Origin of the sequence: Rhizobium etli 8C-3, assembly GCF_001908375.1 — a bacterium.
In the GTDB taxonomy this organism is placed as follows: domain Bacteria; phylum Pseudomonadota; class Alphaproteobacteria; order Rhizobiales; family Rhizobiaceae; genus Rhizobium; species Rhizobium etli_B.
Window position 1 is genome coordinate 65,001 of record NZ_CP017241.1, and the last position, 226,771, is coordinate 291,771.

The 226,771-nt window shown below is 59.9% G+C and carries 215 protein-coding genes, 4 tRNA genes, 2 rRNA genes, 1 other RNA gene, 9 pseudogenes and 1 other annotated feature (2 of these 232 only partly in view); of the genes and pseudogenes, 114 read left to right on the top strand and 117 right to left on the bottom strand.

Annotated features, from left to right (window positions below; translation table 11 throughout):
* The 3 genes from AM571_RS00305 to AM571_RS00315 all read left to right on the top strand — a co-directional run.
* Nucleotides 1-1,225 (top strand): 23S ribosomal RNA (locus AM571_RS00305); it begins 1,729 nt to the left of the window's first position.
* 126 nt (nt 1,226-1,351) lie between these two features.
* Nucleotides 1,352-1,466 (top strand): 5S ribosomal RNA (gene rrf / locus AM571_RS00310).
* A gap of 85 nt (nt 1,467-1,551) precedes the next feature.
* A tRNA-Met gene (locus tag AM571_RS00315) sits at nt 1,552-1,628 on the top strand.
* 137 nt (nt 1,629-1,765) lie between these two features.
* Here AM571_RS00315 and AM571_RS00320 read toward each other — a convergent pair.
* Nucleotides 1,766-1,999, bottom strand: a pseudogene (locus AM571_RS00320) (transposase domain-containing protein); the annotation flags it as partial.
* Nucleotides 2,000-2,305: 306 nt separating this feature from the next.
* Between AM571_RS00320 and AM571_RS00325 the strand changes: the two are divergent.
* The gene (locus AM571_RS00325; RefSeq protein ID WP_051679588.1) at nt 2,306-2,485 is read left to right on the top strand and encodes a hypothetical protein; all 180 of its coding nucleotides are present in this window, start codon (nt 2,306-2,308) and stop codon (nt 2,483-2,485) included.
* Nucleotides 2,472-4,538, top strand: coding sequence for a recombinase family protein (locus tag AM571_RS38310; RefSeq protein ID WP_113514720.1), 2,067 nt, complete (start codon nt 2,472-2,474; stop codon nt 4,536-4,538). The genes AM571_RS00325 and AM571_RS38310 overlap by 14 nt, the downstream gene beginning before the upstream one ends.
* 27 nt (nt 4,539-4,565) lie before the next feature.
* Here the strand turns inward: AM571_RS38310 and tnpC (AM571_RS00335) are convergent.
* The 4 genes and pseudogenes from tnpC (AM571_RS00335) to AM571_RS00350 form a co-directional block, all read right to left on the bottom strand.
* Nucleotides 4,566-5,981, bottom strand: a pseudogene (tnpC, locus tag AM571_RS00335) (IS66 family transposase); the annotation flags it as partial.
* 45 nt (nt 5,982-6,026) lie between these two features.
* Complete coding sequence (tnpB, locus tag AM571_RS00340; protein WP_420493360.1) at nt 6,027-6,353, bottom strand: IS66 family insertion sequence element accessory protein TnpB; 327 nt, start codon at nt 6,351-6,353, stop codon at nt 6,027-6,029.
* Between the two features lie 17 nt (nt 6,354-6,370).
* Complete coding sequence (gene tnpA, locus AM571_RS00345) at nt 6,371-6,760, bottom strand: IS66-like element accessory protein TnpA (protein WP_074059688.1); 390 nt, start codon at nt 6,758-6,760, stop codon at nt 6,371-6,373.
* Nucleotides 6,761-6,844: 84 nt separating this feature from the next.
* Nucleotides 6,845-7,226: pseudogene (locus AM571_RS00350) on the bottom strand (IS3 family transposase); the annotation flags it as partial.
* Nucleotides 7,094-7,209, bottom strand: a sequence feature (AL1L pseudoknot). Its footprint overlaps the pseudogene before it by 116 nt.
* A 99-nt stretch (nt 7,227-7,325) precedes the next feature.
* Between AM571_RS00350 and AM571_RS35575 the strand changes: the two are divergent.
* The 3 genes and pseudogenes from AM571_RS35575 to tnpC (AM571_RS00365) all read left to right on the top strand — a co-directional run bounded on the left by AM571_RS35575 (nt 7,326) and on the right by tnpC (AM571_RS00365) (nt 9,724).
* Nucleotides 7,326-7,721, top strand: coding sequence for a transposase (locus AM571_RS35575; RefSeq protein WP_237358497.1), 396 nt, complete (start codon nt 7,326-7,328; stop codon nt 7,719-7,721).
* Nucleotides 7,718-8,071, top strand: a complete 354-nt coding sequence (tnpB, locus tag AM571_RS00360) for an IS66 family insertion sequence element accessory protein TnpB (protein WP_074059689.1) — start codon at nt 7,718-7,720, stop codon at nt 8,069-8,071. The genes AM571_RS35575 and tnpB (AM571_RS00360) overlap by 4 nt, the downstream gene beginning before the upstream one ends.
* Nucleotides 8,072-8,139: 68 nt before the next feature.
* A pseudogene (tnpC, locus tag AM571_RS00365) lies at nt 8,140-9,724 on the top strand (IS66 family transposase).
* A 6-nt stretch (nt 9,725-9,730) separates the two neighbouring features.
* Here the strand turns inward: tnpC (AM571_RS00365) and AM571_RS35580 are convergent.
* Nucleotides 9,731-10,009: pseudogene (locus AM571_RS35580) on the bottom strand (transposase); the annotation flags it as partial.
* A 64-nt stretch (nt 10,010-10,073) separates the two neighbouring features.
* On the opposite strand from AM571_RS35580, the pseudogene AM571_RS37175 reads away from it, so the two are divergent.
* Nucleotides 10,074-10,377: pseudogene (locus AM571_RS37175) on the top strand (DNA-binding response regulator); the annotation flags it as partial.
* A 193-nt stretch (nt 10,378-10,570) separates the two neighbouring features.
* A complete protein-coding gene (locus AM571_RS00375) occupies nt 10,571-10,945 on the top strand; it encodes a cupin domain-containing protein (protein WP_074059690.1) in 375 nt (124 codons plus the stop codon).
* 161 nt (nt 10,946-11,106) lie between these two features.
* Here the strand turns inward: AM571_RS00375 and AM571_RS00380 are convergent, their stop codons facing one another.
* The 6 genes from AM571_RS00380 to AM571_RS00405 all read right to left on the bottom strand — a co-directional run bounded on the left by AM571_RS00380 (nt 11,107) and on the right by AM571_RS00405 (nt 18,339).
* A complete protein-coding gene (locus AM571_RS00380; protein ID WP_074059691.1) occupies nt 11,107-12,099 on the bottom strand; it encodes an ABC transporter ATP-binding protein in 993 nt (330 codons plus the stop codon).
* Between the two features lie 4 nt (nt 12,100-12,103).
* A complete protein-coding gene (locus AM571_RS00385; RefSeq protein ID WP_074059692.1) occupies nt 12,104-13,072 on the bottom strand; it encodes an ABC transporter ATP-binding protein in 969 nt (322 codons plus the stop codon).
* A gap of 11 nt (nt 13,073-13,083) precedes the next feature.
* A complete protein-coding gene (locus AM571_RS00390; protein WP_074059693.1) occupies nt 13,084-14,289 on the bottom strand; it encodes an ABC transporter permease in 1,206 nt (401 codons plus the stop codon).
* Nucleotides 14,286-15,266: an ABC transporter permease gene (locus AM571_RS00395; RefSeq protein WP_074059694.1), complete on the bottom strand. Its 981-nt coding sequence runs from the start codon at nt 15,264-15,266 to the stop codon at nt 14,286-14,288. Before AM571_RS00395 ends, AM571_RS00390 begins: the two co-directional genes overlap by 4 nt.
* Nucleotides 15,266-16,666: a class-II fumarase/aspartase family protein gene (locus AM571_RS00400; RefSeq protein WP_074059695.1), complete on the bottom strand. Its 1,401-nt coding sequence runs from the start codon at nt 16,664-16,666 to the stop codon at nt 15,266-15,268. The genes AM571_RS00395 and AM571_RS00400 overlap by 1 nt, the downstream gene beginning before the upstream one ends.
* 65 nt (nt 16,667-16,731) lie before the next feature.
* Nucleotides 16,732-18,339, bottom strand: coding sequence for an ABC transporter substrate-binding protein (locus tag AM571_RS00405; RefSeq protein WP_074059696.1), 1,608 nt, complete (start codon nt 18,337-18,339; stop codon nt 16,732-16,734).
* Nucleotides 18,340-18,464: 125 nt separating this feature from the next.
* Between AM571_RS00405 and AM571_RS00410 the strand changes: the two genes are divergently transcribed.
* The 3 genes from AM571_RS00410 to tnpB (AM571_RS00420) all read left to right on the top strand — a co-directional run bounded on the left by AM571_RS00410 (nt 18,465) and on the right by tnpB (AM571_RS00420) (nt 20,608).
* Nucleotides 18,465-19,352 (top strand): LysR substrate-binding domain-containing protein, encoded by an 888-nt coding sequence (locus AM571_RS00410; RefSeq protein ID WP_165918522.1) that lies wholly within the window; start codon nt 18,465-18,467, stop codon nt 19,350-19,352.
* Nucleotides 19,353-20,009: 657 nt separating this feature from the next.
* The gene (locus tag AM571_RS38315) at nt 20,010-20,102 is read left to right on the top strand and encodes a transposase (RefSeq protein ID WP_420493375.1); all 93 of its coding nucleotides are present in this window, start codon (nt 20,010-20,012) and stop codon (nt 20,100-20,102) included.
* 161 nt (nt 20,103-20,263) lie between these two features.
* Nucleotides 20,264-20,608 carry an IS66 family insertion sequence element accessory protein TnpB gene (gene tnpB / locus AM571_RS00420; RefSeq protein WP_074059699.1) on the top strand — a complete coding sequence of 115 codons (345 nt, stop codon included), beginning with the start codon at nt 20,264-20,266 and terminating at the stop codon, nt 20,606-20,608.
* 221 nt (nt 20,609-20,829) lie between these two features.
* Here tnpB (AM571_RS00420) and AM571_RS00425 read toward each other — a convergent pair whose 3' ends face one another.
* Nucleotides 20,830-21,717, bottom strand: coding sequence for a LysR family transcriptional regulator (locus AM571_RS00425; protein ID WP_074059700.1), 888 nt, complete (start codon nt 21,715-21,717; stop codon nt 20,830-20,832).
* A 184-nt stretch (nt 21,718-21,901) separates the two neighbouring features.
* Here AM571_RS00425 and AM571_RS00430 point away from each other — a divergent pair, with 184 nt between their 5' ends.
* The 3 genes from AM571_RS00430 (at nt 21,902) to AM571_RS00440 (ending at nt 24,741) form a co-directional block, all read left to right on the top strand.
* Nucleotides 21,902-22,864 carry an MBL fold metallo-hydrolase gene (locus AM571_RS00430; protein WP_074062991.1) on the top strand — a complete coding sequence of 321 codons (963 nt, stop codon included), beginning with the start codon at nt 21,902-21,904 and terminating at the stop codon, nt 22,862-22,864.
* Between the two features lie 25 nt (nt 22,865-22,889).
* Nucleotides 22,890-23,474 carry an intradiol ring-cleavage dioxygenase gene (locus AM571_RS00435; protein WP_074059701.1) on the top strand — a complete coding sequence of 195 codons (585 nt, stop codon included), beginning with the start codon at nt 22,890-22,892 and terminating at the stop codon, nt 23,472-23,474.
* A gap of 166 nt (nt 23,475-23,640) precedes the next feature.
* Nucleotides 23,641-24,741, top strand: a complete 1,101-nt coding sequence (locus AM571_RS00440; protein ID WP_074059702.1) for an aldo/keto reductase — start codon at nt 23,641-23,643, stop codon at nt 24,739-24,741.
* A 96-nt stretch (nt 24,742-24,837) separates the two neighbouring features.
* Here AM571_RS00440 and AM571_RS00445 read toward each other — a convergent pair whose 3' ends face one another.
* Genes AM571_RS00445 through AM571_RS00480 form a run of 8 tightly spaced genes read right to left on the bottom strand, consistent with a single transcriptional unit; the run spans nt 24,838 to nt 32,345 of the window.
* Complete coding sequence (locus tag AM571_RS00445; protein WP_074059703.1) at nt 24,838-25,191, bottom strand: cupin domain-containing protein; 354 nt, start codon at nt 25,189-25,191, stop codon at nt 24,838-24,840.
* Nucleotides 25,184-25,852 (bottom strand): cysteine hydrolase family protein, encoded by a 669-nt coding sequence (locus AM571_RS00450; RefSeq protein ID WP_074059704.1) that lies wholly within the window; start codon nt 25,850-25,852, stop codon nt 25,184-25,186. The genes AM571_RS00445 and AM571_RS00450 overlap by 8 nt, the downstream gene beginning before the upstream one ends.
* Nucleotides 25,852-27,402 carry an ABC transporter ATP-binding protein gene (locus AM571_RS00455; RefSeq protein ID WP_074059705.1) on the bottom strand — a complete coding sequence of 517 codons (1,551 nt, stop codon included), beginning with the start codon at nt 27,400-27,402 and terminating at the stop codon, nt 25,852-25,854. The genes AM571_RS00450 and AM571_RS00455 overlap by 1 nt, the downstream gene beginning before the upstream one ends.
* Nucleotides 27,399-28,100 (bottom strand): cysteine hydrolase family protein, encoded by a 702-nt coding sequence (locus tag AM571_RS00460; RefSeq protein WP_074062992.1) that lies wholly within the window; start codon nt 28,098-28,100, stop codon nt 27,399-27,401. The genes AM571_RS00455 and AM571_RS00460 overlap by 4 nt, the downstream gene beginning before the upstream one ends.
* Nucleotides 28,101-28,111: 11 nt before the next feature.
* On the bottom strand, nt 28,112-29,128 hold the full coding sequence (locus AM571_RS00465; RefSeq protein WP_074059706.1) for a formamidase: 1,017 nt from the start codon (nt 29,126-29,128) through the stop codon (nt 28,112-28,114).
* A gap of 12 nt (nt 29,129-29,140) precedes the next feature.
* Nucleotides 29,141-30,067, bottom strand: coding sequence for an ABC transporter permease (locus AM571_RS00470; protein ID WP_074059707.1), 927 nt, complete (start codon nt 30,065-30,067; stop codon nt 29,141-29,143).
* On the bottom strand, nt 30,067-31,197 hold the full coding sequence (locus AM571_RS00475) for an ABC transporter permease (protein ID WP_074059708.1): 1,131 nt from the start codon (nt 31,195-31,197) through the stop codon (nt 30,067-30,069). The genes AM571_RS00470 and AM571_RS00475 overlap by 1 nt, the downstream gene beginning before the upstream one ends.
* Before the next feature lie 20 nt (nt 31,198-31,217).
* A complete protein-coding gene (locus tag AM571_RS00480; protein ID WP_074062993.1) occupies nt 31,218-32,345 on the bottom strand; it encodes a BMP family ABC transporter substrate-binding protein in 1,128 nt (375 codons plus the stop codon).
* 340 nt (nt 32,346-32,685) lie between these two features.
* Between AM571_RS00480 and AM571_RS00485 the strand changes: the two genes are divergently transcribed.
* Complete coding sequence (locus AM571_RS00485) at nt 32,686-33,378, top strand: GntR family transcriptional regulator (protein WP_074062994.1); 693 nt, start codon at nt 32,686-32,688, stop codon at nt 33,376-33,378.
* Nucleotides 33,379-33,591: 213 nt separating this feature from the next.
* On the opposite strand, the gene AM571_RS00490 is transcribed toward AM571_RS00485, so the two are convergent.
* Nucleotides 33,592-34,209 carry a TetR/AcrR family transcriptional regulator gene (locus AM571_RS00490; protein ID WP_074059709.1) on the bottom strand — a complete coding sequence of 206 codons (618 nt, stop codon included), beginning with the start codon at nt 34,207-34,209 and terminating at the stop codon, nt 33,592-33,594.
* A 129-nt stretch (nt 34,210-34,338) separates the two neighbouring features.
* On the opposite strand from AM571_RS00490, the gene AM571_RS00495 reads away from it, so the two are divergent.
* From AM571_RS00495 to AM571_RS00505, 3 genes are read left to right on the top strand one after another with little or no spacing between them, the layout of a single operon-like run.
* On the top strand, nt 34,339-35,415 hold the full coding sequence (locus AM571_RS00495) for an efflux RND transporter periplasmic adaptor subunit (protein WP_074059710.1): 1,077 nt from the start codon (nt 34,339-34,341) through the stop codon (nt 35,413-35,415).
* The gene (locus tag AM571_RS00500; protein ID WP_074059711.1) at nt 35,412-36,497 is read left to right on the top strand and encodes an efflux RND transporter periplasmic adaptor subunit; all 1,086 of its coding nucleotides are present in this window, start codon (nt 35,412-35,414) and stop codon (nt 36,495-36,497) included. Before AM571_RS00495 ends, AM571_RS00500 begins: the two co-directional genes overlap by 4 nt.
* Nucleotides 36,494-39,562, top strand: a complete 3,069-nt coding sequence (locus AM571_RS00505) for an efflux RND transporter permease subunit (RefSeq protein WP_074059712.1) — start codon at nt 36,494-36,496, stop codon at nt 39,560-39,562. Before AM571_RS00500 ends, AM571_RS00505 begins: the two co-directional genes overlap by 4 nt.
* A gap of 208 nt (nt 39,563-39,770) precedes the next feature.
* Here AM571_RS00505 and AM571_RS00510 read toward each other — a convergent pair whose 3' ends face one another.
* The gene (locus AM571_RS00510; RefSeq protein ID WP_074059713.1) at nt 39,771-41,060 is read right to left on the bottom strand and encodes an ABC transporter substrate-binding protein; all 1,290 of its coding nucleotides are present in this window, start codon (nt 41,058-41,060) and stop codon (nt 39,771-39,773) included.
* A 140-nt stretch (nt 41,061-41,200) separates the two neighbouring features.
* On the opposite strand from AM571_RS00510, the gene AM571_RS00515 reads away from it, so the two are divergent.
* The 3 genes from AM571_RS00515 to AM571_RS00525 are packed head-to-tail and all read left to right on the top strand — an operon-like array spanning nt 41,201 to nt 45,102.
* Nucleotides 41,201-42,229, top strand: coding sequence for a LacI family DNA-binding transcriptional regulator (locus tag AM571_RS00515; RefSeq protein WP_074059714.1), 1,029 nt, complete (start codon nt 41,201-41,203; stop codon nt 42,227-42,229).
* A gap of 12 nt (nt 42,230-42,241) precedes the next feature.
* The gene (locus AM571_RS00520; RefSeq protein ID WP_074062995.1) at nt 42,242-44,095 is read left to right on the top strand and encodes a DUF2264 domain-containing protein; all 1,854 of its coding nucleotides are present in this window, start codon (nt 42,242-42,244) and stop codon (nt 44,093-44,095) included.
* Nucleotides 44,092-45,102, top strand: coding sequence for a hydroxyacid dehydrogenase (locus AM571_RS00525; RefSeq protein ID WP_074059715.1), 1,011 nt, complete (start codon nt 44,092-44,094; stop codon nt 45,100-45,102). Before AM571_RS00520 ends, AM571_RS00525 begins: the two co-directional genes overlap by 4 nt.
* A 2-nt stretch (nt 45,103-45,104) precedes the next feature.
* Here AM571_RS00525 and AM571_RS00530 read toward each other — a convergent pair whose 3' ends face one another.
* The 5 genes from AM571_RS00530 to AM571_RS00550 all read right to left on the bottom strand — a co-directional run bounded on the left by AM571_RS00530 (nt 45,105) and on the right by AM571_RS00550 (nt 50,399).
* Nucleotides 45,105-46,379 (bottom strand): Gfo/Idh/MocA family protein, encoded by a 1,275-nt coding sequence (locus AM571_RS00530; RefSeq protein ID WP_074059716.1) that lies wholly within the window; start codon nt 46,377-46,379, stop codon nt 45,105-45,107.
* A 37-nt stretch (nt 46,380-46,416) separates the two neighbouring features.
* Complete coding sequence (locus AM571_RS00535; protein WP_074059717.1) at nt 46,417-47,247, bottom strand: sugar phosphate isomerase/epimerase family protein; 831 nt, start codon at nt 47,245-47,247, stop codon at nt 46,417-46,419.
* A gap of 27 nt (nt 47,248-47,274) precedes the next feature.
* Nucleotides 47,275-48,438, bottom strand: a complete 1,164-nt coding sequence (locus AM571_RS00540) for a dihydrodipicolinate synthase family protein (protein ID WP_074059718.1) — start codon at nt 48,436-48,438, stop codon at nt 47,275-47,277.
* A 1-nt stretch (nt 48,439) separates the two neighbouring features.
* Entirely contained in the window at nt 48,440-49,588 is a 1,149-nt protein-coding gene (locus tag AM571_RS00545) for a Gfo/Idh/MocA family protein (protein ID WP_074059719.1), read from the bottom strand.
* A gap of 133 nt (nt 49,589-49,721) precedes the next feature.
* Entirely contained in the window at nt 49,722-50,399 is a 678-nt protein-coding gene (locus AM571_RS00550; protein WP_074059720.1) for a TetR/AcrR family transcriptional regulator, read from the bottom strand.
* Between the two features lie 206 nt (nt 50,400-50,605).
* Here AM571_RS00550 and AM571_RS00555 point away from each other — a divergent pair, with 206 nt between their 5' ends.
* The 7 genes from AM571_RS00555 to AM571_RS00585 all read left to right on the top strand — a co-directional run bounded on the left by AM571_RS00555 (nt 50,606) and on the right by AM571_RS00585 (nt 59,327).
* The gene (locus AM571_RS00555; RefSeq protein WP_074059721.1) at nt 50,606-51,892 is read left to right on the top strand and encodes an ABC transporter substrate-binding protein; all 1,287 of its coding nucleotides are present in this window, start codon (nt 50,606-50,608) and stop codon (nt 51,890-51,892) included.
* Nucleotides 51,893-51,897: 5 nt separating this feature from the next.
* On the top strand, nt 51,898-52,860 hold the full coding sequence (locus AM571_RS00560; RefSeq protein ID WP_074059722.1) for a carbohydrate ABC transporter permease: 963 nt from the start codon (nt 51,898-51,900) through the stop codon (nt 52,858-52,860).
* A gap of 1 nt (nt 52,861) precedes the next feature.
* Nucleotides 52,862-53,740, top strand: a complete 879-nt coding sequence (locus AM571_RS00565) for a carbohydrate ABC transporter permease (RefSeq protein ID WP_074059723.1) — start codon at nt 52,862-52,864, stop codon at nt 53,738-53,740.
* A 17-nt stretch (nt 53,741-53,757) separates the two neighbouring features.
* Nucleotides 53,758-54,831 carry a Gfo/Idh/MocA family protein gene (locus AM571_RS00570; protein ID WP_074062996.1) on the top strand — a complete coding sequence of 358 codons (1,074 nt, stop codon included), beginning with the start codon at nt 53,758-53,760 and terminating at the stop codon, nt 54,829-54,831.
* Nucleotides 54,832-54,853: 22 nt separating this feature from the next.
* Nucleotides 54,854-55,930 carry an ABC transporter ATP-binding protein gene (locus tag AM571_RS00575; protein ID WP_074059724.1) on the top strand — a complete coding sequence of 359 codons (1,077 nt, stop codon included), beginning with the start codon at nt 54,854-54,856 and terminating at the stop codon, nt 55,928-55,930.
* A gap of 69 nt (nt 55,931-55,999) precedes the next feature.
* Nucleotides 56,000-56,875 (top strand): phosphotransferase, encoded by an 876-nt coding sequence (locus tag AM571_RS00580; protein WP_074059725.1) that lies wholly within the window; start codon nt 56,000-56,002, stop codon nt 56,873-56,875.
* A gap of 1 nt (nt 56,876) precedes the next feature.
* Entirely contained in the window at nt 56,877-59,327 is a 2,451-nt protein-coding gene (locus AM571_RS00585) for a GcvT family protein (protein WP_074059726.1), read from the top strand.
* Nucleotides 59,328-59,461: 134 nt separating this feature from the next.
* On the opposite strand, the gene AM571_RS00590 is transcribed toward AM571_RS00585, so the two are convergent.
* Entirely contained in the window at nt 59,462-60,916 is a 1,455-nt protein-coding gene (locus AM571_RS00590; protein ID WP_074059727.1) for a mannitol dehydrogenase family protein, read from the bottom strand.
* Nucleotides 60,913-62,328: a glucuronate isomerase gene (uxaC, locus tag AM571_RS00595; protein ID WP_074059728.1), complete on the bottom strand. Its 1,416-nt coding sequence runs from the start codon at nt 62,326-62,328 to the stop codon at nt 60,913-60,915. Before uxaC ends, AM571_RS00590 begins: the two co-directional genes overlap by 4 nt.
* Nucleotides 62,329-62,496: 168 nt before the next feature.
* Between uxaC and AM571_RS00600 the strand changes: the two genes are divergently transcribed.
* Complete coding sequence (locus AM571_RS00600; protein ID WP_074059729.1) at nt 62,497-62,706, top strand: SlyX family protein; 210 nt, start codon at nt 62,497-62,499, stop codon at nt 62,704-62,706.
* A 41-nt stretch (nt 62,707-62,747) separates the two neighbouring features.
* Here the strand turns inward: AM571_RS00600 and AM571_RS00605 are convergent, their stop codons facing one another.
* Entirely contained in the window at nt 62,748-64,229 is a 1,482-nt protein-coding gene (locus tag AM571_RS00605) for an NAD-dependent succinate-semialdehyde dehydrogenase (RefSeq protein WP_074059730.1), read from the bottom strand.
* A 22-nt stretch (nt 64,230-64,251) separates the two neighbouring features.
* On the bottom strand, nt 64,252-65,532 hold the full coding sequence (locus tag AM571_RS00610; RefSeq protein WP_074062997.1) for a 4-aminobutyrate--2-oxoglutarate transaminase: 1,281 nt from the start codon (nt 65,530-65,532) through the stop codon (nt 64,252-64,254).
* A gap of 204 nt (nt 65,533-65,736) precedes the next feature.
* Between AM571_RS00610 and AM571_RS00615 the strand changes: the two genes are divergently transcribed.
* The 3 genes from AM571_RS00615 (at nt 65,737) to AM571_RS00625 (ending at nt 68,980) form a co-directional block, all read left to right on the top strand.
* A complete protein-coding gene (locus AM571_RS00615) occupies nt 65,737-66,546 on the top strand; it encodes a cupin domain-containing protein (RefSeq protein ID WP_074062998.1) in 810 nt (269 codons plus the stop codon).
* A gap of 85 nt (nt 66,547-66,631) precedes the next feature.
* Nucleotides 66,632-67,258, top strand: coding sequence for a ribonuclease D (locus tag AM571_RS00620; RefSeq protein ID WP_074059731.1), 627 nt, complete (start codon nt 66,632-66,634; stop codon nt 67,256-67,258).
* Between the two features lie 222 nt (nt 67,259-67,480).
* Nucleotides 67,481-68,980 (top strand): hypothetical protein, encoded by a 1,500-nt coding sequence (locus AM571_RS00625; RefSeq protein WP_074059732.1) that lies wholly within the window; start codon nt 67,481-67,483, stop codon nt 68,978-68,980.
* A 65-nt stretch (nt 68,981-69,045) separates the two neighbouring features.
* Here the strand turns inward: AM571_RS00625 and rpsA are convergent, their stop codons facing one another.
* The 3 genes from rpsA to AM571_RS00640 form a co-directional block, all read right to left on the bottom strand.
* Complete coding sequence (rpsA, locus tag AM571_RS00630) at nt 69,046-70,746, bottom strand: 30S ribosomal protein S1 (RefSeq protein WP_022713201.1); 1,701 nt, start codon at nt 70,744-70,746, stop codon at nt 69,046-69,048.
* 176 nt (nt 70,747-70,922) lie between these two features.
* Nucleotides 70,923-71,567, bottom strand: coding sequence for a (d)CMP kinase (gene cmk / locus AM571_RS00635; protein ID WP_074059733.1), 645 nt, complete (start codon nt 71,565-71,567; stop codon nt 70,923-70,925).
* A complete protein-coding gene (locus AM571_RS00640) occupies nt 71,564-71,854 on the bottom strand; it encodes a hypothetical protein (protein ID WP_074059734.1) in 291 nt (96 codons plus the stop codon). The genes cmk and AM571_RS00640 overlap by 4 nt, the downstream gene beginning before the upstream one ends.
* Before the next feature lie 216 nt (nt 71,855-72,070).
* On the opposite strand from AM571_RS00640, the gene AM571_RS00645 reads away from it, so the two are divergent.
* The 5 genes from AM571_RS00645 (at nt 72,071) to AM571_RS00665 (ending at nt 75,642) form a co-directional block, all read left to right on the top strand.
* On the top strand, nt 72,071-72,454 hold the full coding sequence (locus tag AM571_RS00645; RefSeq protein WP_074059735.1) for a TIGR02300 family protein: 384 nt from the start codon (nt 72,071-72,073) through the stop codon (nt 72,452-72,454).
* A 148-nt stretch (nt 72,455-72,602) separates the two neighbouring features.
* A tRNA-Ala gene (locus tag AM571_RS00650) sits at nt 72,603-72,678 on the top strand.
* 548 nt (nt 72,679-73,226) lie between these two features.
* A complete protein-coding gene (gene recF / locus AM571_RS00655; protein WP_074059736.1) occupies nt 73,227-74,351 on the top strand; it encodes a DNA replication/repair protein RecF in 1,125 nt (374 codons plus the stop codon).
* Nucleotides 74,348-75,172, top strand: a complete 825-nt coding sequence (locus tag AM571_RS00660) for a molybdopterin-synthase adenylyltransferase MoeB (protein ID WP_074059737.1) — start codon at nt 74,348-74,350, stop codon at nt 75,170-75,172. Before recF ends, AM571_RS00660 begins: the two co-directional genes overlap by 4 nt.
* The gene (locus tag AM571_RS00665; protein WP_074059738.1) at nt 75,169-75,642 is read left to right on the top strand and encodes a GNAT family N-acetyltransferase; all 474 of its coding nucleotides are present in this window, start codon (nt 75,169-75,171) and stop codon (nt 75,640-75,642) included. The genes AM571_RS00660 and AM571_RS00665 overlap by 4 nt, the downstream gene beginning before the upstream one ends.
* On the opposite strand, the gene AM571_RS00670 is transcribed toward AM571_RS00665, so the two are convergent.
* On the bottom strand, nt 75,639-76,640 hold the full coding sequence (locus AM571_RS00670; protein ID WP_074059739.1) for a 2-hydroxyacid dehydrogenase: 1,002 nt from the start codon (nt 76,638-76,640) through the stop codon (nt 75,639-75,641). The two genes, AM571_RS00665 and AM571_RS00670, sit on opposite strands and share 4 nt — an antisense overlap.
* Before the next feature lie 185 nt (nt 76,641-76,825).
* Between AM571_RS00670 and AM571_RS00675 the strand changes: the two genes are divergently transcribed.
* Nucleotides 76,826-77,365, top strand: coding sequence for an SH3 domain-containing protein (locus AM571_RS00675; RefSeq protein WP_074062999.1), 540 nt, complete (start codon nt 76,826-76,828; stop codon nt 77,363-77,365).
* Here the strand turns inward: AM571_RS00675 and AM571_RS00680 are convergent.
* Nucleotides 77,358-78,349 (bottom strand): annotated as a pseudogene (locus AM571_RS00680) (adenosine kinase). The gene AM571_RS00675 and the pseudogene AM571_RS00680 sit on opposite strands and share 8 nt — an antisense overlap.
* Before the next feature lie 410 nt (nt 78,350-78,759).
* Between AM571_RS00680 and AM571_RS00685 the strand changes: the two are divergent.
* Nucleotides 78,760-79,707: an AEC family transporter gene (locus AM571_RS00685; RefSeq protein WP_074059740.1), complete on the top strand. Its 948-nt coding sequence runs from the start codon at nt 78,760-78,762 to the stop codon at nt 79,705-79,707.
* Between the two features lie 60 nt (nt 79,708-79,767).
* Here AM571_RS00685 and AM571_RS00690 read toward each other — a convergent pair whose 3' ends face one another.
* Nucleotides 79,768-80,346 (bottom strand): c-type cytochrome, encoded by a 579-nt coding sequence (locus AM571_RS00690; protein ID WP_074059741.1) that lies wholly within the window; start codon nt 80,344-80,346, stop codon nt 79,768-79,770.
* Nucleotides 80,347-80,501: 155 nt separating this feature from the next.
* Between AM571_RS00690 and AM571_RS00695 the strand changes: the two genes are divergently transcribed.
* Both AM571_RS00695 and AM571_RS00700 read left to right on the top strand, forming a co-directional pair.
* Nucleotides 80,502-81,257 carry a 3-deoxy-manno-octulosonate cytidylyltransferase gene (locus AM571_RS00695; RefSeq protein WP_074059742.1) on the top strand — a complete coding sequence of 252 codons (756 nt, stop codon included), beginning with the start codon at nt 80,502-80,504 and terminating at the stop codon, nt 81,255-81,257.
* Nucleotides 81,258-81,268: 11 nt separating this feature from the next.
* Nucleotides 81,269-82,129, top strand: a complete 861-nt coding sequence (locus tag AM571_RS00700) for a prephenate dehydratase (protein WP_074063000.1) — start codon at nt 81,269-81,271, stop codon at nt 82,127-82,129.
* Between the two features lie 32 nt (nt 82,130-82,161).
* Here AM571_RS00700 and AM571_RS00705 read toward each other — a convergent pair whose 3' ends face one another.
* From AM571_RS00705 to AM571_RS00725, 5 genes are all read right to left on the bottom strand, one after another.
* Nucleotides 82,162-82,530 carry a VOC family protein gene (locus AM571_RS00705; RefSeq protein WP_074059743.1) on the bottom strand — a complete coding sequence of 123 codons (369 nt, stop codon included), beginning with the start codon at nt 82,528-82,530 and terminating at the stop codon, nt 82,162-82,164.
* Nucleotides 82,531-82,652: 122 nt separating this feature from the next.
* Nucleotides 82,653-82,883 carry a hypothetical protein gene (locus AM571_RS00710; RefSeq protein WP_074059744.1) on the bottom strand — a complete coding sequence of 77 codons (231 nt, stop codon included), beginning with the start codon at nt 82,881-82,883 and terminating at the stop codon, nt 82,653-82,655.
* Nucleotides 82,884-82,953: 70 nt separating this feature from the next.
* Nucleotides 82,954-83,637 carry a helix-turn-helix transcriptional regulator gene (locus AM571_RS00715; protein ID WP_074059745.1) on the bottom strand — a complete coding sequence of 228 codons (684 nt, stop codon included), beginning with the start codon at nt 83,635-83,637 and terminating at the stop codon, nt 82,954-82,956.
* 9 nt (nt 83,638-83,646) lie between these two features.
* Nucleotides 83,647-84,609, bottom strand: a complete 963-nt coding sequence (nudC, locus tag AM571_RS00720) for an NAD(+) diphosphatase (RefSeq protein WP_074059746.1) — start codon at nt 84,607-84,609, stop codon at nt 83,647-83,649.
* On the bottom strand, nt 84,606-85,016 hold the full coding sequence (locus AM571_RS00725) for an HIT domain-containing protein (RefSeq protein WP_196776299.1): 411 nt from the start codon (nt 85,014-85,016) through the stop codon (nt 84,606-84,608). Before AM571_RS00725 ends, nudC begins: the two co-directional genes overlap by 4 nt.
* A gap of 89 nt (nt 85,017-85,105) precedes the next feature.
* On the opposite strand from AM571_RS00725, the gene ffs reads away from it, so the two are divergent.
* The 4 genes from ffs to AM571_RS00745 all read left to right on the top strand — a co-directional run bounded on the left by ffs (nt 85,106) and on the right by AM571_RS00745 (nt 88,116).
* An RNA gene (gene ffs / locus AM571_RS00730) (signal recognition particle sRNA small type) lies at nt 85,106-85,202 on the top strand.
* Nucleotides 85,203-85,248: 46 nt separating this feature from the next.
* On the top strand, nt 85,249-87,126 hold the full coding sequence (locus AM571_RS00735) for a DNA polymerase III subunit gamma/tau (protein WP_074059748.1): 1,878 nt from the start codon (nt 85,249-85,251) through the stop codon (nt 87,124-87,126).
* 21 nt (nt 87,127-87,147) lie between these two features.
* Nucleotides 87,148-87,471, top strand: coding sequence for a YbaB/EbfC family nucleoid-associated protein (locus AM571_RS00740; protein WP_022713223.1), 324 nt, complete (start codon nt 87,148-87,150; stop codon nt 87,469-87,471).
* Nucleotides 87,472-87,504: 33 nt separating this feature from the next.
* A complete protein-coding gene (locus tag AM571_RS00745; protein WP_074059749.1) occupies nt 87,505-88,116 on the top strand; it encodes a LysE family translocator in 612 nt (203 codons plus the stop codon).
* 305 nt (nt 88,117-88,421) lie between these two features.
* Here the strand turns inward: AM571_RS00745 and AM571_RS00750 are convergent, their stop codons facing one another.
* A complete protein-coding gene (locus AM571_RS00750; RefSeq protein WP_074063001.1) occupies nt 88,422-89,045 on the bottom strand; it encodes an MOSC domain-containing protein in 624 nt (207 codons plus the stop codon).
* A 58-nt stretch (nt 89,046-89,103) separates the two neighbouring features.
* Between AM571_RS00750 and recR the strand changes: the two genes are divergently transcribed.
* Together recR and AM571_RS00760 are read left to right on the top strand one after the other, a co-directional pair.
* Nucleotides 89,104-89,709 carry a recombination mediator RecR gene (recR, locus tag AM571_RS00755; protein ID WP_074059750.1) on the top strand — a complete coding sequence of 202 codons (606 nt, stop codon included), beginning with the start codon at nt 89,104-89,106 and terminating at the stop codon, nt 89,707-89,709.
* 162 nt (nt 89,710-89,871) lie between these two features.
* Nucleotides 89,872-91,095, top strand: a complete 1,224-nt coding sequence (locus tag AM571_RS00760) for a lytic murein transglycosylase (RefSeq protein WP_074059751.1) — start codon at nt 89,872-89,874, stop codon at nt 91,093-91,095.
* Between the two features lie 6 nt (nt 91,096-91,101).
* Here the strand turns inward: AM571_RS00760 and AM571_RS00765 are convergent, their stop codons facing one another.
* Together AM571_RS00765 and AM571_RS00770 are read right to left on the bottom strand one after the other, a co-directional pair.
* On the bottom strand, nt 91,102-91,560 hold the full coding sequence (locus AM571_RS00765) for a GNAT family N-acetyltransferase (RefSeq protein WP_074059752.1): 459 nt from the start codon (nt 91,558-91,560) through the stop codon (nt 91,102-91,104).
* 8 nt (nt 91,561-91,568) lie between these two features.
* A complete protein-coding gene (locus AM571_RS00770) occupies nt 91,569-93,200 on the bottom strand; it encodes an MFS transporter (RefSeq protein ID WP_074059753.1) in 1,632 nt (543 codons plus the stop codon).
* A gap of 234 nt (nt 93,201-93,434) precedes the next feature.
* Between AM571_RS00770 and rimP the strand changes: the two genes are divergently transcribed.
* The 10 genes from rimP (at nt 93,435) to AM571_RS00820 (ending at nt 105,578) form a co-directional block, all read left to right on the top strand.
* On the top strand, nt 93,435-94,040 hold the full coding sequence (gene rimP / locus AM571_RS00775; RefSeq protein ID WP_074059754.1) for a ribosome maturation factor RimP: 606 nt from the start codon (nt 93,435-93,437) through the stop codon (nt 94,038-94,040).
* A 59-nt stretch (nt 94,041-94,099) separates the two neighbouring features.
* Complete coding sequence (nusA, locus tag AM571_RS00780) at nt 94,100-95,704, top strand: transcription termination factor NusA (protein ID WP_074059755.1); 1,605 nt, start codon at nt 94,100-94,102, stop codon at nt 95,702-95,704.
* Complete coding sequence (locus tag AM571_RS00785) at nt 95,704-96,390, top strand: RNA-binding protein (protein ID WP_074059756.1); 687 nt, start codon at nt 95,704-95,706, stop codon at nt 96,388-96,390. Before nusA ends, AM571_RS00785 begins: the two co-directional genes overlap by 1 nt.
* Before the next feature lie 99 nt (nt 96,391-96,489).
* On the top strand, nt 96,490-99,174 hold the full coding sequence (gene infB, locus AM571_RS00790) for a translation initiation factor IF-2 (protein ID WP_074059757.1): 2,685 nt from the start codon (nt 96,490-96,492) through the stop codon (nt 99,172-99,174).
* A gap of 76 nt (nt 99,175-99,250) precedes the next feature.
* Nucleotides 99,251-99,658: a 30S ribosome-binding factor RbfA gene (gene rbfA, locus AM571_RS00795; protein WP_074059758.1), complete on the top strand. Its 408-nt coding sequence runs from the start codon at nt 99,251-99,253 to the stop codon at nt 99,656-99,658.
* A gap of 12 nt (nt 99,659-99,670) precedes the next feature.
* A complete protein-coding gene (truB, locus tag AM571_RS00800) occupies nt 99,671-100,603 on the top strand; it encodes a tRNA pseudouridine(55) synthase TruB (protein ID WP_074059759.1) in 933 nt (310 codons plus the stop codon).
* A 128-nt stretch (nt 100,604-100,731) separates the two neighbouring features.
* Nucleotides 100,732-101,583 (top strand): alpha/beta fold hydrolase, encoded by an 852-nt coding sequence (locus AM571_RS00805; protein ID WP_074059760.1) that lies wholly within the window; start codon nt 100,732-100,734, stop codon nt 101,581-101,583.
* A gap of 156 nt (nt 101,584-101,739) precedes the next feature.
* Nucleotides 101,740-102,009, top strand: a complete 270-nt coding sequence (gene rpsO, locus AM571_RS00810; protein WP_026283114.1) for a 30S ribosomal protein S15 — start codon at nt 101,740-101,742, stop codon at nt 102,007-102,009.
* 338 nt (nt 102,010-102,347) lie between these two features.
* Nucleotides 102,348-104,489: a polyribonucleotide nucleotidyltransferase gene (pnp, locus tag AM571_RS00815; protein WP_074059761.1), complete on the top strand. Its 2,142-nt coding sequence runs from the start codon at nt 102,348-102,350 to the stop codon at nt 104,487-104,489.
* A gap of 72 nt (nt 104,490-104,561) precedes the next feature.
* A complete protein-coding gene (locus AM571_RS00820) occupies nt 104,562-105,578 on the top strand; it encodes a class I SAM-dependent methyltransferase (protein WP_074059762.1) in 1,017 nt (338 codons plus the stop codon).
* Between the two features lie 334 nt (nt 105,579-105,912).
* On the opposite strand, the gene fabI is transcribed toward AM571_RS00820, so the two are convergent.
* From fabI to fabA, 3 genes are read right to left on the bottom strand one after another with little or no spacing between them, the layout of a single operon-like run.
* Nucleotides 105,913-106,719, bottom strand: coding sequence for an enoyl-ACP reductase FabI (gene fabI / locus AM571_RS00825; RefSeq protein ID WP_074059763.1), 807 nt, complete (start codon nt 106,717-106,719; stop codon nt 105,913-105,915).
* A gap of 4 nt (nt 106,720-106,723) precedes the next feature.
* Complete coding sequence (fabB, locus tag AM571_RS00830) at nt 106,724-107,947, bottom strand: beta-ketoacyl-ACP synthase I (RefSeq protein WP_074059764.1); 1,224 nt, start codon at nt 107,945-107,947, stop codon at nt 106,724-106,726.
* Between the two features lie 58 nt (nt 107,948-108,005).
* Nucleotides 108,006-108,521: a 3-hydroxyacyl-[acyl-carrier-protein] dehydratase FabA gene (gene fabA, locus AM571_RS00835; RefSeq protein ID WP_027510463.1), complete on the bottom strand. Its 516-nt coding sequence runs from the start codon at nt 108,519-108,521 to the stop codon at nt 108,006-108,008.
* Nucleotides 108,522-108,818: 297 nt separating this feature from the next.
* Between fabA and irrA the strand changes: the two genes are divergently transcribed.
* The gene (irrA, locus tag AM571_RS00840; protein ID WP_074059765.1) at nt 108,819-109,235 is read left to right on the top strand and encodes an iron response transcriptional regulator IrrA; all 417 of its coding nucleotides are present in this window, start codon (nt 108,819-108,821) and stop codon (nt 109,233-109,235) included.
* A gap of 4 nt (nt 109,236-109,239) precedes the next feature.
* On the opposite strand, the gene AM571_RS00845 is transcribed toward irrA, so the two are convergent.
* A complete protein-coding gene (locus tag AM571_RS00845) occupies nt 109,240-109,875 on the bottom strand; it encodes a trimeric intracellular cation channel family protein (protein ID WP_074059766.1) in 636 nt (211 codons plus the stop codon).
* A gap of 119 nt (nt 109,876-109,994) precedes the next feature.
* On the opposite strand from AM571_RS00845, the gene AM571_RS00850 reads away from it, so the two are divergent.
* Nucleotides 109,995-110,462, top strand: coding sequence for a hypothetical protein (locus AM571_RS00850; protein ID WP_074059767.1), 468 nt, complete (start codon nt 109,995-109,997; stop codon nt 110,460-110,462).
* A gap of 4 nt (nt 110,463-110,466) precedes the next feature.
* Here AM571_RS00850 and AM571_RS00855 read toward each other — a convergent pair whose 3' ends face one another.
* Nucleotides 110,467-111,255 (bottom strand): YdcF family protein, encoded by a 789-nt coding sequence (locus AM571_RS00855; protein ID WP_074059768.1) that lies wholly within the window; start codon nt 111,253-111,255, stop codon nt 110,467-110,469.
* 342 nt (nt 111,256-111,597) lie between these two features.
* On the opposite strand from AM571_RS00855, the gene AM571_RS00860 reads away from it, so the two are divergent.
* The gene (locus AM571_RS00860) at nt 111,598-112,401 is read left to right on the top strand and encodes a helix-turn-helix domain-containing protein (RefSeq protein ID WP_074059769.1); all 804 of its coding nucleotides are present in this window, start codon (nt 111,598-111,600) and stop codon (nt 112,399-112,401) included.
* Here the strand turns inward: AM571_RS00860 and AM571_RS00865 are convergent.
* Nucleotides 112,398-112,616 (bottom strand): hypothetical protein, encoded by a 219-nt coding sequence (locus tag AM571_RS00865; RefSeq protein ID WP_074059770.1) that lies wholly within the window; start codon nt 112,614-112,616, stop codon nt 112,398-112,400. The two genes, AM571_RS00860 and AM571_RS00865, sit on opposite strands and share 4 nt — an antisense overlap.
* A gap of 402 nt (nt 112,617-113,018) precedes the next feature.
* On the opposite strand from AM571_RS00865, the gene AM571_RS00870 reads away from it, so the two are divergent.
* Nucleotides 113,019-114,062, top strand: a complete 1,044-nt coding sequence (locus AM571_RS00870) for a SagB/ThcOx family dehydrogenase (protein ID WP_074063002.1) — start codon at nt 113,019-113,021, stop codon at nt 114,060-114,062.
* A 103-nt stretch (nt 114,063-114,165) separates the two neighbouring features.
* Entirely contained in the window at nt 114,166-114,522 is a 357-nt protein-coding gene (locus AM571_RS00875; protein ID WP_022713250.1) for a helix-turn-helix domain-containing protein, read from the top strand.
* Between the two features lie 80 nt (nt 114,523-114,602).
* Here the strand turns inward: AM571_RS00875 and AM571_RS00880 are convergent, their stop codons facing one another.
* The 4 genes from AM571_RS00880 to AM571_RS00895 all read right to left on the bottom strand — a co-directional run bounded on the left by AM571_RS00880 (nt 114,603) and on the right by AM571_RS00895 (nt 120,884).
* Complete coding sequence (locus tag AM571_RS00880) at nt 114,603-114,809, bottom strand: hypothetical protein (RefSeq protein WP_074059771.1); 207 nt, start codon at nt 114,807-114,809, stop codon at nt 114,603-114,605.
* A 377-nt stretch (nt 114,810-115,186) separates the two neighbouring features.
* Nucleotides 115,187-116,329 (bottom strand): molecular chaperone DnaJ, encoded by a 1,143-nt coding sequence (gene dnaJ, locus AM571_RS00885; RefSeq protein WP_074059772.1) that lies wholly within the window; start codon nt 116,327-116,329, stop codon nt 115,187-115,189.
* A gap of 78 nt (nt 116,330-116,407) precedes the next feature.
* Entirely contained in the window at nt 116,408-118,318 is a 1,911-nt protein-coding gene (gene dnaK, locus AM571_RS00890) for a molecular chaperone DnaK (protein ID WP_074059773.1), read from the bottom strand.
* 280 nt (nt 118,319-118,598) lie between these two features.
* Complete coding sequence (locus AM571_RS00895; protein WP_074059774.1) at nt 118,599-120,884, bottom strand: transglycosylase domain-containing protein; 2,286 nt, start codon at nt 120,882-120,884, stop codon at nt 118,599-118,601.
* A gap of 233 nt (nt 120,885-121,117) precedes the next feature.
* Here AM571_RS00895 and AM571_RS00900 point away from each other — a divergent pair, with 233 nt between their 5' ends.
* Complete coding sequence (locus AM571_RS00900; RefSeq protein ID WP_074059775.1) at nt 121,118-121,300, top strand: hypothetical protein; 183 nt, start codon at nt 121,118-121,120, stop codon at nt 121,298-121,300.
* 501 nt (nt 121,301-121,801) lie between these two features.
* Here the strand turns inward: AM571_RS00900 and AM571_RS00905 are convergent.
* The 3 genes and pseudogenes from AM571_RS00905 to AM571_RS00915 form a co-directional block, all read right to left on the bottom strand.
* A pseudogene (locus tag AM571_RS00905) lies at nt 121,802-122,554 on the bottom strand (SH3 domain-containing protein); the annotation flags it as partial.
* A gap of 478 nt (nt 122,555-123,032) precedes the next feature.
* Nucleotides 123,033-124,421 carry a M20/M25/M40 family metallo-hydrolase gene (locus AM571_RS00910; protein WP_074059776.1) on the bottom strand — a complete coding sequence of 463 codons (1,389 nt, stop codon included), beginning with the start codon at nt 124,419-124,421 and terminating at the stop codon, nt 123,033-123,035.
* An 89-nt stretch (nt 124,422-124,510) separates the two neighbouring features.
* On the bottom strand, nt 124,511-124,927 hold the full coding sequence (locus tag AM571_RS00915) for a MarR family winged helix-turn-helix transcriptional regulator (protein WP_022713262.1): 417 nt from the start codon (nt 124,925-124,927) through the stop codon (nt 124,511-124,513).
* A 716-nt stretch (nt 124,928-125,643) separates the two neighbouring features.
* Between AM571_RS00915 and polA the strand changes: the two genes are divergently transcribed.
* Together polA and AM571_RS00930 are read left to right on the top strand one after the other, a co-directional pair.
* Nucleotides 125,644-128,634 carry a DNA polymerase I gene (gene polA / locus AM571_RS00925; RefSeq protein WP_074059777.1) on the top strand — a complete coding sequence of 997 codons (2,991 nt, stop codon included), beginning with the start codon at nt 125,644-125,646 and terminating at the stop codon, nt 128,632-128,634.
* A gap of 166 nt (nt 128,635-128,800) precedes the next feature.
* The gene (locus AM571_RS00930) at nt 128,801-131,074 is read left to right on the top strand and encodes a DNA translocase FtsK (protein ID WP_074059778.1); all 2,274 of its coding nucleotides are present in this window, start codon (nt 128,801-128,803) and stop codon (nt 131,072-131,074) included.
* A gap of 6 nt (nt 131,075-131,080) precedes the next feature.
* Here the strand turns inward: AM571_RS00930 and phnN are convergent, their stop codons facing one another.
* The 10 genes from phnN to phnG form a co-directional block, all read right to left on the bottom strand.
* Nucleotides 131,081-131,680, bottom strand: a complete 600-nt coding sequence (gene phnN / locus AM571_RS00935; RefSeq protein ID WP_074059779.1) for a phosphonate metabolism protein/1,5-bisphosphokinase (PRPP-forming) PhnN — start codon at nt 131,678-131,680, stop codon at nt 131,081-131,083.
* The gene (locus AM571_RS00940; RefSeq protein WP_074059780.1) at nt 131,677-132,816 is read right to left on the bottom strand and encodes an alpha-D-ribose 1-methylphosphonate 5-triphosphate diphosphatase; all 1,140 of its coding nucleotides are present in this window, start codon (nt 132,814-132,816) and stop codon (nt 131,677-131,679) included. The genes phnN and AM571_RS00940 overlap by 4 nt, the downstream gene beginning before the upstream one ends.
* A gap of 11 nt (nt 132,817-132,827) precedes the next feature.
* Nucleotides 132,828-133,523 (bottom strand): DUF1045 domain-containing protein, encoded by a 696-nt coding sequence (locus AM571_RS00945; RefSeq protein WP_074063003.1) that lies wholly within the window; start codon nt 133,521-133,523, stop codon nt 132,828-132,830.
* Between the two features lie 144 nt (nt 133,524-133,667).
* Complete coding sequence (locus AM571_RS00950; RefSeq protein ID WP_074059781.1) at nt 133,668-134,285, bottom strand: DapH/DapD/GlmU-related protein; 618 nt, start codon at nt 134,283-134,285, stop codon at nt 133,668-133,670.
* Nucleotides 134,282-134,992, bottom strand: a complete 711-nt coding sequence (phnL, locus tag AM571_RS00955) for a phosphonate C-P lyase system protein PhnL (RefSeq protein ID WP_074059782.1) — start codon at nt 134,990-134,992, stop codon at nt 134,282-134,284. Before phnL ends, AM571_RS00950 begins: the two co-directional genes overlap by 4 nt.
* 12 nt (nt 134,993-135,004) lie before the next feature.
* Nucleotides 135,005-135,781: a phosphonate C-P lyase system protein PhnK gene (gene phnK, locus AM571_RS00960; RefSeq protein WP_074059783.1), complete on the bottom strand. Its 777-nt coding sequence runs from the start codon at nt 135,779-135,781 to the stop codon at nt 135,005-135,007.
* On the bottom strand, nt 135,778-136,656 hold the full coding sequence (locus AM571_RS00965; protein ID WP_074059784.1) for an alpha-D-ribose 1-methylphosphonate 5-phosphate C-P-lyase PhnJ: 879 nt from the start codon (nt 136,654-136,656) through the stop codon (nt 135,778-135,780). The genes phnK and AM571_RS00965 overlap by 4 nt, the downstream gene beginning before the upstream one ends.
* Nucleotides 136,656-137,762 carry a carbon-phosphorus lyase complex subunit PhnI gene (locus tag AM571_RS00970; protein ID WP_074059785.1) on the bottom strand — a complete coding sequence of 369 codons (1,107 nt, stop codon included), beginning with the start codon at nt 137,760-137,762 and terminating at the stop codon, nt 136,656-136,658. The genes AM571_RS00965 and AM571_RS00970 overlap by 1 nt, the downstream gene beginning before the upstream one ends.
* Before the next feature lie 3 nt (nt 137,763-137,765).
* Entirely contained in the window at nt 137,766-138,374 is a 609-nt protein-coding gene (gene phnH, locus AM571_RS00975) for a phosphonate C-P lyase system protein PhnH (RefSeq protein WP_074059786.1), read from the bottom strand.
* Entirely contained in the window at nt 138,374-138,850 is a 477-nt protein-coding gene (phnG, locus tag AM571_RS00980; RefSeq protein WP_074059787.1) for a phosphonate C-P lyase system protein PhnG, read from the bottom strand. The genes phnH and phnG overlap by 1 nt, the downstream gene beginning before the upstream one ends.
* A 115-nt stretch (nt 138,851-138,965) precedes the next feature.
* On the opposite strand from phnG, the gene phnF reads away from it, so the two are divergent.
* Nucleotides 138,966-139,703 (top strand): phosphonate metabolism transcriptional regulator PhnF, encoded by a 738-nt coding sequence (gene phnF, locus AM571_RS00985; RefSeq protein ID WP_074059788.1) that lies wholly within the window; start codon nt 138,966-138,968, stop codon nt 139,701-139,703.
* 50 nt (nt 139,704-139,753) lie between these two features.
* On the opposite strand, the gene AM571_RS00990 is transcribed toward phnF, so the two are convergent.
* From AM571_RS00990 to mepA, 6 genes are all read right to left on the bottom strand, one after another.
* Nucleotides 139,754-140,389 (bottom strand): 2,3-bisphosphoglycerate-dependent phosphoglycerate mutase, encoded by a 636-nt coding sequence (locus AM571_RS00990; protein ID WP_074059789.1) that lies wholly within the window; start codon nt 140,387-140,389, stop codon nt 139,754-139,756.
* Nucleotides 140,390-140,411: 22 nt separating this feature from the next.
* A complete protein-coding gene (gene dapB / locus AM571_RS00995; RefSeq protein ID WP_074059790.1) occupies nt 140,412-141,236 on the bottom strand; it encodes a 4-hydroxy-tetrahydrodipicolinate reductase in 825 nt (274 codons plus the stop codon).
* Nucleotides 141,237-141,254: 18 nt separating this feature from the next.
* Complete coding sequence (locus AM571_RS01000; RefSeq protein WP_420493361.1) at nt 141,255-143,078, bottom strand: ABC transporter ATP-binding protein; 1,824 nt, start codon at nt 143,076-143,078, stop codon at nt 141,255-141,257.
* 58 nt (nt 143,079-143,136) lie between these two features.
* Nucleotides 143,137-144,162 (bottom strand): glucokinase, encoded by a 1,026-nt coding sequence (locus AM571_RS01005; protein WP_074059792.1) that lies wholly within the window; start codon nt 144,160-144,162, stop codon nt 143,137-143,139.
* A 15-nt stretch (nt 144,163-144,177) separates the two neighbouring features.
* Complete coding sequence (locus AM571_RS01010) at nt 144,178-144,558, bottom strand: methylglyoxal synthase (protein ID WP_022713281.1); 381 nt, start codon at nt 144,556-144,558, stop codon at nt 144,178-144,180.
* An 85-nt stretch (nt 144,559-144,643) separates the two neighbouring features.
* Nucleotides 144,644-145,699: a penicillin-insensitive murein endopeptidase gene (gene mepA / locus AM571_RS01015; protein ID WP_074059793.1), complete on the bottom strand. Its 1,056-nt coding sequence runs from the start codon at nt 145,697-145,699 to the stop codon at nt 144,644-144,646.
* A gap of 227 nt (nt 145,700-145,926) precedes the next feature.
* Here mepA and AM571_RS01025 point away from each other — a divergent pair, with 227 nt between their 5' ends.
* The 7 genes from AM571_RS01025 to pncB all read left to right on the top strand — a co-directional run bounded on the left by AM571_RS01025 (nt 145,927) and on the right by pncB (nt 154,695).
* The gene (locus AM571_RS01025) at nt 145,927-147,762 is read left to right on the top strand and encodes an extracellular solute-binding protein (protein WP_074059795.1); all 1,836 of its coding nucleotides are present in this window, start codon (nt 145,927-145,929) and stop codon (nt 147,760-147,762) included.
* A gap of 160 nt (nt 147,763-147,922) precedes the next feature.
* Nucleotides 147,923-149,008: a microcin C ABC transporter permease YejB gene (locus AM571_RS01030; protein ID WP_074059796.1), complete on the top strand. Its 1,086-nt coding sequence runs from the start codon at nt 147,923-147,925 to the stop codon at nt 149,006-149,008.
* Entirely contained in the window at nt 149,008-150,156 is a 1,149-nt protein-coding gene (locus AM571_RS01035) for an ABC transporter permease (protein ID WP_074059797.1), read from the top strand. The genes AM571_RS01030 and AM571_RS01035 overlap by 1 nt, the downstream gene beginning before the upstream one ends.
* Nucleotides 150,153-151,790: an ABC transporter ATP-binding protein gene (locus AM571_RS01040; protein WP_074059798.1), complete on the top strand. Its 1,638-nt coding sequence runs from the start codon at nt 150,153-150,155 to the stop codon at nt 151,788-151,790. The genes AM571_RS01035 and AM571_RS01040 overlap by 4 nt, the downstream gene beginning before the upstream one ends.
* An 8-nt stretch (nt 151,791-151,798) precedes the next feature.
* Complete coding sequence (locus tag AM571_RS01045) at nt 151,799-152,758, top strand: 2-hydroxyacid dehydrogenase (RefSeq protein WP_074059799.1); 960 nt, start codon at nt 151,799-151,801, stop codon at nt 152,756-152,758.
* A 98-nt stretch (nt 152,759-152,856) separates the two neighbouring features.
* Nucleotides 152,857-153,225 carry a hypothetical protein gene (locus AM571_RS01050; protein ID WP_074059800.1) on the top strand — a complete coding sequence of 123 codons (369 nt, stop codon included), beginning with the start codon at nt 152,857-152,859 and terminating at the stop codon, nt 153,223-153,225.
* Between the two features lie 165 nt (nt 153,226-153,390).
* On the top strand, nt 153,391-154,695 hold the full coding sequence (gene pncB, locus AM571_RS01055) for a nicotinate phosphoribosyltransferase (RefSeq protein WP_074059801.1): 1,305 nt from the start codon (nt 153,391-153,393) through the stop codon (nt 154,693-154,695).
* Between the two features lie 6 nt (nt 154,696-154,701).
* On the opposite strand, the gene AM571_RS01060 is transcribed toward pncB, so the two are convergent.
* Both AM571_RS01060 and AM571_RS01065 read right to left on the bottom strand, forming a co-directional pair.
* Nucleotides 154,702-155,673 carry a DUF72 domain-containing protein gene (locus AM571_RS01060; protein WP_074059802.1) on the bottom strand — a complete coding sequence of 324 codons (972 nt, stop codon included), beginning with the start codon at nt 155,671-155,673 and terminating at the stop codon, nt 154,702-154,704.
* 54 nt (nt 155,674-155,727) lie between these two features.
* Nucleotides 155,728-155,919: a DUF2735 domain-containing protein gene (locus AM571_RS01065; RefSeq protein ID WP_074063004.1), complete on the bottom strand. Its 192-nt coding sequence runs from the start codon at nt 155,917-155,919 to the stop codon at nt 155,728-155,730.
* A gap of 407 nt (nt 155,920-156,326) precedes the next feature.
* Here AM571_RS01065 and AM571_RS01070 point away from each other — a divergent pair, with 407 nt between their 5' ends.
* Both AM571_RS01070 and AM571_RS01075 read left to right on the top strand, forming a co-directional pair.
* On the top strand, nt 156,327-157,367 hold the full coding sequence (locus AM571_RS01070) for a glutamine synthetase beta-grasp domain-containing protein (protein ID WP_074059803.1): 1,041 nt from the start codon (nt 156,327-156,329) through the stop codon (nt 157,365-157,367).
* A 114-nt stretch (nt 157,368-157,481) separates the two neighbouring features.
* A complete protein-coding gene (locus AM571_RS01075) occupies nt 157,482-158,726 on the top strand; it encodes a DUF763 domain-containing protein (RefSeq protein ID WP_074059804.1) in 1,245 nt (414 codons plus the stop codon).
* A gap of 202 nt (nt 158,727-158,928) precedes the next feature.
* Here the strand turns inward: AM571_RS01075 and AM571_RS01080 are convergent.
* Nucleotides 158,929-159,018: transfer RNA gene (locus AM571_RS01080), tRNA-Ser, on the bottom strand.
* A gap of 224 nt (nt 159,019-159,242) precedes the next feature.
* Here AM571_RS01080 and AM571_RS01085 point away from each other — a divergent pair.
* The 9 genes from AM571_RS01085 (at nt 159,243) to deoA (ending at nt 167,988) form a co-directional block, all read left to right on the top strand.
* Nucleotides 159,243-159,560 carry a hypothetical protein gene (locus AM571_RS01085; RefSeq protein WP_074059805.1) on the top strand — a complete coding sequence of 106 codons (318 nt, stop codon included), beginning with the start codon at nt 159,243-159,245 and terminating at the stop codon, nt 159,558-159,560.
* A 482-nt stretch (nt 159,561-160,042) separates the two neighbouring features.
* The gene (locus AM571_RS01095) at nt 160,043-161,035 is read left to right on the top strand and encodes a BMP family lipoprotein (RefSeq protein WP_074059807.1); all 993 of its coding nucleotides are present in this window, start codon (nt 160,043-160,045) and stop codon (nt 161,033-161,035) included.
* A gap of 70 nt (nt 161,036-161,105) precedes the next feature.
* Nucleotides 161,106-162,617, top strand: coding sequence for an ABC transporter ATP-binding protein (locus tag AM571_RS01100; RefSeq protein ID WP_074059808.1), 1,512 nt, complete (start codon nt 161,106-161,108; stop codon nt 162,615-162,617).
* A gap of 7 nt (nt 162,618-162,624) precedes the next feature.
* Complete coding sequence (locus AM571_RS01105; protein WP_074059809.1) at nt 162,625-163,728, top strand: ABC transporter permease; 1,104 nt, start codon at nt 162,625-162,627, stop codon at nt 163,726-163,728.
* A gap of 10 nt (nt 163,729-163,738) precedes the next feature.
* Entirely contained in the window at nt 163,739-164,710 is a 972-nt protein-coding gene (locus AM571_RS01110) for an ABC transporter permease (RefSeq protein WP_074059810.1), read from the top strand.
* Between the two features lie 3 nt (nt 164,711-164,713).
* Nucleotides 164,714-165,103 (top strand): cytidine deaminase, encoded by a 390-nt coding sequence (locus AM571_RS01115; RefSeq protein ID WP_074059811.1) that lies wholly within the window; start codon nt 164,714-164,716, stop codon nt 165,101-165,103.
* Nucleotides 165,100-165,909, top strand: a complete 810-nt coding sequence (locus AM571_RS01120; RefSeq protein ID WP_074059812.1) for a purine-nucleoside phosphorylase — start codon at nt 165,100-165,102, stop codon at nt 165,907-165,909. The genes AM571_RS01115 and AM571_RS01120 overlap by 4 nt, the downstream gene beginning before the upstream one ends.
* Nucleotides 165,902-166,678, top strand: coding sequence for a deoxyribose-phosphate aldolase (deoC, locus tag AM571_RS01125; RefSeq protein ID WP_074059813.1), 777 nt, complete (start codon nt 165,902-165,904; stop codon nt 166,676-166,678). Before AM571_RS01120 ends, deoC begins: the two co-directional genes overlap by 8 nt.
* Before the next feature lie 2 nt (nt 166,679-166,680).
* On the top strand, nt 166,681-167,988 hold the full coding sequence (gene deoA, locus AM571_RS01130) for a thymidine phosphorylase (protein ID WP_074059814.1): 1,308 nt from the start codon (nt 166,681-166,683) through the stop codon (nt 167,986-167,988).
* On the opposite strand, the gene AM571_RS01135 is transcribed toward deoA, so the two are convergent.
* The 7 genes from AM571_RS01135 to AM571_RS01165 form a co-directional block, all read right to left on the bottom strand.
* Nucleotides 167,989-168,525 (bottom strand): TIGR02281 family clan AA aspartic protease, encoded by a 537-nt coding sequence (locus AM571_RS01135; RefSeq protein WP_074059815.1) that lies wholly within the window; start codon nt 168,523-168,525, stop codon nt 167,989-167,991.
* Between the two features lie 161 nt (nt 168,526-168,686).
* A complete protein-coding gene (gene upp / locus AM571_RS01140) occupies nt 168,687-169,316 on the bottom strand; it encodes a uracil phosphoribosyltransferase (RefSeq protein WP_074059816.1) in 630 nt (209 codons plus the stop codon).
* A 108-nt stretch (nt 169,317-169,424) separates the two neighbouring features.
* Nucleotides 169,425-170,393 (bottom strand): adenosine deaminase, encoded by a 969-nt coding sequence (locus AM571_RS01145; RefSeq protein WP_074059817.1) that lies wholly within the window; start codon nt 170,391-170,393, stop codon nt 169,425-169,427.
* Nucleotides 170,390-171,610, bottom strand: coding sequence for a phosphopentomutase (locus AM571_RS01150; RefSeq protein WP_074059818.1), 1,221 nt, complete (start codon nt 171,608-171,610; stop codon nt 170,390-170,392). The genes AM571_RS01145 and AM571_RS01150 overlap by 4 nt, the downstream gene beginning before the upstream one ends.
* Before the next feature lie 90 nt (nt 171,611-171,700).
* On the bottom strand, nt 171,701-172,285 hold the full coding sequence (locus AM571_RS01155; protein WP_074059819.1) for a TadE/TadG family type IV pilus assembly protein: 585 nt from the start codon (nt 172,283-172,285) through the stop codon (nt 171,701-171,703).
* Nucleotides 172,285-172,866, bottom strand: a complete 582-nt coding sequence (locus AM571_RS01160) for a TadE/TadG family type IV pilus assembly protein (protein WP_074063005.1) — start codon at nt 172,864-172,866, stop codon at nt 172,285-172,287. Before AM571_RS01160 ends, AM571_RS01155 begins: the two co-directional genes overlap by 1 nt.
* Nucleotides 172,867-172,997: 131 nt before the next feature.
* Entirely contained in the window at nt 172,998-173,411 is a 414-nt protein-coding gene (locus AM571_RS01165; RefSeq protein WP_074059820.1) for a pilus assembly protein N-terminal domain-containing protein, read from the bottom strand.
* 414 nt (nt 173,412-173,825) lie between these two features.
* Between AM571_RS01165 and AM571_RS01170 the strand changes: the two genes are divergently transcribed.
* The 10 genes from AM571_RS01170 (at nt 173,826) to AM571_RS01215 (ending at nt 183,366) form a co-directional block, all read left to right on the top strand.
* A complete protein-coding gene (locus tag AM571_RS01170) occupies nt 173,826-174,017 on the top strand; it encodes a Flp family type IVb pilin (RefSeq protein WP_074059821.1) in 192 nt (63 codons plus the stop codon).
* Between the two features lie 100 nt (nt 174,018-174,117).
* Nucleotides 174,118-174,630 carry an A24 family peptidase gene (locus AM571_RS01175; RefSeq protein WP_074059822.1) on the top strand — a complete coding sequence of 171 codons (513 nt, stop codon included), beginning with the start codon at nt 174,118-174,120 and terminating at the stop codon, nt 174,628-174,630.
* 109 nt (nt 174,631-174,739) lie between these two features.
* A complete protein-coding gene (cpaB, locus tag AM571_RS01180) occupies nt 174,740-175,552 on the top strand; it encodes a Flp pilus assembly protein CpaB (protein WP_074059823.1) in 813 nt (270 codons plus the stop codon).
* A 10-nt stretch (nt 175,553-175,562) separates the two neighbouring features.
* Complete coding sequence (locus AM571_RS01185) at nt 175,563-177,068, top strand: type II and III secretion system protein family protein (protein ID WP_074059824.1); 1,506 nt, start codon at nt 175,563-175,565, stop codon at nt 177,066-177,068.
* A complete protein-coding gene (locus tag AM571_RS01190) occupies nt 177,065-177,799 on the top strand; it encodes a CpaD family pilus assembly protein (RefSeq protein ID WP_074059825.1) in 735 nt (244 codons plus the stop codon). Before AM571_RS01185 ends, AM571_RS01190 begins: the two co-directional genes overlap by 4 nt.
* A 19-nt stretch (nt 177,800-177,818) precedes the next feature.
* On the top strand, nt 177,819-179,099 hold the full coding sequence (locus AM571_RS01195; RefSeq protein ID WP_074059826.1) for an AAA family ATPase: 1,281 nt from the start codon (nt 177,819-177,821) through the stop codon (nt 179,097-179,099).
* A gap of 32 nt (nt 179,100-179,131) precedes the next feature.
* Complete coding sequence (locus AM571_RS01200) at nt 179,132-180,607, top strand: CpaF family protein (RefSeq protein WP_074059827.1); 1,476 nt, start codon at nt 179,132-179,134, stop codon at nt 180,605-180,607.
* A complete protein-coding gene (locus tag AM571_RS01205; RefSeq protein ID WP_074059828.1) occupies nt 180,607-181,614 on the top strand; it encodes a type II secretion system F family protein in 1,008 nt (335 codons plus the stop codon). Before AM571_RS01200 ends, AM571_RS01205 begins: the two co-directional genes overlap by 1 nt.
* A gap of 16 nt (nt 181,615-181,630) precedes the next feature.
* Nucleotides 181,631-182,611 (top strand): type II secretion system F family protein, encoded by a 981-nt coding sequence (locus tag AM571_RS01210; protein WP_074059829.1) that lies wholly within the window; start codon nt 181,631-181,633, stop codon nt 182,609-182,611.
* A 122-nt stretch (nt 182,612-182,733) separates the two neighbouring features.
* Complete coding sequence (locus AM571_RS01215; protein WP_074063006.1) at nt 182,734-183,366, top strand: LysE family translocator; 633 nt, start codon at nt 182,734-182,736, stop codon at nt 183,364-183,366.
* Nucleotides 183,367-183,373: 7 nt separating this feature from the next.
* On the opposite strand, the gene AM571_RS01220 is transcribed toward AM571_RS01215, so the two are convergent.
* Nucleotides 183,374-184,198, bottom strand: a complete 825-nt coding sequence (locus AM571_RS01220) for a tetratricopeptide repeat protein (protein ID WP_074059830.1) — start codon at nt 184,196-184,198, stop codon at nt 183,374-183,376.
* 143 nt (nt 184,199-184,341) lie between these two features.
* Between AM571_RS01220 and AM571_RS01225 the strand changes: the two genes are divergently transcribed.
* From AM571_RS01225 to AM571_RS01235, 3 genes are all read left to right on the top strand, one after another.
* Nucleotides 184,342-185,727 (top strand): leucyl aminopeptidase family protein, encoded by a 1,386-nt coding sequence (locus AM571_RS01225; RefSeq protein ID WP_074059831.1) that lies wholly within the window; start codon nt 184,342-184,344, stop codon nt 185,725-185,727.
* A 116-nt stretch (nt 185,728-185,843) separates the two neighbouring features.
* The gene (locus tag AM571_RS01230; protein ID WP_028739383.1) at nt 185,844-186,194 is read left to right on the top strand and encodes a MarR family winged helix-turn-helix transcriptional regulator; all 351 of its coding nucleotides are present in this window, start codon (nt 185,844-185,846) and stop codon (nt 186,192-186,194) included.
* A gap of 11 nt (nt 186,195-186,205) precedes the next feature.
* The gene (locus tag AM571_RS01235; RefSeq protein ID WP_074059832.1) at nt 186,206-187,060 is read left to right on the top strand and encodes an NlpC/P60 family protein; all 855 of its coding nucleotides are present in this window, start codon (nt 186,206-186,208) and stop codon (nt 187,058-187,060) included.
* Here AM571_RS01235 and AM571_RS01240 read toward each other — a convergent pair whose 3' ends face one another.
* The 10 genes from AM571_RS01240 to AM571_RS01285 form a co-directional block, all read right to left on the bottom strand.
* On the bottom strand, nt 187,061-187,918 hold the full coding sequence (locus AM571_RS01240; RefSeq protein WP_237358519.1) for an ABC transporter permease: 858 nt from the start codon (nt 187,916-187,918) through the stop codon (nt 187,061-187,063).
* The gene (locus tag AM571_RS01245; RefSeq protein WP_074059834.1) at nt 187,915-188,862 is read right to left on the bottom strand and encodes an ABC transporter permease; all 948 of its coding nucleotides are present in this window, start codon (nt 188,860-188,862) and stop codon (nt 187,915-187,917) included. The genes AM571_RS01240 and AM571_RS01245 overlap by 4 nt, the downstream gene beginning before the upstream one ends.
* Before the next feature lie 229 nt (nt 188,863-189,091).
* Nucleotides 189,092-190,624: an ABC transporter substrate-binding protein gene (locus AM571_RS01250; RefSeq protein WP_074063007.1), complete on the bottom strand. Its 1,533-nt coding sequence runs from the start codon at nt 190,622-190,624 to the stop codon at nt 189,092-189,094.
* Between the two features lie 122 nt (nt 190,625-190,746).
* Nucleotides 190,747-191,652 carry a LysR family transcriptional regulator gene (locus tag AM571_RS01255; protein ID WP_074059835.1) on the bottom strand — a complete coding sequence of 302 codons (906 nt, stop codon included), beginning with the start codon at nt 191,650-191,652 and terminating at the stop codon, nt 190,747-190,749.
* A 44-nt stretch (nt 191,653-191,696) separates the two neighbouring features.
* Entirely contained in the window at nt 191,697-192,683 is a 987-nt protein-coding gene (locus tag AM571_RS01260; protein WP_074059836.1) for a P1 family peptidase, read from the bottom strand.
* A 122-nt stretch (nt 192,684-192,805) separates the two neighbouring features.
* A complete protein-coding gene (locus tag AM571_RS01265) occupies nt 192,806-193,000 on the bottom strand; it encodes a hypothetical protein (RefSeq protein ID WP_027510551.1) in 195 nt (64 codons plus the stop codon).
* 516 nt (nt 193,001-193,516) lie between these two features.
* Nucleotides 193,517-196,444 carry an aminotransferase gene (locus AM571_RS01270; RefSeq protein WP_074063008.1) on the bottom strand — a complete coding sequence of 976 codons (2,928 nt, stop codon included), beginning with the start codon at nt 196,442-196,444 and terminating at the stop codon, nt 193,517-193,519.
* Between the two features lie 94 nt (nt 196,445-196,538).
* The gene (gene purU, locus AM571_RS01275; protein WP_074059837.1) at nt 196,539-197,423 is read right to left on the bottom strand and encodes a formyltetrahydrofolate deformylase; all 885 of its coding nucleotides are present in this window, start codon (nt 197,421-197,423) and stop codon (nt 196,539-196,541) included.
* 214 nt (nt 197,424-197,637) lie between these two features.
* On the bottom strand, nt 197,638-198,882 hold the full coding sequence (locus AM571_RS01280) for a hypothetical protein (protein WP_074059838.1): 1,245 nt from the start codon (nt 198,880-198,882) through the stop codon (nt 197,638-197,640).
* A 5-nt stretch (nt 198,883-198,887) separates the two neighbouring features.
* Complete coding sequence (locus AM571_RS01285) at nt 198,888-199,952, bottom strand: glycoside hydrolase family 5 protein (protein WP_074059839.1); 1,065 nt, start codon at nt 199,950-199,952, stop codon at nt 198,888-198,890.
* Nucleotides 199,953-200,085: 133 nt separating this feature from the next.
* Between AM571_RS01285 and AM571_RS01290 the strand changes: the two genes are divergently transcribed.
* Nucleotides 200,086-201,681: a GumC family protein gene (locus AM571_RS01290; RefSeq protein ID WP_074059840.1), complete on the top strand. Its 1,596-nt coding sequence runs from the start codon at nt 200,086-200,088 to the stop codon at nt 201,679-201,681.
* A gap of 114 nt (nt 201,682-201,795) precedes the next feature.
* Complete coding sequence (locus AM571_RS01295; RefSeq protein WP_074059841.1) at nt 201,796-202,128, top strand: hypothetical protein; 333 nt, start codon at nt 201,796-201,798, stop codon at nt 202,126-202,128.
* Between the two features lie 4 nt (nt 202,129-202,132).
* On the opposite strand, the gene AM571_RS01300 is transcribed toward AM571_RS01295, so the two are convergent.
* From AM571_RS01300 to AM571_RS01315, 4 genes are all read right to left on the bottom strand, one after another.
* Nucleotides 202,133-202,597 carry a DoxX family protein gene (locus tag AM571_RS01300; protein WP_237358520.1) on the bottom strand — a complete coding sequence of 155 codons (465 nt, stop codon included), beginning with the start codon at nt 202,595-202,597 and terminating at the stop codon, nt 202,133-202,135.
* 10 nt (nt 202,598-202,607) lie between these two features.
* Nucleotides 202,608-203,390, bottom strand: coding sequence for a DNA-binding domain-containing protein (locus tag AM571_RS01305; RefSeq protein WP_155774399.1), 783 nt, complete (start codon nt 203,388-203,390; stop codon nt 202,608-202,610).
* Nucleotides 203,391-203,398: 8 nt separating this feature from the next.
* The gene (locus tag AM571_RS01310) at nt 203,399-204,250 is read right to left on the bottom strand and encodes a DUF692 domain-containing protein (protein WP_074059844.1); all 852 of its coding nucleotides are present in this window, start codon (nt 204,248-204,250) and stop codon (nt 203,399-203,401) included.
* Between the two features lie 73 nt (nt 204,251-204,323).
* Nucleotides 204,324-204,608 (bottom strand): DUF2282 domain-containing protein, encoded by a 285-nt coding sequence (locus tag AM571_RS01315; RefSeq protein WP_074059845.1) that lies wholly within the window; start codon nt 204,606-204,608, stop codon nt 204,324-204,326.
* A gap of 225 nt (nt 204,609-204,833) precedes the next feature.
* Here AM571_RS01315 and AM571_RS01320 point away from each other — a divergent pair, with 225 nt between their 5' ends.
* Nucleotides 204,834-205,400: a sigma-70 family RNA polymerase sigma factor gene (locus tag AM571_RS01320; protein ID WP_074059846.1), complete on the top strand. Its 567-nt coding sequence runs from the start codon at nt 204,834-204,836 to the stop codon at nt 205,398-205,400.
* On the top strand, nt 205,387-206,022 hold the full coding sequence (locus AM571_RS01325; RefSeq protein WP_074059847.1) for an NrsF family protein: 636 nt from the start codon (nt 205,387-205,389) through the stop codon (nt 206,020-206,022). The genes AM571_RS01320 and AM571_RS01325 overlap by 14 nt, the downstream gene beginning before the upstream one ends.
* 584 nt (nt 206,023-206,606) lie before the next feature.
* Here AM571_RS01325 and AM571_RS01330 read toward each other — a convergent pair.
* The 4 genes from AM571_RS01330 to AM571_RS01345 form a co-directional block, all read right to left on the bottom strand.
* A complete protein-coding gene (locus tag AM571_RS01330; RefSeq protein WP_074059848.1) occupies nt 206,607-206,789 on the bottom strand; it encodes a DUF3606 domain-containing protein in 183 nt (60 codons plus the stop codon).
* 118 nt (nt 206,790-206,907) lie between these two features.
* A complete protein-coding gene (locus AM571_RS01335) occupies nt 206,908-207,351 on the bottom strand; it encodes a hypothetical protein (RefSeq protein WP_074059849.1) in 444 nt (147 codons plus the stop codon).
* A 464-nt stretch (nt 207,352-207,815) separates the two neighbouring features.
* The gene (locus tag AM571_RS01340) at nt 207,816-208,346 is read right to left on the bottom strand and encodes a c-type cytochrome (protein WP_074059850.1); all 531 of its coding nucleotides are present in this window, start codon (nt 208,344-208,346) and stop codon (nt 207,816-207,818) included.
* 639 nt (nt 208,347-208,985) lie between these two features.
* Nucleotides 208,986-209,072 (bottom strand) — tRNA-Leu (locus AM571_RS01345).
* Nucleotides 209,073-209,275: 203 nt separating this feature from the next.
* On the opposite strand from AM571_RS01345, the gene AM571_RS01350 reads away from it, so the two are divergent.
* Nucleotides 209,276-209,695 carry a BA14K family protein gene (locus AM571_RS01350; protein WP_074059851.1) on the top strand — a complete coding sequence of 140 codons (420 nt, stop codon included), beginning with the start codon at nt 209,276-209,278 and terminating at the stop codon, nt 209,693-209,695.
* Between the two features lie 3 nt (nt 209,696-209,698).
* Here AM571_RS01350 and AM571_RS01355 read toward each other — a convergent pair whose 3' ends face one another.
* Complete coding sequence (locus tag AM571_RS01355; RefSeq protein WP_074059852.1) at nt 209,699-209,992, bottom strand: SelT/SelW/SelH family protein; 294 nt, start codon at nt 209,990-209,992, stop codon at nt 209,699-209,701.
* A 157-nt stretch (nt 209,993-210,149) separates the two neighbouring features.
* On the opposite strand from AM571_RS01355, the gene AM571_RS01360 reads away from it, so the two are divergent.
* Together AM571_RS01360 and AM571_RS01365 are read left to right on the top strand one after the other, a co-directional pair.
* A complete protein-coding gene (locus AM571_RS01360) occupies nt 210,150-210,695 on the top strand; it encodes a sugar O-acetyltransferase (RefSeq protein ID WP_074059853.1) in 546 nt (181 codons plus the stop codon).
* 76 nt (nt 210,696-210,771) lie between these two features.
* A complete protein-coding gene (locus AM571_RS01365) occupies nt 210,772-211,230 on the top strand; it encodes a GFA family protein (RefSeq protein WP_074059854.1) in 459 nt (152 codons plus the stop codon).
* Between the two features lie 52 nt (nt 211,231-211,282).
* On the opposite strand, the gene AM571_RS36835 is transcribed toward AM571_RS01365, so the two are convergent.
* Together AM571_RS36835 and lepA are read right to left on the bottom strand one after the other, a co-directional pair.
* Nucleotides 211,283-211,720, bottom strand: coding sequence for a hypothetical protein (locus tag AM571_RS36835; protein ID WP_196776300.1), 438 nt, complete (start codon nt 211,718-211,720; stop codon nt 211,283-211,285).
* 157 nt (nt 211,721-211,877) lie between these two features.
* Nucleotides 211,878-213,710: a translation elongation factor 4 gene (gene lepA, locus AM571_RS01375; protein ID WP_074059856.1), complete on the bottom strand. Its 1,833-nt coding sequence runs from the start codon at nt 213,708-213,710 to the stop codon at nt 211,878-211,880.
* A gap of 142 nt (nt 213,711-213,852) precedes the next feature.
* On the opposite strand from lepA, the gene AM571_RS01380 reads away from it, so the two are divergent.
* The 5 genes from AM571_RS01380 to AM571_RS01400 all read left to right on the top strand — a co-directional run bounded on the left by AM571_RS01380 (nt 213,853) and on the right by AM571_RS01400 (nt 217,622).
* Complete coding sequence (locus AM571_RS01380) at nt 213,853-214,419, top strand: helix-turn-helix domain-containing protein (protein WP_074063009.1); 567 nt, start codon at nt 213,853-213,855, stop codon at nt 214,417-214,419.
* Nucleotides 214,420-214,440: 21 nt separating this feature from the next.
* Nucleotides 214,441-214,962 (top strand): GNAT family N-acetyltransferase, encoded by a 522-nt coding sequence (locus tag AM571_RS01385; RefSeq protein WP_074059857.1) that lies wholly within the window; start codon nt 214,441-214,443, stop codon nt 214,960-214,962.
* Nucleotides 214,963-215,022: 60 nt separating this feature from the next.
* The gene (locus tag AM571_RS01390) at nt 215,023-216,048 is read left to right on the top strand and encodes a histone deacetylase family protein (RefSeq protein ID WP_074059858.1); all 1,026 of its coding nucleotides are present in this window, start codon (nt 215,023-215,025) and stop codon (nt 216,046-216,048) included.
* 9 nt (nt 216,049-216,057) lie between these two features.
* Nucleotides 216,058-216,612, top strand: a complete 555-nt coding sequence (gene recX, locus AM571_RS01395; RefSeq protein WP_074059859.1) for a recombination regulator RecX — start codon at nt 216,058-216,060, stop codon at nt 216,610-216,612.
* 98 nt (nt 216,613-216,710) lie between these two features.
* A complete protein-coding gene (locus AM571_RS01400) occupies nt 216,711-217,622 on the top strand; it encodes an EamA family transporter (RefSeq protein WP_074059860.1) in 912 nt (303 codons plus the stop codon).
* Here the strand turns inward: AM571_RS01400 and AM571_RS01405 are convergent.
* Nucleotides 217,619-218,086 carry a group III truncated hemoglobin gene (locus AM571_RS01405; protein WP_074059861.1) on the bottom strand — a complete coding sequence of 156 codons (468 nt, stop codon included), beginning with the start codon at nt 218,084-218,086 and terminating at the stop codon, nt 217,619-217,621. The genes AM571_RS01400 and AM571_RS01405 overlap by 4 nt on opposite strands.
* A gap of 167 nt (nt 218,087-218,253) precedes the next feature.
* On the opposite strand from AM571_RS01405, the gene mbfA reads away from it, so the two are divergent.
* Complete coding sequence (mbfA, locus tag AM571_RS01410; protein WP_074059862.1) at nt 218,254-219,237, top strand: iron exporter MbfA; 984 nt, start codon at nt 218,254-218,256, stop codon at nt 219,235-219,237.
* Between the two features lie 157 nt (nt 219,238-219,394).
* On the opposite strand, the gene AM571_RS01415 is transcribed toward mbfA, so the two are convergent.
* Nucleotides 219,395-219,994 (bottom strand): transglutaminase-like cysteine peptidase, encoded by a 600-nt coding sequence (locus AM571_RS01415; protein ID WP_074059863.1) that lies wholly within the window; start codon nt 219,992-219,994, stop codon nt 219,395-219,397.
* Between the two features lie 186 nt (nt 219,995-220,180).
* Nucleotides 220,181-220,981 (bottom strand): alpha/beta hydrolase, encoded by an 801-nt coding sequence (locus AM571_RS01420; RefSeq protein ID WP_074059864.1) that lies wholly within the window; start codon nt 220,979-220,981, stop codon nt 220,181-220,183.
* 172 nt (nt 220,982-221,153) lie between these two features.
* Here AM571_RS01420 and infC point away from each other — a divergent pair, with 172 nt between their 5' ends.
* A complete protein-coding gene (gene infC, locus AM571_RS01425; RefSeq protein ID WP_074063010.1) occupies nt 221,154-221,690 on the top strand; it encodes a translation initiation factor IF-3 in 537 nt (178 codons plus the stop codon).
* Between the two features lie 319 nt (nt 221,691-222,009).
* Here infC and AM571_RS01430 read toward each other — a convergent pair whose 3' ends face one another.
* Together AM571_RS01430 and AM571_RS01435 are read right to left on the bottom strand one after the other, a co-directional pair.
* Entirely contained in the window at nt 222,010-222,405 is a 396-nt protein-coding gene (locus AM571_RS01430) for a DUF1236 domain-containing protein (protein WP_074059865.1), read from the bottom strand.
* A gap of 128 nt (nt 222,406-222,533) precedes the next feature.
* Nucleotides 222,534-222,800, bottom strand: coding sequence for a BON domain-containing protein (locus tag AM571_RS01435; RefSeq protein ID WP_074059866.1), 267 nt, complete (start codon nt 222,798-222,800; stop codon nt 222,534-222,536).
* Between the two features lie 285 nt (nt 222,801-223,085).
* Between AM571_RS01435 and AM571_RS01440 the strand changes: the two are divergent.
* Nucleotides 223,086-223,312 (top strand): annotated as a pseudogene (locus tag AM571_RS01440) (DUF982 domain-containing protein).
* Nucleotides 223,313-223,459: 147 nt separating this feature from the next.
* Here the strand turns inward: AM571_RS01440 and AM571_RS01445 are convergent.
* The 5 genes from AM571_RS01445 to AM571_RS01465 form a co-directional block, all read right to left on the bottom strand.
* Nucleotides 223,460-224,437 (bottom strand): alpha/beta fold hydrolase, encoded by a 978-nt coding sequence (locus AM571_RS01445; protein WP_074063011.1) that lies wholly within the window; start codon nt 224,435-224,437, stop codon nt 223,460-223,462.
* A 223-nt stretch (nt 224,438-224,660) separates the two neighbouring features.
* Entirely contained in the window at nt 224,661-225,551 is an 891-nt protein-coding gene (locus tag AM571_RS01450; RefSeq protein ID WP_074059867.1) for a LysR family transcriptional regulator, read from the bottom strand.
* 139 nt (nt 225,552-225,690) lie between these two features.
* A complete protein-coding gene (locus tag AM571_RS01455) occupies nt 225,691-226,008 on the bottom strand; it encodes a hypothetical protein (protein WP_237358521.1) in 318 nt (105 codons plus the stop codon).
* A 30-nt stretch (nt 226,009-226,038) separates the two neighbouring features.
* Nucleotides 226,039-226,503 (bottom strand): DUF1348 family protein, encoded by a 465-nt coding sequence (locus tag AM571_RS01460; RefSeq protein ID WP_074059868.1) that lies wholly within the window; start codon nt 226,501-226,503, stop codon nt 226,039-226,041.
* A gap of 70 nt (nt 226,504-226,573) precedes the next feature.
* On the bottom strand, nt 226,574-226,771 hold the 3' portion of the coding sequence (locus AM571_RS01465; RefSeq protein WP_074059869.1) for a carboxymuconolactone decarboxylase family protein. 351 nt of this gene lie beyond the right edge of the window; only the last 198 of its 549 coding nucleotides appear in the window; the start codon falls outside the window, past its right edge; the stop codon is at nt 226,574-226,576.

Here is a 226,771-nt window from a genome sequence, read left to right on the forward strand (position 1 = left end):
CCAAGGCGCTTGAGAGAACTATGTTGAAGGAACTCGGCAAATTGCACGCGTAACTTCGGAAGAAGCGTGACCCCATTTTGGGCAACCAAGGTGGGGTGGCACAGACCAGGGGGTAGCGACTGTTTATCAAAAACACAGGGCTCTGCGAAGTAGCAATACGACGTATAGGGTCTGACGCCTGCCCGGTGCTGGAAGGTTAAAGGGAGAGGTGCAAGCTTTGAACTGAAGCCCCAGTAAACGGCGGCCGTAACTATAACGGTCCTAAGGTAGCGAAATTCCTTGTCGGGTAAGTTCCGACCTGCACGAATGGCGTAACGACTTCCCCGCTGTCTCCAACATAGACTCAGTGAAATTGAATTCCCCGTGAAGATGCGGGGTTCCTGCGGTCAGACGGAAAGACCCCGTGCACCTTTACTATAGCTTTACACTGGCATTCGTGTCGGCATGTGTAGGATAGGTGGTAGGCTTTGAAGCGGGGACGCCAGTTTCCGTGGAGCCATCCTTGAAATACCACCCTTATCGACATGGATGTCTAACCGCGGTCCGTTATCCGGATCCGGGACAGTGTATGGTGGGTAGTTTGACTGGGGCGGTCGCCTCCGAAAGAGTAACGGAGGCGCGCGATGGTGGGCTCAGACCGGTCGGAAATCGGTCGTCGAGTGCAATGGCATAAGCCCGCCTGACTGCGAGACTGACAAGTCGAGCAGAGACGAAAGTCGGTCATAGTGATCCGGTGGTCCCGCGTGGAAGGGCCATCGCTCAACGGATAAAAGGTACGCCGGGGATAACAGGCTGATGACCCCCAAGAGTCCATATCGACGGGGTTGTTTGGCACCTCGATGTCGGCTCATCGCATCCTGGGGCTGGAGCAGGTCCCAAGGGTTTGGCTGTTCGCCAATTAAAGCGGTACGTGAGCTGGGTTCAGAACGTCGTGAGACAGTTCGGTCCCTATCTGCCGTGGGTGTAGGAATATTGACAGGATCTGTCCCTAGTACGAGAGGACCGGGATGGACATATCTCTGGTGGACCTGTTGTCCTGCCAAGGGCATAGCAGGGTAGCTACATATGGAAGGGATAACCGCTGAAGGCATCTAAGCGGGAAACCCACCTGAAAACGAGTGTTCCCTATCAGAGCCGTGGAAGACGACCACGTTGATAGGCCGGGTGTGGAAGTGCAGCAATGCATGAAGCTTACCGGTACTAATAGCTCGATCGGCTTGATCGTTCTCATTGACAATGCTCATCAATATGAGCCAGGACGTGTTCAAAACCAGCAAACCGGTACCAGAAGCATAAAGCTTCTCTCCAGTTCGCTCCAAATCCAGCTTCTCAATTCGTTGCGCTTCGCTGACCTGGTGGTTATGGCGGGGTGGCTGCACCCGTTCCCTTTCCGAACACGGCCGTGAAACGCCCCAGCGCCCATGGTACTTCGTCTCAAGACGCGGGAGAGTCGGTCGCCGCCAGGTCTGCTAAACGCAACATTCTAAATCTTCTCAACACAATCGGCCAAAACACCGGCCCAATAACGCGGTCCCTTCCGATCAAAAATAACGCGGGGTGGAGCAGCCCGGTAGCTCGTCAGGCTCATAACCTGAAGGCCGCAGGTTCAAATCCTGCCCCCGCAACCAAACTTTCCAGCTACTTAGCTTTGCAAAGGCGTCCTCCGGGACGCTTTTCTGCGTTCTGGGCTACGTTTTGGGCAACGCCCAAGGATTCTCGGAGCCGTCTTGTCGGCGAACGGTAAGCATGCGGTGAAGGCCGCAGATCAGGCAGCTTCGTGGGCTTGTGCGGTGGGCGAGCTCCAATTCCATGGAAGCAATTCTTCAAGCCTCGTGACCGGCATATCCGCAATGTGAGACAAGACATCAGCCAGCCAGGCCTGAGGATCGATGTCGTTGAGCTTTGCCGTCATGATCAGCGTCGCCATGAAGGCAGCACGATCTGCACCGCGATCGGAACCAGCAAAGAGCCACGATTTTCTTCCGAGAGCCATTGCCCGTTCATTCTGCCCATGTCGGTCAGGAATTGGAAGTTTATTATCGTTGGCATCCGTATTTTGGCCGCAAGGTCAACGTCCGGCGGGTAGAGCATCGAGCAACGGGCCAATTTCTCAAGGTGTTAGGTCCGTCAGGTGCCGTCGTTTCGATGGCTGCCTGGATGCTTGATCCGGTCGTTTGCGCCGGCATGACCTCGGGTGCGCCACAGGTCGATCTGCTGGCATTGTCCGAATTGAAGAGGCTGGTCACGGTCGTCGCTGCTCCGCCACACTCCAGACGCGATGATGGATTCGCACGGGAGAAAGTCGATGAAGCAGCACGCCGCGCCCGCGTTGAACTCGGGCAGACAGATGAACCTGATATTCGAACCCAGCCGGATAGACGGGATGAACGAAACGGAACGGATGAAAGTCGTTCTGACGCTTGCCCGGATTCTGATGCAGGCCGCTGGCATCAGCATAGAGGAGCTTGCCGATGACAAGCGCTGATCTCCCGGCGACCGTGCTTCAGCGCAAGGCGGTCGTATATGTACGCCAGTCCTCGCAATCCCAGGTCATGACCAATCTGGAAAGCCAGCGGCGCCAATATGATCTGGTCGACATCGCACGTAGCTACGGCTTTGTCGACATCGAGGTTATCGATGACGATCTCGGGCGATCGGCGAGTGGAACGGTAGCGCGGCCCGGCTTCGACCGTCTGGTCGCCTGGCTCTGCGCTGGCAAGGTCGGGGCTGTCCTGTGCTTCGATGCGTCGCGGCTCGCGCGCAACGGGCGCGACTGGCATCATTTGCTCGAACTGTGCGGACTTGTCGAAGCCCGTGTTATCGATCATGACGGGGTGTACAACGCTTGCCACCCCAACGATCGCCTACTCCTTGGCATGAAAGGCAGTATCAGCGAGTTCGAGTTGGGTGTGCTGCGGGCAAGGATGCTCGATGCCGCAAGGTCGAAGGCGCACCGCGGCGAACTGCGCTTGTCGGTTCCATTCGGCTATGTATGGCATCGCGAGGCAGGCCTGGGGCTTGATCCCGATATTCGTCTGCAAGAAGTGATCCGGCTTATCTACGCCCGCTTTCGCGAGCTCGGCAGCGCCCGTCAGGTGTTGTTGTCGATGCAGGCGGAGCAGATCCACTTCCCGCGGCCTGCCGACGAAGGCCGCATGACGAACTGCATCTGGCAGCCGATCCGCTACCGCAATGTGATCAGCGTTCTCAAAAATCCATTCTATGCAGGCGTTTATGTATATGGCAAAAGTGAGAAGCGCACCTCGATTGTTGAGGGGCGAGCGCGGCGGACCTACGGACATTACAAGCCGGCGGGCACTTGGGAGGTGATGATCAAGGATCATCACGAGGGTTACATCGGCTGGGATGAGTTTGAGCGCAATCAGAAGCAGTTGGCGCTCAACGCCTATGGTCGCCAGGATGGCGCAAAATCAGGCCGCGGGGGCAAGGCGCTCTTATCAAGCCTTCTGACGTGCGCCCGTTGCGGCCAACGTCTCAGTGTTTGCTATAGGGGCGGTCCGATCAGCCAGCCGGTCTACCGCTGTGATAGAGGTAACCTGGCTGGGCAGCCTCGTTGTATGACCTTCGGTGCTCCGAAGATCGACACGGCGGTGGCACGGGAGCTGTTGCGAGCGGTAGAACCCTTGGCGATCGAAGCTGCGATCGAGGCGGAGCGAATGCATCAGGAACGACAGGAAGATCGGCGCCAGATCCTCGACCTGGAACTTCAGCAGGCCCGCTACGAGGCTGGCCTTGCCGAACGGCGCTATGCTGCATGTGATCCCGACAACCGCCTGATTGCCGCTCAGTTGGAGAAGAACTGGGAGGCGGCATTGCGCCGCGTACGCGATCTGGAGATGCGCAAACCCGCGCACGACCCAACGACGATCGTCGTTGATCCCAATGCCTTTTCCAACCTCGCAGAGAACCTGTCGGCAGCCTGGAATGCTCCCGATGTAACCATGCGCGCACGCCAGCAGCTTCTCCGAACGTTGATCGCGGACATTATCGTCGATGTTGACGATGCTGTCCGTGACGTTGTCCTCACCATTCATTGGAAAGGTGGTCAGCATTCGGAGTTGCGTGTTCGTAAGCCACAGTCTGGCGAACACGGCAGCGCGACAGCCGAAGATGCACTGGAAGTCATACGCGGCATGGCTGGCCGCTGGTCAGACGAGCATATCGCCGCCACACTCAACCGAATGGGCTTTCCCACCGGCCAGGGAAAGACATGGACAGCCCATCGGGTCCGTTCTGTTCGTTACGTGCGTGGCATCGATGCCTACCGTTCAGCCGATAAAAATGGCGAATGGCTCACGCAAGCAGAGGTCGCCAAAGCGTTGGGCGTCTCAAGCTATCTGGTACGACGCCTTGTTTCCACAGGCGTTCTTCCTGCGGTCCAGGTTGTTCCGCGAGCGCCCTATCAAATCCGGGCCGCCGATTTGACGTCCGAGCCGGTCAAAGCGGCGATTGCCCGGAAAGGTCGCCCGTTGCGCGATGTGGACGCGGACACGCTTCCAATGTTTACATACACTTAACGAAGGGGTGCATAATGAAACACGTCTCGCGAAGCCGCGCAGGGCTCGTTCAGCCGCATTATTGGTCAGGCAAATCCTGCCGTCGCTGAGGAAGGATGTGAAGCCGTCCCAGCGCTTGAGCATGTAATCGATCGGCTCGGTGACAGGTGAGCTGCGCGATAGTTTTGCCCGCTCGACTCGCAGCCAAGCCTCAAGCTCGTCGATGAGGGGGCGGCTGTCCTTGTGACGTCGCTGCGAGCGTTCGTTGACGGAAAGTCCGTTGATGTCGCGCTCGATATCAAACAGTGCATCGATCCGCCTCACAGCCTCAAGCGCCACTGGCGAGATCGGCGTCGCATTTTTTCCGCGCTTGGCGTTCGTGGCAATGTCAGCCAGCACGAAGAACTTGCGGCGCGAGTGAGCCCAGCAAAGCGCCTGCGTCAATGGACCGGAAGCACGCTCCGACTTGAAGAGCGGGTTGTAGCCGCCATAGGCATCCGCTTGCAGAATGCCGGTGAAGGTCTTGAGATGACGCTCGGGATGTTCCTGCCGGCGATCTCGCGACGCATAGTAGAGGGCGGCCGGCGGCGACGTTCCGCCGAATGGCCGGTCATCTCTGACGTAGGTCCATATGCGTCCGGTATCAGTCTTGCCTTTTGCCAGGATCGGCACCGTGGTGTCGTCACCATGCAGCCGCTCGGCGGAAAGTACGTGCGCTTCGATCAATCGGTGCAAGGGCTTCAAGATCGCGGCGCAGGCACCGACCTGGTCGGCGAGTGTCGAAAGGCTGAGGTCGATGCCTTCTCGGGCATAACGTTCGCTCTGCCGGTTTAGCGGCTGATGCTGTCCGAACTTCTCAAACAGTATCATCGCCAAGAGGTTTGGTCCGGCAAAGCCGCGCGGCGTCACGTGGAAAGGAGCCGGCGGCTGGGCAATCTTCTCGCATTCGCGGCAAGAGAATTTCTCCCGCACGGTTTGGATGACCTTCCACTGGCGTGGGATCACTTCCAGTGTCTCGGTGATGTCCTCACCCAGGTTTGACAATTTGGCCGAGCCGCAGCAGGGGCAGCTTTGAGGAGCGGCAATCACAACGCGCTCGCGCGGCAGATGCTCAGGAAACGGTTTGCGCGATGGACGCTTGCGCTCGAAGGTTTTGACTGTCGATGATCGTGCCGCAATCTCCGCGGCCAGTTCGTCCTGGCTAGCGTCGGCTTCCAGTTCCTCGAGCTGCAATTCCATCTGTTCGAGAAGGCGGGCCTTTCGCTCCGAGCGGCTGCCATGGATGTCGCGCTTGAGCTTCTCAATCTCCAGCCTCAATCTGGCAATGAGCGCATCGGAATGAGAGTTCACTGCCTGGGCTCGGGCAGCAACGGCCTCGGCTTCACGACGGGCGGCACGCTCGGCGAGGATCATCGCATGAGCGCTGGCAAGGTCGTCGGGAAGCTGATCGGCCGCATCGGTCATGACGAGAGGGAATCATATTCGTGCCCGCCTTTCCAGCCATTTCCGCTACCCAGCCGAGCTTGGACGCCAGGTTTTTTGCGGCATTCGCCAATCGATCCCTTCGAGTAGATAGCCAAGTTGCGCAGGCGTGATCACCACAGTGCCGTCGGCCGCTGACGGCCATATGAAGCGGCCGCGCTCCAGCTTCTTCGTGAACAGGCAGGCACCTTGGCCGTCGTGCCAGATCACCTTGATGAGCCCGCCCCGACGCCCGCGGAAGCAGAACAGGTGGCCTCTATGCGGATCCCCCTTTAGCGTCTCCTGCACCATCAACGACAAACCAGGGAAGCCTTTTCGCATATCTGTGTGTCCGGTCGCCAGCCAGACCTTCACGCCGCTTGGAACCGGGATCATCGCCGGTCTACGATATCGACGATCCGAGCGAGCGCTTCAGTATCAACATCGCTCTCCACACGAATGCGCCGCCCCCGACTAAGCTCAATTGTCACAACGCTTATCTTCTTGCGCGATCGAGGTGGCAGTGTTGTCTCCACCGGATCAGGCGCAGGCAAGGCCGCGACTTCTACGGGAATAAACTGCCGCGCTGGCGGCGGTGAGGCCTGGCAGAGTTCTTTGCGCCACCGGAACAACTGACCCGCATGGATGCCTGCCGACCGGGCAATCTCGGATACGCTGGCATTCGGCTCGAGGCAGGCCGCAACCAGCCGCTCCTTTTCTGCGCGAGACCAGCGACGACGGCGCTCCACAGACGTGATCACTTCGATTTGCTGCATTGTCATAGGACTATCCCTAGTGCTTGCACTAGGACATCCAACGTTCCGCCTCACATCACAAGACGGCCCTCACCGTGGGGATACGGCGAACGTCGTGCGGATCGGTTTGCCTCGGATGACACCCCGAAGGCTCATCGACCTCATAAGCCGAGCGACCGTACAGCGGGCTATATCGAAGCCTTCACGCTTCAATTGCCGCCAGACCTTGCGAACGCCATAGACGCGGAAGTTCGCCTCGAATACGCGGCGCATCTCGACCTTCATCGCCATGTCGTTGCGAGCGCGAGCCGACACGCGATCCATGTCCATGCGTTTGGCGAGGGTCTCGTAATAGGTGGACGTGGCAATCGGCAGCAGTTTGCAGATCGGCTCGACCCCGGGCACCGAACGGTGTTCATCGATGAAGGAGATCATCGCTTCAGTGGGCGTCGGGCTCCGCCTGGGCGAAATATGCAGACGCTTTGCGCAGTATCGTAAGCGCTTACCTGATCCCCTTCTATTCGGAATAGGCTGAAGATGTCAGAAGATCCTCTGTTTGTTTGGAGGTGACTGGATGTCGAGAGACAGCAAAATGGACGTCCATTTGGACGTCTCGAACGCTGGTTATGTCGGACGGATGGACGTGATCGAGGGGCCGACCGGCCGTCGCCGACGTACGGATGCAGAGAAGATGAGGATTGCGGCGGAGAGCTTGGTTGCGGGTGCACGTGTTTCGGAAGTTGCCCGTCGCTATGGCGTAACCCGCTGGCAGATTTATGATTGGCGCAAGCACCTGCAGGATGGCCGTCTTGCGGTGGATGGGCGTTCAACCTCGGCGCCTGCCTTTGCGACATTGATGGTTGATGAACCTCCTACAGGCAGGGTTATTGTTGATGTCGTTGTCGGAGACGTCATTGTCCGCGCTGGTCGAGACGCTGAGGAAGCTCATCTGGCACGCGTCATCCGGGCCGCGCGGATGGCACGATGATTGCGGGCGGAGATGCTCTTCGGGTTTACGTGGCGACGCGGCCGATCGACTTTCGTAAGGGGCACGATGGTTTGGCAGCGCTGGTGCAACCAATATTCGGACTGGATCCTTTCAGTGGCGCAGCGTTTATATTCCGCTCGAAGCGGGCCGACAGGCTCAAGATCCTGGTCTGGGATAAGACCGGTCTGGTGCTGATCCATAAGCGGTTGGAGGGGACCAAATTCGTCTGGCCACAGGTCCGTGACGGCGTGATGCGGATGTCGCCGGTTCAGTTCGCAGCCCTGTTCGAGGGGCTCGATTGGCGGCTCGTACGGTCCGAGCGACAGCGACGTCCGCAGCTAGCCGGATAAGTGCGGCGGATTGAATCAGCACCGTGTTCGATGTGGTAAGCCATTCGAAAATATGATTAAAATTGCGCATGAGCCAAGCGTCACTGTCCGAAGAAAACGCTGCCTTGAAGGCGCTTTTAGCGCAGACGCAGGCTGCTCTTGTCGAGCATCAGGTGGCGTTGGCCCAGTCAGAGGAAGCACGGCGGCGACTGGAAGCCATCGTCAGCGATCTGCGGCGCGACAAGTTCGGCGCGAAATCGGAAAAGCTGAGCCCGGAGCAGTTCAATCTACCTCTTGAAGATATCGAGATCGCGCAAGGCATTCTCGATGCCGCCCAGGAAAGGGCCGAAGCCGTCATTAAGGGCAAACGGCAAGAGCCAAACGGGCCGCGCCGCAATCGCGGCCATTTGCCAGCGCATCTGCCGCGCGTGGAGCAGGTCATCGAGCCCGAGAGTACGATGTGCCCCTGCGGCTGCGGACAGATGGCCAGGATCGGCGAAGATACCTCCGAACGCCTCGACAGGGTTCCCGCCCAATTGCGCGTCCTGGTGACGCGACGGCCGAAATATGCTTGCCGGCGCTGTTCGGGCGCAGTTGTCCAGGCGCATGCGCCCGAACGTGTCGTTCCAAGCGGTCTTCCCACCGAGGCGTTGATTGCCCAGATCATCGTCGCAAAGTTTGGCGACCATCTGCCCTTTTATCGGCAGGCCGAAATCTTCAAGCGTCAGGGCATCCTCATCGACCGGGCAAGCCTTGGGAATTGGGCCGGCCGCGGTTGCTTCCACCTCCAGCCGATCGGCGAGCACATGGGCAACCATCTGGCCTCGGCCGATCGCTTGTTCATGGATGAGACGACCGCGCCTGTTCTCGATCCCGGACGACGACAGACGAAGAAGGGATACTTTTGGGCGATCGCCTCCGATGATCGCGGCCATGGCGGTGCGGATCCACCTATCGTCCTGTTCAAATATGCCCCTGGGCGAAGCGGCAGTTTCGCGGAAGAGTTCCTGACCGGCTTTCGTGGGCGTCTGCTGCAATGCGACGGATATGACGGTTACGATCGGCTCACCCATATCCAGCGGCCTGAGGGTCCGTGGGTGCTCGTGCATTGCTGGAGCCATTTGCGTCGGCGCTTCGTCAAGCAGATGCGCAATACGAAATCGCCAATTGCCGAAACCGCCGTCCGCCAGATTGCAGCACTCTACGCTGTCGAAGCGACCGTCCGGGGCGCTCCGCCGGAGATCAGGCTTGCCACGCGCCGGCAACAGTCAGCGCCGATCATCGAAGCGCTCAAGCCCTGGTTCGAAAAGCAATTATCGATGATCTCTTCAGGCTCCCAGCTTGCCGTCGACATCCGCTATGCACTCAGCCACTGGGATGGCCTAACCAGCTTCCTTGACGACGGCCGTCTCGAGCTGGACACCAACCCAGTCGAAAACGCGATCAGACCTGTGGCTCTGACGAGAAAAAAATGCGCTATTTGCGGGTCACGAAGTCGGCGCGGAAAACTGGGCTCTTCTGGCTTCCATCGTCGCCACCTGCAAGCTCAACGACGTTGACCCCGTCGCCTATATCGACGAAACCCTGACAGCCATCATCAACGGTCATCCCAAGAGCCGCATTGAAGAACTCATGCCCTGGCAATTCCGCAAGATATCAAGCCAAATTCTATAGGGTCGCGGCGGAGCGCTTACGCAGTATCTCGTTGGTCTGACAAAGCTCGCAGTTCTCAAGAGCCTTCATCTTCTCGGTCACTTCGCTTGGGAGCCCAAGCCGGGAACCATCGTCCACTTCGGCCTTCTTCACCTATTCATTGAGCGTCTGCGCCGTGCAGCCGATCTTGGCAGCGATCGAGCAAACCGTTGCCCATCGCGAGGAATATTCGCCTTGGTGATCCAAAACCATCCGAACTGCTCGGGCGCGGACTTCTGGTGAAAATTTGTTTGTTGTCTTGCTCATATCGGCTCCACTTTCTCAGGAGTTGGAGCCTCCGGCAAAACCCGGCGCGGTTCAGACCGTGGGGGAGGTGCGGGGCATTCAGCAGAAGAACCTGGGCAATGGGCATGGCCTCAGCGACGCGGAATACGAGATTCTCGTGGATGTGGCCCTCGGCCTGACGGACAAGGCGATCGCCCAGCGCAAAAAGCTGTCCCTGCGCAGCGTCCAGAACCGTCTGCAGCAGCTTTATGAAAAACTGGATATCTATGAAATTCCCGGGTGACGGACCGGCAGGCAGGTACAATCTGCGCATGCGGGCGGTGGCGGTCGCCCTGCTGCGCAAGGTGCTGAACGCCAGCGCGCTCGAAAGGGCGGAGCGCGAATTGCGAAATTCCGACCGGAGCGCCGCTTCGTCGCGGGGGCATCCAGTCAACTCAGACAGTCTGACTGCTATTACCCGGAGGCTTCGGTTTCGCCGCCATTTGCACAATCGTTCAATATCTGCGGACCAAAACATGGAATGAACACGGTTGTTCACTCCAAGGAGATGCAAGTGGTAGCGGTCGTGAATTTTGAACAGAGCTGCAAGGGGTTACCGAGCATTGGTCGCCCAGGGTCGTTGCGCAAGTAAACGATCAATATGTCAAGGTTGCAAAGGTTCTTGGGCAGATCGCCTGGCATAAGCATGACAACGAGGACGAACTGTTCCTCGTCATTAGTGGTCAGCTCAAAATTGAGTTCGAAGGGGGCAAGGAGACGGTCCTCAATCCCGGTGAGATGTGTGTTGTTCCGCGCGGTGTGCTCCACAATCCGATGGCCGAGGAGGAATGTTCGATTGTGTTGATCGAAACAGTCACGACCAAGCACACCGGAGATATCGAAACCCCGTTGACGAAGTCGATCGAAAGCCAGATCAGCGGCCGAACCGGCGCCTCGACCCTACCCGAACGGCATTGAAGTCAGTATCCGGGCCGACCGGCCGATGCCGTCAATATGAGGAGAGCGTCGATCGAATGCTGCCGACACGACGGTCGGCTTTCGTTCGGACTCAAGCAATGGCGATCCCTTCATCCGAAGGATTCGGTTTGGTTTCCCGAACAGGAGCACCTCGTACGTGACTATCGGGCCTCGGCATTCAGGCATGCATGGGCGTGCGCCGGCGTGATCTCGCGCAGCTCCGGCCGCGTCCGGCTGCAATGTTCCGTTGCGATTGGACAGCGGGGATGGAAATAGCATCCCGGGGGCGGGTTGAGCGGCGAGGGTATCTCGCCTTTGATCGGCATGAACGTACGTCGCCGCAGCGAAATCTTGGGCATGCCGTCGAGCAGCATGCGCGTATAAGGATGCGTCGGGGCCGCGAAGAGCTGTTCGGTCTCGCCAAGCTCGACGACGCGGCCGAGATACATGACCGCGACGCGGTCGCAGAGATGGCGGATGACGCCGAGGTCGTGGCTGATGAAGATCATCGCCAGGCCGCTGTCGCGCTTGATGTCCATCAGCAGGTTGATGATCTGCGCCTGCACGGAGACGTCGAGGGCGGCCACCGCCTCGTCGCAGATCAGCATCTGCGGCTTGACGGCGAGCGCCCGGGCAATGCCGACGCGCTGGCGCTGGCCACCGGAAAACTGATGCGGATAGCGGTTGATGCTGTCGGCCGGCAGGCCGACGCGTCCGAGGATGCGGGTCACGTAGTCGCGCATTCCGGAGCGCGGCACCAGCCCGTGGAGCACCGCGGCCTCGCCGACGATATCGTCCACCCGCAGGCGCGGATTGAGCGAGGAGAGCGGGTCCTGGAAGACCATCTGGATCTTCAGCGCGTCGCGTTTGCGGGCGAGGAAGCTCTCATAGGGTTCGCCGCGGAAGCGCCGTTCGCCGGAGGAGACCGGCAAGATACCGGCGATCATGCGCGCCAGCGTCGATTTCCCGCAGCCGGATTCGCCGACGACGCCGAGCGTCTCGCCGGCCTTCAGCGACAGCGAGACATTATCGACGGCGCGGAGTATGGCGGGCGGATGGGTGTTGGTGAACCTGCCCGTCAGCTTCTGCAGGGCGCTTCGACCCGCCGTGAAGCTGCGTGACAGGTTCTTCGCTTCGAAAATGGTCTCGTTCACGCCTTTAGTCCTCGAATGGGTGGTAGCACCATATGCTATGCGTGGCGGATGCCGCGGTTGCCGGCACCGGCTCGTCGCAGACCGCGGTCGCCCGCTCGCAGCGGCTCGCGAAGGGACAGCCCTTCCCGAGTGCAAGCAGCGAGGGCATGTTGCCGGGGATCTGCTTCAGCTTCTCGCCCGGAACGTTGCGCGAGGGCACGGAATCGAGAAGTTTGCGCGTATAGGGATGGCGGGCGCCTCCGATGATCTCCTCGGTCGTGCCGATTTCCATCATTGCCCCGGCATACATGACCATGATCCGGTCGGCGAGCTCGGAAAGCGTCGAAAGATCATGGGTGATCCAGATCATGCCGAGGCCGCGTTCGTCGATCTGCCGGCGGATATGATAGATGATCTGCGCCTGGATGGTGACGTCGAGCGCCGTCGTCGGCTCGTCGGCGATAATCATGTCAGGGTTCATCAAGAGCGCGGTGGCGATGACGACGCGCTGGCGCATCCCGCCGGACATCTCATGCGGATAGGCGTTCAGCCGCTCCTCGGGCGAGGGGATGCCGACGGCCTTCAGCGCGTTGACGCAGCGGTCGTGCATCTCCGCGCGGGAGACGCTTTCGTGCTCGCAGATCGCCTCGTACATCTGGTCGCGCACTCGCATCAGGGGATCCAGCGTCATCAGCGGGTTCTGGAAGACCATGGCGATCCTGCGGCCGCGATAGGCGCGCATCGCGTCGAAGGAGAGCGCCGTCAGTTCCTCGCCATCGAGGGCGATCGAGCCGGAGACGATGCGGCCGGGCTCGTCGATCTGGCCCATGATCGACATGCCGGTCACCGACTTGCCCGAGCCGGATTCGCCGACGATGCCAAGCACCTCGCCGCGGCGAAGGTCGAAGGAAATGTCGCGCACCGACCTGATCACACCCTGGCGGGTGAAAAACCATGTATTGAGGCCGTTGACCTGAAAGAAGGGTTCCGCCATCTCCGGCTCCTCTAGCGGTCGAGCCGCGGGTTGTTGAGATCGCGTAGCCGGTCGCCGAGCAGGTTCATGGCGACGATCATCACCAGGAGAGCGACACCCGGATAGATGCTGATCCAGTACTTGTGCGAAAAGATGAACTCGTAGCCGCTGGCGATCAGCATGCCGAGCGAGGGACGGGTCAGCGGCAGGCCGACGCCGAGGAAGCTCAGCGACGATTCCAGCGAGATGGCGGCGGCGATGTTCAGCGTGAAGAGTACGATGATCTGCGGCATGCAGTTCGGCAGCACATGGCGCAGCATGATGCGGGTCGGCGAAAGACGCAGGCATCGCGCCGCCTCGACATATTCCTTGCCGAGCTCGCTCATGGCGAAGGAGCGCGCCGTGCGGGCATAGTAGGACCATTGCACGATAACGATGGCGAGCACCACCTTGCTGACGCCGTTGCCGAGGATGGCGAGGATCGCGAGGCCGACGAGGAGCGCCGGCAGGCCGAGCATGAAATCGACGGCCCGCATGATGATGGCGTCCGTCAACCCGCCCCGCCAGGCTGACAGCAGGCCGAGCCCGGTACCGACCACCAGGGCGGCACCGGCCGCCACGAGGCCGACAAAGACGCTGATGCGGATGCCGTAGAGGGTCGCCGAGAGCATGTCGCGGCCGAAGCTGTCGGTTCCCAGGTGGAAGACGAAGCCGGTTTCCTGGTCCGCCGACTTGGCGATGGCGACAAACGTGAAATTCGCCGGAAGCGTGCCGCTGAGGCGGACCTTGCCGTCCTTGGGATCGGTGACGGTCCACCAGGGCTGGACGATGTGCTTCTTGGCGCCCACGACAGTGACGCCGGCGGGCAGGTTGCGGATCTGCAGGCTGGCGAGCGGCGTTCCTACCGGTTCCACGCCGACATCGAGACAGTTCTCGCCGCAGGAGGCGGGGGCGATCGTCTGGCGGGCCTGCGCCGCGGCGGCGGGCTGGACCGAGGTCGTGGCGCCTTCGACGCGGACGGTGGCGCGGACTTCCTCGCCGGACAGCACGCTTTTCGAACCGGCGGGCTTCAGCGCGTTTGAAAGCTGCAGCTTGGTCAGGTCGTAGGGGTCGGTCGGCGAGATCAGCGGTGCAAAGAGCGCGCAGAACACGAAGGCGAGACAGACGAGAAGGCTGACGACGGCGGCGCGGCTTTCGGCGAAGCGGCCCGCGAAATCCCTGAAACCGATGGTGCTCATGTGCGTTGCCCCAGGACGGATTTGACGCGCGGATCGATCGCCATATGCAGGACGTCGACGATGAAGTTGATGGCGATGAAGAGCAGCGCCGTATAGGTGAGCTGCGCGACGATCAGCGGCCGGTCGAGAACCTTGATGGAGTTGATGAGAAGTTTGCCGAGCCCCGGCCAGGAGAAGACCGTTTCGGTGATGACGCCATAGGCCAGCAGGTTGCCAAGCTCGATGCCGGTGACGGTTATTAGCGGCACAAGCGCGTTGCGCAGGATATGGCCGACGATCACCTTGCGGGTGCGCACGCCCTTGGCATAGGCGAACTTGACGAAGTCGAGGCGGGAGATCTCCATCGTCGCGGCGCGGGTGACGCGCATCAGCAGCGACATCTTCAGGAGTGCCAGGCTGAACGCCGGCATGACGATGTGCGACCAGCCGTCGAGTGTCCAGAGACTACTGGTGATGCCGAGATGGGTGGCGACCTGGCCCCTGTCGCCGACCGGCAGGATCGGCAACGCGATGCCGAAGGCGACGATCAGCAGCATGCCCTGCCAGAAGGTCGGAATGCTGACGCCGATCAGCGAGAAGGCCATGACGCCGCGACCGACCGGCGATTGCGGCCGCAGCCCCGAATAAAGTCCGGCGGGCACGGAAACCGTGACGGCGATGAGGAAGGCGACCGCACCGAGCTCCAGGCTCGCCGGCAGGCGCTGCAGGATGATGCTGATCGCCGGCTCCTTGTAGACGAAGGAGGCGCCCCAGTCTCCTTGCACGGCGTTGCCCAGGAAGACTAGATATTGCTGCCAGAGCGGCTTGTCGAGGCCGAGCGCGGCGATCGCCGCCAGCCTGTCGGCCTCCGAGGCTTCCGAGGAGATCAGGATGTCGGCGGGATTGCCGATCATCCAGACCCCGACGAAGAGCACGATCGACAGGATGAGGACGACGATCACGCTTTGCAGCAGGCGTTGCAGCACGAAGGAGAGCATCAGCGGGCGGCCTTCAGATAGACGTTGATGTTGCGTTCTTCGGCTGTCGGGATCGCCTCCGTGATATCAGCGGCCAGCGATCCAAAATGCAGCGCGTATTCGGCGCAGATGCCGCCGATATTGCCCTGTTCGAGCCGGCTTTCGATATCGGACGCGAGGGCGGCGCCATCAGGCAGATGCGCGAGCTCTTGCAGGAACGGCGCCCTGCCGTCGGCGGCGGCGATCGCCGCGTCATGCACCAGTTCGTGTCCCTTGTGCTTGCCGAGCGTCCTGCCGAGCTGCATCATGACATACTCGCCGAAGATCGCACCATGCGACAGGTCGAGATTGGCCCGCATTCGCGTCATATCGACCCGCAGATCGCGCACCAGGAGTTCGGTTCGCACGAGGATTTCGGAAATGGCGCCGACGACCTCGACCAGTCCGTCCTCGAACATCTGGTTGGCGCTCCCGTCCGACTCGAAGGGCCGGTGCGCCGTCGCCATCAGCATTCCGGCGCAGGAATAGAGCCGGTTGCTGTTGGCGACGATGCCGTAGCAGAGGATCGGATTGATCTTCTGCGGCATGGTGGAGGAGCCGATGGTGCCGTCGATGCGGCCCTCGTGCAACTCGCCATATTCTTCCGAGGTGCTCTGATAGACCTCCTCGGCGATCTTGTGGCAGACGGAGGCCGTCAGGCTGAGCGCGTTGACATAATCGCACATATGCGTGCGGATCGCCCGTGAGGGGATAGCCATCTCGCCCATGCCGAGGAGGGCCGCGGCCCGTGACTGGACGGCGGGACCTTCCCGGCCGAGCGCCGAAAAGCAGCCGACGGCGCCGCCTGTCATGACGACGAAGGCCCGCTTTTCGGCTTCCTTCAGCCGCTCCGCCGCCTGCAGGAATTCCTCGATCCACACGGCGACCTTGAAGCCGAAGGTGATCGGCACGGCATGGCGGTAATGGGTGCGCCCCGCCATGACCGTATTGGCATGGTCGCGGGCATGACGGCCGAGATGACGCAGGATATCGGCAAGCAGTCCGTCAAGCACCGTCTGGGCGCGCTTGGCGACCAGCAGCAGGCCGGTCTGGATGACGTTCTGCGTGGTGATGCCCCAATGGACATAGCCGCCGTGCTCGGGCCCGCAGAGCCTCACGAGATCGTTGATGAGCGGCATCAGCGGGTGCCGGGTCGTGCGGTAGGCCTCTTCCAGCCGCCGCATGTCGAGACATTGGTAGCGGCAGTGATCGGCGATAACCTTGGCGGAGGCCGCCGGGATCATGCCGAGTTCGCCCTGGGCGAGCGCCACGGCCTTCTCGACATCGAGGAAGGCCTGGTAGAGCGCCGGCGCCGCGAAGGCTTCCCGCAATCCCCGATAGTCGTATTGCGACGCGAGCACGTCGTTGAATTCAGTACCCATCTGGCTTTCAACTTTTGTGAGGAAAGGGCGAGGCGGAAGGGAACCGCCTCGCCAGGTCGCCGCGTTTATTCGGGACGTGCGGTGTAGAAAATGTTCGTCAGGTTGGCATTGGCGTCGAAATGCACGCCGTTGCGCACGCCCCAGACGCCGAACTCGTGATAGAGCGGCACCAAAGCCTCGTCCTTGCGCGCCTGGGCGACGGCGGCGCGGAGCAATTCCTCGCGCTTGGCGTCGTCGAGCATCGACTGTGCCTCTTCCAGGAACTTGTCGGTCTCCGGGCCGGAATAGCGGCCGCGATTGGCGCCGCCCCAGCCGCGATCCGGGTTGCGGGTGCCGACGGCATTGATCATCTGGCTGAGGCCTTCGCCGGTATCGGCGGCTGCACCGGCGAGATAGAAACTGTATTCGTAGGCGCTCGCCTTGGTGAAGTAGATGCTGAGAGGGAAGGTCTCGAGCGTCACGTTGAGGCCGACTTGCGACAGCATCGCCGTGACCGCCTGAGCCACCTGCGCGCCGTTGACGTAGCGGTCGCTCGGTGCGTTCAGCGTCAGCGAAAAGCCGTTCGGATAACCGGCTTCGGCGAGCAGGCGCTTCGCCTCTTGCGGATCATATGGGAACGGCTCGATGGTCGGATTGTGGCCGAATATGCCGTCGACGACGATCTGGCTCGCCGGCTGCGCCATGCCGCCCATGATCGTCTCGGCGATCTCGTCGCGGTTGATGGCAAGGTTTAGCGCACGGCGCACGCGCGGATCAAGGAAGGGGTTCTTGCCATCGGTGCCGGAGACTTTCGGGGTCGGCTCCTGGCCTTGGTCGGGCAGCAGGAAGATCAGGAGCGTCGACGGCATGGAGGAAAGATGCAGCTTGTCGGAGGACTGGATGCTGTCGATGCTGTTGATCGGCACGGCATTGATGACGTCCACCGAGCCGCCGAGCAAGGCTGCGATGCGGGCGCTGTTGTCGGGCAGGGATTTGACCAGAACGGAATCATAGGCGGCCGGCGTTCCGTAGTATTGCTCGTTCCGCTCCAGCGTGATTTCGACGTCCGGCGTGAATTTCTTGACCTTGTAGTGACCGATACCCGGTGAGATGCCGCCGTTGTTGAAGCCGGCCGTATCCAGCCAGTTGTCGTTGCCGCAGGTCGTGTCGTCATAGGTCAGCGTGCGGCCGGTCGGGTTTTCGACAATGCCGATATTGCTGAGGCTGCGCAGAAGATTCGGATCGGATTTCTTGGTGCTGATTTCGATCTTGCCGTCGCCCAGATCCTTGATGCCGGAGATCGTGGCGATGAAGCTCGAGAAGAGGCCGGGGCTGTTGGGAACGTTGCGCACCCGGCAGAGCGAATAGATCACATCGTCGGCTCCGAGCGGATTGCCGTCATCGAACTTGGCCTTCGGCTCGAGGGCGATGACCCATTTCGTGTCGCCTTCGATGCGCCAGGATTGCGCCAGACGCGGCTCGACGCTGCCGCTGACGCCGTTGTTATAGACGAGCGCATCCGAGACGTTTTCGCGAAGGTCGAAATTGTAGCCGGCGCGGTGGAAATGTGGATCGACCGAGGTCGCGATCGCGGCCAGCCCGACGCGCAGTTGTTCGGCCGAGGCCGGGACGGCGGCGAGCGTGGTGGCAGTTGCAAGCGCCGAAGCCAGGCTTGCCAGTGACAGACGTTTCATGGTTCTCCTCCCATTTTTTCTGGAGGTGACCGTAGCGCCGCGCCACTTGGCAAAAAATCGATTTTATTTCCTCTGTATTGAGTTTTTCTCAACGAAAAGTTATGGGAAACCGAGGGGAGGCAAAGATGGCACAGAGACCTGGGCGCAGCCTGCCGCCGATGACCTCGCTGCCTGTTTTCGATGCGGTCGGGCGTCATATGAGTATCGTCAAGGCGGCGAACGAACTCTGTCTGACAGCCGGCGCTGTGAGCCGGCAGATCCAGAATCTCGAAGCCTTTCTGGGGTGCGAGCTTTTTGAGCGGGTGCATCGGCGCATCGCGTTTACGCCGGCCGGCGAAGTCTATTGGACGAAGATTCATGCCTCGCTCGATACGATCCGCGGCGTGACGAGCGATCTCGCCGTCGGTATCGAGCGACGGCCGCTGGTCATCGGCAGCCCGCGCGTCTTTTTACAGAAGTGCATCATGCCGGCGCTTGGCACGCTCTATGCCCGCAACCCCGATATTGTCGTGAAATTCGTTACCGGCGCGCAGGACATCGATAGCGTCGACGGCACAATCCACGTCGGCGAGGCAATCGATCGCAAGGGCGTCCTCTGCGAAATTCTCGGCGATGCCGACCTGACGCCGGTCTGCAGCCCCTCTTACCTGCGCCGGGCGCCGAAACTCGAAACCCCCGATGATCTCGAGCATCATACGCTTTTGCGCTCGGCCGAATTCACCCGCAACTGGGAACGCTGGCTCGGCCCCCGCTCGCCAAGGATATTCGCCCATGCGCGCTTCATCGACATGGAGAGTTCCGGTCTCGAGCCGACGGCCGCCGTCGAAGGGCTCGGCATTGCCATTGTCCGCCAAAGGCTGGTGAAACGGGAACTGGCGGAAGGCCAGCTTATCGCTCTGTTCGAGAAAAACATGGTGCATGAGCACTATTTCTTCCTGTTCGCCGAGCCGAAACTTCGATCCCACAGCTTCCGATCCTTCCGTACTTGGCTCAGGGACGCGGTTGCGGAATAGAACGGCCGGTTCGGATCCTTGCTGAAGTGCCCGTCCGGTCCCTGAACGACGGACCTTTACCAGCTTGGCCCGGTTCGCTGCTTTAGACCGATCAAGGCCTCGTTCATCAGCATGTATCGGCCCTCGCGATTTCCTGTAGCAGGTTTGATTCCCGCTTGAGGTGCCGCGACCAATGCGAAATGACAAGTCTCCGTGCCATCAGGCCCCCGCAACCAGATACACAAAAAGCCCGCCACACGGCGGGCTTTGTGCGTTCTGGCGGCCGGAAAACGCGTGGTCTCCCCTGGAAGCGACGAGCCGACCTGGCCCTCGGTCAAACACTCCCCCAAACTCTGCAATGCGGCTAAATCAGGACGTGGTGGCGCGCCGCCTCGCGGCCGTCGATGCGGCTGAGAAGCATCTCCGCAGCAGGGCTTTTAGCGGTGAATCCATCCCATCTGGCGAAGGCACGAAGGCACTTTGGTGGATTTATTGATACTGCTGAATTCGCCGGATGCTTATGAATGAACTCGGGCGTGAACTTCTATGTCTGCTCCCATGTCTGAACATAGAACTTTCCAATTGACTGAAGCTGTCGCCAGTCCTCTGGAAGGTGCGCCGAGGCAAGTCCGGCGGCAATGGTCGGACGAGTTCAAGGCGCAGGCGGTCGCTAAGACGATGCAGCCGGGCCCGAGCGTTTCGGCGATAGCCCGGCGCATCGGCGTTGATCCGTCACAATCATTTACATGGCGACGCAATGCCCGGCTGTGAGCCGCGGCTTTGCCGGCGAATGAAACCGCCGGTCTCTTACCGACACCATCATCCAGCAATTATTCCGGGGTCGACATCATCATCGGTGATGCGGTAATCCGCACAGCTGCCGAGACCGATGAGGCTCATCTTGTTCGGGTGATCCGTGCGGTGCGCTCCGCATGATCCCGGCCGGTTCGAAGGTGTTTCTTGCAAGCCACCCGGTGGACTTCCGCAAAGGTCCCGATAGCCTTCTGTCGCTGGTGCGCGATGCTGGCAACGATCCATTCAGCGGAGCGCTCTATGTCTTTCGCGCCAAGAGAGCAGACAGAATTAAGATCGCTTGGTGGGATGGTTCCGGTGTGTGCCTCTATTCGAAGCGTCTGGAAAAAAATCGGTTCGTTTGGCCAAAGATCGGGCCTGTCCGTGTGCATCTCAATCACGCGCAGCTCCTTGCCCTCGTTGACGGGATGGACTGGAAACGTGTCCGTACCGTTGCAGTGAAACGGCCGGAATTTGCTGGGTAAAAGCCCTGCGGCAGAGAATCAGGCTTCTGAAACTGCGGGAAATTGTCAGCAAAATGTGCTCTATTCGCAGGCATACGGCCTTCATTGAGGGAGCAGGAAACGCCGGATATCGCTGCAGCCAAGCGACGAGGAAGGGGAGGGCCTGTGAGCACCTTTCCGACGCTAGTGGGTTATCTTGTGCACGGTTAAGTGCAGCAACCATCGCGGCGACGTGAGGAGGATCACTGGTTACGGATGTATCCGAGGAAAGCCCGCACGGCTGCGCTCGTATGCCGCCGGCTCGGATAATACAGGTACCAACTCGGCAGCTTCTGTTTCCAGTCGCTGAGCAATTCGATAACTCTGCCTTGTTCGACATCATCACGAACATAATCCTCAAACAGGTGAGCGATGCCCGATCCCGCAAGCGCGGCCTGGCGCTCTTGATGCGCTGAACTCAGTGTCAACCGACCTTTCGGGGTGATTTCCACTTCCTCGCCTTCCCTTTCAAATTTCCACGTCACCATGGTTCCGCCGGGGAAACGGCGACGAATACAGTCGTGCTGCAAGAGATCGCGCGGTGAGCCGGGTCGACCGCGGCTGCGAAGATAATCGGGCGAGGCCACGATCGCATATCGCAGGGCGGGGCCGAGGGGCATGGCGATCATATCCTGGGCAAGTTGATTCCCGAAGCGCACACCAGCATCGAAACCCTGCTCCACGATATCGATAATCGCAGCGTCGCTGACGATCTCGACGTTGACGTCGGGATAGATCTTCATGAACTCAAAGGCCAAAGGGCACAGGATGTGATCGGCGGCCGGACCCGGTGCATTGATGCGCACGGTGCCGGATGGGCGATCGCGAAGCTGGTTGAGATCGTCGATCGCTGTCCTGATGTCGTAAAGGGCGGGCCTTAGACGCTCCAGAAGCTTCTCGCCCGCTTCAGTCGGCGCGACGCTGCGTGTCGTTCGGTTCAGCAGCCGGATGCCCAGCGCTTCCTCAAGGACGCTGATCGATTGACTGATGGCGGACGAAGAAACGCCCCTGCCAAGCGCGGCGGCTCGAAAGCCGCCACAGCGTACGACGTCTTCAAAGATCTCCAAGCTGTCAAGGCGCAGTGGCCGCATTGCAAAGTCCTACTTAATAAGTTGATTCGTTTTGATTAGCTTATCCGAGCGCCCGATCTGTGTCATCCCTAGAGAACATGCCGCGAGGCGGCGCCAACGGTCATCGCGGCCCCGCCAACGCGCGAGCATGTATTTGAACGGGATCAGAACTATGGGTGAAATCACACTGAATCGCAGGAAGATCATGCTGACAGCCGCGTCGGCCGTGGCGGGACTGGCCTTGCCGACCGGCACGGCCTTTGTACAGGCTGCTCCCGTCGCGTCGCCCGGAATTCAGGGCGGAAATGTCGGCCATTACCGCTTTCGCGTCGGCGACATCTCAGCGACCGTGTTGAGCGACGGGCTGATCGGTGGCCCTCCGCGGGTCTACGCCAGCAATGCGCCGGAGGCGGAACTGCAGGATGTTCTGAGACGTGCCTTCCTGCCGACCGAACGTATGACGCTGAATCTCAACACGCTGCTTATCGAGACGAATGGCAGGCGGATCCTCCTCGAGGCCGGAGCCGGCCAGACCATGGGTCCGCAAGGCGGCCGCATATTCGAGAACCTGGCCGGCGTTGGTTTGCGGCCCGAGGACATCGACGTTGTGGTTGTCTCGCACACGCATCCCGACCATGTCGGCAATCTTCGAACCGCGGATGGCGGCAAGGCGTTTCCGCGGGCGAGCGTCTTTGCGCCTCGGGCCGATTGGGACTTCTTCGTCCGTAACAATCCAGACCTTTCCTATATGCCGGTGCCTGAGGACTTCCGCAGCAATTTCGCAGCGGCCATCAAGCGGAGCATCGAACCCGTCATCGACGAGATCGAGTTGTATGAAGCCGGCGCGGAGATCGTCCCCGGGCTGAGCACGCTTCCGGCATTCGGCCACACCCCCGGCATGGCGAACTTCCTTGTTCAATCCGGGAGCGACCAGCTCCTGCTGACCGCCGATCTCGCCTACCACCCGATCGTCAATGTCGACCGGCCCTGGGTGCCTGGGCCAGATCGCGACAAAGACACCGCGCTCGCATCCCGCCGCCGCATCTTCGACATGGCGGCGGCAGACCGGCTCCTCGTTCTCGGCTTCCACTACCCGTTCCCGGGCCTTGGCCGAATGCTCAAGACGGACGCCGGCTATGCCTGGGTTCCGGTCAATTGGCAGTTCTAATCCGGTGAAGCATGGAGGCCCTGCAATGACGTCATCAAGGCGCGCACTTCTATCGGGTTTTCTCGCCATGCCGCTCGTGCCGCTGGCCGGAGCCACGGCTTTCGGCCAGGAGGCGCCGCTGCTGCCGCTGACACGCGCCTGCGCCGACGGAGATGAACCGACGCCGGCTCGCGAGGCCGGCCCGTTCTTCAAGCCGAACTCACCGCTGAAGCAGGATCTCTATCTGGAGGCGCCCCGCGGTGAGCGCATCACCGTCGCCGGCTACGTCCTCGATGATCGCTGTCGCCCCATACCGCGTAGCCTTGTCGAGATCTGGCAAGCGGATGAAAACGGCGAGTACGATCGTCAGGGTTTCCGTCTGCGGGGACATCAGTTCGCTGACGAGCAGGGACGCTGGTGGTTCAACAGCGTCGTGCCGGCGCTGTATCCGGGACGCACGCGACACTTCCATTTCAGAGTCCAACGGCCGGGCGGAGATGTGCTTACGACGCAGCTCTTCTTTCCGGGCGAGCCGGGCAACGTGCGCGATCGGATCTTCGATGAGACGCTGCTCATGACGATCAGCCCCGCGGGCGACGGCCAGTTCGCGCGCTTCGACTTCGTGGTCTGAGACATGGGTATTTCAGCGGCAGTGACCTGCCGTGCGCGCCAACGGGGCGTCGCCTGACACCGCCAGCCACGAACAATACCGCCCGGAGGGAGGTGGTTCGATCGCCCAGCCGGCGATGCGCCGAAGTCCGTGCATCGGGCAAACTTACAAAAGAGGAGACTATTGCATGAGCGAACAGCAGGATTCCGGTTTCAGCCGGCGCGGCTTCATCGGTACTCTAGGCACCGGGGCCACAATACTGGCTGCAACACCGTTCATTTCCGGTGGGACCCTGGCCCAAGGCCAAGCGAGCGTGCAAGCCACGACGGCCCCCACCGCATCTGCACGAACGCGAACAATTCCGAGAACGGAGCAGACCCTCACGACACTTGGTCTCGGCACCTTCCTGACCTTCGACGCCCGCCCAGGCGATGATCGCAGCAACCTTGGCGAGGTCTTTCGACGCTACGTCGCGGGTGGTGGTCGGGTCGTCGACACGTCGCCCCTCTACGGGTCGGCGGAAGTCTCCGTTGGCGCGTTCCTTGCGGGTACACCAGAGGCATCCGAGATTTTCGTCGCCAACAAAATCTGGTCGACCGGCGAATATCTCGGCGACGAGAGCCACGCTGTTGCAAGTCTCGAGCAGTCGAGGCTGCGCATCTGGCGCGACACAATCGACCTCATGCAGTGCCACAGCATCGTCAACGCACCTGTCGTCATTCCGTTGATGCAGGCCTGGAAGAAGGAAGGTCGCATTCGGTACGTCGGCGTGACCCACCATGAAACCGGCGCGCAGGATCAGCTCGCCGATCTTGTCGAGCGTGGCGGTGTCGATTTCATTCAGACGAACTATTCGATCTTCAACCGCAGCGCCGAGCGGCGCCTGCTGCCGGCTGCTTCAGACCGCGGGGTTGGCGTCCTCATCAACCTTCCGCTCGAAAAGGCGCGCCTGATGAAAGTGGTCGAAGGTCGCCCGCTGCCGGACTTCGCTCGGGAATTCGACGCCGCGACCTGGGCGCAGTTCTTCCTGAAGTGGGTCATGGCCCATCCAGCCGTCACCACAGTGCTATGTGGTACTTCGAATCCGGAGCATGCCGAGGACAATGTCCAGGCCATGTACGGCCCCTTGCCAGACGAGGCGATGCGCCGGCGCATGGTGCAGCATATGGAAACGATCCCAGGTTTCGCCGATATAGGACAGATGCCCTGGTATCCTGACAAGGATTCCCAGTATCAAGGACTGATCCGGGCGGCTCAAGCATCAGCGCGTGCTCGTATGGGCCAATGAGCCAGGGATTTGCCGGATGAAGGCTTCGAGTTTGGTCGCCTCGGCCAAAATTGTATCTTTTCAGCGAGGCGAATGAAGATGCCGGTATCGCCCAGTTCATACCCTTTCCTCTTCCAGTATTCTTACGGGGCGATCCCATTGGATCAGTACGACGCAGCCCGTCTCGCTCCAGACGGAGTGTTCGGTATCTGGCGCGTTGACGAGATAGCTGCCGCGGCCGTAATCGCCGGTCTCGTCGGATTGTACGCCGTCGAGTACCAGGATGGTTTCAAGCCCCTCATGCCGGTGGCGCGGTACCGAGGCGCCGGCCGCGTACTTCAGGAGGGCCACGCCCGGCTGGTCGCCTTGGAAAGGTCTGATCCAGTGAATGGAGACTCCATCGCGGAAGCGGACGAATTCCAGATCCTTCCAACCCTCCGATGTAAGCAGTTCGCGGGTCGTTTCAGGCATGGGCAATACTTTCCAGGATGTCGTCGACATGGGCAGTCCAGCCGACGATCGCGCCCTGGGCGCGGATCATTGCCATTGCGGCGGCCTTGAATTCGGGAAAATAGCTCTCCGTCGCCTCCTCGGCGAGCAGGCATTCATAGCCACGGTCATTTGCCTCGCGCATAGTCGTCTGGACACAGACTTCGGTCGTGACGCCTGCAAACACGAGCTGCTTGATGCCGCCTTCCTTCAGCACGTCGCCGAGTTCGGTGGCGTAGAAGGCCCCCTTGCCAGGCTTTTCGATCACCACTTCCCCGTCGATGGGTGCCACTTGCGGAAGAATTGAAGTGCCGGGTTCGCCACAGATTAAGATGCGGCCCATCGGGCCTACGTCGCCGATCCTGAGCGAGGGATTGCCGCGGTCGCGTTTGGCCGGCGGCAGGTCTGAGAGATCCGGCCGGTGGCATTCCATCGTATGGATGACCGGCAGGCGGGCCGCGCGAAAACCTTCGAGCAGACGTTTCACGTCCGGCACGATCTTGGTGATGCGGCTGACATCATTGCCGAGGCACGCGCCGAAGCCGCCGGGCTCGGCGAAATCGCGCTGCATGTCGATGACGATCAGCGCCAGCGCGCCCGGCTTGACGGCAAAGGGAAAGGGTTCTGCCTTGATTGCGACCATCAGTGATGCCCCGCCATATGCGCGCCGATGATGCCGATATCGGCCGTACGCGCCGGCGTCTCGTAGACGAACTTGCCCTCCGACAGTACCACGATGCGGTCCGACATCTCGAGGAGCTCGTCGAGATCCTCGGAAAGAAGAAGAACGGCGGCTCCGGCATTGCGGGCCTTCATGATGCGGGCGCGGATTTCGGCGACGGCCGAGAAATCAAGTCCGAAACAGGGATTCGAGACGATGAGCAGATCGACATCGCCGGTCAGTTCGCGGGCCAGCACTGCACGCTGCACGTTGCCGCCCGATAGCGCTGCGATCGGCGAGGAGGAAGAGGCCGTCTTGACTTTGAAGTCGGAGATCAGTGCCGACGCACGCTTCTTCATGCTGCCCCTGTTCAGCCAGATCGCGTCCTTGCCGTCCGGCTTCAGGTCGAAGCTGCGGAAGGCAAGGTTCTCGCTGACGGTCATTTTCGGCGCGCACGCATTCTGCAACGGCTCTTCAGGGATGAAACGCACCTTATTGTCTCGGGTCTCCTCGCGGGTAGCGCCGTATACCTTGCCATTGACCATGACCTGGCCGGTATCGGTCGGGCGCTGGCCAGCAAGAATTTCTGTCAGCTCTTTCTGACCGTTGCCTGAAATGCCGGCAATGCCGACGATCTCGCCGGAGCGGACGATAAGCTCGTCGATTTCGATCGTCTTCAGGCCGGACCGGTCCGGGGCTTTCACCTGGCTTAAGGTCAGCACGGGTCTTGCCGATGCCGCCACCGGCAGACGACTGTCGAGCTCGGCGAGCTTGACGTCGCCGATCATCATCGCCGCCATCTCGGCGGTCGACAGTTCATCCACCTTCCCGGTGCCGACCAGCCTGCCGCGACGCAAGATCGAACAGGCGTCGGCGAATTTCCTCACCTCGTGGAACTTGTGGGAGATCATCAGCACGGTGAGTGCGCCGCTTTCGGTCATGCCGCGCACGATGGCGAGCATCTCGTCGGCTTCAGCGGGGGTCAGCACGGAGGTCGGCTCGTCGAGCACGAGAAAGGAGCGTCCGAGATAGAGCTGCTTGACGATTTCGAGCTTCTGTTTTTCGCCGGCGGCAAGCTCGCTCACCGGCCTGTCGAGCGCAATCTTGAACGGCATGCGTTCCATGAAAATCGCCAGATCCTGGCGTTCCCTCGCCCAGTTGATCACCGCGGGTACCTCGGTACGGCTGATGACCAGGTTTTCTGCGCCAGTCAGAGAGGGAACCAGTGTGAAATGCTGGTAGACCATGCCCAGCCCATAAGTCGCGGCATCCTTGGGTGAGGCGATTGCCACCTCGTGGCCGTCGACCGACAGCGAGCCGGATGTCGCGTGATAGAAGCCCATGATGCATTTGACGAGCGTCGACTTGCCGGCGCCGTTTTCGCCGAGGAGCGCGTGAAAAGAGCCGGCCGGCACGGTGATCGAGACGTTGTCGAGCGCGGTAAACGAGCCGAAGCGCATCGTCATGCCGAGCGTATCGATGCCGACCGCCCTGCCGGCCTTGGGGAGGGGCGTGTCGCGAACGATGCTCATGGCAGCTGACTCGCAAATGTTTGGGAATTGGAGACGGAGCCGAAGACGCCCCCTTGCATCTTCACCATCTTGATGGCGGCGAGGTGGTTTCCGTAGTCGGTCGCACCGCAGCAGTCCTCAAGAAGCAGGCATTCGTAGCCGCGATCGTTGGCCTCGCGCATCGTCGTCGAGACGCAGACATCGGTGGTGATTCCCGTGAGGATGATGTTGTCGATGCGCTTCTGATTGAGGATGAGTTCGAGGTCGGTGGCACAGAACGAGCCTTTTCCAGGCTTGTCGATGATCGTCTCGCCGTCGATCGGGTAGAGTTCGGGGATGATGTCCCAGCCGGGCTCCCCACGCGTCAGGATGCGGCCGCAGGGGCCGGGATCACCGATGCCGGCGCCGATCCGCTGTGAGCGCCAGCGTTTGTTGGGCGGCAGATCGGCGAGGTCGGGACGATGGCCCTCGCGGGTGTGGATGATGTGGTAGCCCTTGGCCCGCATGGCGGCAAGCACGTGTTTGATGGGTTCGATCGGCGCCTGCACCAGCGACAGATCGTATCCCATGTGGTCGACATAGCCACCCTTGCCGCAGAAATCCGTCTGCATGTCGATGATGATGAGGGCCGTGTTGTCGGGCCTCAAGGCGCCGTTGTAGGGCCACGGATACGGATCGGCGTCGATAAAATGCCCTTTGGTTTCGACCATCGCGTCCATCATTATCTCTCCTATTGCGCGGCAGGTTTGAGGGCTTCGCCGTACCGGCGCGTCGGCTCGTCAAAACCACAGGACCGGCCGTCCTTGACCTTTATTTCGTCTTCCCACGGCAGGCGGTATTTTCCAGCGACAAGGTCGTGCATGTAGGTGTAGGGCCCATCCTGCGCGCCACTGGCGACTGCTACATAGCCGCGATGGCCAAACTGGTAGATGTTGTTCTCCACGCCCCAGCCGAGCCGTGCCTCCCGCACCAGGTCAGGACGCACCTCAGCGGTGATGATCTCGTTGGGCCGGCTGGAGGTCCCGTGGGCGATGATCGTGCCGTCGAAATTGCAGATCATGCCTTCGCCCATGGAATCGAACGTGCCGTCAGAGCCGCACATGCACACATTCGCGGTAACCATCAGGTTGCAGAAGGCGTTGGCCTGGTTGGTAAAACGCCAGGCTTCGCGGATCGGCGCCGTGTAACCGGCCGTGCGGATCATGATCTCGGCGCCCTTGTAGGCGCATTCGCGCGCCATCTCCGGGAACATGCCATCATGGCAGATGATGAGCGCGAGCTTGGCACCTTTCGGACCATTGATGACGGGAATGCCCAAATTACCGGGCTCCCAAGGCTCGACCGGCACCCAGGGATGCATCTTGCGGTAATAAAGCTTGAGCTCGCCCTGTTCGTCGATGACGATGCCGGAATTGTAGGGCATCCCACCTGCATTGAGCTCCATGATTGAAAAGCAGCCCCAGATCCGATTGTCGCGGCAGGCCTGCTTGAAGGCCGCGATTTCCGGCCCGTCGAGCGTGCACATGATCTCCGGATTGATGTCCATCGACAGGCCATGCAGGGCGTATTCGGGAAAGACGACCAGATCCATGCCCGGCTGGTTGCGCCGCGCCTTGGCAACCAGTTCGACGATCACCTGAGTCTGGCGTGCAAGGTCGGCTCTGGTGACTGTCACCGGCAACTGAAGTTGTACGAGGCCGATGCCGACGCCGTATTCGGATTTGTTGAGACCGCCAAGCCCGTTCATCGGAAAGCTCCGTTATTTCGTGAGCGACAGCGCACCCGGCGCACCGGCGAGCGAGCGGGTGGGCGAGGACGTGGCGATCAGGATGATGAGGGTGAGCACGTAAGGCGCGGCGTAGAAGAGGTAGTAGCCTTGTGTGACGCCGACCGATTGCAGCGCCGGGCCGAGCGCCCCGGCACCGCCGAAAAGAAGCGCGGCCAGGAAGCAGCCGATCGGGTTCCAGCGCGCGAATATGACCAGTGCGACCGCCATCAGGCCCTGGCCCGACGATATGCCTTCGTTCCACGAGCCGGGGTAGTAGAGCGAAAGATACGCGCCGCCGATCGCCGCCAGAGCGCCGCCCGCGGCCGTCGCCAGCAAGCGAACCCGGTCCGGGTCGATGCCCATGGCCCGGGCCGCGTCGGTGCTGTCGCCGACGACGCGCAGGATCAGGCCGATACGGGTGTTCTTGAACCCCCAGAACAGGAAGAGTGCCAGCGCTGCGCCAAGGAAAAACAGCACATTGATGTTGAGTGCGGCCTGGATCTGCGGAGAGTTTGCCCAGCCGCCGAGCGAAATCGAGGGAAGTTTCGGCGCCACCGGCTGTATGAAGGACTTGCCGAGGAAGAAGGCGAGCCCGAGACCGAACTGCATCATGGCGATGCCGATGGCGATGTCGTTGACCTTCGGGAACTTGCAGATCCAGCCATGGATCAGCCCGAAGATCGCGCCCGCCACTATGGCGGCGAGCACGCCGAGGGTCGGCGAACCGGTGATCACTGCCACCGCATAAGCCGTCATCGCGCCGAAGACGAGGGTCCCCTCGAGCCCCAAGTTGATACGCCCCGAGCGTTCGGTGATCGTCTCTCCGAGGCTCACGAAGATGAATGGGGTCGAGACACGTATGGCGCCGGCGAAGATCGCCAGTGGAACGCCCCAGATACCGATCGCTGCTTCCTCCATCACCGGCTCCTCTTCCAAAGATCGGGATTGAAGATCTTGAACCGTCCGTAGAAGGTCTCGCAAAAAAGAATGACGATGAAGAGGGTTCCCTGGAGCACCAGCACCGTCGCATCCGGCAACCCCATACGGCGCTGGATCAATCCGCCGGATGCATCGATGCCGCCGAGCAGGATGGCGACGGGGATGATCGCCAGCGGGTTGTGGCGGGCGAGGAAGGCGACAAGGATGCCGGTATAACCGTAGCCGGCCGCCAGCGAAGCGTTGGCACTTCCCTGTACCGCCGCCACTTCGATCATGCCCGCCAGACCGGCGAAACTGCCGGCAAGCGCGGTAAATCCGACGATCAGCTTGCCGACGGCCAAGCCCTGGATCTGCGCGGCGCGCACGTTGCCGCCGGCGATGCGGGCCGCAAATCCGTAGCTGGTCGCTTCGATCAGCACCCAGGAAATGATGCAGGCGAGAGCGCCGACGACCAGACCCCAGTGCACATCCATGCCGGGAATATTGCCGAGCATGTATTCGGCCGGCAGCGGCTTGGTCGACGGCTTGTTGAGGCTTGCGGGATCGCGCAGCGGCCCTTCGACAAATTGGTTCATCAGCGCAATAGCGATATAGGAGAGCAAGAGCGACGAGATGGTTTCGTTGACGCCACGGTAGTGGCGCAGGAAACCGGCAAGGCCGATCCAGATACCGCCGGCCACCATGGCAGCGATTGCCATCAGAACAAGACTGAGGAAAACCGGAGCTGTTCCGGCGAGCGGCAGAGCCATGGCTGCGGCAGCAACGCCGCCCAGCACGACCGCTCCTTCCCCGCCGATGATGACGAGGCCGAGACGGGCGGGCAGGGCGACGCAGAGCGCCGTCAGGAGAAGGGGTGCGGCGCGGCTGAGGCTGTTCTGAACCGAGAACCAGCTGCCGAAGCCGCCGGTATACATCAGTTGGAAGAGGGTGGCCGGCGACTTGCCGACCGCCAGGATGAAGAGGGAGAAGATTGCAAGACCGATCAGGATGGCTGCGAGGCCGATGACCATCGGCTCGGCGCGCCGAGCGATCCATTCGAGTCCGGGACGCAGGGAAGCCGGTTTTTCGGTAGCGATGGCCATTGCGGGATCGTTGGCCTCGATGGTCATGGCGCTTCTCCCTTTGCGGTTTACGCTGTGGACCCGACGACGCCCTCGACCAGATAATTCATGCTTTCGAGCTCGATGGCGTCTTCGGCGTAGCTCTTGTCGGCAGCCACGACGATATCGCCCTTGTTATCCTTCAACGGTCCCTTGAAGACCGAGAAGCCACCCTTCATCATGTTCGCCTGCGTGGCCTCGAAGGCCTTTCGGCCTGCCTCGGACACGCCCGGACCGAGCGCGCTCATTTTCACGAAGCCGTCCTTCAGACCGCCACGCACGAAGTTGCCAAGCTTTTCGCCGGCCTGCGCCCTCTTGACGAAGTCGCTGTAAACATTGCCCCAGGCCCATTCCGCGCCGGTGAGGTATTTTTCGGGGGCGAGCGGGCCTTGATTGGCGTGATAACCGCAGATGAAGGCACCTCGGCCGGAGCCGGTCTCTACGACCACCTTTGGGCTGTCGACGTGGCAGGTGATGACATCGGCGCCCTGGTCGACCAGCGCGTTGGTGGCTTCGGCTTCCTTGACGGCGAGCGACCATTCGCCAGTGAAGATCACTTGGCAGGTGATGGTGGGATCGACTGTGCGCGCCCCTAGCAGGAAGGCGTTGATATTCTGCAGGACCTGCGGGATCGGCTTTGCGGCGATGAAGCCGATCTTCTTGCTTTTTGTCGCATGACCAGCGGCGATGCCGTTCAGATACTGGCCTTGGAAGATATAGCCGAAATAGGAGCCGGTATTGGCCGGGTGCTTGCCGTCCTGCCAAAGCCCGCCGCAGTGACGGAACTGGATGTCGGGGTATTTGGCCGCCATGGCCAGCATGTGGGGATCGAAGTAGCCGAAGGAGGTCGGGAAAAGCACGGTCGCGCCGTCGAGGTTAATCATGGATTCCATCGTCTTCTGGACGTCGACGGTCTCGGGCACATTCTCTTCTTCGACCAGTGTCACGCCCGGCATTGCCTTGATGACGGCGGCGCCTTCCGCGTGGGCCTGGTTGTAGCCGTAGTCGTCCTTGGGGCCGACATAGATGAAGCCGACGGTAAGAGCGGCTTGGGCTGCGGCGGAGGAGCTCATCAGGCCTGGCATGGCACCGGCGAGCACGCCGGCAGCGGAAGCCTGAAGGAAATTGCGGCGGTTCAGGGAAAGGAGTTTGGTCATCAGGATGCTCCTTGCGGCGTTGGGCCGGTTGCGAACGAGTACAAGAAAGTGCATGCAATGCGTATGCCAGAACGCAAAGCATTGATTTAAAACATGTATCGTCATAACAGATAATCGATCCTTGAAAAGTGCATACAGATTGATCGCACCGAAGCATAAAAAATAATCAGTAAGTTAATGCTGCTCAATATTCTTGCGAATTGGTGCCGTATGCCGGTGACAGCCCCAGGGCTTCTTCATCTGAAAGTGAAAACTTAACAATATTTTCGCCACAGAATTTGACTTATGGGGCCCCGATCTGCATCTGTATGCAAAGTGTTCAAGTAAGTAGATTCGCATGGTGAAGCAGGCTAGGCGTAGAGAAGTGATCCGCACCGGAACCACTGTCGAGCAGATGGTGCGGGCGATTTCCGACATGATCGTCACAGGGGAAATCCTGCCGGGTGCGAAGTTGGACGAGGTCTCGCTCGCTGCTCGTTTCGATGTGTCGCGCACGCCGGTGCGCGAGGCGTTGCGTGAGCTGGGCGCCATGGGTTTGGTCGTGCGCGAGCCAAACCGCAGTGCTGTCGTTACCAATGTCACAGAGGCTTATCTGCACTCGATGTTCGAGGCGATGGCGGAACTCGAAGCGATTTGCGCAAGGCTTTCGGCCGACCGTATGACGGTCGACGAGCGGCGCGCGCTTGAGTTGATGCATCGAGGATCGATGAGGCTGGTGCATGCCGGCGCGGAAGAAGAATATTCGGCCCACAACACCGAATTTCACACCCGGCTATATCGCGGCGCGCATAACGATCATGTCTTCGAAATGGTGACCCAGACGCGGGCGCGCCTCGCGCCTTTTCGGCGGGCGCAGTTCCGTCTGCCCGGGCGTCTGGCGAAATCCTATGAGGAGCACGGCCGGATCGTTGCCGCGATCATGCGAGCGGACGCCGCGGCCGCGGGGCAGGCGGCATATTCCCATGTGGAAATTGTCAGCGACGCCAGCGCGGTATTTGCAACGGCCGGAGAACGGAGAGAGCGAGAGGCTTAGAACCAGGTGCCGTCGACAGCCGCCACCATGTCTTCGGTTCGATGTCGGCCAGGCGGGCGGTCATAATGGCGTGATCGTGGCGGTGGCGCAGTCTGCGCCTCGGTCGGAGCGCGAAAGCAATCGTTCTGGAGACGTGGACGAGCGGCGACCATTCGCCGAGAACGTCACAGGACGAAGCGGCAGCCCCGAAGTTTGCCCGGGCGAATGAAGCGTTCAAGCCACCAGGCCATGCAAAATGAGATCGACATGCGCTTCGAAGTAAGTCGTCTTATCCAGAACTCTTCGATCATTGAAGATAAGCGTGAAAATCAGCATGGCGATGGCAGGGGCCACTACCGCGTCGGCGAATGCCGCTGGCGCCGACCGGAACTCCCCGTGTTTTACACCTTCATCGATAAGAGATTGCAGATAAGCGTTGAGTGGGTCGATGAACTCTTCGTGGTGCCGATCGACGACTTGCGGAAACCGTGATCCCTCCGAAATGACAAACCTCATCAGCTCCCGCAATCTGCGGTTCTCGACGATATGATCGTAGAGCAGCGCTATCAGGCTCTCAAGCCGCTCCGAACATGTTCCGCTTAGCTTATGCGCGCTCGCCAGGAGATCTTCGAACGGCACGGAGATGTGCCTGATCATTGCTTCAAAAAGCTGCTCTTTGGTTTCGAAATAGACGTAAATCGTGCCCTTCGTCACTCCGACTCTGTCAGCGATGTCTTCAACGCGTGTGGCCACGTAGCCACGTTCCACGAACTCCTCAAAGGCCGCATCGAGAATCTGTGCAGGGCGGCGAGCTTTCTGCTCTGCACGCGTCAGTTTCTTCATATCAGGCATATCTCACCTATGAGCGCTGCTCGTCGTTCCGGGGCGCGGCAACAGGCAGTCACGGCGCCGGAAGATTTCTATTGACTAATTAGTCAGTCAATTATAACGATCGCGCGAACCGATGCAAGAGGTCAATTCATGAGAGCTATCCTTGTCGCCGCCTTCCTGGCCACAGGCGCAGTTGCGCTTTCGTCATGCGAGAAGCAGGCCACGAATGAGGTGAAGCCCAAGAGGGTGCAGATTGTCGTCGTGAAGGCTGCGCCGACTGGCGACATCAATTTCATCACCGGCGAGGTCAGCGCCCGTGTGCAGAGCGACCTGTCCTTCAGGGTCAGCGGGCGGATCGTCGAGCGCCATGTCGATGTCGGCGCATTCGTAAAGGCAGGGCAGGTGCTTGCCCGCATCGACGCTGAGGAACAGAAGGCCGATCTGGATGTCGCCACAGCCAACCTGCAGTCAGCTCAAGCCCAGCAGACGCAAGCCCAGTTGGCTTTCGATCGGCAGCAGAATCTCTTCAAGGCTCAGGTCACGACCCGTGCAGCGCTCGATCAGGCCCAGGAGGCGCTGCTGAGGGCCGAAGGAAGCGTGAAATCGGCGCAAGCCCAGCTCGACACGGCACGCGACGCTTTCTCTTACACGGAGCTGCGCGCCGATGCCGATGGCGTGATCACGGCGCGGAACGCCGAAATCGGCCAGGTCGCGCAGGCCGCGCAACGGATATTCACGCTTGCCCATGAAGGACCGCGCGACGCAGTCTTCAACGTCTTTGAATCCCTCTACCTCGGACGAAAGCTTGAGGACAAGGTTACGGTTGGCCTGCTTTCTACTCCATCCCGGAAAGTCGATGCGGCCGTACGCGAGATCTCGCCAACCATCGACCCATCGACCGGAACGATCAGGGTGAAGGTGGGTCTCGAAGGGGCGCCGGACATGCCGCTTGGCGCTCCGGTCGTCGGCACCTTCCGTTCCATCCCTCAGGATGCAATCGAGCTGCCCTGGTCGGCAATGGCCTCGAAGGGCGGCCAGCCTGCCGTTTGGGTCGTGGACCCGTCGTCGTTCAGCGTGTCCATACGGCCGGTTGAAGTTTCCGGCTACGGTACCGGCCGGTTTGCCGTACGCGCGGGCGTGTCTCCAGGTGAAATCGTCGTATCCGATGGCACCAAATTTCTACGGCCCAACGAGATCGTCTCATATGACAAGGAAGCCGCGAAATGAGTATCCGTGCAACACCCGGGCTGCTGCTCCTCGGCGCATTGCTGCTGTCGTCTTGTCAGAGGCAGGATGAAGCGCCTGAGCAACCGCCCCGCCCCGTTCTTTCCGTTGTCGCCAAATCAACAGCCGCTTCGTCCTTGAGCCTGCCAGGCACAGTCGAGGCCAGGATCGAGACCGAACTTGGATTTCGCGTCCTCGGACGGGTTATAGCCCGCAAGGTCAGCGTCGGCGATATCGTCAAGAAGGGTGACGTCGTTGCCGCCATTGATCCGCTGGCTCTGGAGCTTGCGCTCAGAAGCGCGCAGTCCGAGCTTTCCAATGCGCAGGCACAGCTGACAAATGCGGTTTCCACGGAAGAGCGGCAAAGGAGCCTGACCGAAACGAGGTCTGGAAGCGAGGCCGCTTTCGAAGAGGCTCAACTGGGGCGGCGCAGCGCCGTTGCTGCCGTTGCAAAGGCCCAGGCCAATCTGGACAAGGCTGAAGAACAATTGAGCTATGCACAACTGCGCGCAGAATTCGATGGCGTTGTGACGGCCACCTCTGCGGAAGTGGGCCAGGTGGTCGCCGCCGGCCAGAGCATCGCCTCCATTGCCCGTCCCGATCATCGGGATGCGGTCATTGACATACCGGATGCGAGCTTCGACGGCCTCAAGGTGGGATCACCCTTCGAGATCTCCCTTCAGCTGGACCCAACCATTCGCGCTAGCGGTGTCGTGAGAGAAATCGCACCCGAAGCCGAGACGACGACCCGTACACGCCGAACGAAGATAACGCTCGTCAATCCGCCGGCGGCTTTTCGCCTGGGCTCGGTCGTGACGGCAACTGCGACCATTGCCGCTAAGCCACTGATCCTGCTCCCGTCGTCCGCGGTGCTGGTGAAGGATGGGAAACCCAATGTATGGGTCGTCGATACGACGGCCGGCAAGGTCTCCATGCGAGCGATCAAGATGGACGCCGACGTTGCCGAAGGAGGCAACATTCGCGTCGCTGAAGGCGTCAATCCGGGCGAACGCGTCGTCGTTGCCGGTGTACACAAGCTTACCGACGGCCAGGCTGTCAGGGTGGATCAAGGGGAGAACCCGTGAAGCAGTTCAATCTTTCTGACTGGGCGCTCGAGCACCGTTCGCTCGTCTGGTATTTCATGATCGTTTTCATTCTTGCGGGCGCGTTTTCCTACATCGGTCTCGGCCGTGAAGAAGACCCTGCGTTTACCATCAAGACGATGCTCATCCAGGCGCAATGGCCAGGTGCATCCGCCGAGGAAGTGACCAAGCAGGTTACCGACCGTATCGAGAAGAAGCTCGAAGAGCTGGAATCGCTTGACTACACCCGCAGCGAGACGGTTGCCGGACGGACAACGATTTTCGTGGAACTGTTGCCGACCACTAAGGCCAGGGATGTCAATCCGACCTGGATGCGCGTGCGCAACATGATCGACGACATAAAAGGCGATTTTCCGAGCGGCGTCGTCGGGCCATTTTTCAACGACCGCTTCGGCGACGTTTTCGGCAATATCTACGCGTTCACCAGCGACGGACTCACGCAGCGCCAGCTTCGCGACCTTGTCGAATCCGCCCGCGCAAAGGTTTTGACCGTTCCCAATGTGGGAAAGGTGGACATTATCGGCGCGCAAGACGAAGCGATCTACCTTGAATTCTCGACCCGAAAGATTGCGGCCCTTGGTATCGACCAGCAATCGGTGATCGATACGCTGCAGGCGCAGAACGCCGTCACTCAGTCGGGCTTCGTCGACGCCGGCCCCGAGCGTATCGCCTTGCGTGTGGGCGGTCAGTTTACGTCTGAGGAAAGCCTGAGGTCGATCAATCTGCGTGTTAACGACCGATTCTTTCCGCTGACCGATGTTGCCACGATCAAGCGCGGCTATGTCGATCCTCCGTCATCACTGTTCAGATACAATGGCCAGCCCGCGATCGGTCTCGCCATCGGCATGAAGACCGGGGCAAATCTGCTCGAATTCGGCAAGGCACTCGACCTGCAGATGGAGCGAGTCGTGACCGATTTGCCGATCGGCGTTGATGTTCAACGCGTTTCCGATCAGCCCGAGGTGGTGGACGAGGCAGTCTCGGGCTTCACGCGCGCCCTGTTCGAGGCGGTTGTCATCGTTCTTGCGATCAGTTTCATCAGCCTTGGCGTTCGCGCGGGTCTGGTCGTTGCAATCTCGATCCCTCTCGTGTTGGCGATCACGTTCCTCGTAATGGCCTATTCGGGCATTTCGCTGCAGCGTATCTCGCTCGGCGCGTTGATTATTGCACTTGGCCTTCTTGTCGACGATGCGATGATTGCCGTCGAGATGATGGTTGCCCGGCTGGAGGCAGGAGACGATCTGAAAAAGGCAGCAACACACGTCTACACGTCTACGGCCTTCCCGATGCTCACGGGCACGCTCGTAACGGTCGCCGGCTTCATTCCCATCGGCTTGAACAACAGTGCCGCGGGCGAATTTACCTTCACGCTTTTCGTCGTGATTGCCGTCTCGCTCCTGGTCTCATGGATCGTCGCCGTTTTGTTCACGCCACTTTTAGGGGTGAGCATCCTTCCGAAGACGATGAAGTCGCATCATGATCGGAAAGGCCGGCTGGCGAGAGCTTTTTCCTGGCTTTTGAACCTTTCGATGCGGTGGCGTTGGATGACGATCGGCGCGACAGTCGTTGCTTTCGCGCTCTCCATCGGTGGAATGGGTCTTGTGCAGCAGCAGTTCTTCCCTTCCTCGGACAGACCTGAACTGATCGTCGACTGGAACTTGCCGCACAACAGTTCGATCTCCGAGACGAACAGGCAGATGGCCAAGTTCGAGCAGGAGATGCTCGCGAACAACAAGGATATAGAGCACTGGACGAGCTATGTCGGACAAGGTGCTCCCCGCTTCATCCTGTCCTTCGATGTCCAGACGCCCGACGTGTCGTTCGGGCAGACGATCATCGTGACCAAGGGGCTTGATGTTCGCGACAAGGTCAAGAGCGAACTGCAGGACTATCTGACGAAAACCTTCCCCGGAACCGATGCCTTCGTAAAGCTCCTCGACATCGGGCCTCCGGTCGGCAAGCCTGTGCAATATCGCATCAGCGGGCCGGATATCCAGAAGGTTCGCGATATCGCCCAGCAATTTGCCGGCATCGTCGGCCAGCATCCACTGCTCTCCAACATGACCTTTGACTGGAATGAACCGTCGCGTGTGGTGAAGGTCGATGTTCTGCAGGACAAGGCGCGGCAACTTGGCGTATCGTCGCAAGACATTGCAACGACCCTTAACGGGATCGTGGAGGGATCGTCGGCCACGCAGATCAGGGACAACATCTATCTCATCGACGTGATCGGCAGGGCCCAAACCTCGGAGCGTGGTTCCATCGAGACGCTGCAGAACCTTCAGCTGCCTGGCTCAAACGGAAAATCGGTACCGCTCTCGGCAGTTGCCAATTTCCGCTACGAGCTGGAGCAGCCGACCATCTGGCGTCGCACGCGCACCCCGACAATCACCCTCAAGGCTGCCGTCGTCGGGCCGACACAGCCAGCGACGATCGTCACCGAACTGCAGCCCAAGGTCGATGCGTTCCGCAAGAGCCTTCCAGCCGGCTACAGCATCGCCAATGGCGGTTCCGTCGAGGAAAGCGCGAAGGCGCAAGGGCCGATCGCTGCGGTTGCGCCGCTGATGTTGTTTGCCATGGCGACGATCCTCATGATCCAGTTGCAAAGCTTCAGCAGGTTGTTCCTGGTGTTCGCAGTGGCTCCGACGGCACTCATCGGTGTGGTGATAGCACTGCTTGCCAGTAACGCGCCCATGGGATTCGTCGCAATTCTTGGCGTGCTTGCGCTGATTGGGATCCTCATCCGCAACTCTGTCATACTTGTCGTGCAGATCGAACAGCTTCGCAGCGAAGGCGTGCCTCCATGGCGCGCCGTCATCGAGGCGACGGAGCACCGCATGCGTCCGATCATGCTGACGGCGGCGGCCGCGACCCTCGCGCTCATTCCGATCTCCCGCGAAGTCTTCTGGGGTCCCATGGCCTACGCCATGATGGGGGGCATTGTCGTCGGTACTGCACTGACGCTTCTTTTCCTTCCAGCACTCTACGTGGCATGGTTCCGGATCCCGACAGAGAGGCTGGAGCAGGGCAAACCCGCACATCCCTAGCATTCGGGGGCGCCCGCTTATCGGTCGCCCTTAGTCTCGGCGCGCCCAGCCGATCGGCGGATCCGGAAGTTGGAAAATCAGTTCGGCTTGCGCCCGCACCCGCCGCCTCGTCGAAAAGCCCGCAACGCTCAACCGACCCCTGGAAGTTGGAAATCAACCTTCAGGGGTCGGTTAACGAGGTCGGGGCCTTCCGGGAGGAGACTTCGATTCAGCTTCTGATCGTTGCCTTGCCTTGTTCCACCAAGCGAGCGGCGGCATCGGCGGGCGTCGTTCGTTCGAACGCGAGCTCGTCGGCGAGGGGCCGAAGAACGCGCTGGTCGAATTCCGTCGCGCCAAGCGGGGCAGGTGCCGGGTAATCGCCGACCTGATCCTTAAGAAGATTGACGTACTTGACGGTGTCCTGCTCCGTCGGGTTAAGGTTCGGCAGGATCGCCTCGCGGACGGTCGCCGACATTGGTACGCCACGCTCCACACCGAGGATCTTGCCGGCGTCGATGTCGTTGACGAAGAAGTCGATGAACTTGGCGGCCGCTTCGCCGTTCTTCGTCGTCGCACCAATGCTCCAGATAAGCGCGGGACGGTAGTAATGGCCGGAGGGGCCACCCTTGCTTTCTCGCGGCAGCATGGTGATCGCCAGTTTGTTCTTCGAGATCAGCTGATAGCCGACGAGCTGGTTTGAATAGGCCATGCCGATTGCCGATTTGCCAAGCGCCAGGCAATTGGTGTCGATGGTATTCTGGTCGAGCGTCTGGATATCGGCCGCGACCGTGCCACCTTTCTTGCGCAGGTCCTCCCAGAAGCTGTACCACTCCTTGGCATCTTCGACGTCGAAGCCCAGAGTGCCATTGGCGTAAAGGCTCTTGCCGCGCTGGCGCAGCCAGGCATCGAAGACGTAGGCATAGCGTGCCCCGTAAGGACCGCCCCAGTAATTGTCCTTGCCAGCTGCTTTTGTAAGCTCGACGGCCAGTTTGGCATATTCGTCCCAGGTGAGGTCCGGCGTCGGCACGGGAAGCCCAGCCTTTTCAAAGATGGTCTGATCGAAAAAGAGCGCAAAGGAGTTCAGGCCGAGGCCGATGCCGTAGAGCTTGTTGTCGACGGTCGTCAGCTTCAGCATATCCTTGCCGAAGCTGTCGACCTTGAGGGCCGAGGGAACGAATTCGTCGAGCGGCATGCATGCGCCACGCTTGGAGTAATCGGAGATTGTGCTGGGCTCGAGCTGGAACACATCAGCGATCGCGCGGCCAGCCATTTGCGTCGCGAGCTTCGTCCAGTAGCCGTCGCCGCTGAGCGACTCGCCCACGATCGTGACGCCCGGGTTCTTGGTCTGATAGAGCTTTGCGACCTCCAGTGTACGCTTGGCGCGGTCGTTAGAACCCCACCACATGGCACGCAGTTGCGCGTCTTCCGCAAAGGCCGGGATGGCACTGGCCGCGCCGAAGGCAAGGCCCGTAGCCACACCGGCCGAGCCCATCAGAAATGAACGTCGATTGATCTGCATGATGATCCTCCTTTGTCGCCTGCCCGTGCCGTCCTCCAACGGTTCTCGAGCATGTCACGGGCTAGATTACGCAAATAATTTCCGTTTGCAACAAATTATGTTGATATTGCAAATTTGCACGATTTGCATATATTTGAGTTATGAACGAAATCAAACCAAAACGGCCGCGCCAGGCCGACATCGCCGCCTTGGCAGGTGTCTCCGTTTCAACGGTCTCGCGGGTGCTTGCCAACGAGCCAGGCATAAGCGAGAGCGTGCGCGAGCATATTCTGAAGGTGGCGGCCGAGCACGGATACCAGGTGAGGTCTGCTGCCGAAGCGGTTCCGGGCGGACTTGCGATGATAGCCAGCGATGGCGTCACGGGCGGACTGAGCGTTTTCTACGAGTCCATCGTCGACGGTCTGCGTTCGGCAGCAGCCGAGCACGGCATGTCTTTCGAGGTTCGCCTCATCCGTGAAGACCGCGCAACACCCGAGGTCATCCGGGACCATTTGAAGTCGGCGCGTGCCGAGGGCCTCTTTCTCGTCGGCATCGATCCGAGTGCGGCGTTGCGCAGCTGGATCGACGAAGAGAAGGTTCCGGTCGTCCTCGTCAACGGGACGGATCCTCAGCTCCGCCTCGACGGCGTCTCGCCTTCGAATTTCTTTGGAGCCTTCCAGGCCGCCCAACGGCTGCTGAAGGCTGGCCACCGCCGCATCCTCCATCTGACCGGCTCCCACCGCCATACGATCCGCGAGCGTGTTCGCGGTTTCGACGCGGCGATAACCTCGGTTCCGGATGCCGAAGGCCGACTTGTGCCGATGACCTTTCACGGCAGCGCCAGTCGCGAGGCGCATGAGCTGACGGCGGCGATCCTTGCGGAGAACGCCGGTTTCACTGCCGCCTTCTGCATGAACGATTTTATCGCAGTCGGTGTCTTGGAAGCCGTCACGGAAGCGGGCTTTCGGGTGCCGGAAGACTTCGCGATCGTCGGGTTTGACGATTTGCCCTGCGCATTGATGACCAATCCGCCGCTTTCCACCATGCGCGTCGACCGCGCGGCCCTTGGCCGGGAGGCGATCGGCCTGATGATATCCCGTTTTCGCGACCGGGCGGCTCCCGCCCGTCATGTATGCCACGGGGTGGTCCCGGTTGCCGGGGGCACCGTATCTGATGTTGCAACCTCATGAGTGATTATTCCGATGACCTATGATCCGGCCAGCGCCAATCCGCTTGCAGGCAATCCACTCGAAACCCGCAAGGACATGGAGCGGGCGCTTCGCGATCTTTTCGATCCACTGCTGCCCTTTTTTTCGAAGGGCAATGCCCGCGTTCGGCTTGACGGCGCCGGCGCGCATTTCGATCGTGCCGCGGCCGATCTTGAAGGCTTCGCCCGGCCTCTGTGGGGCCTTGCTCCATTGGGTGCGGGAAATGGCCGGTTCGAGCATTGGAACCGTTTCGCCGAAGGCCTCGCCACTGGAACGGATCCGGAGCATCCGGAATATTGGGGCACGGTCCACGGCCGCGACCAGCGCATGGTGGAGCTTGCCGCGCTCGGTTTTGCGCTGGCGCTTGTTGCAGAAAAGATCTGGGAGCCACTTGATGCGCGTGCCCGCAACAATGTCATCGCCTATTTCAAACACGCGCGCCAGTTCGATTACGCCGACAACAACTGGAAGTTCTTCCGCATCTTCGTCGATATCGCGCTTGACCGATTGGGCGCGGATTTCGATCGCAGCCTTACTCGACAATATCTGGAAGAGCTTGAGGGCTTCTATATCGGCGATGGCTGGTATCGCGACGGCAATGTTCGTCGTGTCGACCACTACATTCCCTTCGCGATGCACTTTTACGGCCTGATTTATTCGAAGCTGGTCGATGATGATTATGCCAAGCGCTACCGCGAACGGGCAGCGCTCTTTGCCAAGGATTTCAGGGCTTGGTTTGCAGCCGATGGTGCCGCGGTCCCCTTCGGCCGCAGCCTGACATACCGCTTCGCCTGCGCAGGTTTCTGGTCGGCACTTGCCTTTGCCGACCTCGAAGCCTTGCCCTGGGGCGAAGTGAAGCATCTTTGCCTTCAGCATCTGCGCTGGTGGAGGGACAAGCCGATGACGAACCGGGACGGTATCCTGTCAATCGGTTTCGGCTATCCCAATCTGCTGATGTCGGAGAGCTATAATTCTGCAGGTTCGCCTTATTGGGCTTTCAAGGCCTTCTTGCCGCTTGCAATTCCAGCAGATCATCCGTTCTGGACGGCAAAGGAAAAGGTGCCGGAAGCAATCGCAGTCTCTCCGCAGCGCCACCCGGGCATGGTCTTGATGCGGGCGGACGGCGATGTCGTGGCGCTTTCTTCCGGCCAGGAAAATTTGCAGATGCGTTTTGGATCGGAGAAATACGCAAAATTCGCATATTCAGCCCGCTACGGATTCAGTGTTGAAGCCGACGAGCGCAATTTCGCCGGCGGCGCTTTTGATTCGGCTCTGGCTTTCAGTGACGACGGATTGCATTACCGGGTTCGTGAAACGAATGCGGAAGCCAGGATTGCCGGCAATGTGCTCTATTCGAAGTGGTCGCCATTCCAGGATGTCTCGGTCGAAACATGGCTCGTGCCGGCAGCGCCTTGGCATGTCCGCGTTCACAGGATCCATTCGCCGCGGGCGCTGCAGACCTCCGAAGGCGGCTTCGCGATCGCCAAACGGGATTTCGATCTCGATACGCTTTCGGCCGAAACAGGCGCCGCGCATGTGATCGGCGAGAGTGATTTTTCCGGCATTGCCGATCTTGGCTCGACCGTGACGCGCGCCGGCCTTGCGCAGAAAGCCCTGCCGAATACGAACGTCATTGTTGCAAAGACCTTGCTGCCGCAGTTGCGCGGCGAAATCCCTGCAGGGGAGACCGTGCTGGTAACGGCCGTGCTCGCGGTCAATGATCCGCAAGCTGTTTCCGGAATTTGGATGAAGCGTCCTGTCGTTCCGGATATTGGAGATTTGGAAAAGCAGGTGAAGGAATACGGCGTGACGGTCAGCGCCATTGTCGCGCCGGGACAGATGCCATGAGGCGTCCTGGCATAGCGCTTGCCATGGATCCGGGGCGCACCGAATATGTCATCTCGGATGCGGTGCTTCAACGCCTGGACGTCATCGGCAGCTTGCTTGACCGCGAGCCGCTGCAGAATTTTTCTGACGAGCGCGCCCGGCGCGTGCTGCCGGAGACTGAAATCCTCATCACCGGCTGGGGGGCGCCGCTGGTGGGCGGCGAGGTGCTTGCCACAGCGAGGCGTTTGAAGATCGTTGCCCATGCGGCCGGCACCGTCAAAGGCATTATCGGTGAAGAGATTTTCAGGGCCGGAATTGCGGTCAGCCATGCCGCGGAAGCCAATGCCACACCGGTCGCGGAGTTTACGCTCGCAGCCATTCTCTTTGCCGGCAAACAGATTTTCCGCTTTCGCGACCGTTACGTGGCCGACCGCAATCGTGACCGCACCTATCCGATGCAGCGTCTGGCGATCGGCAACTACCGGCGTGTAGTCGGCATCATTGGGGCGTCGCGGATCGGCCGTCGCGTCATCGAGTTGCTGGAGCCTTTCGACTACCAGCTTGTCCTTTTCGATCCGACGATCGGCATGGCCCAAGCCCAAGGGCTTGGAGCAGAGAAGGTCGATCTCGATACCCTCATGAGGATTTCCGACATCGTTTCGCTTCACGCGCCGTCCCTGCCTTCCACGCGACATATGATCGATGCGCGCAGGCTGGCTTTGATGAAGGACGGCGCAACGCTCATCAACACGGCTAGGGGCGCAATCATCGACGAAACTGCGCTTTTGGCGACGCTTGCAACCGGCCGCATCGATGCCATTATCGACGTGACTGACCCGGAAATCCCCGAACCGTCGTCGGCCTTTTACGATCTGCCGAATCTGTTTCTGACGCCTCATATCGCAGGTGCCGTCGGACTGGAGCGGATGCGCCTCGGTGAAATGGCGGTGGACGAGATCGAACGTTTCTTAAAGGGCGAGACGCTTCGTTACGGCGTCACCCTTGCAGATCTCGAAAAGATGGCCTGAGCTTATTCAGCCCTGCGGGAATTCGGTGAGCCGTCATTGGCAAGTTCAGGCATCAGATCGGCGAGATTGACGACCTTGCCGGTGCGGGAACTTTGAAGCGCTGCAATGCCGCAGAGCACCGACATGGCCCCGGCACGCGTTCCCGCACGCTGATGAAGCTTGTCTTGCATGTCGGGCTTGAAGATCATATTGCGCATCCGGTCGTCCCCGCCGTAATGGCCGCCGGCGGAATGCGGCACGATGATACGCTCGACCGCCTCCTTGCCATTGGGGAAGTTCCGGATCAGCAGGATCTCATCCTCTTTCTTCACCTCCCAGGGCTGGGCCTCGTACTGGCGGATTTCGATCCGGCCCTTGGTGCCGTTGAATGCCAGATGGTGGCCTTCGATCGGCTGGAAGGTGTTCAGGGAATAGGAGACATGCACGTTGTTTCGATAGCGGATGCTGACGACCATCGTGTCCGGAATGTCGATATCTTCGCGGAAGACGCAGCCGTCGCGATAATATCCGTCAATCTTCGAAGGTTCCTCGTAGAGTGTGTCTAGGAAGGGATCTGCCTCCAGATCGAGAAAGTAGTCGCATTCATGGGTGTGCGGACAGAGCTTGCAGCGTGGGCCGCGGAAGGGGCCTTTGCGGCCGTAGTTCTGTAGGTCGGCGAAGGAAGTAACGGCTTCGGGATCGCTGTCGAGATACCAGTTCAGTAGATCGAAATGGTGCGTCGCCTTGTGAACGAACAGGCTGCCGGAATTTTCGGTATAGGCGTGCCAGCGGCGGAAATAGTCGGCGCCGTGTTTCGTGTTCAAGTACCAGTGGAAATCGACCGAACTGACCCGGCCGATCTCGCCGGAATCGAGCAATTCCTTGATTCTGGCTGCGGTCGGCGCATAGCGGTAGTTGAATGACACGTCGACGCGCCTGCCGGTACGTTTCTCGGCATCGATGATCTGGCGGATCTTGTCGACTGCGGTTGTCATCGGTTTCTCGGTGATGACGTCGATCCCGGCCTCCAATGCTCGCACGACGATCGCATCATGCGTGTGATCCGGTGTGCAGACGATGACGAGGTCCGGTTTGACCTCGGCCAGCATCGCATCGATATCCTCGTAAATCGGCGCATTGCTGCCGATCATCGTGCGGGCGCGCTCGCCGCGAAGACAGTTCTTTTCGACGATCGCGACGAGATCGACATGTTCGCGCCAACCGGCCAGCAGTTCCTTGCCCCACATGGTGGTTCCGCGATTTCCTGTCCCGATCAGTGCAAAACGGCGCTTCTCCATCGAATGATCCTCCTCATGCCTGCTGAAACTTATAAAATCATGCTTGGCAGCAGCTATGGTAGCGCTCGACGCAGGTCGCGATGACCTCGTCCGCTGGTCGTTTCCACCAATTCTCTGCCGAGAAGATTTCGACCTCCTGCGCGCCGACGAAGCCTGCCGCCTCGATCATGCGCCGGATGCCTTTGAGATCTATCACGCCATCGCCCATCATGCCGCGGTCGGTTAGCATGTCCTTGGTCGGCGTCAGCCAGTCGCAGATATGATGGGCGAAGATGCGATTCATCTTTCCGGCGCGCACGATCTGCTTGGCGAGATCCGGATCCCACCAGACATGGTAGACGTCGATTGCAACGCCGACGTTTTCGCCCAGCTGCTCACATATATCGAGCGCGTGAGCGAGTGTGTTCACGCAGGCCCGGTCCGCCGCATACATCGGATGCAGGGGTTCGATTGCCAACGGTATGCCGGCGGCTTCTGCATGCGGCGATACCGCAGCGATACCGTCGGACACCATCTGGCGCGCTTGGCCAATGTCCTTGGAACTGCCCGGCAGCCCGCCGACGACGAGCACGAGGCAATCGGCGCCGAGTGCGGCAGCCTCATCGATTGCGCGCCGATTGTCGTCGAGGTTCCCCTGCCATCCCGCATGGGTTGCCGCCGGAAAGAAACCGCCGCGGCAAAGGCCGGTCAGCTTCAACCCGTTCGATTTGACGATGCGAACGGCCTCGGCGAGCCCGATTTTCGCGACCTGCTCCCGCCAGGGTGCGATCCTGGTGATGCCGTGCTTCAGGCAGACATCAACGGCTTCGGCAAAGCCGCATTGTTCGCGGATCGTCGCAAGATTGATCGAAAGTCCTTCGATCTGCATATGAATTCCTCCCGCTGCCGATCGGCGTCAGTAAAGGCCATGGACGGCGAGCACCCGCTTCATTCGGTTGACCGCCATATCGGGATCGGCAAGAACGCGCGCCTTGTCCGCCAGCCGGAAAAGCTCCGCGAGATGCGTCAGAGAACGCGTGCTCTGCTGCCCGCCGATCATCGTGAAGTGATCCTGCAGGCCGTTGAGATAGGCAAGGAAGACGACGCCGGTCTTGTAGAAGCGCGTCGGCGCCTTGAAGATGTGACGTGAAAGCGGAACGGTCGGCTCGAGCAAGTCGAAGAACTCGCGGTTGCTCTTGCGGCCCAGTGCTTCCATAGCGGCGGAGGCGGCCGGAGCAATCGCATCGAAGATGCCGAGCAGGGCGTCGGAGTGTCCCTGTTCGTCGCCGGCTATCAGTTCCGCATAATTGAAGTCGTCACCGGTATACATGCGCACGCCCTTCGGCAGTTGCCGGCGCATTGCAATTTCCTTTTCCTTGGAAAGCAGGGACACCTTGATGCCGTCGACCTTTGCGGAATTGGCTTCGATCACTTGCAGGCAGGTGGACATGGCCTTGATGTGATCGCGATCGCCCCAATACCCTTCCAGCGCCGGGTCGAACATCTCGCCCAGCCAGTGAATGACGACCGGTTCTTTCACCTGCCGCAGGATGCGGTCATAGACGCGGATATAATCGTCCGGCCCGTTCGCAGCAGCCGCAAGCGCCCGGCTTGCCATCAGGATGATGCGCCCGCCTTCTGCTTCGACGGCTTCGATCTGTTCTTCGTAGGCCTTGATGATCGTGTCGATCGTCACGTCGGGACCGGGAGCCAGATGATCGGTACCGGCGCCGCAGGAAATCAGCGCATCCTTGCGCGTTCGCGCTTCGGAAAGCGCCCGGCGAATGAGATCGCGAGCTTCCGGCCAGCCAAGTCCCATACCGCGCTGTGCCGTATCCATCGCTTCGGCCACCCCGAGACCGAGGTCCCAAAGGCGGTGGCGGAAGGCGAGCGTCCGTTCCCAGTCGATGGCGGGCGTCAACCATGGATCGTTGTCCGCCAGCGGGTCGGCGACGACATGGGCAGCGGCAAAGACCACGCGCGGAAAGTCTTTCGCGTCGCGCTTCTCGATCTCGATCGGCGTTCCGGTCAGCGTATAGGGGGCGATCCTGCCGTCGAGGGGAAGATTGACCGTCTGCATATCAGAATTCCAATGCCGGAACGTCGAGCCAGCGGCGCTCGGCCCAAGATTTCAGGCCGAGTTCGGCAAGCTGGACGCCCTTGGCGCCTGCCTCCAGGCCGTAGGGCCATGGGGCGTCTTCGGCGACGTGGCGCAGGAACATTTCCCACTGCACCTTAAAGCCGTTGTCGAATGACTGTGTGTCCGGCACTTCGTCCCAGGTCTGATAGAAGTCGATCGTTTGCGGCTGGTCCGGATTCCAGACCGGCTTCGGCGTATTGACGCGATGCTGCGTCCAGCATTTCGTAAGACCGGCGACGGCAGAACCGTGCGTGCCGTCCACCTGGAAGGTCACGAGATCGTCGCGGCGCACGCGCACGGCCCAGGACGAATTGATCTGCGCGATCACGCCGCCTTCAAGCTCGAAGGTCGCATAAGCCGCATCATCCGTATCGCAGTCGTAGGTCTTGCCCTGCTCGTCGACGCGGCTCCCGATATGCGTTGCGCCGAGGCAGGAAACGGCCTTCACCTCGCCGAAAAGATTGTCGAGCACGTAGCGCCAGTGGCAGAGCATGTCGAGGATAATGCCGCCACCATCGCCCTTGCGGTAGTTCCAGGATGGCCGCTGCGCCGGAACGCCCCAATCGCCTTCGAAGACCCAATAGCCGAACTCACCGCGCACCGAGAGAATCTTGCCGAAGAAACCGGAATCGCGCAGCAGCGCCAGCTTGCGCAGACCCGGCAGGAAGAGTTTGTCCTGCACGACGCCGTGTTTGAGCCCGGAGGCTCGTGCTTTCCTCGCAAGGTCGACGGCCACTTGCAGGTCGTCGGAGATCGGCTTTTCGCAATAGACGTGCTTGCCCGCATCGAGTGCCTTGGAAAGCAGCTCGGCGCGCATCAAGGTCGTTCCGGCATCGAAGAAAATCTGGTCGTCGGGGTTGGCGAGCGCTCCGTCCAGATCTGTCGACCAGCGCTTGATGTTGTGCTTCTTCGCCAGCTCTTCCATCTTGTCGCGGTTGCGGCCGACGATAATGGGGTCGATCTCCAGCCGCTCGCCGGATTTCAGGAACAATCCGCCCTGGTCGCGGATGGCCAGGATCGATCGCACCAGGTGCTGATTGTAGCCCATGCGGCCTGTGACGCCGTGCAAAATGATCCCCAGACGAGCCATCTTATTTCTCCCTGCCAAATTATCGAACGGCGGGAGTGGGGGTTGCCCGGCCCTCCCAAGCCAGTAACTAAACGGTTACTTGATGGCAGATCGCAAGCGGGGCTGTCAATAGTCAAATCCAATTTTGAGTTTTTCAGCGCCTGATCGAGGCGAGTGTCACGTGGACGATATGCTTTTCCCAGCTGTCGAGATTTGAGGGCTCAATCAGTTCGCGCCCGAAGATCGTCGAGAGCGTATGCTGGTTCGAAAGGTAGAAATATCCGAGAGATGCGATCGTCAGATAGACGTGAAGGGGATCGGCGTTTTCGATGAAGACGCCCTCCTTCTTGCCGCGCTCGAGAACCCGCGCAAGCTCACCGATCAGGTGAGAATGCAGTTCCTTGAGCCGGACGGACTGGCGAAGCCAGCGGGCTCGGTGCAGGTTCTCCGTGCCGAGAAGGCTGAGAAACTCCGGATGCTTGAGGAAGTAGCGCCAGGTGAAGAGAGCCAGCTCGCCGATTCCTTCTTCGGGGCTGCGGTCGCCGATATGCAGGGCACGCTCCGCTGTACGGATGTCGACATAAGCCTCCTCCAGCACACGCAGGTAGAGCTGCTCCTTGTCGCCAAAATAGTGATAGAGCATGCGCTTATTGGTGCCGGCTCGCTCTGCAATCGCGTCGACGCGCGCCCCGCCCATGCCGTTTTCGGCGAACTCGCGGGTCGCGGCTTCCAGGATCGCGGCCTTGGTTCTTTCGGGGTCGCGCTGCAATACGCGTCCACCGGCCACCCGCCTGGCTTTCTTCTTTTCACCGGTCTCGCCGCTATTATCCATCCGCTCATCTCCCCAGACGCTCTGTTGCGCTCATAAGGCTTCGGTGCGAGATTGTAAAAGCGACAATCCCGGAGGAGAACCTCGCGAAATTATCACCGCTTGACAGGCCCGATGCTTGTCCATAGCTTGTAACCAATTAGTTATTTGTTGCAAGAGAAACCAGCAAGGAGCGTGTGGAGGCGCTCCCCAAGGGAGGAGAAAAACAGATGACACTACGCGTAAGCAGACGTAACTTCATGGCGGGCGGGGCAACGCTTCTTTCGCTTTCGGCATTTGGTTCAGGCGCCTTTGCGCAGGATAAACGCCTGCGCCTGCTGTGGTGGGGATCCCAGCCACGTGCAGACCGCACCAACAAGGTGTCGGAGCTCTACAAGGCGAAGAATCCAGGTACATCGATTACCGGCGAATTTCTCGGCTGGGGTGATTACTGGCCTCGACTTGCAACGCAGGTCGCTGGCAAGAATGCCCCCGATGTTATCCAGATGGATTACCGTTACATCGTCGAGTATGCACACCGCGGCGCACTTGCGCCTCTCGATTCCTACATGCCCTCGAAGCTTAATCTCAGTGACTTCGACAAGGCGCAGATCGAGGGCGGCAGCGTCGATGGACATCTCTATGGCGTGAGCCTGGGTGCGAATTCGGCGGCGACCATGCTGAACACGACCGCGTTCGAGGAAGCGGGCATCGACCTACCGTCGAAGACAACGACCTGGGAGGAGTTCGGCAGGATGGCAGCCGAACTGACCAAGGCCGGCAAGCGTAAGGGCCTGTTCGGAATGGCCGATGGCAGTGGTGGGGAGCCGCTTTTTGAAAACTATCTCCGCCAACGCGGAAAGGCGCTTTATACTGCTGATGCAAAGGTTGGCTTTGGCGTCGAAGAAGCTTCCGAATGGTTTGATATGTGGAACAAGTTCCGTGAAAGCGGCGCATGCGTTCCCCCTGACATTCAGGCATTGGACAAGAACGACATCGAGACGAATACGCTGACCCTTGGCAAGTCTGCCGCTGGTTTCGCGCACTCGAACCAGTTCGTGGCATATCAGCAGATGAACAAGGACAAGCTCACCCTGGCAAACCACATGCGAGTGACCAAGGACTCGAAAGGCGGCCACTACCGCAAACCTTCGATGTTCTTTTCGGTTTCATCTCAGTCGAAAGTCGTCGATCAGGCAGTCGATTACGTGAACTTCTTCGTCACCAATCCTGAGGCTGCGCTGGCGCTGGGTGTTGAACGCGGCATTCCGGAATCGGCAGCGATGCGTGAGGTCGTGGCAGCCAAGCTCGACGCTGTCGGGAAGGTGCCGTTGGAATACGTCTCTGGCCTCGGCGATCTCGCCGGAAAGTTGCCGCCACCGCCGCCTGCGGGTGCCGGTGAAGGTGAGCTCACGCTTCGAAACATCTCCGAGCAGGTCGGTTTCGGTCAGTTGACAGCGGCAGACGGCGCCAAGCAGCTCGTGGACGAACTTACGCGCATTCTCGCGCGGGGCTGATCCATATGAATAATGCGATGCGCACGATGTCTGCAGAGGCGGCGACGGTAGAACGGTATCGGGGGGCGGTGGCCGACAGCCGGTTCAAGCGGCTGTGGAATGCCAATGCACCAGGCTATCTCTTCCTGCTGCCCTGGCTTCTGGGCTTCTTCGGGTTGACGCTCGGACCTGCCCTGATGTCGCTCTACCTGTCCTTCACCGACTTCGACATGTTGAGGTCGCCGGGCTGGGTGGGCGCGGCAAACTACGTGCGCATCGCCACTGCCGATCCGAAATTCGCCTCGGCGATGTCGGTCACGCTGACCTACGTAATGTTGGCCGTGCCCTTCAAGCTTGCCTTTGCGCTGATGGTTGCGCTGGCGTTGAACCGGGGCATCCAAGGCCTACCGATCTATCGCGCTATCTTTTATCTGCCTTCGCTGCTCGGCGCGAGCGTGGCGATCGCCGTCCTCTGGCGCCAGCTTTTTGCCGGTGACGGCCTGGTCAATGCAGCACTTGCACAATTTGGCATTCAGGGGCCGAGCTGGATTTCGCATCCGAACTATTCAATCTATACGCTGGTTGCGCTCAGCGTCTGGCAGTTCGGCTCGCCGATGATCATCTTCCTTGCCGGCCTGCGTCAGATCCCGCAGGACATGTACGAGGCCGCCAGTCTCGACGGCGCCTCGAAATTTAGACAGTTCTACAAGATCACGCTGCCGCTTCTGACGCCGGTCATCTTCTTCAATGCTGTCGTGCAGACGATCGACGCTTTCAAGGCTTTCACGCCCGCCTTCATCATCTCCGGCGGCACCGGCGGCCCGATCAACTCGACGCTGTTCTATACGCTCTATCTCTACCAGGAAGCCTTCGGGAACTTCCGCATGGGCTATGCCTCGGCGCTTGCCTGGATCCTAGTGATCATTATCGCGATCTTCACCGCCTTCTCGTTCCTGTCCTCGCGTTACTGGGTGCACTACGATGACTGAGATGACTGGCATTGTCACCGCCCCGCAGCCGCCCTCTGACGTCAACAAGCGCAGCCTGCCTGGCTCGGTCCTGGTGCATGCCCTGCTGATCGGCGGCTCGCTCCTGATGCTCTATCCGTTGCTTTGGATGGTTTCGGCTTCGGTGCGACCGGAAAACGAGATCTTCACGTCGACCTCGATTTTTCCGTCGTCCATCGATTTCTCATCCTATCTTCGTGGGTGGGTCGGCCTCGACGTCAGCTTTGGTCGCTTCTTCTGGAACTCGCTGGTGATCTCGGTGCTGACGGTGGTGGGCAACGTCACTGCCTGCTCTCTCGCTGCCTTCGCCTTTGCACGCCTGCGCTTTGCTGGCCGGAACTTCTGGTTCGCGATCATGCTCGGCACGCTGATGATTCCCTATCACGTGACGCTGATCCCGCAATACGTGCTCTTCCTGAACCTCGGCTGGGTCAATACCATCCTGCCGCTGGTGGTGCCAAAGTTCCTGGCAAGCGACGCCTTTTTCATCTTCCTCATGGTGCAGTTTTTCCGGGGCATTCCGCGCGAACTGGACGAGGCCGCGATGATGGACGGCTGCAGCGCTTGGCGCATCTATTGGAAGATCATGCTGCCGTTATCGCTGCCAGTATTGGCGACGGCCGCAATATTCTCGTTCATCTGGACCTGGGACGATTTCTTCGGTCCGCTGATCTACCTGAATGACATGAACACTTACACGATCCAACTCGGTCTACGAACCTTCGTCGACTCGACCAGTGCGTCGGATTGGGGTGGCCTATTCGCCATGTCGACGCTCTCGCTCGTGCCCGTCTTCTTCTTCTTCCTCTTCTTCCAGCGCCTGCTGATCGAAGGCATCGCCACGACCGGCATGAAGCGCTGATGCGGATGGAAAGCGATATGAGCATCAAGACTGTTGCCATCGTCGGCTGCGGTATCGGCCGTTCTCACATCGTCGAGGGCTATCTCCCGCATCCGGACAAGTTCAGGATCGCAGCCATCTGCGATCTCAATGAGGAGCGCCTGAAAGCCGTCGGCGACGAGTTTGGGATCGTGAAGCGCACGACCTCCTTTACGGAGCTTCTGGCCGACGAGGAGATCGACATCATCGATATCTGCACGCCGCCCGGCATTCATCGCGAACAGGTCGTGGCAGCTCTTGCGGCGGGCAAGCATGTCGTCTGCGAAAAACCGCTCACCGGCTCCCTTGCCGCCGTCGATGAGATCGTGGAGGCCGAAAGACGTGCCAAGGGCACCCTGATGCCGATTTTTCAATATCGCTATGGCGACGGAATCCAGAAGGCGAAATATATCATCGACGCAGGCATAGCCGGCAAGTTCTACATGGGGGCCGTCGAGACCTTCTGGCTGCGCAAGCCCGAATATTACGCGGTTCCCTGGCGCGGCAAATGGGCGACAGAACTCGGCGGCGTACTCGTAACCCATGCGCTGCACCTGCACGATATGCTCTTCCACCTCGCCGGCCCGGCCGCCCGCGTCTTTGGCAGGGTTGCCACCCGGGTCAATGACATCGAGGTGGAAGATTGCGCCTCCGTCAGCCTTCTGATGCAGAACGGCGCCTTCGTTTCACTGTCCTGCACGCTGGGATCGCAACAGCAGATCAGCCGGCTGCGGCTGCATTTCGAGAACGTCACTTTCGAAAGCAACCACGATCCGTACGCGCCGGGCAAGGGGCCGTGGCAGATCATCGCCGCCAATGACGAAGTGCAGGCAAGGATCGACGCTGCGGTTGGCGACTGGCGACCGGTTGCGCCGCGGTTCAACACGCAAATGGCCCGATTTCATGATTACCTCAGCGGGAAAGGCCCGCTGCCGGTCACCAGCGCCGATGCGCGGCGGGCGCTGGAATTGGTAACAGCAATCTATCAATCGTCCGATAGCGGCGCAGACATAGCGCTGCCCATTGGTCGCGACAGCCCGAAATACGCCGACTGGCGTGCAAAAACGAGATAACGGACCAGGAGAGGGTTAGAAGATGGCAACAAGTGTCGTTCTTCAGAAGGTCGAAAAGCGCTACGGGTCGCTGGATGTCATTCATGGCATCGACCTCACGATCGATCCCGGCGAGTTCGTGGTCTTCGTCGGCCCGTCGGGCTGCGGCAAGTCCACGCTGTTGCGCATGATCGCCGGCCTCGAGGAGATTTCAGGCGGCGGCCTGCTGCTCGACAACGAGCGCATGAACGAAGTTGCACCTGCCAAGCGCGGCATCGCCATGGTCTTCCAGTCCTATGCGCTCTATCCGCATATGTCGGTCTACAAGAACCTCGCCTTTGGTCTGGAGACAGCCGGCTACAAGAAGGCTGAGATCGAGCCGAAGGTGCGCCGTGCCGCTGAAATCCTGCAGATCGAGAAGCTCCTGGAGCGCAAGCCGAAGGCCTTGTCCGGCGGTCAGCGCCAGCGCGTCGCGATCGGCCGGGCCATCGTGCGCGAGCCACGAATCTTTCTCTTCGACGAGCCGCTGTCGAACCTCGATGCAGAACTGCGCGTTCAGATGCGCGTCGAAATTTCCCGCCTGCACCGCAATCTCGGCAACACGATGATCTATGTGACCCACGATCAGGTCGAAGCCATGACCATGGCGGACAAGATCGTGGTACTGAATTCGGGTCGCATCGAGCAGGTCGGCGCTCCGCTCGACCTTTACAACAATCCGGCAAATCGCTTCGTCGCAGGCTTCATCGGAAGTCCGAAGATGAACTTCCTGAAGGCGAAGATCGAGCGGGTCAATGACGGTGACACGACGATCAATGTCTGCGGCAGCTCAATCCGCCTGCCACGCCGCTTGAAAGGTTCTCCCGGTCAGGAGGTAACGTTCGGCATTCGTCCCGAACACTTGTCGGTGGTCGATGGTGGCATCGCACTTGCAACCGTCGACGTCGACCTGGTCGAAAACCTTGGCGGCGCCACCATGCTCTATACGGCGACGCCGGACGGCCAGCACCTGACGGTGGCCCTGGACGGCCAGCAGAAGGTGGCGGGCGGCACGAATGTGACGGCGTCCTTCGACCCTGCGCGCTGTCATGTTTTCGATGCTTCGGGCGCCACGATATAAAGCCTGCTCTGCTTGACAGCCAAGCCTGCTCTGGCCCATCCTTTGCAGGTGGGTTGCGAGGGGGTAAGCGTGACGCCTGAAGATCGGATTCATGCACTTGGCATCTGGCAAGGCCCGATCGAAATCGCACCGATTGCCGGCGGCATTACCAACCGAAATTATCTCGTAACCGACCGCATGTCGCGCCGCGTCGTGCGCCTCGGCGCCGATATACCGGTTCATCATATCAGCCGTCAGAACGAGCTTGCGGCCAGCCAGGCAGCCCACGCCGCCGGACTGTCGCCTGCGGTCATCCACCATGAGCCCGGCGTGCTCGTCCTCGATTTCATCGACGCGCGGCCTCTGACGGCGCAAGACATCCAGGATGCGCAAATGCTCGCACGCATCGTGCCACTGGTTCGCGCCTGCCATCATGACGTCGCCCTTCATTTCCGTGGCCAGGCGATGATCTTCTGGGTCTTCCATGTCATCCGCGATTATGCGGCCACGCTGGTTGCAGCGGAAAGCGGCTATACACCGATGCTTCCCGCGCTGCTCGAGAAGGCCGAAATCCTCGAGCAGACGGCCGGACCTTTCGATATCGCCTTCTGCCATAACGACCTTCTCGCCGCAAACTTCTTTGATGACGGCAAGCGTCTCTGGCTGATCGATTGGGACTATGCTGGTTTCAACACGCCGCTCTTTGATCTCGGCGGCCTCGCCTCGAACAACGAGTTTGAGGAAGGTGCCGAGCGGCAAATGCTGGAAACCTATTTCGGCCGGCCGCTGACGCGGGACCTCTTTCAGCGCTATAGCGCCATGAAATGTGCATCTTTGCTGCGCGAAACGCTTTGGAGCATGGTTTCCGAGATCCATTCGACCATCGATTTCAATTATGCGGCCTACACAGCCGAAAACATCGCGCGTTTCGAGCGTGCTCACAGGGCATTTGAACAGGACCGGTGATATGGCGAAGGAATTACCGAAGACGGCGAAAGCCGTGATCATCGGCGGCGGCATAATCGGTTGCTCGACCGCCTATCATCTGGGCAAGCTCGGCTGGACTGATACGGTGCTGCTCGAGCGAAAGAAGCTTACCTCCGGAACGACCTTCCATGCGGCGGGCCTCGTCGGCCAGCTGCGCACCAGCGCCAACATCACCCAGCTGCTTGGCTATTCCGTCGATCTTTACAAGAGACTTGAAGCCGAAACCGGTCTTGGCACCGGCTGGAAGATGAACGGCGGATTGCGGCTTGCCTGCAATGAAGAGCGCTGGACGGAAGTGAAGCGCCAGGCAACGACTGCGCAATCTTTCGGTCTCGACATGCGATTGCTCACTCCGCAGGAAGCCTTCGAACTCTGGCCGCTGATGACGATCGACGATCTTGTCGGCGCAGCCTATCTGCCGACCGACGGCCAGGCCAATCCTTCCGACATCACGCAGGCGCTGGCGAAAGGCGCCCGGATGTCGGGCGTGTCGATTTACGAGGATACGGAAGCCCTCGATCTCGAAATCGACCAAGGAAAGATTCGCGCCGTCATCACCGAAAGGGGCCGCATCGAATGCGAACGCGCCATCGTCTGCGCCGGCCAGTGGACCCGGGCTTTCGCTGCTCGTTTCGGCGTCAACGTGCCGCTTGTCTCCGTCGAGCATCAGTACATCATCACCGAATCCTTCGGCGTGCCTTCCAATCTGCCGACCCTGCGCGATCCGGATCGCTTGACCTACTACAAGGAAGAAGTTGGCGGGCTCGTCATGGGCGGCTATGAACCCAATCCGGTTCCATGGGCGGTGAACGGCATTCCGGAAGGTTTCCACTACACGCTGCTCGACAGCAATTTCGATCACTTCGAGCAGATCATGGAGCAGGCCCTCGAACGGGTTCCAGGCTTGCAGAAAGCGGGTGTCAAGCAGCTCCTCAACGGACCTGAGAGTTTCACGCCCGATGGCAATTTCATTCTTGGCGAAGCGCCGGAGCTGAGGAATTTCTTCGTCGGCGCCGGCTTCAACGCTTTCGGCATTGCCTCCGGCGGTGGTGCCGGCATGGCGCTTGCCGAGTGGGTCGCAAAAGGTGAGCCGCCTTACGATCTCTGGCCGGTCGACATCCGCCGCTTCGGCCGCCCCCACTTCGACACCGACTGGGTGCGTACTCGCACGCTGGAGGCCTACGGCAAGCATTATGCGATGGCTTGGCCCTTTGAAGAGCATTCGAGCGGCCGCCCGTGCCGCAAGTCGCCGCTTTACGACCGCCTCAAGGCTCAGGGCGCCTGCTTCGGCGAAAAGCTAGGCTGGGAGCGTCCGAACTGGTTTGCCGACCTCTTTGCCGACGAGGAGCCAAAGGACGTCTACACCTACGGGCGACAGAACTGGTTCGATGCCGTTGGCCGCGAGCACAATGCCGTGCGAGAGGCGGCTGTGATCTTCGATCAGACATCTTTCGCAAAGTTTGTTCTGAAGGGGAGGGATGCGGAGGCTGCTCTTTCGTGGATCGCCTCGAATGATGTCGCCAAACCTCCAGGAACGCTCACCTACACGCAGATGCTGAATGACAAGGGCGGCATCGAATGCGATGTCACCGTTGCCCGCATTGCCGAAAACGAATTCTACATCGTTACCGGGACCGGCTTTGCCACTCACGATTTCGACTGGATCGCCCGCAATATTCCGGAAGATATGCGGGCCGAGCTTGTCGATGTGACGTCGGCATACTCGGTGCTTTCCCTGATGGGGCCAAATTCCCGCGCTATCCTTGAGAAAGTCACGACCACTGATGTGTCCAATGCCGCCTTCCCGTTCAGCCGGGTAAGGACCATCGGCATCGTCGGCTGCCCCGTCAGGGCGTTGCGGATCACCTATGTGGGCGAACTGGGCTACGAACTCCATGTCCCTGTCGAATATGCAACGACAGTCTATGATGCCCTGATGGCGGCTGGCAGCGGTTTCGGTCTCGTCAATGCCGGCTACCGTGCCATCGAAAGCTGCCGCCTGGAAAAGGGCTATCGTGCTTGGGGTTCGGACATTGGCCCGGATCATACACCGATCGAGGCGGGGCTCGCCTGGGCAGTCAAAACGAAGAAGAACGTCGACTTCCGCGGCCGCAAGGCGATCGAGCGCCAGCTTTCAGGGGGTGTGAAGAAGATGCTCGCCTGCGTCGTGCCGGACGATCCGCAGACAGTCCTTCTTGGCCGTGAAACCATTTATCGGAACGGCAAACGTGTCGGCTGGCTTTCCAGCGGCGGCTTCGGCTACACGATCGGCAAACCGATCGGCTACGGCTACATCCGCGATCCTGACGGCGTAACCGGGGATTTCATTTCGTCGGGAACCTATGAACTGGACGTAGCGAGGGAGCGTGTTGCCTGCACTGTGTCGCTGAAGCCGCTCTATGATCCGGAGATGAAGCGCATCAAGGCCTGATAGGGGTTTCATACGCGGCTGTACTGCGAGATTTTGCCAAGCCACTCTTGTTCTGCTGGCAGGAGGCCAGCCAGGAAGCCTTCGATAGCCAAAGACCTGGCACTGTGGCGGCGGACCAACACGGCGTGCTCCACTCAGATCAGCGGCAGCCTGTTGTCCTGGATCAGAATCTCCAGCTTGTTCGCCACGTCCTCGGTCCAGGCGGCGTTTTTGGCCAGTCCCGCAGGGAAGAGCCCAGGCAGGCTGAAAAGCGCCGTCGCTACCGCAGCGCCGTTTCGCGGGACATCTCTAAGGATATCTGCGATTTCACCAGCTCTCGGATCCCGTAACTCGTAAGTCTTGCCATTCCGGTCTATCCCCAGCGCATAGCGCATCCAGGCGGCAACTGCGATTGCGTAAGTCTCCGCCTTGCTTCCATGAGCGAGCGCTTCGGTTGCCGGCTCCAGGAGACGTTGCGGCAGTTTCTGCGTCCCGTCCATGGCGATCTGATAGGTGCGGTGCGCGATCGCCTTATTTTGAAAGCGTGCTATGAGTTCTTCGGCATAGTGCTCGAGATTGATTCCTGGAACGGGATCGAGGGTTGCAGCCGCCGCGCTCATGTGCCGGCGCGCAAGCGCTGACAAGCCGGCGTCATCCATGACATCGCGGATGTATTCATAGCCACCTATATATCCAAGATAGGCGAGCAGCGAATGAGCCCCGTTCAGCATGCGAAGCTTCATCTTCTCGTAGGCCGAGACTTCCTCGACCATCAACACGCCAGCCTTCTCCCAGGCTGGGCGGCCATTGGCGAAATGGTCTTCGATCACCCATTGCGTGAATGGCTCGGTCTCGATCGCCGCAAGATCCTGCTGCCCCGTCAGGCGCTCGGCATCGGCATAGGTAACATCGGTACTGGCGGGGGTGATGCGATCGACCATCGTTGAGGGAAAGGGCACGGTCTGTTCGATCCAGTCGTGCAGCGAAGGGTCGACCCGGCTCGCAAATTCAAGAACCAGACGCTTGAGGACTGCGCCGTTGCCCGGCAGGTTATCGCAACTCAGCGGCGTGAAGGGCGCGATGCCCTTTTTACGCCGGCGAGACAAGCCTTCGACAAGATAGCCGACGACGCCGCGCGGCGTATGCGGATGGATAAGATCGGCGGCGATGTCTGGATGGTTGAGATCGAGGCCGCCGGTAAGGGTATCCAGGCCATAGGCCTTCTCCGTCACCGTCAGGCTGACGATGCGAATTCCCGGATCTTCCAGGCGAGCAAGCAACACTGCCGGTTGGCGCGTTGCGACATGGGCCTTCAGGATCGGGCCGATCACTTGCGCTGTCGTTGCCGACGTATCGCGGATCAGCATCGTATACAGGCCGTTCTGCTCGTTCAGGTGATCGGCGACATCGGCGGTGCGCAGGCTTGCGACTTCAATGCCCCAGTCGCCGTAGGCGGCCGCAAGTGCGGCATCGGTAAAAGGTGCAAAATGCGCGCGGAAGAAGGCCCCCGGGCCGAGATGCAGGATGCCGCTTTTCAGCTTGCTTCGGTCATAGGCAGGAAGCTTTGCCGTCGGCGCGAGGCCCGTCAGGTTTTGCAGTCGCTTGGTCACAGCTTGTATGCCTTCTTCGCATTGTCGTAGGAAAGCGCGCGCGCGACGATCTCGGCATCCTTCTTTGAAATCCGGTGCTCGGCTGCGAGCTGCGCGAGGAAGCGGCAGACCTCGCGACGCCAGACGTCGTGGCGGGCGGGGATTGAAAGCAGTGCGCGCGTATCGTCGTTGAAGCCGGCGAGATTGGCAAAGCCGGCCGTTTCAACGACCTGGTCAAGATAGCGGCGAATGCCGTTCGGGCTGTCATGGAACCACCAGGGTGGACCGATCATCAGGCACTCCCAGTGCCCGGCCATCGGTGCCAGTTCGCGGGCATAGGTCGTCTCGTCGAGCGTGAAGAGCAAAACCCTCAGACCGGGCGCATGGCCGTATTTTGACAGCATGGCGTTCAGACCGCCGACCCAGTCTGTGCGTGTGGGAATGTCGGCGCCCATGTTCGGGCCGCGCGTCTGGAATAGTCCGCTGTCGGTGTTTCGGCGGGAGCCGGCATGAATCTGCATCACCATGCCGTCTTCGGCCGAGAGGCCTGCCATCTCCGTCATCATCAGGCCACGGAAAAGCTCGGCATCTGACCCAGAAAGAGGTCCGCTCAGGGCTTTGTCGAGCAGCGCCTGCTTGTCGGCAAGCGGCAGATCTGCCGTAAAGGCCGTCGGCACCCCGTGGTCCGTGGCTGTTGCGCCGAACTGCCGGAAATAGGCGCGGCGCTTCCGGTGCGCATCGACCATTCCATCCCATCGGGTAGTGTCGGTGCCGGTGATCTCGCCAAATTGAAGGAGATTGGCACGGAAACCGACGGCATCCGGATCGGTGACACTGTCTGGCCGGTATGTGGTGCGCACACGGCCGATCCAGCCCTCCGCCGCCATCTTCTGGTGATGGGTCAGCGGGTCGAGCGCGCCTTCTGTCGTCGCAATCGTCTCGATACCGAAACGCTTGTGAAGCGCGCGCGGGCGGAATTCGGGCAGCGCCAATTGTGCGTTGATGTGGTCGTAAAGCCTGTCGGCGGTATCGGGGGTCAGCGGCTCGCTACAGCCAAGTACGGCCGACATCGCATGATCGACCCAGAGGCTGGAAGGCGTACCGCGGAAAAGGTGATACTGTGCAGAAAAGGCCCGCCAGATGGCCCGGCCTTCTGCGACCGGCCTGCCGTCGAGCCGCGGCACGCCGAGATCGTCGAGCTTGACGCCTGCACTGTGCAGCATGCGGAAAAGATAGTGATCGGGAATGACAAGCAGTGAAGCCGCGTCCTCGAAAGGCTTGTCCTCGGCAAACCATGAAGGGTCGGTGTGCCCGTGCGGGCTGACAATCGGCAGATTGCGGACCGCCTCGTAAAGGTCGCGCGCGACGGTTCGCGTTGCCGGATCGGCCGGAAAGAGCCGGTCCGGATGAAGAAAGCCGTTTCCTACATCCATCAGATTTCCTCCCTGAATAAACAGGGCCTATCCCACCTGAGCATGGACGGCAAGCCCTATTAGTAACTAAACGGTTCACTTTCGGGATCGATTTTTGCAAGCCTCGAAAGCATTGACGCAAGGATCTTTTTCCGCTTTGGAAAGGCAGGAATTGCCGGGAGAAAACCGATGTCCGACGAGACAGGTCGAATCACCAAACTTGAGGAAATGGTCGCCCATCAGGCACAGACGATCGAGGAGCTTTCCGATCAACTCGCGGAGCAATGGAAGGCAGTCGAGCAGATGCGCGCCAAGCTCGACCGGCTGACGGAACGCTTTCTGTCCCTTGAGGAGCAAGCTCTCGAAGCCCCGGCGATTACGCGCCCGCCGCATTATTGACTGGCAGTAAAAAGGGCGCCTCCACGGCGCCCTTTTCGGGCTCAGAGATTGCCGATGCAGAGATATTTCATTTCGAGATAATCGTCGACGCCATGGCGCGAACCTTCGCGGCCGTGCCCGGACTGCTTGACACCACCGAAAGGCGCCGTTTCCGTCGACATCAGGCCGGTATTGATACCGACCATGCCATATTCCAGCGCTTCGGCAACCTTCCAGACCTTCTTAAGATCACCGGCGAAGAAATAAGCGGCAAGGCCGAATTCGGTGTCGTTCGCCTGTTGAATCACCTCTTCAACAGTATCGAAGCGGAAGAGTGGAGCAACAGGACCGAAAGTCTCTTCACGCGCTACCTTCATGCCGCGGGCAACATCAGTCAATACGGTCGGCGTAAAGAAGGTGCCGGCGCCTGCGATGCGCTTGCCGCCGGTCAGCACCCTGGCGCCCTTGGAAAGCGCGTCGCTGACGTGATCTTCGACCTTCGCAAGGCCTTGCGCGTCGATCAGCGGTCCGATCGTGACGCCTGCATCGAAGCCGTTGCCGACGGACATGGCTTCGACCTTTGCTGCCAGCTTGGCCGCAAAAGCGTCGTAGACGCCTGACTGGACGTAGAGTCGATTGGCGCAAACGCAAGTCTGGCCGGCATTGCGATATTTCGAGGCGATCGCACCTTCGACGGCGGCATCGAGATCGGCATCGTCAAAGACGATGAAAGGTGCGTTACCGCCGAGCTCGAGGCTGACCTTCTTGATCTGGTCGGCGCACTGGCGCATCAGGATGCGGCCGACTTCCGTCGAACCGGTAAAGCTGATCTTGCGCACTTTGTCGTTGCTGCAAAGCTCCTTGCCGATCGCCGGACCGTCTTGGCCGACAATGACGTTGAAGACACCAGCCGGGACGCCGGCCTGTTCGGCAAGAACTGCGAGCGCGATCGCTGAGAGCGGGGTCTGCTCGGCGGGTTTCGACACGACCGTGCAGCCGACAGCTAGCGCCGGAGCGATCTTGCGGGTGATCATCGCCGCCGGGAAGTTCCAGGGCGTGATGGTGCCGACGACTCCGACCGGCTGCTTGATGACGATCATGCGCTTGTCGTTGGAAGGAGCGGGAATCGTTTCGCCGTAGATGCGCTTGGCTTCCTCTGCATACCATTCGATATAAGCGGCGGCATAAAGGATCTCGCCGCGTGCTTCAGGAAAGGGCTTACCCATTTCCGCCGTCAGGATCGCCGCCAGCTCATCGGCGTTGGCGACCATCAGGTCGAACCACTTGCGCAGGATGGCGCTACGCTCCCTTGCAGGACGTGCTGCCCATGCAGGTTGCGCCGCATGGGCCGCCTCGATCGCCTTGCGGGTGTCGGCAGCACCCATGTCCGGCAGCGAGGCGAGCACTTCGCCTGTTGCCGGGTTCAAGACGTCGAAGGTTTTCGTCGCTTCGCCCCTCGTCCATTCGCCCTTGACGTATCCGCAGTCGCGAAGGAACGGCGAGGAAAAGGGCACATGCTTGGTCAGTGCAGTCGTGAATGACATGTCATTAACTCCGAAGGGCGGTTTAGTTGCCCGCACTTGCTTGAAGGATCGAGGTTTCGAGGATATCGAGCGCTTCGACGAAGATATTGTCCTGGATGGTGATCGGGGCAAGGAAGCGAATGACGTTTGCGTGCACGCCGCAGGTCAAAAGAATGAGACCCTTCTCCAGCGCGATCAGGCGGACCTTGTTGGCGAAATCCGCGCTCGGCAGGTTTGTCACCTTGTCATTGAACTCGATGGCGTTCATGAAGCCCGGGCCGCGGATGTCGGCGATTTCCGGCACCTTGTCGCGCAGAGATTCCAGCCGTTGCTTCAGGCGGCTGCCGAGCTGGTTGGCCCGGTTGCAGAGGTCCTCGTCCTTGATGACGTCGAGCACGGCGTGCGCTGCGGCGATGCCGAGAGGGTTGCCGCCATAGGTGCCGCCGAGACCGCCCGGGCCCGGTGCATCCATGACTTCCGCGCGGCCGGTGACGGCAGCCAGGGGAAAGCCGCCGGCAAGGCTTTTTGCCATCGTCATCAGGTCGGGCGCGACCTCATGGTGGTTCATGGCAAACATCTTGCCCGTGCGCGCAAAGCCCGTCTGCACCTCGTCGGCAATCAACAGAATGCCGTGCTGGTCGCAAAGTTCGCGTAGCGCCTTCATGAATGCGACCGGTGCAGGATAGAACCCGCCTTCGCCCTGAACCGGCTCGATGATGATGGCGGCGACGCGCTGCGGATCGACATCGGCGGCGAAAAGCCTCTTCAGGGCGGCAAGCGACTGTTCAGTTGACACGCCATGCATCTCGACGGGGAAAGGCACGTGGAAAACATCGCCCGGCATCGCGCCAAAGCCAACCTTGTAGGGCACGACCTTGCCGGTCAGCGCCATGCCCATAAAGGTGCGGCCATGGAAGCCGCCGCCAAAGGCGATGACGGCGGAGCGGCCGGTGGCGGCACGCGCTATCTTCACGGCGTTCTCGACAGCCTCGGCGCCCGTCGTCACGAAGATCGTCTTCTTGGCAAAGCTTCCGGGCGCCAGCGCGTTCAGACGTTCGGCGAGATGCACGTAGCTTTCATAAGGCACGACTTGATGGCAGGTATGGGTGAAGTGGTCGAGTTGATCTTTTACCGCGGCGATCACCCGCGGATGGCGGTGGCCCGTGTTGAGCACTGCGATGCCGGCTGCGAAGTCGATGTAGCGGCGTCCCTCCTTGTCCCAGATCTCGGCATTCTCCGCCCGGTCGGCATAGATCTGCGTGGTCATGCCAACGCCGCGCGATATAGCGGCATTCTTCCGGTTCGTAAGGGTGATCGTGTTCATCGTGGGCTCGCGCTCCTGCGCTGGAAGGGAGGAATTATCTTGCATAATTTCTGCAAGGAAGTTACAAAATACCTACATTTTTCCTGCAGGAAATCAAGCGGCATTTTTTGCTTCAAACATCACGCTTTTTGATGGATGCCCGCGCCGGAAGAGTGTGCCCGCACAGCGCCAAAGACAAAAATGGAACCAGGGATTTATCGCTTGATGAACAACAACGGTCCGGTACGCTACAAGGTGGCCGAAGCGGCAAGACTGGCAGGCATTTCCGCCTCAACGGCCCGCCTGTGGGAAAGCCAGGGCCTGGTCGTTCCCGACCGCTCCCAAACCGGCCATCGCCAATACAGTGCCGAGGATGTCGCCCGTCTGAAGCGGATTTCGTGGTATCGCGTCGAGCGCGGGCTAAACCCGGCGGCGATCCGCGAGGCACTGGAAAGCGAGGAACCGTCGACCGAAAACGCCGAGAGCAGCAGCACGTCCGACATCGGCCGCCGGCTGCGCAGTCTTCGTCATGCGGCAGAAAAGACGCTCGAGCAGGTGGCGAGCGAGATGGGCATCACCTCTTCGACCCTGTCGACACTGGAACGCACGTCGCAGGGCGTCAGTTTCAAGACGCTGCACGATCTCGCCGAATATTACGGCACCACAGTCTCGCGCCTCTCCGGCGAGGAGAGCCAGGACGTTCCCGCAATCGTCCGTTCGGGCGAATGGCGCACCTGGCCGCAGACGACGCCCGGCGTTTCGGTACAGCTGCTGGCCGAAGGCCGACGTATGATGGATTGCCATCGTTTCGTGCTGGCACCGGGGGCTGCCAGCGAAGGCGCCTACCGGCATGAAGGCGAGGAATTCATGCATGTGCTTTCCGGCCGCCTTGAGCTCGTTCTCGATTCCGACCAGTTCTTCGATCTCGGCCCCGGCGACTCGCTCTACTTCGAAAGCCGCCGCTATCATTCCTGGCGCAATCGCCACGATGGCGAGACTGTTCTCCTGTGGATCAACACGCCACCGACATTCTAACGCTCGAAGAGCTTCAAAGCGGTATCGCTGCGGCTGCCTTTGCGCTATAGCGCGACGTGAGACATTGAAACGATAAGAGACAGCCATGGCCGCCACCATCCGTTACCACGAAGGCGATATTTCAGAGCAGGACGCCGCCCGTTATACGGGCGCGATCGCGATCGATACGGAAACGCTCGGCCTCGTGCCACGCCGCGACCGGCTCTGTGTCGTACAGCTTTCGCCGGGTGACGGCACCGCCGATGTCATCCGCATTGCCGCCGGACAGAAGGAAGCGCCGAATCTGGTCGCGATGTTCGCCGATCCTGCTCGCCTAAAGATCTTCCATTATGGACGCTTCGATATCGCCGTGCTGTTCCACACCTTCGCCGTCACCACGGCGCCTGTCTTCTGCACCAAGATCGCATCGCGCCTATGTCGCACCTATACGGATCGCCACGGCCTGAAGGACAATCTCAAGGAAATGCTCGACGTCGACATCTCCAAGGTCCAGCAGTCGTCGGATTGGGCAGCGGCGACCCTATCGCCGGCTCAGCTCGAATATGCCGCCTCCGATGTGCTCTACCTGCATGCGTTGCGCGACAAGCTGACTGAGCGGCTGATCCGCGACGGTCGTATCGACCACGCGACCGCCTGCTTCGAATTTCTGCCGACCCGCGCCAAACTCGATCTGCTCGGCTGGGAAGAGGCCGATATCTTCGCCCATAGTTGAAGTCTTCAAATGCTGTCGCGGCCGGGCGAGACTTGATCGCGTCCGGCTGTTAGCGTTTCGTTAAAGAGATTTCGGTAAGATTATCATCAATTTTTATGCATTCGTCGGTGCGATGACGCGCCATGCGGACAGGAGGATCTGCGGGAGAATGCGAGGGGCCGGATGAGCGCGGTCCTCTTGTGATCTGCTTCCATCGTCACTTTGCGACAAAAGGAGCATGCCATGTTGACTCCGGTTCGTGCAGCGTCAAATGCAAGCCTTTCCTCCCACGGCCAAACCGAGGTGATCGTTGCCAGCGGGCTGGGTCGTTCCGCCGTTGCGCCGACGCCGGCCCAGGCAGTCGAAGCCACAGACCTCAATTCAGCGATTGCCGGCAAGCTCAATATCCTTCTGGCAGCCGCTCGCGAGCGCATGTTCGATGCGCTGCTCGATGCCATCAATGCCGCCTCGCGCGCGCTGCCGCTGCCGCGCAGGGAATCGGAAAGCAACCTCGCTTTTGCATCGCGCCTCGCAGAAGCCATCCAAAAGCTTCCGGCTGCCCGGATCAACGAGATCGAGACCAAGCTCGTGGGAGCGGGTCATACTCTGCCGCTGCGGTTGATTGCCGAGGCGCTGAAGAATCCGGCCGGTCCGCAGGCAGCCCGTGTGATCGCCTATCTTGAAACGATCCGTTATAAGGATCGTGATCTGGCGGCCCGCGCCGTCGTTCGCTCCTATCGCCAGAACGATGCTTCGCCTCTGCGCCCGGAAGCACGGCCAAACATCCTGATCCAGGAAGAGAAACTGCTGTCAATCGCAAAGGCTCAGCAATCGCCTGTAGGGGAGGCTCAGGCACCGCTTTCAACCGGAAGAGCAGTGCTGCTTGCGCCAGCCGTGCTCGTTGCCGAATTGGCGGAGCAGCCGGTCAAACCGGCCGAGGCGGCCTATGAAGAGCCTGCGCGCGCAGAAGGCAATCGGCTCGAACTCCCTGACGCGATCGACGTGCAGGCCATGGATCCGGTCTCGACGGAAACGCTGACGCTGGTCGACGAGCCGACGGGCGTTGAAGCTCAGATCCCGGCGGTGCGCCCTGATCATTCGGAGCCGGCTATTCCGAAGGTCTGGACCGGTGTTCTTGCCTCGATGACCGAAGAAGCTTCCGAGCTCATCGTCGCAATCATCGGCGAGCAGGAAACAGCCATGCTCCTGGATGATCTGGCAGCGGTGCCGGCGACAACCGAAACGACAACCGCGGATACGGTGGCCGAGAAAGTGCCGGCGCCGGCTGACCTTTCGGAAGCTGCGACCCCTTTGAAGCTGCAGCAGGCAGTGGTGAGTGCGCGGTTGCCGGTTGCCGAACCCGCACAGATTATCCACCAGCAGAAAGACATCGTGGCGCAGCCGCAGCTTCTCCCTGCCGATATTGCCGAGGTCATGGAGAAATCAGGTTTGCTGAAGCCGATTGATGGGATGCCATACACCCAGCATCCTTACCAGTTCGCCAAGGACGGTGCCCAACGCCGCGACGGCGAAATGCATCGTCGCGACTACGAAGGCAGTGGCTGCGAGGGCGAGCAGCAGGCCGACAGGGGCAGCGATCATCGGGAGGAAGAGGCTGAAGGCCAGCAACGCGCCGAAGGCGTCGCGCCTCAGGATCTGCCCGAGGTCGACGCTGGCACAAGCGGCAATGCCGTCGCCGATCCGGTTTACGCACTCTATCAGCGGATGGTCGGCTGGGAATAGCCGTCCAAGCAATAAAAAACCCGCCGGAATCGCTCCAGCGGGTTCATTATTTCAAAGCTTAACGATTACTCGCCGCGGTTCTTCAGAGCCGCGCCAAGGATGTCGCCGAGCGAAGCGCCGCTATCGGACGAACCGAACTGAGCGACAGCTTCCTTCTCTTCTGCGATTTCCAGAGCCTTGATGGACAGCATGATCTTGCGGTCCTTCTTGGAGAAGTTGGTGACGCGGGCGTCAACAACCTGACCAACCGAGAAGCGTTCGGGACGCTGCTCGTCGCGGTCGCGCGACAGGTCGGCGCGGCGGATGAACGAAGTGATGTCTTCGTGGTCGACGAGCTTCACTTCGATGCCGCCGTCGTTGACTGCGATCACTTCGCAGGAAACGACAGCATTTTTGCGCAGGTCGCCCGAAGCAGCTGCTTCGCCAACCGCATCCTTGCCGAGCTGCTTGATGCCGAGCGAGATGCGTTCCTTCTCGACGTCGACGTCGAGAACGACTGCCTTGACGACGTCGCCCTTGTTGAACTCTTCGATGACCTGTTCGCCCGGACGGTTCCAGTCGAGATCGGAGAGATGCACCATGCCGTCGACGTCGCCGTCGAGACCGATGAACAGGCCGAATTCGGTCTTGTTCTTGACTTCGCCTTCGACTTCAGTGCCGGCCGGATGATTGCGGGCGAAAGCTGCCCACGGATTTTCCAGCGTCTGCTTGAGGCCGAGCGAAATACGGCGCTTGGACGGATCGACTTCGAGGACGACCACTTCGACTTCCTGGCTCGTGGACAGGATCTTGCCGGGGTGTACGTTCTTCTTGGTCCAGGACATTTCGGAGATGTGGATCAGGCCCTCGATGCCCGGCTCCAGCTCGACGAAAGCACCGTAGTCGGTGATGTTCGTGACCGTACCGGAAATCTTCTTGCCTTCAGGATACTTTGCCTGGATGCCATCCCACGGATCGCTCTCGAGCTGCTTCATGCCAAGCGAGATTCGGTGGGTTTCCTGGTTGATGCGGATGATCTGAACCTTGACCTGCTGGCCGATGTTCAGGATTTCCGACGGGTGGTTCACACGGCGCCATGCCATGTCGGTGACGTGCAGAAGGCCGTCGATGCCGCCGAGGTCAACGAACGCACCGTAATCGGTGATGTTCTTGACGACGCCGTCAACAACCTGGCCTTCTTCGAGGTTCTGAACGATTTCAGAACGCTGCTCGGCACGGGACTCTTCCAGAACCGTACGGCGCGAAACCACGATGTTGCCGCGGCGCTTGTCCATCTTGAGGATTTCGAAGGGCTGCGGGTTGTGCATCAGCGGAGACACGTCGCGGATCGGACGGATGTCGACCTGAGAACGCGGCAGGAAGGCGATCGCACCGTCGAGGTCGACAGTGAAGCCGCCCTTGACCTGGTTGAAGATCACGCCTTCGACGCGCTCGCCGGCTTCGAACTTTGCTTCAAGCTTGATCCAGCTTTCTTCGCGGCGAGCCTTCTCGCGCGACAGAACCGCCTCGCCAAGCGCGTTTTCGATACGCTCGACATAAACTTCGACTTCGTCGCCGACCTTCAGCGAACCATCCTTGGCTTTCGCGCCGAATTCCTTGAGCGCGATGCGGCCTTCGACCTTCAGGCCGACGTCGACAACGGCGACATCCTTTTCGATGCCGGTGACGATGCCCTTGGTGACATAGCCTTCAGCCAGATCGTTCTTGGCAAAGGACTCTTCGAGAAGGGCCGCGAAATCCTCGCGAGAGGGAGTAGCTACTGACATAAAATCTCCTGCGTGACCTTTGATACTGACAAGGCCCACGTATGCGCCGGTTGGTTCGTGTTGAACGGGCCTGAACCCAGTCCGCCTCCTTGCAAGGAAGCAATCCGGCGCTTGGACGGAATTTCAGGCTTTTAATAAAGCGCTTCCCGGCAAAAGCACGGAACGATCGCTCGAATTCAGCTGTTTCGCCTCAATGCTGCGTCGATGATCGATTTCGCAGCTTGAAACGCGGCCTCTATACTCATTTCCGACGTATCAAGCAAGTGTGCTTCTTCCGCTGGTTTCAAGGGGCTGTCGGCCCGTCCCATATCGCGTTCGTCGCGCCGCTTCACGTCCTCGAAGATCGCATCGAAATCTGCCGTTGCCCCCTTGCCGATGATCTCCTGGTAGCGGCGCCTGGCGCGCACCTCCGGGGAAGCAGTCACATAAAGCTTAACCGGAGCATCCGGGCAGACGACGGTGCCGATATCACGTCCGTCGAGCACTGTTCCGGGAGCCTTCTGCGAAAACCGCCGCTGCGCGTCCACCAGCGCCCGGCGCACGGCGGGCATGACGGCAATCCTTGAGGCGGCTTCGCCGATCTCATGCCTTGAAAGTATATCGCGCTCGAGGCCGCCCAGTTCAACTTCGCGAGCTATTTTTTCGGCGACCTGCTCGTTATCGAGCGGCAGGCCGGCATCGAGCAACGCCTTCGCAGCCGCTCGATAAGTCAGGCCAGTATCGAGATGATGAAAGCCGTACTCATCGGCGATCTGCCGCGAAAGCGTGCCCTTGCCCGCGGCTGCGGGTCCATCGATGGCGATTATAAATGTCTTGCTCAATGGTTTCCTTCCAGCCTGCGGTCGCGCTTCACAAGATCCAGCATCTCGGCCTCACCAGTCGTCCCGCCGATGCTTACCGCCACGCCTTCGCGATGGGCGACCGGCCGGTTTTGGCTGACCTTCCACCTTGGCTTGGATCGTCGTGATCTCGGTTCGGCGCCGGTGACGGCTTTCGGTTGCGTTCGGATGAAATGCGCAGGAGCATCACGCACGACCCATGGATGGGGGCGGATCAACTGCTGCTGGGTCGCCAGATCATTTTCCCTGAAACGGGGCGATTGATACATCTGTGTCTCGCTGGTTTATCGTTTCGGGCGCTACCTAACACAATGTTATTTGCCGGTCATCTGACGATCATTCGTCCATACTGATTGCAGCGCGAAGTTTCGCTTTGACATCGTTGGCCGCAACGATTATGGGGACCGGCTTATAAATTCCGATGAAACGCCGGTTTGAACGGCATTTGCCGAATTTAGCATTCGGCCATTCTCACGAGGCTTATAGTGGCGAAAGCGGAACTTGGAACCAAGCGCACCGATCCGGAAACCGGCAAGAAATTCTACGATCTGAACCGGGATCCGATCGTTTCTCCTTATACCGGAAAGTCCTACCCATTGTCCTTCTTCCAGGAAACATCGGCAGCAGCAGCCGAGATCGCCGAAGAAGACGAGGTTCAGGAAGTCGATACCGAAAACACCGAAGTCGAACTCGTGTCGCTGGAAGACGCCGATGAAGGCGCATCCGGCGATGATATCCCGGATATCGGCGACGACGACGTCGAAATCGAAGGCGATGACGACGATACGTTCCTCGAAGCCGACGAAGACGATGAAGATGATGACATGAGCGATATCATCGGCGTCACCGGCGACGACGACGAAGTCTGATCGTAAGCACGGCCCGGACGGCAAAAAATCTCCGGGCCGGTTTTTTTGGCTTGCCATCTGCGAAAACCGCAAGTAAGAAGCCGCCACTCCGCCGGGCATATGCCACGGAGTATCCCAGGACCGGATACAATACCCGGACCACCCTGATGGGGCTATAGCTCAGCTGGGAGAGCGCTTGCATGGCATGCAAGAGGTCAGCGGTTCGATCCCGCTTAGCTCCACCAAATCTCCCCAAGCCAGTTCAATTGTAAGTTTTCTTCCGTTCAACCGTTCTGTCGTTCGATGGGAAAGTACCGGGGAAGTACGATCGATTTCCAGTCGCTTTGCGCCGTGGATGGCTCTTTCGCTGGAACCCAAGGCCTCATAAAAAAGTTTACAGACTGCGGATATTGCCTCGTCTAACGTAGTCACGCGCGACGTCTGTGAGGACGATCGAGAAGACAATCTCTCCGGTGGCGCCGTTTCCATGTCTGCTCTCCTGGCAAACTCAACCGGTGTTTGCCTGTCAGATCCGGCGCGGCGTCTAAGAGCACAGAACATTTTGTTGTCTCAGAATTTTGCGGTGGCCTAAAGTGATTTCTGCCGAAATCGCGGAGTTGATCGGGGCTTCTTTCTTTGCCAGAGGAATATCCGTGGAAACACCTGGGAAATACGAAAACGGAAACGAGAGCCGCCCCCCACAGCTATTAAAGCGGCTTGTCTCGTAGCCGACCCTTGCCATGAACTTCCGTTCGGCATAGCTCTGCCCCAATGCCCCGAATCCGGATGTGCGATGCCCCACAAGGTTTCCCTTTCCCGCCTGAAGCTCACCGACTTCCGCAACTACGCGGCGGCTTCGCTGACGCTCGATGGGCGCCATGTCGTGCTGACGGGGGACAACGGTGCCGGCAAGACCAATCTGATGGAGGCGGTTTCCTTCCTCTCGCCTGGCCGTGGTCTTCGCCGCGCCACCTATGCAGATGTCACGCGGGTCGGGGCCCCCGCGGGCTTTTCGATCTTTGCCGAGCTCGACGGCATGGAAGGTGAGGTCGAAATCGGGACTGGCATCGATTCTGGCGATGACAATACCGGCCGCAAGCTGCGCATCAACGGCACGCCGGCAAAGACGGCCGACGAGTTGACGGATCATCTGCGCGTGCTCTGGTTGACGCCTGCCATGGATGGCCTTTTCGCCGGCGGATCTTCAGACCGCCGCCGCTTTCTTGATCGCCTCGTGCTATCGCTCGATCCTGCACACGGCCGCCGCGCCACCGATTTCGAGCGCGCCATGCGCAGCCGCAACAAACTCTTGGACGACGGCCGTTTCGACCCCTCCTGGCTGTCGGGTATCGAAGAGCAGATGGCAAGCCTGGGCATCGCCATGGCGCTTGCGCGCGAAGAAATGCTCGGCCTGCTTTCCCGCCTGATAGAGGAAACGCGCGAAACTTCGCCTTTCCCCTCCGCCACACTCGAACTTTCCGGTTTCATGGATGGTCAGTTGGCGCGCCCTTCCGTAGACCTGGAAGATGAATATGCCGCGATGCTCGCTCAAAACCGCTATCGTGATGCCGGGGCCGGCCGCACGCTTGAAGGCCCGCACCGAGCCGATCTGCTGGTCCGGCACCGCGAAAAGCAGATGGAGGCGGAGCGTTGTTCGACGGGCGAACAGAAGGCGCTGCTTGTCGGACTGGTCCTCGCCCATGCCAAGCTTGTCGCCAATCTCACTGGCCATGCGCCGGTTCTGCTTCTTGATGAAATCGCCGCCCATCTCGACGAGGCCCGCCGCGGCGCGCTCTTCGATCTCATCGATGCGCTTGGCGGCCAGGCCTTCATGACCGGCACCGATCGCTCGATGTTTTCTCTCCTCGGCGACCGCGCTCAATTCTTCACTGTTGCCGATGGCCGGGTATTCGAATGACGGATGCCGCTTTCCCCGCGCCTTCAGGCCATGATAGCATTGCGTCCATGGAACCCTTGAGCCCGGAAGAAATCGCAAGATATCAGCGTCATATTCTGCTGCCTGAGATCGGTGGAGCGGGTCAGCAAAGACTGAAGGCAGCGCGTGTGCTGGTAATCGGCGCGGGCGGGCTCGGCGCACCGGTTCTGCAATACCTCGCAGCTGCCGGGATCGGCACACTCGGCATTGCCGATGACGATCGCGTTTCGCTCTCCAATCTGCAGCGCCAGGTCATCCATGATTCCGGCACGATTGGCGATCTGAAGACGCAAAGCGCCGCCTTTGCAATCGCCCGGCTAAATCCGCATGTGAACGTCATCCGCTTCGAAGAGCGCTTTTCGTCCGAGTCCGCTCGCCGCCATCTTTCTGGCTTCGACTTGCTGATCGATGCGTCGGACAATTTCGAGACGCGATACGCTGCAGCCGATGCCGCTGAACTGGCGGAAATTCCGCTCGTGAGCGGTGCTGTCGGCCGTTTTGACGGATCTTTGACCGTCCTGAAGCCTTACGAACGAGCCGAAGACGGCGCGCTCAACCCCGCCTATCGCGATCTATTTCCGGAAATCCCGCCGGAGGGCCTCATTCCCGCCTGCGCCGAAACCGGCATCATCGGGGCATTGACCGGTGTCATCGGCACGCTGATGGCGATGGAGGCGATCAAGGTCATTACCGGCGCCGGGGAACCGCTTATCGGCCGGTTGCTGCTCTACGATGCGCTTGCTGTCCGTTTCGACAGCGTCCGTTACAAGCGCCGCCGCGCTCAAGGGCCGAGCGGTTCATGAAGATCGTCCGGATCGATGGGAATTTCCACCGCTGGAGCGAGCTGCTGCAACTAATCCTCTCGTCCTTCGCCCATATGAATGGCCGCATCAATCCGCCGTCTTCGGCCCTGAGCCTGACATCGCAATCACTTGCCGAAAAAACCGTAAGAGAAATCGGTTACGTCGCGCTTGAAGACGAGGATTTGCTTGGCTGCATGTTCTTGAGGCCTGAGCCTGGATGTCTTTATCTCGGCAAACTCGCGGTCGCGCCGGAGGCGCAGGGCAGGGGTGTTGGAAAGCTCTTGCTGCAGGTAGCCGAGGTGGCTGCGAAAGAGCGCCTGCTATCGGCGCTGCGGCTCGAAACGCGAATCGAATTGACCGAGAACCATTCGGTCTTTGCCGCCTGGGGTTTTGCGAAGACGGCCGAAAAATCTCATCCGGGTTTCGATCGGATCACCTATATCGAAATGCGCAAGGTTCTCGCCCTCTAGCGGCCGGGCAGCACGCGATTGGGCGGCCGGTGGCCGTCGATGAAGGTGCGGATGTTGATAATCACCTTGTCGCCCATATCGATGCGACCTTCGATCGTTGCCGAACTCATGTGCGGCAGCAGCACCACCTTGCCCTCGTTTGCAAGTTTGACAAGCTTCGGGTTGACGGCAGGTTCGTTCTCGAAAACGTCGAGGCCGGCGCCGGCGATCTTTCCCTCCCTCAGGCATTTGATCAAGGCGCTCTCATCCACGACGTCACCGCGCGCGGTGTTGACGATATAGGCGGTCGGCTGCAGCAGCGCGAGGCGGCGAGCGGAAATCAAGTGGAAGGTTGCTGGCGTCGAAGGGCAATTGATGGAAACGATGTCGACCCGTGCCAGCATCTGGTCGAGGCTTTCCCAATAAGTTGCCTCGAGTTCGTCCTCGGTCGCCGGGCTCACCCGCTTGCGGTTGTGATAGTGGATCGACAGGCCGAAGGCCTTGGCGCGGCGGGCAACGGCTGTGCCTATCCGGCCCATGCCGACGATGCCGATGCGCTTGCCGTGAATTCGCCGGCCGAGCATCCAGGTCGGCGACCATCCGGCCCATTCGCCGGGCTTGTCGGTAAGCACCCGTGCACCTTCGCCGAGGCGCCGGGGCACGGCCAGGATCAGCGCCATTGTCATGTCGGCCGTGTCCTCGGTCAGAACATTCGGCGTGTTGGTAACGGTAATTCCCTTGCGGGCTGCCGCCTCGACATCGATGTGGTCGGTGCCGTTCGAAAAGCTCGCGATCAGCTTCATTTGCGGACCAGACTGCGAGATAAGATCGGCATCAATGCGGTCCGTCACCGTCGGCACCAGGACGTCGGCCGTCTTTACGGCCTCGATGAGTTCAGAGGCAGAGCGTGGCGAATCATCGATATTGAGCTCGGCGTCGAAAAGTTCTCGCATGCGGGTTTCCACCGCATCCGGCAGTTTCCGGGTGATGTAGACCTTCGGTTTTTTCTTTGATGTCATCGCGGCCGGCCATGCCCTGTTCAGAGGTCTTTAACCAAGACGGGGGATAATTTTCCCGTCTCGGGCATTTTCTACCAGACCCACACGCGAAGACAAACAAAACTCGCGGGTACGTTAGGTGAATGTCAAAGCCCGGCGGCAAGCAGGCTGGATCTGCTGGCGAACTTGAGCGAACGGAAATCTCCATGCGTGGAAAATATCTTAAGGTCTGCCTCGTCTTTGCGGTTGGTCTGGTGTTTGCGGCCCACGCCGCCGAACCCGCTTATGCGCAAGTGGCAAAGGGCCCGAGCGGCCTACCGCTTCCGCGCTTCGTCACGCTGAAGTCGAAGCGCGTCAATCTGCGCATCGGCCCGGGCACGGATTATGCCGCATCGTGGATGTATCTCAAGGCCGGCCTGCCGGTCGAAATCATCCAGGAGTACGACAACTGGCGCCGTATCCGCGATGCGGATGGCACGGAAGGCTGGGTAAACCAATCGCTCCTGTCGGGGCAGCGCGCGGCGATTGCCGCACCGTGGATGAAGGGCAAGGGCAAGTTTGTCTATGTCAATATGCGCCGAGAGCCGCAGTCGTCAGCGACCGTTGTCGCCAAGCTGGAGCCGGGTGTGATGATCCATATCGCCGAATGCAACGGCGATTGGTGTCATGCCGAAGCCGACAGCGCCGAAGGTTGGGTGGCGCAGTCGGAAATCTGGGGCGCTTACCCGGGCGAAGCCTTCAAATAAGCTGCGCGTCGCGGGCGGCTTCGGAAAGCGATTTCATCGGCCGCGGCCGATCTGCTGAATGACGATGCCAGCTGCTAGGCAGCCAAGCTTGCCGCAATCTTCCAGCGTCCGTCCATGGGTGTAGCCATAGAGGAAACCTGAGGCGAAGAGGTCGCCGGCGCCGGTCGTATCGACCACTTCCTTGATGCGAATCGCGTCGACATACCAGCGTTCCTTGCCTTTCAGCATAACGGCGCCGTTTTCGCTCATCGTCACAGCCGCGATCTTGCAATCCTTGGCGATCTTGTCGAGCGCCTCCTCGAAATCGTCCGTTTCGTAAAGAGCGAGTACTTCCTGCCGGTTGGCAAACACGATGTCGACAGTGCCGGAGCGCATGAGGTCGAGGAACTCCGCGCGGTAGCGATCGACGCAGAAACTGTCCGAGAGCGTCATCGATACTTCGCGGCCATTCTCGTGGGCGATGCGGGCGCATTCGCGAATCGCTTCCTTGGCGCGCGGCGGATCCCAGAGATAGCCTTCGAAGTAGGTCACCTTGGCTTGTGCCACGATCTCGGGCTCGACATCCTCCGGGCCGAGTTCGACGCAGGCGCCGAGATAGGTATTCATCGAGCGTTCGCCGTCATCCGTGACGAAGATCATCGAGCGCGCGGTCGGTGGGAACGTGCCGTTTGGCTTCGTCTGGTAATGTACGCCCTGAGCCCGGATGTCGTGGGCGAAGATCTCGCCGAGCTGATCCTCCGCGACCTTGCCGAAATATGCGGCCCTGCCGCCGAGGCTTGCAACGCCCGCTGCCGTATTGCCAGCGCTTCCGCCTGAAGCTTCGAGTGCCGGTCCCATTCGAGAGTAAAGGAGTTCGGCGCGGGCGGCGTCGATAAGGTTCATCGCCGCCTTGGTGATATCATTGTCAATGAGGAACTGGTCGTCGCAGCGCGCGATGATATCGACGATGGCGTTGCCGACAGTCAGAACATCGAATTTTGTCATGAAAGGGGAGGTTCCCGATTAGATGATAGCCGGGATCCGGTCTTACCGGAATTTCCTGGCTTTGGAAGAAAAAACGCCGCCGCTGGCCCATTTCTTCGCAAGTGCCGTCGGTCCGTCATGTCTTTGTTACGTTGAGACTTTAGACACACTTGCAAGCAGGCCGGCACGAGCAGCCTTTGAGTTGTGGCCGGATGAGAAGGCGAAATGCCCTTCGACTGTACCGGAGCAGGCGCTGACCACGGATGAACTGGCAGCACCGGAACCGGGTGTCCGGCCCGTCCGGATGCGAAAAAGCGGGCAGTGCCCGCTTTTTTTGTTTCTGCCGTGCCCGCGCGCCTTTGCCAATCCATTTGTCAACGAAGAAGTTTTGCTGCTAGAGCAGGATATCCCCGCGCAAGGCATCCCTCCACATGATAGCCATCATCTTCGACGTTCTTCCCATCTTCATCATGATTCTGATCGGCTGGCTGATCGTCAAAACGGGACTGATGAAGGCAGATGTCGGCGACGCTTTGAGCGATTTCGTTTTCAAGATTGCCGTCCCACTGCTTCTTTTCCGCACGATCGCCGAAGCGGATTTCCACGGTGCTTCGCCGTTTCGTCTCTGGATCGCTTATTTCTCCGGGGTTGCGGTGACCTGGACGGCAGGTCACGTTGCGGCGACCCGGTTTTTTGGCCGTGATGATCGCATCGGCGTGCTTGCCGGCGTTTCGTCGGCATTTGCAAATACCATCTTCGTCGGTCTGCCGCTTGTTCAACGCACGGTCGGCAATGAGGGTCTTGTGCCGCTTTCAATCCTGATCGCCGTGCATCTGCCCGTCATGATGGTCATCGGCACGATCATGATGGAGCGGGCGGAGCGGAAGATTGCGGGCAAAGGCGAGCGCAGCATGCTGAAACTGCTTCGACAGATCGGTCTCAATCTTGTCCGTAATCCGCTCGTCATCGGCCTTGTCGCCGGTGCAGCGGTTCACCTTGCAGGTCTTCCAATGCCGCAGCCGGTGGCGTCGATTGTCGACCAGCTGGCAGGCGTTGCTGGACCTGTGGCCCTTGTATCCCTGGGCATGGCTCTCGAGAGGTATGGCGTCTCCGGCAATGTCGGCATCGCCAGCGTCACATCTGCCTTCAAACTGGTGTTGCTTCCATGCTGCGTCTGGGCCGCAAGCCATCTGGTTGGACTGACTGCCAGCTGGACCGCGGCGCTGGTGTTGATCGCCGCTGTTCCCACCGGCGTCAACGCCTGGCTGATCGCCAATCGTTTCGGCGTCGGCCACAGCCTCGCGGCCTCCACGATCACGGTAACGACGGCACTCGGCGCCATATCGGTTTCGCTCTGGGCTTATCTGCTCGGCGCCTGACCGCAAAAAGCCCGGCGTCGGCCGGGCTCTCGATTTCGTCGGGAAAGCTCTGCTGCAGGATTACTGCGTAACGGTATCGGGCGCGTTCGGATCCGGCAACGGAACCGGTGCGTCTGCCAGCGTGTGCAAGTAAAGGATTACGTTCGCGCGATCCTGTTCCTTCGGCAGGCCGGCAAAGCCCATGGCCGTGCCCGGAATCTGTTTTTTCGGTGCCAGCAGGAAATGGTTCAGGTGATCGAAGGTCCACTTTTCGCTGCCGCCCTTGGAGAAATCCTTCATGGCGGAGGAATAGGCGAAGCCCTCATGCGAAGCGATCGGACGATCGACGAGACCATAGAGGTTCGGACCGACTTTATTTGGCCCTCCCTTGGTCACGTCATGACAGGACTGACACTTCTTGAATACCGTTTCGCCAGCCTTGGCATCGGCGCTGGCAAGAAGCTTGGCGATCGGAACCACAGCTGCTGCAGGTGCAGCTTCGCCACCGCCGGCAGCGGGCGCCTCTTCAGCAACGATAGCGAAACCTTCCTTCTCCGGCGCTTCGGAATGGAAGATCCCTTCGGACGCGATCGACACTGACATCAGGACGAAAATTGTTCCGAGAAGCGCCCCAACGCCCATATTGACATAAGAATTCATCTGCAATGCTCCCCGTGCAGTCGGCAGACCCTGAATAGGCACCATCTTGAAATCGCGCGGAACCTATGTCTTTTGGCAGTTCGTTGCAACTGTCTAAATGGTCTTGTACGTGAGACTTTTTGACACTTTCCTGCCTGGAATAGAAGGTCCGAACGATGACTGCTTCAAATTTAGATGACGTGCTGGTTCTGATCCCCGCCCGCATGGCGTCCACCCGCCTTCCCGGCAAGCCGCTGGCCGATATTTGCGGATTGCCGATGATCGTCCAGGTCGCTTTGCGGGCGAAGGAAGCGCAGATCGGCCGTGTTGTCATCGCGGTCGACGACGAGGAGGTATTCGAGGCAGTTTCGAAAGCCGGCTTCGAAGTCGTTATGACCCGCAAGGACCACCAATCCGGCTCCGATCGCATTTTCGAAGCCCTGCACAAGGTCGATCCGGACGCCAGGGCCAGGATCATTGTCAACGTCCAAGGCGACCTGCCGACCATTGATCCAGAAACGATCCGAGCTGCATTGCGCCCGTTGGAAGGGGAGACCGTCGATATTGCGACGCTCACCGTCGAGATCACCGACGAGGAAGAGAGGATCAATCCGAACGTCGTCAAGGTCGTGGGGTCTCCGCTCTCCGAAACCCGTCTTCATGCGCTCTATTTCACCCGCGCCACAGCACCTTATGGCCAAGGGCCGCTCTATCACCATATCGGTCTTTATGCATATCGCCGGGCTGCGCTCGAGAAATTCGTCTCGCTCGGCCCGTCGGCCCTTGAGAAGCGCGAATCCCTGGAGCAGCTTCGCGCGCTCGAAGCCGGCATGCGCATCGACGTGGAGATCGTCAAAACCGTTCCACTTGGGGTCGATACGCCGGTCGATCTGGAGAAGGCCCGCCGCATTCTTTCGGCAAGGAAGGCATGAAGGACATCGTCATGAACATCAAGACCAATCGAATCTCGTTTCAAGGCGAATTCGGCGCTAACTCCGACATGGCCTGCCGTGACATGTTCCCGACAATGGAGCCGTTGCCTTGCCAGACGTTTGAAGACGCCTTCACGGCGGTCGACAATGGCGATGCCGATATTGCGATGATCCCGATTGAAAACACGATCGCGGGCCGTGTCGCCGATATCCATCACCTCCTGCCGGAGTCGCGGCTGCACATCATCGCCGAATACTTCATGCCGATCCGTTTCCAGCTGATGGTGCTGCCCGGCGTCTCGAAGGACGAAATTCGCACCGTGCACAGCCACATCCACGCGCTGGGTCAATGCCGGAAGATCGTGCGCGCAAATGGCTGGAAGCCGGTGATTGCCGGAGATACGGCAGGTGCTGCAAAGCTCGTCAAGGAAACCGGCGACCGAACGATGGCGGCGCTCGCGCCGCGTCTTGCCGCCGAGCTCTATAGCCTCGACGTCGTTGCCGAAAATGTCGAGGACACCGAGAGCAATGTTACACGCTTCGTCGTGCTCTCGCGCGACGAGGAATGGGCAAACCGCGGCTCCGAGGAAGAAAAGATCGTCACGACCTTCGTCTTCAACGTCCGCAACATTCCGGCCGCGCTCTACAAGGCCCTCGGTGGTTTTGCGACGAACAACATCAACATGACGAAGCTCGAAAGCTATCAGTTGGGTGGCAAGTTCGTGGCGACGCAGTTTTACGCCGATATCGAAGGACATCCGAACGATCCCCATGTGCGCCGGGCTTTGGAAGAGTTGCGGTTCTTTTCAGAAAATGTCCGCATTCTCGGGGTCTACAGGGGCCATCCGATGCGGGGCCAGCTGCACAAGTGAGGAGGGGCGCCGGTGGCGCCCTTCCTGCTCTCTCACTTGTCGGGTTCGCACACGCGCAGCCGGTGGCCGTCCGGATCGAGCGCGACAAAGGTCGGGCCGAAATCGAGATCGGTCAGCTTCTGAGCAATCGGCAGACCGCGTTTTCGCCAATCCTCGTAGTGTTTGGCAACGGCATTTTCGCCAGCCACCATGAAGGCGACCTCTCCGCGATTGCCGATCGCGGAAGGTTGCGGCTCGACCGTGCTGCGCCGCCACAGGCCGAGCGTGAAACCGCCGTCGAGTGGGAAAGCGACGAAATTCGGCGCGGCAACCCCAGGCTCGCGGCCGAGCAGGTCTTTGTAGAAGATCGCACTTTCGGCGGGATCCTTGACGTAAAGAATGATGAGGTTGGGGCTGGTCATATCGGATGTCCCTCGGTTCTGGAATGGGTTGCACAGGTTCAGCGCTTGCCGGCGATCAACGGCGGCAAGCGCCAAAGCCGCCGCTGATTGGGCGGCGCTGGCCACTGGGCGGTGGGGCGAATTCAGTTGCTCTCGTGGTGTGGTTGGATCCAGTCCATGAACCCGATATCGCGCTTCATATAGTCGGACATCGCATCGAGATCGAGCTGAGGATAGCGGCTCCGCACCAGGTTGCGCGATGCGTTCAACATCATTCGCAGCATCAGAGATTGCGGGAATTTCGCTTGGGTAGATGTGTCCTCGGCAACGTCATTTCGGCATGTCGATCGAGTGGGGTTCAAGCTCGTCATCATCGGTCCTCCAGTTTGGGATTGTCCCGATAATAGCGCTGACCACTGTCAGTTTATGGCAGTAGTGTCGAGGCTAAGACGAAATTTCCTGCTGATCCCGCCACTCCTTGAGAAGCACGGCGCGGCGGCGCGGATACCGTACGTCTTGGGGTCTCATTTCGACGATCCGGTCGGTGCGGAAATGACGGTAATCCTGCCGCAGTTCGCACCAGGCCACCACGACGCGGACCTGCTCGAAGTAGCTGAGTGCAAAGGGCCAGATATTGCGGACGGAGACGGTCCCGCTCTCATCGGAATAGGTCAGTTTGAGAATCCGTTCGCTGCGGATCGCCTTGCGAATGGCGTCAAGATCGGCCTTGTCGGCAACGGGCGGACGCAGGTGAACGAGAAGCGTCGAGGTCTCGATTTCGTCGCGCATTTCATGTGGAAGGACATCGGCAATCTTCGCCAGCGCATCGGCGCCGGCAGCAGCAAGTCGCGGATCTGCCGCGCGGGCGACCCAGCGCGAACCGAGGACCAGCGCCTCGATCTCCTCCTGCGAAAACATCATCGGCGGCAGCATGAAACCGGGTTTCAAGACGTAGCCGACGCCGGGTTCTCCTTCGATCAGAGCGCCCTGGCCCTGGAGGCTGGCGATATCGCGATAGAGCGTGCGGATGCTGACGCCTGTTTCCGCTGCCAGGACGGCACCGCTTACCGGACGGCGGAAGCGCCGCAACGTCTGAAGCAGGGTCAGAAGGCGTTCCGAGCGCGCCATCGCATTGCCCTATTGCTTTTTCCACTCCACCCAATCGCGCATCAGGCGGTGGGCGATAGCGCCTTTGGGCGGCGAAGCCTGGCCGTTGGCGCCTGGGCGTTCGAGCATTTCAATTGTTTCCTCGCGGGTGAACCAGCGGCAATCCTCCAGTTCCGATTCGTCGCGATGGACCTCTGTCGATTTCGCCTCGGCATAGCAGCCGATCATCAGCGTATGCGGCATCGGCCACGGCTGCGACGCGTGGTAGCGAATCCGGCCGGTCTTGATGCCGGACTCCTCCAGCGTCTCGCGGCGCACGGCGTTTTCGATCGTTTCGCCGGGCTCGACGAAACCGGCGAGGCAGGAATACATGCCCGGCGTAAAATGGTGGCTGCGGCCGAGCAGGCAAAGGTCGCGCTGTTCATCGACCGCCAGCATGATAACCACAGGGTCGGTGCGCGGGAAGATCATGTTTTCGCAGGCCATGCAAATCCGCTTGTAGCCGCCGATGCGCATCTCCATCGTGCCACCGCAGCGGCCGCAGAAGCGGTTGTCGCCGTTCCAGCGGATGAGGCTTGCGGCCTGGGCGTATTCGCCGAGCAGAACGTCATCGACGAGCTGGTCGCGGTAGAGCGTGCGCGCGTCGGCGGGCTTGTAATGGCTTTCAAGATCGTCGGCCGGAATGCCGACGGGAACGGCAAGCCGCGGTTCGCCCGTTTTGCGGTATCCGAGCAGGATCGTCTCGTCCCAATGTGGCTGCAGTTCCTGCAGTTCGTAGCGGGCAAACAGCGGATCCAGCACCTGCCCATCATGCTTCAGGACAAGCTTGTCCTTGGCGAAGGCGAAGATGTGGGTGCCGTCCTTCGCCAGTGCCTTCTCGACGGACTCCTCGTCGCGATGTTCGGAATCACGGTTGAGGTCGTTTGCGGCAAAGGCAGTGAGATTGCTGGGTTCCGGATGTGGAACATCCGAATCGAAAAGCGAACGGTTCATGATGAAAGGGCTTCCCGCAACTTCGCTATGAATTCGTCTCTCTTGCCCGCTTCGTAGGGCTCGGCCTTACCGAAGCCCCAGACAGGGCCTGGCCAGTTGGCATCGCCTTCGAAGCGGGCAATGACATGAACATGAAGCTGGCGGACGATATTGCCAAGGGCCCCGATGTTGATTTTTGTGGCGCCGGTGATCTTCTTCAGCGCAGCCGCAGTCATTTCGGTTTCGAAGGCGAGAAGCACCTGATCGAGCGGCGTGAGTTCGAAGATCTCCGTGATGCCGGCCCTGCGTGGCACCAGGATCAGCCAGGGCCAGCGGGCGTCCTTCGATAAACGGAGATCACACAGACCCGTCTGCATGACTCTGTCGCTGTCGCTCTCCAGCCGACGGTCGAGAATGAAATCGTCCAACAGGCATTCCTCCATATTTTTCCTATGATTAGCAGTTTTTTTTGAGCTTGGCTTGCTTTTGATGGCGATATTGCCGATATGTGCATCCGGGAGGTTGGTGGTGGACGAGCCACTCGCCAACCGGGTCAGGTCCGGAAGGAAGCAGCCCTAACGAGCCCGGCACGGGTCATCGTGCCAGCCTCCCACCCTTCTTTCTTCCAAATGCCCGGCGTTCCGGGCGATAAGCAGGGCGATGAGCGACACCGAGCGACAGTCACAAGATGCCGCCTCGACGGGCACCGGGTACCGGGTGCTGGCACGCAAATACCGCCCCAAGGATTTCACGGACCTGATGGTCGGCCAGGAGCCGATGGTCCGCACGCTGACCAACGCCTTTGAGACCGGCCGCATTGCGCAGGCCTACATGCTGACGGGCGTCCGCGGCGTCGGCAAGACGACGACAGCCCGTATTCTGGCGCGCGCGCTGAATTACAAAACGCCCGAGATCGACAAGCCGACGATCGACCTGCGCGTACCGGGCGAGCATTGCCAGGCGATCATGGAAGGCCGCCATGTCGACGTGATCGAGATGGACGCTGCCTCCCATACCGGTATCGACGATATTCGTGAGATCATCGAGCAGGTACGCTATCGGCCGGTGTCTGCGCGCTACAAGGTTTATATCATCGACGAAGTCCACATGCTTTCGACACAGGCCTTCAACGGCTTGCTGAAGACGCTCGAAGAGCCGCCGGAGCACGTGAAGTTCATTTTCGCGACCACGGAAATCCGCAAGGTTCCGATTACCGTTCTTTCGCGCTGTCAGCGCTTCGATCTCCGCCGCATCAGCGCGGCCGATCTCGTCGGCTTGTTTACGACCATCGCAGCGAAGGAAGGCATCGATGCGGAGCCGGATGCGCTGGCGATGATCGCACGCGCCGCCGAAGGCTCGGCACGCGACGGCCTTTCGCTGCTTGACCAGGCGATCGCCCATGGCAGCGGTGTCGTCCAGGCGGAGGCGGTACGCGGCATGCTGGGCCTTGCCGATCGTGCTCGCATCGTCGACCTCTTCGAGCATGTTGCCAGAGGCGATGTCGCCGCAGCGCTCGCCGAATTTCAGGCGCAGTACGAGGCCGGCGCAAATCCCGTCGTCGTGTTGACCGACCTTGCCGATTTCACCCATCTCGTTACCCGGCTAAAATATGTTCCGGACGCTGCCAATGACCCGTCGCTCAGCGAAGTCGAGCGAACCAGGGCCTGCGAGTTCGCTCAAGGGATTGCGGTAACGGCGCTGTCGCGGATCTGGCAGATGTTGTTGAAGGGCATTGCGGAAACGGAAAGCTCTTCGCGCACGGCCGGTGCGGCGGAAATGGTGCTGATCCGGCTGGCACATGCGGCGCACCTGCCCTCGCCCGAAGATGCCGCGCGTCGCCTTGCCGAGCTCTCCGAAAACGGCAGCAGTTCGCGTCCTTCGCCTACGCCGTCGGGTAACGGCAGCAGCAATGGCGCCCGTGTACCCTATCAATCGGCGGTGGCCGTGCGCGCGACGGAGAGCACGCCGAGGCCGCAGCCTTCAGGGGGACCGGCCATGTTGCGTGCCGTACCCGATCCCGATCCGCAGCCGATGCAGGCGCCAGGCCGCATCGAGACGAAGCCAGCGCAAGCGCCCAAGCCGCTCGTTTCTGTCAATGCGATCGCCGATATCGTCAACCTCGCTACGGAAAAGCGCGACCCGAAGCTGAAAGCACTCGTGCGCAATTTCGTGCGGCCCGTGAAAATTGAATCGGGCCGTCTCGACGTGAACCTCACCGACGGGGCGCCGGCGACATTGCTCAACGAGCTTGCCGTCAAGTTGAAGGAATGGACCGGCATACACTGGATCGTCAGCCTCAGCCGCGAGGCCGGCGACCCGACGATGGTCGAGGCAGAGGCCAAGGCCAAGGAGCAGCAGGTGAGCGACGCCCGGCAGGATCCGGATGTGGCCGCGATCCTGGCGCATTTCCCCGGTGCAAGGATCATCGACGTGCGGGTAAGGGCACCCGAACCGGAGGAAGAGGGCGAGGCGAAACCGCCTGCAGTCGCCGAATCCGAAGAGGGTGACATTCTGCCCGGCGACGACCTAGATTTCTGAAGGTAAAGAAGGAACCAGACGATGCGCGACCTCATGGGCATGATGGGCAAAGTCAAGGAAATGCAGGCCAAGATGGAGCAGATGCAGGCGGAAATAGCCGAGCTCCAGGCTGAAGGAAAGGCGGGCGGCGGTCTCGTCACCGTTGTCATGAGTGGCAAGGGCGAACTCAAGAGCCTGAAGATTGACCCTTCGCTGTTCAAGGAAGACGACGTCGAGATCCTCGAGGATCTGATCATTGCCGCCCACAAGGATGCCAAGGACAAGGCGGAAGCCGCTGCAGCCGAAAAGACGAAGGCGCTGACTGCCGGGCTGCCGATCCCGCCCGGCTTCAAGATGCCGTTTTGAGATTTGCAGCCATCTACGCCGGGGAGAGCGCCGATGACGCTGACCAGTCTCATTGTTTTTGCCGGCTCTCTCTTCTTGGCCGCCGGTTCACCGGGGCCAAGCGTTGCGGCGCTTGTCGCCCGTGTATTGTCCAAGGGCACCCGTGACGTTCTGCCATTCCTCGCCGCCATGTGGATCGGCGAAGCGATCTGGCTGACCTGCGCGGTGGCTGGCCTTGCTGCGGTTGCCGGAACCTTCCATTTGGCCTTTGTCGCCATCAAGTGGCTCGGGGTCTGCTATCTGCTCTATCTTGCCTGGAAGATGTGGTTCGCCTCTCATGATGCGAGCGAGGAAAAGCTGCCTGAAGCCCGCTCCACCGCAAAGCTGTTCCTTGCGGGGATGACGGTGACGCTCGGCAATCCGAAGATCATGATGTTCTACGTCGCCCTGCTGCCTTCGATCGTCGATATTCATTCTGTGACGATTGTTGGCTGGACAGAACTCGTCGCGACCATGTTTGTTGTACTGATTGTGATCGACCTCAGCTGGGCACTCCTTGCCGCAAAAGCCCGCGGCTTCCTGAAGAGCCGCCGTGCGATCAGGATCGCAAATCGGGCCAGTGCCGGAACCATGGCCGGCGCCGCCGTCGCAATCGCGATGCGCTGAGCGACGTCTGTGGGAAATTTGGAACATTGCCTTCCTTAGAAGCCGCGGACGGTTAAATCGGGTCAGGAGTGTATGCGGTCAGTCGCAACAGATCGCGACCGATCTCGTTGGCGTCGGCGCGCGACACGAGCCAAGCGTGACCGCGCCTTGGCGCAGATGCTCTCAACAATGGTTTCAGTTGTCGACATATGCGCGCGCGGCCGCAGCCGGATGACCTTAATCATTGTCAAGCCGGAGGGCGGCGGTGTCGATGCGTGCCCGGCCGGCTCCAGCAATAGGCCTTGGGCTTTCCCAGCACGCCTGCGCTAGTGTGACAGCTGCGCTTCCAGAAGGTTGCGCAGTTTGAAGTGGATGGGCGCGGCGAGATACCGCGCACGGTCCTCGGGCGAGAGCAACTTGCCGAATGTCGCAAGCATCTCGGGCATGGTGACCTTCTGACCTGCGTACGGCACGTATTCGACGGGCAATCCGGCCTTTGCCACCCCACCGGTGATCACCCGGCAATAGATGCCGGGGCGGCTGGCCTTGGTATAGCGTCGCACGAATTTCGGATCGGCCATCCTTGCGGCGAAGGTCGCGCAGGGAATGCGCGCCGACGTCGCCTCGAGAACGAGGTCGCCCGCTACCAAGCGGTCTCCAACTGAAACTGTGCGGTTGTCTAGGCCATCGATGACAAGATTTTCGCCGAACGTGCCTGGTTCGATGGGGCGCCCGAGCTCTCCGGTCCACCAATCGAGTGTCAGCGATCCTTCGACATAGACGGCCTGATCGACACCGCCGTGATGCTCGCGGTTGCCGATGGCGTCGCCGACGAGGCCTTCGCAGTCGATGATCACGGCGCCGTTGACGGCATGCTTATGGATACCCGTCCTGTATTTCTTGCCGGGCAGCCGCTCGAAATTGCCGATGCAGACGGCACGTATTTTCATCATATGGTCTACTCTTTCCGTGATTCCGTTTCGGCAACATATGGGCTAAGAACGGCACATGACAAAGCGAGTCACCGGCCCCGAAATCGAAAAACTCATCCAGCTTCTGGCGAAGGTGCCGGGTCTCGGGCCTCGCTCGGCGCGGCGCGCGGCACTGCACCTGATCAAGAAGAAGGATCAGCTGCTCGGACCGTTGTCGACCGCGATGGGCGAAGCCTATGACAAGGTGAAGGTCTGCTCGCGCTGCGGAAATGTCGATACCGTCGATCCCTGCACCGTCTGCCTGGACGAGCGCCGCGACCACTCCGTCATCATCGTCGTTGAGGATGTTTCAGACCTCTGGGCATTGGAACGCGCCGGAGCAATGAACGCAACATATCATGTCCTGGGCGGCACGCTTTCGCCGCTTGATGGCGTCGGACCGGATGACCTCAACATTCGCGGACTGATCGATCGCATCGGCCAAGGCGGAATTCGCGAACTGATCATTGCCGTCAACGCCACCGTCGAGGGCCAAACCACAGCACACTATATAACGGACCAGCTGACGGGATTGGACGTGAAGATCACTCGGCTGGCGCATGGCGTGCCGGTCGGCGGCGAACTCGACTACCTCGACGAAGGGACACTGGCTGCTGCCTTGAGGGCAAGGACTGCGATCTGAGGAGGAAAAATGCGAAACGACACCCCCCTCTATCATTTGGTGTCATCCTTCCAACAAGGGGGGAGATCACACGGCGCTCGGCGAGGGCGCTGCCTGCCGATCTGCCCGCTTGAGAGAGAGATACTCGGCAGGGCAGAGTGGAGCAGCATTGGCCGCTTGGCCATGGCCTTGGCATGTCTTCTCGCTCTCCTCCCTCTGCCTGCACTTGCCCAAAGCAAGCCAGCGGTGGAAAGACAATTCCAGCAATGGATCATCAGCGATCTTGGCCCTGAAGCGAAGAAGGCCGGCATTTCGGAAAAGACGCTGCAGGCCGCATTCAGGGGAATCGCGCTCAACTGGAATCTTCCCGATCTTGCGCCTCCCGGGTTTCCGCCTGCGAAAGAACGAAAGCAGACGCAGGCCGAGTTTTCGTCGCCGGGTCCGTATTTCAACGAGGACCGGTTGAAGAAGCTGGCGACAACCGGACGCGGTTTAGCCTCGCAATATTCCTCGACGCTGAAACGTATCGAAAAGACCTATGGGGTGCCGGGTTCGATCGTCTTGGCGATCTGGGGCCGCGAGACCGGCTTCGGCGCGGCGAAGATCCCGAATTCGGCGATCGAGGTGCTGGCGACGAAGGCCTTCATGTCGACTCGCAGGGAAATGTTCCGGATCGAGCTGATTGCGGCGCTTCACATTCTCGAAGGCGGTGACGTAACGCCGGCTGGCTTCAGGAGCTCTTGGGCGGGAGCGCTCGGCCAGCCGCAATTCATGCCGACCAGCTATCTGAAATACGCGGTCGACTTCGATGGTGACGGCCACCGCAATATCTGGACGTCCGTGCCGGATACACTGGCATCTATAGCCAACTATCTTGTTAAGAAAGGCTGGCAGCGAAATCGTGACTGGGGCTTCGAGGTGACGATTCCGGCGGCGGTTTCCTGCGCACAGGAAGGTCCCGACATCGCACAGCCGCTTGCCCACTGGGCTTCGCTTGGCATCAATCGCAAGTCCGGCAAGGGCTTTCCATCCGGTGAAATGATGGCTGCGGGCATGATGCTTGTGCCAGCCGGGCGCGATGGGCCTGAATTCATCGTCACGCCGAACTTCTATATCATCAAGGAATACAACAACTCGGATCTCTACGCGCTCTATATCGGCAACCTCGCCGACCGGATCGCATATGGCTCCGGCGCCTTTCAAGGTGCTTGGGGCGATGTCGGTAAGATGCTGCGATCCGATGTGGCGGCAATGCAGAAGGCGCTGGAGCGCCAAGGCTACGATGTGGGCGGATCGGACGGCTTGCCGGGCTACAAGACCCGCCGGTCCATCGGACGGTGGCAGGAAAAGAACGGTATGCGACCGACCTGTTTTCCCGATGCCTCGATGAAGGGCAGACTGAAGTGAGCGTGCCTATAGGCTAAGCTTCAGCCCCTCATGGCTCGCAGCAAAGCCGAGCTTTTCATAGAAGCGGATTGAGCCGGCCCGGGATTTGTCCGAGGTGAGCTGCACGATCTTGCAGCCGCGCGCACGGCATGTCTCTATCGCCCACTCGATGAATTCGGTCCCCAGCCCGCTGCCGCGTGCTTGCCTTGCAATCCTTACACTCTCGATCTGCCCGCGCCACGTGCCGGTGCGCGACAATCCGGGAATGAAGGAGACCTGCAGACAGCCTACGACGTGATGCTTTTGATCCATGGCAACCGCAAGCAGTTGGTTCTTGTCCGCGTCGATTGCGTCAAAGGCCGTCTGATAGCGTCGATCGACGGGATCGGCGACGACCTCTCTGCCTTGGCCGATATCGTCGTCGGCAAGCAGCCGGATGATGTCGACAAGATCGGTTTGGCAGGCTTTTCGAAATGCGTGGTTCATCGCGGGCCTCAGTGGTGAAGATCGATCGGCGCCTTGTGAAACACGTCGTCGGATGGGGGGATGGTCTGTCGCTCGATCATGCGGTGAACATGCGGCGCTGCCGTGCCGCCGTGGAGGGCGCGCAGGCGATCGGCGTTTTCCGCATCGGCCTGTGTGCGGCGCTGATTGTGGCGGATGTACTCGACCCAGGTCGGCGTGTGGTAGGTTTCGGTCCAGGTACCGGGATTTTCGAGGTCGCGCATCAGCGCCCAGTTGCGTGCGCCGTCGCGGATGCGGATGCGCCGCCGTTCCCCCATCAGCGTCAGGAATTCGGGAAGGTCGCTGTCGCCGATCTGATAATCGACCTGAATGACGATCGGCCCGCTGCGGGGCGTGATATCGAGCCCGAGTGCGGGCTCGATGAAGCGGTTGAGCGGGTCGAGATTGAGCGAGGCAAAGGCCGGCATCGAGAGGCGAAAACCGACAACGATGCCAACCAGCATCACCGCGGCTGAGCCATAAAGCGCATTCGAAACGCCGAAGCGATCGGCGGCCACACCCCAGAGCCAGCTGCCACCGGCAATGCCGCCGAAGGTGACCGTCTGATAAAGCGACAGCGCCCGGCCGACGACCCAGCGCGGCGTCGAAAGCTGCACGATCGTGTTGAACAATGAAAGCGCAAGTACCCAGCACGCGCCCGAAACGAGCAGCCCCGCCGAGGTGAGCACGGCAAACGGGCTCGACGCGGCGATCACCATGCTGATGGCAAAACCGCCAAAGGCGTAGCGGATGATGGTCTCGCTGCTGAACATCTCGCGCAGCCGCGCGTTGAGCGCCCCGCCGCCGATCGCGCCGATGCCGAAGGAGCCGAGCATGAAGCCGTAGGTCAGCGGCCCGCCGGCGACGAGATCGATTGCGACGATCGGCAGAAGAGCGAGCACCGAGCTTGCGCCCACGCCGAAGATCAGGCCGCGGATGAGCACCTTTTCAAGGTTGGGCGACATCGAGACATATCGAAGGCCGGCGGAGATCGCGCTCCCGAGGCTTTCGCGCGGCAGGCTGGAAGCGGGCAGCGATGGCTTCCAGCGCGTGAGTGCGTAGATGAGCGCAAAATAACTGACCGTATTCACCATAAAGGCAGCAGCAGCACCCGCCGTCGCGACAATGACGCCGCCGATGGCGGGTCCAACGCTCCGGGTCATGTTGAACCCCATGCTGTTCAGCGTCACCGCATTCGGCAGGTCTGCCCGCGGCACCATATCGCCGACGGAGGCCTGCCAGGAGGGGTTGTTGAGGGCGGTGCCGCAGCCGATCAGGAAGGTGAAGAACAGGAGCAGCCAGGGCGTGATCCAGCCGAGCAGGGCGCAGGCGGTGAGGATCGTCGAGACGGCAAGCATGAGGAATTGCGCCGTCAGCATCACCTGCCGCCGGTCGAAATTGTCGGCGAGCGCGCCTGAGATGAGCGAAAACAGCATTATGGGAAGCGCTGTCGAGGTCTGGACCAGCGCCACCATGTCCTCGGAAGCGGTAAGTGTCGTCATCATCCACGCGGCCCCTACCGCCTGGATCAACCCGCCGAAATTCGAGGCCAGGCTTGCAAACCAGATTGTGCGGTAGGTTTCATGCTTCAGCGGCGCCAGCGTTGACGAATTGGATGGCACGATTCCTCCGCTTGCTAAATTCTTCCTCGGCTCCAATATATGAGGAAGCTCGACCGTGGCTAGGCGCGATTGGCCTGCGGCGGCGCATTTGAGCCGAGAGCTTGCAATTTCGTAAAAACCGGCCTATATGCCACTCAAATTCTTGATCGTGCGATGAAGAGTGGGCCGCAAGGACCCGCTCTTTTTTATTAGCGCGATCGCCTGGATGCATGAAAATTGCAAGGAGCGCATCGCTTGTCGGATCCGACGAACGCAGACAATGAACTTGAGCCGCGGCTGATTACCGAAACTGGGCTTGACCAGCGCCTTGCCGACATCATCGAACCCGTGCTCGTCGGCATGGGCTTCCGCCTGACCCGCGTGCGCATGCTCAACCAGAACGGCGCTACGCTGCAGATCATGGCAGAGCGTAACGATGGTGCGATGAGCGTCGAAGACTGCGAAGAGGTCTCGATGGCCATTTCTCCGGTTCTTGATGTGGAAGATCCGATCGATCGGGAGTATCATCTGGAAGTGTCCTCGCCCGGTATCGACCGGCCTTTGGTTCGGAAATCCGATTTCAGCCGTTGGCAAGGGCACCTTGTGAAGTGCGAAACGTCGATCATGATCGGCAACCGCAAGCGCTTTCGCGGAAAGATCATCGAAGCGGACGCGGATGGTTTCACCCTCGAACGTGACCAGGTTGCCGATGGCGAAGAGCAGAAGGTCACCATTCCCTTCACGGCGCTCAGCGATGCGAAGCTCATTCTGACCGACGATCTGATTCGCGATGCGCTGCGCGCCGATAAGGCCGCGAAAGCGCAGGCAGCGAACCAGAACGAGGCGGAAGACGAAGAATAACCGATCAACTACGGCTCCAGGGAAGGGAACCCTAAGGGCCAGGACGGAGAGATAAGACAATGGCAGTTAGTGCGAACCGGCTCGAACTTCTGCAGATCGCAGATGCAGTGGCGCGCGAAAAGGTCATCGACCGCGAAATCGTGCTCGCCGCGATGGCGGATGCGATTCAGAAGGCGGCGCGCTCCCGTTATGGCACGGAATCGAACATCCGCGCCGATATCAATCCGAAGACCGGCGAAATTCGCCTGCAGCGCCTGCTTGAAGTCGTCGACAAGGCTGAAGACTACTCCACGCAGATCCCGTTGGAGCTGGCCCGCGACCGCAACCCGGACGCAGCGCTTGGCGACTTCATCGCTGATCCGCTGCCGCCGATGGATTTCGGCCGTATTGCCGCCCAGTCGGCCAAGCAGGTCATCGTCCAGAAGGTTCGCGAAGCCGAGCGTGACCGGCAGTTCGACGAGTTCAAGGATCGCGTCGGCGAAATTGTCAACGGTACCGTCAAGCGCGTCGAATACGGCAACGTCATCGTCGATCTCGGCCGTGGCGAAGGAATCATCCGCCGTGACGAAATGATCCCGCGCGAAAACGTCCGCTACGGCGACCGCGTTCGCGCATATGTCTATGACGTGCGCCGCGAACAGCGCGGTCCGCAGATTTTCCTGTCGCGCACGCATCCTCAGTTCATGGTCAAGCTCTTCACCATGGAAGTGCCGGAGATCTACGACGGCATCATCCAGGTCCGCTCGGTCGCCCGCGATCCGGGTTCGCGTGCCAAGATCGCTGTCATCTCGAACGATAGCTCGATCGATCCGGTCGGTGCCTGCGTCGGCATGCGCGGTTCGCGCGTCCAGGCCGTCGTTGGTGAGCTTCAGGGCGAAAAGATCGACATCATTCCCTGGTCGCAGGATCCGGCGACCTTCGTCGTCAACGCGTTGCAGCCGGCTGAAGTCGCCAAGGTCGTTCTCGACGAAGATGCAGAACGCATTGAAGTCGTGGTTCCCGACGAGCAGCTTTCGCTGGCCATCGGCCGTCGCGGTCAGAACGTGCGCCTCGCCTCGCAGCTGACCGGCTGGGACATCGACATCATGACGGAAGCCGAAGAATCCGAGCGCCGTCAGAAGGAATTCAACGAACGCACCAACCTCTTCATGGATGCGCTCGACGTTGACGAAATGGTCGGCCAGGTTCTGGCTTCCGAAGGCTTTGCCGCCGTTGAAGAACTCGCCTATGTCGACCTCGACGAAATTTCCTCGATCGACGGCTTCGATGAAGAGACGGCGCAGGAAATCCAGCAGCGTGCTCGCGAATATCTCGAGAAGCTCGAAGCGGAGATGGACGAGAAGCGCAAGGCGCTCGGGGTTTCCGACGAACTGCGTCAGATCGACGGTATGACCGCCCAGATGATGGTTGCGCTTGGCGAGGACGGCATCAAGACGCTGGAAGATTTCGCAGGCTGCGCGGCGGACGATCTCGTCGGCTGGTCAGAACGCAAGAACGGCGAAACCAAGAAGTTCGAGGGCCTCTTCTCGAAGTTCGACGTTTCGCGTGTCGAGGCCGAGCAGATGGTCGTCCAGGCACGCCTTGCCGCCGGCTGGATTACCGAGGAGGATCTTGCCAAGGACGCTGAAGTTGTCGAAGCCAACGCTGCCGAGCAGGAAGCATAATGATCGCGGAGCTGCACGCTTCTCCTGAGGACGATGATCTTGCAGGTTATGACGTGAACAGCCGCATGTGCATCGTGACGCGTGAAAGCGGATCGCCGGATGAGTTGATCCGCTTCGTGGCAGCGCCTGACGGGACGGTGATCGCCGACCTGAAGCGTCAGCTTCCGGGGCGCGGCTGCTGGGTCAAGCTCGATCGCGCATCGGTCGACAAGGCTGTGGCGAAGAAGTCTTTCGCCCGCGCATTGAAGACCGATGTGAAGGCGGCAGCCGATCTCGGTGAAACCGTCGACCGGCTGCTTACACAGCAGCTGATGCAGATGATGAACATGGCGCGTAAGGCGGGTCAGTTCGTCAGCGGCTCCTCGAAAGTGGATGCCGCAGTCAGAAGCGGAGCAGCAATCGCCGTGTTTCATTCGACGGATGCGGCGGACGATGGTGTTAGAAAAATCGACCAGGCTCGCAAGGCCTGGCACCTCGGAATGGAAACCGAGGAGAAAATACCTTCTTTTCGTCTCTTCTCGGAGAGCGAAATGGAAGGCGTGATGGGCCAGAATGCTTTTATCCATGCCGCAGTGCTTGCAGGGCAGGCAGGTGAGGGTGTAGTGAAGCGCGCAAAGATGCTCGAAAGGTACCGCAGCGGCGGTCAATCCCGGGCACTAGGCGGCGCTGGCCAGCAAAAACAATGATGCGGCGACCGGCACCGGCCGGCCCATCATTGATCGAAAAATATTTGAACGATAGGGTTTGATGACGTCATCGCTCCCTGTCCGAAGGAACGGGAACGAATGACAGATAGCAATGACGACAAGACGCTTGGAGCAAAGAAGACGCTTACCCTGAAGCCATCGGGGATAAGCCAGGGCACCGTGCGCCAGGATATGGGCCGTGGTCGCACCAAGGCGGTCGTTGTCGAGACCCGCAAGCGGCGCCCGATGCGCCCCGAAGACGATCGCCCGACCACGCCGGCTCCAGTAACCCGCGCGCCAGAATCCGCTCCGGTCGCAACGCAGGCGCCTGCGCCTCGCATCCAACCGCCTGGCGGCGGCCAGCCGCCGCGCCCTCAGCAGCAGGCTTCGCAGGCTCCTCGCCAGCAGGATCGCCCGCGTCCGGTTGTCCTCAACCATCTTTCGCCTGAGGAAATGGACGCCCGACGGCGCGCGCTAGCGCTGGCCCAGGTCCGTGATGCAGAAGATGCAGTCCGCCGGGCTGAAGAAGAAAAGCGCCGTGCAGCCGAAGAAGCCGCCCGCCGTGAAGCGGAAGCAGCCGAAGCGGCCCGGCGTGCAGCCGAAGAGGCCGCCCGTCCTTCTGCGCCGGTCGAGGAGGCTCCTGCGCCCGAAGCAGTCGAGGTTGAGGCGGAAGCTCCGCGCCCGGCGCCGGCCGTGCGCCGTCCCGAGACTTCGGCGCCGACGTCTCCACGTCCGGCTCCAGCTGGGGTTGCCGCCGTGGTCCGCGGCCGTCGTCCGGAAGGTGAGGAGGAAGAACGCGGATCTCCTCGTGGGGCTCCTGCCCGTGGCAGGGTCGTTCGTCCGGAACCGGCAAAGCCGGTGACGACGCGACCGAAGACCGAAGAGGAGCGTCGCCGCGGCAAGCTGACGATCACGACGGCAAATGTCGATGACGACGGCAATGCGCGCGGCCGTTCGCTTTCCGCCATGCGTCGCCGCCAGGAGAAGTTCCGCCGCAGCCAGATGCAGGAAACGCGCGAGAAGATTTCCCGCGAAGTCATTCTGCCGGAAACCATCACCATCCAGGAACTGTCGCAGCGCATGTCGGAACGCGCCGTCGACGTCATCAAGTTCCTGATGAAGGAAGGCCAGATGATGAAGCCAGGCGACGTCATCGACGCCGATCTGGCAGAACTCATCGCCGGCGAATTCGGTCATACCGTCAAGCGTGTGTCTGAATCGGACGTCGAACTCGGGATCTTCAATGTGACGGATGAAGGCGGCGAACAAGTTTCGCGTCCGCCGGTCGTCACCATCATGGGTCACGTCGACCACGGCAAAACCTCGCTGCTCGACGCCATCCGCCATGCCAACGTGGTTGCTGGCGAAGCCGGCGGCATTACGCAGCATATCGGCGCCTATCAGGTGGAACAGAACGGCCAGAAGATCACCTTCATCGACACGCCCGGCCACGCCGCCTTCACGGCAATGCGTGCACGCGGTGCGCAGGCGACCGACATTGCCGTTCTCGTCGTCGCCGCCGACGACAGCGTGATGCCTCAGACGATCGAATCGATCAATCATGCCAAGGCGGCAGGCGTTCCGATCATCGTTGCGATCAACAAGATCGACAAGCCGACGGCCAATGCCCAGAAGGTTCGCACCGAACTTCTGCAGCATGAGGTCTTCGTCGAGTCCATGGGCGGTGAAGTTCTCGACGTCGAGGTTTCGGCGAAGAACGGCACCAACCTCGACAAGCTGCTCGAGGCGATCCTGCTGCAGTCGGAGATCCTGGATCTGAAGGCCAACCCCGACCGCACCGCGGAAGGCACGGTCATTGAAGCTCAGCTTGATCGCGGTCGCGGTTCCGTTGCGACTGTCCTCGTCCAGAAAGGCACGCTGCGTCCCGGTCAGATTATCGTCGCTGGCGATGTCTGGGGCCGCGTGCGTGCTCTCGTCGATGACAAGGGCAACCATGTCAAGGAAGCGGGGCCGGCCACTCCGGTTGAGGTTCTGGGTCTTTCGGGCACGCCGCAGGCGGGCGACAGGTTCGCCGTTGTCGAAAACGAAGCTCGCGCCCGCGAGATTTCCGAGTACCGTCAGCGTCTCGCCCGCGACAAGGCTGCTGCCCGCCATTCGGGCCAGCGCGGCTCGCTGGAACAGATGATGAGTCAGCTTCAGACGGCCGGCGTCAAGGAGTTCCCGCTGGTTGTCAAGGGCGACGTGCAGGGCTCGATCGAGGCGATCGCCGGTGCGCTCGACAAGCTGGGAACGGACGAGGTTCGCGCTCGGATCGTTCATTCCGCGGCTGGTGGTATCACCGAGTCGGATATCTCCCTTGCGGAAGCATCCGGCGCTGCGATCATCGGCTTCAACGTTCGTGCGAATGCGCAGGCGCGTACGCTGGCCGAGCGTCAGGGCATAGAAATCCGTTACTACAACATCATCTACGATCTCGTGGATGACGTTAAGGCAGCGATGTCGGGCCTGCTCTCTCCGGAGCGGCGCGAGACCTTCCTCGGCAATGCCGAGATCCTCGAGGTGTTCAACATCACGAAGGTCGGGAAGGTGGCGGGTTGCCGCGTTACCGAAGGCAAGGTCGAGCGTGGCGTCGGCGTCCGCCTCATCCGCGACAACGTCGTCATCCACGAAGGCAAGCTCAAGACACTCAAGCGCTTCAAGGACGAAGTCTCGGAAGTGCATTCCGGCCAGGAATGCGGTATGGCCTTCGAGAATTACGAAGATATCCGCGCGGGCGACACGATCGAATGCTTCCGCGTCGAGCACATCACCCGCACGCTCTGACGGCGCGAGACTTGAATTTTCGACGGGCGCCGGATCATTCAGAGGCCGGCGCCCGAACCTTTTTGGGCAGAGAAGAATGACCACGAAACCCACATCCTCGGCACCTTCGCAGCGCATGCTGCGCGTCGGCGAACAAGTGCGTGCGGCGATCACGCAGGTCCTCCAGCGTGGCGAAGTGCGCGACGACGTGATTGAAAAGACTGTCATTTCGATCTCTGAAGTCCGCATGTCTCCGGACCTGAAGATCGCGACAGCCTACGTGACGCCGCTTGGCATTTCCGATCACGGCGCCGTCATCGATGCGCTGAACCGCAACGCAAAGTACATTCGCGGCCGTCTCGGCCCGCAGCTTCGGCAGATGAAATATATGCCGGAGGTCCGTTTCCGCGACGATACGAGCTTCGACAACTACAAGAAGATCGATGAATTGTTGCGCTCGCCCGAAGTCCAGCGCGACCTTAACGGCGACACTGAAGAAGAATAGCAGAAGAAGCGAATGTCCAAACCACGCAAACCCAAGGGCCGCCCGGTTTCCGGCTGGCTGATTCTCGATAAGCCTGTTGATTTTGGTTCAACGGAGGCCGTCTCCAAGATCAAGTGGCTCTTCAAGGCGCAGAAGTGCGGCCATGCCGGCACACTCGATCCGCTGGCGTCCGGGATGCTGCCGATTGCGCTTGGCGATGCGACGAAGACTGTCCCCTATGTCATGGACGGCCGCAAGATCTACGAATTCAAGGTCACCTGGGGGGAGGAGCGTGCAACCGACGACCTCGAAGGCGAGGTGGTTCGCAGTTCCAGCAAGCGGCCGACAGAAGAGCAGATCCGCAACCTTCTTGCGAAATACACCGGTGTCATCAGCCAGGTGCCGCCGCAGTTTTCCGCGATCAAGATCGCCGGCGAGCGCGCATATGATCTGGCGCGCGAAGGCGAGACGGTCGAGATCCCTTCCCGTGAAGTCGAGATTTTCCGCCTGACGCTGCTTGCCTGCCTGGACGAGAACACCGCGCATTTCGAAGTCGAGTGCGGCAAGGGCACGTATGTCCGTGCTCTGGCTCGCGATTTCGGCCGCGATTTCGGCTGCTACGGCCATATCTCGGGGCTACGCCGGACCTACGTGGCACCTTTTGCCGAAGACAGCATGGTGCCGCTTGCAAGCCTCGTCGCTCTTGAGGAAATTGATGACACGGACGAGCGTCTTGCCGCCCTCGACGCCCTGCTGATCGATACCAGCGAAGCCTTGTCCTCACTGCCACACCTTGCCGTCAATGACGATCAGGCACATCGCCTGAGAATGGGTAATCCCATCCTGGTGCGTGGCCGTGATGCGCCGGTTGCCGAAACCGAAGCCTATGCGACGGCACGCGGTAAGCTCATCGCGATCGGCGAGATCGGTCAGGGAGAGTTCCGCCCAAAGCGCGTCTTCGTTTGATGCGCAATGCGTCTTTCCGGGAAGGCTACCGCGCAAATTCCAGCTGCGGATGGTAATTGTCAATCATCTCCCTTGAGCTATGTATCTCCTCTTTGCGGTTAAAGGCCGCCCAGATTGAGGAGCAGGTCATGCGCGCAGTTGTGGTCGCAGTCGCATTGTTATTTTCGGCCGTTTTCGCAGCTGCAAGCGCCCGGTCGGCCGAGCGCTGGGCGGAATTGCCCGCCTTTCCTCCCATGCCGCCGGCCAAGACGAGCGGCATGGCCCCTGTAAACGACATCAAGATGTATTACGCCGAATACGGTGCGGGCGACCCGATCCTGTTCATCCATGGGGGCCTCGGCAGTGCCGAAGTCTGGGGACGTCAGGTCGAGGATTTTGCCAAGGACCATCTCGTGATAGTTGCCGACAGCCGCGGGCACGGACGCTCGACGCGCAGCGGACAGCCTTTCGGCTATGATCTCATGACGTCCGATTATGTCGCGTTGCTCGACTATCTGAAGCTCGACAAGGTCACGCTTGTCGGCTGGTCCGATGGAGGCATCATCGGCATCGACATGGCGATGAAGCATCCCGAGAAGTTGACGCGTGTCATCGCGCAGGCTGCCAACGTGACGACGGAGGGAGTGAAGTCTGACGTGATGACGAACAAGACCTTCAGCGCCTATGTCGATGCCGCGGGCGAGGCCTACAAGAAGCTCTCGCCGACACCGAACGAATATGACGCGTTCGTCAACCAGATTTCGGCGATGTGGATGCGTGAGCCGGCCTGGACTGCTGCCGATCTCGGCAGGATCACCGTGCCCGTTACCCTGGCGATCGGTGACCACGACGAAGCGATCAAGCTCGATCACACCGAAAGGATGGCCAAGGAGATTCCCGGTGCCAAGCTCGTCATCTTGAAGGACGCCAGCCACTTTGCAATGCTGCAAGATCCCGAAGGCTACGATGCGATGATCCGTGACGCGATGGCGGGCAGGTGATAAACCGGCCATCTGGTGCCGGCCCCTTTCCATCGCGGCTCATTTGGTTTATAGGCAGCGCCAGCATCAGGCAGGACCTGAGTGCGTTCGCGGCCGAAGCTGGACGACATCCCGGCTTTTGGCGACCTTATCTCCTCTCATAGAAAGGAACATTCGATGTCGATTACAGCTGAGCGCAAGACGGCTCTCATCAAGGAATACGCAACGTTTGAAGGCGACACCGGTTCTCCGGAAGTTCAGGTCGCGATCCTGACCGAGCGTATCAACAACCTGACGGAACACTTCAAGGGCCACAAGAAGGATAACCATTCCCGCCGTGGCCTGCTGACGATGGTTTCGAGCCGCCGCTCGCTTCTTGACTATCTCAAGAAGAAGAACGAAGGCCGCTACACCAAGCTGATCACCAGCCTGGGTATCCGCCGCTAATGATTTCCGGCGGGCGTTCCTTATGGACGCCCGCCGGATGCTTTTGAGGGGGCCGATGGCCCCATGAAATTCTGCCGCCGCGCCCTATCTTCGCGTGGAGGAAGTAGGTGGAGCCGGATGGGCCGGTTCTGCCAGACCAACCGTTGACCTGTCATGGGGCAGGATTGCCGGATGCTTTCGGCCAAAGTCTTTCAAGGAGGGCTTTGGTCCGGTTTCTCAGGAAGCCGGGAATGAAAAGCCTCCCGTTGTCTTGCCCATGATACGTCACACCAATTGCGGTCGACTGTGCGCTGCGCTTTCCGCGACGGCGCGCGCTCCCGCATCGAAGGACAAGACATATGTTCGATACCCATACCGTGGAAATCGAGTGGGCTGGCCGCCCGCTGAAGCTCGAAACTGGCAAGATCGCCCGTCAGGCCGATGGTGCCGTTCTCGCGACCTACGGCGAAACCGTGGTTCTCGCCACCGTCGTTTCCGCCAAGGCGCCGAAGCCGGGCCAGGACTTCTTTCCGCTCACCGTGAACTACCAGGAAAAGACCTACGCAGCCGGCAAGATCCCGGGCGGCTATTTCAAGCGCGAAGGCCGTCCGAGCGAAAACGAAACCCTCGTTTCCCGCCTGATCGACCGTCCGATCCGTCCGCTGTTCCCGGAAGGCTACAAGAACGACACGCAGGTCGTCGTCACTGTCGTGCAGCATGACCTGGAGAACAACCCGGACATCCTGTCGATGATCGCGACCTCGGCTGCCCTGACGCTTTCCGGCGTTCCCTTTATGGGGCCGGTCGGCGGAGCGCGCGTCGGATATATCAATGGCGAATATGTCCTGAACCCGCATCTCGACGAGATGGACGAATCGAGCCTCGATCTCGTCGTCGCCGGCACGCATGACGCGGTCCTGATGGTCGAATCCGAAGCCAAGGAGCTTCCGGAAGACGTGATGCTCGGCGCCGTGATGTTCGGCCACAGGGGCTTCCAGCCGGTTCTCGAAGCGATCATCAAGCTCGCTGAAGTAGCCGCCAAGGAACCTCGCGATTTTGCACCGGAAGACTATTCCGCCCTCGAAAACGAAATGCTTGGCCTGGCAGAGGCCGAACTTCGCGAAGCCTACAAGATCATCCAGAAGGCTGATCGCTACGCTGCTGTCGATGCCGTCAAGGCGAAGGTAAAGGAGCACTTCCTGCCGGAAGAAGGCGAAGCGAAGTATACAGCCGAAGAAGTCGGCGCGATTTTCAAGCACCTGCAGGCAAAGATCGTTCGCTGGAACATTCTCGACACCAAGAGCCGCATTGACGGCCGCGACCTCGAGACCGTTCGCCCGATCGTCGCCGAAGTCGGTCTGCTGCCGCGCACGCATGGTTCGGCTCTGTTCACCCGCGGTGAAACACAGGCGATCGTCGTTGCCACGCTCGGCACCGGCGAAGACGAGCAGTACGTCGATTCCTTGACGGGAATGTACAAGGAAAACTTCATGCTGCACTACAACTTCCCGCCCTACTCGGTCGGTGAAACGGGCCGCATGGGTTCCCCGGGCCGCCGCGAGATCGGCCATGGCAAGCTTGCATGGCGCGCCATCCACCCGATGCTGCCGTCGGTCGAGCAGTTCCCGTATACGCTGCGCGTCGTCTCGGAAATCACCGAGTCCAATGGTTCCTCCTCGATGGCAACCGTGTGCGGTACTTCGCTGGCACTGATGGATGCAGGCGTTCCGCTCGCAAAGCCGGTCGCCGGTATCGCCATGGGCCTGATCAAGGAGGAAGAGCGCTTCGCCGTCCTTTCCGACATCCTCGGCGATGAAGACCATCTCGGCGACATGGACTTCAAGGTTGCCGGCACGGAAGCAGGCATCACCTCGCTGCAGATGGATATCAAGATCCACGGCATCACCGAAGAGATCATGCAGATCGCCTTGAACCAGGCCAAGGGTGGCCGTCTGCATATCCTCGGCGAGATGGCGAAGGCCATTTCCGAAAGCCGCGGCCAGCTCGGTGAATTCGCACCTCGTATCGAAGTCATGAACATCCCGGTCGACAAGATCCGTGAAGTCATTGGCTCCGGCGGCAAGGTCATTCGCGAGATCGTCGAAAAGACGGGCGCGAAGATCAACATCGAAGACGACGGCACCGTCAAGATCGCATCGTCTTCCGGCAAGGAAATCGAAGCGGCCCGCAAGTGGATCCACTCGATCGTGGCCGAGCCGGAGATTGGCCAGATCTACGAGGGCACGGTCGTCAAGACCGCCGACTTCGGCGCTTTCGTCAACTTCTTCGGCGCCCGTGATGGCCTCGTCCACATTTCGCAGCTGGCTTCCGAGCGCGTTGCGAAGACGCAGGACGTCGTCAAGGAAGGACAGAAGGTCTGGGTCAAGCTCCTCGGTTTCGACGAGCGTGGCAAGGTCCGCCTGTCGATGAAGGTCGTCGACCAGACGACTGGCCAGGAAATTCCGGCTGCCGAAAAGAAGAAGGAGGAGGCGGCTGAGTAAGCCGCGCCTTTAAACCATTCGCGGGCGCGGGATTTTCTCGCGCCCTTTTTTGTATGAAATCGAGAAGAGATCATGAGCCGCGAATCGTTGAAGACCCTGCTCCATCCATTTGCGAGCGGTACCATTGATCCGCCGCGCGAGGGCGAGCGCGTGCTGTTCCTGGGGGCCGAAGCAGGCTTTGTGCTGCCGGAGGGCTTTTCCGCGTCTCTCAGCGCCGTGCAGGGCTTCCGACCGCTCTACAGGCAGCTTCTGTCGCAGCGGATCGAAGTATGGCCTGAGATCGAAGGCGAAGATTATGATGCGGCGCTCGTGCTCTGCACCAAGCACAAGGGCGAGAACGAAGCGAATATCGCTGCAGCACTTTCCCGCTTGAAGGCCGGCGGCCTGATCGTCGTTGCCGGCGGCAAGGAAGACGGCATCCAGCCGCTGCGCAAACATCTGGAAGGCTTCGGCTTCGATATCAGACACATGCCGAAATATCACGGTGTTGCATTCTGGTTTATGCGCCCGGTGGACGTCAGCGAAGCCGTATCGAAATTTGCCAAGTCACCGGTGCGCGTGGACGGGCGCTTCCATGCATCAGCCGGCATGTTTTCGCATGACCGCATCGATGACGGCTCGGAGTTGCTCGCCTCGCGCCTTCCGACAAATTTCACCGGCGACGCAGCCGATTTCGGTGCAGGCTGGGGTTATCTCTCGGTCGAGCTTGCGCAGAAGTCGCCGAACCTCGATCGCCTCGACCTCTACGAGGCCAACCACGCGGCTTTGGAGGCCGCCAAGGCCAATCTTGCGGAGAACTGCCCGAACGCACCGGCACGCTTCTTCTGGCACGATCTGGCGGCCGAACCGGTCAAGGACAGGTACGATTTGATCGTCATGAACCCGCCCTTTCATGAAGGGCACGCGGCGGAGCCTTCGCTCGGGCAAGCAATGATCAAGACGGCTGCATCGGCGCTGCGCGGCGGCGGCCGTCTCATGCTCGTCGCCAATCGCGGTTTGCCATACGAGCCGGTGCTTGCTGCAAACTTCAAGGAAAGCGGCGAAACCTGCCGAAACGCGCGCTTCAAAGTGCTCTGGGCGAAGAAATAAGAATGGCGGCCAGTCCGCCGTCCCTCAACCTGAGTGTTCCTCGCAGGGCTGGCAGAACACCAGGATCGCCATTGACTGACGCCCGGCTCATCCCGCAAGAAGCCTTATAGGCGCCTGTCTCGACGCACATTCGAATTACTGGCTGCTTGAGCTTGTGCCAGATTGTCGCGGCGATCTGTAAGGAGCGCCTTTCGGAACTGGAACTCGCGCGGTGACGACTAAAGGCTTTGCGGACTCTGTCCGGCAAAGGAGCATATACCTGCTCGGGCCGTTCCGTTGATGGAAACCGGCTCCTGCTGCTGGGCCAACAGGCGTCGCCAGTTCGTCGTCTCGCTTACTCGACATCTGCCTTGCGCAGCGTATCCAGCGTCGGCATCGAGGTTATGTTGTAGCCGGCGTCCACAAAATGGATTTCGCCGGTCACGCCTGCCGACAGATCGGAGAGCAGGTAGAGGGCAGAATTGCCGACGTGATCGATGCTGACTGTCTTGCGCAGGGGAGCATTGCGCTGATTCCAGGAGAGGATTGCACGGGCATCCGAAATACCGGCGCCGGCCAGCGTGCGGATCGGTCCTGCGGATATGGCGTTAACGCGGATGCCGCGCGGCCCGTAGTCGGCCGCAAGATAGCGCACGGAGGCCTCCAGGGCAGCCTTTGCGACCCCCATGACGTTGTAGTTCGGAATGACGCGCGTTGAACCGTTATAAGTCAGCGTCAGCATCGAACTGCCCTCGCTCATCAACGGTGCACAGCGCCTGGCGATTTCCGTAAAGGAAAAGCAGGAGATGATCATCGTTCGGCTGAAGTTTTCGCGCGTGGTATCCGCATAGAGGCCTTTCAGCTCGTTCTTGTCGGAAAAACCGATGGCATGGACGATGAAATCCAGTTTGCCCCATCGCTCCTCCAGGGCACCGACAACGCCGTCGACTGAGGCAATGTCTTCGACGTCGCAGGGAACGACGAAATCCGAGCCGACTTCTGCTGCAAGTGGTTTCACCCGCTTGCCAAGCGCCTCTCCCTGATAGGTGAAGGCAAGCTCGGCGCCTTGGGCTGCAAGCGCCCTTGATATACCCCAGGCGATAGAATGGTTGTTGGCGACGCCCATGATGAGCCCGCGCTTACCCTGCATGATTGCGGTCATGTTCTTATCCGTTGTAGCGCTGGAAAACGAGCGTTGCGTTGGTGCCGCCGAAGCCGAAGGAGTTGGAGAGGGCGATGTCGATCTTGGCGTTGTCGATGCGCTTGCGCACGATCGGCACTCCATCGAATTCGGGATCGAGTTCATTGATGTGGGCGCTTTCACCGATGAAGCCTTCCTGCATCATCAGGATCGAATAAATCGACTCCTGGACGCCGGCTGCACCCAGCGAATGACCCGTCAGCGACTTGGTCGACTGGATGTGAGGCATCTTGTCGCCGAAGACCTCCCGGATCGCGCCGATTTCCTTGCTGTCGCCCACCGGCGTCGAGGTTCCGTGCGTATTGATATAATCGATATCACCCTTCACCGTGGAGAGGGCCTGGCGCATGCAGCGCACGGCGCCTTCGCCGGAAGGAGCGACCATGTCGTAACCGTCGGAGGTCGCGCCGTAGCCGACGATCTCGGCGTAGATCTTCGCGCCGCGTGCCTTGGCATGCTCCAACTCTTCTAGAACGAGAACGCCGGCACCACCGGCGATGACGAAGCCGTCACGGTTGACGTCGTAGGCTCGCGAAGCCGTTTCAGGTGTTTCGTTGTACTTTGAGGACATCGCGCCCATGGCGTCGAAGAGGTTGGACATAGTCCAGTCGAGGTCTTCGTGACCACCGGCGAACATCACGTCCTGCTTGCCCCACTGGATCATTTCCGCGGCATTGCCGATGCAGTGAGCAGAAGTCGAGCAGGCCGACGAGATCGAGTAGTTGACGCCGTGGATCTTGAACCAGGTTGCAAGTGTCGCCGATGCCGTGGACGACATCGCCTTGGGCACGGCAAACGGGCCGATGCGCTTCGGGCTGTTGTTCTTGATGGTGATCTCGGCAGCTTCGATCAGCGTGCGGGTGGACGGACCGCCGGAGCCCATGATGATGCCGGTGCGTTCGTTACCGCTGATCACGGACTCCTCGAGACCGGAATCTGCGATCGCCTGCTTCATGGCGACATGGTTCCAGGCGCCCCCTTGTGAGAGAAAGCGCATTGCCCGGCGATCGACCAGATCGGTCGGATCGAGGCTGGGACGGCCCCAGACCTGGCACTTGAAGCCATGCTCGGCAAAATCGTTGGAGAAGGAAATGCCGGACTTGGCATCGCGCAGCGAGGCCGTGACCTCAGCGGCATCATTGCCGATCGAGGAAACAACGCCCAGACCCGTGACAACTACCCGTCTCATGTGTTTCGACCTTTTCGTTTTTTCTATCTGGAATGCCAGGCCGTTCCGCCCGGTACAGTCAGGCAGCCTTTTCCTGGAAAAGGCCGACGCGCAAATCGGTAGCCTTGTAGATGACCTCACCGTCGGCCTTCATCCAGCCATCGGCGATGCCGAGAACGAGACGGCCGCGCATGACGCGCTTGAAGTCGATGCCGTATTCGACAAGCTTTGTCTTCGGCGTCACCATGCCGGTGAACTTCACCTCGCCGGTAGAGATTGCCCGGCCCTTGCCAGGCTCGCCGAGCCAGCCGAGGAAGAAGCCGGTCAGCTGCCACATTGCGTCGAGGCCGAGGCAGCCAGGCATCACGGGATCGCCCATGAAGTGGCAGGGGAAGAACCACAGGTCCGGCGTGATGTCGAATTCGGCGCGAATGAAACCCTTGCCATGCGGTCCACCATCTTCGGAAATCTGCGTAATGCGATTGAACATCAGCATCGGCGGCAGCGGCAGCTGCGCGTTACCCGGGCCGAACATTTCACCGCGGCCGCAGGTCAAAATTTCCTCATAGGTGAAGCTGGATTGTTTCGTCGTCATCAAAATTCTGTTTCCCCCGCACGTGTCGATGGAGTGAGTGTTTAGTCCAAGTTCGAAGGAAAATGAAGCATAAGCATGACTAGTTCTACCTCGCCCTTGAACCGACTTGTCGCCTTATTTGGTGGTCGCATACAGGAAGGCCAAGGCCCCGGCCAGACCCAAATGCGTCAAAAGCCCGATTTTCCGGCGTTTCGGGGGGCATTGTCCCCATTGGAACTATTGAAAGGCTTCCTCGCAGAAGATATATGGCTTAGGAAACCTGATTGATTTACGCTAGAATACCGGAGTTCTTTCCTTATGGCGGCTGCAGCCCCAATCGCAATCGAAGCCAGACTGCGCAGCGCCGGCCTGCGACCGACGCGTCAGCGCGTTGCGCTCGGCGATCTGCTTTTTGCGAAGGGCGACCGGCATCTGACGGTCGAGGAGCTGCACGAGGAAGCGGTCAGCGCCGGCGTTCCGGTTTCTCTGGCGACCGTCTACAACACGCTGCACCAGTTTACCGAAGCCGGCATGATCCGTGTTCTCGCCGTCGAGAGTGCCAAGACCTATTTTGACACCAACGTCTCCGATCATCATCACTTCTTTGTCGAAGGCGACAATGAAGTGCTGGACATTCCGGTCAGCAACCTGACGATCGGCAATCTGCCGGAGCCGCCGCACGGCATGGAAATTGCCCATGTCGACGTTGTAATCCGCCTGCGCCCGAAGCGCTGAATTTTCACATGACATCGTCAGGGTGGCGACCGGGCCTGTGCCGATAGGTCGGGAATGTCCATCCGAACCATAATGCGCCGCCGCGTACGGCGAAGGCGGCGACAACGCCAAGTGTGGATGCGCCATAAAGCGGCAGGCCGAGTTCGGTTGCACCGGTAAAGATTGCCGCACCGAAAAGCGCTGCTGTGATGTAGATTTCCGGCCTCAGGAGCACGGAAGGCTCGTTAGCCATCAGATCGCGCAACACGCCCCCGAAGGTCGCTGTCAATGTCCCTGTCACGATTGCGATCGTCGGTGAGCCTGTCGCAGCAAGTCCCTTTGCCGCACCCATGACGCAATAGGCGGAAAGCCCCACTGCATCGAGCCAGATCAGCAGCCGGTAGCGCGACTCCACGAGATGGGCGGTGAAGAAAACCAAGATGCCTACCAGACAGCAGATGACGATATAGGCTGGGTTCAGCACCCAGAACACAGGCACGCGGCCAAGCACGATATCGCGGACCGTGCCGCCGCCGGTGCCTGTTACCATCGCGAAGAACAGGAAGCCGATGAGGTCGAGCTGCTTGCGCGAGGCGGCCAGGGCGCCTGTCGCGGCAAAGAGTGCGATGCCAGCATAATCGAGATAGACGAGCAGAGACATTGATTGGCCCCCAGAGCCGGCAGACGATGCTGAACTGAATCACGGCGGCAAGGGCGGCGCAAGGCGGATCGTCCAGAATGCGCACCTGTCAGTCTCCTACCCGACAAAAGAGGAAAGCCGTGAAAGCGCTTCTCATCGTCCTGAACCTCATAGCCCTCCTTGTGGCTTGGCCCGCCTGTGCGCAGCAATCGCTGATCTCGGATCCGGAAATCTACGAGAAGAAGCATTTCACCAAGCAATGTGCGAAGGCCGAATTTTCTGACGTTTACGTCACGCGCCAGGACATCAACAATGACGGCCTTGTCGACGCCGTGGTCAATGAGGGCGAATTGACCTGCGACGGAAAAAAGGGGCCCCAGTGCAACGACGATGGCTGCACCTATAATTTCTACCTGCAGGTGGCCGAGGGCGGCTATTTCATGATCGCGACGGCGCAGATTTACGGCTACGACTTCATCAAGCGCTTCGGCAATATGGTGCTCGCCATGAAGATGCATCCGCGCTTCTGCGATCGCACCGACGGCGGTCCCTGCATCGTAACGGCGCGCGTTCGCGGCACCAAGTTTGTTACCATTTCAAAGAAATAGTGGTTCAGCCTGGATAGAGATCTGACGTTCGTCCGGCCAAGTAATAGCCGACGAGGCCGAACCATTCGCGCACGGAGGTCGCCATGTTGTGGGCATTGAGGCTCGGTTGCGTGAAGTCGATGCCCAGCGCCACATGACCGTCCGTCCGGTAATCGGTCGGCCACGGCACGACATCGATGCCCTGTTTGCGGAAAATGCCGACCGAACGCGGCATGTGATAGCCGGATGTGATCATCAGGCAATTCGAAAGTCCCTGGCTTGCAAGCAGTTCCTTGGTATTGATCGCATTTTCGAAGGTCGTGCGGGATGTTCTGTCTTCGACAAGCCGTTCGCGCGCAATCCCGAAAAGCGGAAAGAAGCGCGCCGAGGCGGCTGCATCGCCTTCATAGTTTCCAGAAATCGAGCCATCTCCACCGGAAATCAGGATACGCGATTGTGGATATTGCCGCGCCAGCCGCAACGCTTCGATAAAACGGTCGGCGCCGGCATTGAACTCGATTCCCTGGCTGGTCGTATTCACTTCATTTTCAAAGGCGCCGCCGAGAACGATCATGCATTGCAAGCTATCCGGATCTCGGTCCGGCTTTGGAAAACGCAACTCCAGATCCTGGAGCAGGTAATTGCCTGTTGTGGTGAAGAGGATGACGAAAAGCAGCAGTGTTGCGAGCGCCGAGAAAAGCGCGGCGAGCCTCCTGAAGCCGAGAACGACGGCAAGGAATGCAAAGAGAATTAGAAAGAACACCAGCGAAAGCGGCTGGCCGAAGACCCAGACTAACTTCGAGAACAGAAACACCGGTACCCCCTGTCAGAACCAGCCGCATTCTATCCGATTCGATTATGACGGGAATGACGGACGCATGGCGCGATCGAAAGCTCTTATTGGAGCGGCGTTCTCGCATAGACCCTTTTCCTCTCGGCTGTTGGGTCATGCCGGTTGTCCGGCGCATCACTTCATTCGTCGTTGAATACAAAAGAAAAGGACTACCGGCAGACCACCAGGCCTGCCGGTACTGCGTATCGTCCCCCAGCTCGGGCTTACTCGGATCACCCCCGAATTTGTCTTGCCGCCCGTTTGTGTTCCGTCTTTCGAGCCGCTAGTTTGGGGCCGACTCATCTCCTGGAAGCCATCGCGGACATGTCTGCACTTGAGAATTTCGCCGAAAACCTGCGGCGCCTCTGCCTCGCCAAGGCAGGCAGCATCAGCGCTGCCGCGCGCGGCATGCAAATCGGCCGCTCGCAGATTGAATCCTATCTTCAGGCACGGCGCGCACCGGGCCGGGCTTCTGTAAAGAAGATCTGCGAATATCTCGCTGTAACCGAGGAAGAGATGTACCAGCGGCCGGTTGCGGTCGATTTGGACCACGGTCGTCCATCGGCTCAGCGCATCCTCTCGGCTGCGCGGGATGCACTGGAACCGCTCCTCTTTGCCGATCCTTCCGCCGGTATCGCACCGGGCATTTATCATGCCTACATGTCGATCCCTGGTACGCCGGAGAGCCTGCTTTGTGCCGTTGTTGTAATTGCCAAGCAGGGAAACGCCACGACGTTTAGGCGCCTCACCAATCGAGCGATCAAGAAGGGCGAATATTGGTCCCGCTTCACCGGCGATCACAAAGGCATCGTGGTCGAGCGGCTCAACTGCCTTTCCTTCGTCGCGGCCAATCAGATTGGTACGCAAGAGCCGACGCTGATGCGTCTTCGGTGGCTGCCATTCTCCGAGAAGCTGCTCGGAGGGCACGCCATGATTTTCACGCCGGCTGGACCGTCCTTCAGCGCCGTTGTGATGGTGCCGCTGAGCACGAAGATCAACCTCAGAACGGCGCTGCGCCTCGCGAAAGTCTACCGAACGGCCGATGAGGCCGTTCCGCGGATCGTGCGGGACATGATTACCCAGCAGCGTGCCGATTTCATCTCTTCGGTCGCACGCGACCTCGGTTAGTTGAGCGACAACCCGGCTTCATGGGTCGTGGGTGCGTGATCGACGTTGACGCGGTGCGCCTCGATCAGCGCCATAGACAATAGGTAGGTCAGCATCGGCTGCCGGGCGCTGCGGCTTTGCGCGATCAGCGTGTTCAGCATGTCGATCGTATAGTCACAGACCCCATCATCCAAAATCAGCGTTTGTTCGGCTTGTGCAGTCTTTTTATGGGCCATCGTGCTTTCTCCGGCGGCTTGTCGAGTTCATTCGCGCATTATGATTGGCATAATTCACATTTTTCGGCTAGATATTTCTGTATAAATACAAATATAACGATTTTAATTCAGAAATTTGCGATTTTTGACTTAAATTGAAGCAATGCGACACTATGATGTATCAAACTAATATTTGTGAATTAATCGAATATTTGCGGTTGGCGTCTCATTGTTCGGGCTGCGATCAACACCGATTGCTTTCGAACCGAGGAGATGGAGCATGCAGAAGAAGAGCAAGCCGAACCTTAAGGTTACCGCAGCCAAGGCCAAGCCTACCTTTGTCAGGCGCGGCATGATGTTCCGCATCGATTAAGCAATGAGATGCCTGCCGGACGAATGAGTTGCGGCGGGCATTTTCCTGCGATGCGCTATCGTTCCTCCCGCACGCTCGTCTTCCATAATGATGGCGCCGAGTTCGTCGCCTGCAATTTCCTCACCAAGGCTGTCTTCGAGTGCAGCCCGGACCTTTTGGATTTCTTGCGCGCCATTGCCGAGTGGAGTGACCGCGCCGCAATCCGCGATCAAGCGCCCGGTCACAGCGAGGACGAACTCGATGAAACGCTTGTGGCGCTTGTCGAGATGTCTGCACTGGTCGTCGAGGGATCAGAACTTCAAATGCGGGAGGACGCCTTTTGTCAACATTGGAAGTGGGGCCTTCCCGCCGCCCTGATGCATTTTTGCGTTCAGGACCCCGATTACATGTCCCTCGACGAGGCCGAAGATCTGCAGCGCGCTGCGCTCGCAAGCGATGGCGATATCGAGCTTTACAGCCTGAATTCGGGGCAAGGCGATGTCGTTTCGCTATCGGGCCGACCCTTTGGGAATTCTTTGCTGGAACTGATGGCGAGGCGGCGGACTCAACGCAAAGGTCTTGCGAAGGCCGTGTCATTGCCCGCGCTCTCGGAAGCGCTCTTTGCGGGTCTTGGGATCACCGGCGCTGCGCAAAATTCCGTGGTGACGCTGCCGCTGTCGATGACACCGTCTGGGGGGGCGCGCAATCCTTATGAAGCCTATGTTTTTGTGAAGGCGGTCGACGGGCTATCGCCAGGCATTTATCACTATTCGGCCTTCGAGCATTCGCTGGCTAAGATATCGGACGCTACGCCCCCTCTTGCCGATCTGGTGGGCGGCCAGGAATGGGCCGATACCATGCCCTGCATGATCGTGCTTGTTGCCCATATGGACCGCAGCATGTGGAAATACAGCGATGCCAATGCCTACCGCGTGGTTTTGATCGAGGCTGGGCACATTGGGCAAAACATCATGCTTTCGGCGACGGCGCACGGCATGACGGCTTGCCCAACCGCAGCTCTGAGCCATTCGCGGATCGGCGAACTGGTTGGTCTGCGCAATCCTGCTCATGCGCCGATCTACGCACTGACGCTCGGTTTTCCTGACGTAACGTAAAGCCCAAAAAAAGTCGGTTGAATTTTGCAACTATCGGGTTGAGTTCTGCTCAAGAACCGGCATAGTATCGTTATAAATTCATTAATAAATGAGGGAATGCTAGGTGCCGGATCCCGTAGATATCCTCGTCGGTCGCAATGTCAGACAGCTCCGCGCCCGCCGCCGTGTCTCGCAACTGGAACTGGGGGAAGCCCTTGGACTGACGTTCCAGCAAATTCAGAAATACGAAAAGGGCACCAACCGCGTCTCCGCCAGCAAGTTGCACCAGATCGCGGTCTTTCTTGGCGTTGAGATCTCCGCACTCTTTGAAGGCGCGGAAACCTCGCAATTTCCGTCAAAAGTTGCGTTGAGCCCCGAGGCTTATGAGCTGGCTGTCAATTACGACAGGCTCCACTCACCTGCGGGCAAAGAAGCGGTCAAGACTATTCTGACGCTGATGAGCGCTGAAAAAGCTGCCTGACGCGCCAATAGCGGCGCCATAACAGAGAACATCCCGGTACCTTATGCCCGCCGCAGGCGGGTTTCTTTTGTCCCGGGGTTCTAATGAAGATCGCGCTCGTGAAGCGCTACAAGCAAGTCGTCCTGAGTGTGGTGCCCGGCATGATAAAGGTCGATTGCGATGCTGGCGATCGAGAGGCCCTGCTGGCTGCGAAGCTTGATGTTGCGCTCGGCGCACCAAGCATAAATTGCCCCGGCGAGGACGTCGACGTCATCCGGCTGAAAGGACAGGGAGGCTGCTGCCGTCATGGAAGTGACCTTCAATTGGTTTGTTCCCCAGAGTTATGCGGCTAGTAGTGATGCCATTTCAGCAGGTTGCAAGCGGCTTCCGCAGCCTGCGTTAACGCAGGACGTATCGCCGGCCCTCTCTGTATCGAATTGGAACAGAAATGGGCGGCTTTACGGAGCGGCTCTGAAGACGTGTGGTTTTGAGACATGCCCCTGTGGCGGTTGGCGCGCGTTGGCCCGTGGCTTCCGGGTCGTCCGCCAGAGGCCACCGTGATAGGCTAAGTTGTGCCCGTTCCCGGCTCCGATGACGCCAGCCCGGGCGGGCTCCTTTCCGGCATGAAAAAAAGCCGGGATTAAAACCCCGGCTTTCGACTCGTCTAATGTTTGCCCGCCAGTCGCTATCCCTCGAAGAATTCCTTCATGCGCGCAAAGAATCCTGTCGATTCCGGATTGTTCTCCTTCGAGGAAAGCTGCTCGAACTCCTGGAGAAGCTCGCGCTGCCGCTTAGAGAGCTTTTGTGGCGTTTCGATCTGGATCTGGATGTAGAGGTCGCCCGTCTGGCTGGAACGCAGCACCGGCATGCCTTTGCCTTTGAGGCGGAACTGCTTGCCGGCCTGCGTGCCTTCTGGAACGGAGACGCGCGACTTCGTGCCGTCGAGCGTCCCCACATCGAAAGTGCCGCCGAGTGCTGCCGTCGTCATCGAGATTGGAACGGCGCAATAGAGGTCGGCTCCGTCGCGCTGATAGAATTCATGCGGCTTCACAGACAGGAAGATATAGAGATCGCCCGCCGGTCCGCCGCGCATGCCAGCCTCGCCTTCGCCCTGCAAGCGGATGCGCGTGCCGTCTTCGATGCCAGCTGGAATATTGACCGAGAGCGAACGCTCTTCCGTCACCCGGCCCTGGCCATGGCACTTCGGGCATGGATCGGGAATGATCTGGCCGCGGCCATGGCAGGTCGGGCAGGTTCGTTCGATCGAGAAGAAGCCCTGCGCCGCGCGAACGCGGCCGGAGCCCTGACAGGTGCCGCAGGTTTTCGGTTGCGTGCCGGGCTTGGCGCCCGAACCCGAGCACATATCGCAGGTGATCGAGGTTGGAACGCGGATCTGCGCCGTCTTGCCGGAGAAAGCCTCTTCCAGCGAAATTTCCATATTGTAACGGAGGTCGGCACCACGCTCGCGTCCGCCGGATGAGCGCTGCCGTCCCCGGCCACCACCCATCATCTCGCCGAATATGTCTTCGAAGATGTCGGAGAAACCGCCGCCACCGGCAAAGCCCGCACCGCCGCCGAAGCCGCCAGCACCCATGCCGCCATGCTCGAAGGCTGCGTGACCATAACGGTCGTAGGCCGCTCGCTTCTGCGGGTCCTTCAGCGTTTCATAGGCTTCGTTGATTTCTTTGAACTTGATTTCGGCGCTCTTATCGTCCGGATTCTTGTCCGGATGATATTTCATTGCCAGTTTGCGGAAGGCGCTTTTCAGCTCTTTTTCATCCGCCGTTTTGGCGACGCCCAGAGTTTCGTAAAAGTCCGCTTTTGCCAATTTAAACCCCGGAAATGGATTTCCGGCTGCCCTCGGGCAGCCGGATTGCAGTGTTTAGCATAACCGCTTCGCCGCGGATTATGCGGACTTCTTGCGGTCGTCGTCCTTGACTTCTTCGTAGTCGGCATCAACGACATTGTCATCACCTGCCGACGCATCTGCCGTGCCGGTTTCCGCCTGCTGGGCTTCGTAGATCGCCTGACCGAGCTTCATGGATACTTCCATGAGGGTCTGCGTCTTCGCCTTGATGTCCTCGGCATCCGGTTCGGTTGCCTCAGCTGCAGACTTCAGAGCCGCAATCGCGTCGGAGATCGCGGTGCGGTCGGTCTCGGAAACCTTGTCACCGTAATCCTTCAGCGATTTTTCCGTCGAGTGTACCAGGCTTTCGGCCTGGTTCTTGGCCTCCACGGTTTCGCGGCGCTTCTTGTCTTCAGCAGCATGCGATTCGGCATCCTTGACCATCTTTTCGATGTCGGCGTCCGAGAGGCCGCCGGAAGCCTGGATGCGGATCTGCTGTTCCTTGCCGGTACCCTTGTCCTTGGCCGAAACCTGCACGATGCCATTCGCGTCGATATCGAAGGTAACTTCAATCTGCGGAACGCCGCGCGGGGCCGGCGGCAGACCGACGAGGTCGAACTGGCCGAGCAGCTTGTTGTCGGCAGCCATTTCGCGCTCGCCCTGCGAAACACGGATGGTGACGGCCTGCTGGTTGTCATCGGCAGTCGAGAAAGTCTGCGACTTCTTGGTCGGGATCGTCGTGTTGCGCTCGATCAGACGGGTGAAGACGCCGCCGAGAGTTTCGATGCCCAGCGACAGAGGCGTCACGTCGAGCAGCAGAACGTCCTTGACGTCGCCCTGCAGAACGCCGGCCTGGATGGCAGCGCCGAGCGCAACGACTTCGTCCGGATTGACGCCCTTGTGCGGCTCCTTGCCGAACAGTTGCTTGACGACTTCTTGAACCTTCGGCATGCGGCTCATACCACCGACGAGAACGACTTCATCGATCTCGGCCGGGGTGACGCCGGCATCCTTGAGGGCTGCCTTGCAAGGCGCAATCGTGCGCTGCACGAGATCGTCGACTAGGCTTTCAAGCTTGGCACGCGTCAGCTTCAGCGTGAGGTGCTTCGGGCCGGAAGCGTCAGCCGTGATGAACGGCAGGTTGATTTCGGTCTGCTGCGAGGACGAGAGCTCGATCTTGGCCTTTTCGGCAGCCTCCTTCAGACGCTGCAGCGCGAGCTTGTCGTTCTTGAGATTGATGCCGTTGTCCTTCTTGAACTCGGCAACGAGGTATTCGACGAGACGCATGTCGAAGTCTTCACCGCCGAGGAAGGTGTCCCCGTTGGTGGACTTCACTTCGAAGACGCCGTCGCCGATCTCGAGGATCGAAATATCGAAGGTACCGCCGCCAAGGTCGTAGACGGCAATCGTCTTGCCTTCCTTTTTGTCAAGCCCGTAAGCAAGGGCCGCTGCGGTTGGTTCGTTGATGATGCGCAGAACCTCAAGACCCGCAATCTTGCCGGCATCCTTGGTCGCCTGGCGCTGTGCGTCGTTGAAATATGCCGGAACCGTGATGACGGCCTTCTCGACCTTTTCACCGAGGTAGGCTTCAGCTGTTTCCTTCATCTTCTGAAGGATCATTGCGGAAACCTGCGCGGGCGAATAGCCCTTGCCATTGGCTTCGACCCAAGCATCGCCATTGTCGCCCCTCGAGATGCTGAAGGGAACAAGACCCTTGTCCTTCTCGACGGTCGGATCTTCGTAGCGGCGGCCGATCAGGCGCTTGACGGCAAAGAGGGTATTCGTCGGATTGGTGACTGCCTGGCGTTTTGCCGGCTGGCCGACAAGGCGTTCGCCGTCGTCGGTAAATGCTACCATGGAAGGAGTCGTGCGCGCGCCTTCCGCGTTCTCAATGACCTTCGCGTCCTTGCCGTCCATGACAGCGACGCAGGAATTTGTCGTTCCGAGGTCGATACCAATTACTTTTGCCATGTCATTTACTCCTTGAAGCAAGCTGTCGGAACCCCGAGAAGGCATTTCCCTGACAGCCCCTTACGGGATGTGGGTCTTCGGAATTAACGCAATCGTGATTGCGGTGATGCGGCGTATATAAGGAGCGGTTTTCTTGACTGCAAGGCGAGAATGAGCCCGAAAACCAGCAAAACGAACGTCTTGTATTCACTTTCTACAGTGGGCGAAAAAAGTCCGCCTTTGGTTCGCGTCTCCTCGGACGTGTCAAAGCCGGCTTGCGCCGGGCAAGAGGCGGCTGCGCTCATTGGCCCATGATCAGGTCAAGCAGCGTTGTGCGGCGCGGCTGGACGGAGGAGGTGGCCGCAGGGCTGCCGACATCTCCCGGTGGAATAGGCCCTCCCGGGACGGCTACGGCCTGTTGTTGCTGACCGGGGGCAGGTGGAAACGATGTTTCCACCTGCGTGCTGCTCCCACCGCCGAAAACGCCGGAAATGATGCCGCCGATCGTTGTCGGCTGCTCCTGCATCGGCTGCGGTGCACCCTGCGCCATCGGGCGATTGCCGAATCCATCGGGGTCCGCAATGAACTGGCCGTTGCCGAAAAGCGGAGCGGGAGAAAGACCCTTGTGCGCGGCAATCATGAATTCCTGCCATGCCTTGGCGGGCAGGCCGCCGCCGGTAACCTTCTTCATCGGCGTGCCGTCGTCGTTGCCGAACCAGACGCCGGTCGTCAGATTGCTGGTGAAGCCGACGAAGAGTGCATCGCGCGAATTCTGCGTCGTGCCCGTCTTGCCGGCCGCCTGCCAGCCGGGAATCTTGGCGCTTTTGCCCGTGCCGGTCTCGATCGTGCCCATCATCATGGCATTCATGTTGGCGGCGACCGTTTCAGAAACAACGCGCGGCGGGTTGTCATAGGTGTTCTCATAAAGAACCTTGCCCTCGGCAGTCGCCACCCGGCGGATCACATGCGGGGTTGCCTTGTAGCCGCCGTTCATGAAGGCCGCGTAGGAAGCGGTGAGTTCCATGAGCGACACTTCAGATGTGCCAAGCGCGATCGAGGCATTCGGCTGCAGCTCGGTCTCGATGCCAAGCCGGTGCGCAAGCTTGATGACCTGCTCCGGCCCGTCATACATGACGAGCTGGGCGGCGACGGTATTCAACGACTTCGCAAGCGCAGTCGCGAGCGTCACGTCGCCATTGTATTTCTTTTCGTAGTTTTCAGGCGTCCAGTTGCCGATGCGGATTGGGGCGTCGTTGAAGACGGAATAGGGCGTCAGGCCCTTTTCGAGTGCGGCGGCATAAACGAAAGGTTTGAATGAGGAACCCGGCTGGCGCTTCGCCTTGACCGCCCGGTTGAACTGGCTTTCGGCATAATCCCTGCCGCCGACAAGTGCCCGGATCGCACCGGTCCCGTCGATCGACACGAGGGCAGCCTGGGACGCATCGAGCTTTGCGCCGTCCTTGCCCAGAATGTCGTTGAGTGACTGCTCGGCCTTCTTTTCCAGCCCCTTGTCGATCGTCGTATCGACGATCAGGTCCTCTTTCACCTCGCCGACCAGCCCCGACAGCTCGTCCATGACCATGTCGGCTACATATTGACCAGCGCCCGACCAGTAGCTCTTCGCTTTGGACGGCGTCTGCGTCATTGCCGTCTTCACCTCGTTGTCGGTGATATAGCCCTGGTCGCGCATGGCCTGCAGTACGACCTGGGCGCGGGCGTTTGCGGCGTCTGGATCGCGCGCCGGAGACAGGCGTGACGGCGCCTTGACGAGGCCGGCGAGCAGAGCTGCTTCCCCGAGGTTCACGTCACGCGCGGACTTGTTGAAATAGCGGCGGGCGGCGGCCTCGACGCCGTAGGCATTCGAACCGTAGAAGACCCGGTTCAGATACATCGCAAGGATCTGATCTTTAGTATATTTCTGCTCAAGCCAGAAGGAGAGCAGCACTTCCTGTACCTTGCGCTCCAGAGTGCGTTCCGGCGAGAGGAAGAGGTTCTTCGCGAGCTGCTGCGTCAGCGTCGAGCCACCTTGAATCGGCTGGCCCGTCAGGTTGTTGACGACGGCCCGGGCAAGCCCCATTGGGTCAACGCCGAAATGCGAGTAAAATCGCTTGTCTTCTATCGCGATGATCGCTTCGGGGATGTAGGGCGACATCTGATCGAGCGACAGCGCCTCGCCGCCGGTTGCGCCACGATTGGCGATCACGCTGCCATCGACAGATGTGATCTTGACGTTCGGCGGGCGGTCAGGGATTGCCCAGGTGCTGGCGCTCGGCATGCGCGATCCGTAGTAAAAAACCAGCCCAGCTGCGCCGATGCCGGCCCAGATACCGAAAACGATGCACCAGTAGACCATGCGTCGGATGAAGCTAAAGAGACCGCCATCCTGGCGTTCCGGCAACCCGCGTTTGCTGCGCCTTTTCCTGTCGGGTGCGCCGCTTCGTGTCGCGTCCAAGGAAGGACGTTTGGTTCCGCGTCGACCCGCGATACGATCATCGTCATCCAGCGAAAAGTCGTCGTCCTCTTCATAGCGGCTGCGGCCGCTGAAGGTCGGTTCGATTCTATCGCGTGATCTGCCCCTAGCTGCCATCGTGGACCGGCCGCACCCCATATGTCGCATGCGCTGTCTGCGCAATCATCCGGGTGGACTTTAAATACGGCGATTTAAGGGGTGGTTAAGAGCGCCGCAAGCGGATCTGGCAGCGCTTCAGCCCGCCGTTTTGCGCATGGCTGCCATTCGTTGCGCTTGTCACGAAACTGACATATATCGCGCCACCTTGCGCCCAAGAAAAAAGCAACAAGCATAATAGCTAGGCATTTGATATGAGCATTGACCTTAAGAGAATAGACGAGACCTGTCTTCGCGAGATCTGGAACATCCATGAGTTTGCCCGGCAGCATCGGCTGGGCAAGATGGAGGAAAGTCGCCTGAAAATGCTGCACGGTCCGTTTGCGGAGATGCGCGAATTGGTGGCAGGCTTAGATCGCAAGGCGTCCGTTTGGTAATTTGGAACCTTTAGCTGTCCCGACAGTTTCCTTTGTAGCGGGACAGCCCTCAAGTCCCGTTATGGATCGGTCGTCTCCCCTCAACACGGCCGATCGAAATCAGGCCCGGCGCCTCCCTCATGGAGCGTCGGGCTTTTTCTATGCAGCCTGTCGCAAAAAAAAGGGCGGCATCTCTGCCGCCCCGGGAGCACATTAGTTCCGGCAACCCGGATCGCTCGGTTCGCAGGCGCGCCGCTGCGGCCTGCGGCGGTCATTGTCACCACCGCTGCGGTTGCGATTGTCGTCGCCGCGCCGGATGGCGCGATCGCCGTCATCGCCTCGGCGTTCGAAGTTGCGGCGGTCATTGTCACCACGGGTGCGATTGCGATTGTCGTCGCCGCGCCGGATGGCGCGATCGCCGTCATCGCCTCGGCGTTCGAAGTTGCGGCGGTCATTGTCACCACGGGTGCGATTGCGATTGTCGTCGCTACGCCGGATGACGCGATCGCCGTCATCGCCTCGGCGTTCGAAGTTGCGGCGGTCGTTGTCACCACGGGTGCGATTGCGATTGTCGTCGCTACGCCGGATGACGCGATCGCCGTCATCGCCTCGGCGTTCGAAGTTGCGGCGGTCATTGTCGCCGCGGCTGCGATCACGATTGTCGTCGCTACGCCGGATGACGCGATCGCCATCATCGTCTCGGCGTTCGAAGTTGCGGCGGTTGCGATCGCCGCTGCGCAGATCACGGTAAAAGTCCGACTGCCTGTCGACATTGGGCCTGCGGTCGGGCGCGCGATCGAAATCAGGCAGGCGATCAGAACGATCATCAAAGTCCCGACGCCTTTCACGGCGATCCGAGTCGCGATAGAAGTCCGGTCCGCGGCGCCAGCGATCGCGGTCGCGATAGAAGTCACGGTCACGGTAGTAACGATCCCAATAGCTGCCGAAGCTGAAGACAACGACGGGAATGCCGAGCGGGCGATAATATTCAGGCCCGACATAAACGCGGCGCGTTTGATAAAGAGCCTGGATATATCCGCCATGCACCCAGCCACGGGCGCCGTAGAACTCCACGTCGCACCATGGCACGTCGGCAAGACAGCCGTAGATTTCGATGGATTCGCCGGCCGGAATAACGGTGACTGCCGGATATGCTGTGCTGGGGCCGGCCCGGAGATTGACGTTCGTCGTCGCGAAGCCTTCTGCCGCCTGAGCGATCGCCGGAGCAAACAACACCATACCGGCCGCGGCAAATTTCAAGAGGGTACATTTCACGTTTTCAACTCCCTGGGAGGCAGCATCATGCCACTCCGGTATTTGTTCTTGCTCCGGCTCTTGCCGGTTGCGAGCAATAGTCGAAGCCCTTGCCGCTTTTGATAAGTCGGCAACCATTCGTCTTGTCTTTCAATGGTTTATAGCGCGTATTGCATGAACGCAGCTTGAACGGAAGATTCCGGGCTCAGGCACTTGAAAGTGCCCGAGCGGCTTCCGATATCAGGTTCCACAGATCGAAGCCAGGTGGATGGTTTTCGTGCGCCTCGGGCGTTTGACCGTTTCCCTATCATCCCGACTGCAAATGCGCTTTAATCGCGTGTTAATCTTTCGGGATCAATCTTGGCTCCAAAGTCCGCTTTTTCCTTGACCACGGATGTACTGGCATTGAAGCGAAGCGGATTGATGAAGGCCGGTTTATCCGGCCTTTATTGTTCTGTCTGGATGCGTGCCGGCATAAATTGCCAGGCACGCTTTTTATTCAAGCTGCCAATGCGTCGAGGATGCGCACCCAGGAGCGGATGCCCTTGTGGTAGGAGGCGAGTTCGTATTTCTCGTTGGGCGAATGGATCCTGTCATCTGAGAGGCCGAAACCGACGAGCAGCGATTCCATCCCGAGGATCCTCTGGAAATCGCCGACGATCGGAATAGAGCCGCCCATGCCGATGACGACGGCGGGCTTGGGCCATTCGTCCGAAAGCGCGTTCTTTGCTTTGGTAATCACCGCAGAATCGTAGGCAAGTTGAATTGCCGGCGAACCGCCATGGGCATGGAACTCGACCGAGCAATCGGCCGGAAGCTTCGAGCGGACATAGTTTCGGAACGTCTCTCGAATCTTTGCTGGATCCTGTCTGCCGACGAGGCGGAAGGAAACCTTGGCCGACGCCTTGGCGGCAATCACTGTCTTGAAGCCCTCGCCGGTATAGCCCCCCCATATGCCGTTGACTTCAGCCGTCGGACGCGCCCAGGTGAGTTCCAGAACGGAGCGGCCTTTTTCACCGGACGGCACAGAAAGGCCGACTTGGCCCAGGAAGTCCTCAGAGGTCTGGCCGAGCTTTTCCCATGAGGCCTTGATGTTTGCAGGCGTTTCCTCGACGCCTTCATAGAAATTCTCGAGTGTTATGCGACCGGTATCGTCGTGGAGACCGGCAAGCGCCGCTGTCAGGACATGGATGGGATTTGCCGCCGCGCCGCCGAAAAGCCCGGAATGCAGATCGCGGTCGGCAGCCGTAACGACGACTTCTTCACCGACAAGGCCGCGAAGCGCAGCAGCAATCGCCGGGGTCTGCCCGTCCCACATGCCGGTATCGCAGACAAGCGCATAATCGGCCTTCAGTTCTGCCGCATTTGCCTCCAAAAATGGCTTGAGGGACGGCGAGCCGGATTCCTCTTCGCCCTCAAAAAGGATGGTGACGCGGCAAGGAAGCGCGCCGTTGACCTCTTTGTAGGCCCGGCAGGCTTCGACGAAAGTCATGAGCTGGCCCTTGTCGTCGGCTGTACCGCGGCCCGTCAGGATCTTGCGGCCATTGCCCATGTCCTTGACGACTGGTTCGAAGGGATCGTTTTCCCAAAGCTCGATTGGATCGACTGGTTGAACGTCGTAGTGGCCGTAGAACAACATATGCGGCGCATCCGCACTGGCGCCGGCATGATGCGCAACGACCATCGGGTGACCGGGAGTATCGCGAACGGAAGCCTCGAAGCCCAGGGTCTTCAAATAGGCCACCAGCCATTCGGCGGCCGTGCGGCACTCGGCTTTATACGCAGGGTCAGTCGAGATCGATTTGATCCGCAGCAACTCGAACAGTCTGTCCAGGCTTGAACCAAGATTCTGATCGGCGCGCGAAAGCACCGAGGATACGTCTGTCATTTCCGACTCCTTTCGAAATTCGGCGGACGATAGACCAAAGGCGGGAACGTTTCGAGGAAGAAAATCGAAACAAGACAGGGCGTAATCGCTCAGATTTTCTTCGCGTTTTCAAGGAGGCGGCGGATATATTCCAGCATCAGTTCGCGTTCGAAGGTCTTGAAGCCTTGGAAAAGCGCCAGATCGGCTTCACGCGCGATCTTGACCGCTTCATCTTCGATGGCCCGCGCATTGGGCGTCAGGAAGATCAGTTGCGCTCGTTTGTCTGAAGGATGGGGGCGGCGCTCTATGAGGCCATCGCGCGCCATGCGCGCAAGCGTATTGGCCATCGTCGCCTGTTCGATATCGACGCGTTCGAGCAATTGCTTCTGCGTGAGGCCGTCTTCTGCCCAAAGTTCGAGAAGGATCGGGAATTGCCCGGGAGAAAAACCTAACCCCGCCGCGCGCTGTTGCAGCGAGCGGGCAAATCCCTTGGCCAACTGGCTGGCAAGGTATGCTCCTGAATCCATCCTGTTGAATCCCATGATTGCAGTTAGGCTCAAAAACTGGCGCGAAACAATGCAACAAATCGCATGCGATGGATCAAAACTTGTCCTTCAGCTTCATAAATGTGCATCTTCGACAAAAAACAAAGCCGCCATGGCCTGGAGGTTGGCCATGGCGGCTTGAAAATGGGGACAAAGGCCCGGAGAGGGGGATAAGGCCTTTGTCCAAGCCTGATGCGGCGGGGGACAAGCCGGTAATCAGACCCTCGGCGCGATCAAACGCCGGTACATCTGATTTGTGACCGGGAATGTGGTTTTTCAAGGGAAGCCGGCCGAGCCGACAATTACAAATTGGTAACAGTTCGGTGAAGCACTATTCCCGCGCCCTTGAGCGACCATTCCAGCAGAACCCAAGGTCCATCCGGCATTAGCGTCATGCCTCAAAGGGCGCAGATCAGCCCAGTGAGGCAAAGTCTCGTAAGGGCTGACCGGGAAAGAAGCAGAACGTTCAGCCGCTGAAATCTGCTGGTACAAACCAATCGCAGGTCCTCGACCGCCGCCAGTGCGCAGCAACTGATAAAGACGACTGCCACGAGACAAACGGCACGGCCTGGGCCGCCGCGATGCTGCGCTTTTCCGACGGTAACCCTTTGCGAAGGTCAGTTGTCCCAGCAATAAAATAGTTCCGCAAACTCCATGTGCAATGGACGTTTCCATCCCGCCACGCTATCCATGCAGCCATGAAAAAAGGCGATCATCTTTTCCTTGTTGACGGTTCGGGTTTCATCTTCCGGGCGTTTCATGCCCTGCCGCCGCTGACGCGCAAGTCCGACGGCTTGCCGGTCGGCGCGGTCTCTGGCTTCTGCAATATGCTCTGGAAGCTGCTGACCGATGCGCGTGACACCTCCGTCGGCGTCACGCCGACGCATCTTGCGGTTATCTTCGACTACTCGGCAAAGACCTTTCGCAAGGATTTGTATGATGCCTACAAGGCAAATCGCTCTGCGCCCCCGGATGAGCTGATACCGCAGTTCGGGCTGATCCGCGAGGCGACGCGCGCCTTCAACCTGCCCTGCATCGAGACCGAGGGCTTCGAGGCCGACGATATCATCGCCACCTATGCCCGACAGGCGGAAGCGACCGGCGCCGATGTGACGATCGTCTCCTCCGACAAGGATCTGATGCAGCTCGTGACGCCGAACGTCCACATGTACGACAGCATGAAGGACAAGCAGATCGGCATCCCGGACGTGATCGAGAAATGGGGCGTGTCGCCCGAAAAGATGATCGACCTGCAGGCCATGACCGGTGATTCGGTCGATAACGTCCCCGGTATTCCCGGTATCGGTCCGAAGACCGCCGCGCAGCTTCTTGCGGAATATGGCGATCTCGACACGCTTTTGGACCGCGCGCATGAGATCAAGCAGGAAAAGCGCCGCCAGGCGATCCTCGAAAATGCCGACAAGGCAAGGCTCTCGCGCGAGTTGGTGCGGTTGCGATCTGATGTGCCGCTGGTGCTTGGTCTGGACGACCTCGTTCTCGAAGTGCAGAACGGCCCGAAGTTGATTGGCTTTCTGAAGGCGTTGCAATTCACGACGCTGACGCGCCGGGTGGCGGAGGCGTGCAATTGCGATGCCAGTGCCATCGAGGCGGCCGACGTAAAAGTCGAGTGGGGTAGTGCTGCCCATGGCCCCGATCTCGATGCCGTTGAGCCGGAGCCGGTTGCGGGGGGCATTCCGGATGTTGAGGGCGCCGCCGTTCCGATCCCCGTCAAGGCCAAGCCTGCCAGCAAAGGCTTTACGCCCGCCGAACTTGCCAGGACCCGCGCCGAAGCGTTTGCAGCGCTGCCATTCGATCATTCTACCTACGTGACGATTCGCGATCTTGCCACGCTCGACAAATGGATTGCCGATGCGCGGGCAACCGGTCTGGTAGCATTCGATACCGAAACCACTTCACTTGATGCGATGCAGGCGGAGCTGGTGGGATTCTCGATGGCGATTGCCGACAACGATAAGAACCCGGCAGGCGTCAAGACGCGCGCTGCCTATCTCCCGATCGGCCACAAGAACGGCGTCGGCGATCTCCTTGGTGGAGGGCTTGCGGACAATCAGATACCGATGCGGGACGCGCTGCCGCGGCTGAAAGCCCTGCTCGAAGACGAGTCCGTCCTCAAGGTCGCGCAGAACCTGAAATATGATTATCTGCTGATGAAGCGATACGGCGTCGAGACAAAGAGCTTCGATGACACGATGCTGATGTCCTACGTGCTCGACGCCGGCACCGGCGCCCACGGGATGGACTCGCTCTCGGAAAAATTTCTCGGACATAAACCGATTGCCTACAAGGACATCGCAGGAAGCGGCAGGGCGAATGTCACGTTCGACCTCGTCGATATCGAACGTGCTACGCATTACGCTGCCGAAGACGCCGATGTGACATTGCGGCTCTGGATGGTGCTGAAGCCACGTCTTGCCGCGGCAAAGCTGACGGCCGTCTACGAACGTCTGGAGCGCCCGCTGCTGCCGGTACTGGCGCGCATGGAAGAACGCGGCATCACGGTCGACCGTCAGATCCTGTCCCGCCTATCGGGTGAACTGGCGCAAGGCGCTGCGCGCCTGGAGGACGAAATCTATGCGCTGGCGGGTGAGAAATTCACGATCGGCTCGCCAAAGCAGCTTGGCGATATCCTGTTCGGCAAGCTGGGGCTTGCTGGTGGCAGCAAGACGAAGACCGGGCAGTGGTCGACCTCGGCAAGCGTGCTGGAAGACCTTGCTGCCGCGGGTTTCGAGCTGCCGCGCAAGATCGTCGATTGGCGCCAGCTGACCAAGCTGAAATCCACGTATACAGATGCGCTTCCGGGATACGTGCATCCGCAGACGAAGCGCGTCCACACTTCCTATTCGCTGGCTTCGACGACAACAGGGCGCCTTTCGTCGTCCGAGCCGAACTTGCAAAATATTCCGGTGCGCACGCTGGAGGGCCGGAAAATCCGCACCGCGTTCATCTCCACGCCCGGGCATAAGCTGATCTCTGCCGATTACAGCCAGATCGAACTGCGCGTGCTCGCACATGTCGCGGAAATTCCGCAGCTCACACAGGCTTTTGCCGAAGGCATCGATATTCACGCGATGACGGCCTCCGAAATGTTCGGCGTTCCTGTCGATGGCATGCCGGCCGAAGTGCGCCGCCGTGCCAAGGCCATCAACTTCGGCATCATCTACGGTATTTCCGCCTTCGGCCTTGCCAACCAGCTCTCGATCGAGCGCTCGGAAGCGGGTGACTACATCAAGAAATATTTCGAGCGGTTTCCCGGCATTCGCGACTATATGGACAGCCGCAAACAGATGGCGCGCGACAAGGGCTATGTCGAAACGATCTTCGGGCGGCGAATCAACTACCCGGAAATCCGCTCCTCCAATCCTTCCGTGCGCGCCTTTAACGAGCGGGCGGCGATCAATGCACCAATCCAGGGTTCGGCTGCCGATGTCATCCGCCGGGCAATGATCAAGATCGAACCGGCACTCGCCGAAGCCGGCCTTGCGGATCGGGTTCGCATGCTGCTGCAGGTGCACGATGAGTTGATCTTCGAGGTCGAGGATGCCGACGTCGAAAAGGCGATGCCGATCATTGTTTCCGTCATGGAAAACGCCGCCATGCCGGCCCTTGAAATGCGCGTGCCGTTGAAGGTCGATGCCCGTGCCGCTACCAATTGGGACCAAGCGCACTGAGCGCTTTGTGCTTTCGGCCTCAAAGATTTTTCTTGATGACTTAACTCATTGGCGAAGCGTTGTTTTTTGTACTTGAGGTGTCCCGTTTAGATGCGGCTGGAAGGAACTTGTTAACCTTCATTTTCTAATCCGGTCGGGTCGGAAATTTGAGTGAGTAGCGGGTCGCATGCGTTTTCCCAGAACGAATTTGACGGATGCCGGTGATTTTTCCTCGGAAATAGACGTACAGCACGCGGGCGACGACGTGAATGTCGCTCCCGCAGCACCGGTTTGGCAGAGCAATTTCTCGCTCGCACCGAACGTGCGCTTTACCCGCACGCCGGAAAACCTGATCATTAAACGCCGCCCGCCGGCCGAATCGGAACAGCCGTATGGCGAGGCGACCGTCAGCCAAGAGCCGGCCGTTGATGTCGAGCCACCGGTGATGGTCGACGTGCCGTTCGACATCTATGAGCCGGAAGCCGCGCCATCCGTGTCCGAGATCGATCACCCCAAATATATCCCCGACGTCCAGGTCGAGCCTGAATTTCGCGCTTCGTCAAAGCTTGCAGACATTTCCGATTTCGCCTTCTGGGAAGTCATGGCCTTCGAGGAAGCAACTGCGGCCCCGATTATCCTGCCGGTTGCCTTCCTGCCGAAGGTTGAGGCAACAGCGGAATCGATCATCTCACACTTCCGCGTGATGGAATGGCGCCCGGGAGCAAGACTGCACAAGCCCGACGCACCAGCCACGGCCATAGCCGCTCCAGCGCCTGTAAGGTCCATATCGGCCGAGGCTCCGGCGGCCAGGTCGGGCCCAGCACCGCTGAGCGCGAAAACCCAGCCGATCGCGCCGATGCCGGTCCGTGTGCAGGCCCCTGCACCGCTGGCGCCCGCACCGCGGGCCGTAACGCAAAAGGCAATCCCGGCGCATATCGATCCATCCGGCTACGAGTTTCCGCCGCGCTCGCTGCTGCAGGAACCACCGGAGCGCTTTGGCGAAATCATGCCCCAGGAAACGCTGGAGCAGAATGCCGGGCTGTTGGAAAGCGTGCTGGAGGACTTCGGCATCAAGGGCGAGATCATTCACGTCCGCCCGGGTCCGGTCGTAACGCTTTATGAATTCGAACCTGCACCCGGAGTGAAGTCGTCGCGCGTCATCGGACTTGCCGACGATATCGCCCGCTCCATGTCGGCGCTGTCGGCTCGTGTCGCCGTCGTGCCCGGCCGCAACGTCATCGGCATCGAACTGCCGAACGCGATGCGGGAGACGGTCTATTTCCGCGAGATGATCGAAAGTCAGGATTTCGAGAAGAGCGGCTATAAGCTGGCGCTCGGCCTCGGCAAGACGATCGGCGGCGAGCCGGTGATCGCCGAGCTTGCAAAGATGCCGCACCTGCTGGTCGCCGGCACAACCGGCTCCGGAAAATCCGTCGCCATCAACACGATGATTCTCTCTCTGCTCTATCGCATGACACCGGAACAGTGCCGTCTCATCATGGTCGATCCGAAGATGCTGGAACTGTCCGTATATGATGGCATCCCGCACCTATTGACGCCCGTCGTTACCGATCCGAAGAAGGCTGTGATGGCGCTGAAATGGGCGGTGCGCGAGATGGAGGAGCGCTACCGGAAAATGTCGCGCCTCGGTGTGCGCAACATCGACGGCTACAACGGCCGTGTCGCGCAGGCCCGCGAAAAGGGCGAGACGGTCCACATCATGGTCCAGACCGGTTTTGACAAGGGCACAGGTGCACCGATCGAAGAGCAGCAGGAAATGGATCTGACGCCGATGCCTTACATCGTCGTCATCGTCGACGAAATGGCCGACCTCATGATGGTCGCCGGCAAGGAGATCGAGGGCGCGATCCAGCGCCTGGCGCAGATGGCGCGCGCTGCCGGCATCCATCTCATCATGGCGACCCAGCGTCCGTCCGTCGACGTCATCACCGGCACCATCAAGGCGAATTTCCCGACCCGGATTTCCTTCCAGGTCACGTCGAAGATCGACAGCCGCACGATCCTTGGCGAACAAGGCGCCGAGCAGCTGCTCGGCCAGGGCGACATGCTGCACATGCAAGGTGGCGGCAGGATTTCCCGTGTTCATGGCCCGTTCGTCTCCGACCTCGAAGTCGAAAAGGTCGTCGCGCATCTGAAGACGCAGGGCCGTCCGGAATATCTGGAGACGGTCACGGCTGACGAAGAAGAAGATGCCGACCCTGAAGAGGGCGCCGTCTTCGACAAGAGCGCGATCGCGTCCGAGGATGGCAACGAGCTTTACGACCAGGCTGTCAAGGTCGTGCTGCGCGACAAGAAGTGCTCGACCTCCTACATCCAGCGCCGCCTCGGCATCGGCTATAACCGGGCGGCATCGCTTGTCGAGCGCATGGAAAAGGAGGGCCTCGTCGGCCCCGCGAACCATGTCGGCAAACGTGAGATCGTCTCGGGGCGCGAAGAATGAAGTCGGCTAACCAATTTGGGCGAGGAAGCCGCTGAGCGTCTTGATGATCTTGCGCCCGGCTTCTTCCAGGGAACTGCTGTTGTCAAGTTCGGTGACGTCGTAGTCGCCGCGGACGGTCAGCGGGCCTCGAGCGAGGCGGGCCATGATATCTTCGTGCGTCTCGCGGCCGCGGGCTTCGAGGCGGCCTGCCAGCACTTCTGGGCGGGCGGTTACGTTGATAACCTTGAGGCGGGGAAAAACGGCGTGAAACAGGTGGAGTGCCGAGCGGGAGCCGTTGGCGATTACCAGGTGTCCCTTGGAGAGCGCGACGGAAACCTCTGCTGGAATTCCGTATTTCAGGCCATGCGCCTCCCACCAAACGGCGAAGTTGCCGGACTGCTCCATAGAAACGAAGCCTCCGTCGGAAACGGACAGATGATTCTCGCCGCCGGCATCCCCGTCCCGCGTGATGACGCGGCGGACGAAGTGCACGTCGGGACGGCCGGCGAAATGCTGTGCCGCCAGGTTTATCAGCGTGTCCTTGCCGGCGCCGCTCGGGCCGACGACAACGACCATGATGCCCCGCTCGGTGCCTGGTACCAAGTGTGGCTCGTGCGAGGGGATCATGCGACCCGGCGCCCTTCGCGCCAGACGGAACGGGTCACCGGGACGCCTTCTTTGCGGAAGACGCGGACAAGATCGGCACGAAGGCCGATGTCGATCCGGCCGCGATCATCCAGGCCGACGGTGCGCGCGGGCGTGGCGGTCACCATTGCGATGGCCCTGGACAACGAAATGGTCTCCACCTCGTCGGCAAGGATGAAGGGTGCGTAAAGCAGGCTGAGCGGCACGTAATCGGAAGAGAGCACGTCCAGGACGCCGCGCTCGGCAAGATCGCGAGCGGCGATGTTGCCTGAGTGAGACTTGCCCCGCACCACATTGGGAGCGCCCATCAACACGCTCATTCCATGTTCGTGCGATGCCTTGGCAGCATCGAAGCTCGTGGGAAATTCCGCAAGGCGCACGCCGTTTTCGATCGCCTCGTCGACATGGGCAAGGGTCGCATCGTCGTGGCTCGCAACCGTGATACCGCGCTCTTTGCAGACCTTGGCGATCGCGGTGCGGTGCGGCGTCGAATTGCGAGCCGATTCGCCGAGCCGCTTTTCTATGAAGCGCGCGAACTCCTCGTCCGAAAGGCCGCGCTTCTTCTGATAGTAGAAGACGTATTGATCCATGGTCTGGAACTGACGCTGTCCCGGCGCGTGGTCCATCAGTGAAACGAGGCGAACATAGGGATCGTCCTCGAAGTCCGCGAAGTGCTCCAGCACGTTGTGGGCCGAGACTTCGCAGCGCAGGTGGATCAGGTGCTCCGCGCGAAGCCTGCCTTCCTGCTCTGCCTTCTGGATGGCATCAGCCATCTCGCGCATTTCGCCATGTTCAAAGCCTCCGTCCTCGTCCGCGCCCATCCGCAGGCAGTCGAAAACTGTGGTGATGCCGGAGGTGACGATCTGGGCATCATGGGCCTGGATTGCCGCCGTCTTGTTCCAGCGCAGGCCGGGACGAGGCGAATAGTGGCCCTCCAGATGGTCGGTATGGAGTTCGACGAGGCCGGGGATGAGGTAATCGCCTTCGAAATCCTCTCCACTTGCCGAATTGCCTTCGGAGATATCGGCAATCCTGCCATCGCGGATCAAAAGCGAGCCATTGACGATCTCGTCTTGAAGAACGACTCGGGCGTTGGAAAGCACTGTCTCTGTGGTCATCTGCGGATCTCTCAGCGTTTGGCGCCAGCAAGCGGCAGCCAGGAATGAATCTTGAAGGGCCCGCCCCGATCTTCTTCAGTGAAAACGGCGAGGCCGGAGATGGAAAGCGGCCGGCCAATGAAGGCGGCAAAACGCTTTTCAAGGATCGATTTCATCAATGCCGATCGCTCTTCGGGCACCTGGCCGGTCAGCGTCATGTGAAAACCGAAGTCCTCCATTACATAGGGATAACCCCAGCGCATGAGGTTGGCGCGCTGGCTTTCAGTCAACTTTTCAGGCTTTCGTCTTGCAATATCGGCCTCGCAAAGCGCTGCGCGAAACGGCTCGAAGGACTTTACCACGCTTGCCGCAAAATCCTGAAGCGGCGCATGCAGAAAACCTGGAACGAGCGCAAAGAAGCGACCGATCTGCCCGAGGACAATTTCGGGGATTTCGACAGCCGGTGTACGGCCGGTGAAATCCTCGACGAAAGCCATCAAGTCTTTCTCGTTGACTGAAGCGGCAAGCGCAAAAGGCGCCTTTATGGTCGCATGAAAGCCGTAACGGCGCGGATCGGCTGTCAGCGCGAACTGCTCTGCCGCCGGCATCCCCTGTTCCTCGGGAGCCGGGTAAGTTTCTCCCGCAAATGCGTCGCGCCCAAGCCAGACGGAAGCAGCAACGTTCAGGGGATCGTCCTTCGGCGGCGTGAAATAAAGGGCGTAGCGCAACGTTCTTGTCCTGAAAAAATGGTCGAGCAGAGCCGCAATGTCAGTGATTTGGCGACGCACTGCAAGCAAGCTCCCCGGCTAAAAGATTTCCGTGACAGAATGATGATCAGGCGGCGACATAGAACTTTCCTTGTAAGCTGAGCCTTAGCCATCATGCCGGCAAAGGAAGTCTTCGGCCGACAGTGCACGGAAAGCCTCAAGCGCTGCACGCAGCCGTGAATGTTCCCAGTCCCACCAGGCAAGTTTGTCCATGCGCTCGCCGATTTCCTTGGGAAAGCGCTCACGGATAAGCTTTGCGGGAACGCCGCCGACGATCGTATAGGGTGCGACATTGCTGGAAACGACGGCGCCTGCGCCGATCACCGAACCATTGCCGACGGTGACGCCGGGCAGGATGGTGGCCCCGTGGCCGATCCAGACGTCATGGCCGATGACGACGCGATTGGAACGCCGCCATTCGAAGAATTCCGTCTCCATGTTCGCATCCGGCCAGTAGTCCGCGGCGCGATAGGTGAAGTGATGCAACGTGGCGCGCCATGTCGGATGGTTGGTCGCGTTGATGCGGACGGCGGCGGCAATATTGACGAACTTGCCGATCGTCGCGCACCAGATGGAGCCGTCCTGCATGATGTAGGAATAATCGCCGAATTCGACTTCGCTGATCCGGCAGCGCTCGGATATTTCGGTATAACGGCCAAGGGTGGCATCGCTGACGGAGGCGGTCTCATGAATAAAGGGCATGTCGCCCAGCTTCCGGCTCATGCTGCAAGCGCCTTTCGCGGTGAAAACTGCTGGACGTCGAGGATGCGATCGGCGACCGCCTCTCGCACCTCCTCGTCATGGAATATGCCGAGAAGGGCAACACCTGCCTTTTTTTTCTCCGCGATCATGCCGATGACAACGGCGCGGTTTCTTGCGTCGAGAGAAGCGGTCGGCTCATCGAGCAGCAGCACCATATGCTCCGTTATGAAACCGCGAGCGATGTTGACGCGCTGCTGCTCGCCACCCGAGAAAGTCGCAGGCGGCAATTGCCATAGCGCTTCGGGAAGGTTGAGCTTTTCGAGTAGTGCTGCAGCCTTTTCGCGAGCGCCGGCTGCCGCCTCGCCAAGGGCAACCAGCGGTTCGGCAACGACATCGATCGCGGCAACGCGCGGCACGGTGCGCAGGAACTGACTGACATAGCCGAGCGTATGACGCCGGACATCGATAATGGTGCGTGGGTCCGCAGAGGCAAGGTCGACAATCCGGGCCTTGTGGCTGATCAGGATCTGGCCGGCGTCGACTGCGTAATTGCCGTAAATCATCTTGAGCAGGGAACTCTTGCCGATCCCCGAAGGACCGCCAAGGACGACGCATTGGCTGGCGGCAACGGAGAAGGCGACATCGGAGACGACCGGCAGCTTGATGCCGTCGCGCAAATGCATGGTGAAGCTCTTCGAGACTTCGGAAACGACGAGGGGCGTTGCCATGATTGTTGCCTTTCAGACCTGCAGGATCGATGAGACGAGCAATTGCGTGTAGGGCTCGCGTGGGTCATCGAGCACCCGATCGGTCAAACCGTGTTCGATGACACAGCCGTCCTTCATCACCATCATGCGATGCGAGAGCAGACGCGCGACTGCGAGATCGTGTGTGACGATGATGGCCGAAAGGCCGAGATCATTGACGAGACCGCGAACCAGATCGAGCAGGCGCGCCTGAACCGAGACGTCGAGGCCGCCGGTCGGTTCGTCCATGAAGACGAGCCGCGGCTTGGTGACGAGATTGCGAGCGATCTGCAAGCGCTGGCGCATGCCGCCAGAGAAAGCACGGGGCTGATCATCGATACGGCTGGCGTCGATTTCGACACGCTCCAACCAATCGACGGCCGTCGAGCGGATTTGGCCGTAGTGCCGATCGCCAATCGCCATCAGCCGTTCGCCGACATTGGCGCCGGCCGAAACGGTCATGCGCAGGCCGTCGGCCGGATTCTGGTGCACGAAACCCCAATCGGTGCGCATCAGGAAGCGACGCTCTGCCTCGTTCATCCGGTAGAGATCGCGATAGTTGCCGTCGCGCATATGATATTCGACGCTACCGGTCGTCGGCATCAGGCGCGTCGAGATGCAATTGAGTAGCGTCGTTTTCCCGGAACCGGACTCGCCGACGACAGCCAGCACTTCGCCGGGCCAGAGTTCGAAAGATGCATTCCGGCAGCCGATACGATTGCCGTAGAATTTCGAGACGTCGTTGACTTTGAGAAGAGGGGCGTCGGTCACTCCGCAGCCTCCTTCGGCGCAAGCATCTCGCCTGCGTGTCCCTGCTCGCGGCGGTCTTCGCAATGATCGGTATCCGAGCAGACGAACATACGTCCTCCCTTGTCGTCGAGGATCACTTCGTCGAGATAGACGTCCTGCGCGCCGCAAAGCGCGCAGGGCTTGCCGAAGCGCTGGATCTCGAAAGGGTAGTCTTCGAAATCGAGGCTGACGACTTCCGTATAGGGCGGCACGGCGTAGATCCGTTTCTCGCGGCCGGCGCCGAACAGCTGCAGTGCATCCGACATATGCATTTTCGGATTGTCGAATTTCGGCGTCGGAGAAGGGTCCATCACGTAGCGGCCGGCGACCTTGACCGGATAGGCATAGGTCTTGGAGATGCGGCCGTTATGGGCGATGTCCTCATAGAGCTTCACATGCATGAGGCCGTATTCTTCCAGCGCATGCATTTTTCGCGTTTCGGTTTCGCGCGGCTCGAGGAAGCGGAGCGGTTCGGGAATCGGCACTTGATAGACGAGCACTTGGTTGGCTGCGAGCGGCTCTTCAGGGATGCGGTGACGCGTCTGGATGATCGTCGCATCTTTGGTGTGAGTGGTCGCCGCGACGTTTGCAACCTTCTGGAAGAAGGCGCGGATGGAGACAGCGTTCGTGGTGTCGTCGGCGCCCTGGTCGATGACCTTGAGCACGTCGTCCGGTCCAATGATCGAAGCGGTCACCTGGACCCCACCGGTACCCCAACCATAGGGCATGGGCATTTCGCGCGAAGCAAAAGGCACCTGATAACCGGGAATCGCGATGGCCTTCAAGATGGCACGGCGGATCATCCGCTTGGTCTGTTCGTCGAGATAGGCGAAGTTGTAGGTGGCAAGATCGCTCATTATTCAGCCGCCTCCTTGGTGGTGTCGCCGCCGGCACGGTTGGCTTCGAAGTCGCGGCGCATTCGGCGCACGAGGTGCAGTTCGGCCTGGAAATCCACGTAGTGCGGCAATTTCAGATGCTCGACGAAGCCGGTCGCCTGGACATTGTCGGAGTGAGAAATGACGAACTCCTCGTCTTGTGCCGGCGCCGTGATGTCTTCCCCGAGCTCTTCGGCGCGTAGGGCGCGATCGACCAGCGACATTGACATCGCCTTCCGTTCGCTCTGGCCGAAGACGAGGCCGTAACCGCGCGTGAATTGCGGCGGGGCCTTGGCCGAACCCTTGAACTGATTGACCATCTGGCACTCGGTCAACTGGATCGTGCCAAGCGACACGGCAAAGCCGAGTTCTGGAACGTAAAATTCGACTTCGACCTCGCCGATGCGGATTTCCCCGGTGAAGGGATGATTGCGGCCATAGCCCCGTTGCGTGGAGTAGCCGAGTGCCAGGAGGAAGCCCTCGTCGCCGCGAGCGAGCGCCTGCAGGCGAAGGTCGCGGCTCATCGGAAACTCCATCGGTTCACGGGTAAGGTCACCGATCTCGTGATCTTCCGGCATATCGCCGTCGGCCTCGATCAGCCCCTCCTGGCCAAGGATCTCCGACACGCGCATGATGCGGCCGGCTTCTGCCGGGCGTTGGGCCGGTTCTTCAACGGACTCGTCGGAAAGCAGCGAAGGATCGAGCAGCCGGTGCGTGTAGTCGAAGGTTGGACCGAGAAGCTGGCCGCCAGGCAAATCCTTGTAGGTCGCCGAAACGCGACGCTCGATCTTCATCGCCGCGGTGTCGAGCGGTTTCGAATAGCCGAAGCGTGGCAGCGTCGTGCGATAGGCGCGCAGCAGGAAAATTGCCTCGATCATGTCGCCGCGCGATTGACGGATGGCAAGTGCGGCGAGCGTGCGGTCGTAGAGCGAGGCTTCCGCCATGACACGGTCGACGGCAAGCGCCAGCTGTGCGACGATCTGGTCGATGCCTATCGCAGGCAGCGAGCGGTCGCCGCGACGGCGGTCGGCCAGCAGGCGATGGGCATTGTCGATGGCGGCCTCACCTCCTTTGACGGCAACATACATGGCTCACATCTCCGTTGCGATGATCTTGGTGGTGCGCGGCAAGCAGAGAAAACGGCTGCCTGCCGTCATGACGAGGTCGATGCCACGCGGAAAGAGGGCGCGGTTTTCCGTCCACAGACGCAGGAACGCCTGCGGCAGGCCGGCCGGCGCAATCTCGCTGACGCCTTGAATGCCGGGGCCCGTCAAGGCGAGCCGGGAGCCGCCTTCGAGGCCTGCAAGCTCGACGATCAGCGTCGTCGAGCGATCCGGATATTCTTGGGTTCCCAAGGCAAAGAGTCCGAACGAGGAAAGCGCCACGCCGTGCTCGATAAAGGCAAATCGGGCTTCAGTCCTTTCCGGCACCACGTATGCGCCGGTGTGAAAGGCGAGCCAATCGACCATTGAGGATTTGGCGAGTCGGGAAGATAGCCAGACTGGTGTCTCATGGTCGCACAGCGTCAGTGCAATTGCGGCTGCGGCCATGCCAAGTGGCGCAGGTGGCGCGACTTCTGGCGCGATGGTCTGGATCGTGCCGGGCCGCGCCATGCCGTCCATCATGGCCTTGAAGACGCTTTGGGCGTGGAAGACCGGTTGGCCAAATCCGCCCGTCAGGGCTTCTGTCTTGATGTTCATCAGTCGTCTCCGCGCACCATTGTGAAGAAATCGACCCGTGTCGCCGCCGTCTCGTCCGCCTTGCGCCGATCGACCCCGGCGATCCGGGCCGCGATTGGCAAAAGAAGCCTCTCCTCGACGAAATCCTTCATCGCATCGTCCTGCCACAGTGCGTCGAAGATCGCGGCAAGCCTTGCCTTTTCGCGATCGGTGCCAAGCGCCTGTGCATGCCCCACGGCGCCAGACCCAAGCTTCATTGTCGCGCGCGTAACCGTGACCTCGCCGAGATTGAAGGAGGCGCCGCCGCCGCCGATGCGGCCGCGCACCATGACGAGGCCGGTTTCCGGTCCGCGCACCGGCTGGACCGCTGGCTTGTCCGTGATTGCCTCAAAGGCTTCAACGAGTTCGTTCCGTTCAGCCCGCGCGAGAAGATCGGCAACGCGCTTGCGCTCACTGGCTGGCTGGGTCACATGACTCTGGTGCTTTGCTGATGTCATTGCCGTTCCTTAAATGTCTATTGATATAGACAACCGTACAAGGTAGTTGTAGCCTTAAGGGGAGGACGTGACAAGCGTGTGACAACACTCAAGCGAAAGTGCAGGGCTGGAACGAATGGCCGGACTGAACCAGGTACAGAGACAAACGGGCGTGGCGCTCTGGCGTCAGATCGCCGACCGTATTCGCGACGCTATCGGTTCCGGGGCTTATGACGAGACCGGCATGGTGCCGCCGGAAACGGTCCTGGCGCTGCAATTCGGGGTCAATCGTCATACGGTCCGAAGCGCGCTTGCTGCCCTTGCTCAGGAAGGGATCGTGCGCGCAGTGCAGGGCCGCGGCACCCTGATCGAGCGCAAGGAGAGGCTGAATTTCCCGATTACGCGGCGCACGCGCTTCACCGCTGGTATCGGCGCTCAGGCGCGCGAGATGCGCGGCCTGCTGCTCGACCATGCGCAAGAGAGAGCCGATGCTGACGTTGCGCGCTGGCTGAGACTTAGGTCCGGGACCGCGGTGATTCGCCTCGAAACATTGCGTCTGGCCGACAAGCGGCCGGTATCTTGCGCAACGACATGGTTTCCGGCAGACCGGTTTGCCGGTATCGACGAAGTCTATCGCAAGACGGAATCGATCACCAAGGCCTTTGCCGAGCTCGGCCTGCCGGATTACGTCCGTGCAACGACCGAGATTACCGCCGCCCACGCCGATTCACACGACATTGCCACGCTGGAATTGACGCCGGGCGCCATCCTGCTCGTCGCCAAGGCGACGAATACCGATCTTGACGGCGTGCCGGTTCAATATTCGATCAGCCGCTTTGCAGCCGACAGGGTGAAGTTCACGATAGAGAACTGAATTGAAAAAGCCGGGCAGCGAGCCCGGCTTTTGAATGAGATTTCGAAGGCTTAATGGGCCCCGGACATGTCGCCGAGCACTTCCTTGGAAGCGACGGTGGAGTCGGAATTGAGCTTGTAGACCATGGGAACGCCGGTCGCGAGGTTGAGTGCCAGGATCTGCTCCTTGGTCAGGCGGTCCAGCACCATGACCAGCGAACGCAGCGAGTTGCCGTGGGCAGCGACAAGCACTTTTTCACCGCGCAATACGCGTGGAAGAATCTCGGTGAGATAGTACGGCCAGACGCGCGCGCCCGTATCGCGCAGGCTTTCGCCGCCAGGAGGGGGGACGTCGTAGGAACGCCGCCAGATATGAACCTGCTCCTCGCCCCATTTGGCGCGTGCATCGTCCTTGTTGAGGCCCGAGAGGTCACCGTAATCGCGCTCGTTAAGCGCCTGGTCGCGGATCGTCTCGAGGTCCGGCTGGCCGATTTTGTCGAGAATGAGCGTAAGCGTGTGCTGCGCGCGCACGAGCGCCGACGTGAAGGCGATATCGAATTTCATGCCGTAGTCGGCGAGCGCCTGTCCACCCGCATTGGCTTCTTCGATACCGAGTTCCGTGAGACCTGGATCCTTCCAGCCGGTGAAGAGATTTTTCAGGTTCCAGTCGCTCTGGCCGTGGCGAACGAGGACGAGGGTGCCGCTCATGAAATATGCCTCCGTAATGAGATCAATGTGAAGGGAGCCCGAGCACGTCGAGCATGGAGTAGAAGCCGGGCTTCTTGTCGCGCGCCCAGAGCGCCGCCTTGATGGCGCCTCGAGCGAAGATCGAACGGTCAGCGGCGCTGTGCGACATCGATACAATCTCGCCTTCTCCGGCGAAGAGGACGGAATGTTCTCCGATCACCGAACCGCCGCGCAGCGTCGCAAAGCCGACCGTACCCGTTTGGCGCGCGCCGGTATGGCCGTCGCGAACGCGGACGGATTGCGCCGACAGGTCGATATTCCGGCCTTTGGCGGCAGCTTCTCCCAGAAGCAATGCGGTGCCCGACGGCGCATCGACCTTGCGCTTGTGGTGCATTTCGAGGATTTCGATATCCCAATCGGCAGCGTCGAGCGCTCGTGCGGCCTGCTCCACGAAAACGCTGAGGAGGTTCACGCCAAGACTCATATTGCCCGATTTCACGATACGCGCATGACGCGATGCTGCCACGATTTTGGCATTATCCGCATCCGAACACCCGGTGGTGCCGATGACATGGACGATACGCGCCTGAGCGGCGAGTGCAGCAAATTCGTTTGTTGTCCCGGGCGTCGTAAAATCCAGGACGCCGTCGGCATGAAGAAAGGCCGCGAGAGGATCGTCGCCAATGGTGACGCCGTTTGGTCCAAGGCCTGCAATTTCGCCTGCATCCTTGCCGACGAATGGCGAACCAGACCGGGCCACGGCCGCATGCAGCGTGACACCCTCCATGGCATGGATAAGCCGGATCAGCGCCTGTCCCATGCGACCCGCTGCCCCCACCACCACCAGCTTCATCGCAGTATCGCTCATGTCAGCTCATAATCCGTGTCAAAAAGAATCCGAGGCGGCGGGCCGCTGAAGATTGTTGAGGCGAGCGTAAAGTCCGTCGGTACGCTTCGCAAGCGTCTCGTGATTGCCTTCTTCGACGACACGACCCTGCTGCATCACGACCATCTTGTCGGCACGCATGACGGTGGAAAGACGATGGGCGATGACGACCACGGTGCGGCCGGTCATCGCTTCATCGAGCGCCCTCTGCACGGCCGCCTCGGATTCCGTATCGAGTGCCGACGTCGCCTCGTCGAGAAGCAGGATGGGCGCCTTGCGGACGAGCGCCCGGGCGATCGACAGTCGCTGGCGCTGGCCGCCTGAAAGCGTCACGCCGTTTTCTCCGACAGGCGTGTCGTAGCCGTTGGGCTGCGCCAGGATGAAATCGTGGGCGTAGGCAAGCCGGGCGGCCTCTTCCACCTCGGCGTCCGTGGCTTCCGGCCGCCCGTAACGGATGTTTTCGCGGATCGTGCCTTCGAAGAGGTACGGCTGCTGCGACACATAGGCGAGTTGCTGGCGGAGCGACTGTTTGGCGACATGTGCGATATCCTGGCCATCGATGAAGATCTGACCGCTCGTGGGGTCGAAGAAGCGCGGAATGAGATTGATGACCGTCGACTTGCCGGCACCGGAAGGGCCGACAAGCGCCGTCGTCTTCCCGCCCTCTGCAACGAAACTCACGTTGTTGAGGATCGGATCGGCACTGTAAGCAAAGGACACGTCACGGAACTCGATGCTGGCGCTCGTCACGTTCAACGGCTTGGCATCGGGAAGATCGCGCTGACGCGGTTCCATGTCGAGCAGTTCGTAGATCATGCGGGCATTGACGACGGCGCGCTCCAGCTGAACCTGCAGCCTTGCAAGGCGGCGGGCCGGATCGTAGGCGAGCAGCAATGCCGTTACGAAGGAGAAGAATGCGCCCGGCGGCACATTATGATAGATCGAACGGTAAGCGGCATAGGCAAGGATGCTGGCGACGGCGAAACCGGCGAAGGTCTCCGTCATCGGCGCGTTGCGCTCCGAGAGGCGCGCGATCCGATTTGCACGGTTTTCAGCAGCCGCGACAAGCTTGTCGAGCTTGCGTACCAGTTCGGCTTCCATTGTGAAGGCTTTGACGATCGCAATTCCCTGGATCGTTTCCTGCATTGCGCCCAAGACGTGGCTGTTGAGATGAATGGCTTCCCTGGTCACCTGACGCAGACGCTTGGAAAGGTACCGCAAGCCATAGAGGAGCGGTGGAGCCAGGATGAAGACTGCGAGTGTCAGCAGCGGATCCTGAAAAACCATTACGCCGATCAGAGCGATGAAAGTGAGCAGGTCTCGCGCAGTCGACGTGATGGTCAAATTCATGACATCGCGGATTCCGCCGACATTCTGGCTGACTTGCGCTGCGATATGCGCCGAACGGGCTTCGTTGTAGAAGCCGACGGACAGCGTCATCAGGTGGGCATAAAGGCGCCGCTGGTAGCGCGCCACGATATTGTTTCCGATCCTGGACAAAGCCACTGCTTGGCCGTAGCTCGCAAAGCCACGCAGTACGAACGCGATGAAGATCGCAAGACAAATGATCCAGACCATGTCCGCACGGCGATTGGCGAAAGCTTCGTCAATGATCACCTTCATGATCCACGCGGTGAACGCAGTCGAAAGGGCGACAACAACGAGGCAGCTGATTGCGAAAGCATAGCCCCCGATATGATCACGGCCGTTTTCGGCGATGATGCGCTTCAAGACGCCGGTGATGGTATCGCTGCTGACGGTGCGCTTTTTGTTCGCGGACGATTCCAAAAATAAGCTTCCTGTCTCGGACTGCGTGCGCCACATGAGCCGCGCGCTTGCGGCGGCTCTATAAAGAGTTGGCGCGCCTTTGGCTAGAGCGGGGCTATCGGCGCCAGCGGCGGCCTTCGGTTGAGACGCCGAAGCTTGCGGGCTGGCGTGCATAGAAGGAAAGCCCTGCAAGAGCTGCAAGCGGGTGAGTCACCACATAAGTCGGAATCGCTTTCAGCCAGTGCGAGTGCGGCGCTTTGTCCTCGAAAGCGGCGCGGAATTCGGGCCGTCTCAATGCCGGCAGGATCTTTTGTGAGATGCCGCCTGAAAGATAGACTCCGCCTTTGGCCATGAAGATCATTGCCAGATCGCCCGCGAGGCGGCCGAGGTAAGTTGAAAAAAGCGAGATGGTCTCCCCCGCCGTCTTGTCGGTTCCAGCAAGCGCATGAGAGGTGATATCGGCTGGATCGTGGTATTTGATTTCAATGTCGTCGGCCTTGCAGATCGCGCGGTAGAGATTGACGATGCCCCGCCCGCAAAGGATCTGCTCGGCTGCGACGCGGCCTTCGATGGTCTCGACATGCGGGAAGATTTGAAGGTCGCGCTTGCTGCGCGGTCCGAGATCGACATGTCCGCCTTCGCCCGGAACGGGAATCCACGAGCCTTGCGCATGCACCAGCCCGCCAACGCCAAGCCCGGTGCCGGGACCGAGCACAACACGGGAAGCGACAAGTTCTCCGGATGCGGCGCCAATGCGCTCGCGATCGTTCTCACCCAGGGCGGAAATCGCCAGTGCCTGTGCCTCGAAATCATTGATGACAATCACGTCCTCGATCCCCAGATCTTCAATCATCGTGCCAGGACGGACGATCCAGTCACAATTGGTCAGCGGAATTTCATCGCCGTTGATCGGACCGGCAACGGCGAGAATAGCCGCACGCGGGCGCATCTCAGTCTTTGCAAAAACGCCCTTCAGGATCGCTTCATCGATGGTTCCGAAATCGGCGGTACGAACGTTGGGGAAATTGACGGCCTCGGCCGAGGCGTCCGCGAGAATGGAGAAGCGTGCATTTGTTCCGCCGATATCGCCAATCAGGATTGGAAAAGGCAGGTGGGCACCCTTTGTTTTGAGCATGGACATAGCCGTTTTCCGTGTCTAGGCGTGCAGAGTCGGGATGAGTTTTTCGGCAGTCGCTTCGTTCAGCGCCATCGGAATATCGTAAACGATCGCAAGCCGCATCAATGCCTTCACGTCGACATCATGCGGCATCGGCGTCAATGGATCGACAAAAAAGATGAGGGCGCCAACTTCACCAGTCGAAATCAATGCGCCGATCTGCTGATCGCCGCCGAGCGGCCCGCTCTTCAGCCGGGTGACGTCGAGATCGGGGACGGCATCGAGGACGCGGCCGCCGGTTGTTCCGGTTGCCACGATCTTCCATTTGGAAAGCTGGTCTTTGTTGCGGCGGGCAAATTCCGCCATCTCGTTCTTCTTCTGGTCATGCGCAATCAATGCGAGGCATTTGCCGCCGGCCATGAAAAAGAACCTCCAACCCTTGAATTCAATCGATTTGGCCGCTTCTATACCAAGCCCATGATCTGAAAAACAAGCATTTCCGCTCTCATTGCACCAGGGGCTTGTCGGTGGGGACCGGGCCGATGGCAGGAAGAAGGTCACCGGCTGCTGCTGGTACGGCTGGTGCCACTGTCAGGGCGGTTGCGTCCGGACCGCCATCAGCCGCCGCGATGGATGCAGCCGGCGGCGCATCCAGAACGGCAGCGCAAGATTTCGGAAGATCGGACACCATCATCTCGCGCGGCGGCTTAGGTGGCCGGACATTTGGCTTCGGCGCGGCCCACGGCTCCTTGGTAAACCACCAGGCCAGCGACTTGCCGCAGCCATCGCCGTCGGAAATTGGCGCCTGCGGCTTGCAAGCCGCAGCGCCTGGCGGGCATTTCATACGAATGTGAAAATGCGAATCGTGGCCGTATATCGGACGCAGCTTGCCGAGGTTCGTGCGCTCGCCCGTCCAGGTATCGCACATCTTTTTCTTGATCGCGGGGTTGACGAAAATGCGCTCCACCTGGGGATAACTTGCCGCAAGCATCAGGAGCTTGGCATGGGATTGCGTCCAGACCCTAGGGTCGATGGTCAGGAACTTCCCCTTCTGCAGCGTCGTGGTGAAGGGAAGTTCTTCGCGCTCCTGTGCTGTCAGCCGGCGTGAAGGCATCGGTGTCAGCCAGACGTCGGCATCGAGGCCGATCTGGTGCGAGGCGTGGCCGTTGAACATGGGCCCGCCGCGAGGTTGGGCAATATCGCCGACCAGCAGGCCCGGCCAGCCGATCTTCTGTTGCGCATCGCGGGACAATTGCTCAAGCAATGCAATCATTGCCGGATTGCCCCAGCGGCGGTTGCGGGAAAGGCGCATCGCCTGCCACGTCGGACCGTCCACGGGTAGCGCGATGCCGCCCAGCATGCACCCCTTCGAATAGAAGCCGATCGATTGGGCCGGGCCCTGTGCGGGCAGGGAAGCCGAACCGAAGAGTGCTTTGGCGCTGCCGGGACTCGGCTGTTTCTGCTGTGCTCCCGCATCGCCCGCGATCAGACTCGCACCGATAATACCCGCCAAGGCGAGTCTGCCGATTGTCTGGAAAGGCGCAGCAAGGCGGATTGTCATGCGGTATCTCGAATGTCTGCCGAAGTGATTTGCATCGAGCCTACCGTGAAAAGCAATTTTGGTGAATCGATGTTTTGGCAGAAAGGTCCGGACGATGTTTGCGTGAGGCGGGAGGGCCTGCAGGCGGTCAAAATTCTGCGAGATGGACGAAAACGTCACACTTTCCTGTTTTTTGCCTGTATTTCCCGTATTCTCGAAGAAAGCTAAGATAGTACGGGGTTTGGTGAATGGCACTCGCATGGTCGAAAAGAAGTATGCTCGTTGCTCTGGTTGCCTTGATCTCCTTGCCAATGGGAGTGTCGGCGCAAGACCAGGACTTCAGGATTGGCACCTCGACGATAGGCGAGCTCAAATACCAGCCCGGCTTCAAACATTTCGATTACGTTAATCCGGAGGCACCGAAAGGGGGGAACCTGAGGCTTTCGACATCGGGCACTTTCGACACCTTCAACCCTGTGCTTGCGAAGGGCGAGGCTGCGATCGGGATGGCATTGTCCTTCGAAACCTTACTGAAATCCGCCGATGACGAAGTGCTCTCGTCATATGGCCTTCTGGCGGAGGGCGTTTCCTTTCCTGACGACGTATCGAGCGCGACGTTCCGGCTTCGCGTGGAGGCAAAATGGGCGGATGGCCGGCCTGTGACGCCCGAAGACGTCATCTTCAGCTTCGATAAGACCAAAGAACTCAGTCCGCTTCAGGCCAATTATTACAAGCATGTCGTCAAGGCAGAGAAAGTGGGCGATCGCGATGTGAAGTTCACCTTCGATGAAAAAGACAACAAGGAATTGCCCAATATTCTGGGCCAGCTTGTTGTCGTCCCCAAACATTGGTGGGAGGGCACCGGCCCGGACGGCAAAACCAGGGATATTTCGAAGACGACGCTCGAGCCGGTAATGGGGTCGGGACCTTACAAGATCGCTGCCTTTTCCGCAGGCTCAACCATCCGCTATGAACTGCGGGACGATTATTGGGGGAAGGACATCAATGTGAATGTCGGCCAGAACAACTTTCGTTCGGTCACATACACCTATTTCGGCGATCGTGACGTGGAATTCGAGGCCTTCCGCTCCGGCAATATCGACTACTGGCAGGAAACGCAGGCAAGCCGCTGGGCGACCGGATACGATTTTCCGGCGGTAAGGGAAGGCCGCGTCAAGAAGGAGGCACCCACCAACCCGCTCCGTGCCACCGGCATTCTGCAGGCTCTGGTGCCCAACATGCGACGTGACCTCTTCAAGGACGAGAAGGTGCGCGAGGCGCTGAACTACGGGTTCGATTTCGAAGAACTGAACCGCACGGTCGCCTTCAACAGCTACAAGCGTATCGACAGCTATTTCTGGAATACCGAGCTTGCCTCTTCCGGCCTGCCGCAGGGCCGGGAACTGGAGATTCTTCAAGGCTTGAAGGACAAGGTGCCACCGGAGGTCTTCACTGCGCCCTACAGCAATCCGGTTGGCGGCGATCCACAAAAGAGCCGTGACAACCTTCGCAAGGCCATCGCGCTTTTCAAGGAGGCCGGCTGGAACCTCAAGGGCAATCGCATGGTCAATGCCAAGACCGGTCAGCCGATGAGTTTCGAGATCCTGCTGTCGAGCCCGATGCTGGAGCGTTGGGTCGTGCCTTATGTCAACAACCTCAAGAAGATCGGCGTGGATGCTCGGGTCAGGACCGTCGATGCCTCGCAATATACCAATCGGGTGCGCAGTTTCGATTACGACATGATCTGGAACGTCTGGGCAGAGACGATGAATCCGGGCAACGAGCAGGCCGACTATTGGGGATCGGATTCGGTCGCTCAACAGGGCTCGCGCAATTATGCCGGCATTGCCAATCCGGCAGTCGACGCGCTTGTCCGCATGATCATCTTTTCGCCGAACCGCGCCGAACAGGTGGCGGCGATCAAGGCCATGGACCGCGTTCTGCTTGCCAACAACTATGTCATCCCGCTCTTTTATCGTGACAGCTATTGGATTGCCTATTGGAACACGATCACACGGCCGGCGGAGCTGCCGGCATACTCCCTCGGCTTCCCGGACGTGTGGTGGTCGAAGGACGCAAAGTAGCGGGCTTGCATTGCCGGAATGGCTGGGTTCCAAATGGACCGTCCGAATCACTTCGGAAACCCTGAAAAGCCGGTGCGCCCGGCGGGAAGGCTGGCGAATTGAAGACTCCTGATGCAACGCGCACCCTGATGAAATTCGAGACCTGGAAGGCTGGGCGCTGATGGGAGCATACATTCTTCGACGCCTGCTTTTGATGATACCGACGCTTGTCGGCATCATGGCAATTTCCTTTACCGTCATTCAGTTTGCGCCTGGTGGCCCTGTTGAGCAGGTCATTGCGCAGCTGACAGGCCAGGCCGACAGTGCCGACCAGAGGATTTCCGGTGGCGGCGATGTCGCACAGCAGTTCGATAGCAGCGATTCCAGTTACCGCGGTGCTCAGGGCCTCGATCCGGAACTGATCGCCAAGCTCGAGAAGCAGTTCGGCTTCGACAAGCCGCCACTGACGCGCTTTTTGGAAATGATGTGGAACTACATCCGTTTCGATTTCGGCGAGAGCTTCTTTCGCAATACCTCGGTGCTGGATCTCATCAAGGAAAAGCTGCCGGTTTCGGTTTCGCTCGGCATCTGGATCATGATCTTCTCGTACGCCATTTCCATTCCCCTCGGCATCCGCAAGGCGGTGAAGGATGGATCGACCTTCGACGTATGGACGTCCGGCGCCATTATCGTCGGTTACGCTGTGCCGAGCTTCTTGTTCGGCATCCTCTTGATCGTGCTTTTCGCCGGCGGCTCGTTCTACAACTGGTTTCCGCTCCGCGGATTGGTCTCGGACAATTTCGACCAGCTCGCCTGGTGGCAGAAGCCGCTCGATTATTTCTGGCACCTGACCCTGCCGCTGATTTCACTTTCGCTTTCCGCTTTTGCGACAACGACGCTTTTGACGAAGAATTCCTTCATCGAGGAGATCAAGAAGCAATATGTCACGACGGCCCGCGCCAAAGGCTTGAATGAGCGGCAGGTGCTCTACGGTCATGTCTTCCGCAATGCCATGCTGGTCGTCATCGCCAGTTTTCCGGGCGCCTTTATTTCCGCCTTCTTCACCGGTTCGCTGCTGATCGAGAATATCTTCTCGCTCGACGGACTTGGCCGCCTCGGCTATCTCTCGGTCGTGAACCGCGACTACCCGATCGTCTTTGCAACGCTTTACATCTTCTCGCTGCTCGGCCTTTTCGTCAGCCTGATCTCTGACCTGATCTATACCTGGATCGATCCGCGTATCGATTTCGAGCGGAGGGATGTCTGATGGATGCGGCTGCCAACCCGACGTCGGTTTCGCCGGTCAAGCCACCGCGCAAGGGCCTGTTTTCCCCAACGAACATTCGCCGCTGGCAAAATTTCAAGGCGAACCGGCGCGGCTACTGGTCGTTCTGGCTGTTCATGGCGCTGTTTGTCCTGACGCTGTTTTCGGAATTCATCGCCAACGACAAGCCGGTCATCGCCTCCTACAAGGGGGAAATTCTGTTTCCGGTGCTGGTTGATTATCCGGAGGAAAAGTTCGGCGGCTTCCTGGCGGAAACGGATTACCGCTCGGATGTGATTGCCGATGAGATCAAGGCCAATGGCTGGATGATATGGCCGCCGATCCGTTATTCCTATCGGTCTGTGAATTCCAACATCCCGCATTCCGCGCCGACGCCGCCATTCTGGCTTATGAGCAAGGAGGAGCGCTGCTCAGGCTATCCGCAAGGCGTCAACGATCCCAATTGCAATTACGGCAATCTCAACTGGCTCGGAACCGACGATCAGGCGCGCGACGTGCTGGCGCGCATCATCTACGGTTTTCGTATATCCGTGCTCTTCGGCCTTGCATTGACCATCTGCTCGGCAATCGTCGGCGTGACGGCCGGTGCCGTGCAAGGTTATTTCGGCGGTTGGACGGACCTGCTCTTGCAGCGCTTCATCGAGATATGGTCCTCGATGCCCGTGCTCTACATCTTGCTGATCATCGCCGCGATCCTGCCGCCGGGCTTTTTCGTGCTGCTCGGCATCATGCTGCTCTTCTCCTGGGTGGGGTTCGTCGGTGTCGTGCGCGCGGAGTTCCTGCGCGCCCGCAACTTCGAATATGTCCGCGCCGCCCGCGCGCTCGGTGTCAACAACCGGACGATCATGTGGCGCCACATGCTGCCGAACGCCATGGTGGCAACCCTGACGTTCCTGCCCTTCATCCTGTCAGGCTCGATCACGACGCTCACCTCGCTCGACTTCCTGGGTTTCGGCATGCCGCCCGGTTCGCCGTCGCTCGGCGAAATGATCGCGCAGGGCAAGGCCAATCTTCAGGCGCCATGGCTGGGGTTGGCGGCCTTCTTCACAATGTCGATCATGCTTTCCCTACTGATCTTCATCGGCGAGGCCGTGCGCGACGCGTTCGACCCGAGAAAGACCTTCGCATGAGCCAGATGCATGAACCCCTTCTCTCCGTCCGCGATCTTTCCGTCGCCTTCCATCAAAGCGGCGAAACATCGCTGGCTGTCGACCGCATCTCCTTCGACGTCAACAAGGGCGAGGTCGTGGCGCTGGTCGGCGAATCGGGATCGGGCAAATCCGTCTCCGCAAATTCCATCCTGCGGCTTTTGCCTTATCCTGCAGCAAGCCATCCGACTGGCGAAATCTTCTTCAAGGGCAAGGATCTGCTCAAGGCATCGGAGAGGGCGCTGCGCGAGGTGCGCGGCAACGATATCACGATGATCTTCCAGGAGCCGATGACCTCGCTCAATCCGCTTCACACGATCGAAAAGCAGATCGCCGAAATCCTCGATCTGCACCAGGGCGTCACGGGACAGGCGGCCCGCACGCGGGTGCTGGAACTCTTGAACCAGGTCGGCATCCGCGAGCCCGAAAAGCGGCTGAAAGCTTATCCGCACGAGCTCTCCGGCGGCCAGCGCCAGCGCGTCATGATCGCGATGGCGCTCGCCAACCGGCCCGAACTCTTGATCGCCGACGAGCCGACGACGGCGCTCGATGTCACGGTCCAGGCACAGATTTTGGATCTGCTGCGCAAGCTGAAATCCGCGCACGGCATGTCGCTGCTCTTCATTACCCATGATCTCGGCATCGTCCGCAAATTCGCCGATCGCGTCTGTGTCATGACCAAAGGCAGGATTGTCGAGACGGGTACGGTCGAAGAGGTCTTCAGCAATCCCAAGCATGACTACACGCGCCATCTGCTCGCCGCCGAGCCGCGCGGTGAGCCACCTGTTGCCGATCCGTCCAAGCCGTTGGTGATGGAGGGCTCGGATATCCGGGTCTGGTTCCCGATCAAGGCGGGATTGATGCGCAGGGTCGTCGACCATGTAAAGGCCGTCGACGGCATCGATCTTTCGCTGCGCGCCGGCCAGACACTCGGAGTTGTCGGCGAATCGGGCTCTGGCAAGACGACGCTCGGACTTGCGCTCACAAGACTGATTTCCTCCAAGGGGCGCATCAGCTTCGTCGGCAAGGATATAGCAGACTATTCGTTCACCGAAATGCGGCCGCTACGCAACCAGCTCCAGGTCGTTTTCCAGGATCCCTACGGCTCGCTCAGCCCCCGCATGTCGGTCGGCGATATCATCGCGGAAGGGCTGAAAGTGCATGAGCGCTCGCAGTCGCATGAAGAGCGGGACCAGCGCGTCTGCTGGGCGCTGGAGGAAGTTGGCCTCGACCCGCTGACCCGCTGGCGCTATCCGCACGAATTCTCCGGCGGTCAGCGTCAGCGTATCGCGATTGCCCGCGCCATGGTGCTGAAGCCGCGCTTCGTCATGCTCGACGAGCCGACATCGGCCCTCGACATGAGCGTCCAGGCACAGGTTGTCGACCTTTTGCGCGACCTGCAGAAGAAGCACGATCTGGCCTACCTCTTCATCAGCCACGACCTGAAGGTCGTCAAGGCGCTCGCCAACGACGTCATCGTCATGCGTTTCGGCAAGGTGGTAGAGCAGGGGCCGTCGGCAGAAATTTTCCGGACGCCGAAAGACGACTACACCAAGGCGCTGATGGCGGCCGCTTTCAATATCGAGGCAGTGCCGGCGCCTGCCGTAAAGCAGTAGAAGAGATTATGCCCGCAAGACCTCCTGTTCTCGTTGATTTGAAGTTCAACCCTGAAGGCATCGCCCGTATTTTGAAAACAGCGTTTCCTGATCGCGGCAGCATCAATCTTGCCGATCCTGCGGCCAGGAACCGCGATTTGAGCGCGATCGACTACGCCTTGCTGTGGAAGCCGGATGCCGACCTATTCGAACGCGCACCGAACTTGAAGGTGATCTTCTCGGGTGGTGCCGGTGTCGATAGCTTCATGAACCTTCCGGGATTGCCGGATGTGCCGGTCGTTCGCTTCGTCGACAAAAGCCTGACGGTGCGAATGAGCGAATGGGTGGTGCTGCAGTGCCTGATGCACCTGCGCCAGCAGCGCGCACATGACCGGCATCAGCGCGATCGGATCTGGAGCCAGATGGCGCCGCCGGAAGCTGCCGACATCACCGTTGGCGTTATGGGACTTGGGGTATTGGGGCAGGATGCCGTGCGCAAGCTGAAGGCCATGGGCTTCAATGTCATTGGCTGGTCGCGAAGCCGCAAGCGGCTTGATGGGATCGAAACCTTCGACGCAAGCGAACTCGATACCTTTCTGTCGAAGACCGATTTCCTCGTCGGCCTGCTGCCGCTGACGCCGCAAACGTCGGGCCTTTATGATGCGCGGCTGTTTGCAAAGCTCCGTCGGGACGGTGCACTCGCAAAGCCGGTCTTCATCAATGCCGGCCGCGGCAAAAGTCAGGTGCAACGCGACATCGTTGCGGCGATTGAAAGCGGCGTGCTCGGCGGCGCATCGCTCGATGTCTTTGAGGTCGAGCCGCTCCCGGCGGACGACCCGCTATGGGGTTTTGAGTGCGTTTTCATCACCCCGCATGATGCCGCAATCTCCGAAGAGAATGCGCTCTTCCGCCATGTCGAGGCGCAGATTGCCCGCTACGAGCGCGGTGAGCCGCTGGAGTTCGTGGTGGACCGGACGGCAGGCTACTGAGGCGGCGTGGAACCATGCCGCCGCATATCCGTTGCCCCTAACGACAGTTCTGAGGCGGGCCGGCATGCGGCCCACGAGACATCGTAAGGGAGACGAAGATGGCTCATCAGATGGAAAAGCGCTGGGAAAATGCGGATGGAAAGCGGCATGCCGAAGAGCAGATTTCCGCGGCAGAGGCAAAGCAGGGCCGCACTGGTGCCCGCATCCTGATGGTCCTGGTCGTTGCGCTCATTCTTGCATTCGTCGTTTGGATCCCGGTCGAAATCTGGGGCAACCGCGAAGCTGATGAAGTTGCGCCACAGCAGCCAGGTCAGGAAATGCAGTCCCAGTCACCGGCACCGGCTGCGCCGCCAACCCTGCAAAATGGCAGTGCGGTTCCCACCGTGACGCCGAACACGCAGCCACCGGCACCGAACGCTGATCCCGCCGCGCCCAGCACACCAGCGCCACCTCAGCCGGCGCAATAGGCTCGGGTAAAAGGCGGTCGTCGAAAGAGGCCCTGCCGCCGTGCTGCGGCAGGGCATTTATTTGCGCTGGACATTACCCGCTGATTTTTCGATAAGAAGGCGCACGAGCCGGTCGTCGTGTGCTGGCCTTTTGCGGCACCCGACCGGATTGGGACGGGATGGAGCATGGCCAAGACAGACATTGCAAGGCGCGTTTACAATCACGCCTGGAAGCTTGATCCCATCGTCCGTAGCCTGATTGATACGGACTTCTACAAGCTACTGATGCTGCAAATGATCTGGAAGCTTTATCCGGATGTCAGCACCACTTTCACGCTCATCAACCGCACCAAGCGTGTGCGCCTGGCCGAGGAGATCGACGAGGGGGAACTGCGCGATCAACTCGATCATGCCCGTACGTTGAGGCTCTCAAAGAAGGAGATGATCTGGCTCGCCGGTAACAGTTTCTATGGCCGCGCGCAGATTTTCGAACCGGAGTTTCTCGCCTGGCTTTCTCATTTCCAACTGCCGGAATACGAGCTGTCAAAGAAGGACGGCCAGTACGTGCTCGACTTCCATGGCTCGTGGAAGGAGACGACGATGTGGGAAATCCCGGCGCTGGCGATTATCAACGAGATGCGCTCGCGCTCGGCGATGAGGGCGCTCGGACCTTTCACGCTGGATGTGCTTTATGCACGCGCCAAAGCCAAGATGTGGGCAAAGGTAGAGCGGCTGCGCGAATTGCCCGGCCTGCGGATCTCCGATTTCGGCACACGCCGCCGCCACAGCTTCCTGTGGCAACGGTGGTGCGTTGAGGCGCTCAAGGAAGGTATCGGTCCCGCTTTCACCGGCACGAGCAATGTATTGCTTGCTATGGATTCCGATCTGGAAGCCGTAGGAACAAACGCCCACGAGCTGCCGATGGTGGCCGCCGCACTTGCCGACACCGACGAGGAGTTGCGCAACGCGCCCTACAAGATCCTGCGGGACTGGAACAGACTCTACGGCGGCAACCTGCTGATCGTGCTGCCGGATGCCTTCGGCACCGCTGCGTTCTTGCGCGACGCGCCCGAGTGGGTCGCTGATTGGACCGGCTTCCGGCCGGACAGTGCGCCGCCGATCGAGGGTGGCGAGAAGATCATCGATTGGTGGAAGAAGATGGGTCGCGATCCACGCCAGAAGCTGCTGATTTTCTCGGATGGACTCGATGTCGACGCAATCATCGATACCTACAGGCATTTCGAGGGCCGTGTTCGCATGAGCTTCGGCTGGGGCACCAATCTGACCAATGATTTTGCGGGCTGCGCGCCGACCGAAATTTCCGGGCTCAACCCGATCTCGATCGTCTGCAAGGTCAGCGAGGCAAACGGCCGCCCGGCGGTCAAGCTCTCCGACAATCCTCAAAAGGCAACTGGAGATCCGGCAGAGGTCGAGCGTTACCTCAAATTCTTCGGCGCGGAAGACCGCACTGAGCAAACGGTTTTCGTTTGATAAAGGTTATGGGGAGGGCCAGTGCGGCCTTGCCTGTTCCTTTTCCTTCCGCCGACTTCTTCTCCGCGGTTTGGCCGACATGGCAGTTTCCTCGAATGGCGAGGCAACGCCAAGCCTCTCGGCAAGCGAGCGTGCATCTGCTGGTGCGCGCACCTTCACGTCGTTGTCGAAATAGACGAAGACGTCACGGCCTTTGGCTGACGTCTTAAGCGGCGGCAATACGCGATTGGCATCTTCCGGCTCGTGTCCGCGCGCCCATGCCGCGATCCGTTTGGCCCAGACATCGAGCGACGCGTCGTCGTATCCGCTGACATAAAGCTCCTCGGATCCATGAAGGCGGCAATAGACGAAGTCGGCAGTGACATCCATCAGAAGCGGCCACTGGACGGTATCGGCGCAGACGAGCCCCACCTGATGTTCGCGCAGCAGTTCGATGAACTGCTTGGAGCAGAAACTGTCGTGGCGAATTTCCAGCGCGTGGCGAAGCGGCTGCTGCACATCGCTTTCCAACCAGTCGCGGCCGTTCAGCCGGTCATCGTGTCGCCTTGCAAGCTTTGCCGCGTCATCCGTGTCCTTCGGCAGCATTGCAAGAAATCGTGCGAAAACTTCTCCGTCGAATTTCATGGTCGGCGGAAACTGCCAAAGAATGGGGCCGAGCTTTGGCCCAAGCCGCAGGAGGCCGGACGCCATGAAATTGGCAAGCGGCGTCTCGACATCGCGAAGCCGCTTCAAATGCGTGATGTAGCGTGAACCTTTCACGGAAAAGACAAAGCCGTCCGGTGTCGCCTCGCGCCAGCGCGCGAAGGCGGCAGGCTTTTGCAACCCGTAAAATGTGCCGTTGATTTCGATGGAGGCAAAATTGCGAGCGGCAAAATTCAATTCGCACTTCTGTGGCAGGCCCTCAGGATAAAACACCCCGCGCCAAGGCGCATAGGTCCAGCCGGATATGCCGATACGGATAGTGCCGTTCCTTGCCATGCAAGGCAAACTGACCGCGCAGCCGCTTGTTCCCCCGCCGCGTCGGTCAGATATTCATGCTTGCGGTTTTCGCTTCTCTTCAGCTTCGCGAATGGCGTCTTCGTGGTACCAGGTATCGAAGGCGGCGTCGCAGACATCGGGATCGATGTCGAGCGGCTTGCGGGCGCCAAGGCGTTCGTCCGGCCTGCGGAACTTCACTGGGAACTGATAGATCTTCGCGGTTTCGCGATGAACATTTGCTGGCATCGACTTGCCTTCCATTCTCTTCGCATACCGGTTGCCCGGGTATTCATAGTAACAGAGTGCACATCATTTGCGCAAATCGCCTAAAAAAACGCCAATAGCTGGGGGATTCATAAGCACTTGATAAAACGTCGAAAATGCCTCGGATTGCCTGCATCTTTTTGAGGCGTTGAGTATAGATCAAAAAAACGTGCGGTGCGCCGATGAGTTCCGTGGCTCTAAACCCTCGCTTTCGTTGAAAGTTGGCGATCGTCTGATGTTTGATTCCCGCCGCGCGTCTCGTTGCAGTCGTCTGTCTGCTCGAAACTGGCACGCCACGTGCTTGGTACCTGGCATCCGGTGGTGATCAAGCACGCGCTTAGCGGTCGCTTCGGAATTTGCTCACACCCTTACGTTTGAGAGACTGGCCAATGACAAAGTATAAGCTCGAGTACATCTGGCTCGACGGTTACACACCGACGCCGAACCTGCGCGGCAAAACGCAGATCAAGGAATTTGACGCGTTTCCTGCTCTTGAGCAGCTTCCGCTGTGGGGCTTCGATGGCTCCTCCACGATGCAGGCCGAAGGCCGCAGCTCCGATTGCGTACTGAAGCCCGTTGCCGTCTATCCGGACCCGGCCCGTACCAACGGTGCGCTCGTCATGTGCGAAGTCATGATGCCCGATGGCGTCACCCCGCATCCGTCGAACAGCCGCGCAACCATCCTTGACGATGAAGACGCCTGGTTCGGCTTTGAGCAAGAATACTTCTTCTACGAAAACGGCCGTCCGCTCGGCTTCCCGGAGCAGGGTTATCCGGCTCCGCAGGGTCCGTACTACACCGGTGTCGGCTACAAGAACGTCGGCAGCGTTGCTCGTGAAATCGTCGAAGAGCATCTCGACCTCTGCTTGGCTGCTGGCATCAACCACGAAGGCATCAATGCCGAAGTGGCCAAGGGCCAGTGGGAATTCCAGATTTTCGGCAAGGGCTCCAAGCGCGCCGCCGACCAGATCTGGATGGCTCGCTACCTGCTTCTCCGCCTTTGCGAAAAGTACGGCATCGACATCGAGTTCCATTGCAAGCCGCTCGGCGATACCGACTGGAACGGCTCGGGCATGCACTGCAACTTCTCGACCAAGTTTATGCGCGAAGTCGGTGGTAAGGCCTACTTCGAAGCGCTCATGGCGCAGTTTGACAAGAACCTGCAGGCTCACATCGACGTCTACGGCCCGGACAATCACTTGCGTCTGACCGGCAAGCACGAAACGGCCCCGTGGAACAAGTTCAGCTACGGCGTTGCCGACCGCGGCGCGTCGATCCGGGTTCCGCACTCCTTCGTCAAGAACGACTACAAGGGCTATCTGGAAGATCGCCGCCCGAACTCGCAGGGTTGCCCTTACCAGATCGCTTCGCAGGTCCTGAAGACGATATCGGAAGTCCCGACCTCTAGCTTCGCTTCGGCTGCTGCCTAAGCCTCAGGCTTTCCTCCCAAGGGCGCCGGTTGCCTAGCAACCGGCGTTTTTTATTTGCGAAGCGCATGCAAGGAAAACATTCCTTCACGCCGTCGGCCGCGTTATAGTCGCAGCATGGCCCAACGAGCAGGCAGCGCTGATCTTCCATTGCATGGCGGCAGAGTTCCGAGGTGGCTTGGCGAGCGGATGACGAAGCTCGGAGCCGTGGTCACCGAAGCAGTCGTGCACCATTATGGCCGGGATGAACTGCTCCGGCGCCTCGCGCATCCCTTCTGGTTCCAGTCTTTCGGTGCCGTGATGGGCATGGATTGGCATTCGTCCGGAATAACCACCAGCGTGCTCGGTGCCCTCAAGCGCGGGCTCACTCCGCTTTCAGGCGAACTTGGCCTGCATGTCTGCGGTGGCCGCGGTTCGCATTCCCGCAAGACGCCGGACGAACTCGTTGCGATCGGTAACCGTGTTGGTTTGGATGGCAGGGCGCTGGCGACTGTGAGCAGGCTTGTGGCGAAAGTCGATAGCGCCGCGGTTCAGGATGGTTTTGCTCTCTATCTCCATGGCTTCATTGTCACGGATGACGGCAAATGGGTCGTGGTGCAGCAAGGCATGAATGGCGACAAGCGGCAGGCCCGGCGTTATCACTGGCTCTCGGAAGGCCTGGAGAGCTTCGTCAATTCGCCGCACACGGCAATCGAGGGCCGCAGCCAGGGCAATATCATCAATCTGGCCGACAGGCGTGCGGAGCGTTCGCGCTCGGGGCAGCTTGATCTCCTAGCAACGCTCGGTCCGGATCGTATCTTGCGCGAAGCGGCAGCTCTGGCGCTCGATACCGCAAAGCCCGCGCCACAGCCCGACCAGCCGCTTCTGCCGCATCTCATCATGCCCGCCCATCACGACGTGCGCGAAAAGGACGTCAACATGAAGCGTCTGCACGGCAGTCTTGCAGCCGCCGCCGACCGCGGACCGGCAGATTTCGAGCAGCTTCTGCTCGTGCCCGGCGTCGGAGCCCGAACGGTACAGGCGCTGGCGATGGTGGCCGAAGTGGTTCATGGTGCGCCCTGCCGCTTTTCCGATCCCGCGCGTTTCTCGCTTGCCCATGGCGGCAAGGACCGGCATCCCTTTCCCGTCCCGCTGAAGGTCTATGATGAGACGATCAAGGTGATGAAGTCTGCCGTGCAAAAGGGCAGGCTCGGCCGCGAGGAGGAACTGCAGGCGCTGAAGCGTCTCGACGACCAGTCCCGCCAGCTCGAGCGATATGCCACTGGCCCCGACCTCAAGGAGATCGTCGCCGGTGAATTTCGAAACTCACCCGACTGGGGCGGCAGAAGCGTCTTCGGCTGGGAGGAAGAGAATTCGCAGTAAGGCGCTCTTACGCGGTGGAAGTCTTGACGCACGCAGAGGCCACGCCGGTGTCAGGTAATCTTTCGATGAACGACAGGTATGACTTCCGCGAAGCTGGTCACGCAGCACATAAAGGGCCGATATGCGCCCAGCTTTGTTACCCGAGACCTTGAGACCGACCGGACAGTTACAAATCGAACTCAGCGCCCACTTTAGACTGAAGTGGCGGACAGAGAGGGATTCGAACCCTCGGTACGCTTTCACGTACACACGCGTTCCAGGCGTGCGCCTTCAACCACTCGGCCACCTGTCCATTTGCGTTTCGCACCCGGAGAGGAGCAAATCGTCGGAACGGCGCGATATATACCGATGAATTTTTGCTGATCAACCTAAATCTAACAGTTTTTTGACTTCTTGCGATAAAACTCCGCCCGCGCTGTCCATTGTGCTTTGAGCGTGAGATAATTATTTATTGGCTAGGGTGGAGAATGGCGCGGCTGACTGGAAAAATCCGGCGGCGGGGCGTCGGAGGTATTGATGCGTTTCTTGTTGCGTTTGGCTAGCCTTGTCGCGCTTGCGGTAGCCGTGATTGCAGGAACGATCGATTCAATTCAATCCGTTGCGGCGTCGGCAGTCGTGATGACTCCGATGGGCGATGCTTGGCAGGATTTGAGCCCTTCGTCGCTTTCGGCACTCCAGTCGTCTGTTTCTTACTATGTGCACCCGCGCTTCTACGCCTTCGTATTCCAATGGCTGATGCTCCAGCCCGCTTTTGCCGTCTTTCTGGTGATCGCGCTGCTGCTTTGGATGATCGGCTACAAGAAGCCGCCGGTGGCGGGCCGCTTTACCGCCTAACAAACCGCGATCCCTTCGTAACGGCTTTGAGCCCGCATCCACGCCGACGACGCAAAGCTTGCCATGCCAGAGCGCTTGGCCACACGTTCCAGACGGAGGCCAGATCTGCCGGCCGCACGTCGAAGATCACCCCGGGGATCGCTGGGGCGCGAAAATACTACCATGCCGAGATTATCACCGGCCGCATCTGGCGAAGGATCCGGAGGGTCATTGCGGTCTTTGAGGAACCGGAGCGAGGCGCCCGATTGGTTCGTAAAATCGCATTCCAACCGCTGATTTTGCGCAAAAATCAGCCCGTTTGGACTGTTTTTCAGCATCTACGTCGAATTTTTACCAGCCGAAAAATTTCTCGTGAATTTTTCCGTGAGCCATGCAAGGATGCGCGCAGCCAGGCCTCCGGGGGGAGGCCTGGTGGTTCCGCAGACATGCCTGGCAAGGGCTTGCGGGAGGACCCAGACAAATAGCAACAATAGGGCTGCACTATGAAAAAAACCCTTCTTTCTTTCCTGGCCGTGGCCGCGATGTCCACGACGGCGCTCGCTGCCGACGTCAAGCCGGCTCTGGTTTACGGCACTGGCGGAAAGTTCGACAAGTCCTTCAACGAAGCAGCCTATAATGGAGCTGAGAAGTTCAAGGCCGAAACCGGCATAGCCTATCGCGACTTCGAGCCGACCGGCGACACACAGGGTGAGCAGGCGATCCGCAACTTCGCAAGCCGCGGCTTCAACCCGGTGGTAGCCGTGTCCTTCGCATGGACCTCGGCAATCGAAAAGGTCGCCGCCGAATTCCCGGACACCAAGTTCATCATCGTTGATTCGGTCGTCGACAAGCCGAATGTCCGCTCGGTCGTCTATAAGGAAGAAGAAGGCTCTTTCCTCGTCGGCGTACTCGCCGGCATGGCTTCCAAGAGCGGTAAGGTCGGTTTCGTCGGCGGCATGGATATTCCTTTGATCCGCAAGTTCGAATGCGGCTATGAGCAGGGCGCCCGCTCCGTCAAGGCGGACATCGAAGTCTTTCAGAACATGACCGGCACAACCGGTGCTGCCTGGAACGACCCGGTTCGTGGGGGCGAGCTCGCCAAAAACCAGATCGACCAGGGCGCCGACGTCATTTACGCCGCTGCAGGCGCGACCGGCCTTGGCGTTTTGCAGACGGCTGCCGACAACAAGAAGTTTTCGATCGGCGTCGATTCCAACCAGAACCATCTGCATCCGGGCTCCGTGCTGACCTCGATGGTCAAGCGCGTCGATCTTGCCGTCTACAATGCTTACACCGATACCAAGAATGACAAGTTCACAGGCGGCGTGCAGGCTCTCGGCGTCAAGGAAGACGGCGTCGGCGCTGCGATCGACGACAACAACAAGCCGCTGATCACGCCGGAAATGCAGGCCGCCGTCGACAAGGCAAAGGCTGACATCATCGCAGGAACCATCAAGGTTCACGATTACACGACGGACAACTCTTGCCCGAAGTGATCCGCGACTGAGATGGGCGTATGGCGGCCAGATTATCCGCCATACGCCCTTTTCGTATTTGGAGCCTGCAGTGACAGACACGCCCGCTATTGAACTTGTGGGCATCGATAAGAAATTCGGTGCCGTTCACGCAAACAAGGACATCAACCTTACCGTCGCCAAGGGCACGATCCACGGGATTATCGGGGAAAACGGTGCCGGTAAATCGACGTTGATGTCGATCATCTACGGTTTTTATCATGCCGATGCCGGAGAGATCCGCGTCAACGGCACGCCGCTGACCATCCGCGACAGCCAGGCGGCGATCGCGACTGGTATCGGCATGGTCCACCAGCACTTCATGCTAGTCGATAATTTCACGGTCCTGGAAAACGTCATGCTCGGCGCCGAAGGCGGCGCACTTCTGGCAAAAGGCGTGGCGTCTGCTCGCGCCGAATTGAAACGGCTGGAGAAGGAATATGGCCTCGAGGTCAATCCGGATGCGCTGATCGAGCAGCTCCCGGTCGGCCTGCAGCAGCGGGTCGAGATCCTCAAGGCCATGTATCGTGGCGCTGAAATCCTGATCCTCGACGAGCCGACAGGTGTCCTGACGCCGGCTGAAGCCGACCACCTGTTCCGCATCCTCAAGGTGCTGCGTGACCAGGGCAAGACCGTCATCCTCATCACGCACAAGCTGCGTGAAATCATGGCCATCACCGACACCGTCTCGGTGATGCGCCGCGGCGAGATGGTGGCGACCCGTAAGACGGCGGAAACGACGGTCGAAGAACTTGCCGAACTCATGGTGGGGCGCCGTGTACTTTTGCGCGTCCAGAAGGGCGAGGCAACGCCCGGCGATGTGCTGCTGTCGGTGCGAAACCTGACAGTCAAGGACAATCGCGGCGTGACCATGGTCGACAACGTCTCCTTCGATGTCCGGGCCGGCGAGATCGTCGGTATTGCAGGCGTAGCGGGCAACGGCCAGTCGGAGCTGCTGGAGGCGATCGCGGGCATCCGCAAGCCGCATTCCGGCGAGATTTTCCTTGATGGCCAGCCGATCGACAAGGCCGACGCGGCGCGGCTGCGCGAGCTGGGGCTCGCCCATATTCCCGAAGACCGCCACCACATGGGTCTGGTGCTGAAGTTCGAGGAATACGAGAATTCGGTTCTCGGCTATCACCGCAAGCCTGCCTACAGCAGAGGACCGCTGCTTGACCTCGATGCGATCCGCAAGGATGCCATGGAGAAGATCGAGAAATACGACATTCGTCCGCCGAACCCGCGGCTGAAGACGGCCAATTTCTCGGGCGGCAACCAGCAGAAGATCGTTGTTTCCCGCGAAATCGAGCGCGACCCTGCCGTGCTCATCATTGGCCAGCCGACGCGCGGCGTCGATATCGGCGCCATCGAGTTCATCCACCGCCGCATCATCGAGATGCGCGACGCGGGCAAGGCGATCCTGCTCGTCTCCGTCGAGCTCGATGAAATCCGCGCCCTTTCAGACCGTATCCTTGTCATGTTTGCCGGCCATGTCGTCGGCGAGAAGACGCCCGATGCCGGTGAACAGACCCTCGGCCTGATGATGGCCGGCATTGCCGCGTGAGGCCTTAATGAGCACTGCTTCCGTTTCTCTTCCAAACTGGATCACCTACGGTCTCATCCCGGTTTTGAACCTGATCGTTGCATTCCTGATCTCCGGCGTTGTCGTCTGGCTGATCGGCGAAAGCCCGCTTGGTGCTCTTTCCTTGCTGATCGAGGGTGCGCTCGGCAGCGGCGAAGGCATCGGGTTCACGCTTTATTACGCCACAAGCTTCATTTTCACGGGCCTTTCGGTCGCGGTTGCGATCCATGCCGGTCTCTTCAACATCGGCTCGGAAGGTCAGGCCTATCTCGGGGGCCTTGGTTGCGCACTGGTTGCGCTGGCGCTCGACCGCTTCGTTCCCTGGTATGTCACGATGCCGGTTGCCGTTGTCGGCGCCGGCCTTTTCGGCGCTGCATGGGCATCCATTCCGGCCTTCCTCCAGGCAAAACGCGGCAGCCACATCGTCATCACGACCATCATGTTCAATTACATCGGCGCGGCGCTGATGGTTTATCTGCTGGTCCACGTGCTGATCGTGCCCGGCAAGATGGCGCCGGAAACGCGCACCTTCCTCGACGGGGGCCAGTTGCCGAAGCTCGGATGGGTGATGAACCTGTTCGGTGCGAAGCTCGGGGCCGCGCCGTTCAATGTCTCCTTCATCATCGCCCTTGTCGCCGCCTACTTCGTCTGGCTGCTCGTCTGGCGAACGAAGCTTGGATTTGAGATGCGCACGCTCGGCGCAAGCCCCACTGCCGCCTCCTATGCAGGCATTCCCTATGCCCGCACGGTCATGATCGCCATGCTGCTCTCTGGCGCGCTGGCCGGCATGATGGCGCTGAACCCGGTCATGGGCTCTTCAGCGCGCCTGCAGGTCGAGTTCGTCGGCGGCGCCGGCTTCGTCGGAATTGCCGTCTCGCTGATGGGACGCAATCATCCCGTGGGGATCATCTTCTCGGCGATCCTTTTCGGAATCCTCTATCAGGGCGGCGACTGGATCTCCTTCGAGATGCCGAACATTACCCGCGAAATGATCCTTGTGATTCAAGGTCTGGTTATTCTCTTTGCGGGCGCGCTCGAGTACATGTTCCGCCCGGCGCTCGTCCACGTCTACCAACAGTTCAAGGTCAAGTGAGGGGCGGACGATGGATTACTACGACATCCTGATCAACGTTCTAAGTTCGACGATCCGACTCTCGATCCCGTTGATCTTTACTGCCCTTGCCGGCCTCTTTTCCGAACGCGCCGGCGTCTTCGACATCGGTCTGGAAGGCAAGATGCTGGGCGCGGCCTTTGCCGCCGCCTGCGTTGCATACATCACCGACTCGGCCTGGCTCGGCCTCGTCGCGGGCATCCTGTGCTCTGTCTCGCTGAGTTTGGTGCACGGCTTTGCATCGATCACCAATCGGGGCAATCAGATTATCTCGGGCGTTGCCATCAATTTTTTCATCGCCGGTATCACCATTGTGCTTGGCCAGGCCTGGTTCGGTCAGGGCGGCCGCACGCCGCAGCTATCCCCCGCAAGCCGGTTCTCGCCAATTACGCTTCCGGGCGCAGATGCGATCCGCGAGGTTGCGATCATCGGTCCGCTCTATTCGAACGTGATCTCCGGCAACAACATCCTGACCTACCTCGCATTCCTGGCAGTTCCGCTTTCGTGGTGGATCCTCTACCGGACGCGCTTTGGGCTGCGCCTTCGCGCCGTCGGCGAAAATCCAGGAGCGGTTGATACAGCCGGTATCTCGGTCAGTTGGCTGCGCTACCGTGCCGTCATGTGCGCCGGCGTTCTCTGCGGCTTCTCGGGCACCTATCTGGCGATCGCCCAGTCGGCAGCCTTCATCAAGGACATGTCGGCGGGCAAGGGTTATATCGCCCTTGCCGCGCTGGTCTTCGCGAAATGGAAACCGGTGCCTGTGATGTTCGCCTGCCTGCTCTTCGGCTTCCTCGATGCACTTGCCAATTTCATGCAGGGCAAGCAGGTGCCGCTGATCGGCGCAGTGCCGGTGCAGATATTCCAGGCTCTGCCGTATATTCTCACCTGTATCTTGCTTGCTGGATTCATCGGCGTTGCAACTCCGCCGAAGGCCGGTGGGGTCCCCTATACGAAGGAGCGTTGAAATATGTCGCACGACCTTTTTAAAGCCGCCCGTGGTGCGATGGCCTTTGCCCACGCGCCTTATTCAAAATTCCCGGTCGGAGCGGCGATCCGCGCCGAGGACGGCAAGATCTATACCGGTGCCAATATCGAAAACCTCTCCTTCCCGCAGGGTTGGTGTGCCGAGCCGACGGCCATCAGCGCCATGATCATGGGCGGAGCGAAGAAAATCGTCGAAATGGCGGTCATTGCCGAGAAGCTGCCGCTTTGCCCGCCTTGCGGCGGCTGCCGGCAGAAGATCTCTGAGTTTGCGTCGAGAGATACGAAGATTTATCTTTGCGACGAGACGGGCGTGAAGAAGGCCATGACGATGGAAGAACTTCTTCCCTTCAGCTTCGAGACCGAACTCGGATGAAGGCCGCCATCGATCAACTCGTCGGCAAACTCGGTGGGCTCGTGCCCCGACACGGCATCGTGCTCGGCTCGGGCCTTGGCTCGCTGGTAGGCGAACTGACGGATGCAGTGCGCATTCCCTATCGGGATCTGCCGGGCTTTCCTGTCAGCGCCGTCTCCGGGCATGCGGGCGAGGTCGTTGCCGGTCGTCTCGGCGGCGTGCCTGTCATCATGCTGTCGGGCCGCGTCCATTACTACGAAAAGGGCGATGCCGACGCCATGCGGCTGCCGATCGAGGTGCTGAAGGGCCTTGGCGTGCAATCGCTGTTTCTTACCAATTCCGCAGGCTCGCTACTTGAGGAGATGGCGCCGGGCTCGGTTATGCAGATTACCGACCACATCAATTATTCCGGCATGAATCCTCTCATCGGCGAGGAAAGCGACCGCCGCTTCGTCGGCATGACGAGCGCCTATGATGGTGATCTTTCCTCATCGATGCGCAAGGCGGCCGAGAAGCTTGGCATCAAGCTCTTTCACGGCGTCTATATGTGGTTTTCGGGACCAAGCTTTGAAACGCCTGCGGAAATCCGCATGGCGCGGATTTTAGGCGCGGATGCTGTCGGCATGTCGACCGTACCGGAGGTCATCATCGCCCGCATGCTGGGTTTAAGGGTTGCCGCAGCTTCGGTAATCACCAATTATGGAGCTGGCATGACGGGTTCCGAACTCAGCCACGAAGAAACAAAAGACATGGCGCCCGTCGGCGGCGCGCGTCTCGCCGCAATCTTGAAGGAAACGATTGCGGGTGGAGGAAGCAATAATGAATAACTACTCGCAGAAAGAGACGGCAGCGGTCGCGCTGTCGCTGCTTGATCTCACCAATCTGAAGGACGATTGCACGCAGGAGCAGATTGATACGCTTTGCGCCCGCGCGCAGACTCCCTACGGCAATAGTGCCGCGATCTGCATCTGGCCACGCTTCGTGGCCCATGCCCGCATGGTTCTTGGCAAAGGTCATGCGGTCCGAATTGCAACGGTTGTCAATTTCCCGTCCGGCGAGATGGAAGTGGCCGATGTCGCCGCTGAAACCCGGGAGGCAATTGCAGACGGTGCAGATGAAATAGATCTGGTGATCCCCTATCGCAAATTCCGCGAAGGTGACGAAAAGGCCGTCGTCGACATGGTGACAGCGGTGCGCGCTGAGTGCACCGGCGGCGTATTGTTGAAAGTCATCCTGGAGACGGGTGAGATCAAGGACCCTGGCCTCATTCGGCGCGCCTCCGAACTTGCAATCGACGCGGGCGCGGATTTCATCAAGACATCCACCGGCAAGGTAGCCGTGAACGCGACGCTCGAAGCAGCAGATATCATGATCCGCGCGATCCGTCACAGCGGCCGCAAGGTTGGCTTCAAGCCGGCCGGCGGCATCGGCTCCGTCGCCGATGCCGCCCTTTATCTCAGCCTTGCCGAAACGATCATGACGCCGGACTGGCCGATGCCGTCTACCTTCCGTTTCGGGGCCTCCGGCCTGCTCGATGACATTCTCGCTGTTCTCAGCGGCGCCCAGTCGGCGCCCGCCAAGGCCTCGAGCTATTGAGCATGATCCCGCAGGAGATCATCCGGCGAAAGCGGAACGGCGATGTCCTTTCCACGGACGAGATCCAGTCGTTCATTACGGCGCTTTCCGCCGGTAAGTTATCAGAGGGGCAGATCGGCGCATTTGCGATGGCCGTCTGGTTCAGGGGCATGTCGCGCGGTGAGACCGTCGCGCTGACGCTCGCCATGGCACGCTCAGGCGACGTGCTGACCTGGCCCGGGATCGATCGCCCGATCGCCGACAAGCATTCAACCGGCGGCGTCGGCGATAATGTTTCGCTGATGCTGGCGCCGATTGCGGCTGCCTGCGGGCTTGCTGTACCGATGATTTCCGGTCGCGGCCTCGGTCACACCGGGGGAACGCTCGACAAGCTGGAATCCATTCCCGGCTATGAAATTACGCCGGATCCAGCACTCTTCCGCAACGTCGTCAGCCAAGCTGGCTGCGCCATCATCGGACAGACGAGCTCGTTGGCGCCTGCCGACGGCAAATTATACGCCGTGCGCGATGTCACGGCGACGGTCGATTCCATCCCGCTGATTACGGCCTCCATTCTCTCCAAGAAACTCGCCGCCGGGCTTCAGACCTTGGTGCTCGACGTGAAAACCGGTAACGGCGCCTTCATGGCAGATCACGCGCAGGCAAAGCTTTTGGCGCAGTCTCTGGTGGATGTGGCAAATGGGGCAGGGATCAAGACCACCGCGTTGATCACCGATATGAACCAGCCGCTGGCAGACGCAGCGGGAAACGCCGTTGAAATATGGAACTGCCTGGATTTTCTGTCCGGAAAAAAAGCTGGAACCCGGCTGGAGACCGTCGTTGTGGCTTTCGCAGCCGAGATGCTGGTGAGCTCCGGCATTTGCCCGTCTTTGCAAGACGGCGAAGCGAAAGCCCGTGAGGCGCTGGCCTCTGGCAAGGCGGCCGAGATTTTTTCCCGCATGGTGCATATGCTGGGCGGCCCGGCGGATTTTGTCGACAAGCCCGCGAAATATCTGGTCAAAGCGCCAATCGAAAGGCCGGTTCTCGTAAGTGAGAGCGGCTGGCTTTCAGCTTGCGATGCTCGCGAGATCGGCTTGGCCGTTATCGATCTCGGCGGCGGGCGACGCCGTCCGGAAGACAAGATCGACCATCGGGTCGGCTTCTCAGCTCTGCTGCCGCTCGGCACGCGCGTCGACAAGGGCGATAGGCTCGCGATCGTGCATGCTGCAAGCGAGGCGGCGGCGCAAGAGGCGGCAGCCTCGATCGCGTCAAGCTACCGCATCCACGGCAAGACGCCTTCGTTGCCGCCGGTTGTTTCCGACCGCATTTGATTATTGCTTCAGATTGAGCGAGCCGTCCGCAAAGGAATAAGACTCCAGTTTCTTCAGGAAACTCATGCCGACCAGAGTTGTCGAAAGTGCATCATCCTTGAGCACGAAGGCCTCCACGCCCTGCACGCGGATGCCGCCGATCTCCATGCGATCGAGTGTGACATGTGCGGCCTTGGTCTGGCCGTTGGCTGTATTTACTGTATGCCGGAAGTCGAGCTGATTGGCACTGTAGCCGAGACGGCGGGCAAGGCTTTCGTTCAGCGCCACATAGGTCGCGCCGGTATCGATCAGTCCCTTCACGGGTCTGCTGTTGATCTTGAAGTCGCCTGTATAGTGCCCCTGCGCATTGGCCTGAAGGCGCATGCGGCCGTTACCAGGAGCCGGGGCGGGTGTCACAGGCTGTTCAGTGGCGGTTGAGACAATGTTGGCCGAAGCGGTCTCGGTAGCCGGTTGGTCGCCATTGACTTCGAAGAACGAGGGGACTTGCGTGGCGAATGCGGCGATAATGCTCGCGAAAATGACGATACGCATGAGCATGAACGGAAATCCTGCCTGTATGAACCACGCCTCATGCGGGTTTGAGACTTCAAGACCGCTACGCCGCATTTGCTGACAAGTCGCTAATGGCGAAGCTAAAATGGCCCGGATCCGTGCTCCGGGCCTTCTATATCCAAGGACTTGGTAAAGGAAAGCTGAAGTTACTTCGTCCCGTACATGCGGTCGCCCGCATCGCCTAGTCCAGGCACGATATAGCCCTTCTCGTTGAGATGGCTGTCTATCGCTGCCGTGAAGACCGGCACATCGGGATGCGCCGAACGGAAGTTCTTGATGCCTTCCGGAGCAGCGAGCAGGCAGAGGAAGCGGATATTATGTGCGCCCCGTTCCTTCAGCTTGTCGATCGCCGCAATCGAGGAATTGCCGGTCGCGAGCATCGGATCGACGACGATGATAAGACGCTCTGCCACGTCCTCGGGCGCCTTGAAGTAATATTCCACAGGCTGCAGCGTTTCGTGATCGCGATAGACACCGATATGGGAAACGCGGGCAGAAGGCACGAGATCGAGCATGCCTTCGAGCAAGCCATTGCCGGCGCGCAGGATCGAGGCGAAGACGAGCTTCTTGCCTTCCAGGATCGGCGATTCCATTGTCTGAAGAGGCGTTTCAATGGTTTCCATCGTCAGTTCGAGATCGCGCGTCACCTCGTAGCAGAGCAGCGTCGAGATCTCGCGAAGCAGCCTGCGAAAACTGCCCGTCGATGTCTCCTTGCGCCGCATGATGGTGAGTTTGTGCTGCACGAGCGGGTGATCGATGACGATGACGCCTTCCATGGCCGGGCCTTCCTTTAATTGTTCTTATCGGACGTTTCTTTCACGGAAAGCGCCTCAACTGCAAGAGTGGAGGCGATTTTCACGGGATGATCTTCAGGCCCGGGCGGTTCAAATGAGGGCGAGCAGCGCCATGCGGGTTTTTTCATCAACGAAAGCCGCTTCGATGCCGGTCCGCGTCAGTTCGTTGATTTCTTTGTCGCTGAAACCGAACGCATCGGCGGCGAGCTCATACTCGCGCTTCAACGAAGTATGAAAAAAGGGCGGGTCGTCGGAACTGATCGTCACGCGAACGCCTGTTTCCTTGAACTTGCGCAGGGGATGGGAAGCGAAATCGGGAAAGACGTTCAGCGCAATATTGGAGCCGGGGCAAACCTCGAGAACTGTGCCGAGATCGGCAAGCCGCCTGACGAGGTCGGCGTCCTCGATTGCACGAACACCATGGCCGATGCGCGATGGACGCACGACGTCGAGCGCATCGGAGACGCTGAAGGCGCCACAGACTTCGCCGGCGTGAATGGTGAGGCCAAGGCCTGCGTCACGGGCGATATCGAAGGCCTGGGCATAATCTGCAACGCGCCCCATGCGCTCCTCGCCAGCCAGGTTGAAGCCGGTGATCAGCGGGTTGTCGGCCTTTGCCGCGTATTTCGCAGCGGCGATCACGCGCTCAGGCCCGAAATGCCGCTCGCCGGTTACGATGAGCCGCGCTTCAATGCCACTTTTTGCCTTGGCCTGGCGAATGCCTTCGCAGATGCCGGCGATATAGGCGTCTGCCCCAAGCCCGATACGATCGCCGTGGTCGGGCGAAACGATAAGTTCGCTATAGATCGTACCGATCCCCGCAAGCTCCTGCAGGTAGGTCTCGGTGAGGAGCGCATAGTCCTCGTCGGTCTTGTAGACCTCGGAGACCTTGTCATAGCATTCGAGGAAACTCGCAAAATCATGCCAGACATATGTTCCGTCGCGGAGATAAGCGCTGATGTCGGTATTGTATTTTCGCGCCTGCGCTTCAGTCAGCGCCGGAGGTGCCGCGCCCTCCAGATGGCAATGCAGCTCGACCTTCTTCAAATGTGATGTCACAGAAAGCTTCTCCCATGCGGTCCGGCTGCGATGCCGAGATGGCGGGCAACCGTCTCGCCGATATCGGCATATGTGCTGCGAATGCCGATATCGCGCGACTTCAAGCCCGGCCCGTAGGCGATGATCGGCACGCGCTCGCGCGTGTGATCCGTGCCGCGCCAGGTTGGATCGCAGCCGTGGTCGGCCGTAAGGACGACGAGATCGCCGGGTGCAAGCTTGCGGTGCACGTCCGGCAGCCGCGCATCGAAGGCTTCGAGCGCGGCAGCATAGCCAGCCACATCGCGCCGGTGGCCGTAGACCATGTCGAAATCGACGAAATTGGTGAAGACCAGGTCGCCGTCTTCGGCCGCTTCCATTGCGGCGAGCGACGCGTCCATCAGTGCATCATTGCCGTTCGCCTTGATGACCCTGGAAACACCCTGATGGGCGAAGATATCGCCGATCTTGCCGATGGCATGAACCTTGCGCTGCGCATTGACGAGACGATCGAGCAACGTCGGCTCCGGCGGCGGCACCGAGAAATCGCGGCGGTTGCCGGTGCGCTCGAATGTTGAGGGCGTCTCGCCGACGAAGGGCCGGGCGATCACCCGGCCAATGTTGTGGCTGTCGAGGAGTGTGCGGGCGATGCGGCAAAAGCCGAGCAGCCGGTCGAGACCGAAATGGGTCTCGTGGGCCGCGACCTGAAAGACGGAATCGGACGAGGTATAGCAGATTGGCTTGCCGGTGCGGATATGCTCCTCGCCGAGCCGGGCTATTATTTCCGTGCCTGAGGCGTGACAATTGCCGAGAATGCCCGGGACCTCCGCCGCGTTGCAGAGCGCCTCGAGAAACTGGGACGGAAAGGCCTCGCCTTCGGTGGGAAAATAGCCCCAGTCGAATGTCACCGGTGTTCCCGCGATTTCCCAATGGCCGGACGGCGTATCCTTGCCGCGGGAGATCTCGTTGGCGCAGCCATGGATGCCGTAGACTTTATCTGGAACCGGCATACCGGCTGGAGCACGCCCGGTTGCGGTTCTGGCAATCTGCATCAGGCCGAGTGCCGACAAATTGGGAAGCGAAAGCGGGCCGGACCGCAAGCCTTGCCTGTCGGCAGCCCCGGCTGCGCAAAATTCCGCGATATGGCCAAGCGTGTCCGAACCTTCATCGCCATACTGCGCCGCATCCGGCCCGCCGCCGACGCCGAAGGAATCAAGAACGAAGAGAAATGCACGTGCCATCGCAAACCATCAAGCTGGGCGGCCAAGAGCCGCAATTCGGCTCAGGCATATAATGCCGCCGCGGGCTTGGCAAATTTCAATGGATTGCGATCAGCAATCGTTGCAGGCGACATTGTCGCCCTGTCGCTGGCGGTAATAGTAGGTGCGGCGAATGGTGAGTTCCTGGATGTCGCCTGGAAGAAAATCAGGGCCGAACGCAAACAGCGTGTAGGGAACGCTGAGATCGGCCCGCACGAGAAAGCTATCTGCCTTCTGCATGTCGGCCGGAATGCCCGTAACGGCGGAATTGGCCGCGTATGGCGCCGTCGTTGCGTCATTTGCCCACGACCATAAAACCTTGGCATTGGCACCGGCATCGATGGTGATGCCGGTCACTTTGATCTGCATGCCGGTCGTACCGAAGGGAGCGAAAATCGCGCCGGCAACAGAGCTGATCGCGGCCAGCGAGCTTTTGGTCACATCCTGCTGCTGCGTGATCAGGTCTGCGATCGAGCCGGCAGCGCGGCTGGTGCGTTTGCTGACATTCAACCCCATCGTGATCTCGAAGGCGCCGATATAAAGCATCACCAGGACGGGAAAGAGGATGGCAAATTCGATTGCACCAACGCCACTTCGATCGCGCCCGAACCGGACGAGCTTGTCTTTCAGCCTGATCAGGGTTTTGCTCGCCGCCATCAGTATTGCTCGTTCTGGAAGGCGGCTGTGGCGACGATAAGGTAATCGTTCAGCCTCGATCCGTCGGTCGTGCGATATGGAGTGATATAGGGCCGGATAAGATCGGTAACGACCTGCCAGTGGTAATAGGCGCGAACCATGTTGATCGCGCCTGAGCCGCCGGGCGAATATTGCATTGCGGTCGTATCGAGGCCCGTGGCGTTCATCGGAATGGTGACGGGGATATCGGAAAACTTGCTGAATGTGCGGATATCGAGCCAAAGTTTGTTCGGCGTGGCGATTTCGCTGTCGGAGCACTGGATCAGGATCGAGACTTCCTCGCAAAATTCCTGCCGGAATGCCGTGCGGTCCTTATAGGTCGTCTGCCCGACGACATTGGTGATCTGTCCGGTCCGCAGCTTGCGGCTCATGGTATCGACGGCGTTGGAGACCAGTTCTTCCGCGGCAAAGGCGATGAAGGTCTCCAGGATTGCGAAGATCACCATGAAATAGGGAATGGCCAGCAGCGCAAATTCTATCGCCGCCGATCCGTCGCGCGAGCGCGCAAGAGCTAGCCATTTGCCCTGCCGGCCGGCCGGCATGCAGGTTCTGTCTGCCTGATGATCATTGGCCGCGACGGGGCCGTCCGATGGAACGTTCATGCAGCGATCGTAAAGTATGTTCGTTGATTTTCCGTTTCATGGCGGGTCAACAGTTTAATGGATGACGACAGTCAGCCGCCGGCATCTGCCGCATTGTTCTGCTGGGTGTGCTGTTCGCAGTTCGGTGTGCAGGAAAGGACGGAACGATCGGTCTGCCGATAGACACGAACGGTGTTGCCTTCGTCGATGGAAACGAGGACTGTCTCGTCGAGTATCGCATTGCCGTCGACATCGAGCAGAACGAGATTGGTCGTCCCGAAACTGCGGCCTGTCAGCACGATCGTCTTTGGGTCGGCAACGGTGGCGTCGGCGACCTTGGAATTGCCGATGATCACTTTGCTGGCTGGCCGGTCGAGCTTCAAAACACGCGCGTGATCCATATAGACGCGCAGCACGTCATCCTCGGCGCGCACGGGAGCCTGCAGCCCGCAAAGCATGAGGGTGGCAGCCGCGGTAAAGGAGATGGTCTTGCCGCTCGATGGCATAGCGTTCTCTTTTATTGGATCCGGATCATAGTCCGGTGGAAATCTCAAGATACAATGGAAAAAAATGGTGAATGAAGCTTTAAGAATTGCCGGTCCTGCATGATGGCGGCACGTGTTTGTTCAAATCGCGTCAGGCAAGGAGGATTGACGGTGGCAGGATGATCAGTAATGGCGCAGCTTATGTAATGTATTGGTTCATCCCGAAGATCTGTGTTCTAAAGGATTTCCGACATAGATAAATTTGAATATATCCGAGTAACGAAATGCTTACCATGGAAGTTTTTACTTTAGCATTTACGATCTGGTAACCCTCTTCCTTAAGTCGATTGAAACAGCCCCTCGCTAGGTTGTGGCATCCGATCAACGGCAACAGTTGGCGGACGTGCTGAACCTCAACTGGAGTTAGGAGTAACCATGACCAAGCTTTTTAGCCGTTTTCTGAAGGACGAATCCGGCGCGACCGCAATCGAATACGGCCTGATCGCAGCGCTGATTTCCGTAGCGCTTATCGCCGGTGCAACCACCCTCGGCAACACTTTGAACAACACGTTCACGAACCTCTCCAAGACGATGGATGGCGCAACCGACGGCACGTCGGCCAAGTAAGTTTGGTTCCGAAGACTATATGCCAAAATAGAAGAGGCGCAGAAATGCGCCTCGACTGACTAGCGGCTCGCATCGCGAGCTTTTCGGGACAGTGCTTAAAATGATCGCAGCCGCAATCTTCGTGATCTTTCCGCTGTGTCTAGCGTTAGCTGCTTTCACCGATCTTATCTCGATGACGATACCGAACCGTGTATCGCTTATTCTCGTCATTTCATTTCTGATCATCGCCCCGCTGACAGGGATGGCCATCCCGGAAATCGGCATGCATCTTGCCGCAGGCCTCGCGGTATTTTGCGGCTGCTTTGCGCTTTTTGCCTTGAATGTTATGGGCGGAGGGGACGCGAAGCTTCTTACGGCTACTGCCCTCTGGTTCGGCTTCAATCAAAGCTTGTTCCTGTTCATCTGCTGCGTCGGCGTGATTGGTGGTTTCCTGACATTCGTCATCCTGATGATTCGGGCGCAATCCCACGCGATCCTTGCCATCGGTCTGCCTGTTCCCAATTCACTTCTGCTCGCAAAGAAAATTCCCTACGGTATCGCGATCGCCATTGGCGGCTTCATGGCCTTCCCGAGTTCGCCAATATTGAACGGTGCGCTGGAATCGCTGAAGTAACGGTGATTTAAACGTCCGTTAACTTAAGTTGTAAGTGTTCCGTTAACTATAATTACACCAATTTCTGAGCATTCTTCGGGTGAACATGCCGTCTCCCGAGGACTGAATAATGAAACCCGCCCGTTTGATAATACTTTCAGTGGCCGTTGTCGCCGCTGGCCTCGCCGGCCTACTGGCGATGCAGCTTGCCGGACGGGGCGGTGTCGTGACGCAGGTGCAATCGGTCGTCGAAAAAGAGCCGACGGTCAACGTGCTGGTATCGAGCGCCAATCTGCCGGTTGGCGCCCGCATCGACGACAAGGCGGTTCACTGGATGGCCTGGCCCAAGGGCGCTGTCGTGCAGGGCTTCATCACCGAAGCCGACAAGCCGGATGCGGTCAAGGATATGCTGGGTGCTGTGGTCCGCCTGCCGATCTTCGAGGGCGAGCCGATCCGTGCTGAAAAAATCGCCGACTCCAACAGCCGCATCCTCTCGGCGCTTCTGCCGGCCGGCAAGCGCGCCGTCGCAACGGAAATTTCCGTCGCAACCGGCGCCGGCGGCTTCATCCTTCCGAACGACCGTGTCGACGTCATCATGGTCCGCAGGGCGCAGGGAAGCGACAAGTTCCTGACCGAAGCCGTGCTGAGCAATGTCCGCGTTCTCGCCATCGATCAGCAGATTCAAGAGAAAGACGATGGTTCCAAGGCTGTCGTTGGCACCACCGCGACGCTCGAACTGACGCCCGATCAGGCCAAGGTTCTGACGGTCGCGCAGCAGATGGCCGACAAGCTGTCGCTGGCCTTGCGTTCCGTAGCCGACGCGCAGGAACAGGATACGAGCGCTGCCGACTATCTCCTGAACGGAGACAACGGAAACGCGCTGGTTCAGGTCATCAAGTCCGGTTCGATCGTCACAGACAGCAGTGCGCCAAAGGCCGAATGAGGAAAATTTAATGGTCAACACATTGCGGCGCACCAAGTCCTTCCTCGCAGGCCTTCTTACACTGACGGTCGCAGCTTCGGGCTTAACGCCTCCCGGCTTCGCGCCACTCGTCGGCGCAGGGACTGCGCATGCAGGTTCGGAAGGCGTCATCCAGATCTCGCGGACGGGTCCCGGCGCCCACCGCCGCCTCAAACTCGGCCTTAACAAGGCGGTCGTGGTCGACCTGCCCGAAGAAGCTCATGATATTCTCGTCTCGGATCCGTCGATGGCCGATGCTGTAACGCGCACCTCGCGCCGCATCTATCTCTTCGGCAAGAAGGTCGGTCAAACGAACATCTTCATTTTCGGAAGTGATGGCCAGGAGGTCGTGAGCCTCGACATCGAAATCGAACGCGATGTCTCCGGCCTCGAGACGAACCTGAGGCGCTTCATCGTCGACTCCAACATCAAGGTCGAGATTGTGTCCGACAACATCGTGCTGACCGGCACCGTCCGCACGCCGCAGGATGCCAAGCAGGCCGCCGACCTTGCCCAGGCATTTCTCACAGGTGGCGAAGCGACGACGCGAACCGAGACGGCCGCTAGCACCGCACAGCAGGGCGATGTCGCGATCTTCGCCGAGGCGCGCCAGCAATCGCAGGTCGTCAATCTGCTGCAGATCGAGGGCGAGGACCAGGTCACGCTCAAGGTGACGATCGCCGAAGTCCGTCGCGAAATCCTGAAACAGATCGGCTTCGACAATCTTGTATCCAATTCCTCTGGTATGACCGTGGCGCAGCTGGGCTCGCCTGCTGCGGATGGCGTCGCTGCGACGCTCGGTGGCGGACTTGCAGCTCTCTTCAAGACCTCGATCGGCCGCTACGACATCTCAACCTATCTGAATGCGCTGGAGCAGGCCAAAGTCGTCAGAACGCTCGCCGAGCCTACGCTGACGGCGATTTCCGGACAGGCTGCCGTCTTCAATTCGGGCGGTCAGGTTCTCTATTCAACGACCGACAACGACGGCAACGTGACCGTTGTCCCCTACAACTACGGCATCAATCTTTCCTTCAAGCCGGTTGTCCTCTCCTCAGGGCGCATCAGTCTTGAAATCGTGACCAACGTGTCCGAGCCTGCCCCATCCGTCTCGGGTTCGCAGCCGACCTATCAGCGGCGTTCGGCCGAGACATCCGTCGAACTGCCGTCCGGGGGGTCGATCGCGCTTGCCGGCCTCATCAGGGACAACGTTTCGCAGACGTCGAACGGCACGCCGGGTGTGAACAAGATCCCCCTGCTGGGGACATTGTTCCGCCAAAGGACGGTGCAGCGCGAAGAAACCGAGCTTGTCATTATCGCAACCCCCTATCTGGTACGCCCCGTCGCCCGCAACGAGCTTAACCGGCCGGATGACAATTTCAGCCCGGAACATGATGGCCAGGCGTTCCTCATGAACCGTGTCAACAAGGTTTATGGCCGGCGCGAAGCCCCGGTGGCAGACGCGCAATTCCACGGTTCCATTGGGTTTATCTACAAATGAGCGGCGCAGGATCGAAAACGATGAAACGACATGGTGACCGGGCGATGGCTCAAGGCGCGAAATCCCCGATGCGATGGACCATGCTTGGCGCGGCACTTGCGGCCGCGATGCTTTCCGGCTGCGCGGCTCCACGCGACAATCTCACGACCGGCGGGATCCCCGACGACTACCGCCAACGCCATCCGATCGTGGTGGCCGAGGCCGAGCAGACTGTCGACCTCCCAGTTGCCACGACGGATCGGCGCTTGACGATTGCCCAGCGCGACATGATCCGCGGCTTTGCAGCCAATTATACATCCCGGGCGTCCGGCCCGGTCTATGTCATGGCCCCGCAAGGTTCGCCAAATTCGGCTGCCGCAAGCCAGTTGCGGAGCCAGGTGCGGGCCGAGCTCTCGAAGAGAGGGATACCGAGCTCCAAGATCGTCAATGCCAGTTATTCGGCAGCTCCTGGCGATGCAGCGCCGATCCGCCTCAGTTTCGTGGGCATGACGGCCATGACCACGCAGTGCGGACAATGGCCGAAGGATATCGGCGGCGGCTTCGACAACCAGAATTATTACAATTTCGGCTGCGCTACCCAGAACAATCTGGCCGCACAGATCGCCAATCCGGAAGATCTGATTGCGCCGCGCGGCATGACGCCGATCGATGCTGCGCGCCGCAATGACGCCATTACCGAATATCGCGAATACAGGACCATCCTCGAGCACAACAACTCAGACACCTTCTAATGAGGAGCGGATCCAGACGATGAGCCCGATCGAATACGAGATCAAGAACACGACGGAGCTGCAGCATGCCGAAGACGCCGTTCGCATGGGCGAGCTGGAAAACATGCGGCCGCTGCCGCGGATTTCCGTGCATGCCTTCTGCGAAAGCGAGGCGCTTCAGCGGGTGATGGAGCGCTGCGGCAACGATCGGCGGATGGCCAAGGTCAGCCTGCGGATCACCAGCGGCGGAATTGCGGCTGCTGCGAACATGTTCGCCAGCGCTCCGACCCCAAATCTGATCATCCTCGAAACAAAGGCCAATGCGGCAAGCCTTCTCCTGGAGCTTGCGCCGCTTGCGGCCGTCTGCGATCCAAGCACCAAGGTCGTTATCGTCGGTTACTACAACGATATTGCACTTTACCGGGAGCTGATCCGCAACGGCATTTCCGAATACATGGTTCAGCCGATCGCGATGCCGGACATCATGATGGCCCTGGCGTCGATCTTCGTCGACCCAGATGCCGAGCCGCTTGGCCGCAGCATTGCCTTCATCGGATCCAAGGGAGGCACCGGAGCCTCGACGATCGCCCACAACTGCGCCTTCGGCATCTCCAATCTGTTCTCGACCGAGACGATCCTTGCCGATCTCGATCTGCCTTACGGCACGGCAAATATCGATTTCGACCAGGATCCGACGCAGGGGATCGCAGAGGCGGTCTTTGCTCCCGATCGGCTGGACGAGGTTTTTCTCGACCGACTGCTGACGAAATGTTCTGAACACCTGTCGCTGCTTGCAGCACCCTCGCTCCTCGACCGCGCCTATGATTTCGATGGCCAGGCATTTCAGCCGGTTCTTGAAGTGCTGCAGCGCAGCGCGCCGGTAACGGTGCTGGATGTCCCGCACGCCTGGTCGGAATGGACGCGTTCGGTCCTGGCTGCAGTGGATGAGGTCGTTATCTGCGCCGTTCCCGATCTTGCGAACCTGCGCAATGCAAAGAACATGCTCGATGCCCTGCGCAAGCTGCGCCCGAACGACAAGATGCCGCATCTGATCCTCAACCAGGTGGGCATGCCGAAACGGCCGGAAATCGCCCCGTCCGATTTCTGCGAACCGCTCGAGATCGAGCCGATCGCGATCATTCCCTTCGACGTCGCTCTGTTCGGCAATGCCGCCAATAGCGGTCGCATGATCTCCGAGATGGACCCGAAATCGCCGACCGCCGAAACCTTCTCTCAGTTGGCACACATCGTCACCGGCCGTGTGGCGATCAAGAAGGCGAAGCGGGGCGGGCTGATGGGGCTGCTGAAGCGCGCCAAGTAAGCGACGAAAACGAGTAGATTGGATCTTTTGGTATGTTCGGAAAACGCGGAAATGAAGGCCTCGGAAAGGTCGGCGCCGTAAGCGCACCGCCACCGCCGCCGGCCGCGGCGGCTCCCGCTTCCGCGCCCGCCGTGCTGGTCGAGCCGGCAAGGGATCCTGGCCGGCATCAGGTGACACCGCCGCCGATGCAGGCGCCGCAGCGCCGGCGGCCGGCCCGCACCGAAGAATATTATGACACCAAGGCGCAGGTCTTCTCGGCGCTGATCGATACGATCGACCTCTCCCAGCTTGCCAAGCTCGATGCCGAAAGCGCTCGCGAGGAAATTCGCGACATCGTCAACGACATCATCACCATCAAGAATTTCGCCATGTCGATATCCGAGCAGGAAGAGCTGCTCGAAGACATCTGCAACGATGTTCTCGGCTATGGTCCGCTGGAGCCGCTGCTCGCGCGCGACGATATCGCCGACATCATGGTCAACGGGGCCGGCAAGACATTCATCGAAGTCGGCGGCAAGACGGTCGAATCGGAAATTCGCTTCCGCGACAACGGCCAGCTTCTGTCGATCTGCCAGCGCATCGTCAGCCAGGTCGGCCGCCGCGTCGATGAATCGAGCCCGATCTGCGACGCCCGTCTTCCGGACGGCTCGCGTGTCAACGTCATCGCCCCGCCGCTCGCCATCGACGGTCCGGCGCTCACGATCCGTAAATTCAAGAAGGACAAGCTGACCCTCGATCAGCTCGTCCGCTTCGGCGCGATCACGCCCGAAGGCGCAACGCTCCTGCAGATCATTGGCCGGGTGCGCTGCAACGTGGTGATCTCCGGCGGTACGGGTTCGGGCAAGACGACGCTGCTGAACTGCCTGACGAACTATATCGACAGAGACGAGCGGGTCATCACCTGCGAAGATACGGCCGAACTGCAGCTGCAGCAGCCACATGTGGTTAGGCTGGAAACCCGTCCGCCCAACATCGAAGGCGAAGGCGAGATCACCATGCGTGACCTCGTCAAGAACTGCCTGCGCATGCGTCCGGAACGCATCATCGTCGGCGAAGTGCGCGGACCGGAGGTTTTCGATCTTCTGCAGGCGATGAATACCGGTCACGACGGCTCGATGGGAACGATCCACTCGAATTCGCCGCGCGAATGCCTGAGCCGTATCGAATCCATGATCGCCATGGGCGGCTACAGTCTCCCGGCAAAGACCGTTCGCGAGATCATCTCCGGCTCGATCGACGTCATCATCCAGGCAGCGCGTCTTCGCGACGGCTCGCGGCGCATCACAGCCATTACCGAGGTAATCGGCATGGAAGGCGACGTGATCATCACCCAGGACCTGATGCGCTACGAGATTGAAGGCGAGGACGCTGGCGGCCGGCTGATCGGCCGTCATATGTCGACCGGTATCGGCAAACCGCATTTCTGGGATCGCGCGCGCTACTATAACGAGGAAAAGCGCCTGGCCGCCGCCCTGGATGAGATGGAAGCAAAGTCGAAGGAAATATGATGTTCGGTCTCGATCCGATAGTGCTCGCCATCATCGTGCTGGTTGCGGTCGCTGCGGGCGCGGTTTGCTATGGCCTGCTTTTCAGCCGTTTGGAAACCGAGAAGAAGGCTGCCAATCGCGTCAGCCGCGTTGCTTCAACCGAGACCGACCGGGTGAAGGTCAAGGCGGCACGCGACCGTGTCCAGGAAATGTCGAAGCGCCGCAAGTCGGTCCAGGACAATCTCAAGGATCTCGAAAAGCGCCAGCAGGAAAACACAAAACGCAAACTGTCCCTGAAGTCGCGGCTGACCCAGGCGGGCTTTGCGATCACGCCCGCCAAATTCTACATGTTCAGCGCCGCCTTCGGCCTGTTCCTGATGCTGATTGCGCTGCTCGCCGGCGCGCCGATGCTGGTCGTACTTGCGCTACCGATCGTTGCCGGCCTCGGTCTGCCGCGGTGGATCCTCGGCTTCCTGATAAAGCGCCGCCAGAACAAATTCCTCGACGAATTTCCGAACGCGCTCGACGTCATCGTGCGTTCGATCAAGTCGGGCCTGCCGCTGAACGATGCGATCCGCCTCATCGCAAATGAAGGCCGCGATCCGGTCAAGAGCGAATTTCGCCGTGTCGTGGAATCCCAGCAGGTCGGCCTCAGTGTTCCCGACGCCTGCGGGCGCATGACCAACTACATGCCGCTGCAGGAAGTGAGCTTCTTTGCGATCGTGATCGCCATTCAGTCGCAGGCCGGCGGCAATCTTTCCGAAGCGATCGGCAACCTCTCGAAGGTACTGCGCGACCGCAAAAAGATGAAGGCCAAGGTGAAGGCGCTGTCGATGGAGGCCAAGGCTTCGGCTGTCATCATCGGCGCTTTGCCCTTTATCGTCGCCACGCTCGTCTACCTGACATCGCCGCAATACATGATGGTTCTGTTCACCGATCCGCGTGGTCACTTCATCATGGGGCTATCGGCGGTGTGGATGTCGATCGGCATCTTCGTCATGCGCAACATGGTCAATTTCGACATCTAGCCTGGGGGGACGCGTCATGTCAGCAGATCTTGCAGCGCGATTGACCGATCCGGCCATGCTCGTCGCGCTTCTGGTTGCGGTCGCTGTCTTTGCGACCTTCTACACGATCGCCATTCCCTTCTTCGAGCGCGGCGACCTGAACAAGCGCATGCGGGCCGTTTCGACCGAGCGTGATCAGATTCGAGCACGTGAGCGTGCCCGCATGACGGAGGCGGGAAACAAGGGGTCTCTCCGCAACCAAAACAATCGCTCTGTCCGCCAGATCGTCGAGCGCTTCAACCTGCGCAAGGCGCTCGTCGACGAAAACACGATGAACAAGCTGCGTGCAGCCGGCTACCGCTCGGAAAACGCCCTGAACACCTTCCTCGTCGCCCGCTTCCTTCTGCCCTTTGTCTTCCTCGCCCTCGCAGCCTTTTGGATTTTCGGTCTCGGCAACCTCGCAGCCAAGCCGCTTCCCATCCGCCTGCTTGCCATGATCGGCATGGGCTATCTCGGCTTCTATGCGCCGAACATCTTCATCTCGAACCGCATGTCGAAGCGTCAGCATTCGATCAAGCGTGCCTGGCCCGATGCCCTCGACCTGATGCTGATTTGCGTCGAGTCCGGCATCTCGATCGAAGCAGCGATGCGCCGCGTATCGGAAGAACTCGGCGAGCAATCGCCGCCGCTTGCCGAGGAGATGGTGCTGACGACGGCCGAGCTTTCCTTCCTGCCGGACCGCCGTCAGGCACTCGAAAATCTGGGCACGCGCACGCAGATCGATCTCGTGCGGTCCGTCACCCAGGCCCTCATCCAGGCCGACCGTTACGGCACGCCGATTTCGCAGGCGCTGCGCGTTCTTGCACAGGAAGGACGAGACGAGCGCATGAACGAGGCTGAAAAGAAGGCGGCTGCCTTGCCGCCGAAATTGACCGTTCCGATGATCTTGTTCTTCCTTCCCGTCCTCGTCGCCGTCATCCTCGGCCCGGCCGGCATCCAGGTCGCCGACAGGTTCTGATGCGGCTTGCAGGCGAGACGGAAACCGGCTAGCCGTAGTTCTCCGTGGCAAATGAGATGGAAGACCAGGCAAGTGCCGACGGGCCGCTCGTCTGGGGCCTTTGGAAACCAGGAGGAGCCATGATGTCTTCTGCAGCCATCCTCACCAGTATCTTTGTAGCACTGATGGTCGGCGCGATGAGCCCCGGCCCGAGTTTTGTCGTCGTTTCCCGCATCGCCATTTCCCGCTCGCGCCTTGATGGCCTAGCGGCGGCGCTGGCGATGGGTGTCGGTGGCGTCATCTTCGGCATTCTTGCGCTTGCGGGCCTGACGGCTTTGCTGACGCAATTCGCGTGGCTCTACCTGGTGCTGAAATTTGCAGGCGGTGCCTATCTCGTCTACATCGCGTTTCGCATCTGGCAGGGCGCGAAGGCGCCTCTCGAGGTCCCGGGTGCGGTTGAGGGCAGGGCGTCGCTCGGACGCAGTTTCTCGATGGCGTTGCTGACGCAGCTCAGCAATCCGAAGACCATCATCGTCTATGCGAGCATATTTGCAGCTTTTCTGCCGAAAACGGTGCCCGCAGGTGTCATGATCGGTCTGCCGATCGGAATCTTCGCGATTGAGGCCGGATGGTACTCGATCGTGGCGCTGGCTTTCTCCGCCCGCCGTCCGCGCCAGGTCTATTTGGCCGCCAAGCACTGGATCGACCGCGCAGCCGGGGTTGTCATGGGCGGGCTGGGATTGCGCCTGATGTTCTCCGGCGCGATGCTTCGGTAGTCGGAGGTCAGTTGGTGTTGCTTGGCGGGGCGCTGTCCTTCGCCGCCAGTTTCTGCCATGAATTCTGCTGGGAAAGCATCGAACGCAAATAGGCGACGTTGGCGTCTGCCTGCTGCGGGGCGAGCTCGCGACGGGCAATCTCTTCGGCCTCCCGAAAACGACCCTGCAGGCCGACAGCAAGGGCGAGGTTCTGCCTGACACGGCTGTCGGTACCCGGCTGGCCCGCCGCCTGCTTGAGATAGGTTTCGGCGGTCCTGAGATCGCCTGTCAGCACGTAGGACATGCCGAGGTTTGAAAGCACGGAAGGCTCGTTCGGCATGATGTCCAGTGCATCGCGATAACGCGCCCGCGCATCGCTGGGCTTGCCCATCTGGTCGAGAATCGCGCCCTGGGCAGAAATGAGCTTCCAGTCGGGCCGGTCGGGGGTTTGCGCCCGGCCGATCGTGTCGAGCGCTTGCTGGAACTGTCCTGCAGCTGCCTGAGCCTTGCCATAGGCAGCAAGGACATTGCGATCCTTGGGATTGGAAATCGCAACCTGCTGCATGACAGCAAGGGCCTGCGCGTCCCGCCCGGCCATGCGCAGCAGGTTGGCGTAGTTGACGCCGTTTACCGGATCGCGGGGATCTTTCTCGTAGGCCTGTCCGACCCGTTCCGTCATTGCGTGAAGCTCGTTCGAATCCATGGTTTCGACGGGCTTTGTCAACTTCGGTACCGAACCCGTCGTCATCTTGTCCTTGGTCGTCGAGCAACCGGCGAGCGCGGCGACAACCAGCGCTGCTGCGACACAGGGGAGAATACGGTTCTTGAGTGGATGGATGGCCGGGAGAGGCATTGCGCTTTCCTGAATTCAGAAACTGGCGCCTGACCTCTAAGCGGAACAGGGAAAGGTTTGACGCAATCTTCACTCCAGCAATAGTCTGTTAACCCTAACGGACGGTTAAAAAAACGATTCCCGGACATCGTCGAAGGATAAATATGGCCCCCTATCAGTTCATCGAGAGACCCACGCCTTTCAACACCAAAGGCGGTTCCACATTGCCGATCTTCGCGGTTACTCCGGCCCATATCGAGACCGGCACGATCGATCCGATCGCGCTCGATTGGGCGAAGAAGGCAGGTTACAAGGCAGAAAGCGGTTCGCTGCTGCTGATCCCGACCGCCGCCGGTCATCTGGGCGGCGCGCTTTTCGGTCTCGGCGCCAATCCATCGGAGCAGCCCTATATCACCGGCAAGCTTGCCCGTTCACTGCCCGCCGGCGACTGGCATGTCGAAACCGCACCTTTGACGGCAAACCGCCTCTCGCTCGGTTTCGGTCTCGGCAGCTACCGTTTCGACCGCTATCGTTCCGACAAGCAGGCAGCCGCGACGCTGATGATCCCGCGTGATGCCGACGGCGCGGACATCAAGCGTCAGCTTGCTGGCGTCTTCCTTGCCCGTGATCTCATCAACACGCCGACCAATGACATGGGCCCCGAACAGCTCGAAGCGGCCTTCCGCGGCCTTGCCGAGCACTATAAGGCGGAAATGTCGGTCATCATCGGCGATGATCTGCTCAAGGAGAACTTCCCGCTGGTCCACACCGTCGGCCGCGCCAGCGCCGACGCGCCACGGCTTTTGGAACTGCGCTGGGGCAAGAAGGGCCATCGCAAGGTCACGCTGGTCGGCAAGGGCGTGTGCTTCGATACCGGCGGCCTCGACATCAAGCCGGCCTCCTCCATGCTCTTGATGAAGAAGGACATGGGCGGTGCGGCGAACGTGATGGGCCTTGCGCTGATGATCATGGACGCGAAGCTGAAGGTCGAGCTGCGCGTCATCATTCCCGTCGTTGAAAATGCGATCTCGGCAAATGCCTTCCGCCCGGGAGACATCTACAAGAGCCGCAAGGGCCTGACAGTCCAGATCGACAATACCGATGCGGAAGGCCGCCTGATCCTCGCCGATGCGCTGGCTTATGCCGACGAGGAATCACCGGATCTCCTGATCGACATGGCGACGCTGACGGGCGCTGCCCGCGTTGCGCTCGGCCCTGATCTTCCGCCCTTCTTCACGGATGACGAAAACCTTGCCCACGATCTGACCGAAGCAAGCCTGGAGACGGACGACCCGCTATGGCGGCTGCCGCTCTATATGGGCTATGACAAGGATATCCGCGCCAAGATCGCCGACATCACCAACGCCCCGGCGGGCGGCATGGGGGGTGCGATCACGGCAGCACTGTTCCTGAAGCGCTTTGTCAGCAACGCCAAGAGCTGGGCGCATTTCGACATCTACGGATGGGCGCCGACCGAGCGGGCTCATTCGCCAGGCGGCGGCGAGGCGCAGGCAATCCGCGCGCTTTACCACCATATCCGCCACGGCTGACTGGCAATCGTTGAAATTTTATTCACCTTGCGGGGCGGCAGGTTCTGGCGCCTCTTGCCTGCCGGCATCCTGTCCGGGAAAATAGAACGCTGGCGTAATGATTTTTCGGAGGAGCCTTGCCGATCGAACTGACTGCATCGCAGGCCCTGCGGCTCTGGCACGGCGTGACCCTCAACCAGGTTCACCATGACGAACGTGATTTGACGTTGCGCCAGATGGCGATCCTGCTGCATATCTATCTGGTGCCGCCGCCCCATACGGTGCGTGGGCTTGCCGCGACTCTGAACGTGACGAAACCGGTTATCACCCGGGCGCTGGATACGATGGGCGAAATGGGCCTTGTCGATCGGGCACGCGACGAAAGCGACCGCCGGAACGTGATCATCAAGCGCACCGTCGGCGGCGCGCTCTATCTCGAGAAGCTCGGCGACCTGGTGCGTGACCAGGGGCGCCGCCTGCCGATCTAAGTGGAATGGAGATGACGATGCTCGACCGCCGCCTGCATGCCTATCGGCCCGATCTTGCCGAAGCGGGTCTTGAAGGCAAGGTCGAGGCCTTGCGCTTCGTTTTCGGTAGCCCGGCGCGGATCGCCGTTCCCGTTGCACCGCTTCGCCCGCAACCGGACATTTCGGTCGGCATCGACACCGAACTGCTCCTCGGGGAGGATGTAACGGTCTTTGACCGCGCCGGGGGCTGGTGCTGGATAAAGGCCGCTTCGGACGGTTATGTCGGCTACATGCCGGAGGAGATGCTGTCAGGCGCCCAGGCGGAGCCGACACATATCGTCACCGTGCAGCGCACGTTCCTCTATCCGCAACCCGAATTGCGAACACCCTATCGTTTCGTGCTTTCCATGGGCAGCCGCGTCAGGGTCGCGGGTGAGGAAGAGGTGCGCGGAAACCACTACGTGGTTCTGGAGGATGGCACCGCCATTTTTGCAAGGCATGTCCAGCCGGTCAGCGCCGGCAAGGATGACGACTACGTCGAGATCGCGTCGCGCTTCGTGAATGCGCCCTACCTGTGGGGCGGTCGTTCAGGCCTTGGCATCGATTGTTCTGCCCTCGTTCAATTGGCCATGCTGATGACCGGCAGAAGCGCGCCGCGCGACACGGACATGCAGGCAGCAGGTCTTGGCGAGAGGATCGATCGCTCAGGACTTCGCCGCGGCGACCTGGTCTTCTGGAAGGGACATGTCGCAATCATGGAGGACCCCGAAACGATCATTCACGCCAACGGCTACACGATGACAGTTGCCCGCGAGAATTTCGAGGCGGCCGTCAAACGGATCGGCGAGCTCTACCAACAGCCGACCGGCTACCGCCGTCCGGTCTGATCAAAATCGCCGCGGGTCGAGGAAATCGCGCAGTCCATCGCCCAGCATGTTGAAGCCGAGAACGCCGAGCGCGATTGCAAGGCCGGGCAGGATGGCAAGCCATGGCGCCAGCCCAAGATAGGTTTGGGAATCGGCGAGCATCCGACCCCAGGTCGGCGCCGGCGGCGCCACGCCGAGGCCAAGGAAACTCAATCCGGCCTCAGTGAGGATCGCCAGCCCAAGCTGGATTGAGCCATGGACGATGATCTGGTTCATGATGTTGGGAAGCACATGGCGCACCGAGATCGTCAAGCGGCTGTTGCCGATCGCGCGCGCCGCCAGCACATAGTCGCGGCTCCAGGCCTGAAGGGCAGCAGCAAGTGTCACCCGCGCGAAGACCGGGATCATGAAGGCGGCAATCGCCATGATCGCCGTGGCCCTGCCGGACCCGAGAAAAGCACCGAGAATCATCGCCGAGAGGATCGGCGGCAGCGAGAAGATGATGTCGCAGACGCGCATCAGCAGTGTTTCGAAAATGCCGCGGGTCGCTGCTGCCGAAATGCCGGCAAGCGAACCGATCGCGCCGCCGATGGCTACCGCGGTGATGGCGATCGACAGCGAATTCCAGCATCCGGCCATCAGCATCGAAAGAACGTCGCGGCCGAATTGGTCGGTACCGAGCACGCCGTAAGCGAAAGGCGGCTGCAGTTTGTAGATGATGTGCATCTTTGCTGGCGGCACCGGCGTCCAGACGAGTGACAGAAGTGCAACCGAAACAAGCAGTCCGACGACCGATGATCCTGCGAGAAGCCTTGTGTGCCGGCTAATGATAAATAGGCGCCTTTTGATGGAAGTATCGGATGCGAACGCCATTGTCATACATTCCTTCGCAGTCGCGGATCGATCGCCAGATAGGACATCTCGACGAGGAAATTCATGATGACGACGAGCGCGGCAAGAAACAGCACGACGTCCTGCATGGCGATGATGTCGCGTTGCGACAATGCCTGGTACGCAAGCCGTCCGAGACCTGGAAGGTTGAAGACGTTTTCGACCAGAACCGCGCCCGCTACCAGGAACGTGAACTGCAGTCCAAGGGTCGTCAGGATCGGCACCAGTGCATTCGGCACGGCGTGCCGCCATAAGACGGCGCGCCCGGACAATCCCTTCGCCAATGCCGTCCGCGTGAAATCCTCGTGCAGCGTTTCCAGTACCGCTGTGCGGGTGACGCGCGTCAGCACGCCCGCTTGCGGAAGCGCCAAGGCCGTGGCGGGCATAACCAGCGCCTGCAGTGCCGGCCAAAGCCCGCCATTCCAGCCGGGGAAGCCACCTGCAGGCAATAGTCCGAGCGTTGTCGAAAACACGATGATCAGCAGCAGTGCCACCCAGAAGGCGGGAACGGCAATGCTTAGCTGTGAAAAGAGCGTCGCCATGATATCGGCGATGCCGTTCGGCCGAGCCGCCGCAAAGGAACCGAGCGGCACGGCGATGACGACGGAAAGGAGGATCGCGAGCAGCGCCAGCGGCAGCGTCACCGCCAACCGTTCGAGGATCAGTCCTGCAACCGGCACGCCATAGGTATAAGACTGGCCGAGATCGCCGGAAAACACCCCGGCTAACCATTGGCCGTAGCGAAGGATCAGAGGCTGATCGAGGCCGAGTTCATGGCGAAGTGCTGCCAGCGTCTCGGGCGTCGCCGAGGTTCCGAGCATGATCGAAGCGGGATCGCCCGGCAGCAGGTCCATGACCGCAAAGACCAGGAAGGAGACGGCAGCAAGCGTCAGGATCAGTCCGGCAAAGCGGCGGCCAAGAAGAGCGATCATAGGCGCAGCTTGCTTGCAGCCGACACATTTCCTGTCCCCGCGCTTGTGCCGAAGGTCAGCAAAGAAAACCAGCCACGGCGCGCAGGCGGCGCGAACGACCCTATCGAAAGGTTCATTTGCGCCCAAGGGGTTCGGCGTTCTGGATCCCTGTGACAGGCACAGGGATGAGAATAAGGAGAATTGCGCGTCACCTATTCATGCCTTCTGCATGTCCAGTCCAAACTCAGCCTCACTCCTTCCATGCCACATTCGTCAGAACGTTCGAAGGAATCGGCTCGTTTTCCCACAAGCCCTTGAGATTCTTGTCCCATACGCCGAGCTTGGGCATGGCGAACAGATATAGCGCCGGCACATCCTCGGCGAGGATTTTCTGCGCCTCCACGTTGATCTTGCTCTGCAAGGCGGGATCGGTCGTCTCCTGCACCTTCTTCATCAGATCGTTGAAGACGGGGTTCTTGTAGTTGAAGTAGTAGGGATCGCGGGAATAGATGTCGATATCCATCGGCTCGGCATGCGCCACGATGGTCATTTCGTAGGCGCGGTCCTTCATCACATCCTGGACCCATTTTGCCGGAAATTCCGTCGGTTCAATATCCATGGTCACGCCGATCTCGGCAAACATTGCCTGCATGACCTGGGCGCTGCGGGGCGCATAGGCCATCTGCGGCGATTTGATCGTAAAGGTGAAGCCATTCGGATAACCGGCTTGCGCAAGGAGCGCCTTGGCCTTTTCGGGATCGTAAGGCAACACGCCGGTCATGTCCTGATAACCCGGATCGTTCGGTGTATAATGGCTACCGATCGCCGTGCCGAGACCCGACCAGGCCCCGTCGATGACGGTCTGGCGGTCGATCGCCATCATCAGAGCCTGGCGCACCCGCTTGTCGTCGAATGGCTTCCTGGAATTGTTCATGCCCGCAACGACCTTGAGTTCGGTATTGCCGATCTTCGTCACGAGCCGTCGATCGCCTTCGAAGGAGCTCATCAGCTCGGGTGCGGCGAATTCCGGAATGGCGTCGACGTCGCCTGCCTTCAATGCGGCAGCCTGTGCTTGCGGGTCTGCTATGAAGCGAAAGGTCACCTTGTCGAGCTTCACGGATACCTGGCTGTTCCAGTAGGCTTCGTTTTTCGCGAGCTCGACCTTGTCGCCCTTCGCCCAGTTGACGAATTTGAACGGGCCGGTTCCGACCGGGTGTGTCTTGTCGCTCGCGGCAGATTTCGGACCAACCATGACCGATGCCGGCCAGCCAAGCCAGTAAAGCAGGCTTCCCGTCGGCTGCGAGAGGCGCAGGACCAGCGTTTCGGGATCCGGCGTATCGATGGAGGCAATCGAGGCGAAGAAGCGCTTCTGCGGATTGACCGAATCTTTGCCGCGGGCACGTTCCAACGCGAACTTGGCGGTCGCGGAATCGAAGGCTTCGCCGTCGTGGAACTTGACGCCGGTCTGAAGCTTGAACCTATAGGTCAGCCCGTCCGGCGAAATTTCCCAGCTCTTGGCAAGCTGCGGTCGGACCTTGCCGACCTCGTCGATCGACACCAGCCCTTCAAAGATATTCTGCCAGGTCACCTGACCGATCGCGACCGGTGCGGCGATTGTCGGATCGAGCCCGGTCGGCTCGACGCTCATGGCGAGATTGAGCGCCGCCTTGCCCGCTTTTGCCGGCATGACGGCGCAAGCCATCATCGCGACGGAAAGGGCGGCGCTGAGGAAAATGCCGTGGGCAAGGCGTGTGAAAGGTGCCGGCAACAGGCTGGTGATCATGGTCCTGCGGATCCTAAAAACGATGTGAAGCGATATGCACATTATGTGTTCACAGTGTATCGAAAAAAGCTACACACCAAAAACAGAAGAAATGCAAGCGGTCTGCCTTCGCGACCGCGGTCTCAGCGGCTCTTCAGTTTCGTCCGCATGAAATTCTCGATAAACCCGATGAGCTTGCCGGCGGCGAAGGAGAGCTGCCGGTCCGGTGCGATCGAAAGTTCGGCATGGGTGCGGATGGAGCTTTCGCTGGAAAGCGCAATTGCAGCAAGCTGACCCGCCTCGATCTCGCGGCGGACAGCAAGGGCCGGCAGGAGCGTCACCGCGCTATCGCTGAGCACGAGTTCCTTAAGCATTTCCAGCGAACTTACCGTGAAAACAGGGTCGATCGTCAGCCCCTGCCGCTCGACAAGTGCATCAAAGCTCTGGCGGAAACCAAACGACTTCTCGGGCAGAGCGAGCTTATCGCGCGCCAGTTCGCGAAGGCTGATTTCCTTGCGGAGCGCCGCTGCATGACGCGCCGACACGATCAAGTCGTAAGCGATCTCAAATCGTGTGACCACTTTTGCCTCCGATATCGGCGGCGCAAATAGCGTCAGGGCCATGTCGGCCTGTGCTGCGTTCACCGCTTCGATGGCCTGCCGCGCGCTGGTGATCGTCACTTCGAAGCGAATATTGGGATAGCTGAGGCTGAACTGCGAAAGCGCGGGAGCAAGAAGGCTGGTGACGATCGCTCCATTGGCGTAGATGGTCACCCTGCCGCGCCCGAGCCCCTTGAGATCTTCGATCAGCTGTTGCACGTGCTCGAGTTCGCGAAGCGTCCTGCCCGCGCGCCCGGCAAGCAGCTCGCCTGCGGCCGTCAGCGTCACGCCGCGCGCGCTGCGTTCGACAAGCGCCGCGCCGAAATATTCTTCGAGATTCTCGATCTGGCGGCTGACGGCAGTCGGCGCGACGCCCAGGTTCTCGGCGGCCTGGCGCATGGACTTTGTCCTCACCAGCTCGTCGAAATACATCAGGGCCCGGATCTGCATTTTTTCTCTCCGCCGCTTGGGCCTTCTTTACTTCGTCCAGGCAATCAGCGCCCGTCCGGGTAAAGCTGGCGCCAGGCTCGCTGCGCACCTTCGTAAGGCAGCGCTGTCGCTTCGTAAACACCGCGCGCGATGGCCCGGGCCATGACCATCCCCGCAAGATGGCAAAGCTCCATCAGTTCGCCCCTGTCGGCCATCGCTCGTGCACCGGTCGAGGCGGCAAAGACCGTATCGCCGTCGAGCGGCAGATGCGCCGGAAGCAGTGCCCTTGCGAGCCCGTCTTGTGCGCCTAGCGAAAGGCGGTGAGCCTCGGTCTTCGTCAGCGCCGCATCGGTCACGACAGCACCGATCGTTGTTGCGGGCACCGTCAGGCCCTTCAGCCGCAAGCGATGATCTGCCACCTCCGGCATTCCGAGCCCGCCGAATTCACTGTCTTGTTCAAAGGGTGCGGCCCAGAAATGCGGCCCGTCGCCGATCGTTGCCGAACCGAGCGCATTGACTGCGACGATTGCCGCCACCCGATGCCCGGCGCTGCTGACCGCGCTTGCCGAGCCGAGCCCGCCCTTGAATGTCGCTGTCGTCGCACCCGTTCCAGCCCCCACCGTTCCGAGCGGAAATTCGCCCTTCGCCGCTGCCTGGAAGGCCGCATAGCCCATCTCCTGGTAAGGTGAATGCAGGCCCCAATCCTTGTCACCGCCGTTCAGCAGATCGAAGAGGATCGCCTCTGGTACGATTGGCACGCGCACCGTACCCACCTGAAATCCGCGGCCTGATTGCCTCAGGCCGGCCTGGACGCCGCCTGCCGCATCCAGCCCGAAGGCCGAGCCGCCGGAAAGAACGAAGGCATCAACCTTCTCGACGGTCATCGACGGATCGAGCAAGGCGGTGTCCCGGCCCCCGGGCGCGCCGCCGAGAACGGTGGCCGAAGCCGTCGCCGGTTCGTCGAAGATGATCGCGGTGACGCCGGAACCGAGCTTCAGGTCCGTTGCCTGGCCGACCGAAACGCCTTCGATGTCGGTAATGAGATTGAGCAAGTGTGCCGTCCTTGTTGACGTAGGATAGGATCGCAACCAGCACGAAAAAACAAGACCGGCCCCGTTTTGGGACCGGTCATGAACCTTTAAACGCGATGAAGTGCGGCAACCAAAGCCTGTTTTCAGGCATGGATTGGCTTTGGATGGCGCCGGGTCATCAGATCGTGGATCGCGAGCTTCACCTCGTCCGGCGAACTGAAACGCTGCTCGTCAAGGTCGTGCACGTGAAACTTCACGGCGATGAATTTCAGCCGGTCTTCATCTGGGATGACGATCCCCACGGGAACGCCTGCATATTCGATAACTTGCTTTTTCATGCGTAGAACTCCTGCCGCGCGGACTGCGAGGCGATGACGAATTGACTTGTCTGATACCGTTGAAAGGGGACGAAGGTCACATTCGACAGTTCGGGCGGGAGAGGGCGCCCGGACGGTCATTACCGAGCACAATTCGCCCAAGGAGGGTGGCGAGAATACCGATATCAATCATGTCTCGTTCCTTGTGTTGGCGTTGCACTCTTGAGGTCTCGAAAGGCTCGGGACCCAGCGACGACTATCTCTTAATCTACTTTATTTGTAGAGAATAGAGTACAGCCTGTCAGAAACATATTCCGAAACGTGTCAAAATATCGACGTTTCGAAAAAAATAATTCCACCACAGTCATACTTGCTGAAAGAACCCTATCAGATCTTTGTGCAAATTGCGTGACGGCCGGAAGCCTCGTTTCGATCACCGGGAAAGACATAGGAAGTCGCTTTGATTCCGGCAATGGGGCTTTTGATTAAAAAACCGAAAGCCTCGAAATGACCGCATTGTTTAATGGTGCAGGAGGATCACCAGCCCTCGGACAGCACCTTTTCCAGCATGTCGGCGAAGAAGTCGGCGCTCTCGATGGTCAGGCAAAGCGGCGGCTTGATCTTCAACACGTTCAGGTGGTCGCCGGTTGGCTGCATGATCACGCCGAGCTCGAGAAGACGGTTGCAGATGGCCGCCGTCTCTTGCGTGGCTGGCTCCAGCGTCGTTCTGTCGCGCACGAATTCAAGACCGAGATAGAGCCCCATGCCGTGGACGGCGCCCGCAATCGGGTGCTTGTCGATCAGAGCTGCGAGCCGGCTTTTAAGATGGTCCCCGACATCGCGTGCGTTGTCCTGGAGTTTTTCGTCCACCATGACGTCGAGCACCGTCATGCCGGCAACGCAACTGACGGGGCTGCCGCCGGAGGAGGAAAAGAAATAGCCTTCCTTTTCCAGCGATCCGGCGATTTCCTGCGTCGTAATCACCGCGCCGAGCGGGTGGCCGTTGCCCATACCCTTGGCGATGGTGATGATATCGGGCACGACGCCCTGCTGTTCGAAGCCCCAGAAGTGATGTCCAAGCCTGCCATAGCCGACCTGCACCTCGTCGGCGATGCAGACTCCTCCGCGGGCGCGAACCTGAGCATAGACTTGCGATAAATATCCGTCCGGCAGAGAAATGCCGCCGGCGTTGCCATAGACGGATTCGGCAATGAAGCCCGCAAGCCCCTGCCCTTCGGCATCGATCGACTGCAAATCAGGCGCCATCGCGGTGAGATAGTCTCCGGCCGAATCGGGCCCACGAAATTCGCCGCGATAGGTGTTGGGTGAAGCGACCGCATGCACCCAATTCGGCCGGGTCGCCAGGGCCTGAGGATTGTCGGCAATCGAGGTTGAGACAGCCTCGCTTGCGACCGACCAGCCATGGTAGGCTTCCAGCAGGCAAAGCATGTTGCGCGCTCCCGTATGCGCCCAGGCGAGCCGGATCGCCAGGTCATTTGCCTCCGATCCGCTGTTGACGAGGAAGATACGGTCCAGTCCGTCGGGCGCCAGAGCTGCCAGTCGCTCGCAGAACTCGCCGATCGCTGCATAGTGGAAGCGCGAATTGGTGTTGAGCTTCAGCCATTGTTCGCCGATCGCTTCTGCCATGCGCGGATGCCCGTGGCCGAGAATCGTGACATTGTTGACCATGTCGAGATAGGCGCGCCCCTCGACATCGAACATGTGTTCCTTCCAGCCGCGCTCGATCTGCGGCGGCACCTCGTAGTAATTCTTCTGCGGTTTTGCGAGATGTGCCTTTCGCCTCGAGAGCAGTCCTTCCGCCTCCGGCTCGGGCGCACGGGCGCCAGGCCCAAGCAGGCCTGCAGGCGAGGGGCAAAGGACCGACCAGGCGGCGGCCTCCTGCGGCGAGGCAAAGAGCGGCGGTTCGAACGAGGGAACCGTGCAAAGCTGGACACGCAAGCCGCCGAGCGAAGAGGCGTCGCCCGAGACGGTCCCGATGATCTGCCCCTGTTCCACCCCGGCGCCATCCTCGACAGAGAGTTCGAGGCCATCGAGATGCAGATTGATACCGTCGCCGATCAGGACGAGATGGTGGTTCTTGCAATCAATGCGTCCTGCAAAAGGTGCAGCAACGCGGTTGCCACCGGGGAGGCAGATGTCGGTATGCAGCGCGTAGGTCGATGGCTGCCTGGCGCTTCGAAGAACGGCGCGCGAAAGCCGGTATTCGCCGTAGCGGGTCGCGGCGATTCCCGCCTCATTCGCTGCGCGCGCCAAGAGCCGCCAGTCCATTTCCGCATTCAGCCAGTTTCCGGCCGCAAAATGCGGGCTTTGAACGCCGAGGTCGAGATAGGCGATGTTTGCAAGGTCGATCTCCGGCAGAAGCGCGTGCCAGCCGGACATGTCGACCGTCGCCATGTCGGCGCCCACGGCGTCGAGGATTGCCGCCTCCATCAATTCGAAGGAAACGGACATGGCCGTGTCGAAGATCTGCCGTTCAAGCTTCAGATTGGCGCGGACGTAATCGTTTTCCGGGTCGATCGAAATTTGCTGTTCGCTACTTGCGACGAGAATGACGGCGCGCGCCACAATCAGCGGCCAGAGCGCCTTCAGTTCCTCGTCTGTCAGCGGATAGATCTCGTGATAGGCCTTGACCGCGGGCAGGATGTAGAACGGATCGCCATCAGCCTGATGCAGCAGCGAGGCGCAGGTAACGGCAAGGTCGCCGACGAGCCAGCCTCGAATGATATCGCCGAAATCGATGACGCCATCAGGCATCGGCCGCCCTTGCTCATCAATCCTGCAGACGACGTTGTCGCCTGTTACATCATGGTGCACGGCCTGGACGCGAAGCGATGGCGCAAGCGGCTGGATGCGGCGGACGGCAAGCACCATGCTCTTGGCGATGCGGTCGCGCGCCGCGCTGTCGGTGATGGCCGAAAGCAGCTGGACGGCAACAGGCCCTGCCCGGCGCAGGTCCCATTGCAGGCTGCGGTCGAGGCCGGAATGGTTGAAGTCGGCGAGCGCCTGTGCCAACCGGGCGCAGAGCGCGCCGAGGGCTGCGACCGAAACCTTGGGCAGGTATTTGCGATGCGTCAGCCCTTCGCCTTCGAGATATTCGAGCAGGCGCACCTTGAAGGTCTGTTCGCGGACCGTGACGGCGATGATGTCCTGGCCGTCCGTCGAGCTCATGACTCTCGGGACACGGGGCGTACCGTCCTTGCTGGTCAGATACCGGATTGCAGCATTCTGCGCCTCCAGTTCCAGCGTATCGTAGGCCATGTGGCAGATCTTCAGCACATAGCTGCCATCACCAGTATTGATCCGGTAGTTGCGGTCCTGCTGGCTGCCGAGTTCCGTGATCGTGCCGTGGAGCCCGTAGCGGGATTGCAGGATCGTTTCTGCTTCGGCCGGCGTTACGTCCGGGCGCGGCAATTCCATACGATCGGCACGCGCATCATCGGTCATGGCATCCCCCAGCATGATTCGATTTTCCACATTAAGCAGATAATCGAATGCATGGCATAGGCAAGCGCTCACTACTACCCTTTCGGGTGCGGTTTCAACCCATACGTTCGGAGGCGTAGCTTCCCGGGCTTGCCGGGAAGACGACGGTGCGGTTGCCGTTCAAGAAGACGCGGCGATGAATATGGGCATGAATGGCGCGTGCCAGCACCTGGCTTTCGACGTCGCGGCCGATCGAGACATAGTCCTCGGCACTCTGGGCATGCGTGATGCGCGCCGTGTCCTGCTCGATGATTGGACCCTCGTCGAGGTCGGCGGTGACGTAGTGCGCCGTGGCGCCGATCAGCTTTACGCCGCGCTCGTGGGCCTGCTTGTACGGGTTGGCGCCCTTGAAGGACGGCAGGAAGGAATGGTGGATATTGATGATCCGGCCTGACATCTTGCGGCACATCGCATCGGAAAGCACTTGCATATAGCGGGCGAGCACGATCAGTTCCGTGCCGGTCTGGTCGACGAGCTCAAGCAGCTGGGCTTCGGCCTGCGGCTTGTTCTCCTTGGTGACCTTGATGTGATGGAAGGGAATGTCGTGGTTGACCACGACCTTTTGATAGTCGAAGTGATTGGACACGACGCCGACGATGTCGATCGGCAGTGCGCCGATTTTCCAGCGGTAGAGCAGGTCGTTCAAGCAGTGGCCGAAGCGGGAGACCATCAAGAGCACCTTCATGCGGCTGTCCCCGTCGTGGATTTCAGCCTCCATCGCGAATTTCTCGGCAATCGGCTTGAAGCCTTCCTTCAGCGCCGGCAGTGCAACGCCTTCCTCGGAAATGAAGCTGACGCGGGTGAAGAATTTGCCGGTGTCGAGGTCGTCGAACTGCGAGCTATCGACGATGTTGCAACCCTGCTCGGCGAGATAATTCGAAATCGCCGCCACGATGCCGCGCGTCGATTGGCACGATACAGTCAGTACATAATGCGTCATGGCTTTCTTCTCTTTCGCGGCATTAGCCGACAGGTCTGCTTAGATCAAAGCAGCTACGCCGCATAGGCGAAGCTCTTTCGTTCGTGCAACGTTTGCAAGAGAAGCTGTCAAGGACTTGCAGGCTCCTGCATCCGCTCGTTACGCTCCAACTTACGCAAATCATGGCGAGGCTTTGTTCCGCCTGCGCCGTCGCGTATCCCCGCCGCGCAACCGCTCAGGCAGAAACCGGCATGCCCACTTTACCGGCAGCGCGTTTCCCGCGCACGCCCTCGTTGACCCTCAGGAAGCCGACGAGCAGCCAGACGAGGCCGGCCGTCTTCATGGAGAATATCGCCGTGGAGCCGATCATCAGGTTCAGGAACATGAAAAGCGACAGCGAATGGGCAAGACGCTTCTGGTTCGGCGTCTCGCTTGCCGGGAAAAAGGAGACGAACAGCCAGAAGAGGATGAGGCCGAAGATCGTGGCGCCATAGGTTATGTAGACGTAGCCGCTGTCGACAAAGGTCGTGGCTTTCTCGAGTTCAAGGCCAAGTGCAGCCGGGATATCCATCGCGAGGATGTTCCGGATTGTACCGCTGATGCGGCCGACGAAATCGTCGTCATGGGCATCGGGACGGAATGCATGGATGACGAAGCCCATGACGATAATCGTCGGCATCATCAAGAAATCGCAAATCTTCGGAATCCACGGAAAGATAAAGTAGCCGCCGAGGCAGGCCAGGCTGAATATCAGCATCGTACGCGTGTCGTTGGTCACGAGGATCAGCATGACGGCGAACACGAAGAGCAGCCGGTCGAACGATCTCAGGCGATTGGAAAAACTGACGAGATAGATGACCAGCACGCCACAGAAATTGGCAAGGGACACCTGCTCCAGGAAGATCGATGAGGACCGGTGATCGATAATTCCGAAGGAAAAGCGGGACGGGAAGCCGAGCGCGCCGCGAAACAGCCCGATGTCGCTATAGGTGGCGCGCGGCACGCCGCGGGTGTTTTCGAAATATTCAGCCGGATGGAAGAGCGCCACATAGGCTTGCACAGAGACAATCTCGCAGATCAGCACCGCCAGCACGACAACGCAGCATAACTTGAATATCAGCTTCAGCGTTCGTTCGTTCGTCCATCGGCCCATGATGACGAAAGCGAAGATGATGAGCACGTTGCGCAGGTGGTCGATATAGCCTGAGCGATTGACCGCGATCACATAGATGGTGAGGAGGATTGTCGCCAGCAAATAGCCAAGCGGAGCGAGGTCTTCTTCATAAAGGCCCCTCTTCAAAAGGAAGCCAAATGAATAGATCAGCAGCAGGATTTCGCTGAGGGCGACATGTGACGACGCAAGGGGCGTGATGTTGTGATTGATGAAGGCGAGAATGCAATTATAAGTGACCGCCAGCACGCCGACTGCCAGGATGCCGTAGTCGATCGGTTCCTTCGTTGTTGCATCTCGCTGCTCCATCTCCGCTACCTGCCCATCGTCCGGCACGCGTCCTCGGCAGGAGAAGGCGCCTTGGCGGCGGCTTCCAGCACCGCGATCTGCTTTCGCTCATGGCCCTCGTGGGGCTGCACGTTCAAGGGCTCGCTTTCTGGCCACCAGTCGCCGGCCACCCAATAGGTCCAGCCAAGCCAGACGTCGGAATTGTCGTGGATCGCATCCAGAACCGACTTCAAGCCGGCGATGCATTCCGGTGCCTGCGAAACGCCGAATTCGCCCAGCAGGACCTTGGTGCCGTTCTTGCGAGCCCAATCGGACATGCCGATGATGGCATTCCTGGCATTCTCACTGCCGGAGCATTCGTCATGCGTGCCGGAAAAGTCGCTGTCGAAATATTGGTGAACCTCGAAGGCATAGTTCTTGCGCGGGTCCTTGACGCCGAGCATCACGGTGTCGTTTGGCCCGCCCGGGCCATCGGACTGCCAGGAATGGGCGCCTGTCCATTTCGTGCCCGGCACGAGGATCAGATTGTTGGCGCCGACTGCCCGGATGCCGCGGAACGCCGCGTTGGCTGCGTTCAGCCATTTGTCGCTGGCAATGTCGTGTGGCTCGTTCATGAGCCCGAAAATCACGTCGTCCTGGTTGGCAAATTCGGATGCGAGTCTTGTCCAGAAATCTGCAAATGCCAGCGTCGTCGCCGGCGGTGTCCCGACTTGGGTTTTCTTGTACTGGGCATAATTGTGCGGATCGAGAATGACGCTCATCTTATGTTTTCGAAAAAGCGCCACCGTGTCCTTGATGCGCTGGAGTTCGGCGTCGTCCAATGCCTGCCCGAGTTCGGGCTGCAGCCGCTCCCACAAGAAAGGCAAGCGGACGATATTCATCCCCTTCTGCTTGAAGTAGCCGATCGTCACTTCGGAGGGGTAGGCATAGTCCTTGAAAACCTCTCCCTCCGGATTGCCGAATTCTCCACCGGAAAGGTTGATGCCGCGAAAGCAGGGGCCCGCGGCGTCGGCAGGGCCCGCGTTCCACGGCAGCATTGCTGCCGCGGCAATCGTCAGCATGTGGCGCCTTGGGGAAAACGCGGCCTTCATCGATCTCGCTTTCAGGAGTTCTGCCATGTTCCGGCAATATCGGGTAGGGTATCTTAACGCTCCGTTAGCTAAGGATTTCTAAAGTCGGTCTACCTCCGCCAAAGATCTGTGTCGGCAGGTCACGAGTGTGTTCATGAGCCAATTCGACAGGAACAGGGTTAGTCGGCTGCCTAGCTGGCGAAGCTACGAGCCTGCGCCAACCGCGCCGGAAAGCTCTCCCGCGCGCGCGCCTGTCCTCAGGCCTGGTGATTTCGCAAAATCCAATCCCGAGCCGGAGGCGCAGCCGTCGCCCGCACCGCCAGAAAAGGACTTGCGCCGGACACAGCCTGTGCCATTGAAGCCGCAGCCTGCCATTGTCCGCGCAGTGCCGGTTTCAGTCGATCCTGACGCGCCGCTTGTCGATACGCGCTCGGTCATCTTTGCGATCTGGAACAGAAGGCTGATTGTCCTCGCCCTGACCGCGCTCGGCGCTTTGGCGGGCGGCGCCCTGCTGCCGTTGCTGCCGCAAAAATTCACCGCAAGCACCAGCCTTTACTTCGACCCGCGCCAGATCGGACTTGCTGATCCGCAGACACAATCAACGACGATTTCGCCCGAGATGATTTCGTCGATGATCGACAGCCAGGTGCAGATTTTGATGTCCGGAAATGTGCTGCGCCGGGTTGCCGATACGATGAAGCTTGCAGAGGATCCGGAATTCAACGGCGGCCGGAGCGACGACGCAGCTGTGGTCGGCGCCCTTGAGAAGGCGCTCACGATCACCCGCCAGAGCAGCACCTATGTCGTATCGCTGACGGCCGTGACGAACAACCCGGAGAAATCCGCCAAGCTTGCAAACCAGGTCGTGACTTCCTTCATGCAGGAGGAAAGCAGTGCCTCGACAGGTCTGTATAAGAATACCGCGGCGACGCTCGATGTTCGATTGACCGATCTGCGCCAGAAAGTGCAGGAGGCCGAGCAGGCCGTCGAGACCTTCCGCGCCGACAACGACATGGCGGCAACGGAGGGCAATCTGATTTCCGACCAGCGCCTTGCCTCGTTGAATACGCTGCTGCTGACTGCGCAGGAAAAGACGATTCAGGCCAAGGCCCGCGCGGATGCGGCCGCCAATATGAGCTTCGAGGATGTCGTCGCCAATAGTCGAACCGAGGGCGGTTCTGTGAACTCGTCGCTCGCGAGCCTTCGACAGCAATATTCCGCGCAGGCCGCAGCCGTCGGCAGCCTCGAAAGCCAGATGGGTGCGCGCCATCCGCGCCTGCAGGCCGCCCGCTCGTCACTGCAGAGCATTTCGGGCGAAATAAAGGGGGAATTGCAGCGCATGGTGGCTTCGGCGCGCGCCGATTACGAGCAGGCGACAAAGGCCGAGGAGGCGATTGCCAAGGAACTTAACATTCAAAAGGCACTGCAGGCGACCACGTCCGACAAGCAAGTGGAACTCAACGAACTGCAGCGCAAGGCGACGGCCGCCCGGGAAATCTACGAGAGCGTCCTGAAGCGCTCCAGCCAGACGACCGAGGAGCAGAACCTTCCGCAGAGCAATATCCGCGTCATTTCAGAAGCCGAACCCCCAACGAAAGCGGACGGCCCCGGCAAGAAGACCCTGTTGGTCGCCGGCGTCATCGGCGGGCTGTTCACCGGCTTTGCCGCCGGCGCGGCATTTGCGATCCTGGCAAGCCTCTTTGCCCATCCGGTCATTCGGAGCTATTTCCGCCGGCACGCCCAGCGGTAGAGGGCTTCGAAATCAATTTGTCGTGCCCGTGCCTGCTCGACGGCTTGATGCCTGCTTTGCTGCTTCCTAGATTTGAGGACGCTGGAGCCCCTCCTGCGATGAAAGGTCACCGATATGCGATCCCTGCCGATGTTGCTCGCTGCCCTTTCTGTTGTCAGCGGCGTGATCGCCGGGCCGGCTTTTGCAGCGGATTGGAGCCGGGCGGGCAAAGCAGACATTCAGCCCCTTTATCCCTATCCCGATCTCCCCGGTGTCAAGTCTCAGCCTGACAAGAGGGATGAGGAACAATATGCCTGCCGCACCGAAACACGCGGCATCCGTCGCAATGGGGACTGGATCTTCCGCTCCGGCGGCATGCCAACCACCGTCTATGTTTGCGATCGCGACGGCTATGTGACCCAAGGGACGAGAGTGCCTGCAAGAGGCCATTATCAGCCGGTGCGCTGAGGCTTCATGCCGTGCGGGCAAAATGTCGTGCGATGAAGTGGTCGATTGAAATGCGTCCCGGTCCGCCTGCGATGATAACCAGAAAGCAGACGGCCCAGGTGCCGTGTGTCGGCCATGCATCGGGATAGACGAAGATTTCGATCACCAGCGTCATTCCGAGAAGAGCCAGTGCCGAGAGCCGGCTTGCAAATCCCATGATGAGAAGAGCCGGGAACAGGTGCTCGGCGAAGGCTGCAAGATGCGCGGCGAGCCAGGGATCGATAAACGGCAGCCGGTATTCCGTCTGGAACAGATAGACGGCATTATCGGAAACGCGCCAGCCGTCGAGCTTGGTTTGCCCGGATTGCCAGAATACCGCGCCGATCGAGATGCGTGAAATCAGGGCGATCAGGTCGTGCGGGATATGACCGAGGAGACGAAGCACACCGCTGAGTTTCTGCGGAAGGCCGCGAGCTTCTATCCTTGTCATGGTGCTCTCTTCATTCATGATTGTCTCCCGCGCCGTTCCAGCGCACGTCGATGAAGGCGCCGGCCTGCAGCGCGCCGGCGAGGTTGGATGAAAGATCGAAATCCGGCGCCGCTTCCGTGGCGTGCTCCAAGGCGGCAACGAGTGCGGCACCCTTTGCAAGTTCCGATAGGAAGGTCGCTCCGCCTGCCGGCAGACGATGCACTTCGACAATCGTACCTGGCCTCACGACCAACACGTCCTCGCCGCTCCAGTCTTCAATCGGCCGAAGCTCCATCTCGCCGGCATTCATTGCCCAGATGGTCACAATCGGATGAGGGGATGTGAGGACCGACAGGGAGGGGTGGGCGAGGAATGTCAACTCGGCGAGGCGATCCGGATCGATTGCGGCCAGCCGCTCGGCCTGCAGCGGAGCCGCGTCTGCCGCGTGGTAGGCTCGCCCGCGCGCCGCTTCCAGACGGATCACATCCGCAAGATAGGCGACGTCCCTGGCGGGCTCGAAGCGTTCGACGAAATCCGCAAGGTCGTCGCCGTATGCAAGAAGCAGCGGCGAGCGCGGCGGACAGAGCCGAATGAATTCATGCGACATCGCGGCAAAGAACTCTTTGCCGACGATCTTTTCGGCCACGGGAAACCGAGAGGCGAGCGCCCCCGTCAGTCCGATCGCCACGTTGTTGCGATAGACGCCAAAACGGCGCTTCGGCCGCGGCCCATTCCAGGCGGTCAAGCCTTCGGGAACCGGCAGGGAGATGTCGGTCAGTGCTGCTGCGAAGTCGTCTTGCGTCGTGGTTGGCACAGAGAACCTCATGCGGCCCGACGTGCGGAGCTCTTGAGGATCGCATCAGCGGCCTCTGCTTCGGCGCGCAATACCGGCCATTCCGGCACGTCGTTGTCCCATTCCACCAGGCTTGCGATTGGCCCGGTTCGGTTGATCAGTTCCTCGTAGAGCGCCCAGACGGGATCCTTTACGGGCGTGTCATGCGAATCGATCAAAAGCCGCGCGCCCAAATCGTCCATCGTTTCCGAATGACCGCTCAGGTGGATTTCGCCGACAAACTGAACTGGAAAGCGGGCGAGATAATCGCGCGGGTCCATATGATGGTTGGTGGAGGCGACGAAGACGTTGTTGACATCGAGGAGCAGGCCGCAGCCGGTTCGCCTGACGACTTCGGCGAGAAAATCGGTCTCTTCGATCGTGCTTTCCTCGAAGAGCAGATAGGTGGCCGGATTTTCGAGCAACATCTGCCGCTTCAGCGTGTTTTGCACCTCATCGACATGTTCGGCGACCTGCGCAAGCGTCGCCTCGGTATAAGGCAGCGGCAGGAGGTCACTGAGGAAGACTGCAGCGTGCGTCGACCAGGCGAGATGTTCGGAAAAGCTCTCCGGTTCGTAGCGGTCGCAAAGGGATTTCAGGCGGGCAAGATGCACCTTGTCGAGTGGCTGCATCGAGCCGATGGAAAGGCCGACGCCATGGATCGACAGCGCGTAATCTTCTCGCAACTTTCCAAGCTGGGCATGCGGCGGCCCGCCCGCACCCATGTAATTTTCGGCATGCACTTCGAAGAAGCCGATCGGCTGTGGCTTTGCATAAATGTCGGTGAAATGCTGCGGCTTGAAGCCGACGCCGGCGCGACGGGGAAGTCCTGACGCTTTCATGTCATCTCTCCTGGAAGTGGGACGGCGGTGCTGATAGTCGGGCGCCGCCGATCTTTTCGCATATGTTTGGATGTCAGGCCGGGGCCGGGCCTTGCTTCAGAGAGCCGTGACCATTCGGCGTCTTCATCGCCTCGCAGGTACCGGCCGGAACGAGCTTCCAGGCGTTTTGCTGATAGTCGACCTTCGACGTTCCGGCGCAAGTGGTCCCCGGTCCGGCCGCGCAGTCGTTCTGGCCCTTCATGGCAACGCCGTAGCACTTTTCCTTGTTGTCCGCGGCCGAAGCGGCGGGAGCGGCAACAGTGGCAAGCGCCGAAGCGAGCGAGCCTGCGAGAGCCAGCGTAACGATGCTGTTTTTCATTGTTCATCTCCGTGAGAATGGCAATCCGTGATTGGCTTGCATTGCGGGCTACGGAGGCGATCGATGGAATGTTACATCGCGTATTGCATTTTTTTGCCGGCCCGGCTTGCCGACTTCGCGATTGCAGGGGAAAAGGCCTGAGAACAAAGGCTCGCCCGCTACCGCGAAGTAATTTCGAACAAGCGGTAACAAAGATGTGTGCCCTCTCGTAGAGGATTATGTCGGGTGAAATATTCAGCGCGGGAAGAGGAATGGGCAGGCTGGATGCGGAGCGCCATGGATGGCGATGTTAAGGCCTATCATCGCTTTCTTTCAGCTGTAACGCCTCATCTGCGCGCCATGGCCCGCAGGCGCTGCGAGCAATTTGGCGCGCCGGCAGGCGAGGCCGAGGATGTCGTTCAGGAGGTGCTGCTTGCTGTTCACCTGAAACGCGGAACCTGGGATCCGGCTCGGCCCATCGGACCTTGGCTGTCGACGATCGTGCGCAATAAGCTGATAGACAGCCTGCGCCGCCGCGGCCGTCACATCGATGTGCCGATCGACGATGTGATGACAACGCTCGAGGCGGAAGAACAGGCGAGCAACTTGGATAGGCTCGACGCCGAACATATGTTGAATCGCCTGAAGGATCCGCAGCGTGATATCGTGCGTTCGATTTCGATCGAGGGAGCAGGTGTTCGCGAAACGGCCGAAAGGCTGAAGATGAGCGAAGGTGCGGTACGCGTGGCGCTGCACCGGGCGTTGAAGTCGCTGGCGGCCTTATACCGGAGTGAGACGAGTGAAGACCGATGACCTGATCAGCCTGCTGGCCCAAGACGCGCCCATCCGCATGCGGCTTGGGCCCTTGCTCGTGGGAGCGCTTTTGATCGGCGTCGCAGTCTCGACAGCGTTGCTTCTGTCGGCAGTCGGTATTCGCCCCGACATGGCAAGCGCGATCGAAACGGCACGCGTGCTGTTCAAGGTGGTTGTGACCTTGACGCTTGCCGTCGCCGCTTGCGGGCTTGTCTTTCGCATAGGCCGTCCAGGCGTTCCGCTTTGGCTTTCAAGCCTGGCGCTGTTCGTGCCGCTGATCCTGCTCGTGACAGGCGCCGCCGCCGAACTGTCGGTCACACCGCAGGATGCATGGGAAACCGCCATGCTCGGGCGCAACGCGAGCTTCTGCCTGTTCTTCATCCCGGTCCTGTCGCTCGCGCCGCTTGCGGGTTTTCTCTGGGCGCTGAAAAGTGGTGCTGCGGAAAGCCCGGGCCTTGCCGGAGCCGCAGCCGGCCTTGCTGCCGGCGGGATAGCAGCAGCTCTTTATGCCTGGCACTGCACGGACGACAGCCCGCTATTTGTCGCGGTCTGGTACACCACGGCAATCGCGGCAGTGACAGCCATCGGCGCGCTGATCGGATCACGATATCTGAAGTGGTAAGAGAACGGTGGTTACGAGGCGACGTGCCTTCGCCATCGGCTTTGGAAGCCTGCGATACTTTCTTGGAGGATCCTGTCCTTGACAAGAAGACGTTGAAAAGCTGGCGGAGCCCGGTCGCGCCTCGTTGCCGGCAATCTATCCACTGGGTGAACAGCTGCAGCACGTGGCGTTTAATCTGGTGGCTTCGTTCGAGCTACCGTTCGAGCTGGTCGCAAAAGTACATCGGCCGCGGCGACCAGACGAAAATGCTATCACCGAATGCACAGGGCGCGGCAAATTCACTATGAAACATGGATTTGAGTGTTTCTGCCCGGCAACGTGCAACATCTGACACGAGTGATTGTCGAATTCGCCAATTACGGGGCTGTTTCGGCGGCCCCTTTGTATTCTATCTTGCCGACTTCGTGTTCATTGCGATTGATCGATCGCATGGGGAGGGGATTGCCCTTCCGGATCACCTGGGTGCGTTGTCCAGGTGAAGATCAACGCAACGGCGCAAGCGATCAGAAAGATTATCGCGACGAACGTCATCATGCGGCGCGGTGGTTTTCGACGTTTCGTGCTCATCGCCTGAACCTGAGCGGTTATTTCTGCAGCGCTTTCGCCAACTCGTTTGCCTTGTCGCGACTATTGCCGGCCCTCTTTATGATGTCCTTCGCTTGCTCTACCGTCAGGCCATGCTTTTGCTTGAAGTAGTACAGCTCGTACGGCTGGTTGGTTGCAACCCGTGTGCGATCCCTTCCTGTGGCCTTCTTGTTGTCTGCCATTCCGTCCTCCCAAGTTTGCGATGCCGACCGTAGGAACGATTTGAATAACAAGTTGGTTCAGGCGGCCCAAGCAATAGGGCAACGAACGTTGTCGGATCGCGCTCAGAATACCAGGCAATCACCAAAACTTGGGGGGCTGCAAGACCCCCCGACTCGGATCGAATATATGCGGCCGCAAGGTACTGGGCGGGGGGTTTGTTGCTCCGCCCGAGGTGCCGGGGGGACTGGTTGGCCCAGGAGGTGTGATCGGCAGCTCTGGAGCTTGTCGGATCCCGCCTGCACCTGGCGATGTTGACGGAATGGCTTTTAACACCTGCGTGAGTAGCTGAAGAGGAGCCGTGACCGCGTTGGAAACGTCGGAAACGGCCTTCGCCACCGGTTGGGCTTTGTCGGCGAGCTTGTTTGCTTCGTCTATGAGCTCGCGAGCGTTGCGCAGTTCCGCCGTCCATTTCGCCGGTGGCGGCGGCACAAGGCTGTAGCGGTCGGAAACTACGACCGCAAGATAGAGGGTCCCGAGAAAGATCCAGATCTTCAAGAAGAAGGTAACGAGTTCCTTGATCATTACGCACCGCCCGGTTGGATGCGCAATTTTGCGCCCAGGCTTGAAGTGAGTCGAGCGGCGGTACAACCACATTCCCTAATCAAAAGTGATGACGCCACAAACGTAGGCTGTCCCTGCTCAGGCGCCCGTATCTTCGCGCGTCGATCACTGCAAGCTGAAGAAGGAATATCTCGCGTAAGCAACAGAACGCGCGCCGCTGTTACCACGGTGCCCGATACACGGCAGAGCAGATCAAGGCGCTGAACAAGCGCAAGCGGAGGGGGCCCTGTGCACCTCGAGCCGCAAGCTGCCCTTACCGGGGAAACGAAGCTCGGTTTCAAGGGCGTAGGGCAAAACCGGCTCTGGCCGAGACAGGACACCACCTTGGAGGAAGTGCTGAGATAGGAGGGATCGATGCAGCGTTCGTCGGCTGCTTCGGGTGTCGGCTGAGGCCCATAACTCCACCGTCACCGTCTCGCGGTATCCTAGTTTGGCGCAGCGGCTGCGGTTTCACCCGGTGGTAAGATCCGGAACATAAAGGTCGAAACCTTCTCCCCCGGCTTGAAAGGACCAGGTATCTGATGGCTGACCGGTTTCAGGCCTTGAAGAAATGCTGCAATCGATGTCACGTCTTCCTCAGTGAGCTCCGCGAATACATGCCACGGCATAATTGGCGCCAGGGTGCGACCGTCGGGTCTCTGCCCGGTCTGAATCGCAGTCACGATCTGCTCCCTGGTCCAGCTGCCGATGCCGGTCTCCTTGTCAGGCGTAATGTTGCGGCCGACGAAAACCCCTTCCCCCGGTATCTCAAAACCGACATCCGAGCCGCCCAGAAATCGCGAGCTATCCGGTTTTCCGAAGAAATATCCTGGTGTGTGGCAGTCGTTGCAGCCGCCGATCCTGACGAGATATTCGCCCCTGGCAGTCTTCGTATCGTCGGCAGCCGCTGCCATGGAAGGCTGCAGACACATTGCATAGGCGGCCAAGAATGCGAACCGGGCGCTCAACCGAAACATCTTGCCCTCCGTGGCTTAGCTCACAACTGGAATGAATTGAATATCACGTTGAAGCCGCTCTATATATTAGCCATTTGGAATTATCGATTGCGCGAAGGACCCGCTATTTTAGGCAGCGTCACGGCATTCAGGAGGATCTTCCGGAAATTCGAAGTCACCGACGATGTTGGGCTTTGGACGCTGCCGGGGATTGAGGCGCTCGCGTCATCGGAATCGGCCGCATGGCGATGCGTGTCGCCTAAGCGATGCGATTTTACGCATAGTCAGGGCTCCTGAAGTAATGGCGGAGCGCGTGACGTGCGTCAGTGAACCCGACACTAGCTTCGCGGATGAGCGACGATAAAGAGGGGGCCCGCCTTTGACGAATGAGGAGGCCAATAGCGATGACTGCCTGATGGATGGCGCAATCCGCTCGCTACTGAGGCTCTCGCCATCCACAGCGGGCGCGATGACCATGATCCCGTCTTCTCTCCTTATGCGGCTGCCCGAACCTTGAGCTACTTCGCCGATCGGGGTCCCCGAGGCTGGGGAACGGTCCGGACGTTTCCGCAGCATTCGAGTTATCACCTGTGACCCGCGCCAATGACCCAGCGAGCGGCCGGGAAGCCGTTATCAACAAATCAACAAGTTAAGTGGGAATGGTGCCCAGAAGAGGACTCGAACCTCCACACCCTTTCGGGTACCAGCACCTGAAGCTGGCGCGTCTACCAATTCCGCCATCTGGGCGACGGAGAGGCATGTAAGGGGGTGGCTCTTTGCTGTCAACTGGCTTTTTGAAGTTTTCCTGACAGGCTGGAAAAAAGAGCGAATATGCCTCCCGAAGAAGTCGATACGGGACGATCACGCCGAACTGAACGGATTTCAATCTTGTGGTGGATGCCATGCGGCGGCGGGTGTTCTATATCTGCAGTAGCAGAAAGGAATCAGTGATGTCTGCTCTTCGAACGATCATCTTTGGCTCCGTCATCGCCATCGTGCCGCTTGCGGCCAGTGCCGCGCCTCCGCTTGCGCCGCTGCAACAGCGCAATCCGACGATCATCAATGTTCAGTCGACCTACTGCGACTATCGCGGGTGCTTCGGCTTCGGACCGCAACAATGGCACCGTCCTGCTTATATCCAGCCGAATTATCGTCCGCCGGAGGCGAGAGGGCCGACCTATTACCAGCCGCGCGCCCAGCCCAGGCGGCAGCTCTACTACGATCCGCCGCCAATCCGCCGGATACGTCCGCCAGCGAAGGATATGCATGTGGAATGGTGCCGAAATCAGTACCGGACCTACAATCCGAGGACCGATCGTTTCGTGACCTACGAGGGCATCTACAAGACCTGCAAATCGCCCTTCGACTGAGGATCAGCTCTCGAGCGAAACGCGGTCGGCGTGACCGAGATCGCGGCCGGGCTCGATGATGTCCCGCACCCGCTGCTTGAGTTCCTTCGGCCCTGGGAAACCGCCGTCGCGCTTGCGCTCCCAGATGAGGTCGCCGTTGACGCGGATTTCGAAATTGCCGCCCGTACCCGGAACGAGCGCCACTTCGGCGAGGCTGTCCGCAAAGGTGTGCAGCAGTTCCTGTGCCATCCAGCCGGCGCGCAGCAGCCAGTTGCATTGGGTGCAGTAGAGGATCGTCACGCGGGCTTTGTCGGTCATCGGCAGGTTCCTTTCAATATTCCGATTTAGGGCCTTCGTGGCCGCTTCGCAACGTCCGGCTTGCGCGGGAAGGCCATGGCATGTTCATGTCACGAAATCAGCTGTGGTGCTTTGCGGGCAAGTTCGCATGATAGGCGGACAGCAGCGGGAGAGGCAGATGAACGAGCGGGAGAAGATGGCGGCTGGCGAGTGGTATTGTTGTCTTGATGGCGAACTCGAAGGGCTGCGCCGGCTAGCGCGCAAGGCGGTTCATCAGCACAACACGATGCCGCCGGACGAACGCGGCAATATGGCACCGGCATTGGCGGTGCTGTTTGCCAAGGCGCCTGCCGACGCATTCGTCGAGGCGCCGTTTCATTGCTCCTATGGTGTGAACATAGCCCTCGGCAATCGCGTCTATCTCAATGCCGGCTGTACCATTCTCGATTCGGCAACGGTATCAATCGGCGAGCGTTCCATGCTGGGGCCGGGCGTGCATATATATTGCGCGGAACATCACAAGGATGCGGCCCTTCGCAAAGCCGGGATCGAGATCGCACGGCCGGTTTCAATCGGGGAGGATGTCTGGATCGGCGGCGGCGCAACCATTCTGGGCGGCGTCTCGATCGGGGATGGCGCAATCGTCGGCGCAGGCGCGGTTGTGACGAAAGATGTGCCGAGCGGTGCGACGGTCGTCGGCAATCCGGCTCGGATACAGATGTGATTTCTTATCCATATCGACATTGGCCTTGATTGACGCCGGATGGCGCTAGATTAACGGCGAACACGGAGGATAGGCGATGGCCAAGAAGAACCTGCCATGGGAAGGTGGCTGCCGTTGTGGCCGCGTCAGGCTGAAGATCAGCGCAAAGCCGCTGCTCACAATGGCATGTCATTGCACCGGCTGCCAGAAAATGTCGTCCAGCGCCTATTCTCTGAGCGCCGCGATACCGGCGGAAGGCTTCGAGGTAACGCGGGGCGAACCCGTAATTGGCGGGCTGCACGGCGTAACAAGACACTATTTCTGCCCACATTGCATGAGTTGGATTTTTACGCGACCCGAGGGCATGGACTGGTTCGTCAATCTGCGTGCAACCATGCTGGATGATACAAGCTGGTTCGCACCTTTCATCGAGACTTGGACGAGGGAGAAGCTGTCATTTGCCGAAACCGGCGCGGTCTATAGCTTTGAGACGCTGCCGGAAATGGATGCCTATGAGGGGCTGGTGAAGGAGTATATGGCGCGGGATGAGGCTTAGAAGCCTTGGATCAGAGAAATTCAGGCGGCAGAAATCTCGTTGCCTTTCGAAGTCAGGTCTGCGACCAATCCCCCGTTTCGTCCGGCTGAACAACGCCAACGATCTCTTGATTTGAGGATTCGACCACGATGCCCTTGCAGGCAATGTTGTCCTCTGATCCGATCTTAAGTTGATAACCGCTGTCCTCGCTCCAGTTCCGCCAGGCGCTCCTTGCAGATCGCTTCGGCGGAACGGTGGAGGTTTTCTGTCCGCTCGAGCAGCCAACCAAGACAACGACGCGGGCAAGCTCGCGCTGCTGTTCTTCCGGCAGATGTTTCAAGGACGATCGCATGGGTGTACCGATCGGCCAAGGGCGATTCGTCGTCTGCTGCTGGAAACTGTAGGAACGGCGGCGGCTTGCAAGCCGGCGCAATCTTCCGCGGCCACGGCGGAGCGGGACGGTAACTTGCTTTTCAGGGGCAGGTGCTTCGCCGCTTAGCACTTCTGCCATGCGCTCCGTCGCCATCATGTCGCGTTGAAGACGACAAGCGGATCAAGCCGCATCATGATGCCGGGCGGCTCCTGCATAGAGAAGCCGGCCAACAGTGCTCGCAACGCCGGCGCAGGTTATGGGCAGACAATCTGCGCATAACGTCGAAAACAAGGATTTACTCGTCGCCCATCTTCAGCGCTGCGATGAACGCCTCCTGCGGGATTTCCACCTTGCCGAACTGGCGCATGCGCTTCTTGCCGGCCTTCTGCTTGTCGAGCAGCTTGCGCTTGCGGGTGGCGTCGCCGCCGTAGCACTTGGCGGTCACGTCTTTGCGCAGCGCTGAGATGGTTTCGCGGGCAATCACATTTCCGCCGATCGCCGCCTGGATCGGGATCTTGAACATGTGCTTCGGGATCAGCTCCTTGAGCTTTTCGCACATGTCTCGGCCGCGCTTTTCAGCCGCTGTCCGGTGCACCATCATCGACAGCGCGTCGACCGGTTCGCCGTTGACCAGAATCGACATCTTGACGAGGTTGCCTTCGCGGTGATCGGTCAACGCATAGTCGAAGGAGGCGTACCCCTTCGAAATCGATTTCAGCCGGTCGTAGAAATCGAACACAACTTCATTGAGTGGCAGATCGTAAGTCAGCATTGCCCGCGTGCCGACATAGGTTAGTTCGATCTGGATGCCACGACGATCCTGGCAGAGCTTCAGGATGCCGCCGAGGTAATCGTCCGGCGTCAGGATCGTAGCTCGGATCCAGGGTTCGTGGATTTCTGAGATTTTCACGACATCCGGCATGTCGGCGGGATTGTGCAACTCACGCTCCGTACCGTCGGTCATGTACATCTTATAGACGACGGAAGGCGCGGTTGCGATGAGGTCCAGGTCGAATTCGCGTTCCAGGCGTTCCTGGATGATTTCGAGATGAAGCAAGCCGAGGAAGCCGCAACGGAAGCCGAAGCCGAGTGCTGCGGACGATTCCATCTCGAATGAGAAGGAGGCGTCGTTAAGGCGCAGCTTGCCCATCGCGGCGCGCAGATCTTCGAAATCGGCAGCATCGACCGGGAAGAGACCGCAGAAGACGACGGGCTGGGCCGGCTTGAAGCCAGGCAGCGCTTCGGCAGTCGGTCGCTTGTCCTCGGTGATCGTATCGCCGACGCGGGTATCGGCCACTTCCTTGATGCTGCCGGTGATAAAACCGATTTCGCCAGGACCGAGGCAATCCACATTGACCATCTTCGGCGTCAGCACGCCGACGCGTTCCACCTGATATTTGGCATCGGTGCCCATCATGCGAATTGTCTGACCCTTGGTCAGTACGCCATCGATGACGCGCACCAGAACCATGACGCCGAGATAGGCGTCGTACCAGCTGTCGACGAGCAGGGCCTTGAGCGGCGCCTTTTCGCCGCCCGGGCTCTTCGGCGCCGGCAGCTTGTGGACGATGGCTTCCAGCACGGCTGGAATGCCGAGACCGGTCTTGGCGGAAATCAGGACCGCGTCGGAAGCGTCGATGCCGATCACCTCCTCGATCTGCTCCTTGATGCGCTCAGGTTCTGCCGCCGGTAGGTCGATCTTGTTGAGGACGGTGACGAGCTCGTGGTTGTTGTCGATCGCCTGGTAGACATTGGCAAGCGTCTGCGCCTCCACGCCCTGGGACGCGTCAACGACGAGCAGCGACCCTTCGCAGGCCGAGAGCGAGCGCGAGACTTCGTAGGCGAAGTCGACGTGCCCGGGGGTGTCGATCAGGTTCAGGATGTAGGTTTCGCCGTCCTGCGCCTTGTAGTGCAGACGCACGGTCTGCGCTTTGATGGTGATGCCGCGCTCGCGCTCGATGTCCATGTTGTCCAGCACCTGCTCGGACATTTCGCGCTCGGCAAGGCCGCCGGTCGTCTGGATCAGGCGGTCGGCAAGCGTCGATTTGCCGTGGTCGATGTGGGCCACGATCGAGAAGTTGCGGATGTGGGACAGCGGAGTCGTCGGATTGGTGCTCATGCGCGCCATATAGCAGTGCCGCCCCCCGCCGCAAAGCGGAAAAGAAGGACTCCGTTTAGGATAAAATGCATGTCATGGGCGGTGGCAAAAACCACTTGATTCTATTATATGACCATGTATTTCTATTATATTGGAATCTATGGATCGAACGATGGAAACGGAACTCGAGACGGCAATCGGCATTCGCATTCGCAAGCTCAGGATCGAAAAGGGGCTGACGCTGGATGACCTTGCCAATGCCTCCGGCGTCAGCCGCGCGATGATTTCGCGCATCGAGCGGGCGGAGGCGAGCCCGACGGCCTCGCTGCTTGCAAGGGTCTGTGCCGCGCTCGGGCTATCGCTTTCGTCCTTCTTTGCCGATGAAGGGCAGGGCTCGCCAATTGCGAGGCGTCACGAGCAGCAGGTCTGGCGCGATCCGGAAACCGGTTATCTGCGCCGCTCCGTCTCGCCGCCCGCAACCTCGTCCGGGGTCGATATCGTCGACGTAGAGTTTCCCGCCGGCGCCCGCGTCAGCTTTCCGCCGCATACGGCAAGCCACGGCATGACCCAGCACGTCTGGATGTTCGAAGGCGAGATGGAGATGACCACCGGCGAAACGGTGCATCACCTTCTGCCCGGCGATTGCCTCTTCATGCCGGTCGGGGAGGGCCATGTCTTCTGCAATCCCACCACCAGACCCGCCCGCTATTGCGTCGTGCTCAACCGTGGCACCCGCTGATTTGATTTCAGGAGAGAGATCGTGACCGTTATTCGTATTCTTGATTCACAACAGGCCAACGCGGCCATTCCGGAACTTTGCGAGATACTTGCCGACTGCGTGAAGGGCGGCGCCTCGGTCGGTTTCATGCAGCCTTACACGGCGGCCGACGCGGAGCCCTATTGGAGGAGCGTCGCAGAAACAGTCGGGGCGGGCGTCAACTTGCTCGCCGTGGCGGAGATCGACGGAAAGATCGTCGGAACAGTGCAGGTCGGATTTGCCTCGATGCCGAACCAGCCGCACCGTGGCGATTTGAAGAAGCTGCTCGTGCATCGGTCTGCACGCGGCAAAGGCTTGGCACGGCTGCTGATGGAGGCGATCGAATACGAAGCCGCAAGACATGGCAAGCGCCTGCTGGTGCTCGACACGGCAACCGGCAGCGAAGCGGAGGCGATCTATCCGCGGCTCGGCTGGGAGCGCGCCGGCGTCATCCCGGATTATGCGATGTGGCCGGAGGGCGGCTATTGCGCGACCACGCTTTTCTACAAGCGCATCGCCGCTTAAACCATTGACAAGGCAGCCGTCTGCCGCGCCTTATCCAACAAAACAGATCGGGAGAAGCCGGTGCGCGTCATCTATTCCGAAGACCACAAGCTGCGCGATGCGAAGACAGAGCTGCATGGCGGCCTGTTGGTGACGCCGTTCGAAGGACCGTTTCGCGCAGAGTGGATCCTGGAAGCAGTCAAAGAGGCGGGGTTTTCGGATGTTGTTGCGCCGGAACGGCATGGACTGGAAACCGCACTGAAAGTGCATGACGCCGGCTATCTCGACTTCCTGTCAAAGGCTTGGACTATGTGGCAGGCAAGCGGGGCTGCGGGCGAGGCGATCCCGACCTCGCTGCCGGTGCGCCGTGCAACGCAGCGCGTACCGAACGATATCGACGGCATGCTCGGCTATTACGCCAATGCCACCGAAACCTCGATCACCAACGGCACCCACGAGGCGGCCGTCGCCTCGATGCAATGCGCGATCACCGGCGCTGATTGGCTGAATTGCGGAAACCGTTTCGCCTTCTCGCTTTGCCGGCCTCCCGGCCATCATGCAGGCATCGACCTCTTCGGCGGCTATTGCTTCATCAACAACGCCGCCGTCGCGGCGCAACGCCTGCTGGATATCGGCGCAAAGAAGGTTGCGATCCTCGATGTCGATTTCCATCACGGCAACGGCACGCAGGACATCACCTACCGCCGCGGCGACATCTTTTTTGCATCGCTGCACGGCGAACCTGCCAATGCCTTTCCCTATTTCTGGGGCTATGCAGATGAAACCGGCGAGGGCGAAGGAGAAAACTGCAATGCGAACTACCCGCTCCCGCGCGGTACGGCCTGGGCTGCATGGTCGGCGGCGCTTGCGGATTCGCTTGCGCGCATCAAGGCTTTTGGTGCCGAAGCCATCATCGTCTCGCTTGGCGTTGATACCTTCGAACGCGATCCGATCTCGTTTTTCAGGCTGACTTCCGATGATTTCACACGCATGGGCGCGTTGATCGCCAAGGCGGGCCTTCCAGTCCTGACCTGCATGGAGGGCGGTTATGGAGTGAGGGAAATCGGTTTCAACGTCGCCAATATGCTGAAAGGGCTCGAGGCCTAGAAGCCTTCAATGGACGACCAAAATCAGCCATCCGATGTTCCGACGCCGCGCATGCTCTCCTGGGCACGCAACTCGACGATCTATCGCCTCGAGCGCCGGATGATGACGGAAAAACAGCTCTTCGATGCGATCACGCGAAAGGCGAAGCAGAAATTCGAAGACATCAGTCCGGCGCAGCTGAAGGCACTTGCCGCTTCGGCGGTCAAATTCGCCTACGACGTGAAGGCTCTGGACGACGTGGCCTATGCAGCGGTGAGCACCCGCTCGGCGGTACGCGGCGGCAAATCGAAACGCAGCATCGCGCAAAAGCTCTCCTCGAAAGGGGTGGCAAGCGATATCGTCGATACCGCGATCGAGCATGCCGACGATCTGTTCGCCGCCGTCGTCTTCGCCCGCAAGCGCTCCTTTGGTCCGTTCCGGCATTGCGACGTTGATGAGAAGCGAAAGGTGAAGGAGCTTTCAGCTTTTGCCCGGAATGGATTCAGCTTTGAGATCGGCAGGAAAGTATTCGCCATGAGCCGCGGCGAGGCTGAAGAGGTGCTCGAACCCGGGCTGGCGCTTTAGCGTCTTGGTGCATAAAGACCGCTTATGTCCGGATCAGAAGTTTGCATTTGCCGCTCTGTGATTGCGTTCGTATCAGTGATGCAAATCGGGAGCAGGAAATGGATCAGAAGAGGGGCAAACCAACGCCAAACGGCGCTGTCGTTGCGTTAACCGCAGCTGCGCCTGCATTTTCCGGCGGTATTGCGGCTGGTTCATTGATGTGCCTGCTTTCGATGTCGTCCATTCAGTTCGGTGCGGCATTCTCTTCCGGCGCGATCGCAGCATATGGATCGGCAGGTGCCTCCTGGCTTAGGCTTGCCTTCGCGGCAGCCATCCTGGCAATCGCCGTTCGTCCGCCCTTGCTGCGCTACAGCCGCGAGCAATGGATCGGCGCATTGGTTCTCGGCACCACGACGGCGCTGATGACGATGTCCTTCTTTGCGGCGATCGAGCGAATTCCTTTGGGGCTTGCGGTGGCGATCGATTTTCTTGGTCCGCTCTCCGTCGCGACGTTCGGTTATGGCCTGACGCGGCGCCTGATCTGGCCGGTGATCGCCGCAGCCGGTGTTCTCCTCCTCGCCTATGATGGCGAAGGATGGGTCGGCAATCTGCCCGGCGTTCTCTTTGCCTTCGGCGCCGGCGCGGGCTGGGCATGCTATATCATGCTGACGAAAAAGGTCGGCGCGGCGTTCAAGGGGCTCGAAGGCCTCTCCATGTCGCTGATCGCGGCGGCGGTGGTGGCGGCGCCCTTCGGCTTTGCCGGTGCCGCGTCGAACTTCGATGGCTACGGTCTCTTCGAGATGGCAGGTCTGGCGATCCTCGTTCCGCTCCTGCCTTATACCCTGGAAATGATTGCGTTACGACGGATGACGACGGCCGCATTCGGCATCCTCATGAGCTTGGAACCGGCAATCGGTGCGCTCGCAGGCTTCCTCATCCTTGCCCAGCCCATGACGCTGTTGCAGATGCTCGGGACCGCGCTGGTCGTCGCGGCGAGCGCAGGTGCGACCTTTTCAACCGAAAAAGCTTAGGCGGAATTGCGAGCAGGATCGTCGAGTGCGGGATTGTAAAATAGCGATAGCGTCAAGCTCTTCGCGATGCGTTCCGCCGTCGCCATGAACCAGGCCTTTGCCCCGGCATTCGGAGCGATATCGTCGAGCGTTGCTGAAAAGAGCTCCAGCCATTGGGGAAAAAGATCGGGCGTCATGTTGGCCACACCGACATGTGCTTGCACCGGCTTGCCGCCGTAGGCGCCGCTGCGGAATGCGACGGAGGACCAGAAGCTCTTCATCTTCGCCATGTGCTCCGGCCAGCGGCCCGAAAGCCGGGCGTCGAAAACGGGGCCGAGTTCGGGATGCGCAAGGACGCGGCCGTAGAAAGTCTCGACCAGCCTGTCGATGAAGGCATTGTCGATGCCCATGGCATTCATTTCCATTTCCGCTCGCTGGCGGATTGCGGCGGCATGCGCCGCCCGGCCTTGCAATTCACTATTCATCCCATACCCATGATCGCTTTGTTGCGGCACGCCTCATATAGGCACCTGCCTCGTCCAGCTGAAGTGCACAATTTGTATTGCGGCAATCTGTCAGATCGAACGCCCGATGCTTGACGCTTTGCGGCGCACTGTTTAGATTTAGAATTATTCTAAAATGGAGCTTTGTTATGCTGCCGCGGTTTTTCACCTCTTTCAAACGTTCATTCAAATCATTGTCGGAACAAGAAATTCTGGCGCTGGCGATTGCCTCAGAGGAGGACGACTCCCGCATCTATCGGGCCTATGCCGACAAGCTGAAGGTCGCTTATCCCGCCTCGGCGCAGATCCTCGAGGACATGGCGGAAGTCGAAAACACGCACCGCAAGTCGCTTATCGAGATACATCGGCAGCGTTTCGGCGAACGCATTCCACTAATTCGCCGCGAGCATGTGCAGGGTTTTTATGAGCGCAAGCCGGATTGGCTGCGCAAGAACCTGTCACTGGAAGCGGTTCGGCAGGAAGCCGAGACGATGGAGGAGCAGGCTTATCGCTTCTACGTCGAGGCGGCAAAGCAGACTTCGGATGCCTCGACGCGCCAGCTTCTCGGCGATCTCGCGCTCGCCGAACAGGGTCATGAAGACATTGCCAGAATGCTCGGCGACAAACATACTCCTGAGGATGTAAAGGAAGCCGAGGACGAAACGGCGCGGCGACAATTCGTGCTCACCTATGTGCAGCCGGGCCTTGCAGGCTTGATGGATGGTTCTGTCTCGACGCTGGCGCCGATCTTCGCCGCCGCCTTTGCGACGCAGGATACGTGGCAGACATTCCTCGTCGGCCTCTCGGCTTCGGTAGGCGCGGGTATATCGATGGGTTTCACCGAAGCTGCACATGACGATGGTAAGATTTCCGGGCGCGGTTCGCCGATCAAGCGCGGTTTCGCCTGCGGGATCATGACAACGATCGGAGGCCTCGGCCACGCACTGCCCTACCTCATCCCCCAATTCTGGACTGCGACGATCACTGCCGTCGTCATCGTCTTTTTCGAACTCTGGGCGATCGCGTTCATCCAGAACAGATATATGGAAACGCCATTTTTGCGCGCGGCCTTTCAGGTCGTGCTTGGCGGGGGTCTCGTGCTGGCTGCCGGCATCCTGATCGGCAATGGGTAAGGCCCGGTCAGGCGCGCAGCCGAAGCAATCGACCAAGGGATACGGTTGCAGCGCCGAACGCCTTGAACTCAATCGAAGAGACGGGAGACCGTGCGTAAAGCAAAGTCTCCCAAAGCGGCCGACGGTCGCGGGCCTTCGTGCTTGAAGATTGAAATTCTTACTTCAGAGCGCCGACCAGGACGTCGCGGCCGTTTTCGATCGTCACCCAGCGGCCGGCATTGTAGCTCGACTGGCGCTTGACGAAGGAATAAGCCGTATCGAACCAGGGTTTCACGCCGGAAGCGAGGTTGTCGAGAATGAAGTCGCCTTCGGCTGTGCGAAGCGTCAGCACGGCGTGGCCTTCGCCATCTGGCTTGCGCACCACGGTCATCAGAAGATTTGCCGGATCAAAGCCGCGCTGGATCAGAATGCGGCGCTTGAGGAGAGCAAAATCTTCACAGTCGCCCGCCGTTGTCGGATAAGACCAGATTTCGTCCTTGCCGTAGATTTCCTTGTCCGTCATCGGGGTGATGGTACTGTTGACGGTGGAATTGACCGAGCGGACAAGAGCCCATTTCTCGCCATTCATTTCCGCCGGCCCTGCATTGCGGTCCGCACCGCATTCGATCCGGTGCAACTGGCAGAAATCATAATGGCCGATTGGCTGCGAGGTGGCGCCGCCTGTAACCATCGAGAGGTTTCTTGTGGGGGCCGGTAACGCGGCCGAAGACATCGCACAAATGGCCATCATAGCCATCAAGTAACCCTTGATCCGCACGCCCGTTTCCCTGCATCGCCCTTGTATTTGTTAACAAAGAGTTAACGGAGAGGGTGTTGAGGAGTCAATCATTACTTCTTGCGGCTCTGCCCTAACAACCAGACATGGTTAAAATGCCACACAACCGGTGGTTTTTTGCAGAGTGCGGTCTCGAACTCTGGTAGAGGCCGCAGGCGCCGGCTTCGGCTAACGAACGAGGCTTTTAGCGGCCGATAGTATCCGCTCGATATCCTGCGGCCGCGAAAGCCGATGGTCGCCATCGCGAATGAAGGTCAGCACGACATTGTCGGCGGGCAGGTGTTCAACCAGCTTCATCGCGTGGCTGTAGGGAACGTCCGGATCTTTCATGCCTTGCAGGATATGTACCGCGCAGCCCGTGTTGATGATGCCGGTCAGTACGCGGTTTTCGCGACCGTCTTCCAGGAGTGCACGGGTGTAGACGTTGGGCTCCGGACTATAGTCGGACTTCTCTTCGAAATAGCCGCGTTCGGCGAGCGAGGCGCGATCCTTTTTCCTCAGATGCGGCTCGATGAGATCCGATGTGAAGTCGGGTGCCGGCGCAATCAGCACCATCCCGTCGAGCTTTGGCGTCCCCTCCAAGCTTGCAAGTTCCTGCGCCAGCCGCAATGCAATCCATCCGCCCATGGAGGAGCCAACGAGGATGATGCGCTCGGGTCTTGCATGGAGGACGACGGCAAGCGCCTCTTCCAGCCAGCGGGAAATCGTTCCGTCCTTAAACTCTCCACCGGAAAGTCCGTGCCCCGAATAGTCGAGGCGGATGCAGGCAAGTCCGAGTTCACCGGCCAGCCGATCGAGTTCTATCGCCTTTGTGCCGCTCATGTCCGACCGGTAGCCGGAGAGCCAGACGAAGGTCGGGCCGCAATCCTTCGAGGTGGCTTGACGAATGATGAAAGCGATCCTTCGCTCCGCGTCACCTTCGCCCACCGTCAGGAACTGCGGCTCGGATATGGCTGTTGCTTCGGACATAAGCACTAACTCCCATTGTTTGTGCCTATAAAACAGATTCTTGAATAGGCTGACAGCAGGTGATTTTTCCGCTAAAGCGTGTTATTGACGACATCGCAGCGGCAGCGAGACTTCGTTGCGCCCCAATGGAGCGCGAAGCTGCGATCTGAAACAACTCGAGGAGAGTACGACCATTCGCAGACCTTTTAAAACCGACGCGCCCGTGAAGGAAGGGCCGCGTTCGAACCGGGAAATCCGTATTCCTAAGGTTCAGTTGATTGATGCTGAAGGACAGAATTTGGGCGTGGTGCCCACCGATCAGGCCCTGAGAATGGCTGAAGAAGCCGGCCTCGACCTTGTGGAAATTTCTCCCAACGCCGAACCGCCTGTGTGCAAGATTCTCGATCTGGGCAAGCTGAAATACGCCAACCAGAAGAAGGCCTCCGAGGCGCGCAAGAAGCAGAAGATTGTCGAAGTCAAAGAAATCAAGATGCGGCCGAACATCGACACCCATGATTATGAGGTGAAAATGAAGGCTATGGGCCGCTTCTTTGAGGAAGGCGACAAGGTGAAGGTGACGCTGAAGTTCCGCGGCCGCGAAATGGCCCACCAGGAACTCGGCATGAAGCTTCTGCAGCAGGTCAAGGCCGACACACTGGAATTTGCAAAGGTCGAAGCCGAGCCGAAGCTTGAAGGCCGCCAGATGATGATGGTGCTCGCGCCGAAGTGAGCGGGCCACATCGATGCATCAAAGCCGTCCGTAAGGGCGGCTTTTGTGTTTTTGCGCCAGGCATGGCGCGTGGTGCGTTAAATGGAGCTGTCTGGGCCCCTGTGGCACCCCAGCGTCGTTTATGGCCGCTACTATTGCAAGCACGCTCGGATCAAATCTTATCGAGGGGTGGGGGCAGCCACTATCGTTGCAGCGAGCATGGTGAGATGGCTTCTCTTCGGGACAATCTCCTGGCTTTGGGCACGCCATGCCGCCCGCATTCTCATGCCTCGCATGCGTGCCCTTGTTGTTGGAAGGGGCGGTGTGAACCGCCCGACGGTCATTGAATGACCTGGATGACCTTCCGGGAGGAAGGTTCGACGATAACGCGCTGATCGTTGACGATTGCATATGCATATTTCGGATCATCGGGAACGGGGGTGACGACGACGGTTTCCGGCAGGGGCTGCCCGACGACGACCTTCTCCCTCACCACGACGCGTTCAGCCGGGGCGGGAGCCTGCTCAACGTAGGTCACCACCTTCGGCGGCGGTGGATCGATGATGCTGCCTGCCACGCCGCCGACGATGCCGCCGACAGCCGCACCGACCGGGCCACCGACAATAGCACCCGTTGCAGCGCCACCCGCTGCTCCTGTAACCGTCGAGGACTGCGCAAAGGCACACGTCGACGCCAACAGAATACCCGAGGCAAAACCAATCGATTTGATATTCATCTTCTTTCCTCCTTTGATGCGATTGCTTCCTTGAAAGCCAACGGGGAGATGGAAGAAGTGTTCCAGAGCTGGGACTTTAGGCGGAGGCATGATGGGACCTTCGTCCGACCCCCGCCAGTCACCGTCGACTACTGCATGGGAAAGCGGCTCAGCATCCGGTCATGGACATTTTCCCAGCCTACGATCATGGCTGCAATCGAGATCGCTTTGTCGCGATCTGCAGCCTTCGTTATGTAGCCTTCCAGCAGCACGACCGGACCGAGCATCCTGATCTCGATGGCGCTGCTGTCAATTTCCGGGTCGGCGGAAAGGGCTGCTGATATCGTCGCGATGGTCGATGCCGAACTATGGCCTTCAAAGCAGCGCTCTTCGTGATTGTCGGGGCCGAATCTCATATCCTTCTCCTGTTCCGCCCCTCAACGGACTCAACATTGCATCATATCCGTATATGAGCACCGCGCCCTGCGGTGGCCAGTCCGACTTAGGTCCTGCTTTCCCTCGGCATCGTCTGCCATAGATGCTGCTCACCCTGTCGAAAGGACATCAAGGAGGTGCTGGTCGTTGTTGCTGAACCCGATCTAAACCTTTCCTGATGAAGCGCCAGGTTATCGATCCATGGTGGAACAGATAGTGATGCGAACGGTCGGGATATTGGAGCAAGCGAAGATTTCGCGCCTGTGATGCTTGTAATGAGCGGTCAGGAAAAGCACAGGCTGGTGCGGTCGCTGAGTGAGCTTGCCGGCGACCTGATCGCCGCGTGGCCGACAGACGATGGCGAGCATATATTGCCGCAGTGAAGACATGCCTGGATGCCATTGAGGGTGATATCCCGGCAAAGACAGCGCGTGCCGCGCTCATTCGCGCTGCCGAAAAAGCCGGAATTCCGGTGATTGCGGCTGTTCACTGAGATCTTGCAACGCTGAAGATCGGTGGATCGGTTTCATAAAAAGGATGCATGAAAAAAAGAGCCAAAGCGCGTCTGCAGCACAGAAAAACAGGTAGAGGCGAAGTGCATGAATGAGCCGCGCAGTCCTTGGACTGCGCGGCTTTGAATTCAGTTTTTCCCAGCGAGTTCTCGGCCAAGAAAGTCGTGAATAAGCGGCGCTATCACGTCCAGCTTGTCCTCCAGCGCGAAGTGGCCGGTATCGAGAAGATGCAGTTCTGCATCCGGCAGGTCGCGAAGATAGGGAAGCGCGCCTTCGGCAGGGAAGATCTTGTCGTTTTTGCCCCACACGATCAGCGTCGGCGGCTTGCGATCGCGGAAGAAGGCCTGGAATTGCGGGTAGAGCGGCACATTGGTGCGGTAGTCATAGAAGAGGTCCAACTGAATGTCCTTGTTGCCGGGACGATCGAGCAGCGCCTGGTCATGAATCCAGTTGTCGGGGCTGATGCGGCTCAGATCGCTCATGCCGTCAGTGTACTGGAATTTCGTGGTCTCCAAGGCGACCAGGCCAGAGAGCCCGTCGCGGCTTTCGTTCGAGCCATCGGCCCAGTATTTTTTGATCGGATCCCAGAATTCGCGAAGGCCCTCGTCATAGGCATTGCCGTTCTGCACGATAAGAGCCGTCACGCGATCCGGATGCTTCAAGGCGAGCCGATAACCGACCGGCGCACCATAATCCATGACGTACATGGCGTATTTTTTTGCACCAAGCTGATCGAGCAAACCATCGACGAGGTCGGCATAATGACCAAAAGTGTAGGCGAATTTGGTATGGTCCGGAGCGTCACTCTGGCCGAAGCCCGGATAGTCCGGCGCGATGACTCGATAGCGATCGGCGAGAAGTGGCATCAGATTGCGGAACATATGCGAAGACGTCGGGAAGCCATGCAGCAGAACGACTACGGGGCCGTCTTTCGGACCGGCTTCGCGGTAGAAGATGTTCACACCATCGATTGCTGCGGTCCGATAGTGGACGGTACCGGGAGCCTGCCGGGTGATGATAGCTTGGTCGGGCGTGGACGAGGCTGCAAAGGATATGGGGGCAAAGCTGACGGTAGCCAGCATCAGGGTCATGATCAGGCGTTTCATGGCGGTCTCCTTCGGGTTTGAGGCGCCAGCTGCGGCTGCCTTGGAGACCAACATATCCTTTCACAGAGAAACGATAATCTGCTCAGTGTGGAAGTGATAATTACGACGTGTGAAAGAATGAGCGACGTCACGACCTGGGTTGCTTCAGCAGCTGTCACTGGAGATCCGCGCCTCTCAACGGCGGGATCTGGCACCAGTTCGGCGGAAGAATGCGGCGGTGGTTTTAGTTCAACAACCGGTTTTCCCGAAGACGCGCCGCCGCCATGTCCACGAAGGCCCGAACCTTGGCGGGCGCGTGTCGCCCTTCCGGATGAAGGATGTGAATGGGCATTGGCGGCTCTTCATGATCGCTGAGGACGATCTGCAGATCCCCCGCAAGCAGGGCCGGGCCGATCTGGTAGTGCAGGACTCGGGTCAGTCCCCAGCCTGCCCGTGCGGCCGTGATAACGGCGTCGTTGGTGTTGCATTGTAGAAGGGGGTCGATCGTCACCCGCTGATCGTTTGCAAAACGCCATTCCGGCGATGCCCAGGCGCTTGTGGACGCGGCAATGCGATGGTTCTTGAGGTCGGCGGGCGTGGTTGGAACGCCGTGGCTCTCGAAATAGCTCGGGGACCCGCAGATGACATGCCGAACGGTCCCGACCTTTATGGCAGAGAAACCTGAGTCCCGCAGGTGTCCGATACGAACGGCCACGTCGACCCCTTCTTCGACGATGTTGACCGGGCGATCGATGAACAGGGTCCGTGCATGCATGGTCGGGAAGGTGTTCAGGAACTCGGTCACGATGGGCAACACATACATCTGCCCGAACAATGCTGAAGCCGTGATGGCCAGCGTACCCGTTGGAGTGGCATAGGAGCCACCCGCGGCAGCCTCCGCTTCGGCAATATCCGCCAATATGCGGCGGCAATCCTCGAAATACCGTGTGCCTGCCTCCGTCATCTTGACGGAGCGCGTCGTGCGAACGAAAAGGCGGGCGCCAATCAGATCTTCAAGCGCTGCGACGGCGCGGGTGACAGCCGGTGCACTCATATGCATGTGGCGCGCGGTATCCGCAAAACTTCCGGTCTCCGCAACCTTCGCGAAAATCCGCATTGCCTGCCATCGATCCATTCGCCCCTCAAAGATTGCTCGTGTTGCTCAACGTGACCGTCGCCCAGAAATGTATCAATCCCGAAACAGATCGAGCAAGACCGTTTCGAGATTGATACGAATGACATGGCTGGAGATGTCGTGAAAGGTCGACGATGGCCTATGGGGATCGCAACCGAGATCGGCTGATGTAGGACGCCGCCAGTTCTTCGATGTCGGCACAGGCTTGTGCGTCGATACCGGCTTTCATGGTGCGCTCGCGGTGCTCGGCGTCTGGTTTGAGGGCCAAGGCTATCGCCTTGGAAAGCTGGAAATCGAAGCTCGAGCCCTTGCGGGCCATATCGACTTCAGCCCCCGTAATGCCGAGCGCCTTTGCGTCCATTTCCTGCTGTCGGGCAAAAATGGGATCTCCGCGTCCGGCGGTAAGCGCGAGCTCGATCGACAGCCGTGCCCGCGCATCGAGCTTGAAACCTGCCATGGTGGCGAGCTCCCTGATGCGGACCTGGCTTTAGAAGCCCAAATCGCTCAAGCCCGGGTGATCGTCAGGCCTGCGGCCGAGCGGCCAGCGGAACTTGCGCTCCGCCTCCGTGATCGGGCGCTCGTTGATGCTGGCATGCCGCGCCCGCATCAGCCCGTCCTCGGCGAATTCCCAGTTTTCGTTGCCATAGGCACGAAACCACTGACCGCTGTCGTCGTGATATTCGTAGGCATAGCGAACGGCGATGCGGTTGCCCTGGAAAGCCCAAAGCTCCTTGATCAGCCGGTAGTCGAGCTCGCGGTTCCATTTGCGCCTGAGGAAAGCTTCAGCCTCGGCACGGTTGGTCGCGAATTCGACGCGGTTGCGCCAGCGTGTGTCGAGTGTATAGGCGAGCGCGACCTTGGCGGCATCGCGGCTGTTCCAGCCATCTTCGGCAAGGCGGACCTTTTCGACGGCGCTCTGTTCATTGAAAGGGGGAAGTGGCGGACGAGACATGGTTCGGTTCCTTATAGATTGGGAATGGAAAGGGCGGGTGGCCGCCGCCCAGGCGACCACCGTGAGTTAGTCATGCTGGAAGGTGGTCGATGCTGGGGAAGTCGATTTCGGTGCCCAGGGCTTCGTTGACATAATTGGTGAAGGTGTTCAGCGCGACATGCGCGATGATCTCGAGGATTTCCCCATCGCTGTAACCCGCGGCGCGGACTTTTTCGACATCGCCTGGGGCCACGGAACCGCCGGCGACGACAAGAGCGCGAGCGAATTC

Coding starts and splice junctions, on each gene's coding strand:
- AM571_RS00325 (WP_051679588.1), top strand. CDS start 2,306: ATGAAGCAGCACGCCGCGCCCGCGTTGAACTCGGGCAGACAGATGAAC.
- AM571_RS38310 (WP_113514720.1), top strand. CDS start 2,472: ATGACAAGCGCTGATCTCCCGGCGACCGTGCTTCAGCGCAAGGCGGTC.
- tnpA (WP_074059688.1), bottom strand. CDS start 6,760: ATGACAATGCAGCAAATCGAAGTGATCACGTCTGTGGAGCGCCGTCGT.
- AM571_RS35575 (WP_237358497.1), top strand. CDS start 7,326: ATGGACGTCCATTTGGACGTCTCGAACGCTGGTTATGTCGGACGGATG.
- tnpB (WP_074059689.1), top strand. CDS start 7,718: ATGATTGCGGGCGGAGATGCTCTTCGGGTTTACGTGGCGACGCGGCCG.
- AM571_RS00385 (WP_074059692.1), bottom strand. CDS start 13,072: ATGGCGGAACCCTTCTTTCAGGTCAACGGCCTCAATACATGGTTTTTC.
- AM571_RS00390 (WP_074059693.1), bottom strand. CDS start 14,289: ATGAGCACCATCGGTTTCAGGGATTTCGCGGGCCGCTTCGCCGAAAGC.
- AM571_RS00395 (WP_074059694.1), bottom strand. CDS start 15,266: ATGCTCTCCTTCGTGCTGCAACGCCTGCTGCAAAGCGTGATCGTCGTC.
- AM571_RS00400 (WP_074059695.1), bottom strand. CDS start 16,666: ATGGGTACTGAATTCAACGACGTGCTCGCGTCGCAATACGACTATCGG.
- AM571_RS00405 (WP_074059696.1), bottom strand. CDS start 18,339: ATGAAACGTCTGTCACTGGCAAGCCTGGCTTCGGCGCTTGCAACTGCC.
- AM571_RS00410 (WP_165918522.1), top strand. CDS start 18,465: ATGGCACAGAGACCTGGGCGCAGCCTGCCGCCGATGACCTCGCTGCCT.
- AM571_RS38315 (WP_420493375.1), top strand. CDS start 20,010: ATGCAGCCGGGCCCGAGCGTTTCGGCGATAGCCCGGCGCATCGGCGTT.
- tnpB (WP_074059699.1), top strand. CDS start 20,264: ATGATCCCGGCCGGTTCGAAGGTGTTTCTTGCAAGCCACCCGGTGGAC.
- AM571_RS00425 (WP_074059700.1), bottom strand. CDS start 21,717: ATGCGGCCACTGCGCCTTGACAGCTTGGAGATCTTTGAAGACGTCGTA.
- AM571_RS00430 (WP_074062991.1), top strand. CDS start 21,902: ATGCTGACAGCCGCGTCGGCCGTGGCGGGACTGGCCTTGCCGACCGGC.
- AM571_RS00435 (WP_074059701.1), top strand. CDS start 22,890: ATGACGTCATCAAGGCGCGCACTTCTATCGGGTTTTCTCGCCATGCCG.
- AM571_RS00440 (WP_074059702.1), top strand. CDS start 23,641: ATGAGCGAACAGCAGGATTCCGGTTTCAGCCGGCGCGGCTTCATCGGT.
- AM571_RS00445 (WP_074059703.1), bottom strand. CDS start 25,191: ATGCCTGAAACGACCCGCGAACTGCTTACATCGGAGGGTTGGAAGGAT.
- AM571_RS00450 (WP_074059704.1), bottom strand. CDS start 25,852: ATGGTCGCAATCAAGGCAGAACCCTTTCCCTTTGCCGTCAAGCCGGGC.
- AM571_RS00455 (WP_074059705.1), bottom strand. CDS start 27,402: ATGAGCATCGTTCGCGACACGCCCCTCCCCAAGGCCGGCAGGGCGGTC.
- AM571_RS00460 (WP_074062992.1), bottom strand. CDS start 28,100: ATGGACGCGATGGTCGAAACCAAAGGGCATTTTATCGACGCCGATCCG.
- AM571_RS00465 (WP_074059706.1), bottom strand. CDS start 29,128: ATGAACGGGCTTGGCGGTCTCAACAAATCCGAATACGGCGTCGGCATC.
- AM571_RS00470 (WP_074059707.1), bottom strand. CDS start 30,067: ATGGAGGAAGCAGCGATCGGTATCTGGGGCGTTCCACTGGCGATCTTC.
- AM571_RS00475 (WP_074059708.1), bottom strand. CDS start 31,197: ATGACCATCGAGGCCAACGATCCCGCAATGGCCATCGCTACCGAAAAA.
- AM571_RS00480 (WP_074062993.1), bottom strand. CDS start 32,345: ATGACCAAACTCCTTTCCCTGAACCGCCGCAATTTCCTTCAGGCTTCC.
- AM571_RS00490 (WP_074059709.1), bottom strand. CDS start 34,209: ATGCCTGATATGAAGAAACTGACGCGTGCAGAGCAGAAAGCTCGCCGC.
- AM571_RS00495 (WP_074059710.1), top strand. CDS start 34,339: ATGAGAGCTATCCTTGTCGCCGCCTTCCTGGCCACAGGCGCAGTTGCG.
- AM571_RS00500 (WP_074059711.1), top strand. CDS start 35,412: ATGAGTATCCGTGCAACACCCGGGCTGCTGCTCCTCGGCGCATTGCTG.
- AM571_RS00510 (WP_074059713.1), bottom strand. CDS start 41,060: ATGCAGATCAATCGACGTTCATTTCTGATGGGCTCGGCCGGTGTGGCT.
- AM571_RS00515 (WP_074059714.1), top strand. CDS start 41,201: ATGAACGAAATCAAACCAAAACGGCCGCGCCAGGCCGACATCGCCGCC.
- AM571_RS00520 (WP_074062995.1), top strand. CDS start 42,242: ATGACCTATGATCCGGCCAGCGCCAATCCGCTTGCAGGCAATCCACTC.
- AM571_RS00525 (WP_074059715.1), top strand. CDS start 44,092: ATGAGGCGTCCTGGCATAGCGCTTGCCATGGATCCGGGGCGCACCGAA.
- AM571_RS00530 (WP_074059716.1), bottom strand. CDS start 46,379: ATGGAGAAGCGCCGTTTTGCACTGATCGGGACAGGAAATCGCGGAACC.
- AM571_RS00535 (WP_074059717.1), bottom strand. CDS start 47,247: ATGCAGATCGAAGGACTTTCGATCAATCTTGCGACGATCCGCGAACAA.
- AM571_RS00540 (WP_074059718.1), bottom strand. CDS start 48,438: ATGCAGACGGTCAATCTTCCCCTCGACGGCAGGATCGCCCCCTATACG.
- AM571_RS00545 (WP_074059719.1), bottom strand. CDS start 49,588: ATGGCTCGTCTGGGGATCATTTTGCACGGCGTCACAGGCCGCATGGGC.
- AM571_RS00550 (WP_074059720.1), bottom strand. CDS start 50,399: ATGGATAATAGCGGCGAGACCGGTGAAAAGAAGAAAGCCAGGCGGGTG.
- AM571_RS00555 (WP_074059721.1), top strand. CDS start 50,606: ATGACACTACGCGTAAGCAGACGTAACTTCATGGCGGGCGGGGCAACG.
- AM571_RS00560 (WP_074059722.1), top strand. CDS start 51,898: ATGAATAATGCGATGCGCACGATGTCTGCAGAGGCGGCGACGGTAGAA.
- AM571_RS00565 (WP_074059723.1), top strand. CDS start 52,862: ATGACTGGCATTGTCACCGCCCCGCAGCCGCCCTCTGACGTCAACAAG.
- AM571_RS00570 (WP_074062996.1), top strand. CDS start 53,758: ATGAGCATCAAGACTGTTGCCATCGTCGGCTGCGGTATCGGCCGTTCT.
- AM571_RS00575 (WP_074059724.1), top strand. CDS start 54,854: ATGGCAACAAGTGTCGTTCTTCAGAAGGTCGAAAAGCGCTACGGGTCG.
- AM571_RS00585 (WP_074059726.1), top strand. CDS start 56,877: ATGGCGAAGGAATTACCGAAGACGGCGAAAGCCGTGATCATCGGCGGC.
- uxaC (WP_074059728.1), bottom strand. CDS start 62,328: ATGGATGTAGGAAACGGCTTTCTTCATCCGGACCGGCTCTTTCCGGCC.
- AM571_RS00600 (WP_074059729.1), top strand. CDS start 62,497: ATGTCCGACGAGACAGGTCGAATCACCAAACTTGAGGAAATGGTCGCC.
- AM571_RS00605 (WP_074059730.1), bottom strand. CDS start 64,229: ATGTCATTCACGACTGCACTGACCAAGCATGTGCCCTTTTCCTCGCCG.
- AM571_RS00610 (WP_074062997.1), bottom strand. CDS start 65,532: ATGAACACGATCACCCTTACGAACCGGAAGAATGCCGCTATATCGCGC.
- AM571_RS00615 (WP_074062998.1), top strand. CDS start 65,737: ATGAACAACAACGGTCCGGTACGCTACAAGGTGGCCGAAGCGGCAAGA.
- AM571_RS00620 (WP_074059731.1), top strand. CDS start 66,632: ATGGCCGCCACCATCCGTTACCACGAAGGCGATATTTCAGAGCAGGAC.
- AM571_RS00625 (WP_074059732.1), top strand. CDS start 67,481: ATGTTGACTCCGGTTCGTGCAGCGTCAAATGCAAGCCTTTCCTCCCAC.
- rpsA (WP_022713201.1), bottom strand. CDS start 70,746: ATGTCAGTAGCTACTCCCTCTCGCGAGGATTTCGCGGCCCTTCTCGAA.
- AM571_RS00640 (WP_074059734.1), bottom strand. CDS start 71,854: ATGTATCAATCGCCCCGTTTCAGGGAAAATGATCTGGCGACCCAGCAG.
- recF (WP_074059736.1), top strand. CDS start 73,227: ATGCCCCACAAGGTTTCCCTTTCCCGCCTGAAGCTCACCGACTTCCGC.
- AM571_RS00660 (WP_074059737.1), top strand. CDS start 74,348: ATGACGGATGCCGCTTTCCCCGCGCCTTCAGGCCATGATAGCATTGCG.
- AM571_RS00665 (WP_074059738.1), top strand. CDS start 75,169: ATGAAGATCGTCCGGATCGATGGGAATTTCCACCGCTGGAGCGAGCTG.
- AM571_RS00670 (WP_074059739.1), bottom strand. CDS start 76,640: ATGACATCAAAGAAAAAACCGAAGGTCTACATCACCCGGAAACTGCCG.
- AM571_RS00675 (WP_074062999.1), top strand. CDS start 76,826: ATGCGTGGAAAATATCTTAAGGTCTGCCTCGTCTTTGCGGTTGGTCTG.
- AM571_RS00685 (WP_074059740.1), top strand. CDS start 78,760: ATGATAGCCATCATCTTCGACGTTCTTCCCATCTTCATCATGATTCTG.
- AM571_RS00690 (WP_074059741.1), bottom strand. CDS start 80,346: ATGAATTCTTATGTCAATATGGGCGTTGGGGCGCTTCTCGGAACAATT.
- AM571_RS00695 (WP_074059742.1), top strand. CDS start 80,502: ATGACTGCTTCAAATTTAGATGACGTGCTGGTTCTGATCCCCGCCCGC.
- AM571_RS00700 (WP_074063000.1), top strand. CDS start 81,269: ATGAACATCAAGACCAATCGAATCTCGTTTCAAGGCGAATTCGGCGCT.
- AM571_RS00705 (WP_074059743.1), bottom strand. CDS start 82,530: ATGACCAGCCCCAACCTCATCATTCTTTACGTCAAGGATCCCGCCGAA.
- AM571_RS00710 (WP_074059744.1), bottom strand. CDS start 82,883: ATGATGACGAGCTTGAACCCCACTCGATCGACATGCCGAAATGACGTT.
- AM571_RS00715 (WP_074059745.1), bottom strand. CDS start 83,637: ATGGCGCGCTCGGAACGCCTTCTGACCCTGCTTCAGACGTTGCGGCGC.
- nudC (WP_074059746.1), bottom strand. CDS start 84,609: ATGAACCGTTCGCTTTTCGATTCGGATGTTCCACATCCGGAACCCAGC.
- AM571_RS00735 (WP_074059748.1), top strand. CDS start 85,249: ATGAGCGACACCGAGCGACAGTCACAAGATGCCGCCTCGACGGGCACC.
- AM571_RS00740 (WP_022713223.1), top strand. CDS start 87,148: ATGCGCGACCTCATGGGCATGATGGGCAAAGTCAAGGAAATGCAGGCC.
- AM571_RS00745 (WP_074059749.1), top strand. CDS start 87,505: ATGACGCTGACCAGTCTCATTGTTTTTGCCGGCTCTCTCTTCTTGGCC.
- AM571_RS00750 (WP_074063001.1), bottom strand. CDS start 89,045: ATGAAAATACGTGCCGTCTGCATCGGCAATTTCGAGCGGCTGCCCGGC.
- recR (WP_074059750.1), top strand. CDS start 89,104: ATGACAAAGCGAGTCACCGGCCCCGAAATCGAAAAACTCATCCAGCTT.
- AM571_RS00760 (WP_074059751.1), top strand. CDS start 89,872: ATGGCCTTGGCATGTCTTCTCGCTCTCCTCCCTCTGCCTGCACTTGCC.
- AM571_RS00765 (WP_074059752.1), bottom strand. CDS start 91,560: ATGAACCACGCATTTCGAAAAGCCTGCCAAACCGATCTTGTCGACATC.
- nusA (WP_074059755.1), top strand. CDS start 94,100: ATGGCAGTTAGTGCGAACCGGCTCGAACTTCTGCAGATCGCAGATGCA.
- AM571_RS00785 (WP_074059756.1), top strand. CDS start 95,704: ATGATCGCGGAGCTGCACGCTTCTCCTGAGGACGATGATCTTGCAGGT.
- infB (WP_074059757.1), top strand. CDS start 96,490: ATGACAGATAGCAATGACGACAAGACGCTTGGAGCAAAGAAGACGCTT.
- rbfA (WP_074059758.1), top strand. CDS start 99,251: ATGACCACGAAACCCACATCCTCGGCACCTTCGCAGCGCATGCTGCGC.
- truB (WP_074059759.1), top strand. CDS start 99,671: ATGTCCAAACCACGCAAACCCAAGGGCCGCCCGGTTTCCGGCTGGCTG.
- AM571_RS00805 (WP_074059760.1), top strand. CDS start 100,732: ATGCGCGCAGTTGTGGTCGCAGTCGCATTGTTATTTTCGGCCGTTTTC.
- rpsO (WP_026283114.1), top strand. CDS start 101,740: ATGTCGATTACAGCTGAGCGCAAGACGGCTCTCATCAAGGAATACGCA.
- pnp (WP_074059761.1), top strand. CDS start 102,348: ATGTTCGATACCCATACCGTGGAAATCGAGTGGGCTGGCCGCCCGCTG.
- AM571_RS00820 (WP_074059762.1), top strand. CDS start 104,562: ATGAGCCGCGAATCGTTGAAGACCCTGCTCCATCCATTTGCGAGCGGT.
- fabI (WP_074059763.1), bottom strand. CDS start 106,719: ATGACCGCAATCATGCAGGGTAAGCGCGGGCTCATCATGGGCGTCGCC.
- fabB (WP_074059764.1), bottom strand. CDS start 107,947: ATGAGACGGGTAGTTGTCACGGGTCTGGGCGTTGTTTCCTCGATCGGC.
- fabA (WP_027510463.1), bottom strand. CDS start 108,521: ATGACGACGAAACAATCCAGCTTCACCTATGAGGAAATTTTGACCTGC.
- irrA (WP_074059765.1), top strand. CDS start 108,819: ATGGCGGCTGCAGCCCCAATCGCAATCGAAGCCAGACTGCGCAGCGCC.
- AM571_RS00845 (WP_074059766.1), bottom strand. CDS start 109,875: ATGTCTCTGCTCGTCTATCTCGATTATGCTGGCATCGCACTCTTTGCC.
- AM571_RS00860 (WP_074059769.1), top strand. CDS start 111,598: ATGTCTGCACTTGAGAATTTCGCCGAAAACCTGCGGCGCCTCTGCCTC.
- AM571_RS00865 (WP_074059770.1), bottom strand. CDS start 112,616: ATGGCCCATAAAAAGACTGCACAAGCCGAACAAACGCTGATTTTGGAT.
- AM571_RS00870 (WP_074063002.1), top strand. CDS start 113,019: ATGCGCTATCGTTCCTCCCGCACGCTCGTCTTCCATAATGATGGCGCC.
- AM571_RS00880 (WP_074059771.1), bottom strand. CDS start 114,809: ATGACGGCAGCAGCCTCCCTGTCCTTTCAGCCGGATGACGTCGACGTC.
- dnaK (WP_074059773.1), bottom strand. CDS start 118,318: ATGGCAAAAGTAATTGGTATCGACCTCGGAACGACAAATTCCTGCGTC.
- AM571_RS00895 (WP_074059774.1), bottom strand. CDS start 120,884: ATGGCAGCTAGGGGCAGATCACGCGATAGAATCGAACCGACCTTCAGC.
- AM571_RS00900 (WP_074059775.1), top strand. CDS start 121,118: ATGAGCATTGACCTTAAGAGAATAGACGAGACCTGTCTTCGCGAGATC.
- AM571_RS00910 (WP_074059776.1), bottom strand. CDS start 124,421: ATGACAGACGTATCCTCGGTGCTTTCGCGCGCCGATCAGAATCTTGGT.
- AM571_RS00915 (WP_022713262.1), bottom strand. CDS start 124,927: ATGGATTCAGGAGCATACCTTGCCAGCCAGTTGGCCAAGGGATTTGCC.
- polA (WP_074059777.1), top strand. CDS start 125,644: ATGAAAAAAGGCGATCATCTTTTCCTTGTTGACGGTTCGGGTTTCATC.
- AM571_RS00930 (WP_074059778.1), top strand. CDS start 128,801: ATGCGTTTTCCCAGAACGAATTTGACGGATGCCGGTGATTTTTCCTCG.
- phnN (WP_074059779.1), bottom strand. CDS start 131,680: ATGATCCCCTCGCACGAGCCACACTTGGTACCAGGCACCGAGCGGGGC.
- AM571_RS00940 (WP_074059780.1), bottom strand. CDS start 132,816: ATGACCACAGAGACAGTGCTTTCCAACGCCCGAGTCGTTCTTCAAGAC.
- AM571_RS00950 (WP_074059781.1), bottom strand. CDS start 134,285: ATGAGCCGGAAGCTGGGCGACATGCCCTTTATTCATGAGACCGCCTCC.
- phnL (WP_074059782.1), bottom strand. CDS start 134,992: ATGGCAACGCCCCTCGTCGTTTCCGAAGTCTCGAAGAGCTTCACCATG.
- AM571_RS00965 (WP_074059784.1), bottom strand. CDS start 136,656: ATGAGCGATCTTGCCACCTACAACTTCGCCTATCTCGACGAACAGACC.
- AM571_RS00970 (WP_074059785.1), bottom strand. CDS start 137,762: ATGTATGTTGCCGTCAAAGGAGGTGAGGCCGCCATCGACAATGCCCAT.
- phnH (WP_074059786.1), bottom strand. CDS start 138,374: ATGAACATCAAGACAGAAGCCCTGACGGGCGGATTTGGCCAACCGGTC.
- phnG (WP_074059787.1), bottom strand. CDS start 138,850: ATGACATCAGCAAAGCACCAGAGTCATGTGACCCAGCCAGCCAGTGAG.
- phnF (WP_074059788.1), top strand. CDS start 138,966: ATGGCCGGACTGAACCAGGTACAGAGACAAACGGGCGTGGCGCTCTGG.
- AM571_RS00990 (WP_074059789.1), bottom strand. CDS start 140,389: ATGAGCGGCACCCTCGTCCTCGTTCGCCACGGCCAGAGCGACTGGAAC.
- dapB (WP_074059790.1), bottom strand. CDS start 141,236: ATGAGCGATACTGCGATGAAGCTGGTGGTGGTGGGGGCAGCGGGTCGC.
- AM571_RS01000 (WP_420493361.1), bottom strand. CDS start 143,078: ATGTGGCGCACGCAGTCCGAGACAGGAAGCTTATTTTTGGAATCGTCC.
- AM571_RS01005 (WP_074059792.1), bottom strand. CDS start 144,162: ATGTCCATGCTCAAAACAAAGGGTGCCCACCTGCCTTTTCCAATCCTG.
- AM571_RS01010 (WP_022713281.1), bottom strand. CDS start 144,558: ATGGCCGGCGGCAAATGCCTCGCATTGATTGCGCATGACCAGAAGAAG.
- mepA (WP_074059793.1), bottom strand. CDS start 145,699: ATGACAATCCGCCTTGCTGCGCCTTTCCAGACAATCGGCAGACTCGCC.
- AM571_RS01025 (WP_074059795.1), top strand. CDS start 145,927: ATGGCACTCGCATGGTCGAAAAGAAGTATGCTCGTTGCTCTGGTTGCC.
- AM571_RS01030 (WP_074059796.1), top strand. CDS start 147,923: ATGGGAGCATACATTCTTCGACGCCTGCTTTTGATGATACCGACGCTT.
- AM571_RS01035 (WP_074059797.1), top strand. CDS start 149,008: ATGGATGCGGCTGCCAACCCGACGTCGGTTTCGCCGGTCAAGCCACCG.
- AM571_RS01040 (WP_074059798.1), top strand. CDS start 150,153: ATGAGCCAGATGCATGAACCCCTTCTCTCCGTCCGCGATCTTTCCGTC.
- AM571_RS01045 (WP_074059799.1), top strand. CDS start 151,799: ATGCCCGCAAGACCTCCTGTTCTCGTTGATTTGAAGTTCAACCCTGAA.
- AM571_RS01050 (WP_074059800.1), top strand. CDS start 152,857: ATGGCTCATCAGATGGAAAAGCGCTGGGAAAATGCGGATGGAAAGCGG.
- pncB (WP_074059801.1), top strand. CDS start 153,391: ATGGCCAAGACAGACATTGCAAGGCGCGTTTACAATCACGCCTGGAAG.
- AM571_RS01060 (WP_074059802.1), bottom strand. CDS start 155,673: ATGGCAAGGAACGGCACTATCCGTATCGGCATATCCGGCTGGACCTAT.
- AM571_RS01065 (WP_074063004.1), bottom strand. CDS start 155,919: ATGCCAGCAAATGTTCATCGCGAAACCGCGAAGATCTATCAGTTCCCA.
- AM571_RS01070 (WP_074059803.1), top strand. CDS start 156,327: ATGACAAAGTATAAGCTCGAGTACATCTGGCTCGACGGTTACACACCG.
- AM571_RS01075 (WP_074059804.1), top strand. CDS start 157,482: ATGGCCCAACGAGCAGGCAGCGCTGATCTTCCATTGCATGGCGGCAGA.
- AM571_RS01085 (WP_074059805.1), top strand. CDS start 159,243: ATGCGTTTCTTGTTGCGTTTGGCTAGCCTTGTCGCGCTTGCGGTAGCC.
- AM571_RS01095 (WP_074059807.1), top strand. CDS start 160,043: ATGAAAAAAACCCTTCTTTCTTTCCTGGCCGTGGCCGCGATGTCCACG.
- AM571_RS01105 (WP_074059809.1), top strand. CDS start 162,625: ATGAGCACTGCTTCCGTTTCTCTTCCAAACTGGATCACCTACGGTCTC.
- AM571_RS01110 (WP_074059810.1), top strand. CDS start 163,739: ATGGATTACTACGACATCCTGATCAACGTTCTAAGTTCGACGATCCGA.
- AM571_RS01115 (WP_074059811.1), top strand. CDS start 164,714: ATGTCGCACGACCTTTTTAAAGCCGCCCGTGGTGCGATGGCCTTTGCC.
- AM571_RS01120 (WP_074059812.1), top strand. CDS start 165,100: ATGAAGGCCGCCATCGATCAACTCGTCGGCAAACTCGGTGGGCTCGTG.
- deoC (WP_074059813.1), top strand. CDS start 165,902: ATGAATAACTACTCGCAGAAAGAGACGGCAGCGGTCGCGCTGTCGCTG.
- deoA (WP_074059814.1), top strand. CDS start 166,681: ATGATCCCGCAGGAGATCATCCGGCGAAAGCGGAACGGCGATGTCCTT.
- AM571_RS01135 (WP_074059815.1), bottom strand. CDS start 168,525: ATGCTCATGCGTATCGTCATTTTCGCGAGCATTATCGCCGCATTCGCC.
- upp (WP_074059816.1), bottom strand. CDS start 169,316: ATGGAAGGCGTCATCGTCATCGATCACCCGCTCGTGCAGCACAAACTC.
- AM571_RS01150 (WP_074059818.1), bottom strand. CDS start 171,610: ATGGCACGTGCATTTCTCTTCGTTCTTGATTCCTTCGGCGTCGGCGGC.
- AM571_RS01155 (WP_074059819.1), bottom strand. CDS start 172,285: ATGGCGGCGAGCAAAACCCTGATCAGGCTGAAAGACAAGCTCGTCCGG.
- AM571_RS01160 (WP_074063005.1), bottom strand. CDS start 172,866: ATGCCGGCCGGCCGGCAGGGCAAATGGCTAGCTCTTGCGCGCTCGCGC.
- AM571_RS01165 (WP_074059820.1), bottom strand. CDS start 173,411: ATGCCATCGAGCGGCAAGACCATCTCCTTTACCGCGGCTGCCACCCTC.
- AM571_RS01170 (WP_074059821.1), top strand. CDS start 173,826: ATGACCAAGCTTTTTAGCCGTTTTCTGAAGGACGAATCCGGCGCGACC.
- AM571_RS01175 (WP_074059822.1), top strand. CDS start 174,118: ATGATCGCAGCCGCAATCTTCGTGATCTTTCCGCTGTGTCTAGCGTTA.
- cpaB (WP_074059823.1), top strand. CDS start 174,740: ATGAAACCCGCCCGTTTGATAATACTTTCAGTGGCCGTTGTCGCCGCT.
- AM571_RS01185 (WP_074059824.1), top strand. CDS start 175,563: ATGGTCAACACATTGCGGCGCACCAAGTCCTTCCTCGCAGGCCTTCTT.
- AM571_RS01190 (WP_074059825.1), top strand. CDS start 177,065: ATGAGCGGCGCAGGATCGAAAACGATGAAACGACATGGTGACCGGGCG.
- AM571_RS01195 (WP_074059826.1), top strand. CDS start 177,819: ATGAGCCCGATCGAATACGAGATCAAGAACACGACGGAGCTGCAGCAT.
- AM571_RS01200 (WP_074059827.1), top strand. CDS start 179,132: ATGTTCGGAAAACGCGGAAATGAAGGCCTCGGAAAGGTCGGCGCCGTA.
- AM571_RS01205 (WP_074059828.1), top strand. CDS start 180,607: ATGTTCGGTCTCGATCCGATAGTGCTCGCCATCATCGTGCTGGTTGCG.
- AM571_RS01210 (WP_074059829.1), top strand. CDS start 181,631: ATGTCAGCAGATCTTGCAGCGCGATTGACCGATCCGGCCATGCTCGTC.
- AM571_RS01215 (WP_074063006.1), top strand. CDS start 182,734: ATGTCTTCTGCAGCCATCCTCACCAGTATCTTTGTAGCACTGATGGTC.
- AM571_RS01220 (WP_074059830.1), bottom strand. CDS start 184,198: ATGCCTCTCCCGGCCATCCATCCACTCAAGAACCGTATTCTCCCCTGT.
- AM571_RS01225 (WP_074059831.1), top strand. CDS start 184,342: ATGGCCCCCTATCAGTTCATCGAGAGACCCACGCCTTTCAACACCAAA.
- AM571_RS01235 (WP_074059832.1), top strand. CDS start 186,206: ATGACGATGCTCGACCGCCGCCTGCATGCCTATCGGCCCGATCTTGCC.
- AM571_RS01240 (WP_237358519.1), bottom strand. CDS start 187,918: ATGACAATGGCGTTCGCATCCGATACTTCCATCAAAAGGCGCCTATTT.
- AM571_RS01245 (WP_074059834.1), bottom strand. CDS start 188,862: ATGATCGCTCTTCTTGGCCGCCGCTTTGCCGGACTGATCCTGACGCTT.
- AM571_RS01250 (WP_074063007.1), bottom strand. CDS start 190,624: ATGATCACCAGCCTGTTGCCGGCACCTTTCACACGCCTTGCCCACGGC.
- AM571_RS01255 (WP_074059835.1), bottom strand. CDS start 191,652: ATGCAGATCCGGGCCCTGATGTATTTCGACGAGCTGGTGAGGACAAAG.
- AM571_RS01265 (WP_027510551.1), bottom strand. CDS start 193,000: ATGAAAAAGCAAGTTATCGAATATGCAGGCGTTCCCGTGGGGATCGTC.
- AM571_RS01270 (WP_074063008.1), bottom strand. CDS start 196,444: ATGACCGATGATGCGCGTGCCGATCGTATGGAATTGCCGCGCCCGGAC.
- purU (WP_074059837.1), bottom strand. CDS start 197,423: ATGACGCATTATGTACTGACTGTATCGTGCCAATCGACGCGCGGCATC.
- AM571_RS01280 (WP_074059838.1), bottom strand. CDS start 198,882: ATGGAGCAGCGAGATGCAACAACGAAGGAACCGATCGACTACGGCATC.
- AM571_RS01285 (WP_074059839.1), bottom strand. CDS start 199,952: ATGAAGGCCGCGTTTTCCCCAAGGCGCCACATGCTGACGATTGCCGCG.
- AM571_RS01290 (WP_074059840.1), top strand. CDS start 200,086: ATGAGCCAATTCGACAGGAACAGGGTTAGTCGGCTGCCTAGCTGGCGA.
- AM571_RS01295 (WP_074059841.1), top strand. CDS start 201,796: ATGCGATCCCTGCCGATGTTGCTCGCTGCCCTTTCTGTTGTCAGCGGC.
- AM571_RS01300 (WP_237358520.1), bottom strand. CDS start 202,597: ATGACAAGGATAGAAGCTCGCGGCCTTCCGCAGAAACTCAGCGGTGTG.
- AM571_RS01310 (WP_074059844.1), bottom strand. CDS start 204,250: ATGAAAGCGTCAGGACTTCCCCGTCGCGCCGGCGTCGGCTTCAAGCCG.
- AM571_RS01315 (WP_074059845.1), bottom strand. CDS start 204,608: ATGAAAAACAGCATCGTTACGCTGGCTCTCGCAGGCTCGCTCGCTTCG.
- AM571_RS01330 (WP_074059848.1), bottom strand. CDS start 206,789: ATGGCAGACAACAAGAAGGCCACAGGAAGGGATCGCACACGGGTTGCA.
- AM571_RS01335 (WP_074059849.1), bottom strand. CDS start 207,351: ATGATCAAGGAACTCGTTACCTTCTTCTTGAAGATCTGGATCTTTCTC.
- AM571_RS01340 (WP_074059850.1), bottom strand. CDS start 208,346: ATGTTTCGGTTGAGCGCCCGGTTCGCATTCTTGGCCGCCTATGCAATG.
- AM571_RS01350 (WP_074059851.1), top strand. CDS start 209,276: ATGTCTGCTCTTCGAACGATCATCTTTGGCTCCGTCATCGCCATCGTG.
- AM571_RS01355 (WP_074059852.1), bottom strand. CDS start 209,992: ATGACCGACAAAGCCCGCGTGACGATCCTCTACTGCACCCAATGCAAC.
- AM571_RS01360 (WP_074059853.1), top strand. CDS start 210,150: ATGAACGAGCGGGAGAAGATGGCGGCTGGCGAGTGGTATTGTTGTCTT.
- AM571_RS01365 (WP_074059854.1), top strand. CDS start 210,772: ATGGCCAAGAAGAACCTGCCATGGGAAGGTGGCTGCCGTTGTGGCCGC.
- AM571_RS36835 (WP_196776300.1), bottom strand. CDS start 211,720: ATGGCAGAAGTGCTAAGCGGCGAAGCACCTGCCCCTGAAAAGCAAGTT.
- lepA (WP_074059856.1), bottom strand. CDS start 213,710: ATGGCGCGCATGAGCACCAATCCGACGACTCCGCTGTCCCACATCCGC.
- AM571_RS01380 (WP_074063009.1), top strand. CDS start 213,853: ATGGAAACGGAACTCGAGACGGCAATCGGCATTCGCATTCGCAAGCTC.
- recX (WP_074059859.1), top strand. CDS start 216,058: ATGGACGACCAAAATCAGCCATCCGATGTTCCGACGCCGCGCATGCTC.
- AM571_RS01400 (WP_074059860.1), top strand. CDS start 216,711: ATGGATCAGAAGAGGGGCAAACCAACGCCAAACGGCGCTGTCGTTGCG.
- AM571_RS01405 (WP_074059861.1), bottom strand. CDS start 218,086: ATGAATAGTGAATTGCAAGGCCGGGCGGCGCATGCCGCCGCAATCCGC.
- mbfA (WP_074059862.1), top strand. CDS start 218,254: ATGCTGCCGCGGTTTTTCACCTCTTTCAAACGTTCATTCAAATCATTG.
- AM571_RS01420 (WP_074059864.1), bottom strand. CDS start 220,981: ATGTCCGAAGCAACAGCCATATCCGAGCCGCAGTTCCTGACGGTGGGC.
- AM571_RS01430 (WP_074059865.1), bottom strand. CDS start 222,405: ATGAATATCAAATCGATTGGTTTTGCCTCGGGTATTCTGTTGGCGTCG.
- AM571_RS01435 (WP_074059866.1), bottom strand. CDS start 222,800: ATGAGATTCGGCCCCGACAATCACGAAGAGCGCTGCTTTGAAGGCCAT.
- AM571_RS01445 (WP_074063011.1), bottom strand. CDS start 224,437: ATGAAACGCCTGATCATGACCCTGATGCTGGCTACCGTCAGCTTTGCC.
- AM571_RS01450 (WP_074059867.1), bottom strand. CDS start 225,551: ATGGATCGATGGCAGGCAATGCGGATTTTCGCGAAGGTTGCGGAGACC.
- AM571_RS01455 (WP_237358521.1), bottom strand. CDS start 226,008: ATGGCAGGTTTCAAGCTCGATGCGCGGGCACGGCTGTCGATCGAGCTC.
- AM571_RS01460 (WP_074059868.1), bottom strand. CDS start 226,503: ATGTCTCGTCCGCCACTTCCCCCTTTCAATGAACAGAGCGCCGTCGAA.